This is a genomic window from Anaerosporobacter mobilis DSM 15930 (assembly GCF_900142955.1).
Taxonomy (GTDB): Bacteria; Bacillota; Clostridia; order Lachnospirales; family Lachnospiraceae; genus Anaerosporobacter; species Anaerosporobacter mobilis.
Genome location: NZ_FRCP01000013.1, coordinates 1 through 213,678 on the forward strand (window position 1 = coordinate 1; position 213,678 = coordinate 213,678).

At 35.0% G+C, this 213,678-nt stretch carries 176 protein-coding genes, 8 tRNA genes and 1 pseudogene; 30 read left to right on the plus strand and 155 right to left on the minus strand.

Annotated elements, in window-relative coordinates:
* The first annotated feature begins 271 nt into the window (after positions 1–271).
* Complete coding sequence (locus BUB90_RS12655) at positions 272–3,121, plus strand: glycoside hydrolase family 3 C-terminal domain-containing protein (protein WP_073288291.1); 2,850 nt, start codon at positions 272–274, stop codon at positions 3,119–3,121.
* A gap of 85 nt (positions 3,122–3,206) precedes the next feature.
* On the opposite strand, the gene BUB90_RS12660 is transcribed toward BUB90_RS12655, so the two are convergent.
* Positions 3,207–3,614 (minus strand): hypothetical protein, encoded by a 408-nt coding sequence (locus tag BUB90_RS12660; RefSeq protein ID WP_073288293.1) that lies wholly within the window; start codon positions 3,612–3,614, stop codon positions 3,207–3,209.
* Between the two features lie 8 nt (positions 3,615–3,622).
* Positions 3,623–6,937 (minus strand): cellulose binding domain-containing protein, encoded by a 3,315-nt coding sequence (locus BUB90_RS12665; protein WP_073288296.1) that lies wholly within the window; start codon positions 6,935–6,937, stop codon positions 3,623–3,625.
* 291 nt (positions 6,938–7,228) lie between these two features.
* On the opposite strand from BUB90_RS12665, the gene dpsA reads away from it, so the two are divergent.
* Both dpsA and BUB90_RS12675 read left to right on the plus strand, forming a co-directional pair.
* Positions 7,229–8,113, plus strand: coding sequence for a dipicolinate synthase subunit DpsA (dpsA, locus tag BUB90_RS12670; RefSeq protein WP_073288298.1), 885 nt, complete (start codon positions 7,229–7,231; stop codon positions 8,111–8,113).
* Complete coding sequence (locus tag BUB90_RS12675) at positions 8,110–8,697, plus strand: dipicolinate synthase subunit B (RefSeq protein WP_073288301.1); 588 nt, start codon at positions 8,110–8,112, stop codon at positions 8,695–8,697. The genes dpsA and BUB90_RS12675 overlap by 4 nt, the downstream gene beginning before the upstream one ends.
* 385 nt (positions 8,698–9,082) lie before the next feature.
* On the opposite strand, the gene BUB90_RS12680 is transcribed toward BUB90_RS12675, so the two are convergent.
* Together BUB90_RS12680 and BUB90_RS12685 are read right to left on the minus strand one after the other, a co-directional pair.
* Complete coding sequence (locus BUB90_RS12680) at positions 9,083–10,861, minus strand: ABC transporter ATP-binding protein (protein ID WP_084139242.1); 1,779 nt, start codon at positions 10,859–10,861, stop codon at positions 9,083–9,085.
* Positions 10,861–12,639, minus strand: coding sequence for an ABC transporter ATP-binding protein (locus tag BUB90_RS12685; protein WP_073288303.1), 1,779 nt, complete (start codon positions 12,637–12,639; stop codon positions 10,861–10,863). Before BUB90_RS12685 ends, BUB90_RS12680 begins: the two co-directional genes overlap by 1 nt.
* 244 nt (positions 12,640–12,883) lie before the next feature.
* On the opposite strand from BUB90_RS12685, the gene BUB90_RS12690 reads away from it, so the two are divergent.
* The gene (locus BUB90_RS12690) at positions 12,884–13,750 is read left to right on the plus strand and encodes a LysR family transcriptional regulator (protein WP_073288305.1); all 867 of its coding nucleotides are present in this window, start codon (positions 12,884–12,886) and stop codon (positions 13,748–13,750) included.
* A gap of 34 nt (positions 13,751–13,784) precedes the next feature.
* Here BUB90_RS12690 and BUB90_RS12695 read toward each other — a convergent pair whose 3' ends face one another.
* Positions 13,785–15,395, minus strand: a complete 1,611-nt coding sequence (locus tag BUB90_RS12695) for a mannitol dehydrogenase family protein (protein WP_073288307.1) — start codon at positions 15,393–15,395, stop codon at positions 13,785–13,787.
* Between the two features lie 2 nt (positions 15,396–15,397).
* Entirely contained in the window at positions 15,398–16,465 is a 1,068-nt protein-coding gene (gene uxuA / locus BUB90_RS12700) for a mannonate dehydratase (RefSeq protein WP_073288622.1), read from the minus strand.
* A 155-nt stretch (positions 16,466–16,620) separates the two neighbouring features.
* Here uxuA and BUB90_RS12705 point away from each other — a divergent pair, with 155 nt between their 5' ends.
* Positions 16,621–17,496, plus strand: coding sequence for a helix-turn-helix domain-containing protein (locus tag BUB90_RS12705; RefSeq protein ID WP_073288309.1), 876 nt, complete (start codon positions 16,621–16,623; stop codon positions 17,494–17,496).
* 47 nt (positions 17,497–17,543) lie between these two features.
* On the opposite strand, the gene BUB90_RS12710 is transcribed toward BUB90_RS12705, so the two are convergent.
* The 8 genes from BUB90_RS12710 to BUB90_RS12745 all read right to left on the minus strand — a co-directional run bounded on the left by BUB90_RS12710 (position 17,544) and on the right by BUB90_RS12745 (position 25,270).
* Positions 17,544–17,960 carry an NADPH-dependent FMN reductase family protein gene (locus tag BUB90_RS12710; protein ID WP_084139243.1) on the minus strand — a complete coding sequence of 139 codons (417 nt, stop codon included), beginning with the start codon at positions 17,958–17,960 and terminating at the stop codon, positions 17,544–17,546.
* A gap of 95 nt (positions 17,961–18,055) precedes the next feature.
* The gene (locus BUB90_RS12715) at positions 18,056–18,301 is read right to left on the minus strand and encodes an RDAC family protein (RefSeq protein ID WP_073288311.1); all 246 of its coding nucleotides are present in this window, start codon (positions 18,299–18,301) and stop codon (positions 18,056–18,058) included.
* A 266-nt stretch (positions 18,302–18,567) separates the two neighbouring features.
* The gene (locus tag BUB90_RS12720) at positions 18,568–19,308 is read right to left on the minus strand and encodes a response regulator transcription factor (RefSeq protein WP_084139244.1); all 741 of its coding nucleotides are present in this window, start codon (positions 19,306–19,308) and stop codon (positions 18,568–18,570) included.
* Entirely contained in the window at positions 19,309–21,126 is a 1,818-nt protein-coding gene (locus tag BUB90_RS12725; protein WP_073288313.1) for a sensor histidine kinase, read from the minus strand.
* A gap of 34 nt (positions 21,127–21,160) precedes the next feature.
* The gene (locus tag BUB90_RS12730) at positions 21,161–22,015 is read right to left on the minus strand and encodes a carbohydrate ABC transporter permease (RefSeq protein WP_073288315.1); all 855 of its coding nucleotides are present in this window, start codon (positions 22,013–22,015) and stop codon (positions 21,161–21,163) included.
* Between the two features lie 11 nt (positions 22,016–22,026).
* Entirely contained in the window at positions 22,027–22,905 is an 879-nt protein-coding gene (locus BUB90_RS12735; protein ID WP_073288317.1) for a carbohydrate ABC transporter permease, read from the minus strand.
* 74 nt (positions 22,906–22,979) lie between these two features.
* Positions 22,980–24,362 carry an ABC transporter substrate-binding protein gene (locus tag BUB90_RS12740; RefSeq protein WP_073288319.1) on the minus strand — a complete coding sequence of 461 codons (1,383 nt, stop codon included), beginning with the start codon at positions 24,360–24,362 and terminating at the stop codon, positions 22,980–22,982.
* A gap of 101 nt (positions 24,363–24,463) precedes the next feature.
* Complete coding sequence (locus BUB90_RS12745; RefSeq protein ID WP_073288321.1) at positions 24,464–25,270, minus strand: pseudouridine synthase; 807 nt, start codon at positions 25,268–25,270, stop codon at positions 24,464–24,466.
* Between the two features lie 269 nt (positions 25,271–25,539).
* Between BUB90_RS12745 and BUB90_RS12750 the strand changes: the two genes are divergently transcribed.
* Together BUB90_RS12750 and BUB90_RS12755 are read left to right on the plus strand one after the other, a co-directional pair.
* Positions 25,540–26,337 (plus strand): zinc dependent phospholipase C family protein, encoded by a 798-nt coding sequence (locus BUB90_RS12750; protein ID WP_073288324.1) that lies wholly within the window; start codon positions 25,540–25,542, stop codon positions 26,335–26,337.
* An 88-nt stretch (positions 26,338–26,425) separates the two neighbouring features.
* Positions 26,426–27,679 carry an MFS transporter gene (locus BUB90_RS12755; RefSeq protein WP_073288327.1) on the plus strand — a complete coding sequence of 418 codons (1,254 nt, stop codon included), beginning with the start codon at positions 26,426–26,428 and terminating at the stop codon, positions 27,677–27,679.
* 156 nt (positions 27,680–27,835) lie between these two features.
* On the opposite strand, the gene BUB90_RS12760 is transcribed toward BUB90_RS12755, so the two are convergent.
* On the minus strand, positions 27,836–28,498 hold the full coding sequence (locus BUB90_RS12760) for an EAL domain-containing protein (RefSeq protein WP_073288329.1): 663 nt from the start codon (positions 28,496–28,498) through the stop codon (positions 27,836–27,838).
* 15 nt (positions 28,499–28,513) lie between these two features.
* Positions 28,514–29,353 carry an HD-GYP domain-containing protein gene (locus tag BUB90_RS12765; protein ID WP_073288331.1) on the minus strand — a complete coding sequence of 280 codons (840 nt, stop codon included), beginning with the start codon at positions 29,351–29,353 and terminating at the stop codon, positions 28,514–28,516.
* 375 nt (positions 29,354–29,728) lie between these two features.
* Between BUB90_RS12765 and BUB90_RS12770 the strand changes: the two genes are divergently transcribed.
* Complete coding sequence (locus BUB90_RS12770) at positions 29,729–30,643, plus strand: LysR family transcriptional regulator (RefSeq protein WP_073288334.1); 915 nt, start codon at positions 29,729–29,731, stop codon at positions 30,641–30,643.
* A 123-nt stretch (positions 30,644–30,766) separates the two neighbouring features.
* Here the strand turns inward: BUB90_RS12770 and sigK are convergent, their stop codons facing one another.
* The 13 genes from sigK to mtaB all read right to left on the minus strand — a co-directional run bounded on the left by sigK (position 30,767) and on the right by mtaB (position 43,231).
* A complete protein-coding gene (gene sigK / locus BUB90_RS12775; RefSeq protein WP_073288336.1) occupies positions 30,767–31,390 on the minus strand; it encodes an RNA polymerase sporulation sigma factor SigK in 624 nt (207 codons plus the stop codon).
* A gap of 136 nt (positions 31,391–31,526) precedes the next feature.
* Complete coding sequence (locus tag BUB90_RS23100) at positions 31,527–32,693, minus strand: dienelactone hydrolase family protein (protein WP_242952542.1); 1,167 nt, start codon at positions 32,691–32,693, stop codon at positions 31,527–31,529.
* Between the two features lie 222 nt (positions 32,694–32,915).
* Entirely contained in the window at positions 32,916–34,271 is a 1,356-nt protein-coding gene (locus tag BUB90_RS12785; protein WP_073288339.1) for an MATE family efflux transporter, read from the minus strand.
* Between the two features lie 479 nt (positions 34,272–34,750).
* Complete coding sequence (locus BUB90_RS12790; protein WP_073288341.1) at positions 34,751–36,022, minus strand: peptidase U32 family protein; 1,272 nt, start codon at positions 36,020–36,022, stop codon at positions 34,751–34,753.
* Positions 36,023–36,286: 264 nt separating this feature from the next.
* Entirely contained in the window at positions 36,287–36,937 is a 651-nt protein-coding gene (locus BUB90_RS12795; protein ID WP_073288342.1) for an O-methyltransferase, read from the minus strand.
* 172 nt (positions 36,938–37,109) lie between these two features.
* Positions 37,110–37,604 (minus strand): endolytic transglycosylase MltG, encoded by a 495-nt coding sequence (locus tag BUB90_RS12800; protein ID WP_073288344.1) that lies wholly within the window; start codon positions 37,602–37,604, stop codon positions 37,110–37,112.
* 21 nt (positions 37,605–37,625) lie between these two features.
* A complete protein-coding gene (locus BUB90_RS12805) occupies positions 37,626–37,961 on the minus strand; it encodes a YlbF family regulator (RefSeq protein ID WP_073288346.1) in 336 nt (111 codons plus the stop codon).
* 23 nt (positions 37,962–37,984) lie between these two features.
* The gene (locus tag BUB90_RS12810) at positions 37,985–39,655 is read right to left on the minus strand and encodes a ribonuclease J (protein ID WP_073288349.1); all 1,671 of its coding nucleotides are present in this window, start codon (positions 39,653–39,655) and stop codon (positions 37,985–37,987) included.
* 105 nt (positions 39,656–39,760) lie between these two features.
* Positions 39,761–40,222, minus strand: a complete 462-nt coding sequence (locus BUB90_RS12815) for a Fur family transcriptional regulator (RefSeq protein ID WP_073288351.1) — start codon at positions 40,220–40,222, stop codon at positions 39,761–39,763.
* Positions 40,223–40,491: 269 nt separating this feature from the next.
* A complete protein-coding gene (locus BUB90_RS12820; protein WP_073288353.1) occupies positions 40,492–40,779 on the minus strand; it encodes a DUF1292 domain-containing protein in 288 nt (95 codons plus the stop codon).
* Positions 40,780–40,782: 3 nt separating this feature from the next.
* Positions 40,783–41,238, minus strand: coding sequence for a Holliday junction resolvase RuvX (gene ruvX, locus BUB90_RS12825; protein WP_073288355.1), 456 nt, complete (start codon positions 41,236–41,238; stop codon positions 40,783–40,785).
* A 168-nt stretch (positions 41,239–41,406) separates the two neighbouring features.
* A complete protein-coding gene (locus tag BUB90_RS12830) occupies positions 41,407–41,670 on the minus strand; it encodes an IreB family regulatory phosphoprotein (RefSeq protein WP_073288357.1) in 264 nt (87 codons plus the stop codon).
* A gap of 166 nt (positions 41,671–41,836) precedes the next feature.
* Positions 41,837–43,231 (minus strand): tRNA (N(6)-L-threonylcarbamoyladenosine(37)-C(2))-methylthiotransferase MtaB, encoded by a 1,395-nt coding sequence (gene mtaB / locus BUB90_RS12835; RefSeq protein WP_073288360.1) that lies wholly within the window; start codon positions 43,229–43,231, stop codon positions 41,837–41,839.
* Positions 43,232–43,424: 193 nt separating this feature from the next.
* Between mtaB and BUB90_RS12840 the strand changes: the two genes are divergently transcribed.
* Positions 43,425–43,658 (plus strand): HPr family phosphocarrier protein, encoded by a 234-nt coding sequence (locus tag BUB90_RS12840; protein ID WP_073288362.1) that lies wholly within the window; start codon positions 43,425–43,427, stop codon positions 43,656–43,658.
* 227 nt (positions 43,659–43,885) lie between these two features.
* Here the strand turns inward: BUB90_RS12840 and thiI are convergent, their stop codons facing one another.
* The 21 genes from thiI to gpr all read right to left on the minus strand — a co-directional run bounded on the left by thiI (position 43,886) and on the right by gpr (position 74,904).
* Entirely contained in the window at positions 43,886–45,064 is a 1,179-nt protein-coding gene (thiI, locus tag BUB90_RS12845) for a tRNA uracil 4-sulfurtransferase ThiI (protein WP_073288364.1), read from the minus strand.
* Between the two features lie 147 nt (positions 45,065–45,211).
* A complete protein-coding gene (locus BUB90_RS12850; RefSeq protein ID WP_084139247.1) occupies positions 45,212–46,444 on the minus strand; it encodes a cysteine desulfurase family protein in 1,233 nt (410 codons plus the stop codon).
* 215 nt (positions 46,445–46,659) lie between these two features.
* Complete coding sequence (locus BUB90_RS12855) at positions 46,660–47,397, minus strand: 16S rRNA (uracil(1498)-N(3))-methyltransferase (RefSeq protein ID WP_073288367.1); 738 nt, start codon at positions 47,395–47,397, stop codon at positions 46,660–46,662.
* Positions 47,398–47,466: 69 nt separating this feature from the next.
* Positions 47,467–48,420, minus strand: a complete 954-nt coding sequence (gene prmA / locus BUB90_RS12860; RefSeq protein ID WP_073288369.1) for a 50S ribosomal protein L11 methyltransferase — start codon at positions 48,418–48,420, stop codon at positions 47,467–47,469.
* Between the two features lie 674 nt (positions 48,421–49,094).
* Positions 49,095–50,255: a molecular chaperone DnaJ gene (gene dnaJ, locus BUB90_RS12865; RefSeq protein WP_073288371.1), complete on the minus strand. Its 1,161-nt coding sequence runs from the start codon at positions 50,253–50,255 to the stop codon at positions 49,095–49,097.
* Positions 50,256–50,495: 240 nt separating this feature from the next.
* Positions 50,496–52,358 (minus strand): molecular chaperone DnaK, encoded by a 1,863-nt coding sequence (dnaK, locus tag BUB90_RS12870; protein ID WP_073288373.1) that lies wholly within the window; start codon positions 52,356–52,358, stop codon positions 50,496–50,498.
* A 62-nt stretch (positions 52,359–52,420) separates the two neighbouring features.
* The gene (gene grpE, locus BUB90_RS12875; protein WP_073288634.1) at positions 52,421–53,017 is read right to left on the minus strand and encodes a nucleotide exchange factor GrpE; all 597 of its coding nucleotides are present in this window, start codon (positions 53,015–53,017) and stop codon (positions 52,421–52,423) included.
* Positions 53,018–53,070: 53 nt separating this feature from the next.
* Positions 53,071–54,099 carry a heat-inducible transcriptional repressor HrcA gene (hrcA, locus tag BUB90_RS12880; protein WP_084139248.1) on the minus strand — a complete coding sequence of 343 codons (1,029 nt, stop codon included), beginning with the start codon at positions 54,097–54,099 and terminating at the stop codon, positions 53,071–53,073.
* Positions 54,100–54,336: 237 nt separating this feature from the next.
* Entirely contained in the window at positions 54,337–56,598 is a 2,262-nt protein-coding gene (locus BUB90_RS12885) for a glycoside hydrolase family 3 C-terminal domain-containing protein (RefSeq protein WP_073288377.1), read from the minus strand.
* Between the two features lie 34 nt (positions 56,599–56,632).
* A complete protein-coding gene (locus tag BUB90_RS12890) occupies positions 56,633–58,645 on the minus strand; it encodes a beta-galactosidase (protein ID WP_073288379.1) in 2,013 nt (670 codons plus the stop codon).
* 86 nt (positions 58,646–58,731) lie between these two features.
* Complete coding sequence (locus BUB90_RS12895) at positions 58,732–60,063, minus strand: glycoside hydrolase family 30 protein (RefSeq protein ID WP_073288636.1); 1,332 nt, start codon at positions 60,061–60,063, stop codon at positions 58,732–58,734.
* Positions 60,064–60,291: 228 nt separating this feature from the next.
* Positions 60,292–61,806 carry an ABC transporter substrate-binding protein gene (locus BUB90_RS12900; protein WP_073288381.1) on the minus strand — a complete coding sequence of 505 codons (1,515 nt, stop codon included), beginning with the start codon at positions 61,804–61,806 and terminating at the stop codon, positions 60,292–60,294.
* A gap of 54 nt (positions 61,807–61,860) precedes the next feature.
* Positions 61,861–62,775: a carbohydrate ABC transporter permease gene (locus BUB90_RS12905; protein WP_073288383.1), complete on the minus strand. Its 915-nt coding sequence runs from the start codon at positions 62,773–62,775 to the stop codon at positions 61,861–61,863.
* A gap of 51 nt (positions 62,776–62,826) precedes the next feature.
* Entirely contained in the window at positions 62,827–63,753 is a 927-nt protein-coding gene (locus BUB90_RS12910) for an ABC transporter permease (protein WP_084139249.1), read from the minus strand.
* 193 nt (positions 63,754–63,946) lie between these two features.
* A complete protein-coding gene (locus BUB90_RS12915; RefSeq protein ID WP_073288385.1) occupies positions 63,947–65,767 on the minus strand; it encodes a sensor histidine kinase in 1,821 nt (606 codons plus the stop codon).
* Entirely contained in the window at positions 65,764–67,335 is a 1,572-nt protein-coding gene (locus BUB90_RS12920) for a response regulator transcription factor (RefSeq protein ID WP_073288387.1), read from the minus strand. Before BUB90_RS12920 ends, BUB90_RS12915 begins: the two co-directional genes overlap by 4 nt.
* 290 nt (positions 67,336–67,625) lie before the next feature.
* Positions 67,626–68,927, minus strand: coding sequence for a right-handed parallel beta-helix repeat-containing protein (locus BUB90_RS12925; RefSeq protein ID WP_073288389.1), 1,302 nt, complete (start codon positions 68,925–68,927; stop codon positions 67,626–67,628).
* Positions 68,928–69,181: 254 nt separating this feature from the next.
* Positions 69,182–70,405 (minus strand): radical SAM family heme chaperone HemW, encoded by a 1,224-nt coding sequence (gene hemW / locus BUB90_RS12930; RefSeq protein WP_073288391.1) that lies wholly within the window; start codon positions 70,403–70,405, stop codon positions 69,182–69,184.
* A gap of 1 nt (position 70,406) precedes the next feature.
* Positions 70,407–72,221, minus strand: coding sequence for a translation elongation factor 4 (lepA, locus tag BUB90_RS12935; RefSeq protein WP_073288393.1), 1,815 nt, complete (start codon positions 72,219–72,221; stop codon positions 70,407–70,409).
* 139 nt (positions 72,222–72,360) lie between these two features.
* The gene (gene spoIIP / locus BUB90_RS12940) at positions 72,361–73,734 is read right to left on the minus strand and encodes a stage II sporulation protein P (protein ID WP_139241766.1); all 1,374 of its coding nucleotides are present in this window, start codon (positions 73,732–73,734) and stop codon (positions 72,361–72,363) included.
* Between the two features lie 231 nt (positions 73,735–73,965).
* Entirely contained in the window at positions 73,966–74,904 is a 939-nt protein-coding gene (gene gpr / locus BUB90_RS12945; protein WP_073288396.1) for a GPR endopeptidase, read from the minus strand.
* Between the two features lie 272 nt (positions 74,905–75,176).
* On the opposite strand from gpr, the gene rpsT reads away from it, so the two are divergent.
* The 5 genes from rpsT (at position 75,177) to BUB90_RS12970 (ending at position 80,589) form a co-directional block, all read left to right on the plus strand.
* Positions 75,177–75,440 (plus strand): 30S ribosomal protein S20, encoded by a 264-nt coding sequence (rpsT, locus tag BUB90_RS12950; RefSeq protein ID WP_170865492.1) that lies wholly within the window; start codon positions 75,177–75,179, stop codon positions 75,438–75,440.
* Between the two features lie 232 nt (positions 75,441–75,672).
* Positions 75,673–76,380: a DUF421 domain-containing protein gene (locus BUB90_RS12955; protein ID WP_073288400.1), complete on the plus strand. Its 708-nt coding sequence runs from the start codon at positions 75,673–75,675 to the stop codon at positions 76,378–76,380.
* Positions 76,381–76,711: 331 nt separating this feature from the next.
* The gene (locus BUB90_RS24110) at positions 76,712–78,106 is read left to right on the plus strand and encodes a hypothetical protein (protein ID WP_073288402.1); all 1,395 of its coding nucleotides are present in this window, start codon (positions 76,712–76,714) and stop codon (positions 78,104–78,106) included.
* Positions 78,107–78,416: 310 nt separating this feature from the next.
* Positions 78,417–79,538, plus strand: a complete 1,122-nt coding sequence (locus BUB90_RS12965; RefSeq protein WP_073288404.1) for a tetratricopeptide repeat-containing glycosyltransferase — start codon at positions 78,417–78,419, stop codon at positions 79,536–79,538.
* Positions 79,525–80,589: a tetratricopeptide repeat-containing glycosyltransferase family 2 protein gene (locus BUB90_RS12970; protein ID WP_073288406.1), complete on the plus strand. Its 1,065-nt coding sequence runs from the start codon at positions 79,525–79,527 to the stop codon at positions 80,587–80,589. The genes BUB90_RS12965 and BUB90_RS12970 overlap by 14 nt, the downstream gene beginning before the upstream one ends.
* 112 nt (positions 80,590–80,701) lie before the next feature.
* On the opposite strand, the gene BUB90_RS12975 is transcribed toward BUB90_RS12970, so the two are convergent.
* The 7 genes from BUB90_RS12975 to BUB90_RS13005 form a co-directional block, all read right to left on the minus strand.
* On the minus strand, positions 80,702–81,784 hold the full coding sequence (locus BUB90_RS12975) for a tetratricopeptide repeat-containing glycosyltransferase family 2 protein (RefSeq protein ID WP_073288408.1): 1,083 nt from the start codon (positions 81,782–81,784) through the stop codon (positions 80,702–80,704).
* Positions 81,785–81,828: 44 nt separating this feature from the next.
* The gene (locus BUB90_RS12980; protein WP_073288410.1) at positions 81,829–82,848 is read right to left on the minus strand and encodes a LacI family DNA-binding transcriptional regulator; all 1,020 of its coding nucleotides are present in this window, start codon (positions 82,846–82,848) and stop codon (positions 81,829–81,831) included.
* Between the two features lie 237 nt (positions 82,849–83,085).
* Positions 83,086–85,113 (minus strand): methyl-accepting chemotaxis protein, encoded by a 2,028-nt coding sequence (locus BUB90_RS12985; protein ID WP_073288412.1) that lies wholly within the window; start codon positions 85,111–85,113, stop codon positions 83,086–83,088.
* Positions 85,114–85,183: 70 nt separating this feature from the next.
* A complete protein-coding gene (locus tag BUB90_RS12990; protein WP_073288414.1) occupies positions 85,184–86,206 on the minus strand; it encodes a glycoside hydrolase family 130 protein in 1,023 nt (340 codons plus the stop codon).
* Positions 86,207–86,265: 59 nt separating this feature from the next.
* Complete coding sequence (locus BUB90_RS12995) at positions 86,266–87,123, minus strand: carbohydrate ABC transporter permease (protein WP_073288416.1); 858 nt, start codon at positions 87,121–87,123, stop codon at positions 86,266–86,268.
* Positions 87,123–88,121: a carbohydrate ABC transporter permease gene (locus BUB90_RS13000; RefSeq protein WP_073288419.1), complete on the minus strand. Its 999-nt coding sequence runs from the start codon at positions 88,119–88,121 to the stop codon at positions 87,123–87,125. The genes BUB90_RS12995 and BUB90_RS13000 overlap by 1 nt, the downstream gene beginning before the upstream one ends.
* Before the next feature lie 110 nt (positions 88,122–88,231).
* Entirely contained in the window at positions 88,232–89,689 is a 1,458-nt protein-coding gene (locus BUB90_RS13005; protein ID WP_073288421.1) for an ABC transporter substrate-binding protein, read from the minus strand.
* Positions 89,690–90,044: 355 nt separating this feature from the next.
* Between BUB90_RS13005 and BUB90_RS13010 the strand changes: the two genes are divergently transcribed.
* A complete protein-coding gene (locus BUB90_RS13010; RefSeq protein ID WP_073288423.1) occupies positions 90,045–90,983 on the plus strand; it encodes a helix-turn-helix domain-containing protein in 939 nt (312 codons plus the stop codon).
* Here the strand turns inward: BUB90_RS13010 and BUB90_RS13015 are convergent.
* Positions 90,934–91,953, minus strand: a complete 1,020-nt coding sequence (locus BUB90_RS13015; protein ID WP_073288425.1) for a LacI family DNA-binding transcriptional regulator — start codon at positions 91,951–91,953, stop codon at positions 90,934–90,936. The two genes, BUB90_RS13010 and BUB90_RS13015, sit on opposite strands and share 50 nt — an antisense overlap.
* Positions 91,954–92,139: 186 nt before the next feature.
* Positions 92,140–93,822, minus strand: coding sequence for a vWA domain-containing protein (locus BUB90_RS13020; RefSeq protein ID WP_073288428.1), 1,683 nt, complete (start codon positions 93,820–93,822; stop codon positions 92,140–92,142).
* 257 nt (positions 93,823–94,079) lie between these two features.
* On the opposite strand from BUB90_RS13020, the gene BUB90_RS13025 reads away from it, so the two are divergent.
* Positions 94,080–96,401 carry a glycoside hydrolase family 95 protein gene (locus BUB90_RS13025; RefSeq protein WP_073288434.1) on the plus strand — a complete coding sequence of 774 codons (2,322 nt, stop codon included), beginning with the start codon at positions 94,080–94,082 and terminating at the stop codon, positions 96,399–96,401.
* An 82-nt stretch (positions 96,402–96,483) separates the two neighbouring features.
* Here the strand turns inward: BUB90_RS13025 and BUB90_RS13030 are convergent, their stop codons facing one another.
* The 4 genes from BUB90_RS13030 to BUB90_RS13045 all read right to left on the minus strand — a co-directional run bounded on the left by BUB90_RS13030 (position 96,484) and on the right by BUB90_RS13045 (position 99,498).
* Complete coding sequence (locus tag BUB90_RS13030; RefSeq protein ID WP_073288437.1) at positions 96,484–97,644, minus strand: hypothetical protein; 1,161 nt, start codon at positions 97,642–97,644, stop codon at positions 96,484–96,486.
* Complete coding sequence (locus BUB90_RS13035) at positions 97,631–98,176, minus strand: RNA polymerase sigma factor (protein ID WP_084139250.1); 546 nt, start codon at positions 98,174–98,176, stop codon at positions 97,631–97,633. Before BUB90_RS13035 ends, BUB90_RS13030 begins: the two co-directional genes overlap by 14 nt.
* Before the next feature lie 291 nt (positions 98,177–98,467).
* Entirely contained in the window at positions 98,468–98,890 is a 423-nt protein-coding gene (locus tag BUB90_RS13040) for a DUF2871 domain-containing protein (protein ID WP_073288643.1), read from the minus strand.
* Between the two features lie 50 nt (positions 98,891–98,940).
* Positions 98,941–99,498: a TetR/AcrR family transcriptional regulator gene (locus tag BUB90_RS13045; RefSeq protein ID WP_073288441.1), complete on the minus strand. Its 558-nt coding sequence runs from the start codon at positions 99,496–99,498 to the stop codon at positions 98,941–98,943.
* 114 nt (positions 99,499–99,612) lie between these two features.
* Here BUB90_RS13045 and BUB90_RS24295 point away from each other — a divergent pair, with 114 nt between their 5' ends.
* Positions 99,613–99,771, plus strand: a complete 159-nt coding sequence (locus BUB90_RS24295; protein ID WP_278277294.1) for a substrate-binding domain-containing protein — start codon at positions 99,613–99,615, stop codon at positions 99,769–99,771.
* Positions 99,772–99,834: 63 nt separating this feature from the next.
* On the opposite strand, the gene BUB90_RS24115 is transcribed toward BUB90_RS24295, so the two are convergent.
* From BUB90_RS24115 to BUB90_RS13060, 3 genes are all read right to left on the minus strand, one after another.
* Complete coding sequence (locus tag BUB90_RS24115) at positions 99,835–99,969, minus strand: hypothetical protein (protein ID WP_278277292.1); 135 nt, start codon at positions 99,967–99,969, stop codon at positions 99,835–99,837.
* Between the two features lie 188 nt (positions 99,970–100,157).
* Positions 100,158–103,703, minus strand: coding sequence for a pyruvate:ferredoxin (flavodoxin) oxidoreductase (gene nifJ, locus BUB90_RS13055; protein WP_073288443.1), 3,546 nt, complete (start codon positions 103,701–103,703; stop codon positions 100,158–100,160).
* A gap of 237 nt (positions 103,704–103,940) precedes the next feature.
* Complete coding sequence (locus BUB90_RS13060) at positions 103,941–105,536, minus strand: xylulokinase (RefSeq protein WP_073288445.1); 1,596 nt, start codon at positions 105,534–105,536, stop codon at positions 103,941–103,943.
* Positions 105,537–105,794: 258 nt separating this feature from the next.
* On the opposite strand from BUB90_RS13060, the gene BUB90_RS13065 reads away from it, so the two are divergent.
* The gene (locus BUB90_RS13065; protein WP_073288447.1) at positions 105,795–106,433 is read left to right on the plus strand and encodes a hypothetical protein; all 639 of its coding nucleotides are present in this window, start codon (positions 105,795–105,797) and stop codon (positions 106,431–106,433) included.
* Positions 106,434–106,694: 261 nt separating this feature from the next.
* Here the strand turns inward: BUB90_RS13065 and BUB90_RS13070 are convergent, their stop codons facing one another.
* From BUB90_RS13070 to isdE, 6 genes are all read right to left on the minus strand, one after another.
* Entirely contained in the window at positions 106,695–108,197 is a 1,503-nt protein-coding gene (locus BUB90_RS13070; RefSeq protein ID WP_073288449.1) for a DEAD/DEAH box helicase, read from the minus strand.
* Between the two features lie 175 nt (positions 108,198–108,372).
* Positions 108,373–109,572, minus strand: coding sequence for a coproporphyrinogen-III oxidase family protein (locus tag BUB90_RS13075; protein ID WP_073288452.1), 1,200 nt, complete (start codon positions 109,570–109,572; stop codon positions 108,373–108,375).
* A gap of 78 nt (positions 109,573–109,650) precedes the next feature.
* Positions 109,651–110,160 carry a flavodoxin family protein gene (locus BUB90_RS13080; RefSeq protein ID WP_073288453.1) on the minus strand — a complete coding sequence of 170 codons (510 nt, stop codon included), beginning with the start codon at positions 110,158–110,160 and terminating at the stop codon, positions 109,651–109,653.
* A gap of 51 nt (positions 110,161–110,211) precedes the next feature.
* Positions 110,212–110,982 carry an ABC transporter ATP-binding protein gene (locus BUB90_RS13085; protein WP_073288456.1) on the minus strand — a complete coding sequence of 257 codons (771 nt, stop codon included), beginning with the start codon at positions 110,980–110,982 and terminating at the stop codon, positions 110,212–110,214.
* Complete coding sequence (locus BUB90_RS13090; RefSeq protein WP_084139252.1) at positions 110,972–111,955, minus strand: FecCD family ABC transporter permease; 984 nt, start codon at positions 111,953–111,955, stop codon at positions 110,972–110,974. The genes BUB90_RS13085 and BUB90_RS13090 overlap by 11 nt, the downstream gene beginning before the upstream one ends.
* Before the next feature lie 4 nt (positions 111,956–111,959).
* On the minus strand, positions 111,960–112,943 hold the full coding sequence (isdE, locus tag BUB90_RS13095; RefSeq protein WP_073288461.1) for a heme ABC transporter substrate-binding protein IsdE: 984 nt from the start codon (positions 112,941–112,943) through the stop codon (positions 111,960–111,962).
* A gap of 159 nt (positions 112,944–113,102) precedes the next feature.
* On the opposite strand from isdE, the gene BUB90_RS13100 reads away from it, so the two are divergent.
* A complete protein-coding gene (locus BUB90_RS13100; protein ID WP_073288463.1) occupies positions 113,103–113,744 on the plus strand; it encodes a helix-turn-helix transcriptional regulator in 642 nt (213 codons plus the stop codon).
* A gap of 340 nt (positions 113,745–114,084) precedes the next feature.
* Here the strand turns inward: BUB90_RS13100 and BUB90_RS13105 are convergent, their stop codons facing one another.
* The 15 genes from BUB90_RS13105 to BUB90_RS13175 all read right to left on the minus strand — a co-directional run bounded on the left by BUB90_RS13105 (position 114,085) and on the right by BUB90_RS13175 (position 136,182).
* Positions 114,085–115,230 (minus strand): glycoside hydrolase family 5 protein, encoded by a 1,146-nt coding sequence (locus BUB90_RS13105; protein WP_073288465.1) that lies wholly within the window; start codon positions 115,228–115,230, stop codon positions 114,085–114,087.
* Positions 115,231–115,349: 119 nt separating this feature from the next.
* On the minus strand, positions 115,350–116,675 hold the full coding sequence (locus BUB90_RS13110; protein ID WP_073288467.1) for a glycoside hydrolase family 30 protein: 1,326 nt from the start codon (positions 116,673–116,675) through the stop codon (positions 115,350–115,352).
* Positions 116,676–116,690: 15 nt separating this feature from the next.
* Positions 116,691–118,334, minus strand: a complete 1,644-nt coding sequence (locus tag BUB90_RS13115; protein WP_073288469.1) for a type 2 periplasmic-binding domain-containing protein — start codon at positions 118,332–118,334, stop codon at positions 116,691–116,693.
* Between the two features lie 21 nt (positions 118,335–118,355).
* The gene (locus tag BUB90_RS13120) at positions 118,356–119,228 is read right to left on the minus strand and encodes a carbohydrate ABC transporter permease (protein ID WP_073288472.1); all 873 of its coding nucleotides are present in this window, start codon (positions 119,226–119,228) and stop codon (positions 118,356–118,358) included.
* A 14-nt stretch (positions 119,229–119,242) separates the two neighbouring features.
* Complete coding sequence (locus BUB90_RS13125) at positions 119,243–120,163, minus strand: ABC transporter permease (RefSeq protein ID WP_073288474.1); 921 nt, start codon at positions 120,161–120,163, stop codon at positions 119,243–119,245.
* Positions 120,164–120,365: 202 nt separating this feature from the next.
* On the minus strand, positions 120,366–122,324 hold the full coding sequence (locus tag BUB90_RS13130; RefSeq protein WP_084139253.1) for a DUF2264 domain-containing protein: 1,959 nt from the start codon (positions 122,322–122,324) through the stop codon (positions 120,366–120,368).
* 150 nt (positions 122,325–122,474) lie between these two features.
* Positions 122,475–127,265 (minus strand): chitobiase/beta-hexosaminidase C-terminal domain-containing protein, encoded by a 4,791-nt coding sequence (locus tag BUB90_RS13135; protein WP_073288476.1) that lies wholly within the window; start codon positions 127,263–127,265, stop codon positions 122,475–122,477.
* Positions 127,266–127,603: 338 nt separating this feature from the next.
* Positions 127,604–128,605 carry a LacI family DNA-binding transcriptional regulator gene (locus BUB90_RS13140; RefSeq protein ID WP_073288478.1) on the minus strand — a complete coding sequence of 334 codons (1,002 nt, stop codon included), beginning with the start codon at positions 128,603–128,605 and terminating at the stop codon, positions 127,604–127,606.
* A gap of 140 nt (positions 128,606–128,745) precedes the next feature.
* Positions 128,746–129,375, minus strand: a complete 630-nt coding sequence (locus BUB90_RS13145) for a hypothetical protein (protein ID WP_073288480.1) — start codon at positions 129,373–129,375, stop codon at positions 128,746–128,748.
* Positions 129,376–129,542: 167 nt separating this feature from the next.
* Positions 129,543–130,388, minus strand: coding sequence for an ABC transporter permease (locus BUB90_RS13150; protein WP_073288483.1), 846 nt, complete (start codon positions 130,386–130,388; stop codon positions 129,543–129,545).
* Positions 130,389–130,401: 13 nt separating this feature from the next.
* A complete protein-coding gene (locus BUB90_RS13155) occupies positions 130,402–131,349 on the minus strand; it encodes an ABC transporter permease (protein ID WP_073288485.1) in 948 nt (315 codons plus the stop codon).
* 3 nt (positions 131,350–131,352) lie between these two features.
* Positions 131,353–132,360, minus strand: a complete 1,008-nt coding sequence (locus tag BUB90_RS13160) for an ABC transporter ATP-binding protein (RefSeq protein ID WP_073288488.1) — start codon at positions 132,358–132,360, stop codon at positions 131,353–131,355.
* A complete protein-coding gene (locus tag BUB90_RS13165) occupies positions 132,347–133,324 on the minus strand; it encodes an ABC transporter ATP-binding protein (protein ID WP_073288490.1) in 978 nt (325 codons plus the stop codon). Before BUB90_RS13165 ends, BUB90_RS13160 begins: the two co-directional genes overlap by 14 nt.
* A 21-nt stretch (positions 133,325–133,345) precedes the next feature.
* Positions 133,346–134,977 (minus strand): ABC transporter substrate-binding protein, encoded by a 1,632-nt coding sequence (locus BUB90_RS13170; RefSeq protein ID WP_073288492.1) that lies wholly within the window; start codon positions 134,975–134,977, stop codon positions 133,346–133,348.
* Positions 134,978–135,042: 65 nt separating this feature from the next.
* Positions 135,043–136,182, minus strand: a complete 1,140-nt coding sequence (locus BUB90_RS13175) for an amidohydrolase (RefSeq protein WP_073288494.1) — start codon at positions 136,180–136,182, stop codon at positions 135,043–135,045.
* A 205-nt stretch (positions 136,183–136,387) separates the two neighbouring features.
* Here BUB90_RS13175 and BUB90_RS13180 point away from each other — a divergent pair, with 205 nt between their 5' ends.
* Complete coding sequence (locus BUB90_RS13180; protein ID WP_073288496.1) at positions 136,388–137,284, plus strand: DMT family transporter; 897 nt, start codon at positions 136,388–136,390, stop codon at positions 137,282–137,284.
* Positions 137,285–137,419: 135 nt separating this feature from the next.
* Here the strand turns inward: BUB90_RS13180 and BUB90_RS13185 are convergent, their stop codons facing one another.
* From BUB90_RS13185 to BUB90_RS13205, 5 genes are all read right to left on the minus strand, one after another.
* On the minus strand, positions 137,420–138,904 hold the full coding sequence (locus BUB90_RS13185) for a DUF1846 domain-containing protein (protein WP_073288499.1): 1,485 nt from the start codon (positions 138,902–138,904) through the stop codon (positions 137,420–137,422).
* 135 nt (positions 138,905–139,039) lie between these two features.
* Positions 139,040–139,816 carry an EFR1 family ferrodoxin gene (locus tag BUB90_RS13190; RefSeq protein WP_073288501.1) on the minus strand — a complete coding sequence of 259 codons (777 nt, stop codon included), beginning with the start codon at positions 139,814–139,816 and terminating at the stop codon, positions 139,040–139,042.
* A gap of 264 nt (positions 139,817–140,080) precedes the next feature.
* Complete coding sequence (locus BUB90_RS13195) at positions 140,081–140,713, minus strand: hypothetical protein (protein WP_073288503.1); 633 nt, start codon at positions 140,711–140,713, stop codon at positions 140,081–140,083.
* 55 nt (positions 140,714–140,768) lie between these two features.
* The gene (locus BUB90_RS13200) at positions 140,769–140,957 is read right to left on the minus strand and encodes a hypothetical protein (RefSeq protein WP_073288505.1); all 189 of its coding nucleotides are present in this window, start codon (positions 140,955–140,957) and stop codon (positions 140,769–140,771) included.
* Between the two features lie 206 nt (positions 140,958–141,163).
* Positions 141,164–141,841, minus strand: a complete 678-nt coding sequence (locus BUB90_RS13205) for a TIGR00266 family protein (RefSeq protein ID WP_073288508.1) — start codon at positions 141,839–141,841, stop codon at positions 141,164–141,166.
* Between the two features lie 164 nt (positions 141,842–142,005).
* Here BUB90_RS13205 and BUB90_RS13210 point away from each other — a divergent pair, with 164 nt between their 5' ends.
* Positions 142,006–142,404 (plus strand): hypothetical protein, encoded by a 399-nt coding sequence (locus BUB90_RS13210; RefSeq protein WP_139241767.1) that lies wholly within the window; start codon positions 142,006–142,008, stop codon positions 142,402–142,404.
* 219 nt (positions 142,405–142,623) lie between these two features.
* Complete coding sequence (locus BUB90_RS23545; protein ID WP_170865493.1) at positions 142,624–142,785, plus strand: hypothetical protein; 162 nt, start codon at positions 142,624–142,626, stop codon at positions 142,783–142,785.
* Positions 142,786–142,918: 133 nt separating this feature from the next.
* On the opposite strand, the gene BUB90_RS13215 is transcribed toward BUB90_RS23545, so the two are convergent.
* The 9 genes from BUB90_RS13215 to BUB90_RS13260 form a co-directional block, all read right to left on the minus strand.
* On the minus strand, positions 142,919–144,217 hold the full coding sequence (locus BUB90_RS13215) for an FAD-dependent oxidoreductase (protein WP_073288512.1): 1,299 nt from the start codon (positions 144,215–144,217) through the stop codon (positions 142,919–142,921).
* Positions 144,218–144,482: 265 nt separating this feature from the next.
* Positions 144,483–146,270, minus strand: coding sequence for an iron-containing alcohol dehydrogenase (locus BUB90_RS23105; RefSeq protein WP_084139254.1), 1,788 nt, complete (start codon positions 146,268–146,270; stop codon positions 144,483–144,485).
* A gap of 6 nt (positions 146,271–146,276) precedes the next feature.
* Entirely contained in the window at positions 146,277–147,392 is a 1,116-nt protein-coding gene (gene aepY / locus BUB90_RS13230; protein ID WP_073288649.1) for a phosphonopyruvate decarboxylase, read from the minus strand.
* A gap of 5 nt (positions 147,393–147,397) precedes the next feature.
* The gene (aepX, locus tag BUB90_RS13235; protein ID WP_073288514.1) at positions 147,398–148,276 is read right to left on the minus strand and encodes a phosphoenolpyruvate mutase; all 879 of its coding nucleotides are present in this window, start codon (positions 148,274–148,276) and stop codon (positions 147,398–147,400) included.
* Complete coding sequence (locus tag BUB90_RS13240; protein ID WP_073288516.1) at positions 148,266–148,916, minus strand: hypothetical protein; 651 nt, start codon at positions 148,914–148,916, stop codon at positions 148,266–148,268. The genes aepX and BUB90_RS13240 overlap by 11 nt, the downstream gene beginning before the upstream one ends.
* Before the next feature lies 1 nt (position 148,917).
* On the minus strand, positions 148,918–149,601 hold the full coding sequence (locus tag BUB90_RS13245; RefSeq protein WP_073288518.1) for a CDP-alcohol phosphatidyltransferase family protein: 684 nt from the start codon (positions 149,599–149,601) through the stop codon (positions 148,918–148,920).
* Positions 149,591–150,970 (minus strand): B12-binding domain-containing radical SAM protein, encoded by a 1,380-nt coding sequence (locus BUB90_RS13250; RefSeq protein WP_073288520.1) that lies wholly within the window; start codon positions 150,968–150,970, stop codon positions 149,591–149,593. Before BUB90_RS13250 ends, BUB90_RS13245 begins: the two co-directional genes overlap by 11 nt.
* Positions 150,957–152,663: an AMP-binding protein gene (locus BUB90_RS13255; RefSeq protein WP_073288523.1), complete on the minus strand. Its 1,707-nt coding sequence runs from the start codon at positions 152,661–152,663 to the stop codon at positions 150,957–150,959. Before BUB90_RS13255 ends, BUB90_RS13250 begins: the two co-directional genes overlap by 14 nt.
* A gap of 3 nt (positions 152,664–152,666) precedes the next feature.
* Entirely contained in the window at positions 152,667–153,263 is a 597-nt protein-coding gene (locus tag BUB90_RS13260) for a lysophospholipid acyltransferase family protein (protein ID WP_073288525.1), read from the minus strand.
* A 239-nt stretch (positions 153,264–153,502) separates the two neighbouring features.
* Here BUB90_RS13260 and BUB90_RS13265 point away from each other — a divergent pair, with 239 nt between their 5' ends.
* The gene (locus BUB90_RS13265; RefSeq protein WP_073288527.1) at positions 153,503–155,038 is read left to right on the plus strand and encodes a DHH family phosphoesterase; all 1,536 of its coding nucleotides are present in this window, start codon (positions 153,503–153,505) and stop codon (positions 155,036–155,038) included.
* Positions 155,039–155,200: 162 nt separating this feature from the next.
* Here the strand turns inward: BUB90_RS13265 and BUB90_RS13270 are convergent, their stop codons facing one another.
* Positions 155,201–157,618 (minus strand): ABC transporter permease, encoded by a 2,418-nt coding sequence (locus tag BUB90_RS13270; RefSeq protein ID WP_073288529.1) that lies wholly within the window; start codon positions 157,616–157,618, stop codon positions 155,201–155,203.
* Positions 157,619–157,630: 12 nt separating this feature from the next.
* Complete coding sequence (locus BUB90_RS13275) at positions 157,631–158,332, minus strand: ABC transporter ATP-binding protein (protein ID WP_073288651.1); 702 nt, start codon at positions 158,330–158,332, stop codon at positions 157,631–157,633.
* A gap of 354 nt (positions 158,333–158,686) precedes the next feature.
* Here BUB90_RS13275 and BUB90_RS13280 point away from each other — a divergent pair, with 354 nt between their 5' ends.
* Positions 158,687–159,250 (plus strand): TetR/AcrR family transcriptional regulator, encoded by a 564-nt coding sequence (locus BUB90_RS13280; RefSeq protein WP_073288531.1) that lies wholly within the window; start codon positions 158,687–158,689, stop codon positions 159,248–159,250.
* Positions 159,251–159,387: 137 nt separating this feature from the next.
* Here the strand turns inward: BUB90_RS13280 and pcp are convergent, their stop codons facing one another.
* The 6 genes and pseudogenes from pcp to BUB90_RS13305 form a co-directional block, all read right to left on the minus strand.
* On the minus strand, positions 159,388–160,032 hold the full coding sequence (pcp, locus tag BUB90_RS13285) for a pyroglutamyl-peptidase I (protein ID WP_073288534.1): 645 nt from the start codon (positions 160,030–160,032) through the stop codon (positions 159,388–159,390).
* A 138-nt stretch (positions 160,033–160,170) separates the two neighbouring features.
* Complete coding sequence (locus BUB90_RS13290) at positions 160,171–161,139, minus strand: DUF979 domain-containing protein (RefSeq protein ID WP_330393791.1); 969 nt, start codon at positions 161,137–161,139, stop codon at positions 160,171–160,173.
* Positions 161,140–161,157: 18 nt separating this feature from the next.
* The gene (locus tag BUB90_RS13295; protein ID WP_073288536.1) at positions 161,158–161,871 is read right to left on the minus strand and encodes a DUF969 domain-containing protein; all 714 of its coding nucleotides are present in this window, start codon (positions 161,869–161,871) and stop codon (positions 161,158–161,160) included.
* Positions 161,872–162,050: 179 nt separating this feature from the next.
* A complete protein-coding gene (rbr, locus tag BUB90_RS13300) occupies positions 162,051–162,641 on the minus strand; it encodes a rubrerythrin (protein ID WP_408605933.1) in 591 nt (196 codons plus the stop codon).
* Positions 162,627–162,743 (minus strand): annotated as a pseudogene (locus tag BUB90_RS24300) (rubredoxin-like domain-containing protein); the annotation flags it as partial. The pseudogene BUB90_RS24300 and the gene rbr, both read right to left, overlap by 15 nt.
* Positions 162,744–162,904: 161 nt before the next feature.
* A complete protein-coding gene (locus BUB90_RS13305; protein ID WP_073288539.1) occupies positions 162,905–164,818 on the minus strand; it encodes an NAD(P)/FAD-dependent oxidoreductase in 1,914 nt (637 codons plus the stop codon).
* A gap of 517 nt (positions 164,819–165,335) precedes the next feature.
* Between BUB90_RS13305 and BUB90_RS13310 the strand changes: the two genes are divergently transcribed.
* Positions 165,336–166,130 carry an IclR family transcriptional regulator gene (locus tag BUB90_RS13310; RefSeq protein WP_073288541.1) on the plus strand — a complete coding sequence of 265 codons (795 nt, stop codon included), beginning with the start codon at positions 165,336–165,338 and terminating at the stop codon, positions 166,128–166,130.
* Positions 166,131–166,242: 112 nt separating this feature from the next.
* Here BUB90_RS13310 and BUB90_RS13315 read toward each other — a convergent pair whose 3' ends face one another.
* From BUB90_RS13315 to BUB90_RS13330, 4 genes are all read right to left on the minus strand, one after another.
* Positions 166,243–166,680, minus strand: a complete 438-nt coding sequence (locus BUB90_RS13315; RefSeq protein ID WP_073288543.1) for a Dps family protein — start codon at positions 166,678–166,680, stop codon at positions 166,243–166,245.
* Between the two features lie 934 nt (positions 166,681–167,614).
* Positions 167,615–169,963, minus strand: a complete 2,349-nt coding sequence (locus tag BUB90_RS13320; protein WP_073288545.1) for an ABC transporter permease — start codon at positions 169,961–169,963, stop codon at positions 167,615–167,617.
* The gene (locus tag BUB90_RS13325) at positions 169,963–170,667 is read right to left on the minus strand and encodes an ABC transporter ATP-binding protein (protein ID WP_073288547.1); all 705 of its coding nucleotides are present in this window, start codon (positions 170,665–170,667) and stop codon (positions 169,963–169,965) included. The genes BUB90_RS13320 and BUB90_RS13325 overlap by 1 nt, the downstream gene beginning before the upstream one ends.
* 383 nt (positions 170,668–171,050) lie before the next feature.
* On the minus strand, positions 171,051–171,386 hold the full coding sequence (locus tag BUB90_RS13330; RefSeq protein WP_073288549.1) for a helix-turn-helix domain-containing protein: 336 nt from the start codon (positions 171,384–171,386) through the stop codon (positions 171,051–171,053).
* 262 nt (positions 171,387–171,648) lie between these two features.
* Between BUB90_RS13330 and BUB90_RS13335 the strand changes: the two genes are divergently transcribed.
* Positions 171,649–172,500 carry a GGDEF domain-containing protein gene (locus BUB90_RS13335; RefSeq protein ID WP_073288552.1) on the plus strand — a complete coding sequence of 284 codons (852 nt, stop codon included), beginning with the start codon at positions 171,649–171,651 and terminating at the stop codon, positions 172,498–172,500.
* 525 nt (positions 172,501–173,025) lie between these two features.
* Here BUB90_RS13335 and BUB90_RS13340 read toward each other — a convergent pair.
* The 14 genes from BUB90_RS13340 to BUB90_RS13405 form a co-directional block, all read right to left on the minus strand.
* Entirely contained in the window at positions 173,026–174,087 is a 1,062-nt protein-coding gene (locus BUB90_RS13340; RefSeq protein WP_073288554.1) for a hypothetical protein, read from the minus strand.
* Positions 174,088–174,280: 193 nt separating this feature from the next.
* Positions 174,281–174,973 (minus strand): S24 family peptidase, encoded by a 693-nt coding sequence (locus tag BUB90_RS13345; protein WP_073288556.1) that lies wholly within the window; start codon positions 174,971–174,973, stop codon positions 174,281–174,283.
* On the minus strand, positions 174,951–177,326 hold the full coding sequence (locus BUB90_RS13350; RefSeq protein WP_073288558.1) for a PHP domain-containing protein: 2,376 nt from the start codon (positions 177,324–177,326) through the stop codon (positions 174,951–174,953). Before BUB90_RS13350 ends, BUB90_RS13345 begins: the two co-directional genes overlap by 23 nt.
* Before the next feature lie 183 nt (positions 177,327–177,509).
* Complete coding sequence (locus tag BUB90_RS13355; protein ID WP_073288560.1) at positions 177,510–178,094, minus strand: hypothetical protein; 585 nt, start codon at positions 178,092–178,094, stop codon at positions 177,510–177,512.
* Positions 178,095–178,702: 608 nt separating this feature from the next.
* A tRNA-Ser gene (locus BUB90_RS13360) sits at positions 178,703–178,788 on the minus strand.
* A complete protein-coding gene (gene holA / locus BUB90_RS13365) occupies positions 178,765–179,763 on the minus strand; it encodes a DNA polymerase III subunit delta (RefSeq protein ID WP_073288562.1) in 999 nt (332 codons plus the stop codon). The genes BUB90_RS13360 and holA overlap by 24 nt, the downstream gene beginning before the upstream one ends.
* A gap of 163 nt (positions 179,764–179,926) precedes the next feature.
* Positions 179,927–181,243, minus strand: coding sequence for an MATE family efflux transporter (locus tag BUB90_RS13370; protein WP_073288657.1), 1,317 nt, complete (start codon positions 181,241–181,243; stop codon positions 179,927–179,929).
* Positions 181,244–181,462: 219 nt separating this feature from the next.
* On the minus strand, positions 181,463–182,206 hold the full coding sequence (locus BUB90_RS13375; RefSeq protein ID WP_073288564.1) for a hypothetical protein: 744 nt from the start codon (positions 182,204–182,206) through the stop codon (positions 181,463–181,465).
* 65 nt (positions 182,207–182,271) lie between these two features.
* Positions 182,272–185,247 (minus strand): ComEC/Rec2 family competence protein, encoded by a 2,976-nt coding sequence (locus BUB90_RS13380; RefSeq protein ID WP_073288565.1) that lies wholly within the window; start codon positions 185,245–185,247, stop codon positions 182,272–182,274.
* Between the two features lie 14 nt (positions 185,248–185,261).
* Positions 185,262–186,194 (minus strand): GerMN domain-containing protein, encoded by a 933-nt coding sequence (locus BUB90_RS13385; protein WP_073288567.1) that lies wholly within the window; start codon positions 186,192–186,194, stop codon positions 185,262–185,264.
* 13 nt (positions 186,195–186,207) lie between these two features.
* A complete protein-coding gene (locus BUB90_RS13390) occupies positions 186,208–187,599 on the minus strand; it encodes a sensor histidine kinase (protein ID WP_170865494.1) in 1,392 nt (463 codons plus the stop codon).
* Between the two features lie 22 nt (positions 187,600–187,621).
* Positions 187,622–188,311, minus strand: a complete 690-nt coding sequence (locus BUB90_RS13395) for a response regulator transcription factor (RefSeq protein ID WP_073288571.1) — start codon at positions 188,309–188,311, stop codon at positions 187,622–187,624.
* 10 nt (positions 188,312–188,321) lie between these two features.
* Entirely contained in the window at positions 188,322–188,996 is a 675-nt protein-coding gene (locus BUB90_RS13400) for a helix-hairpin-helix domain-containing protein (RefSeq protein ID WP_073288573.1), read from the minus strand.
* A gap of 281 nt (positions 188,997–189,277) precedes the next feature.
* Positions 189,278–189,712, minus strand: a complete 435-nt coding sequence (locus BUB90_RS13405) for a DMT family transporter (protein WP_073288660.1) — start codon at positions 189,710–189,712, stop codon at positions 189,278–189,280.
* 152 nt (positions 189,713–189,864) lie between these two features.
* Between BUB90_RS13405 and BUB90_RS13410 the strand changes: the two genes are divergently transcribed.
* The gene (locus BUB90_RS13410) at positions 189,865–190,245 is read left to right on the plus strand and encodes a pyridoxamine 5'-phosphate oxidase family protein (protein ID WP_073288574.1); all 381 of its coding nucleotides are present in this window, start codon (positions 189,865–189,867) and stop codon (positions 190,243–190,245) included.
* 246 nt (positions 190,246–190,491) lie between these two features.
* Here BUB90_RS13410 and BUB90_RS13415 read toward each other — a convergent pair whose 3' ends face one another.
* The 4 genes from BUB90_RS13415 to BUB90_RS13430 all read right to left on the minus strand — a co-directional run bounded on the left by BUB90_RS13415 (position 190,492) and on the right by BUB90_RS13430 (position 194,354).
* Complete coding sequence (locus tag BUB90_RS13415) at positions 190,492–191,667, minus strand: aspartate aminotransferase family protein (protein WP_073288577.1); 1,176 nt, start codon at positions 191,665–191,667, stop codon at positions 190,492–190,494.
* Positions 191,660–192,541: an acetylglutamate kinase gene (argB, locus tag BUB90_RS13420; RefSeq protein WP_084139261.1), complete on the minus strand. Its 882-nt coding sequence runs from the start codon at positions 192,539–192,541 to the stop codon at positions 191,660–191,662. Before argB ends, BUB90_RS13415 begins: the two co-directional genes overlap by 8 nt.
* A 38-nt stretch (positions 192,542–192,579) precedes the next feature.
* Entirely contained in the window at positions 192,580–193,803 is a 1,224-nt protein-coding gene (argJ, locus tag BUB90_RS13425; protein WP_073288582.1) for a bifunctional glutamate N-acetyltransferase/amino-acid acetyltransferase ArgJ, read from the minus strand.
* 113 nt (positions 193,804–193,916) lie between these two features.
* Complete coding sequence (locus BUB90_RS13430) at positions 193,917–194,354, minus strand: GNAT family N-acetyltransferase (protein WP_073288585.1); 438 nt, start codon at positions 194,352–194,354, stop codon at positions 193,917–193,919.
* Positions 194,355–194,741: 387 nt separating this feature from the next.
* Here BUB90_RS13430 and BUB90_RS13435 point away from each other — a divergent pair, with 387 nt between their 5' ends.
* Positions 194,742–195,965, plus strand: a complete 1,224-nt coding sequence (locus tag BUB90_RS13435; RefSeq protein WP_073288587.1) for an argininosuccinate synthase — start codon at positions 194,742–194,744, stop codon at positions 195,963–195,965.
* A gap of 140 nt (positions 195,966–196,105) precedes the next feature.
* On the opposite strand, the gene BUB90_RS13440 is transcribed toward BUB90_RS13435, so the two are convergent.
* The 11 genes from BUB90_RS13440 to BUB90_RS13485 all read right to left on the minus strand — a co-directional run bounded on the left by BUB90_RS13440 (position 196,106) and on the right by BUB90_RS13485 (position 206,357).
* Complete coding sequence (locus BUB90_RS13440) at positions 196,106–196,873, minus strand: ABC transporter permease (protein ID WP_073288589.1); 768 nt, start codon at positions 196,871–196,873, stop codon at positions 196,106–196,108.
* Positions 196,863–197,732, minus strand: coding sequence for an ATP-binding cassette domain-containing protein (locus tag BUB90_RS13445; RefSeq protein ID WP_073288662.1), 870 nt, complete (start codon positions 197,730–197,732; stop codon positions 196,863–196,865). Before BUB90_RS13445 ends, BUB90_RS13440 begins: the two co-directional genes overlap by 11 nt.
* Before the next feature lie 74 nt (positions 197,733–197,806).
* Entirely contained in the window at positions 197,807–199,384 is a 1,578-nt protein-coding gene (locus BUB90_RS13450) for a sensor histidine kinase (protein WP_073288591.1), read from the minus strand.
* On the minus strand, positions 199,381–200,055 hold the full coding sequence (locus tag BUB90_RS13455) for a response regulator transcription factor (protein ID WP_073288593.1): 675 nt from the start codon (positions 200,053–200,055) through the stop codon (positions 199,381–199,383). The genes BUB90_RS13450 and BUB90_RS13455 overlap by 4 nt, the downstream gene beginning before the upstream one ends.
* A 141-nt stretch (positions 200,056–200,196) precedes the next feature.
* The gene (locus BUB90_RS13460) at positions 200,197–200,793 is read right to left on the minus strand and encodes a Maf family protein (protein ID WP_073288595.1); all 597 of its coding nucleotides are present in this window, start codon (positions 200,791–200,793) and stop codon (positions 200,197–200,199) included.
* Positions 200,794–200,845: 52 nt separating this feature from the next.
* On the minus strand, positions 200,846–201,472 hold the full coding sequence (locus tag BUB90_RS13465) for a histidine phosphatase family protein (protein WP_073288597.1): 627 nt from the start codon (positions 201,470–201,472) through the stop codon (positions 200,846–200,848).
* A gap of 47 nt (positions 201,473–201,519) precedes the next feature.
* Entirely contained in the window at positions 201,520–202,554 is a 1,035-nt protein-coding gene (locus BUB90_RS13470; protein WP_084139262.1) for a M23 family metallopeptidase, read from the minus strand.
* 222 nt (positions 202,555–202,776) lie between these two features.
* Positions 202,777–203,838 carry a GTP pyrophosphokinase gene (locus BUB90_RS13475; protein WP_073288602.1) on the minus strand — a complete coding sequence of 354 codons (1,062 nt, stop codon included), beginning with the start codon at positions 203,836–203,838 and terminating at the stop codon, positions 202,777–202,779.
* A gap of 347 nt (positions 203,839–204,185) precedes the next feature.
* Positions 204,186–205,586, minus strand: coding sequence for a sensor histidine kinase (locus tag BUB90_RS13480; protein WP_073288605.1), 1,401 nt, complete (start codon positions 205,584–205,586; stop codon positions 204,186–204,188).
* Between the two features lie 105 nt (positions 205,587–205,691).
* Complete coding sequence (locus BUB90_RS24305; protein ID WP_334292894.1) at positions 205,692–205,838, minus strand: winged helix-turn-helix domain-containing protein; 147 nt, start codon at positions 205,836–205,838, stop codon at positions 205,692–205,694.
* Positions 205,839–205,847: 9 nt separating this feature from the next.
* Positions 205,848–206,357 carry a response regulator transcription factor gene (locus tag BUB90_RS13485; protein WP_330393793.1) on the minus strand — a complete coding sequence of 170 codons (510 nt, stop codon included), beginning with the start codon at positions 206,355–206,357 and terminating at the stop codon, positions 205,848–205,850.
* 169 nt (positions 206,358–206,526) lie between these two features.
* Here BUB90_RS13485 and BUB90_RS13490 point away from each other — a divergent pair, with 169 nt between their 5' ends.
* Positions 206,527–207,099, plus strand: a complete 573-nt coding sequence (locus tag BUB90_RS13490) for an N-acetylmuramoyl-L-alanine amidase family protein (protein WP_073288607.1) — start codon at positions 206,527–206,529, stop codon at positions 207,097–207,099.
* A 55-nt stretch (positions 207,100–207,154) separates the two neighbouring features.
* Here the strand turns inward: BUB90_RS13490 and BUB90_RS13495 are convergent, their stop codons facing one another.
* From BUB90_RS13495 to BUB90_RS13510, 4 genes are all read right to left on the minus strand, one after another.
* The gene (locus BUB90_RS13495; RefSeq protein ID WP_073288665.1) at positions 207,155–208,027 is read right to left on the minus strand and encodes a YitT family protein; all 873 of its coding nucleotides are present in this window, start codon (positions 208,025–208,027) and stop codon (positions 207,155–207,157) included.
* 271 nt (positions 208,028–208,298) lie between these two features.
* The gene (locus BUB90_RS13500) at positions 208,299–209,231 is read right to left on the minus strand and encodes an alpha/beta fold hydrolase (RefSeq protein WP_084139256.1); all 933 of its coding nucleotides are present in this window, start codon (positions 209,229–209,231) and stop codon (positions 208,299–208,301) included.
* Positions 209,232–209,407: 176 nt separating this feature from the next.
* A complete protein-coding gene (locus BUB90_RS13505; RefSeq protein ID WP_073288609.1) occupies positions 209,408–210,106 on the minus strand; it encodes an MBL fold metallo-hydrolase in 699 nt (232 codons plus the stop codon).
* Entirely contained in the window at positions 210,096–210,626 is a 531-nt protein-coding gene (locus BUB90_RS13510; protein WP_073288612.1) for a PadR family transcriptional regulator, read from the minus strand. The genes BUB90_RS13505 and BUB90_RS13510 overlap by 11 nt, the downstream gene beginning before the upstream one ends.
* Before the next feature lie 209 nt (positions 210,627–210,835).
* On the opposite strand from BUB90_RS13510, the gene BUB90_RS13515 reads away from it, so the two are divergent.
* Positions 210,836–211,318 (plus strand): hypothetical protein, encoded by a 483-nt coding sequence (locus BUB90_RS13515; RefSeq protein ID WP_139241768.1) that lies wholly within the window; start codon positions 210,836–210,838, stop codon positions 211,316–211,318.
* Between the two features lie 182 nt (positions 211,319–211,500).
* On the opposite strand, the gene BUB90_RS13520 is transcribed toward BUB90_RS13515, so the two are convergent.
* The 9 genes from BUB90_RS13520 to BUB90_RS13560 form a co-directional block, all read right to left on the minus strand.
* On the minus strand, positions 211,501–212,064 hold the full coding sequence (locus BUB90_RS13520) for an NUDIX hydrolase (RefSeq protein WP_073288616.1): 564 nt from the start codon (positions 212,062–212,064) through the stop codon (positions 211,501–211,503).
* A gap of 33 nt (positions 212,065–212,097) precedes the next feature.
* Positions 212,098–212,586: a deoxycytidylate deaminase gene (locus BUB90_RS13525; RefSeq protein ID WP_073288618.1), complete on the minus strand. Its 489-nt coding sequence runs from the start codon at positions 212,584–212,586 to the stop codon at positions 212,098–212,100.
* 386 nt (positions 212,587–212,972) lie between these two features.
* Positions 212,973–213,052, minus strand: a tRNA-Leu gene (locus BUB90_RS13530).
* A gap of 56 nt (positions 213,053–213,108) precedes the next feature.
* A tRNA-Lys gene (locus tag BUB90_RS13535) sits at positions 213,109–213,181 on the minus strand.
* 38 nt (positions 213,182–213,219) lie between these two features.
* Positions 213,220–213,291, minus strand: a tRNA-Gln gene (locus BUB90_RS13540).
* Positions 213,292–213,315: 24 nt separating this feature from the next.
* Positions 213,316–213,389, minus strand: a tRNA-Arg gene (locus tag BUB90_RS13545).
* A gap of 32 nt (positions 213,390–213,421) precedes the next feature.
* Positions 213,422–213,493 (minus strand) — tRNA-Gly (locus BUB90_RS13550).
* A gap of 31 nt (positions 213,494–213,524) precedes the next feature.
* Positions 213,525–213,595, minus strand: a tRNA-Gly gene (locus BUB90_RS13555).
* Between the two features lie 7 nt (positions 213,596–213,602).
* A tRNA-Pro gene (locus tag BUB90_RS13560) sits at positions 213,603–213,677 on the minus strand.
* Position 213,678 lies beyond the last annotated feature (1 nt).

Sequence of the window (213,678 nt, forward strand, 5' to 3'; positions counted from 1 at the left end):
AACTTTTAGACTCGAGAAATTACTCCGTAATTTCCCTCGTTAACTTATGACTCCTCCGGAGCTACGGTCTTACACTTCGTGTAATCCCTAGAAGTAGCTTTGCTACTTCTCATAAGTTACATTATAACATAATCTACATAGTTATCCAATATTCTATCCATCACTGATTTTCACTACTAAACGCCTCCAATAAACACACACGATAGGGAATGTCCAAGTACTACTTTTGTCGTTATAATAAACCTATAACTAAGTATTGGAGGGTTACTACATGATTGAACATAATAACTACAAAGACAGTCCTTTATGGGATAGTTCCTTACCTCTTGAGAAACGTCTTGACTATCTTGTTGCAAACTTAACACTAGAGGAAAAACTTCACTGCTTAACTACTGGTTGTCCTACCATACCTCGTCTAGGAATCACACAGTTCTATCTTGGCGGTGAAGCGGCACATGGGATTGAGGCTCGTCATGATCAAGCTTTTAATAAGGGAGCATGTATTCATACAACTGCTTTCCCGCAACCAATTGGTATGAGTGCAACCTGGGATACTGAATTACTAGAACGCATCGGCGAAAGCGTTGGTAATGAGGCTCGAGTGGTTTATCAGAAAGAACGAAACGGTAGACTCTGTTGTTGGGCACCAACCATTGATATGGAACGTGACCCTCGTTGGGGACGTACCGAAGAAGCTTATGGGGAAGATCCTTACTTAACTGGCAAGATGGCCAGTGCATATATTAAGGGTATGCGTGGTAAAGATCCTTTCTACATTCGTTGTGGAGCTTCCCTGAAGCACTTCTACGCGAACAATGTTGAGACAGATCGAATTAAAATCTCTTCTTCCATCGATCCTCGTAACAAACACGAATATTACCTAGAGCCATTCCGCCGTGCAGTTGTTGAAGGTAAAGCAGAAGCTATGATGACTGCCTATAATGAAATCAATGGTATACCATGTATCGTAAATGATGAAGTACAAACCATTGTTAAGGATCAATGGGGATTACAAGGTCATATCGTATGCGATGGTGCTGATATGCAACAAACGGTGAATGATCACAAGTACTTTAGCTCTCATGCTGAAACCATTGCATATGGTTTGAAGGCAGGAATCGATTGTTTTACAGATGATGAAACTGTTATTGTTGCTGCGGCTAGAGAAGCACTAGAACGTGGATTAATTACAATAGAAGATATCGACCGTGCTATCCGTCATTCCTTTGGTACAAGAATCCGTCTTGGAATCTATGATGCACTTCCAAGAAATCCATACGCGAACGTACCAGAAGATTTCTTATGTTGTGATGAACATTGTGCTTTAACACTTGAGGCCGCTACGAAATCCGTTGTTTTACTAAAGAATGAAAATGACTTACTACCACTTACCAAAGATACTACCGATAATATTGCCGTTATAGGACCACTTTCCGATGTTTGGTACAAAGATTGGTATTGTGGACAACCACCTTATGCTATCACTCCACTTGCAGGAATCAAAGATACTGCTAAGAATGCTACACTTCTTACTACAAATGGTTGTGATAAGATTCAATTGCAATACAAGGATTCTTATATCGGTTTAGATGAAAACAGCGGTCTAATTCTAACGGACAAAGAACATGCTAGCACCTTCCTCTATACGAATTGGGGCTTTGGTTCTAGTACACTTATTGATCTTAGTAACAATCTGTACGTTAGTATCGATGATGATACCAATAGAATTCGTGCAACGAAGAAAGAAGCCTTTGGTTGGTTCATCAAAGAAGCATTCGATCTTAAGCAACAAGAAGATGGAAGTTATTATATTGATACTTGGAACGATAAGCACGTGTATATTGATGAGAATAATACCTTTACTGCTAGAGAAGACATGGATTATAGCGCATTTACCATGCACATTATCGAAGATGGAATTAAGTCCGCAGTAGCTGCTGCTAAGAAAGCAGACAAAGCTATTGTATTCCTTGGAAGTAATCCAATGATTAATAGTAAAGAAGAGATCGACCGTACGGATATCATTCTTCCTCCTTATCAAGAAGAATTAATCAAATCAGTATATAATGCGAACCCGAATACCATCTTAGCTCTGATTACCAATTATCCTTATGCTATCAATTGGGAGCAGGAACATATTCCTGCTATTGTCTATAGTGCTTCTGGTAGTCAAGAACTTGGACATGCCATTGCAAGAGTACTCTTTGGAGAGACCTCTCCAGCTGGACGTCTGAATATGACTTGGTATACCGATATATCCTGTCTACCTGATATCAATGATTACGATATTATTAAAGGAAAGAGGACTTATCAATATTATGATGGCAAGGTATTATATCCATTTGGTTATGGACTTTCCTATACAGGCTTTACATATCGTGACTTACGTATCGAGCAACAAGATTTTGCTACTATTAAAGTAACTGCAACGATTACAAACACTGGTGCTACTTCTTCTGATGAAGTTGTTCAATTGTATGTTCATCAAGAAGATTCAAGAACTATTCGACCACAGAAAGGGTTGAAAGGCTTTTCTCGTATCCACCTAGCGCCAAATGAAAGCAAACAAGTAACTTTCACAGTTCCTACACGTGATTTACAATACTTTGACGTTGTCAATAATACCATGTTACTAGAAAGTGGTACATATCATTTCCTACTTGGTGCTTCTAGTGAAGATATTCGTTTGCAAGATACTCTCTATATTAGCAGCCAACCAATTGGAACGCGTAATATGAGCAAAACAACCGCTTTTGACCGTTATGATTGGTATGACAATGCCTATCTGCATGAGGGTCCTATGGGCTATACTTGTGTTCTGCCAAAGAATACAACTAAAACAATGGTCCTTACTTACAATGATGTAATGCTTTCTATGCCTAAGAACACTATTGTCATTAACTATCATGCAATAACGGATACAAAACTACAGGTTTTCTTCGGTGAACAGATCCTTATGGAACAAACACTAGAACATAACGATAACTTTAGAGAAGTACAATTTACATTTAGTGAATCATTACTACCTCTAAATACAATTTCTACATTGACTTTTAGCACTGAGGGCAATTGTAAACTTGGATATTATCAGTTTCAATATGTTATGGAAGAAATAAAGTAAATATAAATATTAAAAATGCATGCAACACCACGTAGCATGCATTTTTAATATTTTCATAAGGAAATTCATATATCTAATAACTATCCTAAATTCTATATTTTCTCCAAACTGATGAAAAGACCTTTACAAAGGCTTCTATTATTATTATATATATCGCAAATATTGCGATGGAAATAACTGTATATTCAAAATTATATTGAGGCTGTGCTTCATCTAAATTAATTCCCTCCAAGCCAATTCCATATAATCCCTTTCCATTATAAATAAAGACTAAGGCAATATATATGATATCCCCCAAAATCCAAAATTTGATATTACTTGCTATCCATAATTCTAAAATAATAATTAATAGTGTAAAGGATCCAAAGTAAAAAACTGTTGCTTCGTTACTTCTCGGGAAATAATTTGTTGCAATAGCAGGAAATATTATAAATTGCAACAAATATGTCAATACAAAAGCAATTACAGTAAACATAATTTTCTTGTTCTTCATCTTATCACCTACTCACCTTTTAAGGGCTCAAAATTATTATATGTAATTAAATAATAAGTTGGCTGCATATGAGGATGTGTCATTCCTCCGATAAATCCACCAGGAATAAAACCACTAGATGCCACAAATGAAGCCTTCGCGGTTGCATAAACACCATTTGTATCATATCCAGTCAATGGACCTGTACCACTTGCCATATTCGCTAGATTTTGCATCAAATAAGCTGGACTATAATTTACTTCTACATACTTGATTATCCCCCCTGTAACGTATACTTTACAAAATCTTAATAGTTTTACATTTTCTAATAAATTTTTAACTTCAGTACATCGCGTATCTGCACCAGCTTGTGTTGTGTGATACCTATTACCAATATTAACTTTTCCATCACTAGAGGTATCTATTTTATACAAATCCTCTCTACTACTTGCTATTTTCAAGAAAGAATTTATAGTTCTACTTGTTCCACCATCATTATTATAATCATAACCAAGCAACCATTCAAAAGTTCCTTCTTCTGCTGTGCCCAGCTTATTCTCATAACTGTCTTCTACACTAATTGTATACATTTTACCATATTTTTTAAATCCCCAGCCTTTAAGAGGTAAATGGGCAATCAAATCATCCGTGTTCATTACATTCATAATAGTCTTATAATTTTCCGCATTGCTATCAGTTGTGGTGTATGGTGCCGCAAATGTATAGGTATACGCCTTGTAGTCATTATCTTTTTCAAAATGTGCACCTAAAAGATTTGCGATTGCAGCTCCACGAGAATGTCCTGTAATAAGAATACTTTTATTTACTCCACTAGCATTTAATTCATGACGTTCAATATAATCTTCAAATTTTTCAAGGACTCTGTTAGTAGCAACATCAAATCCCTTATGATTACTTCTGTTTGTCCAATATGGATGTTCTGAACCTGTTGCTTTATAATACTCTGCTGTATTAGCACCTATATCAAAGTTACTAGACCATTCTGCATTTGAGCTGTTCGTACCTCTTACAGAGAGAATAATGATTTCTCTGGTCTCTCCAAGATACTCAACCGTTCGATGACCTACAACAAATTCAGTAACATCATCTTTATCAGTAGTATAATTCGCAGCACTAATCCTAATGTCTTCGACATCCTTTAATCCAAACAATTTACCAAAACTTGTGGCATTATCAGAACCGCCCACAACTCCGTTAGTTACTTCAATGTAATTTCCCGAATAGATATCAGATGCATATAATACTGATAATACGGAAAGGTCTTTCTTGTATGCTGTATTTTCATTAAAGAGGTCTCTGTAATCTACTGTAAAATCAACATTACAGGTTTTCTCTGTACCATCAATTGTATAGTGCATTTTCCCTTTGAATTCATTACTTGTACTTAAAGTGTCATTATCATCATCAATACCATCATAATCTGTATCTGTTAATACTGGATTAGATGTATAATTGTAAACTGTAACCGTAGTTTGATCTTCATATAAAGATTCTGGAATATCATAAGCCTTCAAGAATACTTCAAGAAATGTACTAAGATCTTTTTCTTCTGCTTCTCCGAGTTCCTCCTCATCAGTCAGTTCGTCACTATCAGAATTATATCCATCTGAGGACAGAGGTTGGTCCAGTTTTATACTTTGATAATCACTAAGAACAACCCTTGGTCCATCATTATCAGCTTGCACACTTGTAGAAAGCTTTGACGCAGAAGATATTGGTGTTGTATATTTATCAACAGGAATACCTAAATCATATAATAATATCTCAACATTAATTACAAAATAAATACCCGTTGAAACATTCGTCCATAATGTATGATCGTCCTTAAATGTATCACATGGTATAATATTCCCCTCATTATACCTACAAATCGTCAAAAGTTCCAAGTTTTCATTGGCAGATGAACAATCAAAATATAATCTTACATCTGCGTCTTCATTATAGTCTGTCGTAACCTGTACCTGTTTACCAATAGCGGCACGATTATCATTTAGAGCATAGACATCTTCTTCATCTAAATAAGCGTGACTATTGATATTATCTGAAACATTACCTTTAATAGATGGAATAACCTGCTTGTCATTCAGAAGTGACTCTTCAATTTTAGAAGCATCTAATTCCTGCTCAAAAGTTCTATCAGCATCTGGTGTCACTCCATCTGTAATAAAATTCAATGGATTCAGTCCTAATATGATTTCATTTCCATCAGTAATTCCGTCATTATCCGAATCATATTTTAGTGGATCAACTCCAAAAATATTTACTTCTTCACTATCAGTTAATCCATCATAATCACTATCACTTTTTGTAGAGTTTGTTCCTAATGTAACTTCTACTAAGTTTGTAAGACCATCTGCATCCGCATCCTCGCCTCCATCAAGAATTCCATTTTGATCCGAATCTTGCATTAAAGGTTCTGTCTCTGTTAGATAGATTTCCACATAATCGGACAAGCCATCACCGTCCGTATCTTCGAATGAGGAATCCGTCCCGAATAAGTCTTCCATGTAATTAGGAACACCATCCTTGTCGCTATCTATTTCTATATTCACATCTTCCTTATCTGAAGCTGTAACGTGGGAAAGTAAATAATATTGTGGTTCAATCGTTTTATCACCACCACCTCCACTAAATCCAAAAGATACTGTCTGTCCAGCAGCAATATTACTGTTATATCCCGTGTTCTTTATGACATAATGGTTTCCCTGATGAGAATCAATAACACCATCCCAAATATCTACAATTGTTCTATCAAAATCAAATTCTAGCGTCCACTCCTCTATTGTGGTGTTCGTTTTATTTGTGATTAATATCGTACCTATAAAACCATTTTCCCAGTCATTATCTAATCGATATTCAACAGAATAATCTTCTGTACTAGTTTCTATACTCTTATCTAGGATTTCGTACTTTGTAGGAAAACCCAGAAATTTTTCATATACGGCATAACCAAACTCTACACTTTCGCCAACAGCGATATCTCGATTCCAATCTGCATTTTTAATAATATATTGATTGGATTCATAACTATGTACTTGAGCATTCCAAATATCTGAAATTACATTGTAAGAATCATAACATATATACCAGTTATGAATAATGCTATCTCCAGTATTTTCAATCTTTACATTTGCATTATATCCACCTTCCCATTGTCCGACAAGAGAAAATGTTACTTTATAGTTTTCCGTCTCGTAAACAGACTCGGTTATTGTTCCCTCCCAAGTGCTTTTTTCCTCTGCATTTACATTCAAACCCACTGTACTTACACAAATTATAAGTACCATTAATAATGCCAATAATTTTTTTAGTCTCTCTTTCATTTTTATTCTCCTCCTATGCAACTAAACATATTGCCTTTTATGAATTTACATATTTTAACTTGTTTAATCATTTTATCATGTTTATTTACATTATTACAACTTTTTTACATTTTTTGTTTTTCTTTATTTTTACATATATACTTTTTTGCTAAACCACAGTATATATCAGGAAATATAAAGATACTTCTACCTATACAAAAAAGATTTTCCATTCTTCTAGAACAATTCACAACTTAATTCGTACCTCATATATTAATACATATATAAGGATTATATGAAATGGGGTAAAGCATGAAAGAGAATAACCGTATTGTATTCCTTGGTGGTGATTTGCGCCAATGCTATATGGTTCGCAAACTTGTTGCTAAGGGATATCTAGTAGCAACCTATGGTCTTGATATCGAAGGCCAATATGATTTAATTTACCGAGCTTCCTCGCTGAAATCCGCATTAAACTTTGGAAATATCGTTGTATGCCCTGTACCCGTATCTCATGATAAAGTAATGATTACAAGTGAGCAAAAATTAGAGGATTTAACAGTTGTGAACCTAATTAATAACCTGAATAGTAATCAAGTATTCTTTGGGGGTGTTGTATCTCCTAAGATTCAAGAAGCTTGTAATAGTAAACAGATTCCTTGGTATGATTTCATGCAGATGGAGCCCGTTAGTATCAAGAATGCGATTGCAACCGCTGAAGGAACCATAATCGAAGCCATTCGTCAAAGTACAATTAATCTTCATGGTAGTTCCTGTCTCGTCTTAGGCTATGGTCGATGCGCAAAGATATTAGCAGATAAATTGAAAGGCTTACAAGCCAATGTGACTATCTGTGCACGAAATGAAGAAGCGCTTGCTTATGCTGATGCACTGGGTTTTGAGACTCTACCTTTGAAGAAACTATCTGGTGCAATGAGTGAATACTCATTCCTATTCAATACCATACCGTATATGGTTATTGACGAACCAATTATTAAGCAGCTTAACAAGGAGGTAATTATTATAGATATTGCTTCAAAACCAGGTGGTACCGATTTTGAGGCATGTAAGCAATATGGTATACGCGCTTCTCTATGTCTTGGATTGCCTGGTAAATACGCTCCTGAAACTTCAGCTGATATTTTAAATAATGTTATATTATCCCATATCCTAACAAAGAAAGAAGTGATTCTATGACTCTATCAGGTCAAAATGTTGGAGTTGCGTTTACAGGCTCGTTTTGTATGCATGCAAAAGTTAAGGCCGCAGTAAAAGAGATTGTTGCCGCTGGTGCTAATGTTGTACCAATCTTCTCCTTCAACACACAGACAATTAATAGCCGTTTTGGTAATGCAGCTGATTATATGAAAGAAATTACCGAAATTACAGGAAATGATCCAGTTCTTACGATTGAAGATGCCGAACCTCTTGGTCCTAAGAATCTAGTTGATATTGTTGTTATAGCTCCATGTACAGGTAATACGTTAGCAAAACTTGCCAACGGAATTACGGATACACCTGTTTTAATGGCTGCGAAAGGACACATTCGTAATGGCAAACCATTAGTAATTTCCGTATCTACTAACGACGCCCTTGGAATGAACCTTAAGAATATTGGTGCCTTACTGAATGCAAAAAATATATATTTTGTTCCATTTGGTCAAGATGATTATGCTAAAAAACCGAATTCAATGGTTGCATATACAGAATTAATTTTACCAACACTTGAACTAGCACTAGAAGGGAAACAAATTCAACCTATAGTACGTTCCCCATTCTAACCAAGCAATTAGTAACCATACTAAAAACTTAAAAAGATAACTCCGATGTTTTGGTAATCGTTTTCTTATAAAAAGCCGGATTATACAGATTGTTATCAATCATACTATAATCTCGGCATACATATTTTTAATTCCAATTTCTTTCCCCTTAATAGAAGGGTAAACTGCACGTTTCATTTCTTTCTCAACGAATAAACATGGCTACGGTTCCTCCTGTATCTCTATCGCCAAGTCTATCTCCCTTTTCTCAAATTCTTCATCATCAGCTCTATAAGGTCACGTACCACCCCGCCTAAATCAATCGTTTTAGTGTAAGAAATATATACATAAAGCTAGAAAAAGAATATTCCTCTTCTAGCTTTTTACCTACCATAATATATTCATTTTATACCTGCTTAAACTGACTATTATATAACTTCGCATAGTAACCACCTCTTACAAGGAGTTCCTCATGGCTACCTTGTTCTATTATACGCCCCTTATCCATAACAAGGATACGATCCGCATCTTTGATTGTTGATAGTCTATGGGCAATGATAAAACTCGTTCTTCCTTCCATTAACTTCTTGAATGCCTTTTGTATATTGATTTCTGTACGAGTATCAATATTACTTGTTGCTTCATCAAGAATTAACATCGGTGGTTTCGTTAACATGATACGTGCAATACATAGTAGCTGTTTCTGACCCTGAGAGATATTATCTCCCTCTTCTGAGATGACTGTATCGTAGCCGTTTGGTAGACGTTTAATAAAGCTATGTGCATGAGCACCTTTTGCAGCAGCAATGATCTCGTCCATAGTAGCATTCTCTTTACCATAAGCAATATTCTCGCGAACCGTTCCATGGAATAACCAAGTCTCTTGCAATACCATACCATAATTGCGTCGAAGTTCTTCCCTAGACATGGTTTTGATGTCACGATTATCTACTTGAATGCTTCCACCATCTACATCGTAGAAACGCATTAGCAGATTAATGACTGTTGTCTTACCACAACCAGTTGGTCCCACTATCGCAATTCTTTGTCCTGGTTTTACCGCTAAGCTCCAATCTTCTATTAGAGATACTTCTTTATTATAGCTAAAGGATACCTTATCAAGGTCAACTTTACCAACTGTCGTTTTATTCGTACTACCTCCTTGTTCCTCTGGATCTACCTCAATCTCTTGATCAAGTAATGTGAATACCCTTCTAGCAGATGCAAATGCTGATTGCAGCTCTGCAACTACACCTGAAATCTCATTAAATGGTTTCGTATATTGGTTTGCATAAGTTAGAAAGCTTGACAACTGTCCAACAGAAAATGCTCCACCGATTACCGATAAGGCACCAATAATAGCAACAACTGCATATACTAATCCGTTTAAAAAACGGGTACAAGGATTCGTTAAGGAAGAATAAAACTGAGCCATTACACCACAATCGTATAATCTTTGATTGATTTCCTCAAACTTCTCTTGAGCACGATCCTCATAACAGAATGCAGTAACCACCTTCTGATTTCCAATTACCTCTTCAATATAACCACCGAGTTCACCACGTATGGAAGATTGTTCCTTAAACTTGTTATACGTACGCTTTGAGATAAAGGAGGCAACCACCATAGACAAAGGCGTCATAATAATTACTATGAGAGCAATCTTAAAATTAACAAATAACATAATAACCAAAGTACCAACAATCGTTATTACTCCCGTAAAGAGCTGTGCAAAACCTTGTAGCAGACCATCTGAAATCTGGTCTATATCATTAATCATAGTATTCATTATATTACCATGTGAGGTTCCATCTATATAGCGAAGTGGTACTTGAATTAATTTGTCAAAAGCTGCCATACGAAGGTCTCGTACGGATAAAAACGTAATCTTATTCGTACAATATGTCATGATCCATTGGAACACCGCACTGATTGCAATTGCCACCGCTATAACAATCAAGATGGATATCAACCTATTAAAATCTACGTTACCTTTACCTACAATCACATCAATAGCACGGCCGATCAATACAGGAATGAATAAGCTTACTACTACACTAATGAAGGCACTAATAAAGGCAAAGAATAGATAATTTCTATATGGTTTTGCATATTGTAAGATACGTGCTAAGACAGCAAATTGATTTTCTTTCTTCTCTATCGTATTCGAATTGTTATTTTCCATTATCTACGTACCTCCTCTTCACTTAGCTGTGATAAGCAGATTTCGCGGTATACTTCACAACGATCGAATAATTCATCATGAGTACCGATTCCTTTCACAATACCATCATCTAAAACAATAATCTTATCCGCATACTTAATCGAGTTTGCTCTTTGTGATACGATGAATACCGTCATTCCTTCGCAGTTTTCATGTATGGCCTTACGAAGCTTAGCATCAGTTGCGAAATCTAATGCACTTGCACTATCATCAAGAATTAAGACCTCAGGGCTACCCACCAATGCTCTTGCGATTGTCAATCTCTGTTTTTGTCCACCGGATAAATTCTTACCGCCTTGGGACACTACCTCGTTATATCCCTCTGGCTTACTTTCGATGAACTCCTCTGCTTGGGCAATCTTCGCAGCTTTGCGGATTTCTTCCAGAGTAGCATCTTCTTTTGCAAACCTCATATTCTCTAATATCGTCCCACCAAATAGTGCTGCCTTTTGGGGTACGATACCGAACTGTTTACGAAGAGCTTCTAAGCTATACTCTTTCACATCAACACCATCAATTAAGATGGAACCCTTTGATGTGTCATAGAATCGTGGCAGAAGATTCACTAATGTTGTTTTACCAGAACCCGTACCTCCTATGATACCAACGGTTTCGCCTCTTTGGATTTCTACTGTTAAATGTTCAAGCGAATACTCTTCATTCCCATGATAAGAAAAGGATACATCTTTAAACTGGATCTTTGGAACCGAGTTTGTAGTGTTATGAGCTTCTCCTATATTGGTTATATTACTATTGTTATCTACAGCATCACTTGCATAATTTCCTTCTATAACAGATGACTCTGTCTCGAAGATTTCATTTATTCTTGCTGCACTTGCGCTACCCTTTGTGAAGATGACAACTAAATTTGCTACTACTACTAACGCTAGAGAAATCTGCGTCATATAGTTAACAAACGCAATAATCTGTCCTTGTGTTAAACTTCCATTATCCACACGGAATCCGCCAAACCAGATGATTGCTATAATTGCGACATTTAATATAATAAATGTTGTTGGATTAAGAAATGCTGATAACTTTCCAACCCGAATGGCGATATCAGCCACTTCATCACTAGATTCATTAAAACGCTTCTTCTCATGTTCTTGTTTTGAGAAAGCACGAATTACTCTGGCACCAGATAGATTCTCTCTTGTAATTAAAGATACCTCATCAAGCTTAGTCTGACGTACTTTATAGAATGGTACCGAACGACTCATAACAAAATACAACACCGCAGATACAAGTGGAGCCACTACTATAAAGATAAGCCCTAGCTTTAAGTCAATCATCAATGCCATAACAGCTGCACCTATAACTAAGAAAGGTGCACGTATAACAAGACGAATTAGCATAGCTACAACCAATTGTATCTGATTCACATCATTTGTAATTCTTGTTATCAATGAATTCGTACCTAATTCATCAATTTCTTTATAGGACAGACTGTTGATGTGCCGGAATAAATCATTCCTAAGTTTTGTACCCACTCCTTGCGAAGCAAGTGCCGCACTATATTGGCATATCAAAGCAAATACTAAACCTAATACGCCAAGTAAAATCATGACACCACCCATCTTAAGAACATATGATTTATCGCCATTTGCGATACCTTTGTCAATTATACTTGCCATAACAAGCGGAACAATCAGTTCGAAGATGGCTTCTAATAACTTAAAGAATGGTCCGATTATAACTTGTTTCTTAAAACTCTTTAAGTAACGTGCTAACTTTTTCATGCATCTACTCCTCCTATGTATTGATTGGATTCTGGTGTCAAAGGTCCTTTTTCTTTGTGATGAATACTTGGAAATATTTATTCAACGTTATTTAAGACTTTTAACTCTCGAATCTTATATTGCATTAATACGCACTCTTTACTATAATATCATAGTAGAAAGTATATGAGAAATATTTAATTAGTATACTTTCCATATGATATTGATATGACTTAGATATCATTTTTATAGAAAGAGGCCACTTATGAATATAAAGCAATTACAATATTTCTTAACTGTTGCTGAAGCAGGGAGTATCACTGCCGCCGCCAAGCGATTACATATCTCACAACCTCCTCTAAGCAACCAGATGCAACTACTAGAAAAGGAACTTGGAACAAAGCTGTTCGAGAGAGGTTCTAGAAAAATTACGTTGACTTATGCGGGACAGATTCTCTATCACAGAGCACAGACTATTGTTGATCTCTCCAGTGCCGCCATACGAGAAATTACAGATTTGGGTACTGGATTACAAGGAACAATTCACCTTGGAACGATATCTTCTTGTGGTGTTGTTCTACTGGACAGACATTTAAAACATTTTCATAATCAATATCCAGATGTTAATTTTGAATTATATGAGGGAAATACTTTTCAATTGTTAGAGAAATTAAAGATGGGAACGATCGAGATTGCTATTGTTCGCACACCGTTTCATGAAGAAGGTTTCCACTGCGTTTACCTAGAAGAAGAGCCTATGGTTGCGGTAGGAACGAAAGAATATCTAGGAAATTCGACAGATGATAAGATTGGATTAGAACAATTAACTGACGTTCCACTTATCTATTATCGTAGATTTGAGAATCTGCTAATGAATTCCTTTCGAGACGCTTCCCTCGTTCCGAAAGTATATTGTAAGAATGATGACGCCAGAACATCTCTTATGTGGGCGGCGGCTGGTTTGGGCGTAGCAATCATACCGCGTTCCATTACACCTGCTATCCCAGATCCTAATCTTATCAATAAGATTATTGATGTTCCTACTCTTTATACAAAAATCGCCGCCATATATCGAAAAGATCTCTATCTCTCCAATATCGGGCAGCGATTTATTCAGATGTTTGAATCGTAATTGTTAACAAATGATTAACAAGCAGTAAGCTTACTTATACGTATTTCTTCAAAGTATCACGGACTGCCCCCACACCTTTTGTCAATTCTTTCAGATAGTTACAAACCTTGTTTGCTACCCCCACTTCATATAAGTCCACACCAAAGATTTGTTTCATCTTAAGTAGTGGTGCAACAGCTGTTTCAACCTCTTGCTCTTGTTCTAATCTAAGACCTGCTACGTATGGGCATACGGTATCTAATAGTGGGTCAGGGCTCAGTTCATAAGTATTTCCTGCATCATCGATTGCCATCAGATAACGCAGCCACCCCGCAAGAACCAATGGAATTAGTTTCAGTTCTTTGACATCTAGATTAGCTGATGCTTGGTATGCTATGATAGTCTCACCAAAACGTATAGCTAGTTTTTGAGAAGTGTCGGTAGCAATACGTTGTGGGGTATCAGGCATAAAAGGATTCGGTACTCGAACATTCAATACGGTATCAATAAATTCTTTTGGGTCCAATACAACTGGATTTGTGACTACCGGAAGACCTTCTACATAACCAATGGTCTCTACTAGTTTCTTCAGCTCGGTATCCTTCATTTCATCAGAAATCTTCTGATATCCTAACAGACATCCAAAGACTGCAAGCGCAGTGTGTAGTGGGTTCAGACAGGTACATACCTTCATCTTTTCTACTTTATCTACCGTTTCTCTAGTAGTGAACACAAGTCCTCCCTTTTCTAGTTCTGGTCTCCCGTTAGGAAATGTATCTTCAATAACTAGATACTCACATTCTTCAGCATTTACGAATGGAGCCACGTATGTATTCTTAGTAGTGATAATAGGCTCAAGTTCTTCAACACCATCTTTTTTCAGAATTTCTTCTATAGAAGCATCTGGTCTTGGCGTAATTTTATCAATCATCGTCCATGGGAAGCTAACTTTATCTACGGAATTGATATAAGTCACAAAACCTTTATCCACTTTACCATTCTCTTCCCATCTCTTAGCAAAGGTGTTAATAGCATCATATAACTTATCACCATTATGAGAACAATTGTCCATGCTTATCATAGCCACCGGCTTCTCACCTGATTGAAACCTAGTGTACAATAAGCTTGCAACTTTTCCGATGTAGCTTTTTGACATGTCCGGTCCATTCTTAAAGTCTGCTTCCACATCAAGAAGTAACTCTCCTTTTCCATTCACCAGGCTATATCCCTTCTCTGTGATCGTAAAGGTAACCATCTGTAGAGAGTCCTTGGTAAAGATTTCTCTCAGACGACAAAAGTCCGTTTCATCTTCAGAATCTGCTTTCAGAGATTCTACTATACTTCCTACTACTGTCTTATCTATCTCTCCATTAGCTTTTAAGGTAACAAGTATACTATAATTATCGTGAGGTTGATTCATCTTCTCTATGATTTCATAATCGAATCCTTCTGCGACCACAAGGCCACGATCTATAACACCTTCATTCAATAGATTCTGAACTACATTTGCTTGAAAAGCTCGAAAGATATTTCCTGAACCAAAATGTACCCAGAATGGCTTTTCTTTCGTTTCTGTAGTTACTTTCTCTCTATCAAACCTAGGAAGGGTATACCCTGCCTCCTCCCAAAGTTTTGTATCTGCAAGTCCCCGTGTAGTTAATTTCATGATTATCTGGCTCCTTTCTCGATTGCTTCCCATAAACCATTCAGGTAGGTTGCCCCAAGAGCACGGTCATAAAGTCCATAACCTGGCATCGCCACTTCTCCCCATATCATTCGTCCATGATCCGGACGAATTGGTCCTTCAAATCCAATCTCGTATAGAGCTTTCATAATTTCATACATATCAAACGTACCATCAGAAGAAAGGTGTGCTGCTTCTTCAAAATCTGTTGGAGAGTTGAATCTCAGATTACGTACATGGGCGAAATGAATTCTTCCCTTTAGTGAACGAATCATATCTGGCAAATCATTTTCCAGATTCGTTCCATAAGAACCAGAACAAAACGTCACACCGTTATGGGGGTTATCTACCATCTGCATCATACGGAGAATGTTTTTCTTATTAATGATAATGCGTGGCAAGCCGAATACACTCCAAGCTGGATCGTCAGGATGAATTGCCATGTTGATATTATACTTATCACAAACCGGCATAATTCGTTCCAAGAAATATTTCAAATTTTTAAATAATTTTTCATCATCGATATCTTTGTACATATCGAATAACTCTTTAACATGCTCCATTCGTTCCGGTTCCCAGCCTGGCATTATAGTTCCATTCGTATCACCTGCAATGGATTCGAATATCTTTTCAGGATTCAGTGCATCCACTGCTTCCTGATTATAAGCAAGTACAGTGGAGCCATCTGGACGCTTTCTTGCTAATTCCGTTCTCGTCCAGTCAAAGACTGGCATGAAGTTGTAGCATACCAGATGGATATCTTCCTGTCCTAAATGTTTAAGAGTCGCAATATAGTTATCAATATAACTGTCACGATTTGCTCCACCAGTTTTAATCTCTTCGTGTACGTTAACACTTTCAATCCCAGCAATATAGAGCCCTGAAGCTTCTACTTCTGCCTTCATTTCTCTGATTCTTTCTCTACTCCATACTTCTCCCGGTGCTGAATCATACAAGGTGGTGATTACCCCTTTCACTCCAGGAATCTGGCGTATTTTCTGTAGTGTCACAGTATCAAATTGGGGTCCATACCATCTAAGTGTCATCTCCATAGTTTTCATACCTTCCTCTTCTGAAACATGTTGTTTCAATTTCATTATTCTATTATAAAAAAGATACGGGAAAAATCCATTGATGAGATTGTTGTATACATTGCAAAAATTGCGGTTTTATGATAATGTGAAGTTAATAAAGGAGCAAATCTACTATGAAGAAAAACATTCAAACTGCATTTAATACTAGGCAATATATGCTAGCTAAGGATTTCGAAATCTACTATTACAATGATCAAAACCTCGCCAAAGTAAATCTTCATACGCATGATTATTATGAATTTTATTTCTTTCTAGAAGGGGATGTAAGTATTCAAATTGGAGACAAAGAATATCCAGTACAATTCGGGGATATTATGCTGATTCCTCCTCATCGACCTCATCGACCAATCATTCATAATATGAAGACTCCTTACCGCAGGTTTGTATTCTGGATTAGTGAGGAATACTGTAATCATCTGCTTCATATCTCTCCGGATTATGTTTTTTTGATGCAGTATGTACAGGTAAATAAATCGTATATTTTTCACAATGATCAGATTTCCTTTAATGCCGTACAATCTAAAGTTCTAAGACTTATTGAGGAGATGCAGTCTGATCGTTTTGGTCGGAATGCACAGATTACCCTATGTGTCAATGATTTAGTACTGTATCTAAATCGGATGATTCATGAAAGAAATAACTTGAAATCTAGAAATGAAGAAAGTTCGCTATATCAGCGGCTAACAGATTATATTGAGGACCATCTAGAGGAGCCTCTATCTCTTGAAAAGTTGGCAGAAGAATTCTATGTAAGCAAATATCACATTGCCCATGTGTTTAAGGACAACCTAGGGTTGTCCATTCATCAATATATAACAAAAAAGCGACTTGCACTTTGTAAAGAAGCGATTCTAGGGAAAATGAGTATCAAAGAAACGTATCAGACATTTGGATTCGGTGATTATTCTAGCTTTTACCGAGCATTCAAGAAAGAATATGGGATTTCACCTAAAGATTTTAAAGATATGCAAATTGTAAAATATGATTAAAAGGAGCCAATTTAAGCACTTTTTTGGCTCCCCCTATCTATTTCACATTATTTAGTCACGTATTTTCTTGCAAAGGAAGCCACACCATTCACTTCCTCTGCATTCGGATGATTATGATTCTTAAAGAAAAATGCACGACCAAGACATGTATAAACCTCTTCTTCTACGGCAATTCCTTGACTCCCAACCTTATCAATTAATGTTTGATATTGATTCGTACCAAAACCACTTGCAGAAAACAAAACCAACTTCTTAATCTTATCTGACGTAAACTTTTCTATATAAGTAAGGACATCAGGTGCTACTCCTCCACCATAGATACTTGCACCAAAGAACAATACATCAACTTCTTGATTTGTATCAAAGGACTCTAGTTCTTGTGGAATTACTCCGATTGCTTCGCCAATTGCCCGAGCTAATTTTTTATTATTTCGTTTACTTTTATAAATTACTGCATACTTCATTATTTATTTCTCCCCTTCATCTCTAATTTTTTAAATAACTACAAAACCCCTTTTAATGACGTCAAACCTATCAATATATTTATTCTATGTTGATATTATCCAGTAATCCAAAAAGACATCTTATCCTCACTATATGCAATCTTACATCTATTTTCTTCAAAATATCGATTCAATTCAGTATATAAGTCCTCATACTTCCCTTCACAAGCACAATTTCCCATTGGTTCAATCCACATAGATTGACGTCCACAAGCATCTCTTAAATGAATCCTAAAATGTAATCCAAGTTCCTCAAGTCTATGGTTCAATTCTATGATTTCATTAAAAGATATTATATTCATATCGTCCACCTCGCAATGTATTCTATGAACTTAATATAGCACGAATCATAACAATCAGCAACTACTCTATCTTTAATAAAACGAGTTGAGATTTCGAAACTCTTCCTAATGTAGACTTCCACTAATTGTTTAAGAGGATTAGGGTGTCAGAGCGTGTGGCGAATAAACTATGGTTTGCATCACATACTGATTTATAAATTGTGCAAATTGACGAACCAAAACATAAAATGAGCTTTTGACACCCTAATCCTAGAGTTTAACAAACATTAATCCATATACAATCCTTTTTTATACTCAGAAGGAGAAATTCCTTTGATTTTTTTAAATACTTTTGAGAAATATTTTTCATCATTAAATCCGATCTTGTAAGCAATCTCATAGGTCTTAAAATAATTCTGTCTTAAATACATACAAGCATGATTAACTCTAACTTCATTCAAATAATCCACGAAGCCACACTTTAATTCTTGATTAAATAAAGTAGAAAGGTATCCCGCTGATATCGATACCTTATCTGCAACTTGTTGTAGTGTTAAGTTGTTGTAGTAATTTTCGTTAATATATTCTTTCGCTTGACTTACTACAGGATTAAGTCCTGTATCCTTCTCATCTTCTATGTTTTTAAGTGGATATGATAACTCATCAGCATACTCAGTCAGCATCTTTAGTATATCCGATGACCTTACAGGTTTTAGTACATAGTCCTTCGCTCCTAGACGTAATGCTTGTTGGGCATATTTGAATTCATCATACCCGCTTAGAATGATGGTTATTGGAGACAATCCCGCTAGCTTCATCTCCTTCATCACCTCAAGTCCCGTTTTAACCGGCATCTGAACATCCAAAAGAACAATATCAGGCCGATATTTTAATATCTGTTCAATCGTCTCTTGTCCATTCTCTGCTAACAGGATCTTATTAAAACGATCTGTATGTAGTTTGACGTATTTGCTTATTCCATTTCTAATCACATCTTCATCATCTGCAATTAATAATTTAATATCCATTTAGTCAACCTCTTTACCTTCATATGGTATAATAATACTAACAGTGGTTCCTTTTCCAACTTCACTTTTAATTTGAAAACTAAAGTCTTCTCGATATTTTAGTTCAAGTCGTTCTCTTACATTCTTAATGGCATAGTGCCCAATTCTTTGGCTTGCATATCTTTTTGAATCCTCTACATTCCATATTTCATTCAGTTGTTCTTTTGACATACCTTTTCCTGTATCGCATATTCGAAATTCTATATATACCTTTTCTTTCTCTATCATAACTCCTTCCACAGTCAGCATACATTTCGTTCCGCTATTCTCAAATCCATGTACAATAGCATTCTCAATGAAGGGTTGTAAAATCAACTTAGGAATTAATGCATTCTCAATATTAGGATCTATACATATCTGATAATCAAGCTTTTTAGAAAAGCGCATTTTTTGAATATGCAGATAGGTTTCAATCAAATTCTCTTCCTCTTTCACTGTTATAATACCTTTTCCCTGTCCAAGTACTAGACGAAAAAGGTTTGACAAAGCTAATATATCCTCTCCGATCTCTTCATTATCACAATCGATTGCTCTCCAATAAAGCGCATCTAACGTATTATATAGAAAATGTGGGTTTATCTGAGCTTGTAGCGCATTCAACTCACTTTCTTTCTCGTGCAGTGCCATGACATAGTTCGTATCGATAAGTGTCTTAATATCTTCTACCATGATATTAAAACACTCTGCCACTACTCCTAATTCATCTTGGGTATTCACTGGTATCTTTTGCGTAAAGTCTCCCTTTCTGAATTTTCCCATGGCTACTGTTAATTGATTCAACGGTTTTGTTATAACATTTGATATAAATATAAAAATTGGGCACAGCCCTATTAATAACACAGCAAGTAAAATTAAGGGTGTACTGACAGATTGTCTTAACAAGTCATTAAAACCAATCCTAGGTACTACTTTACAGAAAATAAAATTATTCTTTTCTTTCTGAGCCCAAAGCACTGTATAATCAGGTAATTCAACAACACCTTTGAGTCCTTTTTTCTTCCAGCTCAAATCCTTCGTCAAGAATGTTGTAACCCCTCTATCATGATTCCCATATTCCAGTAACTCTTCCCCGTCGGGATTTAAGATGAGAACTCCTTCTTCCTTAGTTTGTACTGCATTCTTACACAACTCATAGAATTTATCAGAGGAAGCTCCTATTACTAAAAAACCTAACTTCTTTTTCTTAGCCAGATCAAATATTTCTCGATAAAGAACAATCTTATCGGAACGATTCGCTTGATAAATGGATTTTGTATCTTTCTTTGCGAACTGCCATAAGACCGCTCCTTTAACTTCAACTGCACTCTGATACATCTCTGAATTACGTAAGCTTTCTATATCACTAACATAAGACGATGAATCTAAACACCTAAGATAAGGATTTACTCCATTCTCAGGATATATGGCAATTGTCTTTATGTACCCCTTTAATGCAATCATATCTAAAACAATATTCATTGGTGCTTCATCTAACCATAATTGAAAATTCTTGTTTAATTCCTCGGAATTCGTACTTTTTAATATCCTAATTATGTCTTCGTTAACACATAAATAAGTACATATATTCTGCATATCATTCCGAAGGACTTCTATACTATCTTCTAAACTTTGCACGGTCTGTTCCTGTGCTATGTATCTCGTTCTCTGTGTTTGATCATAATTTCTAACTACTAACAATACACTGATTATTAATAATATTGGTGTAATAACCAAATAACTATAAAACACTAACTTTTTTCGTATATTCATATGGTTCATAATTGTTTTAACATGCTTCATATTGGGTCCCTCGCAACAATTTTATTTGTTTAGATCAACCTTTGACAGCTCCCATAGCTACCCCTTTTGTGATATGTTTATTCAATAAGATATATACGATAACTGCTGGTGCCGCCGTTAATGCCATAACCGCGAACTGAACTGCATAATTAGATGAATATTGACCTGTGAATTCCAATACTGAAAACGGAAGTGTCTTCCAGGTTTGTGAACTTAGATATGTACTTGCCATTATGAATTCATTCCAGTTATTTAAGAATGTCATAATACAAACAGTTGCAATAGAAGGCTTTAATAATGGTGTAATTATCTGAAAAACAATTCGATATATACCACATGCGTCCATAACTGCTGCTTCTTCCAATTCCACTGGTACGCCGCCTAAAAATCCCGTCATCAAAAACATCGCTTGCGGTAATGAAAATGCAACATAAGGTATCAACAATGCCCATATTGTATCTGTTAATCCCAATATACTATATATTTTATAATTAGGCAATAAGGTTGTATGAATAGGAATCATCATTCCAAGGAGCAATAAAGTCATAACTAAATTGCTAAGTTTCCATTTCATTCTTTTACAAGCAAATGCAGCCATAATTGAGATAAATACTACAAAGAAAACAGCCAAGCCATTAATTAAAAAACTATTCTTTAGATAGTGTAAAAAATGTCCATCTATAAAAGCCTTCACATAGTTTCCCCATTGAATCTTCTTAGGTATTACTAGTAAGCCTGTGGTAAACATTTCATTGCTACTTGCTAACGAAAAGTTAATTAACCATACAAGTGGAAAGATTTGAATAACTGCTACTAAAATTAATATAACCCATAACACAACTCTGCCAATATGTACACTGTCATTATTCTTTCTATTCTTTTTACTCAATTCAACACCCCCTATGCAACTTCTTTTTTATCCGCAAATAATTTATTCAGACACACGGTAACAATCAGACAGATTATAATAAATACAATACCAATCGAATTACCATATCCATATTTGAATGCCTTAAATGCCTGTTTGTATAAATAGTTAGCGGCAAATTGTGTACTGTTTCCAGGACCACCATTGGTTAGAAGATAAACGGTTTCCATCTGTTTTAGGGCAGATATAATTGCCATAGTAACATTAATCTGAATGACTGGTTTCATAAGTGGTAAGGTTATTTGTAAAAAGGTAGTTTTACCATTAGCACCATCTATCGAAGCAGCTTCGTATAGTACAGGGTCAATATTCTTAATACCAGTATAATAAATTAACATTCCCCAGCCAAAACCGTGCCATATCAATACAATCAATACTGACCATATAGCTAAATCTGTGCTAAACCAATTAATTTTACCTGTATAACCAAACATCTTAAGAAAATTATTCAATAATCCAAAATCAGGATTGTATACAAATTTCCATAGATACGCGATTACTGCTACTGATATAACATTAGGGATAAAGTAAATGCAGCGAAAAATCCCTTCTGCCTTTCCCTGTAATTTATCTAAAACAGCAGCTACGATAATTGCAATGGGATGCTGAATTACAATAAATCCAATTGCAAGAAATAATGAATTCAATAATGATTTATGAAATACTTGATCCATCATTAACTGTTTATAGTTATCCATTCCAATAAAAGTCGCTTTACCCATACCGGAGTAATCAGTAAATCCATAATAAACGCTTAATGCTATCGGTGCTAGAATTGCAAATACGAATACAAGAATTCCCGGGATAACAAGGCTGAATATAACTAGTTTATTACTATATAATCGTTTCATACGCTTTCCTTTCTAAAATAGCTACCTTTCCTTGTGAAAAAGTAGCTATTTTATGCAACTCTATGTATTTGCTCTTATTTACATGCTTTACCTATACTCGCAAGGAAGTCTTCTACACTTATTGAACCGTTAGATACACTTTGAATTTCACTCTCTATAGAAGCCTTAAAAGTGGAAGGTCCACAGTCGTTTACAGGTGTACCTGACACGCTTGTCGCTTTATTAACGATGTCTAGAATCTGTAATTGCAACTCAGTTTCATTACCTGTCATATATGCTGATTGATCTTGTGCTGACATACCAACACCATTTACCCATCCATATTTTGATAATTTATCTGGTTGATACATATAATTTAAGAATTTAATTGCTTCTTCTTTCACCTCTGAATCAGCTGAAACAGCGTAGCCGCCACCATTCCATGCTGCAATATCAGTATTTTTTCCAACTCCTTCAGCTACTGTTGGCATAGTAAATACTCTTATATTGTTTCTAATCTCTTCAGGGATATCTGCATTCAAAGCCATTGAAGCTTCCCAACTTCCCATATAAAACATAGCTGCTTGGCCGTTAGTGAATAAGTTCATTGCAGTTCCATAATCTTGTGAATCATATCCTGTTTGGAATAAACCTGCCTTTGCAGAATCTGCAAGGATTTGAGTTGCCTTAGTAAACACAGGATCAGAAAAATCTCCGTTCGCAATCGCATCTGATACGATTTGGCTACAATCTCCATTGATCTTTACCATAAGATCGGTTAGGTAAATAGCCATTGGCCATCCATCTCCACCATCCATCGCTACTGGTGTAAGTCCTGCTCCATTAATCTTATCAGCTAAGGCAAGAAGTTCATCATAGGTTTGTGGTACACTCCATCCATTATCTTCAAACATCTTTTGATTATAGTAAAAGAACATAACATCCGTGTTTCTTGGAAGTCCGTATAATTTACCATCTTTCTTAAAACCTTCTAAAGAACCAGATACAAATCCATAATCTGCATAATCCGCTTCTGATAACTCAGCTAAGATTCCAGCATCAAGTACTTCGTCTAAGAAAGAAGGCTGTCCCCAGATACTTACTACATCTGGCATTCCGTCCATTGCATACGCTTTAAACTTAGTTTTATATGCTTCTTCATCTAGTGCTTCCACTTCTATCTTAACATTCTGATTTTCTTTCATATATTCATCAATAATCGTCTGTTCTACAAGTCCCTGACCATTTTTTCGATCAGGCAAATTGGAGAATAGTTTTAAAGTTACTGGTTCAGCAGTAATATCAGCTGTTGCATCTTCTTTTGTTGCATCATCGGAAGAAGCAGTATCCGCAGTATTTTCTGTATTCGCTACTGCTTTATTATTATCTGCTTTATCTTTTGATTTCGAACCACACCCCATTACTCCAAGTGCTAGCATTGCTGTTACAAGCAATAATGATACTATCTTTCTTTTCATAATAAATACCTCCCATATTTAACTTTAATATTAACAAATAATTACTCTCCGGAAAGTAAGTTCTTTTGTTATAGTTAAATATTAACATTCTATTATTATAATTAATAGTTATCTATTTTCATAAAAGGTGTAATATTTTCGACTTCCTTTCTTGTTAACACTCTATAGTCTCCTGGCTGCAATTTCTCATCCAGTTCTAATTCACCAATTTGGAATCGCTTCAGATAGATCACATAGCAACCAATAGCCTTCAACATTCTCTTCACTTGATGCTTCTTTCCCTCTGTGATCGTTATATATCCGGATGTCACCATCTGTAGATACGTATTATTTTTCATGTTCTTCGAATCGTACGTATAGGAAGGGATCTGTTCTTCCAATTCTTCATATCTACCACTTCGTATGATTTCTATCTTCGCTGGACAAGTGGTATTATCATCCTCTCCGATTGAAATACCATTCTCTAATAGCGTCTTCTTGTCCTCCGTAATGGTACCTAGGCACCAGAAGAAATACTTCTTGGAAACATGATGGTTCGGATGCATCAATTGATGGTCAAATTCTCCATCGTTTGTAAGCAACAACAAACCTTCCGTATCTTTATCTAATCTACCTACCGGAAATAATCCCTTACTATCCTCTTTCGTAAAGTAATCCATAACTGTCTTGTGTTTCTCATCTATCTTTGCTGTAATACAACCCGCTGGTTTATTGAACATAATATAACGTTTACCGGGATATACAATCACTTCATCCTTATATCTAATCTGGTCTACCTTCACGGTAATCTCTATCGCTGGGTCATATACTAACTCACCATTAACCGAAATCAATCCATCTATTATTAAGTTTCTTACTTCTTTTCTCGAGCCTACATATGACTCTGCTAAGTATTTATCTAATCTCATTGTTTAATCCTTTTCTTTATCTATTATAAAACTTATCTTATCATAACAAAATCCAACTTGATGTCAAGTTTTAACTAAACTTAACAATTAGCAACTATTACACTTTACATTCATATGATTAAATAAGGTATGGTACAATCGTATGGTTTTCCTAAGAGTAACTTGTTTGCTCTATTCCCGTTCTCTCCATACGATTGTTTCCTTCCCCTTTTGTAATTGCCAATGTCAAAAGGTCATGAACAATGTTAAATATAAAGGAGGCATCAATATTGCCAGCTATCTATGCACATTATCGTTTTGGTTGTGATGTAATCAAGAATACACCTCACCATATCACGGCACTTATCATTGAATATCGTTCTTTATTCGATATTGGACTTCATGGACCCGATTTGTTGTTTTATTATAAACCTTTATTTTCAAATCCTGTAAACCGTGTAGGCTTTGGCATACATGATAAAAAGGGCCGTATATTCTTCGAACATGCTGCTGAGGTGGTGAACAATTCTTCTCACAAAGAACCCGCTCTCGCTTATCTATATGGTTCTCTTTGTCATTTTGCTTTAGATAGTATGTGCCACCCTTACATAGAAGAAAAATCAACAAATGATAACGTGAGTCATACACAGATTGAAAGTTCCTTTGATCTTGCACTTATGCAAAAGGATTCTTATAAGCCTGCTCGTCACACTATATGCTCTTACATTAATCCCACTATGAATAGCGCAAAGTTAATATCACAATTTTATACCTCGATAAATCCCAAAGAAATCTTCAAAGCACAACAATCGTTTGTATCGTATAATCGATTTCTATATACTGCAAATAAATTAAAACGTGGAGTTGCCTTAACTGCTTTCAAACTATCTGGTAATTATAATGATATGAAAGGCTTACTTCTACCGAAAAAGCAAACATTTGAATGCATCGATAGTACAAATCAATTACTTCGCCTATATGATTTTGCACTTATACAAGCAGCAAATCTATTCAGTGAGATGGATCTATATCTTAGTCAAGATAAAAGGCTAAGCTCCTTGTTTGATCATACTTACGGCGCATACTAGTAGATATTTACCAACTAAATCTTCAGTTTTAAACCTATGACTCATGTAGTTGGCATCAAATTTCAATATAGGAAAAGGAGTATTTTAAATGGATAAATTCAAGCTAACTAAGGCAGAGCGATCTTGGATTCTATATGACGTAGGTAATTCTGCTTTCATTCTTCTTGTTACCACATTGGTACCAATATATTTTAATAATCTTGCAGAAACTGCTAACCTCACCTCATCAGAATACCTAGCATATTGGGGATACGCAGGGTCCATTGCAACTTTTCTAGTGGCTGTTATTGCACCACTCTTTGGTACATTAGCTGACCGACAAAACTATAAGAAGAAGATTTTCTTTATTTCTGTCATCATAGGAGCTGTAAGTTGTTCCATCTTAGGTTTCGCTGCTAATTGGTTATGCTTTCTACTATTCTTCATTCTTGCAAAGACTGCCTACTCCTCAAGTTTGGTCTTCTATGATTCCATGCTTCCTGATATAACAAAGGAGAGTAAGATGGATCTTGTATCTTCTCAGGGTTATGCCTTTGGTTATATAGGAAGTTGTGTTCCATTCATCCTTTGTCTTATTCTTGTTCTCTTCCATGGCAAACTAGGATTAACAATGAATATTGCTATGATTTTCGCATTCTTACTAACGTCTATATGGTGGATTTTATTCACATTTCCTTTATTAAAGCACTACAAGCAATTGAAATACATACAATCGCAGACTAGCCCTATGAAGGAAAGTTTCTCTCGCCTATATCATACATTTCGTAACATGAAGAAGCAAAAGTCCATCTTTCTTTTCCTACTGGCATTTTTCTTCTTTATTGATGGAGTATACACAATAATTGATATGGCAACCGCTTACGGTATCGCACTTGGATTTGACACTACTGGACTTTTGCTAGCGCTACTAACTACTCAAATCGTAGCCTTTCCATTCGCCCTACTTTTCGGCCGTTTGTCATCACGTTATAATACGGCTACCTTAATGAAAGTTTGTATCTTATGCTATACAGGTATTACCCTATTCGCCGTATTCCTAAGATTCCAATGGCAATTCTGGGTATTGGCCATATGCGTAGGTATGTTTCAAGGTGGAATCCAAGCATTATCACGTTCCTACTTTGCTAAGATTATCCCGCCAGAATGTTCAGGTGAATACTTTGGAATCTATGATATCTTTGGTAAAGGTGCTTCATTTATTGGAACAACTCTTGTTGCTGTAATTAGTCATACCTTCCATAACGAAAGTCTAGGTGTAAGTAGTATTATCATTATCTTCCTAATCGGATTCGTGTTATTTTGCAAAGCAGATCAATGCGTTCGTTCTCAACAAAGAAATTGATATAAAACAAGAAACCAACAGAAAGTTCACTCCACGAACTTTCTATTGGTTTCTTAGTCACTTTATTTGATTAATCAACTCTTTAAAATCTCTTATATCCATTGCTTTATTAAATAAATAACCTTGTGCAGATTCACATCCAATAGACTTTATAAACTACAATTGTTGTTCATTTTCTACTCCTTCTATAACTACTTCCTTTTTAATAATATGAATTAAGTCAACTATTGCTTTTAAGATAACCTTTCCTTTTTCATTCTCTTCTAGGTCTACTAAAAATTCTTTATCTATCTTCATAACGTCTATAGGTAAATTCTTCAAGTTGGCCAGTGACGAATAGCCTTTCCCAAAATCATCCATTGCTAATTTAAATCCTTCAGCTTTTATCTTATTTATAACTTCGATATTAACAGACATTAAGGATTCTGTTATCTCTAATTCAATTAGTTCTATTGGTATTTCATATTTATATAGTATATTTTTCAACTTAGATATGTTCCCCAAGTCATTTAAAGTCATTTTTGAAAGATTAACTGATATAGGAATCGTCTTTAAACCTTGCTTCTTCCAAGTAGATAGGCTTTTACATACTTCTTCAAATATAAATAAATCTACTCGATCTACTAATTTTAGTTTTTCTAATATTGGTATAAATATCTCTGAATTTATCCTACCTTTTTTCTCATGAAACCATCTTACTAATGCCTCTCCACCTATTACTTCCTTAGTATATATATTGTACTTAGGCTGAATATAGGTTTTAAACTCATTCTTCTCAAACGCTATGAGGATATCTTTTTTCGTTACATAACCTTGCATAATTCCTCCAATATTTTAAACCTCAAAAATACTTTTTAATAATTCTGTATACTTTCTTGAAAATTTCTCTGGTAAATTAACCATATCCTGGATTACCTCTCCAATTTCCGTAGCTCCACCTTGGAAGTAAGATGTTCTCATATCTAATTCTTCTGCAATACTTACTATGTGCGCTTCTTCTAATATGTCCCGTACATTCAACCCATTGGGGTATCCTGTTCCATCTAATTTTTCATGATGTTGCTCTATTATTTTTTGACTCCTAAAAGGGATATTTGCACTCTTCATTGTCATTATCCCTAAATTACAATGATTTTGTCTAATACTCATTTCTTCTTCATTAAGCTCAGATTCATCTTTCTCTATAATATCTTTTGGTATAAAAATAAAGCCTATATCGTGTAAAAGTGCCCCTATAGCAATCTCTTTAATTGTCTGAACATCATAATTCACGGCATTTGCCAATATTACAGATAATATTACAACGTTTATACTATGGGTATAGCATAATTTAGAGTGTTCAAGTAAAGTCAATAAATATGGGTATCTATTAAAAACTTTCTCTTCGAAAATAATATTCTGAACAAAATCAATGGCATTAGTAAAATTACATGCCTTTATTCCTACATATATCTTTCTCATTTCTTTTACTTCATCTTCAAACAGTGTTTTCTTTTCTTGATCGCACATTGCATCTGCATTTGATATTATTTGTTCCCATATTCCTATTTTTTTGAATTTATTTATATTTATACTGTTTAGTGTAATCACTCTACCTTTAGCAATATAAATTCGTCCCCACGTATCATAAATATCATTTTTAATAACAATTTGATTATGTTTTAACTTCCTCATCTGTTCTCCTTTAAATAAAAAATTCATACATAATCAAGATATTAATATTCTTTAGTATTACTAATATTACACCCGACTGGTAATATAAAATTATGAATTTCTTATTGAACAAAACTTTAATCATAGGTATTTTTGCTATATTATAACTTCATATCTCTATAAATTACTAATATATTTTTTCTATCAGTTTCCCATAACCTTTTTGCATATATTATCTATAATGTGAACAATTAATACAAGATTTTGCTTATCTAACCACAGCGTGCTAAATTATTTTAACTTGACATTATTGTTTAAATCCTATTATACTTTTGATAACTTTGTTCTTGACTTTCATGTATTAAAATCAAAAAACAAACTTACAGGAGAGAAATCATGCAAATAAATCATCTCAAATACATTATAAAAGTAGCAGAGTTAGGCTCTATTACAAAATCTGCTAATGAACTTTATATTAGTCAACCAAGCCTAACTAAAGCTATTTCAAATATAGAAAAGAACTATAACATTAAAATATTCGAGAGAACTGCTACAGGAGTTTCTGTAACATTACAAGGTAAATATTTCTTGCATTATGCAAAAAATGTAGTTCAGACTGCAAACTCGTTGGAAGAAGTTTTTCAAAATCATACTTATATTAATCAAAGTAAATTATTGATTGCCACCCAAGAGTTCGACTTTATTCCCAAAGTTTTATTAAATATGTATAACAATCACAGAGATAGTGCATTGGAATTTGAGCTTTACCAAAGTCATCGTTCTAATGTAATTAAGGCTATTCAAAAAGGTAATTGTAATATAGGGTTACTTGTTCAGACCAATAGAGAAGCGAAACCTTTTAGTTGGCAGCTAACATCTACAAACCTAGAATTAGAATTCCTAGATTCATGTGGTGTCTATGTATTATTAGGACCTAAATCCAAATTTTATAATGCTACCTCCCTTACTTTTAAAGATTTAGAGGGACAATCCAATATTTGTTTAGATATAGATGAAATAACAAAAGCCGAATGGGCTATTAATGATCAACAGTACCACGTCAATATTAATAGTGTTGTGTACTGTAATTCTATTTCTTTATGTATAGAACTTCTAGAAAATACAGATATAGTATTATATGCTTCCAAGTGGATTTTAAAATATTTTGAACACACAAACATTAAAGTATTTCCAATTATAAAAGATAGTACTTTTATATCAAACCTAGTTTATATTAAACGAAAAAACGAATTTCTTACCCCTATAGAATTGAAATTCATTAATGAAGTTAAGAAATGCCTAATTAGTTAATGTATACCTTTAAAACTTCATAAACGTTAAACTTTTCCCACTGTTCACAAAGTAAAAAGGAACAGTTGTATAAACCTTATGCTAAACATAAAGTTTATACAACTGTTCCCCTCTTATCCTATTTTACTTATCAAATCTTTCACGAAGCTTCTTTAACGCCTTCTTCTCAATACGGCTCACATAACTTCTTGATATTCCTAGTCTTACTGCAATCTCACGTTGTGTTACTTCTTCTCCGCCTTCTAGCCCATAACGAAGAATTATTATCTCTTTCTCGCGATCGGTTAATAATTTTTGGACAAACTTCTTTAACTTGACGATGTTTTCGCGGGTCTCTAATGTATCAACAATATCTTCATCGACTGACTCAATAATATCTAGCAAATTAATTTCGTTGCCTTCCTTATCAGCCCCAATGGGTTCATACAGATAAACTTCCTTCGACTGTTTTTTGCCACTTCGAAGCATCATAAGAAGCTCATTATCTATGCAACGGGAAGCATAGGTGGCCAGTCGTATTCCCTTATCTGTATCAAATGTATCGATTGCTTTGATTAACCCAATGGTACCAATAGATATTAAATCGTCGATTTCTTTGTCTGGGGCACTATATTTCTTAACTATGTGAGCAACTAAACGTAAATTACGCTCAATCAGAATACTACGAGCTTCCTGACTGCCGTTTTTGTATTGCAGGAGATAAGACTTTTCCTCGGTGGTGCTTAATGGCTTCGGAAATGATTTCACTTTATAAGCACCTCAAACTAATAGTTTATTACTATTGTATGTGGTGAAACTTATTTTTGTGCTTTTCCTACTCATTTCTTCTAATTTTGATACTCGTCTACATATTTATGTCCTAAAAAATCAGCTTGTTAACCCTCTATATTCTTGAATTCCTAATTAAAAATTCTTTTATATAAGCATGTCCTTTCTTAGCTTGCTCTTCATTATAATGAACAGAATACGCATCCATAAACCCATGGTTTGATTTTAATGTGGTATAACTTACCCTATTTGTCTTAGATAACTTCTTAGTTGTAGCCTCAACATCAAAGGAATCCTGTTCGGCAAAAAGTAATAATACCTGGCATCTAGGTTTTACTTCCACATAATCACGTATACGCGAACCATAACAAGCAATTACACCGTCACATCTATCACTCTCACTGCATCTCCAAGCAATAGTAGCCCCAACACTAAATCCAAGGATAAATACTTTTTCATACCTCTCTTTTAATATATATATGAACTCCTTGATTTGTTCATATATATTAAAACCAATTACATTAACAAAGTTGTCATAAGCCTCCTTTGCTTGCTCGTAAGAATAACATTCTTTATCAAGTAGATTTGGACAATAGACATCAAAATCTTCCTTCTGATACTGTACGCATACATCGTCTATAAACTTGTTAATTCCATAAATCTCATGTAAAACAATCAGTGCATTTTTGTTATTCTTTAAAGGTGGTAACTCCAGTAATCCCTTTTCTGTAATAGCTAATTTCGTTTGAAATCCTTCTCTATACTTTACCAATACCTCATTGAATTCAACTGTATTGAATTCCCTAACGCATAAGAACAAATCATTGATTACTTGTTCGGTTTGCTTAAAGATGATATTAAAAACTAAGAATGGTACATACTTTGTAAAATGCTCTGAACTATTGTACAAGTCTACTATGGTATCCTCTTTATATGCTTTCTCAAAATCGGTTAATTCACCATCCCCTCCAAAAAAATAATGGATAAACAACCACTTATCTAAAGCTCTAACCTTTTCTTCAATTACATCAAGAGATTCACTCTGAACTTCCAACTGCATGATAGCTTCTAGTAATCCACTCCCGAAGTCTTTCATTTGTTGATGTAAACTGTAAAGAAAACAGTATTTTTGCTTAATATATGTAATAAATTCCTTTGAGTATGTCTGTTCGTATATTGGATATTTGTTATCTCCATTCAATACACCAACCATTGCAAAAATCAATTCTATATTCTCTGAATGAAAAAATATGCTTTCATTACTAATTCTCTTATATATCATACTCCTCCACTAGAGCGTATTTAAAAATTGCTTTCTGTAAGAGGTGCACCACATTTTCAGACACACTCTAGTAATATTACTGCAATAACGCTTCTATATCAATCATAGTATCGAATATTTGCTGTGTCAAGCAGTTTCCCAATACATGCAACACAGCGACCTTAATCTATGATTTATGAACCCTTGCTATCCAATATATTTTGATAAAAGCTAATCTACGTTCTATGCTTTGATTTTCGGTTCAAAATCCACCTTACGGAATAAGAACTTAGCATACAGGATAATTACAAGGTTACTGATAACCATGGCATACCAGATACCACTTCGTCCTAAATCCGTTAGATTCTTCATAAACAGAATTAAAGGAAGGCGGATTACCCATAGTCTTGCTGTCGCTATATAAAAAGAGTATTTGGTATTACCCGAACCATTAAACACTCCCATGTAGTTTTGAAATAATGACATTAATGGCTGCGTTAATAAAACCCAGAACATATACTCCATTGCAATCTGTAATGTCTCACTGTCATTCGTTAACAAGCCTAATAAAAACTCACGACATGGATAGATAATCAGACCGCCAATACAAGAAATTGCTACTGCAACATTTCTACTAACACGATATGCATTCTTAGCTCGCTCCTTGTTCCTTGCCCCTATATTCTGTCCAACGAATGCCGCAAGTACAGAACCAAGAGCAGACACTGGTATTAATAATAAGTTAGAGATTTTGTTTCCTAAACTAAATGCAGCTGCAACACGTTCTCCATATGCTAAGATAATAGCCTGCAATATCAAGAAACCAAGTGAACTGAACGCTTGACTTCCAGCTGATGGCATAGCTATTCCAACTAATTTCGATAAATTCTTTGGCTTAATACGTAAATCATGCAACGACAAATGTAATTCTTGACGTTTAGAAAACATTAGATATAGTGCAACTGGAACGATTGCCATCTGTCCAATTACAGTAGATAGTCCTGCTCCGAAGATTCCCATATCATAAACCCGAATGAATAATGCCGTTAAGATAATATTAAGTATGATAGCTACTACCGAAAGAAGAACTGGCGTAGTCGTATCTCCTCTAGCTTGTCTTGTCGCTTGAAAAGCAGTGAAGACGAATAAGAATGGCATCTCAAAAGAACGTGTCCTCATGTAGATCAAAGCTTGCTCGTACACAGTTCCCTCTGCACCCATAAACTTAAGTACATTAGGTGCAATAATATAGAGAATTCCATTGAATATAACACCTATTCCTATACTTAGAATCAATAATAAAGCAATGTATTCCTTCGCTTTTTTCTCATCTTTCGCCCCCAAGTACTGGCTAATTACTGCTACACCTGCAACCGCTAATCCAATACTTAACGCCATGAATATATTAAGTAACGGCCATGATATAGATATACCCGCTTGGGCTGAAACTGAATTATGCATCTGCCCAATAAAATAGGTATCCACCAGATCATGTAGTGACTTTAAAACATTGGCGAGCATTACTGGAAGTGCAAGATAGATAAATGCATTATATATATTCTTTTCTTCTAGTAGTAGATAGGTTCTATCCTTTTTCATTTGTATTCACCTCTTAAATATTGATCGATTACTAATAAACTGAATCGATTATCTATCTCAAACTATATTTACTATTATAGTTCATTTAAGTTTTCTTATAAATGTCTTTTATTACATTAACACTCCTTATAAATGTTTTATGTTATACATATGAATGGTCTGTTCAAGACAATGTAATTTATTTCTTAAATATTGGTTAGGGTGTCAAATACCCCTTTTATATTTTGGATTGTAAATTTGCACAATTTATATATCTGTATGTGATGCCAAACATAGTTATTCGCTATCCGCTCTCGCCCGCTGAAGTTCGTAGTGGTACCTAAAGATCCGTTTATGATTTAAACGCAAAAACAAAAAGACAATTTTCATTGGTATATGCGTTCCTAAACTTAAGGTTTCGCATATAGCATTATGAAAATTGTCTTTCTATTACTTATTATTATTCTAAATCAAATTAGTCTTAAGTACCCTTATCGACATTATTGACAAGAGGTACAATTACAATCTGAACTTACGCCCTCTTCTTTTCTGCGTAGTATGTCAAAATCGTTTAACTGAATACCAAAATCAACAAAGATTTGTTGTTTTGGATGTGGACAGCTATCCATCTCTGTTCCTTCTTCATCCGTGATACACTTAACCGTTGCCATAATGTTCTCTCCATTCGGCTTCATGATTTCAATGGTATCCCCAACACTGAATTTATTTCTTTGTTCTAAGCCATACATACCTGCTTCATTCTTACCTTGAATAACTCCAAGATACGTATAATCTTTTACGTAGGTATTGCTATCATAGATTTGAGTATCACTTGTTGTTGGCCCGAAGAAAAATCCCGTAGTGTATTGACGATACGTACATTTCGCAATCTCCTCTTTGTAGAAAGGAATGTTTTTGCGATATGTCTCTTCACTAATAAAGTAATCATCGATGGCTTTACGATATGTTCTTGCTACCGTTGCTACATAAAGCGCTGTTTTCATACGTCCTTCTACTTTAAGGCTATCAATACCTGCCTCAATGATCTCTGGAATATGCTCGATCATACATAAGTCCTTAGAGTTGAAGATATACGTTCCTCTATCGTTTTCAAAGACTGGCATGTATTCACCTGGGCGAGTTTCCTCAACGATGTGGTACTTCCAACGGCAAGGGTGCGTACATGCACCCAAGTTAGCATCTCTTCCTGTGAAATAATTACTTAACAAACACCTTCCTGAATATGACATACACATGGCACCATGAATAAATGTCTCGATTTCAAGATCATCTGGTATGTTCTTACGAATCTCTGCGATTTCATTTAACGATAATTCTCTTGCAGATACTACTCTTTGAGCACCCATTCTCTTCCAGAACAGATACGTTCTATAGTTAACATTATTCGCTTGTGTACTAATGTGTAATTCCATATCTGGTATTACTTCTCTTGCTATATCAAAAACACCTGGATCAGATATAATTAAAGCATCTGGATTAATTTCTTTCATCTCTTCAAAATACTCTGCAACACCTTCTAAGTCACGATTATGTGCAGTAATATTCGCTGTAACATATACTTTCTTCCCAAATTGGTGTGCATATTTAATACCTGCAATCATATCTTCTTTCGAGAAGTTTTTTGCCTTCGCACGAAGACCAAACATCTCACCACCAATATAAACGGCATCTGCACCATAATTTATAGCAACTTTTAACACTTCCAGGTTACTAGCTGGAATTAGTAATTCTGGTTTCTCTCTTTTGCTCATTATTTTACTGTTCTCCTTTATTTTTTTTACGTCAATACTATTACCTATTGATCTATTTTTAGTTATTCAGCAATAATTCTATTTTCTTCTACTATTAGAACTTTAATCAAAAACTTAATAAGAATTTAATCTATTCTTAAACACGAATCTTTTACTCTATTCTTATCAAAAATAAGTAGAATTTTAATATCTATATCATAAACCTAGCGAAACTTAGTAAAGTAAGTCGTATGCCTGAAAACCTACCAGTTTCGCAAAGTAGCCCTAGATTCGTGTACTTAATGTAACTCCATCCCCAATTGGCAAAACAATCGTATCAAATTCTTTCATGTGTGTCAACTCATAAAGGTATTCTCTCATACGGGAATGAATGGTACGATTTCTTCTAGTTACTCCATATCGAGATTGTACTATATCTCCATCTTGTAATACATTATCCGATATTAGAATCCCTCCAACAGGAAGCATCTTCATAATATCAGGTAAGAAATTAATATATTGACCTTTTGCGGCATCCATAAACATAAAATCGAAAGACTTACCCTCATCAGATAATTGCTTCAAGATATCTGCTGCGTCCCCTTCAAGTAACGTAATACGTTCTTCTTTGCCTGCATATACCATATTATCTCTCGCCTTTACAATACGTTCAGGCATCTTCTCAATCGTCGTGATATGACAGTTCTCTGGCATATATTCACTCATCAATATAGAAGAGAATCCAACAGCTGCACCTACTTCTAATATGCTATCTGGTTTTAAGGAACGTAGCATAAAACGAAGTAGACTCTGCGTAGGCTTTTTGATAATTGGTACATAATCTGCAAGCGCTTGTTTTTCTATCGCATTCAATTTTTCTGGCATTTCCCTCTCTAATGAGAAGATATATGCTGCAATTCTTTCATCTACTATCATGAGATTGTACTCCTTATCTATTTAAATATCACAAAACTTTCTTGTGCTTATAGACCTACTATAAAACTCCGGTATACTAAGCACAGAGCAGAATTCCGTAATAACTCTTTGCTCACATTACAAAGGAGTCATTACAGATCTATAACCTGTAACAACCCCTTTGGTATCAATCTTAATTTGTATTCTTCTTTTCTGTACTTGAACTATCCTTATCCGTGCTCGAATCGATCTTTTTTGTACTTGAACTGTTCTTTTCATCTTCGTCTTTATCAAGACTGTTTTTATAATTGGAAATGACATCTAATATCTCACCATAAGTCATTGATGCATTCACTATATATTTACCCGTTTTGATATTTGATTGGAACAGTTTTGCCCGTAAATAGAACGAATACTTGTTGTCAATTACTCGATTCATCTCTAATTTACTTGCGATACTCATTGTTGATTCACCTTTTTTAATCGTGATGGTAACATCTTTAACTTTTTCTCCTGCTTCCGCAGCTGCGACTTCACCAAATACTTCATAAGCAAAATCAAACGCCCCCCCACTATACTTAGTTATAAGCATAACTACGATAACATAAAAAAGTATATTTAATAATACGTGTATTACAAAGCTTGATATCCCAAGTACTAGTTTCGATGTTTGTGATCTTGACTCCATTGGTGAACCCCCTTTACCGTTTTATATGAAATCAACATTCATCTCGATATTATCCCATATATAATGATTAATATCTCTTAATGTGGTATTGACTCTTTGTTCTGCTATTAGGAACTCTTGAACACTTGGAAGCATGAGGATATCCTTAAACTCTTCTCTCAGAGATTTGCATATACCTATTGAATTCTCTTCTTGATCAAGTTGTATCTGAAAACTTCTCATTCTAAACTCATTCAGGCGAGTTAATAACTTCTCATTCTCTCCAATTTCACCGTATAGACGTTGATATTGATTATATTCGTTACTCTGCTTGATCGAATTAACCAAGTTTTTCATCTGAAATTCTATATCACTCATTAAGATCCGCCTCTACTTAGTTCCTACACTTCCATAATGATTGGTAAAATCATTGGGTTTCTCTTCGTTTTCTTCCATAGATAATCACTTAGAGAATCCTTTATCTCCATCTTAATCTTGCCCCAATCGGTAACATTACGACCAATACATTTATCTAGTGCATTATTTACCACTTCTCTTGCATCATCCATAAGTGTTTCTGACTCTCTTACATAAACGAAACCACGTGATACAATGTCTGGTCCTGAAAGTATCTGATTGCTGTATTTTTCTAATGTTACAACTACAATTAATAAACCATTCTCTGCTAGATGTTGACGATCACGAAGAACGATATTACCAACATCACCAACTCCAAGACCATCTACTAAGATACCTTGTGCTGGTACTTTACCAACTACAGCTGCTTTTTCTTCAGATACTTCAAGTACATCACCAGTCGATAAGATACGAATATTATCTTTTGGAATTCCAAGACTTTCCGCGATCTCTGCATGTTTCATAAGATGACGGTATTCACCATGCACTGGAATAGCATATTGAGGCTTAGTAAGAGCATAGATTAACTTGATCTCTTCCTGACAGGCATGTCCAGATACATGAGTATCTTGGAATACAACTTTAGCACCCTTCATTGATAATTCATTAATTACCTTAGAAACCGGTTTTTCATTACCAGGTATTGGTGTTGAACTAAAGATAACCGTATCACCAGGTTTAATTGTAACTTTTTTGTGAATAGATGCTGCCATTCTTGATAGTGCTGCCATAGCTTCCCCTTGGCTACCAGTTGTAATTAATACAAGCTGTTCATCCGAATAGTTTTTCATCTGTTCAATATCAATTAAAACATTATCAGGCATATTAATATATCCAAGTTCTGATGCTGTCGATATTATATTAACCATACTACGACCTTCAATTACAACCTTACGATTGTATTTCACAGCAGAATTGATAACCTGTTGTACACGATCTACGTTGGAAGCAAATGTTGCTACGATGATACGATGTTTCGTATTCTCAGCAAATATATTCTCAAATGTTTTTCCAACTGTACGCTCAGACATGGTATAACCAGGTCTCTCTACATTAGTACTATCGCACATTAAGGCTAGTACACCCTTCTTGCCGATTTCAGCAAATCTTTGTAAATCGATTGTACTTCCGAATACAGGAGTATAATCTACTTTAAAGTCACCAGTATGAACAATAATTCCAGCTGGTGAATAGATTGCAAGAGCAGCTGCATCTGCAATACTATGATTTGTACGAATGAATTCAATACGGAAACAACCAAGATTGATAGATTGTCCATATTTAATAACTTTACGTTTTGTATTCTTTAATAAGTTGTGTTCCTTTAACTTATTCTCAATGATTCCAATTGTAAGTTTTGTTGCATAGATTGGAACGTTGATATTCTTAAGAACATATGGTAAACCACCAATATGATCTTCATGGGCATGAGTGATTACAAACCCTTTTACTTTATCTATATTATTCATAAGATATGTTACATCTGGTATAACTAAATCAATACCTAACATATCATCTTCTGGGAATGAAAGACCACAATCAACTACAATGATACTGTCTTCATATTCAAACGCTGTAATATTCATTCCTATTTGTTCTAGTCCACCTAGAGGAATGATCTTTACTCCCTTTCCATTTGTTTCTTTTGCTTTCAAAAAATAGCACCTCCAATGATTTTTTTAATCTATATTTCAATCATTGTGAATATACAGTTATACTGCCTGCATTCGTCATTTGAAGTGCATCTCTACGTATTCACTTTATTTATCTTCTAATTCTTGTTGGCACTTAGTACAATAACCAAATAGTTTCACTTCATGGTCTACTACACGAAAACCCTTCGATTCATATATTCTTTGTTCTAGCGTTTCAAGCAAATCATCTTCAAAAGAAAATACATTCCCACAATTATGACAAATTAAATGGTGATGATGGTGTACGAAATCTTCTTTTCCTAACTTACCTATCTCATAACGTACATAGCCATCATCTAAGTTTAATTTATCAATTAAATGTAACTCCGATAATAGTTGAATCGTACGATATACAGTGGCTAGTCCGATTTCAGGATATCTTTCTTTGACACAATCATATATTTCTTCTGCAGTTAAATGCTTATCTGGTCGACTATCCAAAACTTCTAAAATCGCAATTCTTTGTGTCGTAACTTTTAATCCGTTTTCTTTTAATAATTCTTTAAAACGCGTTTGGTTATTAGACATCATGGCCTCCCTGCCTGTTATTACAGGTATAATAAAGTAAGCGAACAGTAGCTAGCTGCTACGTTACACAGATAGAGATACTCCCTATTAACAAAATGCATAAAAATTCCAATGATTATATATACACTTAAGTTTTGCTTTATTGTTCATCTTTGCATCGTATAGCAATGCAATGGCTTTATTGCCTTTTCTATATCGAAACATCGCACTAAGCGATTCGTATCTTTCACTCTTTCACATTGCAAGCTGACTTGCAATACTTCGTCCTATTATTCTTTTTCTAATTCAATATCCGTATCATCAAGCATCTCTATAAATACTTTTGAAATTGCTTGTAATTCGTTATCATCTTCAACAACATCATAAAGAATATCATCTGCTTCATTTGCTGATTCTTTTAATATCAATGCATTTGCTTCTTCATCTTCAATAGAATCTGCTACTAAGATATAATTTACACCATTAATCATTGTTTGTTCAAGTACATAGAATTCTATCTTTTCATTATCCTGTGTAGTAAACACAATCTTTTCCTGCTTGTCTTGCTTTTCTTCCATTATCTATTCTCCTTCGATTGCATCGTCCATAGTTCGCTCCATGGCTAATTTATCTAAATACCCTTGTAATATGAAAACTGCAGCTACTTTATCTACAACTTTAGCTCGATTTTCTCTACGTACATCGCCTTCTATAAGCGCTTGATGTGCTGCAACAGTTGTTAGTCTTTCATCCCATAATATTACTTCTAATCCTGTACGTCTTCGTAACATCTCAGCAAATTCTTCTGATTTCTCTGCACGTTCACCAATTGTATTGTTCATATTCTTAGGATATCCAAGAACTATGCTCTCAACTTCATATTCTTTGGCTAATTCCTCAATTCTAGCAAGTGTCTGTCTTAACTTGTCAGGTTGTTTTCTTCGAATTACTTCAATTCCCTGTGCAGTTAATAATAGTGCATCACTAATTGCCACACCAACTGTAACTGAGCCATAATCCAGCCCCATTATTCTCATAAAATCTCCAATCCGCAAATCTAATAATTCTGACTAGTGTACTGACATGTTCATCTTTAGACGAAACATACTGTATCGTTTCGTTAATTATGATTGTGCCAGCACACTTGTTTTCCATTATGTGTATAATTCGTAATACACAATGGACTACCACATCTAGAATTATTCTTATTTTGTTAGTCTCGTATTAATATAATTTTCCAAAAGTTCTTCTAAGATTTCATCACGTTCAACTTTCATGATTAAACTTCTTGCACCTTTGTGGCTTGTAATATAAGTAGGATCCCCTGACATAATATAACCAACGATTTGATTTACTGGATTGTATCCTTTTTCTGTTAATGCAGTAAATATTGTGGCAATTACTTCACTTACCTGAATCTCAGGTTCCTTCTGTACTTTAAAATATTGAGTATTACTATTGTCTTGCATGTTATCACGTTCCCTTTTCTAGCAATTTGCTACATATTGCTTTATCATTAATCTCCGTTATAATTATATTAATATATCCGAGCTAAAAATTCAATGTATTATTTTGAATAATTGATAAGTTACATGTTTTTTGTAACTTATGCTCATCATTTTTTCTATAATTTTTCTATAATGGAGAAACAGCTGCGTCATAACAAGCATAAAGAACATCATCTGTAATAAAATCAAGAATCTTTACTGAAACAATTTTATTAATCAATGTATCATCACCTTCAACAGCAACTTTAACATACCTTTTCGTATGTCCCACTACATAAGTTTTATCCTTAATTGTCACAACTTCTTCAAACAAAACGGTATCTTCTTCACCAATAAATGATTGGTAATAAGTATGATTATTCTCTTTATCAAGTGTAATTAAAACTTCGCTTCGCTTATGTTTTATACTTTCATCGACCTGGTCTTCCATAGCTGCTGCTTTTGTTCCCTGTCTCTTCGAATACTTGAATATATGAGTTTGAGCAAATTTTACTTTCTTAAGGAATTCCCTAGTAACTTCGAATTCTTCCTCAGTTTCGCCAGGAAAACCTACGATAACATCAGTTGTAATGGCAGGCTTATTAAAATACTCTCGTAATAATTCACATTTTTCATAATACATAGTCGTATCATATTTACGATTCATTCTCTTTAAGGTTGTATCACAACCACTTTGAAGTGATAAATGAAAATGGGGACAGAATTTTTTGTTCTTACTTAAAGTTTTAACAAATTCATCCGTGATTATTCTTGGTTCTAGCGAACCAAGGCGAATGCGCTCTAAACCTTCTACTTCACTAATCTCTGTAATCACCTGTAATAGTGGAGTGTTTTGTGCTTGATTAATTGCTTGATCGTATTCATCCGCTGTATTACTATCCATACCAAAAGAAGATAGATGGATTCCTGTTAACACAACTTCTTTATATCCCTTTTCCACCAAGCGGTGTACTTCAGCTAAGATATCTTCTTTTTTTCTACTTCTTATTCTTCCCCTTGTATATGGAATAATACAGTACGAACAAAATTGATTACATCCATCCTGAATCTTCATATAAGCTCTAGTTTTCTCTGATAACGAACCAATTGCCAATTCTTCATATTCTGTATCATGTGCAATATCAATAACAGCTTCATTATAAGTACTATTATCTAGATATGCCTCTACTAAAGATACAATTTGTTTCTTTTGATTGTTGCCAACAACAAGATTGATTGCTTCATCTTGTTCAAGTGCTTCTTTAGCAGCTTGCGCATAACAACCAACTGCAACTACTACTGCATTCTCGTTATTTTTCTTAGCTTTGTGTAACATCTGTCTTGATTTTCGATCAGCTATGTTTGTCACTGTGCAAGTATTTACCACATATATATCCGCTTTGTCATTGAATTCTACGACAGAATATGAGGCATCTTTGAACAGTTGTTCCATTGCTTCTGTTTCATATGAATTTACTTTACATCCTAATGTTAAGAATGCTACTTTCTTAACATTGCTATCCTGATTATTTATATTACTCATTCCAATTCCTTTCAATAAAATGGACAAACTTTTTGACGTTTCTTACGTTTGTCATGGCCTATTTTTATCTATATTGCATATTGACTTTTCTATGTTGAAACTGTAGTATTATAGTATAATAAACGATAGTAAAAACAAGCGATTTCGTATCTTTTCTATTGTTTAAATTCAAACACCTAAGGAGGATTTTACTATGAAAACAGTTAGAATTTCATTAAATTCAATTGATAAGGTAAAAGCATTCGTTAATGAAGTAACAAAATTTAATACTGATTTTGATTTAGTTTCTGGTAGATATGTAATTGATGCAAAATCAATCATGGGTATCTTCAGTTTAGATTTATCAAAACCAATTGATTTAAACATTCATAACGAAGAAAGCGTAGATACTATTTTAGCAGCACTTGCTCCATATATCGTTGAATAATTGGGAAGTAATTGGTAATATGCGCGAGAGGTAAGTAATTACTTATTGGGGAGGATACGTAGTATCCTCTTTTTTATGCCTTTTATTCTTCTCGTCTATATTATTACTTATATCATCCAACTACATTTCATTCCTTATCATTCATAAAAATATTCACAGTGACCCCATATCGTTAGCTAAGAGCCTTCTATATGCAGTCACTATGAATCGGTACTTACTTTGTAACTTTATTTCACTTCAATCGTTTCGATTGTATCTAACGCTGTTTTTACTAACTCGTCAATCTTTTCTTCAAGATTACGTTCTGATCGTTGAATTATTCCAATATTTGGTTTGGTAACTGGGTGCTTTGCTACGAAGATTGTACAGCAATCTTCAAACGGTAAGATTGATGTTTCATATGTGTTAATCTTCTCTGCAATGTCAACGATATCTTGTTTATCAAAACCGATTACTGGACGATACACTGGAATTTCACAAACTGCATCTGTTGCTGCAAGACTTTGCATTGTCTGACTAGCTACTTGTCCAATACTTTCTCCCGTAATTAATCCAAGGCAGTTAGTATTTGTTGCAATTGTTTGCGCAATACGCATCATATATCTTCTCATAATTATTGTTAATTCATCATGAGGACATTTCTCGTAGATATATAACTGAATATCGGTAAAGTTAACTACATGAAGGTTAATTGGACCTGAATATCTCGAAACAAGCTTAGCTAAATCAACAACCTTTTGTTTTGCTCTTTCACTTGTATATGGTGGAGCGTGAAAATAAACAGCGTCTATTTTAACACCACGTTTTGAAATCATATATCCAGCAACTGGACTATCAATACCACCTGATAATAATAACATTGCTTTACCGTTAGTACCAACTGGCATTCCACCTGGTCCTGGAATAATCATAGAATATACATATGCCTTATGTCTAACCTCTACGTTAATACGTACTTTTGGCTCTCTAACATCTACTTTCATCTCTGGGAAGCGGTCTAATAATGCTGCTCCCATATCGATACAGATATCAGGGGATTTGATTGGATATTGCTTATCTCCACGTTTTGCTTCTACTTTGAATGTGAAGTTACGATCTGGATATTGGTTTTCTACGAAATTTCCTACTTCTTTAACAAGGTTATCCCAAGCTGTATCCTCAATGATTACAACTGGACAGATTGCGGCAATACCAAATACTCTCTGAAGAGCTTCTACAGTCTCCTCATAATCATATTCTGATAGTGCTTCAATATAGATTCTTCCTTGCTCTTTTGATACATAAAACTCCCCATCAATATCTTTTAATGCATATTTGATTTGATCACGTAATGCATTTTCGAATAGGTAACGGTTCTTTCCTTTAATTCCGATTTCAGCATACTTTATTAGGAATGCTTTAAACATATATTCCCACCTGTGCCTTTCTTTGTTGTATCTTATAATTTATCATGATTCATAATTTATCATAATTAAAAATTCATCTCATAATTCAAAACTTATCTAATAATTTATCATAATTAATAACAGTATATCAATTTTTCCTCATCTATCTTAATGTCGAGTATATCTTCTTAAGACCGGTAATATCTCACTTAGCTGTTCTATTGCAAAATCAATTTCTTCTTTTGTTGTGTTAACCGAGAAACTAAATCGAATCGTTGAATCTAACAATTCTTTCTTAACCCCAATTGCACGTAAAGTACCACTTAGCCCTGGATGATTTGACGCACACGCGGAACCAGATGATATATAAACACCCTTATCCTCAAGAGAATGAAGTAATACTTCGCTTCGAATTCCATCAAAACTTACGCTAACAATATGAGGAGCTGTCTCCCGAAGCGTAGGAAGATCTACCGCATTCACTGTAGTTCCTTCAAGCTTCCGTATTTCATCTATAAAATACTGTTTTAACTCGTATAGGTTTGCTATCTTATCATCATGGTTCGTATAGATTTCTTCAACCGCTTTACCTAAACCTGCAATTCCTGGTACATTCTCTGTACCTGAACGCATGCCTTTTTGTTGTTCTCCACCGTAGATAATCGGTTTGATTTTCACTTTATCTCTAATATATAAGAAACCAACACCCTTAGGCCCATGAATCTTATGGCCACTTACAGACATCAAGTCAATCCCAAGGCGTTTTGGATAGATTTTAAACTTACCAAAGGCTTGTATTGCATCAACATGGAATACTGTATTCGCGTTCTTTGATTTAATTAGCTTAGAAATCGCTTCTATATCTTCAACTGCACCAACTTCATTATTCACATACATGATGGAAACCAAGATAGTATCCGTACGAATAGCTGCTTCTAATTTATCCATTCTTACCTTCCCATTACCATCAACTGGAAGATATGTCACTTCGTATCCACAATCCTCTAGAAAAATAAGAGGGTTATGCACAGAAGGATGTTCTATATTGGTTGTAATAATATGTTTACCCGTTCTATTGTTCGCTAAAGCTGTACCAATGAGTGCCATATTATTGGACTCTGTACCACCAGAAGTAAATACGATTTCTTTCGCATCAACTTTAAGGTTTTTGGCAATTATATTCTTAGCGTTTGTTATATATTTTTCTGCATTTATACCTTTTGCATGCATGGAAGATGGATTTCCATAATCTTCTTCAAGTGTTTGCATCATAATATCACGCACACTGTCAAACACTCTTGTCGTAGCAGCATTATCCAGATAAGCATGCTTATCTTGGTAAGCTTGCTTATCTTGGTAAGCTTGCTTATCTTGGTGTTTCTCATTTACTTGTGTACCCATAATCTAATAAACTTGCTCCTTTCCCTTTCTTAACTTGTTACGCGATTGCCTGTCTGCGACTCGGGCGTCAAAATCCTCTCGTAAAACTTGATTTCTGTTATGCAGAACGTTGTTCGATGAGCAACTGTATGAAGTCGTTGGTACTTCGGCTCTGTATTTTACAGCTTATATTGACGAGACAAAATATATATTGACTTTTGACTCTCGATTCGTGTCTATTCCAGTTCAAACATTAATACTGACAAAATTGTTAGGCCTGCTGTCTCTGTTCGTAAAATCCTCTTACCCAAAGTAATTGGTTTTATTTCTGATTCCATCGCATAGGCAACTTCATCATCTTCAAAACCACCTTCTGGTCCAATAAATACAGCAACCGATTTTTTTCCATGTACTTCTTTGATAATTTTTTTTGTTTCTTCCATCCCTTCAGCATGTTCAAATGGAAGCACTTTATATTCCATCTCTTTTGCCATAGAAATAGCGTCCTTGTATGACATTACTGGAACAACCTCTGGTATAATCCCCCTGCCAGATTGTTTTGCCGCGCTAGTTGCAATGGATTGCCAGCGCTCTAACTTCTTTTGCTCCTTCTTCTTATCATCAAGCTTAACAACACTTCGCTTCATCATAACTGGAACGATTTGATATACACCTAACTCAACTGCTTTTTGTATGATCAATTCCATCTTATCCTTCTTAGGAAGGCCTTGGAATAGAAAGATCTTAGCAGGTAGCTCCGTTTGTGTATCTTCCGCTTTAACAATCTTTGCTTGTATGAAATCATTTGACAAAGTATCAATCGTACAATGATAGTCCATACCTTGTCCATCACATAGAATCATTGCTTCTCCTATCTTCATACGAAGCACGTTCTTAATATGATTCACATCAGACCCCTCAATTGTTATATACACATCATGAATCTGATTTTGTTCTACATAAAATCGGTACATAAAAAAACCATACCCTTTCTAAAATAATATGAGTGATTATTATTCCACCTAAACAACCCTTGTAAAAATCTATTTTCTAGCAACGAAGGATACCCATTCACCCATTTCGTTTTCTTCAACAATAGTAAATCCATTCTTCTCAATGGCTTCTTTTACTTCATCACGTTTCATATAAATGATTCCAGATGTGATGTACAATCCACCTTTTTTCATATGTTGTCCGACTTTAGAAGATAACGGAATAATAACATCTGCTAGAATATTCGCAACAACAATATCATACTTTTCCATTCCAACTTCTTCTTGAAGTGTTTGATCGTCTATAATATTACCGATTTTAACTGTAAATTCTTCTTCTGTTATTCCATTTACCTTTGCATTTTCATACATTGCATGAATGGCATTTGGATCAATATCTGTACCTAAAGCAGATTTTGCACCTAATTTTAATCCTATGATTGATAAAATTCCACTACCACTACCTACATCAAGTAGTACTGTTTCATCTGTAATATATTTACGAAGTCCTTGAATGCAAAGTCTTGTTGTCTCATGACTTCCAGTTCCAAATGCTGTACCGGGGTCAATCTCTATAACTAAATCATTATCATTCTTCTCTTCTAGAGTCTCCCATGTTGGCTTAATAATAATATCATCTGCTACACGGAATGGCTTCCAATATTGTTTCCAGTTATTAATCCAATCTTTATCTTCCGTTTCTGATACAGTTATCTCCATGTTTCCCACTTCAACAAAATCAGCTAACTCCACAAGTCCTTCTTTCACGCTAGAAAGAATACTATCCTTATCTTCATCATTAGAGATATAGAAACTTATCGTAGCTTTTCCATCATCTTCACCTAACTCAGGCAAGATATCAATAAACATCTCTTTTTTCTCTTCCTCTGTTATAGGAACCTTGTCCTCGATCTCAATTCCCTCAATACCAAGTTCGTCCAACATATTACTAACTAAATCAACTGCCTGAGTTGTTGTTTCTAATGAAAATTTAGTCCACTTCAATTTCTTCTCTCCTTAATCTTGTTCTATTCTAGTTAAGATTAGAACAAATGATAATTATCTATATAATTAATATCTCTATATAATCAATATTCTTGCTCAATTTTAAAAGGTTAATCACATATATAAGCTTTTCTTACATAGTCTTACTATATTGGAAGATGATAATAACCTCGCCTCTATGTTTACCCAAATTAATATTATATCATATTAGTAAGTAACGTGTCAAAAATAAAAACTGCTCTCCAATAAGGTAGATTTCAAATCTAACCTATTGGGATCAGAACATAATAGGGCTTTTCTCTACATCTGTAACCTCATAATTCAAGATATAAATTATATGCATTCATTTCTAATCGTTCACCATTTCCCCTAGTCATCGATCTGCACACTCTAGAGCAAAGGATATCATACGATTACTATCCTTTTTATATTTCATCCAGCACTATTTCATACCCAAATACAATGTCCTATTTGTGCTTCAATAGTTTAGCCTTATTCGTATGCCCTGCAAACGATACTCTAGAGCAAAACATAGAAAGAGCTCTCTATCCAGTATTGGTACAGGTGCAACGCACTTCGTACCCCAAAACTTGACAGAGAGCCACATATAGAAGGACGAATATTCCGTTTCTTACCTTTTGAATATTCGACCTTTGTAACTTAATTACTTATACTTATTTATTAAACCAGCCTTTTTTCTTGCTTTTATCTTTATCTTCATGCTCAGTTGCTTCAACAGCATCTGCTTTTTTGCCTGTTAGTGATTCATCGAATTTTTGTAACAATTCTTTTTGTTCTGCATTCAACTTCGTTGGTACTTGAACAACTAATGTTACATAATGGTCACCACGTACTTCTTTATTTCGTAACGTAGGAACACCTTTACCACGTAAACGAACTTTCGTATCTGTTTGCGTTCCAGCTTTTACTGTGTAATATACATCTCCATCAACTGTACTAATTCTTACATCTCCACCAAGCGCTGCCTGAGCAAAGGTAATTGGTGCTGTTGAATAGATATCATAATCTTGACGTTGGAAAATTGGGTGTCTACTTACTACAACTTCTACAAGTAAATCCCCTCTTTCACCACCGTTAACACCTGGTTCTCCTTTTTCACGAATACGTACACTTTGACCATTATCAATACCAGCTGGAATAGAAACTTTGATTTTCTTTCTTCTACTGATATATCCTGTTCCATTACAGTCCGTACATTTGTCTTTAATAATCTTACCTGTTCCGCGACAATCTGGACAGGCTTGAACGTTTCTTACCACACCGAATAATGATTGTTGCGTGAATACAACTTGACCCTTACCACCACATTTTGAACAAGTAGAAGCAGTTGTACCTGGTTTTGCACCAGTTCCATGACAAGTTTCACAATCATCTTTTAAGGTAAGATCTAATTCTTTCTCAACACCAAATACCGCTTCTTCGAAAGTAATTCTTACACTTGTGCGAATGTTTTGACCTTTCATTGGTCCATTGCTACTACGTGAACGGCTTCTTCCACCACCGAAAATATCTCCAAAGATATCTCCAAAGATATCTCCCATATCCATTCCATTAAAATCAAATCCGCCAGCTCCACCTGCTCCACCTTCGAAGGCTGCATGGCCGAATTGATCATATTGTCTCTTCTTATCAGTATCACTTAATACTGCATAAGCCTCTGAAGCTTCTTTGAACTTCGCCTCTGCTTCTTGATTTCCTGGATTTGTATCTGGATGATATTTTTTTGCCAGTACACGATATGCTTTCTTAATCTCTGCATCGGTCGCTGACTTACCCACGCCAAGGACCTCATAATAATCTCTTTTATCTGCCATACTATATCTCCTAACTGTCGCAAACACACATTGATAGATTCCGTATGCAATTATCCTTATTGTGTATGCAAATTTCGATCTACTTAAACACTTTCCTATCCTAATTTTATACAATTACCATGTATAATAATAGGCAGCCTAATCATTAGACCGCCTATCTTTTTGCTTCGGGACGGACCCATAAGCCTTATAATACTGAAATTTCCGACATTCGTCAAGCAAAAATTAACACACTTTAGCTTAGACTTCTCTATAATCTCCGTCTACTACATCATCTGCTTGATATGAATCTGTAGTAGCTCCAGCACCTGACATATCAGGACCTGCTCCAGCAGCACCACCCGCTTGTTCATATAACTTAGCAAATAAGTTTTGAGCACTTGTCATTAATTTTTCTTTTGCTGCTTTGATATCTGCAACTTCGCCTTCTGACATAACTTCTGGATTGCTCTTTTCTATTAATTCTTTTAAGTGAGCTAAATCAGCTTCTACTGCTGCTTTATCGTTAGCATCTAATTTATCTCCTGCTTCTTCCATGGCTTTTTCAGTTTGGAATACCATAGCATCTGCATCGTTACGAGTATCTATAGCTTCTTTACGAGCTTTATCTTGTGCTTCAAATTCAGCAGCTTCTTTTACTGCTTTTTCGATATCTGAATCTGACATGTTAGAACCAGCAGTAATTGTAATGTGTTGTTCTGCACCAGTACCTAAATCTTTTGCAGATACGTTTACGATACCATTCGCATCGATATCGAATGTAACTTCGATTTGAGGAACACCTCTTCTTGCTGGAGCAATACCATCAAGTCTGAATTGTCCAAGTGATTTATTGTCTTTAGCAAATTGTCTTTCACCTTGAACTACGTTAATATCAACTGCTGTTTGATTATCAGCTGCTGTAGAGAAGATTTGGCTCTTCTTAGTTGGGATAGTAGTATTTCTTTCAATTAATTTAGTAGCGATACCACCCATAGTTTCGATTGATAATGATAATGGAGTAACATCAAGTAATAAGATATCTCCTGCACCAGCATCTCCTGCTAATTTACCACCTTGGATAGATGCACCAAGAGCAACACATTCATCTGGGTTAAGTGATTTACTTGCTTCTTTACCAGTTATTTGTTTTACTTTATCTTGAACAGCTGGGATTCTTGTAGAACCACCAACTAATAATACTTGACCTAATTCACTTGCAGTTATACCAGCATCACGAAGTGCGTTTTGAACTGGTGTTGCAGTTCTTTCTACTAAATCATGAGTTAACTCATCGAATTTAGCACGAGTTAAGTTCATATCAAAGTGTTTTGGACCTTCTGCTGTAGCAGTGATGAATGGTAAGTTAATGTTTGTTGTTGTAGCTGATGATAATTCTTTCTTAGCTTTTTCAGCAGCTTCTTTTAATCTTTGAAGAGCCATCTTATCTGTAGATAAGTCAACACCTTCTGCTTTTTTGAATTCATCGATCATGTATCTTGTAATTCTATCATCGAAATCATCACCACCAAGTCTGTTATCACCACTTGTAGCTAATACTTCGATAACACCATCACCGATTTCAATGATAGATACGTCGAATGTACCACCACCTAAATCGTATACCATGATTTTTTGCTCATGCTCGTTATCAAGACCATATGCTAAAGCTGCAGCTGTTGGCTCGTTGATAATACGTTTTACATCAAGACCAGCGATTTTACCAGCATCTTTTGTTGCTTGTCTTTGAGCATCATTGAAATATGCAGGAACAGTGATAACAGCTTCTGTAACTTTTTCTCCTAAGTAGCTTTCAGCATCTGCTTTTAATTTTTGAAGTACCATAGCAGAGATTTCTTGTGGCGAATACTTTTTATCATCGATAGATACTTTAAATTCTGTACCCATATGTCTCTTAATTGAAGAGATTGTTTTATCAGAATTTGTTACCGCTTGACGTTTTGCTGGTTCTCCAACTAATCTTTCTCCAGTTTTTGTGAATGCAACAACAGATGGAGTTGTTCTAGCGCCTTCAGCGTTAGCAATAACAACTGGTTTTCCACCTTCCATAACAGCTACACATGAATTTGTTGTACCTAAGTCAATACCAATAATTTTACTCATAATTAATTCCTCCTAATATAATCAATCCACACAGATAATAGTTTACGTAATTTTCAATATATTTAATTAACAACTTTAACCATACTGTGACGAACTACAGTTTCTTTATATTTATATCCTTTTTGAAACTCATCGGATATGATGTTTTCACCAAAATTTTCATCTTCTGCATGCATTACTGCATTATGAAGATTTGGATCAAATTCTTTACCTACAGCGTCAATTGCAGATACTCCTGCTTCTTCTAATGTTGTAACCATTTGTTTGTAAATCTTTTCAATTCCTTGTGCAAATGCACCTTCTTTTTCTTCTTCACTAATTGCACCAAGACCTCTTTCGAAGTTATCAACAACAGGAAGAATCTTCTCAATGATGCTCTTAGCACCGATTTCAAACATTTGTGCTTTTTCTTTCTCAGAGCGCTTTCTGAAATTCTCAAATTCTGCCATCTGACGCATTAATCTATCTTTTAGTTCATCAATTTCTGCATCTTTTTTATCTTTCTTTTCTTTCTTATCTTTCTTGAAGAAGGATTTTGATGATTTAGCTGTACCTTCATCACTTTCATCCATTTCTTCTTCAACAGCTACTTCTTCTGTATCTTCTACTGTACCTTCTACAGGCTTTTCTGCTGTTTCTTGCTCCAATACATCTTCCATCTTATCTTGACCAGTCACTTTTCGACTACCACCTTTCCTCTAATCGGATATTACTACTTTTTTTTGAATATATCATCGAGCTGACTCATCATATTCTGGAGAGTTCCAACTACTCGCTCGTAATCCATACGTTTTGGACCGATAATTCCAACCTTGCCATAGACACCTTCTTCTATCTCATAGGTTGCTGTTACCACAGAGCAGTCTTTCATCGACTCTACTGGAGTTTCATCTCCGATATATACCTGAATACCACGATTTTCTTTGTCTTCTCTTTTATCAGTAATTAAATCTGTTAGAAGCTTCTTCTCTTCGAAAGCATAGAGAAGTTCAGAAGCTTTCTGCGTATCACTAAGTTCCGGATATTTTAGAATGTTCGTTGCACCACTTGTATATATCTCAAGGGCATCTTCTTCATTAATTGCCTCAGCAACTGCATCTAAGATGTCACTTACAAGACTTCCATATGCTCCTGCTTGTTCTTTCATCTTTTGGATCACAGATAGATTAATATCAGTAATATCCAAACCCTGAAGAAATGTATTCAATAATATATTTAATTTCAGAATCATTTCTTTTTCTATTATTTGCGTTGATGTAATGAATTTGTTCTTAGCAATGTTACCCTCTAAAACGATAACAAGAAGAATCTGCTCTTCATCAACTTCACTTAATTGTACGAACTTCACTTTTCTGTGTCGATACTGTGGTGTTGTTACCATAGTAGCGTAGTTCGTATTCTGTGCCAACATCTTGGCAACTTGCTGCAATAGAAGTTCCATCTTATCTGCTTTTTCAATTAGGATTTCCTTCATGCTTTGGACTTCCTGTTCCTTATCCTCCATCAAGGTATCAACATATAATCGATAACCTTTATCAGAAGGTATTCTACCAGCGGAAGTATGCGGTTGAATAATATAACCTAATTCTTCTAGGTCTGACATCTCGTTGCGGATGGTTGCAGAGCTTAGATTCAAATCGGTATATTTTGATATCGTTCTTGATCCAACTGGCTCACCCGTCTCTAGATAGGTACGAATGATTGCATGCAATATCTTCCACTTTCTATCATCAAGCTGCACCAGACCACTCCTTTCTTATTATATTCAATAAGATTTATTAGGTTTTTGATTGTTAGCACTCATTGATGGAGAGTGCTAATATCTTTATAAATAACATAGCACTAAGAAATTATTTTGTCAAGGATATTTTCAAAAAAATTAAGGGCAATCTTACTACTAAAGTAAAATTGCCCTTAATCAAAATTAATATGTATTTTTTCAGACTTTATTTTTATTGACTATTTTATCTATATGATTTTATTCATTCAATTGATCTAATAGGCTTTGTAATTCGTCAAGGGTACAATCTCCACCAAAACTTACTGCACCACGAATAGGCATATATTTAATCATAGCTTCCCGCATCTCTTTCGAAATAGCTGCTACTGCCACGCCTTCTTCCTTATCATCAGCAAATATATCTAACTTCATTAGTGGTTGTAGGATTCCCATAGCTCTCTCATCCTTCATGATATCTCCAAAGGTTGTGTCTAAAGTATACTTTACTTGTAGTTTTGTTGTTCCTTTTACTTCAACGGTCTTAGAAAGTACAATATCCCTAGAGGATTTACCTATTAATATGTCAAACTCGCCTGTTTCTACATACCAATTATGAATCTGTGTATTCCAATAAGCAAATGCCCGACTCGTAAGCTCGAATTCAACAGTCTTTGTTTCACCAGGTTCTAATTTAACCTTGGCAAAATCTCGTAACTCTTTCTCTGGGCGAATTACTGTGCTTTCTTTATCTGCAACATATAATTGAATTACTTCCTTACCAGCCATATCCCCTGTATTCGTTACATCCACTGTCACCTTAAGTGTCTCCGTATCTAGGATATGTTCTTTACTTACTCTTAGTCTTGAATATACAAAATCAGTATAGGATAAGCCATGGCCAAACGGGAATAAAACAGGCATCTTCTTTTTATCATAATAGCGATATCCAACAAAAATACCTTCCCGATATTCCACTACATCCCCTTCCCCTATATAATATAGAAAAGATGGGTTATCTTCTAATTGTAATGGGAAAGTTTCTGGTAATCTACCACTAGGATTTGTATTTCCAAAAATAATGTCAACTACAGCTCCTCCAATTGCCTGCCCCCCAAGATAAGCTTCTATAATACCTTTGACGTTCTTTTCCCATGGCATTTCTACAGGAGAACCATTATGTAATACTACCACAACATTCGGTTGTACTTCACTTATCTTTTGAATTAATTCATTCTGGCACGCTGGCATACGCATATGCATACGATCAAAACCTTCTGATTCAAAGGCATCCGGTAAGCCCGCAAATATAACGGCTACTTCTGCTTGTTTCGCAACTTCTATTGCTTCTTGTAAAAGATCATCATCTGTCTGGTCGACATCATCGCGAAAGCCTTCTGCGTATATTACATTATACAATCCCTTTGCTGCTTCCACTGCTGAAGTGACCTTATAGCTATTAATATGAGAACTTCCACCTCCTTGATAACGTGGTAGTTTAGCATATTTACCGATGAATGCAACTTTCTTTGTTTTAATTATAGGAAGAATCTCTTCATTCTTAAGTAAGACCACTGTTTCCTCTGCTATTTTTCTAGCCTTTTCATGATCCATCTCTCGGTCAAAGACTGCTGATTCATCTCGATTCTCTTCGAAACGATATATGATATTTAAAATTCTTTCAACTGCGGTATCCACTACTTTTTCTGATAATATACCATTTTTTACTGCTTCTACAATTAATTTATCATTTTGTCCACCTGAAGATGGCATCTCTAAGTCAAGCCCAGCCTCTAAATCAGGAACTCTCCTATTCACTGCTCCCCAGTCACTTACTACATATCCATCAAATCCCCATTCTTCTCGTAAGATATCGGTTAAAGCCATTTTGTTTTCTGCTGCATATACTCCATTGATACGATTATAAGAACACATAACTGTCCATGGTTTTTCTTTTGTTATTGCACCTTCAAAGGCGGCAAGGTAGATTTCTCTCATGGTCCGTTCATCCATCTCGGAAGAAGAAGACATACGCCTGGTTTCTTGATTATTTGCAAAAAAATGTTTGATACTTGTTCCAACGTATTTGCTTTGAACCCCCTTAATTAGCGCCCCAGCCATCTGTGTTGCAAGCAACGGATCTTCCGAATAATATTCAAAGTTTCTACCACATAAAGGGGATCGTTTAATATTAATTGCCGGTCCAAGTATAACACTTACGCCTTCCGCTTGACATTCATGTCCTAAGGTCTTCCCCATATCTTCTAATAGTTCACGATTAAAACTTGCAGCAGCTCCACATCCTGCAGGAAAACATACTGCTTTGATACTCTCATTTACACCGAGGTGATCCGACATTGCATCTTGTTTTCTAAGTCCATGAGGTCCATCAGAAACCATACTGCTTGGTATTCCTAGTCTCTCTACTGCTTTCGTATGCCAAAAATCCTCTCCCGAGCACATGCCTGCCTTTTCCTCTAATATCATTCGGCTTATTAAATCACGAATCTTTTCCTGTGTCATAATCAATCTCCTTTCTTCACATAAACCTCTCAAACTATTTTCTTTCAACAATCGCTAGATCCCATGGAGCAATCTTAATCACTTCATCTTGTGATACATTCCTATCACACAGCAGCTCTATTCCATTATCTACCCGAATCTCTTGTTCTTCATGAGAATAATTCAAATAATACGTAATCTCATGGCCATCTTCATTGATTCCTTTTCTAACAGAAATTGGATATATATCTAATTGCTTCTCTTCCTTTATATTTTTAGTTTCTAACACATTGGAAAGCAACGCTTTAAGATATGCCTTAGAAGTCATACAGCCAATATAGATTGCCGTTCCCTGTCCAAATTTATTTTCTGTTATAGCAGCGTACTGCTTCCAATTATAATGTCCGTATGTAGCTATGACACTAGCCCCTTGTGGCTGTAATAATTCCATGAATAGCTCAACATATCGTTCTTCCTTGTCAACATCAAGCATCTCATCCTCTAGTATTACATTCACTGGTAGTGTAAACTGGTTATATGTCATACCAAAACACTCTGTTAAGATGTACGGTTGATCATCTGACCATACCTTAACATTCTCGTTGGTAAATGCCGTCTTGAAGGTACTGACTAAACAACCTCCAGCATTAACATATTCCTTAAGTCGAAGTAATGTATTTTGGTTTGCCGAATACAAAGTAGGTACTACTATCATCTTATATTGAATTAAATTTTCTTCCTCTACATTGATAATATCACATTCCACATTCAACTCAAACAATGCATCATAAATCCACCTAACAATATCATTATACTTTTTATTTGGTTGCTGACCTGGCGCAAATGGAAACCATTCAATAGCAGTTAATGAATCATTGCTAACCATAATTGCCACTTGGTTTATCTTCTTTAAATGTATTAACTTAGGACTCAGCCTAGCCAATTCTTTTCCAACTCGTGCTACCTCTTGGTATACAACATTCTCTTTCATATTATGGCTAAGCACGCCTTTCCAATATGTTTCACATGCATTATGAATGGAATGCCAATGCCAGTACATTACAGAATCAGCACCACTAGCTAGATGACTAAACGCCTGCAAACGAACTTGTCCATTGTATGGCGTCCAATTTGGAAAACCTTGTGCTTGTGTCTCCATGACGAAATAATTATTTTTCTTGAGTGTTCTTGTAAGATCTCCACAGAATCCAATTTCTTTTCCTGTTAAATAGTCTTGTGTTGGATGGTATATATCACAGCCGGCTATTGTTAAACACTTAGCTGTTTCATAATGATTCACATCTGGCTGAACTCCGAAGGAATGCCCTCTCCATTCAAAGTCAAAATTATGTGTAACAAATTGGTCTGGTCTTCTATATTCATCAACTATCTTACGCTGACATTGTAGATATTCTGTAACTAGACTCCGTTGGAATTTTGCAAATTCACATCCTAAACTACCATTAATCGTACCAACAACACTAGGAAATTCCTCCCATGAATTAATTCGGTTGCTCCAATAATCCAATCCGAATTCTTCATTAAGGCACTTTAAATCTCCTTGAAATCTTTTCTTCATATAGCTAACAAACATCTCATGGACATTCTCGCTGCATGTTCCAAAATGTTTTGACTCATTATCAAGTTGGAACCCAATTACATGTGAATATCCCTGAACCACCTCCATCAGCTTTCGAATAATTCTCTCAGCAAAAAAACGATACTCTTTATTCGTAATGTCCATAATCTGCCTTGCCCCATACGGACGCCTATGTCCAGTAGAATCCATAACCATAACCTCTGGATATTTTTTTGCCATCCAAGCAGGAATTGCATAGGTAGGCGTTCCAATAATCACATAGATTCCAGCCTCTTGCATTGCATCTAACACCTTAATGACGTGCGAAAAATCGAATATGCCTTCTTCTGGCTCCTCGGTGCTCCATGTTGATTCGGCAATACGGACAACATTTATGCCTGCGGTTTTCATCATTCTAATATCTTCTTGTAACCGTTCATATGGCATATATTCGTCGTAATATGCCACACCATATAATAGTTGTTTCACTCCAGTTCTCCTCTCAAGTTAGAATTTCTTGCCGATTTAGCGGTATATTGTTTCAATTTTTTTAGAATTCTGGTAAACGTAAACTCTTAAGTAAGGTAGAACGTATGGATACTATGTGGTGGAATTACACATGAAAAGCTTTCCTCTTTATGTAAGAATTCAAAAGTGCGCGACTTATTCATATTGCTACCTACTACTAATACAATAGAACCATCTTCATTCTCAAAAGCAATCGTATTAGAAGTCCAGTGGCCTTTTGTTGTTAACACCTTTGCTCCCTTCTTAACAAAATGGGATAGATGCTTCATTAAGTAAAATTCTGGTTGTCTCACTAATTCCCCTGTTTCATGGTTTACTGTACAAAGAGAATTTTGTGCCCAGCCCCAAGTTGAGATACCGCCATCTTGCAATGCCATATTCCAATATGTATATCTCTCCGCACCATTTCGAAAGTAAAACCACATCTGATTAAATATGTATTCCATATGGTCCCACGTATTTTGTCCATCACCACATTCACTTTCTGTTTGCATATAACGCAGTTCAGGAAAACTATCTGTAATCTGCTGCATAACATGTTTTCCTCCCCACTGCAAACCTACTCCAGTAATAAATTTTCTTGCCTCATCATCTGAAAGTATCGTATTAGCAAACTGATCGTAAAATTCCTCAAACGGAGCTGCTTGTGGCATCATAAAATCTACAAATGGTCCATTTATCGTTCCCAGCCAAATCTCCGTTGATAGACCTGACTTTTCAAACTCTGGTCCAAGATAATATTTGATAAAATCTCTCATGTCCTCTCCATGCCATAGACAAGATGGAAACTTCTGATCCGCCATTGGTTCATTCTGAACGTGAACCTGTGAAATATCAATTCCCTGTTCTTCATAGGCCTGAACAAATTTAACAAAATACTTGGCATATGTATTCAATACTTCTTCGTCCATCTTAATACGTCCATAATTATAAGCCTTCTTCGTCTTCATCCATGTAGGTGGGCTCCATGGAGATGCGAATAGGGTAAATGAATCTTGATACTTCATGGCCTCTTTAATATACGGAATTGTATATTCTGTATCTCTCTCAATAGTAAAATTCTTTAGTTCGTAATCACCTTCTACTTCATCACAACTATACCATTCAAGGCTAAAATCATTGGCACCAATCGGGATACGTCCATAATTAAAATTACATTCATCCTTTGCAAACAATTCTTTCATAAAAGCTTCCTTTTGTTCTTTGTTAGCGAGCTCTAATGCCTCCCACCCTAATTCATTAAAGCAACCACCAAAACCAAGTACTGTCTGTCTCTTTTCTCCTGTTAATGTTAATACATCATTCGTCTTACCCTCCTTGTTTACCTCTTCTTTTTTCCAACAATTATTCTTATAACTAGCTATATGTTCAATATTCATATTTACCCCATGTATATCACAAGTTACTTGTGACACTAATGGCTCCTTTCATAATAGTAAAGACGTTACTATACCTCATCCTACAAGTCGTTAGTCAAAACGTCACTATTCAACCTTCGGCTTCATAGCATCAAGATACCACATACGACTTGTAGGATGTTGCATGGCAATCATTTAGAATTCACTTAATCGCCTTCTTGCAACACCCTATAAGTACTAAGTCATAAATTACTTCGATAAATCTGCAATATAAGCGTCTAACTGTTCTTGAATAACTTGACGAACTTTATCAATACCGGCTGCTTCCATCTTCTCTTTGTATTCTGTAAGTCCTTTCTCCTTATCTGTATAACCTAATTCTAATGGCCACCAATATTGCTGATGAACACTTAAACAGCTTGCATATTCGGTCTCTATTGAAGAAGTATCAATTACAAATGAACGATATTTTTGCGCTCCTACACCATCTTGAATGTAAGCATCCCATTCTTCCTTGTAAGCATTAATTTCTTGTGGAGTTCCCTCTTGGTCACGATTTAAGTCTGTTGTACGTACTGCCCACATAGCTGTGGTTGCATATTTGTCTGTATCAAGAATTTTAAACTGTCCTTCCTCATTAACTTCGTAAGATTCTCCTAAGATACCATAATTAAATGCATCATAAACTTCTTGATCCGTTGTTAATAAGTTCCAGAATGCAAGTGCTCTTTCCGGATTCTTAGCGGTATTAGATATAACCATTGCATCTTGTGTGAAAGATAAGTTAGATACATCCTTAACAAGATTTGAATATTTTAATTTATATTCTGGATGCTCAATTGTATATCCTTGATAAGTATCAACATTATGAACTCTCAAAGCTGCTTTACCATTTCTTAATTTTTCTGAATCCGTATCTGCTAATGCTGACTTGCCAAAGAAACCTTTTTCATTCCAGCGATTCATAATATCAAGAAATTCTCCCACTTTATCATACTCATAGTAAGTATACAATTTAGGATTTTCCTCTGCTGGGTCAATGAACAAGAAGTCATTGGTAGATCCTTTAATTGCATATTGTCCATTGTAATACATCCACATATCATCCAATTCTGAACCTGCAGAATAGATTTCAAGAGGTTCCATTCCATTTCCAGTTGCAGCGACAAGATCAAGATACTCTTCCATATCTTCAAATGTATTCATCTCACCATCCCAATTCGTTCCCTCAAGAATATCAGTACGATAGATTGGGCCATATGCAGAATAGGTTGCTAATAAAGTTGGTACACAATAATAGGAACCGTCAACAACTGCTTGTTGCTTTGCTGTATCGGAATGCTTCGCATAATTATCTGGTGCGTATTTTGGCCATAACTCATCAAGGTTCATAAATGCACCTTTCTTGGCAAGGGAAGAAAAATTCAACCAATTTGCACAGTAAGCCATGTCAAAAGATTCCCCTGATGAGAATAGCAATGGATATTTGTTTGCGTATTCAGCCCAGCCAATCCAGTTAATCTTAAGTGAACAATTCAATTTTTCTTTCAGTATTTTATTAAAGTTTTCATCAACTGTTGCTTGCCCAGCCGGTTCATTACTTATAACATACATAACTAATTCTACTTCTTTTGATGTATCAAGTCCTCCTGTTTCTGAATTACCACTTGTAGCTGTATCTTCTTTTTTACTACAACCTGACAAAGATGCACCTAACATTGTTACTACCATTAACATTACTATTAACCTTTTCATTTTCTTCATAAAAACTCCTCCTTTTTATGTTTGATAAAAGATTGAAATGTATGATCAAATCGGCTATCCCTTTACTGAGCCAATTGTGATACCTTTTACAAAATATTTCTGTACAAATGGATACACAAGTATGATTGGACCTGTGGCTACTACTGCCATAGCTAATTTTAATGTATTCGATGGCATATTTTCCACTTGAATACCTGCTTGACTAGCAATTCGCGCTAACGCTTGTGTACGTTGAAGCAAGTCATATAACATATACTGTAATGGATATTTCTCGGCCGTATTCATAAAGAGCATGGCATTATACCAATCATTCCAATATCCAAGTGCCAAGAATAACCCTATCGTTGCAAGACCTGATTTCAATAATGGTAATATAATGCTTTTGAAAATTCTAAATTCACCAGCTCCGTCAATCTTAGCTGATTCAATTAAAGCCATCGGTATCGTTGACACAAAACTTCTCATAATTAATAAATAGAATACATTTAACATGCCAGGTAAAATCAATGCAAGGTAGCTATCTTTTAGGTTTAAATATTGTATGTAAAAGATATATGTGCTTACCATACCTCCATTAAATAATGTTGTGAAATAAAAGAAGAAAGAAAATTGATTCCTATACTTAAAATCCTTTCTACTTATTACATAAGCTGCCAAACTAAGAACGATTAGTCCAACTGATGTTCCAACTACTGTTATGAATATGGATACTCCATATCCACGCAATATAGTTAATGGCGTCTTAAAGACTAGACGATATGCTTCTAACGAAAAATCTTTTGGAAACAATCCATATCCAGTAAATCGTATTGCTTGTTCTGATGAAAATGAGCCTGAAGTTAATACAATAAATGGTAGTAAACAAATTAATGCTACAAATCCAACAAGTATATAACTCGTTATATCAAAACATATTCTAGCTGATCCTCTCTTGATTTTCTGCGACTTCACCAATGGAACGCTATTCATAAAATCCCTCCGTTCTTTTCCTTTTGTTACCTATACGATTCATATCAATTATTAAAACAAAGCCAAATCTTTATCAATTTTCTTGACAACCTGATTAACAACAATAATGATTATAAAACATAGAATTGATTGATAGAATGTAGCTGCTGCTGTCATTCCAAGGTTCGAATTCTGCATTAGTGAGCGGAATACATAGGTATCAATTACATCTGTAGCATTATAAAGTTGCCCATTGTTCCCAACAATTTGATAAAACATCTCGAAGTCGCCTCGTAGTATACGTCCAACCTGTAACAAAAGCATTGTAATAATAGTAGGTTTAATACTTGGTAAGGTTATGAATTTAATTCTTTGGAAGATATTCGCTCCATCAATCTCAGCTGCTTCATAGCATTCTCCATCAATTCCTGTAATTGCTGCAATATAGATAACCGAATTATAACCACACCATTTCCAAGAGTTAAATAAACAAATGATGATTGGCCATACTCCTGGCATTGAATAGAAATTAACGCTTTCATGTCCTAAGGATTCCAAAATACTGTTCAATAAACCAGTTTCATAATTGAATAAGTTATACACGAAGGTTCCTACAATAACCCAAGAGATAAAATAAGGTAAAAAAATAACCGATTGTGAAATTTTCTTAAAATACTTCCCTTTCATCTCTGTTATGGCAATTGCAATAAGAATTGCTAATGCCTGTGATGTAATAAGATTTAGCACATTATATAAGATTGTATTTTTAGTGATTAACCATCCTGTACCTGATGAAAATAAGTATCGAAAATTTTCAAATCCGTTCCACGCACTCCCAAATACTCCTTGGTCAAATCGATAGTTCTTGAATGCTAATACTAAACCAGACATAGGTATATAGGAAAGTACAAATATTAGAATGACCATTGGTGCAATCATAATAAATAATGGTCTATTCTTTTTGAATTCATGTACAAAACTACTAAAATATTTCATCATATTTTACTTCCTCCTTGTTATTATGTGTACTTCAATCAAGTTATCTTTATTATATACGTTATTTTGCACAAAGGTAATATGATAAAACTACGATTTCACTGACAATCCTGTGAATTTAAAATGCTCTGATGAAATCTTTTCCATGTTTACATTAAACACTTTAAAGATAAGTCATCAGAGCACTCTACCTATACTATATTCCTAGTTGTTCTGCTTCTTCCAGGGACATACCTGGAATCCTAACCGTAACACAAGTACCTACACCAACTTCACTCTCATATGATATTCCGTATTGCTCACCATAGTATAACTTTATTCTAAAATTAATATTCTGCGCACCATATCCATGAGCAGCAGTATAGGTATTCTTCTGTAATATTTGTTCCATCTCTTCCTTTGTCATCCCTGGTCCATTATCTCTTATTAGAAAAACAATATCTTGATTATCTTCAATTACCTCGATGATAATGTGACACGATTTTATTGAACTATCTTTTGCTATCCCATGCATAATTGCATTCTCTACTAATGGCTGTAAGATAATATTAATACATCCCTGCTCTAATACCCTTTCATCCACTTTCAAATCCAGGGTTATGGCTCCCTCAAAATGATAATTTTCAATTTTCACATACGCTCTAACATGTTCTAACTCATCGGCAATCTTAACCATCTGCCGCCCCTTATTCAAGCTAATTCGATAGAATTTTGCCAGACTTTGCACAATAGTTACAATCTCATCGGCTCCATGATCTCTCGCTTCCCAATTAATCAAATCTAAAGTATTATATAGAAAATGAGGATTGATTTGCGCTTGTAATGCCTTCAGTTCTGCCGATTTCACATTTTGTCCTAACTTATACTGCCGTATCATTAAATTGCGTAATTCCTGCGTCATATAAGTAAATTGAGATAGTAACTGACCAATCTCATCACTTTCCTCTTCCACTTTCTCCATGATACTCCAATCTCCATTCTGAAGCTGTGTCATCTGGCTACTTAGGAAGGTTAACCGCTTAGTATAATAACGCGCCAAATTATATGAAATTAATACTACGGCAGGGAAGATTACAAGTACAAACATTGCGAAAACTTGTAATACCACATTACTCTCCTGATAGAAATCCTCTTTATCAATTAAACTAACAAGCGTCCAGCCAGCGCCTTCAATCGTTTGCCGTCTAACTAGATACTCACCCTTGTTACCATATTTAATATCTTTCCATTCTTCTTTTCCTTCTGGAAAAGTCTTATTGTCTTCTGCTATTTGTATATAATGTGTATCCTCCTGATTCGAGGTTACTATTATCTCTTCTCGATTATTGATTAAGTAACTAAACCCTTTTTTCGTTATATCTGAATTTTTAAGTATATTCTCCAATTCCTGTACCGCTACACTTACTCGAGCAATACATTGTATTCCATTCCGATCGTAGATTGTTTTTAATAAAGCCACCTGTTTAACTGGTTTAGCCGAATTACCTACTAACACATCTTGTGCATCTGTAAAATAAACTGCTCCTCCCATTGCCGATGAAAAATAATCCCATTCTTGTATATCTGGTAATTGAGAAATCGGATAAAAGTGATAGTTATTGTTTGCATAAATCAAAGTATCGGGTACATATAACGCACAATTATATAATCCATTGGATAAGTCAATGGATATAATTATCTCATCTAGTTTCCAATACTCTCGGTACTGATCAGCAGATTCTTCTAATTCAAAAACACCTTCGCGCAACACTTCATTCAATTGTTTATTGGATCCCATTAACAGTTGAACATAATTCATATTCTGCACATGATTTTCAAGATAAGAAATCGCTTGTTCATAAGATTGATTTGCTGAATATACAATTTGTCTGGCATACTGGAGAGATATAATCTTATAACTAATTATTGATAATACTAAGGCAATTGCTAGTAATGGAATTGCATAGGACATCGTCATCTTTGTACGCATACTGCGATGACGAAACCAAGCTTTACTAATAATAGTTCGTGTTTTCAAGAAAGCTCCTTCTCCCTGTATTCTGAGGGTGTCATACCTATTAAATTCTTAAAAATTCTTGCAAAATAAGCCGCATCTTCATATCCTACTCTATCTGCCACATGGTATAACTTTAAATTAGGTTCCATTAAAAATGCCTTTGCATATTCCATACGGATCTTTGTTAAGTATTGATTAATCGTTAGCCCTGTATCTTGTTTGAATAAACTTGACAGATATGTAGGTGTTAAAAAAACTTCCTCAGCTAATCGGTTAATATTAAGTCTACTTTCCTGATAGTGCCCATGCATATATGTAATTACTTGTTTAATTATTGGATTATTACATCTACATTCCATATAATTATTATCAAATGTACGTCTAATATATTGCAATAGTAATGCTTTAATCTCCTCTAGTGTAGTAGCTTGTTCAAGAATATATATATATTCATCTCTTGGCATACTTCTTCTATAGCCTATACCTAATTGATTCTTCTCTTCCGCACGTATATCGTTATAAATCATTAAACAGGAATTTCGAACAATTGAATTCAAAGCAACTCGTCGTTTTATCAATTGCTCAAACAATCCATTAATCACCTGCTCCATCGCTTGTAAATCCTTCTTTTGTATTGCAACACGCAGTGCCTTCTCCTCATCTGGCTCCCATTCTCCTTGCCATTCCTCACAATTTTCTAGGTAACAGGCACTTGTACCATATCCTTTAAAGGCTAAACATTGAGCAGCTTGTAAGGCGAACTGATAGGAACATACTAACTCACTGGGATCAGTACAAAACTTACCGATTGCAAGGAAATGTAGATGTTCCTTATCGTGTCTATCTGCTAGTGTACACATGCTTTTAAGAATTTGTCCACGATCTTCTAATTGTGTTCCTTCCGTAGCTAAATATAGAATTAGGGTTGTATTATCCCAAAAATCCGCATGGACGATTACTCTCATTTCCTTTTTGTTCAATTCAATTGTACTTAAATACCATTCTTTGATGTACTCTGGTTCTGTAGACAAACCAGCCCATTTGATAATACATATTCTGAATCCATTACATCTTTCATTCCAAAGTCCTGCCATCTTTAATATGGTTTCACAATCTCTATTGTTACGTTCCCTCAATAAGGAGAAGAATGTCTCATTCTTCATATGTAATACACTTGTTTCATAATTCACTTGCATGTTTTGTTGTTCACATATCTTATTATGACGTTCTACTGCTTTACAAATAGCCTCTGATAATTCTTCTAGTATAATTGGCTTCTCTACATATTGTATTGCCTCTAGTTCAATTGCAGCTTTCAGATATTCTTTTTGTGAATAACTACTAATAAATATAATTTGGCAATTAGGTAATCGTTTCTTTAGAGAGCGACACATATCAATTCCATCAATACCACGCATCTTAATATCAGATATAATAATATCTGGTTGATAGTCATCACTAATTTCTAGTGTCGTCTCTGCATCTTCTTCACTACGTATTTCATCAATACCTAATTGTGTCCATGGCATATGCTTTAATAAGCCTTTTCTTGTAATAGCTTCATCTTCTACTAATAATGCTTTGACCATTTTTTTACCTCTTGCTTGTAAAACCAAGCTCCATTCATCGGGGTCATGATGGAGGGTCTACAAATTATTTATAGTTTTTAGCTACATTTTATGTACACGCACCTCATCTATAGTAATTATTATATCATTTATAAATTCGTCTTACAATCCTTTTGTATGTTTTATATATTTTCAGGTTTATTTTTTACATTTTTTTATATATTTCATACAAACCCTTGTATCAATCAATGAATATACTAAAAGAGCTATTAGCATACACTAACCAGAATGCTAATAGCTCTCTATAAATTCTATGACTTCAATGGAATCTTTTCCGTATTATTCTTATATTCATTGTATTCCTTACTATATCGAATAAAATATTCATCACCATCAATTAGTTTATTATTCTTCATAATTTCTATACAAGCATCGCTAATAAAACTATAAATGATGTCGTACTCATCTCCATCCCCGATATTCTTCCATGGCATAATCTGTATTGGTCTCGAAACACTCTTAAACAAATTATCTGAAATCTGCGGATTAATGACTCCACTTATAAGAATGGCACGTAGCCCATTTTTCTTGTTTCCTACATTGGTAATGGTATTACCTTTAATAATTGGTTCTTTCCAATTCATAATACGAATTGCATCTTGGTCACAATTCGTAATCGTATTGTTAAGAATTTGCACATTCGTATGTAATTCATTCTGTGAATACTTATGTGTTCCAATGGAACGCTCTAAATTCTTGAATGTACAATTAGATATTATTACATTCTCATTAGCAGTTTTATCGTACGAACTCCAATCTGCGTGAAATCCATTAGTACTCTTATCAGGTGTATCCAAATTTATTGCTTCCTTATTGTTATTATAAGAATCCTTATGATTCTTGAATGTACAGTTCTTGACTATTACATTCTTCGACGCGTCCATCTCAATAAAGTGACCACTATACATGTTTTGAAAGGTTATTCCCGTTATCTTAATATTACGATTATGACACATCATAATTCCAACCGCATCTTCATCGTAATTCATATCTATACTTACTGTACCTTCTCCGATTAATGATATATTCGATTCACCATTATACTTCTTATACACACCTTTTTTGCTGCTTTTTGAATAACCACAAAACTGAAATATAGACTTTGATGCCGTGAATTTACTTGTTCCCGATTTTTTCCCTTTAACAATCTTAACACCGTCCTTTAATTTAATTGTTACATTGGACGGCACATAAAGCGTGTTCGTAATCGTATAGGTCCCCTTCGATAACTCTAAAGTACCGCCTCCTTCTTCTTCAAGTTTTTTTAGGTAAGATAGAAGTGTATAATAATGTTTCGTATATTTATTATAAGTAGTATATTTCGCTGAAGAATCGCATGGTTTTGTGCTCGTTGTGATCTTATATACTTTTCCACTTGCTCTAGCAGATATTGCAATATGGATATTCTGAATTAGAATACATGCAATCAATATAGTAAATAGTAATATAAATTTCTTTCGATATTTTTTATAGTAACCTTTGTGCTCATAATCATCCTGACACTTATTAACACTTCCTTGATGGTTACCAACAAGTTTTTTCTTATGTATCATTATAGTCAGTCCCTTCTGTCAATTCATACCTCTTATTATTATATCACTGGTAGAGATAATTGTGTGAAATTATACTACAATTAGTAAATATTATCTATTCTATAAAAAATATAAATAATATGTTCAATCACAAACTAGCAAAAAGACAATCTTCATGGTTCTTATACGGATTAACGGATATTATATATCCCAACTCCACACACAAACCTTTTAAAGATTGTCTTTTAGTATAGCATATTTTTTGCATTTATAATCTATAATAAGAACTCTGACATTACATAATTACTTAAGTCAATACCACGTTCTGTTAAGATAAGATGATGGTCCTTAATAACTAATAATCCGTCTGATACCATCTCTTTTACAATTTTTCCATAGACCTTGTCAAATTGAACTTCAAATTGCTGTTCAAACTGATTCAGATCTACCCCCTTCATCATTCTAAGACCTAAGAACATACACTCTTCCATCTGCTCTTTTAACGTAAGTTGTTGTGACTCTTTTCGTGCAAATCTTCCATTGAAAGAGACACTGTTTTCTTTCTGAACTCCTATTCCTTCTTCTATATATAAAGCCAAATCTTCTTCATTATGAAAACGAGTATTATTTAGACAAGAAGATGCTCCTAAACCGAAACCGATATAATCAATACGCTCCCAATAAGAAGAATTATGCTTACTTTCAAAGCCTGGTTTAGCATAATTAGATATCTCATAACGTTCATATCCAGCTTCTCTAAGAAGTTTCTTAGTAAGATAATACATTTGCCTGTCTTCTTCTTCCGCCGGCAACTCACTACCATCCGCATAACGCTCAAAAAAAGGCGTGCTTTCTTCAATAATTAGACTATAGGCTGATATATGTTCGGGATTTAGTTCTATAATAGTCTTTAGTGTACGTTCCCAAGTATCAATAGTCTGCCCGGGAAGGGCAGACATAAGGTCAATATTGATATTAGTAAAACCGCTTTTTCTAACAAGATGATAGTTTTCTTCAAACTGATCATACGTATGAATACGTCCAAGTAGCTTTAATTCCTTATCATTCACAGACTGTAATCCCATACTAATACGGTTAATACCAGCCTCCTTGTATATAAGTAGTTTATCCTTAGTTAAAGTTCCTGGGTTTGCCTCTATGGTAATCTCTATCTTATTATTGTCTTGCAATGTTTGCTTAGTATTCTCATCACCACTATAGATATTCTCTATTTCAAATACTTCATACACCATTCCTAGAATTCTTCTTATATCCATTGGATCAATACTGCTAGGTGTCCCTCCACCGATGAATATAGTTCGAATATAATACTCCTCATTAAGGTAGGAATATTCTTTGATTTGTTCAATCAACGCATCTACATACCGTTTCTTATTCTCATTACTTGATGGGCCTGATAAGAAATCACAGTAGGCACATTTGGCCTCACAAAAAGGAATATGAATATAGATTCCTATAGGATTTCTATTCTCTACCATTCTATTCTTCATCTAACTTTAATACGCTCATAAATGCACTTTGTGGTATCTCTACATTACCAACTTGTCGCATTCTCTTCTTACCTTCTTTTTGCTTCTCTAGAAGTTTTCTCTTTCTTGAGATATCACCACCATAACATTTGGCAAGTACATCTTTACGCATCGCTTTAACAGTTTCTCTAGCGATAACCTTGCTACCGATTGCTGCCTGAATTGGAATCTCGAATAATTGTCTTGGAATCTCATTCTTTAATTTTTCACACATCTTTCTACCACGATCGTAAGCAGTTTCTGCATGAACGATGAATGAAAGGGCATCCACTTCTTCCTTATTAATAAGAATATCAAGTTTAACAAGTTCAGATTTTTCGTAACCCTTCATATCGTAATCAAAAGAAGCATATCCTCTTGATCTTGATTTTAATGCATCAAAGAAATCATAGATAATTTCATTAAGCGGTAACTCGTACTTAAGAAGGGCTCTTGTCTCTTCCATATATTCCATACCAAGATACACACCACGTCTTTCTTGGCATAAGGTCATAATAGCACCAACGAACTCGGTAGTTACCATAATCTCCGCATTAACAATTGGTTCTTCCATATACATTATCTCAGATGGATCTGGTAAGTTTGATGGATTAGTTACGTCTATTACTTGTCCATCCGTTTTATGAACTTTGTAGATAACACCTGGTGCTGTTGTTACAATATCAAGATTATATTCTCTTTCAAGACGTTCCTGAATAATCTCAAGATGTAATAATCCAAGGAAACCACAACGGTATCCAAATCCAAGTGCAACTGATGTCTCTGCTTCAAATTGTAATGCCGCATCATTAAGTTGTAACTTCTCTAATGCATCACGCAAATCGCCATACTTAGAGCCATCAGCTGGATACATACCACAGTATACCATCGGATTAACCTTCTTATAACCTGGAAGTGCTTCTTTACATGGATTATTCGCATCGGTTACGGTATCACCTACACGAGTATCTTTAACATTCTTAAGACTCGCTGTGATATAACCAACCATACCTGCAGATAATTCATCACAAGGGATAAACTGACCCGCACCAAAATAACCGATTTCAACTACATCTGCAATTGCTCCAGTTGCCATCATCTTAATCTCAGTACCTCTCTTAACCGAACCTTCTTTCACACGACAGAAGATAATAACACCTTTATAAGCATCATATACAGAGTCAAAAATCAATGCTTGTAACGGTGCGTCTGCATCACCTTGTGGAGCTGGAATCTTCGTTACGATTTGCTCTAATACCTCTTCAATATTGATACCATTCTTTGCCGATATAAGTGGTGCATCCCAAGCCTCTAAACCAATAACATCTTCAATTTCATTCTTAACACGTTCTGGTTCCGCACTTGGTAAGTCAATCTTATTGATTACAGGCATGATATCAAGATCATGGTCAAGAGCTAGATATACATTAGCAAGTGTCTGAGCCTCAATACCTTGCGCTGCATCAACCACAAGAATTGCACCTTCACAAGCTGCAAGACTTCTAGATACCTCATAGTTAAAGTCAACGTGTCCTGGAGTATCAATTAGGTTAAAGATATATTCTTCTCCATTGTTGGCTTTGTATACGATACGAACGGTTTGCGCCTTAATTGTAATTCCTCTTTCACGCTCAAGTTCCATGTTATCAAGTACTTGTGCTTGCATCTCTCTACTAGTGAGAAGACCCGTCTTCTCAATAATACGGTCAGCTAATGTTGATTTACCATGATCGATATGCGCAATAATACAAAAATTTCTTATTTTACTCTGGTCAATATGTGCCATCTATATTCCTCCTGAGCCCAGAATGATGATGCTAATTTGACATCATCATTCTATAATAGGCTTATTATCCATATTACTATGAAGCATTATATCATAGGAACCTAGTAGACACAAGAAAATTTGCATGTTCTCTACTGCACTACTTTGTTGTAGCTGGTGTCTGTGTGGTATTTCCAGATAATACTTGATAGATGACTTTTGCGAATGGTTCCATTGCGTTCTTTGCCTCTTCTACCGTATTATTCGCAGTTCCTAATTCTACCAGCGTAGCTCTAGGCAACAAATGTAGATTGTATCGATAACTCTTAAGATATATTCTCTTCATTAATGTCGGATATTCTTTCATAGCTTGCAGTTCAAGTTGCAAACTGAATGCTAAATTGCCTATAAGATTTTCATTTGGGATATACTTATTATCACCATTTGCATTCCTACTCAGCCCATTGAATAGCATAATTTGTGCTGTGTCTTTGCCTCCTATTTGGGTCACTCTTTTTTCACCTTCATCACGATGAAGGTCAATAATCACTTTAATAGAAGGATTCTCTTTCAATATTTTCGTTACTCCTTTAAGGGAATAGTCATAGGCTTTTGTTCCTCTATCAAAAGTTCCTCCCATCATATCGTAGATACTTGTATCATGTATTACATTAATTCCATACTGTTCTTCTAAAATCTCCGTCAAACGCTCTCCAACTCCAACTATTGTATCCTCTGTTTTGTTCTTCCTACTATCCGCAAACGCTTCCGATGCATGGGTATGATAGATTAGTACTTGTGGTTTATCAGAGTTTATAGAGATTGTCAAATCTTTATCTAATAATTTATTCACATCAAATTCGTTCTTAGTTGTATAAGTAGTTTTATCCACTATATAGAAATTCTTGATTAGATATGTATAATCCCTTGAACTTTCAAGGGTATGAATCTTATTCAACAGACTATTATTCGCTACCGCTGTAGAACTTGCTGTTGTAGTATCATCTTCATAGTAAGAATCACGTGGATTTCCTTCCACATCAGAAAGTTCACTATCCACTAAAAGTTCACTATTATGAGTAGAATCATCCTCACCAAAGCCTGCGTTCCCATTCATGAAACTATCACTGGTCATTAACTTCATTACTTCAATAAATTCGTTATCTGTCTCCTCAACATCACCATTCATAACCATCTGCATCTTCTCTGAAATTGTATACTGCTGAATCGGAAACATGCTTGTCATAAATTTGAATATAGGATTACTATCTTCTAGTTCAGGTAGGACAGCCGACTCTACTATGTATGATAGATAATTCGATTGTTCTTGGTAGAGTGATAAACTAAAATCGCTTATCATCTCTTCTATAACCTCTTTAAATGTGTCTGAAAAATCGGTTTTTGTGGTTACAGCACAACATTTTATAATAATTATAATTGCAAAAAGTGATACTATAATCCAAAACACCTGATGCAATGAATTCCACATACTCCTTCTATCAATCTTCATATTCATATTCATATTCGTTTTCATATCCCTTCAAAAATCTGCAAAAATCTTACCTTAACACTCCCTCCCTTGTTCATTGTAATTTATTAAAATTCCTTTCTATATTATATTCTATGTATCTAGTATTATTCGATGAACCGCATTCTATTAATCTTAACAAAACGTCTTTTCGTATCCTTTAAAAATTGCGAAATTCAACAGAATACGGTAACATAACCTATATTCGTAATTGAGTTTCGCAATTGCTTGTCTGTATTATATGGTTTGACAAAAGCATTGATTGAGTGCTTCGGAAATCGTATAACTGATTCTCTTTACCGCATCATCAATTCCTTTTGGGGTCACGAACATATTACAAACCATCTTTTCTCTTACTTCTTCCATGAATTTATACATCTCCTCCTCCGAGAATCCTTTTCCATCTAAGAATCTCTCTAGCGTGTCATTCACTATTGTGGCACCATCCACTACAGTAGGAACACCGATAGCGATTACTTTCACTCCAAGGCATTCTTCGTTCAAAGCATTTCTATGATTACCAACACCTGATCCAGGACTAATTCCAGTATCTGTGATTTGTATCGTCGTATTCAATCTTGATACACTCCTTGCTGCTAATGCATCAATTGCAATAAGGCATTTTGGTTTTGTTTGCTTGATTATTCCCTTTAGAATCTCGCTAGTTTCCATACCCGTTTGACCCATTACCCCAGGAGCAATCGCACTCATAGATTCCATTTGATTTTTCTTCTTGAATTCCTCTCCATATTCCCTAATAAGATGTCTTGTAACAAACAAATTATCAACTACCTTTGGTCCAAGTGCATCTGGTGTAACTTCACGATTGCCAAGTCCCGCAATAAGTACCTCTCCTTCCTTATCCTCCCCTAGTAGTTCTTTAATATATTTAACGATTTCGTCTGTTAATGGTTCATGATAGGTTTCGTCATCTTCTTGAAGGCGAGGTGCTTCTATCGTAATATAGGTCCCTATAGGTTTCCCCATTGCTGCTTGTCCATGCTCATCTTTAATTATTACTCTTGTTATCTTAATATCTTTATCTTGTACATAATCCTCTTCTAATACTACACCAGATACCTCAACATTATCTTCTTCAAAACTTTCTCTTACTTCTAATGCAAGGTCAGTTCTTGCATTACAATTTGCACTACTTCTCTTTATTTCTTCTTTCATCGTTATATAATCCTTTCCTTTATTCAATGATTTACTCAGAATTGTGTCAAACTCATAAGTATTTAGCAGTATAAACATATATTTTTTATATTTTTCACATACTAAAGGTTATCAATGGACATCCACAGTTTTTCCTATAAATATCGAAATTATGTATTGACAGAAATTCGTTCTTATACTACAATATATGAGTATGTTTACATTAGAACGTCCGTGTCCGGGTTTAATGAAACACAGTATCTAATATAATCAAAATTTTGGAGGTGTACGGATTGGCTAACATTAAATCTGCTAAAAAAAGAATCAAAGTTATCGAAACTAAGACAATGAGAAACAAAGCAATTAAATCTAAAGTAAAGACTGCTATCAAGAAAGTAGACGCTGCTGTGGCTGCTAGCGACGCTGCTCTTGCAAAAGCATGCTTAAGAGATGCAATTAGTGAAATTGATAAAGCTACTAAAAAAGGCGTTTATCACAAAAATACTTCTGCAAGAAAAATTTCTCGCTTAAGTTTAGCTGTTAACAAAATTGCTTAATTGTGATATAATCACGCTTATTTTACTATAGATATAACAAGCTTGTTTAGACCTATCGAAAGATAGGTCTTTTTTCTGTACAAGCATTTAATACTTCGTCAAATTTTCATCAATAGCATTACATATTATTATCCTATCGGAGCATACTACAATTAGCTTAAAATGTGAAATATGCTTATTCACATTGGAATATAACGCACAGGCTCTTTACCTTGTGCAGATAGGAGAACACATGGAAATTATACACGTAATTCTTACTGCTCTAGGCTCTATTATTACTCTATTTATCCTAAGCAAATTAATGGGCAATCGAGAAATGTCTCAATTAACCATGTTTGATTATATTAACGGTATAACTATAGGCTCCATTGCAGCTGAGATGGCAACAACAGAATTCACCGACGTGACTAAACCATTTGTTGCGATGATTATCTATGCTCTTGTAGTAATCTCGATTTCAGAACTTACAAATAAATCCATCAAATTCAGACGTATTGTTACGGGTAAGCCCGTAATCCTCTATGACAATGGCACAATCTATGAGAAAAGTTTAAGGAAGGCTAAACTAGATTCCAGCGAATTGTTATGCTTATGTAGAACAGCTGGTTATTTTGATTTATCTACTATACAAACGATTATCCTTGAGCCAAACGGCAAACTTAGCTTTTTACCGCTATCAGATACAAGGCCACTAACGGGTAAAGATATGAAGTTATCTATCACACAAGATTACCTTGTTGCAAACGTTATTATTGATGGACATATTATGACTGATAATCTAAAGCACACTGGCAATAACGAAACCTGGTTACACTCCCAATTAAAAGCACATCAGATCGATGATATATCTGAAGTATTCCTAGCAACCTGTGATAGACAGAATACATTACATGTATATAAGAAATGTAATGAATTACAAGCTTACGATATACTGGAATAATTATACAACTCGAAAACTGTTTCTATTTATTCCAGTTTTCGAGTTGTTTTTATATAATGACGACAATCATATCCTTGTCTCCAAGAAGAAGAGTTTCATCGTTAGCTTTTGAATACATATGTAATGAACTAAATATCTTTAATAAATCCCAGCACTCTACCTTTTACCTTAGCATTGATGTAACTTTTTGTTGTAATTCGAATATATTATACTATCCATATTTGATTATGTCGATTCATGTTAGCAATGATAAGTTTTCAAATTAAACCATATTTAGATTAGCAACTAATGCGTAACATAGAATATGGAAATATTATAACGGAGTGATTTTATGAAAAATCCTAACTATTGGTCAGGTTCAAACAATACAGGTAGTAGTGATGACAAGTCTTGTTCTCACCATCACGATAATAACCAATGCTGTCCATGTTGTCGATGCTGCATAGGTCCTACAGGCCCTTGTGGTAGAAATGGTGCTACAGGTAGAACTGGTGATATAGGCCCTACGGGTTCTACTGGTAGAACGGGTGACACTGGTAGAAATGGTGATACGGGTCCTATCGGCCCTACTGGTAGAACGGGCGATACAGGTAGAACGGGGGATACGGGTCCTACTGGACTTACCGGCCTTACTGGTAGAACGGGCGATACGGGTAGAACGGGTGATACGGGTCCTACTGGCGCTACTGGTAGAACGGGCGATACGGGTAGAACGGGTGATACAGGTCCTATGGGCCCTACTGGTAGAACGGGCGATACAGGTAGAACAGGTAATTCGGGTCCTACTGGCCCTACTGGTAGAACGGGGGAAACGGGGAGAACGGGGGATACGGGTAGAACGGGTGATACGGGTCTTATGGGTCCAACCGGCAGAACAGGCGATACAGGTAGAACGGGTGACAGAGGTCCTATGGGCCCTACTGGTAGAACAGGGGATACGGGTAGAACGGGTGATATTGGTCCTATCGGTCCTATTGGTAGGACGGGTGATACGGGTCCTATCGGTCTTACTGGTAGAACGGGCGATACGGGTCCTATCGGTCCTACTGGTAGAACGGGCGATACGGGTAGAACGGGTGATATTGGTCCTATTGGCCCTACTGGTAGAACGGGGGATACGGGTAGAACGGGTGATATTGGTCCTATCGGCCCTACTGGTAGAACAGGTAACGCAGGTCCTACTGGTGCTACTGGCAGAACGGGCGATACAGGCAGAACAGGTCCTACTGGTCCTACTGGCTCATCTTCCCCAGGCTCAATTATCCCTTACGCTTCTGGAGGTAGCATAACTTTAGATGTAAGTACTGGTAACTCATCTAGACAAGTTGGAATTATTGGCTTTGGCACGGATACGACGCAAAATACAACAATTAACTCATCTATTTCAATTATTAATGCCTTACAAGGATTCGCTTTCGTTGCTCCTAGACGCCTAACCTTAGATTCCCTTGCAGTTACTGCTGTGGTACAGTCAATTACATCTACTGATACAACAATCACTGCACAGATCTATACTGCCCCATTTAATAGTACAACATTTTCTCCTTTATCAGGTGCTTCTGTTACCTTTACTGCACCTGGTTCGAATGTATCAAATGGTGCTATTGCTAATATTACCGGATCTATTAGCGCTGGTACTAGAATTTTATTAGTTGTATATGCTTCTAGTGCTACCTCTTGTGGTGTTGTCAATGTTTTCGTTAATGCAGGTTTAGCCACAACCTAGTTATAGTTCAATTAATCAAACTTCGCACTTGAAGTTTTCGAGGAGTAGTTAATTGCTATACTAGGCGAAAAACCCGCTCTCGCTTAGCTTCACACGTAGTCAGTACAGTGCTGACGTGTTCAGATAGTTTTTCTTATGAGTATAGCAATTACCTACTCAAAATAAAGTTTTTATGTGCGAAGTTTGAGTCAATAACAATTAAGTTATGAATAGAATTATGTTATGAATAGAGTTAAGTTATTCAATAAGGAAAATCTCTGTATCAAAGGATATAAAGATTTTCCTTATCCGATAATAAAAGGAGGTCAATATGAATCGATATAAAGTTTGTGTTTATGCTATAGCAAAAAACGAAGAAAAATTCGTACAACAATGGGTAGCATCTATGTCAGAAGCAGATGAAATAGTGGTTGCAGATACCGGTTCTACGGATAATACCATATCTCTACTTACCTCACTTGGAGTACATGTACACTCCATAAACATTGACCCTTGGAGATTTGACGTTGCAAGAAATAAATCTCTAGAGTTCGTGCCAGAAGATACTGATATTTGTGTTTGTACGGATCTCGATGAGATTTTTGACCCTGGTTGGCGTACACAATTAGAAGAAGCATGGGATGACAGTACAACTCGTCTTAGGTATCAATATACGTTTGGATTCCATCCAGATGGGAAACCCATTGTTACTTACTTATATGAGAAGATTCACAAAAGGAAGGACTTTCATTGGATATATCCAGTACATGAGATTCTTGAGTATTCGGGGACTTCACCTGATACCTATTCTACGCAGTTAGCAATTCATCTGAAACACTATCCAGATACCAATAAATCTAGAGGGAATTATCTAAACTTACTTGAACTTTCTGCCAAAGAATATCCTTTGTATGATAGAAATATACATTACCTAGGACGAGAATATATGTTTCATAAAAAAAACGATCAAGCAATTGAAACCCTTCTTTATCATCTTACGCTTCCAACCGCGACTTGGAGTGTAGAACGATGCGCTTCGATGAGGTACATCGCCAGGTGTTATTTGAATAAAGATGAACTAGATACCTCAATAAGTTGGTTGAAGAAAGCAATTAAAGAAGCTCCTACCATTCGTGAATCCTATCTTGAATATTCACATATTTCTTATCATCAGCAAGACTGGGAAACTCTATATGACCTTGTTACAAATGCTCTGGAAAAGACAGAGCGGACTGGATCTTACCTAGATGAAGAGGCTTCCTGGGGATATCTACTTCCCGATTACGGTGCAATCGCAAGTTATTATCTAGGCAAATATTCTGAATCTCTTAACTACGCCAGGATAGCCCTATCCTTATCCCCTGATGATTCTCGTCTTCAAACTAATCTGAAAATAGTTGAAGATAAGTATAGAGAAATGCAGCTACTGGAGGACCTAAATGATAACGATTAGTCTATGTATGATTGTAAAAAACGAGGACACGTGTCTCCGAAATTGTCTTGATTCTGTTAAAGATGTTGTTGATGAGTTTATAATTGTGGATACTGGATCTACTGACAATACGATCCAGGTTATAAAAGAGTTCACCGATACCATTTACCATTATACTTGGATAAATGATTTTGCTGCAGCAAGAAACTACGCCTTCTCACTTGCAACGAAAGAATATATCTTATGGTTAGATGCAGATGATATCATAAGAAAGGATGATCATGATTCTCTCCTTCACCTCAAAGAAACCCTGGATTCGTCCATAGATATCGTAACCATGATCTATGATATAACCTTTAACAAGGAGGGTATCTCTACACTTTCTATCCCCCGCGATAGATTAGTCCGTAACAAAGCTGGATTTTACTGGAGATATTTTGTACATGAAGAACTTGTTGTACAAGGAACGTATTATCACAGCTCTATTCATGTTACGCATACGAGTGATCATGGGCATTATTCTCGTTACCTTCCTAACTATGAACAACGTCTACTAGATGGTTATGAACTCCTCCCTCATGAGAAATATTTCTATGGTGGCGAATTGTTTATGTCAGAATTATATGAGAAATGTATCCCCGTATTCATCGATTTTCTTCAGCACGAATCAGATAACGCGTATGAGGTTCATAGAAGTTATGAGTATCTAACAGACTGTTATATACAAACTAACAATACTGAAAAAGCTTTGGAATATAGTTTTCAATATATGCAACTTAAAGCTCCCGATGTACCACTTTGTTGTAAGATAGGTGCTCTTTATTTTAGGATGCAACAGTGGGATTTATCTATGTTCTGGTATCGTTTAGCTACAGTAGAAGAACTTTATCCTTCTTTTAATATAGAACAAAAAAAACAAAAAGCGATTGCTTATATACAAATGTGTATCTGTGCATACAATAAAGATGATATCTCATTAGCAATTCATTATAATAATCAAGCTCTATTATTAGATGAATTCAACGCTGCGGCCTTATACAATAAGAACTTCTTTGATTCAATAACTATATAAACAAAATAGCCAAAGGAAGTACTCTTAATGATCAATCGTAACGCATAAGAAAATCGCCCTAGAACAAATCGTAATCATTTGCTCTACGGGCGATTAACTACGCACCATACACTTAATTTTTATTACTGTCTTTCTTAATGTCATGAAAGAATTGTTTATTATAGAGCACAGCATCATTGTTTGGAACATACTTCGCGGCCATTTCATTCTGCTCTATTGCTTTATTAATTTTACCTAAATAATAATAACATACGCATAATTCGATATGAGGTTTCCAAGTCCAATATTCGTCGTAGAGGAAACCCGCTACGTTCGTTGGTTTTTCCTTCTGCAAAATAGTTTCATACCAATACGCAGCATCTTCATATCTACCTTCTTGTTGAAACGCTTTCGCTAGTTGATACAAGGATTCTGCTCTAGGAATCGTTCGTTCTAAATTATTATAGATAAATCCTCTTGCTTTCCTATATTCTTTCTTCCAGATATAGCACTCCGCCAGTCGGTTGTTCGCATCCAATTCATCTTCTATCCAAACCGGTAATGTAACGAATTTTTCGAGCACCTCAATTGCTTCCTCAAATTTACCATGATAGTATAACTCTTTTCCATAGTAATATTGATCTCTTGCATTTAATTCTACACCTTCTGCAATCTTTTTCTTATATATATTCAAATTACGGTCAGCATTCCCATGAACCCTCGTATGGGTTACAACAATATCGGATTCTAGCGTATTCCCATGAATATCAATGTATTCATGGATAAACCCAAGCCATTTCGGATTGGTGCTTCGCTTTACTAACCGCTCTCTCATAAATGTTAAAGCCGGCTTTCCTGTATCATCAAATGCATAATTATAACTAAAGTACACTGCATCAATCTGTTCTGGTAATGATTCTTTCAGGTTCTGTAGCTTCGTACAATCTTCTGGTTTTAAGATATCATCGGCATCAAGCCATAATATATAATCCTTGGTAGCGTGTCGAAAGGATTCATTTCTTGCTGCTGAAAAATCGTCACACCAGGTAAAATCATAGACTTTATCTGTATATCTTCTTGCAATCTCCTTGGTTTCATCTATAGAGCCCGTATCTACAATAATAATTTCGTCCACAGCCTCTGCAACTGACTTAAGACAATTATCTAATTTGTCAGCTTCATTCTTCACAATTAAACACAAACTAACTGTAACCACAGAATCTCTCCACAAGTGATTTGCTTTATTATATTCTATACGTACTAGATACGTGCAACACTTTCTTTATAAACTAATTTACCTTGAACGATAACAACTCCCGGTTTATAGTCTGGATTTGCTATCTTCTTAATCATATTATGAATCGTACGTCTTGCCATCTCTTTAAAATCAACCTCATAGGATGTGATTCCAATATTGCACATACCCGGATATAAGTAATTATCGAAACCAACAATCGATATATCTTCTGGTACTTTATATCCAGCTTCTTGTAATATCTTAATTACATAACTAGCAGTTAAATCACAATTACAAACGAATGCGGTAGGCATGTCATCAAGTAATACAGATTTCGGATCCACGTAAATCTTTGCTATATCAGCCGTACGGTCTTCTATAATCCACTCTTGATTAATTGGTATTCTATGCTCCATAAGAGCTTTGGCATAACCAAAGTAACGGTCTGTTATACTATCCGTTGCTAAAAGCGATCCTACATAACCGATTTTCTTATGTCCCATCTCAAGCAAATAATTAGTTAACATATATGATCCAAAGTAACTATTGGATATAATGGCATCGCAAGATTCCTTCTCATCATAAAAGTCGAGATAGATAACTGGTATTCCCGCACGCATATTCAAACATTTTAGATAGGCTTCGTTCAACCGACCAATTACCACAACGCCATCAATCTTTTGTTCTTGTACTAGTTTAGGTAGAATTAAATTATTCTCATCCTCTTTACTAACTACTTCTAATAATGTAAAACAACCTTTCATAACGGCTCTTGTTGTAACCGATTGATACATCTGCCAATAAAAAGATTGATACTTATCTAGAAACATCTCACCAATTACGACACCAATATTATAACTTGAACTCTCAGCATCTTTCTTAATAGTAGATGGTTGGCGGTATCCCATCTCATCCGCTAGTTTTTTAATCTTTTCACGAAGCTCTTCACTCACACCTTTTTGATTAGATAAGGCCTTTGAAACGGTCACCGTACTAACATTTAATCTAGCAGCAATATCTGCTAATTTCACTGATTTAGCCATTCTTTTCCCCTCTTTATCTATTATAGTAGTCAACTTGAAACTCTTCTCCATGTAGACAAACATAATATAAGTAATAATATTAAGTTAGCTAATTTTAGCTAATTATTAATATAATCTTAATTTCCCTACATCTATTTGTCAAGAGATTTATATTGATAACTAGAATAAATCCCCTATGATATAGAATACGAGTTTTGTTAACTCGACTCACCATCATAGAGGATTCTTCTTTATATTTTATATTCTATATTTTTTAATTGTGTTATCTAGATTTTGTACTTTATCAAAAAGTTTGTCTGCCTCACTAGAAAGCTGAATCACATCATCTAACTGATTTGTTACCGTAGCAGTAACTTCTTCGGAAGATGCAGCTGCCTCTTCTGCCACTTGTGCGATATTCTTTATAGATTCAAGTACACCATCTTTCTCAATCATCATTATTTTCACTTTTGTTGAATTAACTTTTAGTACACGTACTAACTCTTCTACTTGGTTTGCTACTTCACCAAATATGTTTATGGTTTCTTCTATTGCCATACTCTGGTCTTTCAGATAACCATTCGTCTGATTGGTACAATCAGTAGTTTTTCTTGCTGTAATCTGTATCGTTTCAATGATGTTTTGAATCTGATTACCTGCCTTTGCAGACTGATCCGCCAAATTCCTTATTTCTTCGGCTACTACAGCAAACCCTTTTCCTGCTTCTCCGGCTCTTGCTGCTTCAATGGAAGCATTCAAAGATAAAAGATTCGTTTGTCTTGCAATATTTTGAATTGTTTCAATAATACTTCCAATATTAACAGAATCTCTTTCCACTTCTTTAATATTTGTTGTTAACTGCTGCATACGCTCAGTTGCTTCATCCGATTTCGACCTTAACATGTCTACTTGTTTCTTTCCTTCTTCAATAGAATTAATTGCTACCGAAGAATACTTCTGCATTCGCTCGGAATCTTGGCTTATCTGATCTAATTTTTCTGCAAAAATAGTCATGGAAGTTAAACTATCATCCGTCTCCTGTGCTTGTTTGTTTACACCCCCGGCTACCTCTGCAATTGCACTATTAATTTCTTCCATAGAAAAAGTCATTTTTTCACTAGTACTTGTTAATTCCCTGGAAGAATGTTGTACTTCTCCACTAAATCCTTTTACTATCATTAAGATGTTACGAATACTATCTAGCATCTCATTCAATCGATCTGTTAAAAAACTAAATTCGTCTTTCCTCTTAGAATTAACTTTAACAGTAAAATCTCCATCTGAAACAACTTGCATCGCTTTCGTAAGATTTTTCACTTCTTTACTTAAAAGCTTAGCGATTCGATTCCCTATGAATAAAGCTATTATACATGCCGCAAAGACTAGAATTACCGTTACATGTTTTATCTCTCTTGCAGACTCAAGTATAATTGCTTGTGGTATTAAACTACATATAACTAAACCAGTATCACCTACTTGCGCAGTTGTATACAAGTATGTTTTATTATTCCACTTAACATAAGTCCCTGATTTTGCAACCTCCGTATTACTTTTATCAAATACTTTGTTATCTAAAAATATCGAAGTATCCCTAACTTCTCCATTCTCTATTATAATTTCCCTCTCATCAGATGTCAGTAGTGCCACATACATGCCTTCATCATTTGGTATTCTCTTCAATATGTCCGTTATCGCAGATAAGGATATATCAAGATTAAGATAGCCATTGCCTTTTACTAACTCACGAGCATAAGTAATAGAATACGTATTCTGTGAGATTTTTAAAACTTCATCTAAGTAAGGATGTATTCCTTTCCAAACTCCTTTGGTCCCAATCTTATCTACGCCTTCTTTTAAAGAATACTGTTCATAAGCATCACTCGGAAATTTTGTTCCCACATCACTGAGATTGCCCCCCTTCTCAGCGATAAGTGTATAACCAGATATGTAATCACATGATCCTCTTGCCAATGTTAGACTAGTTTGAACGGATCGAAAATTCTCCATCATTTTGGAATCGTTCTTACTAATATTCTTTCCATAATAAGATTTTACTTCATCTCCACTGACAATTTCATTCGCTTTATTCTCAACGGTACTACATAACAACTCACAATACGATGCAACTGTCCCCACTGTTGCTTGTACTGATTCCTCATATTGCTTTCTTATATTTTCTGATGCTTTATCATATGAAATTAAACCTAGTAAAATAATAAAACAAACTGGTACTAAGTATGCCCGTATTAGAGTATGTTGAATCTTACCATTTTTTTTACGTTTCATAGAGCAACACCCCCACTTATTTTAATAGAAAGCCAGGAACCCAAATGTTAGGACTCCTGGCTTTTCTTTACTAGCGCATACCAAGCTCAGTATCTGTCTGTGTTAATACACTATGATCTTTTATATAGTCTACGATTTCATCAATTTCAGTAAACGCTAATCCTACATAACTATCCGCTGCACCATAATAGATTGCAATCTTTCCTGATTCAGAATCATGAATCGTTGCACATGGGAAGCATACATTAGCTACAAAACCGCGTTCCTCATACCACTCTTCTGGTGTAAGAAGGAAGTTTTCACAACGATATTTTACTATAGATGGATTATCAATATCTAAAATTGCACCACCAATCGAATATACGTAACCGTTACAAGTTCCACTAACACCATGATAGAATAATAACCAACCTTCTGATGTTTCAATTGGGGCTGCACCTCCACCAATCTTTAATGATTGCCACCATTCAGAACTTTTTCCCATCACATGTCTATGTTTGCCCCAATATACCATATCAGGACTTTCACTAACGAAGATATCCCCAAAAGGCGTATGACCGCTGTCTGATGGTCTTGAAAGTAGCATATAATTTCCATTTATCTTTCTAGGGAATAAAACTGCATTACGATTGAATGGAAGGAATGGATTCTCAATTCTTGTGAAAGTCTTGAAGTCTTGTGTCTTAGCCATTCCAATTGCCGCTCCGTAGAAATCTTGGCACCAGATAATATAATATGTATCCTCTACCTTAACCAATCTAGGATCATATGCATATTGAGGTTGATATTCCTCTCCATTTTCATTTACAAATTGAATTTTGTTCTCTTCAAAATCCCAATGAATTGCATCTTTACTTCTACCTAAATAGATATAAGGAATACCATTCACTTGTTCTCCACGGAAAACTCCGATAAAACTATCGCCATATGGTAAAACTGCACTATTGAAGATTCTAGCAACACCCTTAATAGGATTTCTTCCAATAATCGGATTTTCTGTATATCTCCAAACCGGCGCATCTTTTAACCCTTCCGGTCTTTCTTGCCAAGGTACATTAGCCACTGGCTCACTAATAATTCTAACTTTACTCATTATTTTGTCCTCTCTTTCCTGTCAATCCTAATGCAGTATTTATCAATTGTACTGCCCTTTTAACCTTTTACTGCACCTGCTGTTATACCACTATAAATCTGCTTCTGGCAGAGTATGAATACGATTAGAGCTGGCAAAAGTGATATAATAACACCTGCACAAATCAAGTTATAACGACTTCCAAGTGGTCCTGTAAATGAAAATAGGGATATCGCTACCGTACGTAATTGTTTTGTTTGAAGGTATAAGTTTGCATTATAATATTCGTTATACGTACTTACGCCCTTTAATATCAAGCTTGTTACAATAGCAGGTTTTAATAAAGGTAATATAATTTTCCAATAAATCGTCATATAAGATGCTCCATCTATAAAAGCGGATTCATCTAATGAAGTTGATATATTCTCCATAAACTGAATAAATATATAGATTGCTATTACATCGGTACCCATCATCATAATGATATATCCATATAAATGATTGATAAATCCAAGTTGTTGCATAATGTTATATACTGAAATTTGCATTGCTACACCCGGAAGTAATGATGCAAAAAGGAATAAGTTACGTATCAATGCATTACCAAAGAATTTAAAACGGTTAAGCACATAAGCTAATTGTGTTCCAACTAGGACAGATCCAATTAGTACAAAAATCAGTATAATCAGGGAGTTTATAAATGCGCGCCCCATATTGGCCATATCGAATGCTTTAATGAAATTGTCAAAATTCAACCAACTTTCCGGTAATGTCATAACATTGGTACTTTGATATTCTGCATCTGTCTTAAAAGCTGTGATAACACAGGAAACAACTGGTACTAAAGCTACTATTGTAAAGAATAATAAAGATACATACTTAATAAATATCCATACTATCATAGACGGACTATAATGTTTTCTACGCTTTGCTACCATTAAATCGCCTCCTTTGATTTGTTTTTCTTCACTCCGAGACGAGTCTTCTTTTTACTTACAACTTGATCTTCAGCATTTGTATTTCGGAATGCATACTTAAAGAACAATTTCTGTAAGATTGTGGCTACGAAGATAATCATAAGTAATACAACCGCCATTGCAGATGCAAGACCTACTTTTTGGTTTGTATGCGCAATTCGGTTCATTAAAACAAAGTATGTTGCAGTTCCATTCGCTCCACTTGTTATAACATATGGTGGCTCAAATGCACTAAGAGAACCTGTGATTGATAAAATAACATTTAATGTAACAATCGTCGAAATACTAGGTAAAATAATATGAATAAACTGTTTGAATTTATTTGCACCGTCTAGTTCAGCTGCCTCATACATCTCTGAATCTACTGACATGATAGCTCCGATAAAGAGTATCATATTCTGTCCAAAGTATCTCCAAATTGATGTACCTACAAGAGAAACATTATTTAACCCTTGTGTTCTCAACCAGTACGGAAGATTTTCAAGATTAAATCCACACCATTGTAGTACGGAATCAAATACAAAACCTCTTGTAAAGAAAAACTTAAAGATAAATCCAATGGCAATACCATTAATTAAATATGGGAAAAACATAAATCCCTTGAATATATTTCCACCTTTTGTTTTAAAACTAAGCATAGTTGCTAAATATAACGCAATTACTAACTGTACGATTGAACCTGCCATATAGTATAAACATAATTTCAATGATGCGAAGATTTCTTTATTATTAAATACTTCTTTGTAATTATCTAAACCAATATACTTCGGTGTATTGGAATAACTCATCTTATAAAAACTAAATTTAATCATCTCTCCAAATGGAAAATAAGTAAAAGTGAACAACAATAAAAGAGGGATAAACATAAATGCTATGATAATAATGCTTTGTTGTCCTTTTCTACTCTTCACCCATTGAAGTAGGGACTTCTTTTTCTTATGGTCTGTATATGCTGTCATATGACCCTCCTTCTAATTGATACTAGATAGAACTATCGCACAAATCTTGATTTGTGCGATAGTATATCAAGAAAAATAGGTATGTTACTATCTAAGGAATAACTATCTAATTATTGATTGATTTCGATGTCATTACCTTCTTGAGCGGAAGTCCATTTTGCATTCCAATCAGCCATAATTTCATCAAAAGTCATATCTTTGTTTGCAGCATGTTCAATAATTTGTTGAACTTTAGTGTTACCACCAGCAGAAACCATTAAGTCAGAATCAGCATTGATTAAGTTAAGGAAATCTTCTTCTCCTGCAACTGCTGGATCATCAGAAACTAATTCAATACCATCGAATGCTGAATATAATTCAGGGAAGTTATTGTCATTAGCAGCTACTGGAATTCCGTTTTCATTGTAAGCAAATCCAGATTGTTCAGTAAGCCATTTAACGAATACCATAGAAGCTTTTTGATTATCTTCAGAAGAGTTCACGTTAATTCCTAATCTATAGTCTGGACCTGAAGATGCATATTGTTTTCCATTAACTGTAATTGGGAATGACATATATCCGATATCATCACCATGATCACCAGCAGCTACCATTTGAGGGTAAGCCCAAGAACCAAGTACCATACAACCGATTTGACCATTGTTTAGCATACCTTTAGAACCTTCCCAGTCAGTTGTAGAGAAATCGTCTTCTGTTAAACCATTCGCAACTGCATCATAAAGAACTTTGTAAACTGCATATGGACCAGTTCCATCTGCTTTGTTTTCGAACGGATTGCTCATATGAAGTAATTTTTGGTTTTTGTAAGTAGCATCACCAGTAGCTGTTCCTGAGATATAATCATCCCAAGCACTCATAGTCCAACCAGCTGCATAGTTTGTATATAGAGGAGTCGCATCTGTTTTATCTTTAATTGCTTGTAATGCTGCAATAAATTCTTCTGGAGTTTTAGGAAGTGTTGTAATTCCAGCTTGTTCAAATACTGCTTTGTTGTATACGATACCACGAGCAGTACCCATATATGCAACACCATATACTTGTCCATCATAAGCCATATCTGAAGCAAAACGAACTTGACCTTCCATAGTAGGTAGATCACCGTATGATACGAAGTATTTTGATAAATCAGATTTACTAACTTCAGGAATCATTAAGATATCACCATAATCACCACTTTGTAAACGAAGTAATGCACTTTCTGCGTATGTAGTATCTGCATCGATTTCTACTTTGATGTTTGGATACACTTTGTTAAAATCTGCTACATACTCTTCCCATTTCTTACCGTTGTAATCATCTAGATTCATATCTGTTCTGTTGTTGTAGAATTTAATAGTTGTTGAGATATCAGTATAACTTTCCCCAAGTACAATGTTTGCATAGCTAAGTACATCGTCCTTTGTAGTATCAGCTGTATCAGTTGCTGTATCATCTGTTCCCTCTGTTGATGGTTGATTGCTTACTGTGTTATTTACTTTATCATTTTTATTGTTATTCTTTGAACAACCTACGAATGATAAAGAAAGAACTACTGCTGTACCAATTGCTACAAATTTTTTAAGTCTCATAACAAATCCTCCTTTTTTGTTCAGTTACTTTTTTGTAACTTAATTTAATTATAATTTATTTTGTTTTTAAGTCATCAACTATTATTGATTTTTATATATTATTATTGTTTTTTTTAGATATTTTATATCTTTTAACTACTTTACCGTCACTTTTTTATACATTATTGCCAGTCTTTTTACTTTTTTATCCAGTAATATTGCTTAATTTAATTAACCTCACATGTTATTAGTTGATTAATTTACTCTTATATCTTATAATAGATATTGTACATAATGAAATTAACTTTATTTTATAGGAAATATGGAATAATGCTACTAAATAACCTATTATTTTTACTAATGATCGAGGTGTATTATGAATTACTACGAAAGCTTTCTAAAATCATTACTTTCTTATTCGAAACTACCTAATTCTTTGGATATCTCATTTATCATGCCCAATTATTCAAAGAATAATGCTTCCACTCCTCCTTCCCTCATCTATGCAGGCGGAGAGCTCACAATATCATTCCCTTTCTTCTGTGAATCATCTGGCTTTTCCTCTTATATTCTTCTCTATACCATAAAAGGTAGTTCAACGATTACTATTGAAAAGACAGTCTACCAGTTACAAGAAAATAACTTACTTTTTCTTGACTGCAATTTACCTTTTAAGATAAGTTCTTATAACAGCAATTGGAAGTTTCAAATCCTATATCTTAAAGAGGATTTCATAAATCAATACTTTTCAATCTTTAATGATAATAATAACTTCATATACGATGTTAAACCTTATTCTTGTGTTTCTTCCTGTTTCAGAAATATAATTAATCCTCAGCATACAAACACTTCTCTATCAAACCTTTATGAAACGAAATGGATTATTGATATACTTACAGAGATTTGCATCCACGAAAAGAATCTAGATAATCCAGAAGATTATATACCAGAATATATAAGAAAATCGAAAGATATCCTTGATAATAAACTTACGCAAACTTTCTCACTTGATGAATTAGCTGATGAATTGCAAGTTAATAAATATAGACTGTGTCGTGAATTCTCTAAGTACTACAATATGCCACCACTTCGCTATCTTAACCATAAAAAAATCGAGAAGTCAAAAGAACTTCTGTTTGGTACTAATCTAACAATAACGGAAATAAGTACAAGACTTGGAATTGAGAATGTAAATCACTTCATCCAGTTATTTAAAAAAGAAACAGGAGCCACCCCACTTGCTTACAAGCAGGAAGCTCCCTCTTCTATACGCGAATTACACTCTCCTTACAAACCAGACGACCTCGACCAATAAAGATTCCTGATTTGTAACTTTTATTATCAATTTTCTTTAATATCGTATTAACGGTACAGCGAGCCATCTCATGAATATCAACTTCATATGTAGTTATACCGATTTCGCATAATCCCGGATATAGGTAGTTATCAAAACCAACTACTGAGACATCATTCGGAACGCTGTACCCATTTTCTTGCAAACATTTAATCACATAACTTGCTGTTAAATCACAGTTACAGACATAGGCCGTTGGCATATCTTCAACTATTAATTTCTTGCTGTCAATGTCAATCTTTCCAGTTCTCGTATCTCTATCATCTACTATCCATTCTGGCTTTACAATCAACCCATGTTCCATCATTGCTTTCGCAAATCCAAAATAACGGTCTGTAATACTATCGGTTGCTAACATAGTTCCCACAAATCCTATCTTTTTATGTCCCATTTCAAAAAGGTAATTCGTTAAGACATAAGATCCAAAATAACTATTGGATATAACAGAATCGCATGTTTGCTTTTCATCATAAAAATCCATATAAACAGTGGGTAATGCTGATACCTCCTTCATCTTCTGTAGATAGGCATCTTTCATTCTTCCAATTACTATGACTCCATCAACCTTTTGTTCTAGTATTAATTTAGGCAATATAGTATATTCTTCATCAGCTTCACTAATCACTTCTAACATAGAAAAACAATTTTTCGTTGCAATTTTACTTGTAACTGCTTGATACATTTGCCAATAAAATGAATTAAATTTCCCCAAAAATTTATCAGCAATTATTATCCCTATATTATAACCGCTACTAACAACAGTTTTCTTTATTGCAGAAGGCTGACGGTATCCCATCTCATCGGCTAGCTTCTTAATCTTCTCCCTTAATTCCTCACTTACTCCCTTTTGATTTGAAAGTGCTTTCGATACCGTTACCGTACTTACATTCAACACTGTTGCTAAATCTGCTAATTTAACTGATTTCGCCATATCATATCCCTTCCTATCTACGAATACAGGTTACTGTATATTATTTCTTTGCATAAAATAAACTTGGTATTCTTATCCATTTTTAGTTTTCATAAAGTTAATTTTAGCTAATTTATAGTATAATATTATTTTCTTCTTGCCATTTTGTCAAGTACCAAAGCCTATTTTCATACTATTGTGCAACACTTATTCGTAATAGTTCCATTCTGCTACCTTATTTACTAACTGCTTAAACTCTTTTTTATATCCATCATCAAATTCTATTCGATTCAATCTTTTACGAAGATGGTTCATTGAACCGTTCTCAAGATATGGGCTATCCTTTAATATCATTGCAAATTCAGCGATACAAGTAGCAAAGTTCCAATCGTCACTTGTTTTATTGGTATATGCTCTTGTGGTAACTGGATACGTTAATAACTTACTTTCTTCTTTATCAGGCTCTTTGTAACGAACTTTAATGGTCAATAATTCATCCTTATATTTCTCATCCACTGACGAATATCTGCTTCCAGTTACTTTCTCATCCAATTCCATATTGCTTGATACGGGAACTAACTCATATAAAGCAGTCACAGAATGCCCTGCTCCTATTTCACCTGCATCTTTCGCATCATCTTTAAAATCTTCAGTTGCAAGAACACGATTTTCATATCCAATTAACCGATATCCTTTTATCTGCTCTGGATTAAATTCCACTTGGAATTTCACATCTTTTGCGACAGTTACCATATTAGCACCAAGTTCATCAACCAGAACTTTCTTAGCCTCATAAACGGAATCGATATACGCATAATTTCCATTACCATTATCCGCAAGTGCCTCCATATTATTATCCTTAATATTACCTGTTCCAAATCCTAATACCGACAAGTAGATTCCACTATCTCTTTTCTTCGTTATCAATTCAGTTAATTCGTATTCCGTTGTAAGTCCGACATTCAAATCTCCATCTGTAGCAAGTATGACACGATTATTACCGCCTTTAATAAAGTACCTCTCTGCAAGCTCATATGCCGCCTGAATCCCTGCACTTCCTGCTGTACTTCCCCCTGCTTCTAGACTTGTTATCTTCTCAATGATTCGATTCGTCTCATTCCCCTTAGCCCCTTCTAATATAACTGCATCTTCTCCTGCATAAACTACAATTGAAACACGGTCTTTTCTTGTAAGATTTTCTGCTAACATGCAAAATGCTTGCTGCATTAGCGGTAATTTATCAGGATCATTCATAGATCCTGATACATCAAGTAAAAATACCAGATTAGAATTAGGACCCTCGGAAAAATCAATATTTTTTGTCTGCATACCAACCATCATAAGTGACGTATTAGGATTCCAAGGGCATTTACCAATCTCTACATTAACACCAAATGGCTCCCTCCCAGTAGGTCCTTCATAATCGTAATTAAAATAATTCAACATCTCTTCTACCCTGATTGCATCTTCATCATAAATGTATCCTTCCTTAATCATTCTTCTTAAATTACTATAGGACGCTGTATCTACATCCGCAGAGAATGTTGATAATGGTTCTTTGGAAACTGCCACAAATCCATTCTCAGCATAGCTATTATATTCTTCCCCGGAACCACTGTAATAGATATCCTCCTTTATATCCGTCTCAACATCATAGCTATTGGTTGTATAATCACTATCAGTTGCAGACCCACTATCATATGTAGTGTCACTATCGTCTGCAGATGTACTATACTCAACTCCAGTATCATAGGTATCACTTGTATTGCTCGAATATTCTGTCGAATTATACCCATCCTTTTTAGCCTCATCCTTTGACTTCCTTCCACAACCTACCATTACAAAAACTAAAACTACCATTACCAATGCAAACTTTTCCTTCTTATTCATACTCTTTTCCTCCTTTTCAACCCTCTTAATAAAGATACTCATTTATAGATACTCATTTAAAGCTACTTATTAAAAATAATTGGAACTCATATCCATCTATCTATTAGACGATAACAAATCAATAGTGGTTCCCACATTATGTAAAGCATTATCATCGTATAAGAAGTCAACTACGTTATAGTTACATTACCTTTAGTAGCGTATAATTTAGTTAATAAACTAATTGATTAAAGAATTTTTCTGGGAGGATAGATCTAATGAATACATATACTGATGATTTGAAGTTATGGTATAAAGAACCTGCTAATAACTGGGATGAAGCACTCCCTACAGGTAACGGACGATTAGGTGGAATGGTATTTGGAAACATCTATAGTGAACGAATTCAATTGAACGAGGATAGTGTCTGGTATGGAGGTCCAATCGATCGAAACAATCCAGATGCATACAAGAATCTTGATAAGATCCGATCTTTACTCATGGAAGGCAAAATCAAAGAAGCCGAAGAACTTTCAGCACTCGCACTCTCGGGTACACCTGAATGCCAGCGACATTATGAAACCTTAGGTGACTTATATCTTTTTTTCACAAACGAAAAAGGAGAAGTTACCAATTATACACGTGAACTTGACCTAACAACTGGCGTAATCCAAACTGACTTCACCCTTGATGGAACTCGTTATACTCGTAGTGTCTTTACAAGTTTTCCCCATCAAGTTATGGTTGTTCGACTTCGTTCTGACAAACCAAATGGACTTAACTTTCACACACAACTCTCTAGAGGTACTGCCCCATGGAACTTTGAACCATTTTCAACGCACAAATTCCGATATAACGGAGGCTTCAATGCCTATATAGATAAATCTTGCACCGTAGGTTCAGATAGTAGCTTAATGACGGGCCAATGCGGTGGCAAAGGTGCGGTAGAGTTCTCTAGTAGAATCAAAGTCCAGGCAGAGGGTGGTTCTGTAAGAACTCTTGGTAATAGTGTAATCGTTGAGAATGCCAACACTGTAACTATATTCCTCACAGCTAATACAACCTTCCGCGTTGAAAACCCAGAATTATATTGTCAAACCCAATTAGAACAAATATCACAGCAGCCTTACGAGGTAATCTATCAAGAATACTTAACCGACTACCAAAGTTTATTTAATCGAGTTGAAATTGATGTACGTACTGACAGAGGGGTGTTCTTAAACTCACTTGCTACCAATGAACGAATAGAACGATTTAAAGAAGGAAAAGACGATTATGGATTATTAAATCTATTCTTCCAATATGGCCGTTACCTACTACTCTCCAGTAGCCGCCCCGGCTCCCTCCCTGCAAATCTGCAAGGAATCTGGAACAAAGATATGCTACCAATATGGGATAGTAAGTATACCATCAACATAAACACCCAGATGAATTATTGGCCTGCAGAAACTTGTAATCTATCCGAATGTCATCTCCCCTTATTTGATTTACTTGAAAGAATGCGAGAAAATGGGCGTAAAACAGCAAAGGTTATGTACAATTGCAGAGGTTTTATGGCGCATCACAACACGGATATATGGGCTGATACTGCACCACAAGATGTATGCCTTAGCTCAACGTATTGGGTAATGGGCGCTGCATGGCTAAGCATACATTTATGGGAACATTATCAGTTTACACTTGATGGAGAATTCCTAAAGCAAGCCTATCCTACAATGAAAGAGGCTTCTGAGTTCTTACTCGACTTCTTAATTGAAAGCCCAGATGGTAAGTTAATTACTTGTCCAACGATTTCACCGGAGAATGAATACCGTTTACCATCAGGAGAAACAGGGGTCATGTGTATGGGAGCTTCCATGGACAGTCAAATTACAATGGAGCTCTTTACCGCATGCATAAATGCCTCTCTAATTCTTGGAATTGATGAAGACTTTCGTAACACATTGACAGAAACATTACAGCAGATTCCAACTCCAGAGATTGGTAAGTACGGTCAGATTAAAGAATGGGTAGAAGACTATGAGGAAATCGAACCAGGTCACCGTCACATCTCCCATCTGTTCGCTTTGCATCCAGGTAGCCAAATCTCTCCCGAATCCACACCTGAATTAGCGGCTGCTGCCCGTAAAACCTTAGAGAGAAGACTCTCTTTTGGCGGTGGACATACTGGTTGGAGTAAAGCATGGATTATCAATATGTGGGCTAGGTTAGGAGCCGGTGAAGAATCCCTAAAAAACATAGAAGAACTTATTAAGAATTCAACCCTACCAAACCTTTTTGATAATCATCCACCATTTCAAATCGATGGGAATTTTGGTTGTACAGCAGGCATTGCTGAGATGTTGTTACAAAGCCATGAAGATGTAATACATCTTCTTCCTGCCCTTCCTGATAGATGGAAAAATGGTTATGTAAAAGGATTAAAAGCCCGTGGTGGATACGAAATAAGTTTAGAGTGGAATGCTAATAAACTAACGCATCTAGAAATCGTTGCTAATCATTATAGCGAAGTGACATTACGATATAATGATACAATCTTTACTCTTCTGTTAGAGAAGGGTAACGTTTATTCTATCAGTGATTTTTCTTCTAGCAATTAACTATGTCCTGAACCTAAAGAAGGAAGGCTATCATTCGCCTTCCTTCTTTAATATAATACTTATAACCGTTTAAACAGTTATCCTACTGAAACTGATACATCATTCCATACATCTTACCGTCTGCATCTTTACGATAAGCAACTATATACTGAACACTCTCTTCATCACCATTGATTTCAACAGTTTGGGGCGAAAATCCCTCCTCAATACCTGCAAATATGTCCTCTAATATTACATATAAATTTACTCCTGAGCCATCTTTTGCTTCATACGTATATGTTGCAGCTCCATCTACATCTGCTGTTAGCTCCATAACAGAATCTTTTAGTAACGTACCAGCCGCTACTCTTTCTTCTACATCTCCTTCTGCATTCTTTAAAGCCGACGCATCCACACTCTCGTTAATTTCATCTTCTTTCGAATCTTCATCTTCTTCTGTTTCCATTTCACTAATATACACATCTGCTTTTTCACGATTAGCTTTCGATATATCTATCGGAAGATCAAACAATACATTGATCCCTTCATACTCGGAGTTAGGTGTAATCTCCCCAGTTAACTCATCATAATCATACGCATCAACACTATAGAATGTTGTATCACTTACACAAAGATAGATGCCTCGATCCGCAAACATCTCAACATTATTGCATTCCATTAGTCGATACAGTATTCCATCTTCTACAAAATCTTGATATCCACCATTCATTGTAGCAATATTATATTGCCAAGGCTTCAATCCTTTGATTAATGGTGAAACAAAGAATGGTTCCTGACCATAATTCTCATCCGATGTTGATGGCATCGGTGTACCGTCCGTGTTTGCTATTGCAACTACTGCATACGTTCGATCCGATAATATTTCTTCGTCACCTGTTGCTATATAGTCTGATATTTCTGTTCCCGAAACTATACCAAGTAATGTTATATCATATTGATCTGACTGTACTGTTTTATTGATGGAGACTGCATCTTTACCTTTAAAGGCATCTGCTAACTTATAATCTTCAAACTTTTCTGCAACCTTCTCTGTCCCCAAAAATCTAGAAGCCGCTAATGCTGTTCCAGATAACGCTAGTATTGTTAATGCTGCCGCCGCTACCATTGGCATTCTTTTCTTCTTACTCATTGCATTTCTCTCCTTTGCCTTCGATATAATCGTTTGATTAAGGAGGTCATCCGGCTCTTTTGTAACCGATAAAACTTGTTTTAATAACATATTAATTTGCTTATCTTCTTTCATAACCGTGTTCCTCCAACTTTACTTTCAATTCTTTTCTTGCTTTAAAGAGTCTGCTTTTTACTGTACCTGTTGGAATCTTCATAATCTTAGCTATATTCTCAACAGGAAGTTCAAGTGTATAGTATAAATACAGTGGTATTTTCAATTTATCACTAAGCTGTTCCACCTCATATCGTACAATTTGACACATTTCCTTATTAATCATTCGATCTTCTGTCGTAATAGACTTCGTAAGTTCCATACTCAAGCCATTTTCACCGCCTGAGTTTTCATTAAGTGATTCCATCGGAGCAATCCTCTGCCTTCTAGCATACTTTCTTCGACTATTCTTCCATATACCAATTGCAATTGCTAACAAATAGCTTTTCGGATTTTCATTCTGATGCATCTTTCCCTTACGTTCTATTGCTTTTAGAAATGTTTCTTGATACAAATCGTCTGCCTCTATTTTGTTATGTGTCAAACTACAACAGAATGTGTATATAGCATTCCCATGCATTTCAACTAATTCACTTATCTCTCTCGTATTCACAAGCAGTCTCCTTTTCATATCATTGAATGGTTCGCGGCGCCAACAATAAACCTCTTCATAGATATATTGTCATATATATGTAATTGGTTCATTTTAATTTTACTATATTCTTTCTATGCCTTCTCTTAATTCTATATAAAACCAGCGTTATCTCAACCTTAATTCCATAATAATACATATTCCAAAACCAAACTATACTTAAAAAAAGGACGCATCAGATAACTTCCATCCGTGGATGGTCTGTGCGCCCTAATTCTAATCTTCTCTTATAAATAGATTACTCAACATCTATTACTCTGTTTTCTCCGAAAATTCTTTCTTCAATGCAATGAATAAAAATATCAATGCAACCATTACAAGTATATGTGATATTCCTGCGAAACCTGAAATCATACCATTTATAGCACTTGAAACTTCTAATTCTTGTACCTGTATAATACCACGAACCAGCATCATAATTACCATAAATGGGAGACCGATATTATATATTATTAAGAATTTTTTGAAACTCTTATTCTTTCCTAATAAAGAATCCTTACAAAACAAAGCTAAAACTAAGAAAAATAATACACCCAATGCAAACAAATGTGTATGTATATATCCTAGCGTAGTCTGTCCCGAAAAATCAGAGTATTTTGTGTATTCTCTATAGAACACACCTCCTACCATAGCTAGCCAAAAATAAATAAATGAGATATTTAACATTTTTTTCATTTCATTTTTCTCCTTATCCTTAATAATTTCTTTTCTGTAGAAATGTAATCTTAATAAATACAACTACTTACCAACTCTAATAAAGCTTTACAATCACTCTGACTATCTAATAATAGTGAAATAAAAATTGTAAATACATAGTCTATAAATATGGCAGGCGTCAAGATTTCATTAAAAGCATCTGGACGGACATCTACATCTTTTTCTAAAACTATTAAAAAATCCTTTTTCAAATCTTCAAAATACTGCTCCATTATTTGTCGTCCTTTTTCCTTATCATCATCTGAAAAAATTATAGAATGGACTGTAAAAAATTCTGGATATTTCTTTCCACTTTCTTTTATGCTTTCAAAAAACCATGTAAGGTAGTCTTTAAAATTGATAAAATCAAAATATCCGCCTGTCATATGTAGTATATCTTTCCAGATTACTTCTATCGTCGCACTAACTAAATCAGCTTTAGAAGGAAAATAGTTGTATATAGAACCTACTGCTACCTTACATTCATTTGCTACCGTACGCATATTAATAGCAAAAAGTCCTTCCTTCATAACAATCTTCCGACTTACTTCAAGAATTTCCTCTTTCGACGTTGCTGGCAAATTCATTAGAAGACACCCCCTCAATATGAACACTGTTCATATTGGATATTATACTGCTCCTATCATATTTGTCAATTATATTTCTAAAATTAGATATAATAATGATCTGGAAAATTAATCATTGAGCCTTCTTTAACGACCGTTAATATACCTAGTAAATCCATGGGCTATATTGCCGCAGATTTACTACTTTCAAGAATCAATTCCTCAGATATGCCATTTCGTACTACTTATATTAAAACAGATGTAATTTTTAGAAATTCTACCTATAAACAATAAAAAGAGCTACAAACTCTGTACCTTTCTACAGAGTTTGTAACTCTCATCTTTTACTCATTTATCTTATACATCATTGTTTGGAATTGATTTCTTCTTTGCGTTAGGATTTTGGTTTTGGTTTTCCCTTGTAAGCGGTGTCTGACCATTTGCTTTTTCCATTCTAGCTTGTTTATTATCTGGTTGACTATCTTTTGGCATAATAAATCTCCTTTCTTTTTACACTCTCACGAACTATTATTGTCAAACACCATCTTTTTATGCATCTTTATCTATCACATAAGCGATCATATCCATAAAAAAGAACCCTACAGGTTAGATACACTTACGATGTATCTAACCCACAAGGTTCCTATCCTATTAGTAAAACGTTGTTTTTAAACTAATTCTTATTTATAAAGCTCAACTAATCTTAATAAATGTTCATAACGAGCATTTGCAGCTTCTTCAGAAGCACTGAATAATTTCTCAGCACGTTCTGGGAATGAACGAGCAAGACGAGTATAACGAGTTTCGTTATTCAAGAAGTCTTGGTATGTTCCATCTCCTGGTTTAGAATTCAATGTGAATGGATTCTTACCTTCAGCCTTAAGTGAAGGATTAAAGGAGAATAGATTCCAGTAACCAGATTTAACAGCTGATTTCATTACATCTTGACAGTGGTTCATTCCACCCTTAACTCCGTGAAGTTCACATGGAGCATATCCGATGATTAATGAAGGTCCGTTATAAGCCTCTGCTTCTGCAATTACTTTAACTGCTTGTGCTGGATTCGCGCCAAGAGCGATTTGTGCTACGTATACGTAACCATAACTCATAGCAATTTCAGCAAGACTCTTCTTACCAATTTCTTTACCTGCTGCAGCGAACTGACAAACCTCACCGATATTAGATGCTTTAGAAGCTTGTCCACCTGTATTAGAATACATCTCTGTATCAAATACCATAACATTTACATTCTCTCCAGAAGCAAGTACATGGTCAAGTCCACCGAATCCGATATCGTATGCCCAACCGTCACCACCTAAGATCCATACAGACTTCTTAGCAAGGTATTGTTTCTTTTCAAGAACTTCTATGCAATGTTCGCAACCTTCGCTAGCACCTTTTTCAAGTACAGCGATTAGTGCTTCTGCTGCAGGAGTGTTTTCTGTAGTTGAATCTTTTGTTTCAAGGTATTTAGCAATCGCTGCTTTTGCTTCTGCTGGAGAATCAGGTGCTTGCCCCATCTTTTCTAGTTTAGCAATTAGCTGATCACGTAGCGTTTTTTGTCCAAGATGCATACCAAAACCATGTTCTGCATTGTCTTCGAATAATGAGTTTGCCCAAGCTGGTCCCTTATTGCTATCTTTGTTCGCAGTATATGGACAAGCTGCTGCTGGACCACCCCAGATTGAAGAACAACCTGTAGCATTGGAGATATACATTTGTTCACCAAATAATTGAGTGATTAATCTAGCGTATGAAGTTTCTGCACAACCAGCACAACTTCCTGAGAACTCAAGTAGTGGTTGATTAAACTGAGAACCTTTTACTGTATGATTAGCAGGCGTACCAGGTTTCTTACCTACATTAGCAACTAAGTAATCGAATACAGGTTGTTCCTGTGCTTGCGATTCTTGAGGAACCATTTGAATAGCACCGGTTGGACATACTGTAATACATTCTCCACAACCCATACAGTCAAGTGGGGTCACACTCATAGTAAACTTATATTCACTAGCTTTAGGTTTCGTATCAGCAAGTTTGATGTTCGCTGGTGCTGCTTTTATTTCTTCCTCATCTAACATGAATGGACGAATTGTAGCATGTGAACATACGAAAGCACATTGGTTACATTGGATACATTTTGTAGGATCCCATTCAGGAACATTTACTGCGATACCACGTTTTTCGTATGCAGAAGCACCTGTAGCAAATTGACCATCTGCACAGTCAGCAAAAGCTGAAACTGGAAGGCTATCGCCATCCATTAATGCGATTGGCTCAAGCAAGCTCTTAACCATCTTAACTGTTTCTTTGCGTCCTGTGTATTCTATACCAGGAGCGTCTGCTTCTGGGTTAGACCATGAAGCTGGTACTTCTACTTTATGAATAGCATCTACACCAGCGTCGATTGCTTTGTAGTTCATCTCAACTACTGCATCACCTTTTTTACCGTAAGATTTCTTAGCAGCTTGTTTCATGTAGTTGATTGCATCGTCGATTGGTAAAACGTTTGCTAATTTGAAGAATGCTGATTGAAGAATTGTATTCGTACGTTTACCCATACCAATTTCAATTGCTTTATCAATAGCATTGATTGTATATAATTGAATGTTATTATCTGCGATGTATTTCTTAGCAGCCGCATTTAGATGGTGAGTTAACTCCTCATCTGACCATTGGCAGTTAATCATGAAGATTCCGCCTGGTTTTACATCTTGTACCATCTTGTATCCTTTCACAACATAAGATGGATTGTGACAAGCTACGAAGTCAGCTTGATTGATGTAATATGGGCTTCTAATTGGTTTATCACCAAAACGAAGATGTGAAATTGTTACGCCACCAGTTTTCTTTGAGTCATATTGGAAATATGCTTGTATGTACTTATCTGTATGGTCACCAATAATCTTAGTTGAGTTCTTGTTCGCTCCAACTGTACCATCGCCACCAAGTCCCCAGAACTTACATTCTACTGTACCTTTCGCAGATGTAATAGGAGCTGGTTTCACTTCTGGTAAACTTAAGTTAGTAACATCATCTACGATACCAACTGTGAAACGTGATTTTGGAGTATCATTTGAAAGTTCTTTAAATATAGCAAATACAGATGATGGTGGTGTGTCTTTTGAACCAAGACCATAACGTCCAGCTGTTAATACGATATCATGTAATCCAGCTTCACGTAATGTTGTTGCAACATCAAGATATAGAGGATCACCAAGAGCACCTGGTTCTTTGGTACGATCAAGAACAGCCATCTTCTTAACAGTCTTAGGGATAACTTTTAATAAGGCTTTTGTAGACCAAGGACGATATAATCTAACTTTAATTAAGCCAACTTTTTCTCCTGCTGCTGTTAAGTAATCAATTACTTCTTCTGCTACATCACAGATTGAACCCATTGCTACGATAACACGTTCTGCATCTTCAGCACCATAGTAATTGAATAAATCATAGTTTGTACCTAATTTTTCATTTACTTTAGCCATGTATTTTTCAACTACAGCTGGTAATTCATCATAAACGGAGTTACATGCTTCACGATGTTGGAAGAAAACATCACCATTTTCATGAGAACCACGCATAGAAGGTTTTTCTGGATTTAATGCATGTTCACGGAATGCTTTTACTGCATCCATATTGCACATTTCTTTTAAATCAGCATAATCCCATGCATCAATCTTTTGAATCTCATGTGATGTACGGAAACCATCGAAGAAATTGATAAATGGTACTTTACCTTCAAGTGTAGCGAGGTGAGCTACTGGGCTTAAGTCCATAACTTCTTGTGGATTTGACTCTGCTAACATAGCAAAACCTGTTTGACGACAGGCATAAACGTCACTGTGATCACCAAATATATTAAGTGCTTGCGTAGCAACTGTACGAGCTGATACATGGAATACAGAAGGTAATTGTTCTCCTGCAATTTTATACATATTAGGGATCATTAATAAAAGTCCCTGTGAAGCTGTAAATGTAGTTGTTATAGCACCTGCAGCAAGAGAACCATGAACAGTTCCTGCAGCTCCTGCTTCAGACTGCATTTCAACTACCTTAACCTGATTTCCAAATATGTTTTCCTGTCCTAATGCAGACCATTGGTCAACATAATCAGCCATTGGGCTTGAAGGTGTAATTGGGTATATGGCAGCAACATCAGTAAACGCATATGATACATGAGCAGCAGCTGTGTTACCATCCATTGATTTTTTAGCTCTTGACATTAGTATATCCTCCTTTATGCAATAAAAGGTCTTTTAAGGCCCTATTCAGATTATTTTATCATTTTCATCCAGCTTTGTAAAGATTTTATCTATTAATAATGACGAACATTTGTATCATTTTTTAAATAAATTAGGTATTTTTCATAAAACGTTAATACATCTTGTCAATTTATTCACAAAAAAGGAAAGTCCACCCATTACGTCTCGTAACGAGTGGACTTTGGAATTATTACTAAATTATTTAAGATTCTCTATTGCTGCTCTTTCAATCGAAAGGCCTTCTTTATATCTTTGTATGAATACATCAAAGCCTTCTACATCTTTTTGTTCCGGTTCTACCCTACTTCCCTTTTCTCCAGCAAACACTCTGTTAGTAAGGTAATCATCTAACGTTTCATTCTCTGATTTATTCATCATATAGGAAGCAAGAATTGCAATTCCCCAAGCTCCACCTTCTCCTGCTGTTTCCATAACTGATACAGGAGCATTGATAGCAGCAGCTACCATTTTTTGTCCTACACCTTTCGTCTTGAACAAACCACCGTGACCATATATCGTATCCAGTCTAACCCCTTCGTCTTTCAATAGGATATCCAAGCCAACCTTTAAGGCACCTAGTGCCGTAAAGAGATGTACACGCATAAAGTTAGCTAGATTAAAAGTGGATTCTGGAGTACGGACAAACAATGGACGTCCTTCTTCAAAACCTGTGATGTGTTCACCTGAGAAATAATTATACGCTAACAACCCGCCACATGAAGCATCCCCTTCTAATGCTTTATTATATAAAACTTCATAAAGACGATTCTTATCCACTTGCATTCCCATACTTACCATAAACTCTTCGAATACATTAACCCATGCATTAAGGTCAGACGTACAATTATTGCAATGTGCCATAGCAACTAGATTACCTGTAGGTGTTGTTACTAAATCTAGTTCTTCATGTACCCTCTCCAAATCTTTCTCTAATACTACCATTGCAAATACAGAGGTACCCGCGGAAACATTTCCTGTTCTAACTGAAACACTGTTGGTTGCAACCATTCCTGTCCCCGCATCCCCTTCTGGTGGACACAGAGGAATTCCTGCTTGTAGGTTTCCAGATGCATCAAGAAGTTTTGCTCCTTCATTCGTTAGATATCCTGCACCTTCCCCTGCTACTAGTACTTTAGGTAATATGTCTTCCAGTTTCCAGTTTAGATTTCTATCTGCAATAAGGGTATTGAATTGGCTAATCATCGTGTTATTAAAATCATGTGTTTCGATGTCAATCGGAAACATTCCAGAGGCTTCACCAACACCCAATACTTTCTCACCTGTTAACTTCCAATGAATATACCCCGCCAAAGTTGTTTGATATGTAATTTGTCCTACATGATCTTCACCATTTAAGATAGCTTGATAAAGATGAGCAATACTCCATCTTTGCGGAATATGATATCCTAATACACTTGTTAATTCTTCGGATGCCTGCGCAGTGATGGTGTTTCTCCATGTACGAAATGGAACTAAAAGCTCCCCTTCTTTGTCAAATGCCATATAGCCATGCATCATACCGCTAAACCCAATTGCTCCTAGAGTTGTGATAGTAACCGCGTATTTCTCCTTAACATCTCTTGCCATCTGACTATAACTTTCTCTAACACCTTTCCAGATGTCCGCTTCACCATAGGTCCATATACCGTTGACTAACTGGTTCTCCCACTCATAGCTTCCTGAAGCAATCGGTGTATTTTTCTCATCTACCAAAACCGCTTTAATTCTAGTTGAACCAAGTTCAATCCCAAGAACTGCATTCCCATTTACTATTGTCATCTTCGCGTTGCACATAATATACCTCCTAAAATACACCATAAAACTTTTGCTAATAATATAATTCTATAATAAGCATACAACTTGTATGCTTATATGTACAAGATGTTTTTTTCTTTCTTATAGTAACAGGTAGGTCACTATTATCAACTGTCTTCTTTGTAATCCCAAATAAAGCAAATTATTCAACAAAAGTTACACATAGCATCTTCTTAAGAACACTCTTAAGTAATTCGCATAAGGTATACTATCAGCTATGATTTGGAGGTTATTTTAATGATTCGTTCGCAAAGATTTTGCGATACTCCCCGTAAACAATATAATGCTTCTACAGACAATGAAATCTGTGATTATTCACAAACCCCTGATATTATATCAGGTACTCCTAAGCGTTCTGCCGAAAGCAATACACGCATGATGAATCCAAGACCATCCTTGATTCCAATTTATGGTACAGTAGTCGATGTTACAACTGATTACTTTAATTTACAGACAGACTGTATATCAAACTATAATATAACAGTAAGAACAGAAGACAATCAAGATGTTCACTTTATTATCGATGCCGATACGTATTTTGTTGATTGTGTAACACAAGAAAAAGGTGTCAAGATTGTTGGATTTTATGACGAATTGGCAGCAATTCCACTCATCTATCCACCGCAATATCCTATTAAGGTAATTGCTCTTAATTTACCTGGACGTTTTATCAAAGCCGATTTCTTTGATTGCTATCTTGTAAGCAATGATAATCAATTACAGCTTGTTGTTTCTAACAACACGTATATAGTTGATGAAGATGGTAAGCCTTATTGTGGCAATATTTCTAATAAATATATGGTTGCATTGTACGCTAGTTCAACAATGAGCATTCCAGCTGTAACTACACCAAATGTTATTATCGTATTGAACTAATTACTTATTCTATTAGAGACCTGTTTATAGTAGTTTGTTTTAATAAGCACTTTTTCTAATTGGTATTTTAGTGTGTATCGATATAGACGCATTCATCAGATGTAAGAAGACAATCTTCACAGTTTTTATGCGAACACAAAGATATCGCATATCTTTGCTACATGCCTAAATCTGAAGATTGTCTTTTGATGTTATATCTTATTGGGCTTGTTACATCAGGGCTGCCCTAACTTGATTGATTTTCCCCTTTATTACGTTAAGCTATCTAGTAATTCTGACTTTTCTAACCTTTCCCTTAATAGTCTTCTCCTGCAACGCATCTAGAACCTTCTTACCTTTACCATTCAAGATTTCAACATAAGTTAAACTATCTCTTACATCAATTACTCCAATGTCTTCTGCTACCATATCAGGTATACTACAAATTGTTCCAACAATATCCACAGCACGCATCTTGCTCTTCTTTCCACCACTAATTGAAAGTTTGGTAATCGTTTTATTAAACTCTGCACCCTTTTTCTTCTTTAGCACAACCTTTTCATTCTGTCGATTCCAAAATGCTTTTTCTTCTTCCTTACTAACTGGTACATAGTTCTCCATTGGCAAGTCATACCCTACGTAGTTTTCCACCATCTTCTTCATCTTCTGATCAGAATCCGTTATCAAACTTATTGCGATTCCAGTTTTCCCATTCCGTCCTGTTCTTCCTATACGATGAACATAAGTTTCTCTGCCAGTTGGAAAATCGTAATTGAACACATGAGATAAATTATCAAAATCAATTCCTCTAGCAACTACGTCCGTAGCAATAAGATAACGAAAGCGTCCTTCGCGAAAACCTTCTACAGTACGTATTCTGTCTTGCTGGTCAATATCCCCATGAATCATTCCACACTTCACACCATCTTTGCGAAGCTTCCTACATAAAACATTAACCATCTCTTTGGTACCACAAAAGATCATACAACTGTCGGGATTCTCTCTTGCTAGTAGACGTAAAAATAATTGATATTTTTCTTTACTCTGCTCTCCTAATTCATTCGCTATATTACTATCATAGGAATTAGTTGACTGCATCGCGCTATTGATACCAGTTACCTCATAAACCTCTTCTTTAATATTTCCTTTTTCCTCTTGCGACACTTCAATCTCCACCACAACAGGTTCTTTCAAATATCGCTCAATCATATGCTCAATCTCTTCTCCTATGGTAGCAGAGAATAACATAATCCTCGGATTCGTCTTAATCTTTTCAAGAATTTGCCCTACTTCTTCAGCAAACCCCATATCTAACATCAAATCTGCTTCATCAATTACTACTGATTTGATATTACCTAATTGTAGCGTTCCTCTTCGTATATGATCCATCACTCGTCCTGGGGTTCCTACTACAATATGAGATTTCTGTTTTAATGTTTGTATCTGTTTATCAATAGGGAATCCACCAAACACATCTGGAACTTTCAGACGTTTCTTTCTCCCTATATGAAAAATCTCCTGTTTGGTCTGTACCGTCAGCTCTCTAGTTGGTTCAAGTACTAGAGCTGTTGGAGTATTCTCTTCCCATACAGCTTCTTCACATAATGGTATGGCAAAGGCAGCAGTTTTACCACTTCCTGTTTGCGATTTCCCAACTATATCTCTTCTTTGCAAAGCAACTGGAATGACTTCTGCTTGAATCTTCGTTGGTTCCTTATATCCTAATATCGTTAATGCCCCAATAATCTCTTTTGATAATTGATAGCCTTCAAATTGGTTTATCATAGTTGTCCTACTCTTTCTATTACATCCTACTTATTCATTCTCATCTAGATCGTCTAATACAATAATAATTTTGTTTAAAAAATGCAACACAATGTAACATTTCTCATGTTACATTGTGTTGCATATAATAGCAAGTTAATTTTAAATAGGTTTTGTTCAATTGCAGAACCTTATACTATATTAAATTATATAATTCTCTAGAGATTGTATTCCCCCAATACACGCCTTTTTGCGTAAGATAGAATTCATTATTTTTCTTACATACCATTTCATTCTCAGTTAATTTATGAAGCATTTCCATGTATGCTTCTTTATCCTTGTAAAGTTCTGTGTTTCTAGGAAGGCGTATTGTTTGAATATCTCCTTTAAAACAGACAATATCTTTATAAGAAGGAAGAAATTCCATTCCCATACGTTTCTTAAAATTAAGAATACTATCTTTATATTCATCAAGGTTTATCGGATTCATCATGGCGACACCTCGCATAGAACCACCTGCACCTGCTCCAAGGGGCAAGGTATCTGCACCTGCATGTCGATTCATAATATACCGATAAGAATCTCCTTTCACCATCTTGGTAAGTTCTAAAAAGCGATAGCCTGCTTTCTCCATATGCTCACTAATTGCAAAAAACATCTTCTCATCATTGTCTTGTCCCTGCGCTTCACTAATCTTCGTTTCTTTCATATCAATTAAGGAATACATAGAAAAGCCATCTAGATCAAGTGCAATAATTTTATCTAAATCCTCATATAGATCTTCCATGGACTGTCCTTTATAATTATAGATTAAATCCATGCTTACCGTAACACTCATCTGCTTTAAGGCTTTCAAAAGTTCATAAGCATTTTCACCACTTCCGATACGCCCCATTAATTTTCTACCTTCCTCATTAAAGGTTTGAACTCCTAAAGAGAAACGATTCACGCCCTCTTCTATTAACGTTCTCCATTTTTCTTCTTGTAATTGTGTTACAGTTGTCTCAACAGTAAACTCTGCCTCCTCCGTAAAGGTAAGCTCAGCTTTAAGAGTACGTAATATCTTAGTCAGATCCGCTGATGATAGTGTTGTTGGTGTTCCGCCACCAAAATATACCGCGTCAAATACGGTATTCTTCACATATTCTAACTTACTATACTCTCTGATTTCTTCAACGATCAAATCTGCATACTCTTTCGTTGGAGCTTGCAAACTTCTTCTCATATTACAGAACGTACAGATTTTAGTACAAAAAGGGACATGGATATAGATAACTGCATTCTCTGTGTCATCTTTTGATACAGAAAGTAATTCGTATACATTTCCCGGTCCTTTCAAGTGCTTTTTACCGTCTCCCATCGCACTATGATGCGTCTTGATTCTTTCTTTAAACATAGTTACACCTTCCTTAGATTCGTATATCAAAAAGGCTAGTTATCCCAGCAGGTACGCCTTCTTAGTTAACGATTTCTTTTATAAAGCTTGCAATCTCTCTTTAAACAACTCTGCTGCCGCTGCTATATCCGCTTTAGTTGGATGGTTTTTTGCTATCTCATAACGCTTTCTTTTTTCATCATTTACACTATGTGGATTATCCGCTGGTAACTTCTCAAACATAGCAATAATCTTCTCATCTAATTTACCTTGGCAGATGTATTTTCCAATAATTTTGTTATTCTCTTTCACAAGAGCCTCTCCATTACATAGCGATTCCCACGCATGCTGTGAGTCTGGCCAGAAAGCTAATGTTGCAAAGATACCAACATTCTTACCTTTTAAAGTCTCCATGAATTTGCCAGCTTCTGCATTGGGCGCCGCCTTGTCAACCCAGTATCCAACTAGTACGGTATCGTATTCATCTAGCTTATCGACTTCATTAATTGGCATAATTACTTTATCTTCTGCTTCGATCTCGTTAAAGATACCTTCTGCTAATTTCTTCGTGTTCCCTGTTTTACTTGAATAGGTTACTAATATTTTCATGTTAATTCTCCTTCACTTAATAACTGTACAGGTGTTTCGCGTGATATACACCTAGATTGCAATAGGCACCATATACGGGCAGCAGTTCTTATCACACCAACGAATGGTAGCCTGAATTCCATAAACCTCTTGCAAACGCTCTGTCGTTACCCCTTCTATCGCATTCCCTGTGTAAACAATTTTCCCATGTTTCATAATAATTACATTATGACTAAACTGAATCGCTTGATTGATATCATGCAATACCATAACAATGGTCATTCCATAGGTTTTATTCAATTCTCTAACCAGATTAAGTACTTCCAATTGATAAAAGATATCTAGATATGTGGTTGGTTCATCTAATAGAAGAATATCTGTCTTTTGAGCTAACGCCATAGCAATCCATGCACGCTGTCTTTCTCCACCAGATAACTGACTAATTGGCTTTCCAGCAAGCCCTTCAAGTTTTGTAACCTTAAGCGCCCACGCAACTACCTTCTCTTCTTCCTCATCCTTAGAAGACCAAAAACTTTGATACGGCGTTCTTCCATAAGCAATCAATCTCTCTACCGTCAAGTCCTCTGGCGCCGTATTATGTTGATGAACAATCGCCATCATCTTCGCAATATCCTTATAAGAACATGCTGTAATACTCTTTCCATCAACAGCTATCTGTCCCTCTTTCGGTTTCAACTGCTTAATAATAAGATTTAAAAGTGTTGACTTTCCTGAACCATTTGGACCAATGATAGTCGTTATCTTCCCTTTTTCAATTGTAGTAGATAATTCATGAATCAGCGGCTTATCGCCATAGGAAAACTGAATCTTCTTAATGTCCATATCTTCTCTGATCCTTTCTTAATAAATATAGGAAAAAAGGTCCTCCTATAATAGTCATTACAATACCAACTGGTATCTCATAAGGTGCGGTAATTGTTCTTCCTAATGTGTCAGCCAATAATAACATCGTGGACCCCAGTAAAGCCGAAAAAGGAATTAATACTTTATGGTCCGTTCCCATAATCATTCTTGCTATATGTGGCACTACAAGTCCAATAAAACCAATTACACCAACATAGGCGGTTGATATGCCAGCTAAGAAAACAGCCACTATAGAGATGAGAATTCGCAACACATTGGGACTATACCCTAAGCTTTTCGCATTCTTGTCTCCAAGGGCAAGTAAATTGCAGCTCTTTGATAGAGGAATTGTTAGTACAAGGCCGATAACCGTATAGATAACTAGCATTCGCACCTCAGACCAACCCTTCTTTCCAAGATTACCATTCAACCAACTTAGTACTCCAGTAAGATTCTCACTATTCAATATTGAGATCATGCTTGTCACTCCACCTAACATAGCATTCACTGCTACACCAGCAAGGATAATTCGAATTGCTGATATACCATTCTTCCACGCTAGCAGATAGATAAGCATACATGCCACCATACTTCCGATGAAGCCATAGAAAGGAATACTCGCTGAAGCCCCCGGGAAATATAACATAACAAGCATAACTACGACACTAGCCCCTGAAGAGATTCCAGTTATTCCAGGATCTGCAAGAGGATTCCCCATTACCCCTTGTAAAAGAACTCCTGCGACCGCAAGATTAGCACCTACCAGTACACCCATTATGACTCTTGGTATACGTATGTCCCTAACGATGCCACCACTACCTCCAGTTCCACTAAAGATACTATCAATTACTTGATCAAGCGGTACGGACACACTTCCCACTGATATAGCAACTACAATCATAATGACAAGGAGGGTTGAAATAATTAAAAATGCACTACCTCGTCTTTTCATTATTCTATTCTCCATATAAGATATCTACTAATTTCTCCATAGCATCCACTGCGTATAGATTTGCACTCATTCCAAAATATTCCGTCTCTAGTGCAACTACATTTCCATTCTTAACTGCATCGAAGTTTTGCCATGCCTTATTCTTCTCAAACTCTTGGTTAAACGCTTCTAGTGATTCCTCTGGATTTGCATGTGCCATGAATAGGATAAAATCTGGATTCTTATCCGCAAGATATTCCATGTCAATTGGACTAAAAGAACTTGGCGCATCGGTAAGAATATTCTTTGCCCCTACAATACTCGCAAGATTCCCTACATAAGAATCTTCTGAAGCAACCATAAAGCTTGATCCTGCACCAAAGATAATCAATACACTTGGTCCTTCTTTTCCTTCAATTGATTTTTGAATATCATTTTCTCTTTCTTCAAATGACGCTACCAATGCTTCCGCCTTTTCATTTACTCCAAATCTTTCTCCAAGACTTTTAATTGCCTCTTTTACACCATCATAACTATTTAGGTTGACGAACTCCGAATCAATCTTTAATGAATCAAATTGAGACTTTAAATCTTCAGATAATGAATCTACTGATACAACCACAGTTGGTTCTAATGATGCAATCACTTCCATATCAGGAGACATTGCACTACCAATTCTTGTTACATCTGCTACACTTTCAGGTAATTCATAACTACTAGTTGGCACACCAACCATAGGTACTGAAAGCGCATCAAGAATTTGAACAACCGCTACCGAACTAGCCACTACACGTTCCTCGGTAACTGAATCACTGGAATCTGTTGTATCTGATTGTTCGTTTGTCTCTGCATTTTCTTCTTGTTTATTAGCAGTATCTTCCGTTTCATCTACCGCCTCTGTTGCATTCGATGTCGCATCTTCGTTTGCCTTTTCCTTTTTGCCACATCCTACTGCTAAAACGCTCATTCCTAATACAAGTCCCAATGCAATAACTCTCTTTAATTTCATGTTATATTCCTTCCTTTTTTAGATAAATGTGTAACTCATTGATAATATTTTTCAATAAGTTAGTTTTAACTAACTAAAGGTATGATAACATGATATAATCTGTCTGTGTTTCAAAATATTTTGATGATATTATAAAATATTTGAAAAGGAGAACGATACATGATTTACCAAAATGAGTTCCTAGTAAACCATCACGAGCTATATACCTTAATCTATAATGGCAATCTAAAAACAGCACTTTTAGTTTTCGCAGAGCATTGTAATCAGCTTGAGCAGGTATCACTGCAACAGATACGCCTGTATTTATCTTCACTCAATCATGGAATCTACAATTATATTCTTATAAATGAGATGATTTCTCTACATGATTGTTGTGTTAAGAATGATCAACTACTCCTACAGTGTTCATCAACAAATTTTCACACCATAGGTAAAACGATCTTAATAAACTATTCTAATTGCAAAGAATATCTAATTGAGAAACATGAAAATGAACACATAAAGAAGGCTATCATCTATATTCATAATCATCTAGGCGATACCCTTTCCTTACAATCCGTTTGTGAAGCAATTAATCTAAATCATTGCTATCTATGTGATTTGTTCAAACGAGAAGTACATATGACTTTCAGTGAATATGTTCTACAACAACGAATCAACTTAGCGAAACAATTATTGCGAACTACCAATCTATCCATGACTTTCATAGCCATGCGCTGTGGTTTTAATACCGTGTCTTATTTTTCCACGTGCTTCAAAAAAGTAGAAGGAGTTACTCCCTCATCAATCAAGAGGGGGTAACTCCTTCTATATTACCTGTTGGTATAATCTTACTAACCAGAGCAGTTGAACACTTTTCCATATTCTGTTGTAATTATCCTTATTCAGCATAACAGAGCACCCATTGTGGTGAAGCAAAATACACCTCTACCACAATACTGTTAAAACACCCTGTAATATCATAGTCAATTCGAAAGGAGGTTTCTCCATTATTATGTCTAGTATGAGTACAATAGCATCTTTTCTATTAATACCACAAATCCTTTTCTTCATGCTCATTGTTTATCTTATAATTTTAGCAATCAAAGCTTTAAGAATCTATATTGATAAAAACAAGTAGATTGGAATTCCAAATGCTATATTACATCTTTTTAGAAGAAGCTTTTATACTTCCCACAACCTCGCTTTTTTCAATGAAATTTGTTGTTTCAATCTTTTTTCCCCATTTAACCTTTATGGTTTCTAAGCAATCTGTCTTCACATCGACCCTTGCGATATTAGCAAAATAGCAGAAAAAAGTACCGACATCATTATTGGTGCCTTTATATGTCCATGTTGTCCAACTAATATTATGTTCTTCACACATCGGTATACCATTAAGATTCTGGAATTCGCCAATATACCCTGCTACTCCATACTTATCCATGGTGTCTGCCATATCTTCTACCCATTTTTTGAATCCTTGGTCATCGTCGTACAGATGCGTTTGATACATCATATTCGTCCAACCCTTTTCATTGGGATTCGGTAGATTAGATACACGCCAAATACCTTCAACAGTAATAATATGATTGTCCCCTGTTTCACGTATGGCTTTGATCATGCTGTCATATATTTGATTTGTCATCTCCCACGATTTCTGTTCCCAAGGGTCATAGCTATTCTTTCCCTCATATCCCGAATTGTTTTGAGGTTCATTCATAATATCATATGCAGCAACGGTACTGTTTTCTTTATAGCGGTTTGCTATAGCAACCCATAATTTTTTCATGGATTCTTGGCAAACAATATCGGTATATAATCGATTCTCTTCTAAGGTACCACAACAATGATCCATGCTTTGTCCTCCTGGACAACCATGCATATCTAGGATAACATACATACCATATCTTTCAGCCATATTAATAACCCAGTCTAATCTCTTGAATCCAGGGTTTTCATTATGATTTTCGTTAATCCATGTTCCATCTTCACTCTTCATAAAATTACGATACCAGAATGGTACACGCAAAACATTACAACCAAGATCCGAGATATTCTTGATATCAGTTTCAGTAATCCAATGATCTTGATAGGTATCAAGAATCTCTTGTACCTCTTTTTCGGTAAAACGTTCCTCTAATACGTTAAGTGTATCTAGATTTGCCCATTTTCTATCCTCTCCGCTAACAGGGCACATCCAACTTTCTTGGATGAGCCAGCCGCCAAGATTCAAGCCACGGAGTACAACTTCTTCTCCAAGCCCATTAATAAGTTTGTTATTTACTACTTTTAAAAATCTATCCATATTTTTTATGTCCTTTTTATTTAGTGTCTATTCAGTAATTGTTAATTATTAGTAAACAAACAGACCAAGAGGCCGTGCAAAATATAATACAACCTATTTTGCCACAGCCTCTTTTTATACTACCAACAAAGCGTTATTACTGAATGTGCTGTAAGCGTAATATCGCAAACATTTTTCTCTTCGCATACTTGCATCTTAAGATCATTTTCTGTGCGATTCATTAAAACTACTACTTTTTCACCATCTGGATTTACAAAACCGACAGCGTCAACTTGGTCTGTATATCTAGATACCAGTATTCTTTTCGCACCTTTTTTAACAAATCTACTAAGATGTCCAATATAGTGGAAGGATAATTTAATATCTAACTGATCGTTATCTTTATCATACATAATTGGTGCATCACAGAAATTACCCACGTGATTTGGTCCCCCTTGTGCATTCAACACAAGATTCCAATCAATATAACCATTCATTCCTTGATTCAAGTTCCCAATCATATCATGTAGATACATCTCTGCATTCTTCACTTGATTATTCGATTTAAATCTTGAATATTCTACACAACCTTCTGTAAAGATAAGCTCTTTGTCAGGGTATTTTGTTCTTACTGCATCAAGTGCTTCAAAATGATCACCTGTATACCAGTGAAAGCCAATCGCTCCAACGCTGTCATTTGCACCTACTACCGAGAAGGTTTCATCAGCACGTTCTAAGATACAATCTTTATTGTGATCCCATATAACAATAACAATATCAGAATATCCATGTGCATCTAATGTCTTCCTTAGATACTCTGTAGCAAAGATTCCTTCTTCTTCACCTGTATATAAGCAGGAATCCCATGTTTGTGTTGCTTTCGGTTCATTCTGCACGGAAATTCTATGAATAGCTATCCCTAACTTTTCATATTCCTCCACATACTTTACAATCATATCAGCCCACATCTGGTAATATTCTTTCTTAAGAACGCCTCCATGGTTCATATCTTGATTGCTTTTCATAAATGCTGGAGGGCTCCATGGACTTGCAAGTAATTGAATATCTGGGTTAATAGCCAACGCATCTTTAATCATTGGAACTAAATATTGATTGTCCCTTTCAAGTGTAAAAGTCTCTAGATTCTTATCCTCTGGATCTTCCACATATGCATAATTACCAAGAGAAAAGTCACAACTTTGTATATGCGTTCTACAAAAGTTATATTGATTTCCCTCTGTGCCGAAGCATGCTTGCAAGAACTGTTCTTTCTTATCCGCACTCATTGACTTCATTGTTTCAGCAGCCGCTTCGGTGAAAGCTCCACCAAAACCGAGGATTGTTTGTCTCGTCTCTTTCGGATAAACCTTAATCAGGCTCATTTCTGCTCTATCATCTCCAACAAATGAAAGTTCACTTGTTTCAAATTGCTTTTGTTCATTACTTTTATAGCATTTAATATTCATAGATTACCCCCGGTATTAATTTCCCAGCTTTTGCTTATTCTTTTCAATCTTTTGATTCTTAATCTCTACAACTGCATCCCAACCATTATCTTTAAGGAATGACTTGTATGATTCTAATACAGAATTGAAAGATTCATCACTATCTGATCGAATTAAACTAACTAAAGTCGTTGTCCATTCTGTAGTAACAGCTGTATTAGTTCTTGCTTCTTCTGTTCCTGCATCAGGGCTTGTGTTTTCAATAATGAAATGTGGAACCAATTTTCCTTGTCCCCATTCATTAAGTTGCTTAATTGATTCTGGGAATGGCTCTTCTCCATACGCTTTGTATTTGTCATGTCCAAAGAAGAAGAATTCTCCAATACGGTACTCTTTCTTGAATCTATCGTTATCATTTTTCTGCATTTCTTTCGCTTCATCAGTAAGAACATATTTACCTTCATCATTGATTGTATAAGATACACCTTCAATACCAAATGTAGTAAGAATTTGACCTTCTTCACTTAATAAGTAAGTAAATAATTGAATCGCTTTTGCTGGATCTTTACATTGATTCGTAATGTATGATACCATCCAACCACTGATACCAGCTTGATTTAATGTAGGTTGGTTGCCTACTGTACTTTGTGGACCATCAATTGCAATGTAAGCCGCATCTGGATTTGCATTCATCCAAGATGTTAAGAATCCAGAACTCTGAGGAGTACCATCTAACATAATAGTTGCATATTTACCTGCTTTTAATTTCTCTTCAAATGCAGTTCCGTCATCTGCAAAGCTATCATCACTGATATATCCCAAACGATGTGCTTCACTGAACGTCTTTATCCAAGATAAATAATCTTCATCAAGATTTCTATAATAGAAGTTTTCGTTATCATCTAATAATGGTACACCAATAAAATCTTGGAATGGATCGCCCATAGAACCTGTGCTTTCTGTAGTGAAAGCATTAAATCCAAATGGATAAAGTTCTGGGTATTGTGTTTTAATTTGACCTAACACGTTTAAAAACTTTTCTTGTGTACCCATAGATGGACTTCCTAAAGCTTCATAGATGTCTTTACGAATTACAAAAGCTGTTTTGGTATTGATAAGACCACTCTCGTAGTCAGCTGCTGTATTAGAATAATTCGCATAACCATAGCTCTTTCCATCATCTAATTGCAACCAGTTTAACGTTTCTTCCGAAGCAACTTTTCTAAAATAAGGATCGTATTTATCGGCTACTTCATATAAAGGCTGTGCCCATGAATTGGCTTTTAGAGCTACTTGGGAACTAGCATCAAATACACTAATTAAATCCGGCATATCTCCACTGGCAAACAAAGTATTAAGTGTTGTGTCATCACCAACAATAAATTTAATTTTAACATGTAAATCTTCTTCAATCTTTTTAGTGATAATATCATTACCCCAATCTGAATTCCACCAATCTGCATTAACATACCATGTAAGTTCTGTCATCTCTTGTGGATCTAGTTTCCATGCTGGGGTCTCAGGATCTAGTTCATATCTGGCTTCCGATGCATTCGCTGCCTTATCGCCGCCTGAACTTGTAACATTTCCTTCTTTTTTACTACATCCTCCAAGCACAATTGTTGTTGCCATTAATAGTGCAATGGACTTTGTCATCCATTTTGATAATCCTTTTCTCATAATACATACCTCCACTTTTTCTTATTCTTTCACTGCGCCAAGCATCATGCCAGAAACAAAATGCTTTTGTAACAGCGGATAAGCGATTAATATTGGAACTGTTGTTATAACAATTGTTGCCAGCTGTACCCCTTTTGAAGTAGTTTCCATAACCACACTACCTACTGGCATATTTTTAACATTTTGTTGTACGATAATCTCGTACAATTTCATTTGAACTGGATATAAAGCTTTATCCGTAATATATAATTTAGCAGTCATGAAGTCATTCCATTGATATACCCCATTGAACAGCGCTATCGTTGCAATTGCAGGCTTTGATAAAGGCATAATAATCTTCAAGAAGATTCTCCAAACACCCGCACCATCAATCTTTGCGGATTCTTCTAAAGACGGCGGAACCTGTCTAAAGAAATTCATTAGGATAACAACATCATAGTAGCTAAATAAAGCAGGAATAATATAAATCATAAAACTATTTGTAAGATTTAATTGTCTCATTAATAAATAAGTAGGAATCATACCACCTGAGAAGAATAATGTAACAACACCCATAGCTGTGTATATCTTTCTTCCCATTAAATCTCTTTTACTCATACCATAAGCGACCATAGAACAAAAGAACACGTGAGTTACCACACCAATTACTGTCTTAGATACGGATACAATATACGCCTTCCATATACTAAGATCATTCATTACAGCCCTATAGTTCTCAATGGAGAACTCCTTCGGAAAAAGAACAAATCCACCTTCTGCTAACGACTTCCCACTACTAAAGGAACTTGCTACGATATTCCATATTGGAATAACAATAATAACTGCAATTATAAGTAAAACAAATCGATTGAATAAATCAAACCTCTTACTTTCACTCATTCTAACTTTTTTCATACGATTTCTCCTCCTTACAATACCGATTCATCATTAATCTTACTAGTTAAATAATTCGCACTAAGTAATAAAATTAATGATACGATGGAAACTCCTAATCCTACAGCGGCTGCATAAGAGAAATCTCCTTGCGTAATACCCATTCGGTAAACATAGGAATCTATTACTTCAGCTTTCACACGATTTTGTGAATTCATTAATACTAACGTCTGGTCAAGATTCGATTTTAACAATCCACTTACTGTTAATATGAAATTCAAACAAATAATAGTTTTTAATAAAGGTAATGTAATGTGCAAGATTTGCTTGATTCTACTTGCCCCATCAATTCTGGCAGCTTCATAATATGTACTATCAATGCCTGCCATTGCCGCTAGGTATAGAATCGTCCCCCAACCAGCTTCCTTCCATACATCTGATAAAACAGCTATAAGCCAATATTTATCTGCATCAAGCAATATATTTCTCGGTTCACTTATTACTCCAAGTGAAAGCAATATTTCATTAAACATACCTGTTGTTGACATCCAGCTAATCATCATACCACCAAGTACAATCCAAGATAAAAAGTGTGGTAGATATGAGATTGTTTGCATAATCCTCTTAAATGGTCCATCTTTTATCTCATAGATCATAACCGACAATATAATAGGAATTGTGAACCCTATCAATAATTTCAAGAAACTAATTCCTAATGTATTGACTACTGATTTCCAGAAGAACTTATCTCGAAAAGCAATCATAAAATTATCAAAGCCTACCCATTTGGCAGTTGCTAACGTATCAACAACTGTATAGTTTTTGAAAGCAATGCTCAATCCATAGATTGGCATAAAACAGAATATAATCATGAATATAACACCAGGTATAACCATACTTTGCAAGCCTGCTTGTTTTTTTACTGTTTTTAAGAAGCCTTGTCTTTTCTTACTCATTTTGAACCTCCATTGTTAACTTTAACAGTTTTATTAAAACGTTTTAATTTATATTTAAAATAATATCATTATTTCATTGCTATGTCAATTCTTTTTTGTGCTATTTTTATATATTATTTAAGATTCAGGTATGGTTTTTATGTTTTATACCTACATATCAATTGAAACGTTTCATAAATAACAGAGTATTTGCAGAATGTTTTTATACTTTTACCATAACTTGTTTATCATTATATTGAATCCTTACATAATCCTTTTCACATTGGATATTCGGTCTCTTAGTAAGTGAATTCATACAATTACCATTCGCTTCTCCTAAAACAGAAGTAATAATTCTATGATTTCCAGGTTCTAATTTCTTACAAAATGTTGGAATTACAGCAGAGTTCCATAATACATTCGTATTAGGATAACTATCTATTATATGAAAGGTACCTGCTTCTTGACTGGTTATTCCACTGATTCCCCAAGGCTTCCTAATGAATATTCCATTGTCATCATTTATAATTGCATTTTGTTGAAACGTTTCATTATTCTGTTTAACATCAATTACGCCTACTTTTTCCGCTCCCATCGCATATCCACCATCAGCGATATCAATTTGAACTGCCGTGTTTATCTTATGCACTCTCACATGCCATGGAGCACAAGGGACTACGTAACTCTCAATCTCAACTCCAGGCATTAGTACATATTTCGCATAGGTATACTCATTCGTTATTCTACATTCCTCTGTACCGTTTCGCATACGATAGGTATTGTCATCGGACAATGATACTGCTAAAGTATTGTCAAATGCTCCATCCGATAATTCTGTCCCTCTAGATACACTAAAGCCAAATACATTGGAATATACAAATTTTTCATATTTGGAAGTTGAATTTCCATGGTTCATACAATGTTGTCCTGTTATAAAGGCTTGTACATGATTACTCTCTTCTTCATGTGTTATTATCATCTTAGGATTACTCAAACATTTTGAGTGCTCGTAATCAAACACTTCTTCCTCTGCCTCCCAGAACGGATGATGTTCTTCAAGTGCTAGTACCAAGAATGTCTTCAAAGCCCAGTACGGGGATCCAGGCGAGTTATATCGTTCACTCATCACCAGATTCGGATATCCATATCCAATGCTTAATATACCCGATTCATCAAAGATAGGCTTTTCAAACCAACTCCTTAAATTTCGTAACACAACACCTTTTACCACGCCCCACGAAAGCGAACTTTCTCCGTTAAACGCCATAGCAGAAAAGAAAGCACTGTGCGCAAAACGATACGTTAAACTTCTACCAAATGGTATTTCCGTTCCATCATTCGCAAACCAATATATAAAATCATTCGCAAAAGTCGCTGCTCTTTCTGTAAACCTCCGCGAACGCTCTTGATCCTTTTCCTTCATAAATGATGCGTATAGCAGTCCATAAAAATGCATTGCAAAAGGGATATAGTAATCCATCTGCTGTGGATTTCCATCAAAATACCACCCTTCACCTTGGTAGCAGGCTTCTATAACATCAAAGTCTTCTTCTAATCGTGTATCATCAAATGGTAACCCCCGTATTTGAAACATCATATTTGTTAGTATACGGAAAAATCTCCAATTGTTTTTATGTACTTCCCTCTGGTTAATCTGATTAAACCATACATAGATTCTTTCCTTATCCTCTTTACCAAAAGAATTCCAAAGTTGCTCAGGTGCCAAGCAAATCCCGATTGCTAACGCTGCCATCTCAACCATCTTCTGATCATAATCCTCAACCTCCGACCAGTACCAATCACTTCTTGGATTCGTACCATTTCTTATTCCCTTTATGTATATATTCAATATCTCATTAACTTCTTCTTGTTCTTCCAATGTTAATCCATCAATTCCACCAGCTAACAGTGGCGCAAATCCCCACAAGATACGGGAAAAACCTTCCATACCTGCAGCTTTATTATTATAGTGTGCCCCTGTATTACCCAAAACCAAAAAGGCCCCCGATTCATTGTAACAAGGCACGATTGGTCTACAGATATCTAGTAAAGCACGCATAAGATCCACTTTTTCTTTAAGTGGATTCTTCTTTAGTCGTTCTATATATGTATTCATAACGATTCCTTTCATATTATCTAACCAAAACGCTCCCACTTCATCTTCCTTCTTATAATGCCTCATATTAAAATAATTCCTCAAATTACGCACTCACGAAAACTCCATATAGGTTCATCTAGGACGACGTCACTTATGCGAATTACGTTTTTGACGCCATTGTCCTAGATTAATCCTATCAATTAAACCTCTTTGCATTAACTATTTAACTAAACTTTATTTTACTATTATTTTAATTGTCTTTACTTTCTTACCACTACTATAGATTATGATATTAGCAGTTCCTTTTTTCTTTGCTTTCAGTTTCACTTGTGTTTTGCCTTTGTTAGTTCCAACTGAAACAATATCGTTATTTGATGATTTCCATGTTATTGTAGAGGTCTTAAATCCTTTGCAGTTAATTTTAATCGTCTGCTCTTTACTAGCTTTCATGGTAGTAACTTTTTTAACTAATGAAATGGTAGCCTTCTCGACTTCTACTACACAGTTCGTTGCAATCTTCGTTCCATCTCTTAATTCAGTGGTAACAACAATTGTTACTTTTCCGGTTTTCTTAGCTGTTATTTTACCAGTTTTACTAACCGTTGCTATCTTTGGATTTTCAGATGTATACGTAACAATTACTTCATTGGTTTTTGTTTTATCGTAACTGAATTTTACAACCTGATTCAATCCTTCTGGTATGGTAGCTTTAATTTGTGCTACATTACCTTTGTTTCCAGATGCATAGATCTTCTTAGCATTTAAAGTAATCTTGATTTTTTCTTGTAATTTCTTAACACTTGAAGGTACTGTTAGCTGATTCGATTCACCTGAATTATCTTGTTCTTCGTTTTCTCCAGATTCCGTTGTACCACCAGGTGTATTACCAGAATTACCGCCATTATTGTTTGAATTATCCGTATACGGAATCTTTACTGTCCCATTCTTCTCAAAGAAACCTTTTAATATATTTGCAATTTCTGTATTCCTAGTAAATGTATCCGTAGTAACTTCACTCCATTTACTTCGAATTGTCGCCTCTGAATCACTTTTAATATTAACCGTATTTGATTTCTTCGTGTAGATTCCCCAACTGCTTCCCTCACCACCATCGGATACTTTAAAAGTCCATGTTGTGTAACTCCAACCTTCTCTTTCAAATATCTCTAAGCACTGTTTCCAACTCTCTGTATTTGCAAAGAAGGTAAATTCTCCGATAAATACAGGTACATTGTAATTGGTTGCTTCATTGATTAAGGACACTTTGTTATTAATAAAATTCAGTTGTGAATTCAAGCTATTCAAATCGTTCCATTGATAAAAATGATACTGATATACAACATTTTCCCAGCCATATAATTCAGGATCTGGCAAATCTGTAGGCTCCCATATCGCCTGCATGAAAATCATATGATTTTTATCGATAGCTCGTATTGCTCGGTAGATTCTATCATAAACATCATATTGCATGGTTCCGCTGGTACTAGGCTCATTCAATAAGTCATATCCACATACCATTGGTTCATCTTTATATCTTGTAGCTATTGCTTCCCAAAGCTTGATTGTCTTCTCAATATTCTCTTCTTCACCATAGAATCTACCTATATCAGCTATCGTAGTATCTCCTGAATGATCTTTACCATTTTGTGAACCGAAAGCACCGTGCATATCAATCATCACATAGATATCTCGTTTCTTCGCTTCTTCAATAAACCAATTAAGACGTTCAAATGCCTCTTCTTTTAATGATCCATCTGTGTTAGCCATCTCAAAATATGTTATCGGTAAACGAAGTACATTCACGCCTTCTGCTTTAGCCAAATCAAAATCTTTCTCTGTCCACCAATGATCCTGATATAGAGAAATCAATTCTTTGGCTACCTTTGCTCCAAAACGCTCTGTAAATGTTTCTACTATCGTAACTAAATCTACGGCATCAACTGGGCACTGCCAATTCTCAGTAACGAGCCAACCACCTGCATTCGTTCCTCGAAGAATAACTTCATCACCTTTACCAAAATTATCTCGAATTACTTTACCATCAGTCCTTAAGAAATTCGAAACTACAATCGGATTATCTTCTGGAGGGGTAACTTCTTTCTTATTAATAGCATATTCCCAGGATCCAATTTCGCTCACACTGCCATCCAAGCCATAAGACACAGCTTTCAAAGTAGTATTTTCATCAACTCGAAACGCTTTCTTATATAACAATTTTGTTTTATCTGGCTCAGAACCATCTAACGTATAATAGATGTTTGCTCCTGATGATGATACCAACTCTACAACAGCAAACTCATCATATGTTCCAGCCGCTCCATGAGTTATTACAACATTCCCCGGTTTAACAACATAAGTAAATTCACTTATCGGTCCTGTTACGTCATCTTTCACAGAAATCGCCTTAATTGTTGTTGTCTTTGTTGATGTAATTGCCTTTGTATACAGATTACTATTCTTTGTAGGCTCCTTACCATTTGTCGTATAATAAATAGTAGCTCCATCTTTAGCAAATAATTCCGTTGTACAAGAACCAACATACTCTTTATCCGTTGCTGCATTAGCAACAACATCATTAGTTGTTACTTCATTGTTGATTCCGTAGACATATTCTGCAAACGAAACACTATCAATCAGATAAATTCCAGTATTGTTGAATCCAAAACCAACTTCACTGATATAGGCTCTATCCAACTCCTTTTTGCTATCTATATCATCAAGATATACATAACACTTTGTCCATTCCCCATATACAGTGGTTCCCGCTACCTTGCTTGATACTACCGTCCCAAACTTATCCTTCAATAATACAGTTGGTAGGTTGTATCCTTGAAGATCTTTCACGTAGAAGGTTAGGTAATTCGATTTTCTTATATCCACCGTTTTTTCATCTTCAAGTTTTAAGAATACACTTCTAACTTTCTCTGAAGGATTTCCGGAAACAGTGTACATATCACACTTTAAAGAATAACCACCTTCTATCGCATCTGGTTCTAGTGCATATCGAACACCATATGCATTCTGAATCTGGTCTCCCCCACTCTCAAAGGTATGAAATATAACATCGCCATTCTCAGGCAGTGCTTTAATTCTATAGTTATACGTTGCAACACCACTAAAATCATCTGCACTTCTTGCCGTGATTGCTTTTACAGTCGTATCTTTTGTCACTGCAAATGGTGCTGTGTAGATTGTCGAATCTAGGGTTGGTTGCGTTCCATCTGTCGTGTAGTAGATTTGACAATCTGTGTTCGTTGTTGTAAGCGTAATATCTGTTAACTGTTCATACGTTCCAGAATTATAATTCGCAACCGGTGTTTTAGGTGCTAATGCATTAGAAAAATACATCTCATCAATATAATAAACACCCGCATTCCATTGTCCAATACGTACTCCTTTGATTCTAGTTAAATCCACTTTTTCCTTTTGTTCAATCTGCGACATAGGAATTGCATACTCTGTCCATTGGTTTTTCACTGATTTACCACTTACAGAAGCAGCATTATCATACCAAGCCCAATTTGTCATGTTATTATCTTCATCAACAAATTGTAACATTACGTTATTGTTCCCTTGTGTATCCTTTAGCCAAAATACGAAATAATCATAGTATTTACAATCTAAGCTATTATCAGCCTCTACATAGAAACTTGATTCTTCATTAGGACTTCCAGAACTACCTACTACATATGCTGCTGACTTCTCTCCAGTATATTTATCTTCCGAAGTCAACGCCGCATTGACTAATACTGTAGGTTCTTGTTCAAAGTTATGCAAAACAGTTTTAGTAGGTAATTCATTAGGTCTTATAACATAAACCGCTGTTGCTATAGCGCTGCTTTCACCTTCTCTTACCGCCATTGCTTTGATAGTAGTCGTAGTTGTAATAGCGATTGCCTCCGTATATAAAGCAGAACTTTCTGTTGGTATAGTACCATCTGTTGTGTAATAAATATCTGCTCCTATTTCTGCCGAAAGAATCAATTCAAACGCCTCGCTATAATTACCCTTTTCATGACTAAACTCAGGCATCTTAGGCGGAATAGCATTGGAGAAATAAATATCATCTATGTAGTAATCACCATTGTTATATTCCCATATCTTAACCTTAACAATTTTTGATATATCTAGTGTGGAGTCATCTGCTGTTAGTTCTGTCATAGGTACAACAATTGGCACCCATTGATCCTTAACTGCGTTAGTAGTTGTCCAATATCCCGATTTTGAAGTACCACCATCGGCATCTGTTAATTGAAGTTCAAAATTGTTATCTCCTTTGGTGTCCTTAATCCAAATAATCAGATTATCTTTACCAGTGGCATCTACTCCTTCAACAACGGGATGCGTAATTTGAACATCTCCTTCTGATTTTTGATACAGCAAAGAAGTGTTTCCAGATTTCTTATCCTTCGCTGTTATCATGTTAGAAGATGGGTTATTAATTCCCATTGTCTTTTCAAAGTCTTGGAATACTATCTTACTAGTTCCATCCTCATTAGAGAAATAGATATCATCAATAAAGTACGTTCCTTTATTCCACTCATATATTTTAATTTGTGAAATCTGACCACTTGTAATCCCCCACTTATTAAGAGGCATTTCTATTTCACACCATTCTCCTGGAACTGTACTATCATTTGACCATTGTTCTCCCTTGTTATCAACATTAACACGTATTGTATTACTTCCTTGTGTATCTTTTATTGTTATAACAAGCTTTGTCATGTCAGTAATATCCACCGGCACTTGATCCATGCCTTTGATTGTTACCTCATCACTTCCTCCACCACTTGTCGTTATGTATTTTAAAACAGTTTGTCTTTCATCATCTGAAACCAATTGGTTCCCTGAAGAAATCCCATTAAAAGGCAATTCAAAATCAGCAAATGTAATCTTATTATCAATTCCGTCTGCTTTTACCGCATTCATTCCACTAAGATTATTTGCAAATCCTCCCGTATTCACACTAATTGCCAAACTCAAAAGTAAAGCAAACCCCCGCTTTAACAACTTATTCCTTTTCATTTTTTCCTCCTATTCACCTTATTCAATTTTCTAAGTACACTTTTCATTAAAAAATTAATTGCTATTTTTATATTTCATATTAAAACGTTTTAATTATTATCAATATAGCACATATTTTTTAATATTTCAATGTTTATTTTTTATTTTTTAGTGAATTTGTACATTGATTATTCTGCTTATTGGGGTTGATTATATTATTTTTCAGCTAAATCATGCACTTTATCACCTTTATAATAACGTTTTTATACAAGTTCCCAAAACAACAAGTAGTTTTTTAGCAAAAAAAAGCAAAGAATACTGGTACACGTATTCTTTGCTCTCTTTTTTCCCTATTACAACTATTTCTTTCTTGTACAGGAATTTCTTATAATCAAATTTCCTTCTAATTTAACAATTGTTCCTTGTTCCTTACCTTCAACCATATCAACTAGAGTATCAATAGCTAGTGTTCCCTGCCTAGCAATAGGGTTTCTTACAGTTGTTAAACTTGGAGTAAAATATTGCGCTATGTCAATATCATCAAACCCCATAACGCTGAAGTCTTCCGGCACTTGAAAGCCATCTGATTGTAATGCTTTGATACAACCAATAGCACTTAAATCATTACCCGCTAAGAATGCATCTGGAAGATCTGATGAATGGAATTTTAAAAGAGTTTTTATCGTATTGTATGTATATTCCTCTTCAAAAGCTCCCTTTAAGATGAATCTCTCTTCTATCGGCAAATTGCATTCTCGCAAGGCAGCCTTGTAGCCTTCTTTACGACGTAAACTATCTGTTACTTCATCAACACATTCAATAAAAGCGATCTTTTTATGCCCCAAATTGATAAGATGCTTTGTAGCCTCATATCCTGCCTTATAAGAATCGAACAATATGCTCGATACACCTTGCTTACTTACTTCACGGTCAAGAAAGACCACTTTTATACCTTCCTTTTCAAAAATGCGAATTTCATTTTCATTAATCGTTGTGTCTTCATATATAAGGACACCATCTAGATTCTTCCCTAGAATATTCCCCATAATAACAGAAGAATCCTTTGTTATAAAAACATTAAGATTATATCCTCTGCGCTCACATTGTCTACACATATAATCCATTAAATTGCAAAAGTAAGGGCCTGATATACTATTCGTAAAAAAACCAAGATTCTTTGTTGCTCCAGCCTTTAAGTATCTACCATTTAAATTAGGAATATAATTTAGTTTTTTAACTGCGTCCATAACCCTTTGCTTTGTATCAGGATTAATATATCTATTACCGTTCAAAGCATTAGAAACTGTTCCTATCGAAACCCCTGCTTCTTTTGCAACATCTTTAATTGTAATATTCGCCATACCTTCACCTGCCTGATTTTTTTATTAAAACGTTATAGTAAAGTCAGAATATCACATTTTATACGTATTGGCAAGTGAAATGAAGACTTCCTTTCCATAAATCCACATTATAGTCTATAATTAGCCACTATTATAGTGTACTAAATCATATATTCAATGGTTTTATCTGGCGTCTCTCTTGTATCGGTATTGTAGATAAGCATCGCTTCTCGTGCGTTGAGGGCACCTAAAGAATAGGAGCGTTCCGACTCCGAGTTCATAATCTCAGGCCTTACTAAACGATTTCTCTTCTTTGGCTTATCACCAACTATTTTAACTCCTGGGAAAGCTAAATCTCTGTTGTCTGACATATCATAAGGATCAAATATACCAACCAGTCCACCATGTAATCCGGTTAATAATACATAATGTCCATCACCTTCAAGTAAGATGCGGACTACTACTACCCCTTTTTGCTGAAGACAACTTGTAATTCTACTATTTTGTCCTATGTACACTTGATTATCTACAAGGAATTCTGAATGAATCGGGAAATTTTTGCTCTTTCCAAATTGATTAAACCAACTGGATAAGAACTCCATCGCCATTCTAGAAGTTCCATGTCTACCAACTTCACCCTTCTCGTTATAGGCATCTAAGGTATACATGAATATTGCCTTTAGCAATTCTGGTGATAATTCTTCTCTTCTATATAAATATCTCATTGCATTACACAACGTGGTAGGACCACAATCATATTCGGATGTCTGATAATACAAATAATTCTTCATACACATCCCTCCTCATTCTTGATGCAAATCTCATATACATTATCATAGCGTCTTTGCTGGTGTACTATAACACAAAACACGCTATGTTATCTAGTACACACTAAGAAGTACTAAAGATGTTTCGCTATCGTTTTTAGTTATAGTACGGCTAGCATAGAAGCAACTTGTTAAACCGACGGATCCAATGCATCTCGAAGTGCATCCCCGACAAAATTAATACTGATTACCAACAATACAATTAATACTCCAGCTGGAACCCATAACCAGAATTTACTTGTAAGTACGGTAATAGATTCTGCTCCATTTAATATATTACCTAAGCTGGCGGTTGGTGGCTGAACACCCATTCCCAAAAAACTAAGTGCAGCTTCGTCTAAGATAGATATTGCAAAAACTTGTGTTGCGTAAACAAACACAGGCGCTATGGTATTAGGTAATATCTCTGAAAATAATATAAAGCGCTTTGGCATACCTGCCGCAATATCTGCTTTAATATAATTCATCTCTCGAATCGATAAAACATTGCCTCGTACTAATCTAGCTACTCCAGGCCAGTCTACAAAGCCTAAGATAAGTACGATGCTCCATAATCCTGGTTCAAATACTGCTGCTGCAACTAATACTAATAAGATGTATGGAAAAGACATTACCATGTCTGTAATTCTCATAATAATACTATCAACTACTCCACCAATGAAACCAGATAACAATCCTAGTATAACTCCTATCAATGTTGATATAACTGTAGCAGCTGCACCCACGAACAACGAAATTCTCATTGCATATAATAATCGACTTAACATATCCCTACCTATCTGATCCGTTCCTAATAGGTGATCCATTGATGGTGGTTTCGAAAATCCACCACTTACTTGGTTTGGATTGTAAGGCGCAATCACTGGAGCTAAGATAGCTAAGATTATCATAATTAGTAAAAAAATCAAACTAACTACTGCTAGTTTATGTTTCATAAATCTTTTTGTGACTCTTTGCATGTTTCCCTTATGTTCCATATGTCAACTCCTTCTACCTATACTGAATGGTCGGATCCACGATCGCATAGATTATATCTGTTATTAAGTTGGCTAATAAAACAACTACTGCAGTTAGTAAACATACTCCCATAATAACAGGATAGTCTCTACTCGTAATTGCATTCATCGTAATCAATCCAAGTCCAGGCCAACTAAACATCTGCTCTACAATAACGGCTCCACCAAACAACACTGGTATCTGCATTCCGATAACGGTTACAACAGGAAGCATGGCATTTCTAAGTGCATGCTTATTAATAACTAAAAATCTTCCAATTCCTTTTGCCTTAGCCGTCCTAAGATAATCTTGTTGTAAAACTTCTAACATAGCACTGCGCACATATCGAATATTCGTTCCAGCTATAGATACAGCAAGTACCGATACTGGCATAATCATATGTTTCACAACATCTAAAAAATCGCCCCCAGTACCTTGTGTAATCATTCCACTAGATGGAAGCCAACCAAGCTTTACTGTGAACAAATAGATGAAGATAAGTGCTAGGAAAAAGCTTGGTATACTTGTTCCAAGGAATGAAAGTGTAACAAGTGTATAATCTCTTTTCTTATAACGATGTATTGCACTATAAATCCCTGCTGGTATAGCAATAACAAGACCAACAAGCAAGGAGGTTCCCATAAGAAGTAGTGTAGAACCAATATGACTTCCTATAATAGACGTTACCGGCTGATAACTCTTAATAGAATACCCCAGGTTTCCAGTTAACACTTGTTTTAACCAGTCAAAATACTGTAGGTAAATTGGTTTATCCAATCCTAACATAGCTGCCTTAACCTCAATGGCACTTTCAGAAATCTTTGGTCCATGCATCATAGCTAGAGGACTTCCCGCACGGCTCATAATAAGATAATCAATTATGGTAATACCAATGAGAACTGGTATTGCAGCTGCTATTCGCTTTAGAATGTATTTCCACATGCGTTATTCCTCCTTTGCTAAATTTGTTGCATAAAATGGACATGCACATAGATGACTACTAGAACTATCTACTACCTGTAATTCCATATCCACCTTCTTGCATTCCTCTTTTGCATAAGGACATCTCGGATGATATCGACATCCACTAGGTGGATTCACTGGAGATGGTATCTCTCCGCTGATTACAATTCTTGATCGGTCACGAAGATTAGGATCTGGAATTGGAGAAGCATCTACAAGTGCTTTCGTATACGGATGTTGCGGATTCTCAAACAGATCCTTTGCGTCTGCGATCTCCACAATCTTACCAAGATACATAACTGCAATTCTCGTACTGATATAACGTACTGCACCCAAACCATGTCCAATAAATACATATGTTAGATTCATCTCTTCTTGTAAACTTGTAAGTAAATTAAGAATCTGTGCTTGAACCGATACATCTAGTGCACTTACTGGCTCATCACAGACAAGTAGTCTTGGTTTAAGTGATAATGCTCTTGCAATACCGATTCTTTGTCTTTGTCCACCTGAGAATTCATGGGGGAATTTATTCAATGAACTTTTCGCAAGACCAACCATATCTAATAACCGTTCCACTTCTTGTTTCACATTTTCTTTCGTAGCTATCTTATGATAAAGCATTGGTGTTGCTAGGATATCATAGATTTGCTTTCTAGGATTCAAGGATGAGTTGGTATCTTGAAAAATCATTTGGAATTCGGTACGTATTCCACGTAATTGACTTTCTGACATGGCTGTTATGTCTTGACCATCATACCAAATCTTACCCGCATTTGGCCTCTCTAACGCCATAATCTGGCGTCCAATGGTTGATTTCCCACAACCAGACTCTCCTACAATCCCAAGGGTTTCCCCTTCTGCTATCTCAAAGCTGACATCATCTACTGCATGCACCATCTGCCTTGCTCTTGATGTATTTGAATTACCAACGGGGTAATACTTACGAAGGCCTTCCACTACTACAATAGGTTTCTTATTGTTTGTCATTGTTTAGCAACCCCTTCCAACAGCGTACCAAGTGTCCTGGCTCAACCTCATGATATTCTTGTTTTGTATAGCATTCCTTAGTAGCATAACTACAACGGTCCGCAAATCGACATCCCTCTAGTTCTTGATAATTCTCAGGCACTGTGCCTGGAATGGATTTTAACTTTCTAGCAGGATCACCATAGATTGTCGGAACAGATTGTAATAATGCTTCTGTATAAGGATGTGCAGGCTTTTTGAAAAGACTATGCACATCTGTTTCTTCTACACACTGCCCCGCATACATAACAACAACTCGGTCTGCTTCCTCTGCAACTACGCCGATATCGTGTGTAATTAATAGAATTGACATGTGGTATTCATCCCTAAGTTCAAGGAGGAGTTTCATAATCTGTAACTGTATGGTAACATCAAGAGCGGTGGTTGGTTCATCTGCAATTAGTAACTTAGGACGGCAAATCAGTGCCATTGCTATCATAACTCTTTGCCTCATACCCCCTGACAACATATGGGGGTATTTCTTCATTACCGCTTTCGCATCTGGTAACCCAACTTTCTCAAGAAGTTGTATCGCATGCTCTTTTGTTTTCTTCTTATCATACCCTAGATGAATACGAATCGCTTCTGCCATCTGGTTCCCCACTGTGAAGCTTGGATTGAGGCAATTCATAACATCTTGAAATACCATTGCAATCTCATTACCACGTATCTGATCTAGTTCTTTTTCTTTCAGTTTTAATAAATCTCTTCCATTGAACAGAACTTCACCACTTTTTACACGCCCCTGCTGTCCTAGCAATCCCATGATTGATAATGCTGTCACACTTTTTCCACAGCCTGATTCTCCAACTATACAAAGGATTTCACCTTCATCTACATGGAAATTAACCTTATCAACAAACACGAGCTCTTCATGTTCTTTTTCGAACGCAACTTCTAAATCTTTGACCTGTAATAATGGCATCTAACTCTGCCCTCGCTTTCCTTACTTAATCTCCCAATCTTGTACATTTAGGAATGTACCATATACATCTGGAGTAGCATTTTGTAAACGATTGCTCTTTGCACCTAAACCGCTAATTACGTACGCATTAATCATTGGTACTTCTGTTTGAACCACACTATCAACGATTCGATAGGATTCTCTAATCTTATCCGTATCTACTGTCACTTGTGTATCCATTAACGCCTTAGTTACCTCATCATTTTGATATCTAGTCCAGCCACCTGCAGATAATAACCAATTCGCATCGGTAAATATATCAACTGGTATATATGAATATTGTACTGCTAGTAGATCGAAATCTCCACTACCTGCAACTGTCATTAGGGTTGAGAGGTCTACCGTATTAACCTTAATCTTTAATCCGATTTCAGCAAACTGTGCTGCAAGATAACTTGCTACTTGCGTAAATGTTGTATCTCCACTGTTAACATAGAAATTATATTCTGTAGACGGATCCCAGCCTTCTGCTTTCGCTTCTTCTAGTAATTGTACCGCTTTATCCTTATCATAAGCTACTGGAACAATACTTGGATCAAAGAAAGGACCTGCACTTGCAAGGAAACCATCAACGATTTCACCTTTACCTTTTAGGAATTCTTGTAAGATAATATTTCTATCCATTCCATATAAGAACGCTTGACGGACTTTTACATTCGTAACTTTTTCTGTATTGAAGAAGATCGATTGTGTAGTAACAGGTGTACCATCATATACTGTTATATTATCAAGTTTTTTAACACTTTCAAAGTCTTCTTGAAGAATATTTCCCATTGTTTGTTGTACTAGATCGATTTCTCCTGATTGAAGTCCTGTTAATAATTGACTTGGAGTTACAACCTTGATTGAAAGGTTCTTAATCTTAGGAGCACCTTTGAAATAGTTTTCATTGGCTTCATAGGTTACATAATGATTTAAATCAAAATCCTTAACGATATATGGTCCACTTACTACTGTTGGAGCATTAAACCATTCGTTAGAAAGCATCTGATCTTTTGGTACATCTCCAAGAATATGCTCTGGAATAATCAGAATATATCTTCCATAGATATTTTGAAAGGTTGATAATGCCATCTCTGTCTTAGTGGTAATCTGCACTGTCTTATCATCTACTGCAACTACGCCACTGATACTATCGGAACCAGCTTCTACAAAGCCATCATCTCCGGTACCTTCTATATTGTAGATTGACATACCTGTGCTACCGATCTCTGGACTAGCCCAGCATAGAAAACTAAAAAGTACATCCTTTGAAGTAATTGGTTCCTTATCTGACCATACCGCATTAGGATCTATCTTAATTGTAAATGTTTTGTTATCTTTCGTTGTAATCTCACTTGCTATCTGTCCTTCGAATTCCATATTCTTATTCAATTCAACTAATGGTAAGAACTCAAATGAAGTCGCGTACTTAACAACTTCTGTTCCATCCATTAATAATGGATTTAATGATCCGATTGTATCAGAAATCCCAATGGTTACAACATCACTAGTTGCACTATTTTCTGCGTTAGTCACTCCATTATCATTCTTTTTCCCGCCACATGCTGTGAGAGACCCTACTAACGCTACGGTTAATAGTGTTCCAACTATTTTCTTCCAACTTTTTTTCATATCTTTCTCCTGCCTTTCTACTACTTAATATTATACAATAAATCGAACAATTGCAAACTGCTTCCCTACTTGTATCGATTCAAACTTTCTTTTGCTAACTCTACAATATATTTTACTGTAGGTACAAGTGCTTCTGGATCAGCTATAAATGCTGGGTGATGTATCGGATGTACCCCACCTGTTCCTATCTTAAGATACGCTCCAGGTATTGTCTCTTGGTATAAGCTAAAATCTTCTCCACCTAAAGACTTCTCTACTTCTGATACCTTAGCCCCTAACTTTACCGCAACTTCTCTAGCAAATTCACATAAGGGAGCTTCATTATATACAGCCGGTGGACCAGCATACCAAGTAAGTTCGGCTTCTGCACCATAACTCCTTGCAATTCCATTTACCAAATCAGATAATCTTGTTTGTATCTGTTTTCGATCCAGGGCATCTAAGGTACGAACGGTTCCTTCCATGAATCCCTTCTCAGGGATAACATTCCAGGTGTTCCCACTCTCAATTCTTGTTATGCTTACTAAAGTAGAATGAAATGGATTCATATTCCTACTTACTATCGTCTGAACAGATTGAACAATTGCTGACATAACTACAATCGGATCGATTCCTTCCTCTGGATGTGCCGCATGTGTACCTGTCCCGTGTACCCTGATTTCGAATCGATCGACCGCTGCCATCACAGCACCCTCACTTATGGCAAACGTACCTACCGGAATTCCAGGTGCCGTATGAATTCCCCAAATCAGTTTCACATCGTCTAATACAGGCGTCTCTATGATCTTATAAGCACCTCCTGGTGCCTCTTCCGCTGGCTGGAATATAATCTTAACGGTTCCTTTTAATTCCTCCTTATGTAAGTTCAACACCTTAGCTACACCAAGCATAACCGCTGTATGAAAATCATGTCCGCACGCATGCATAAGTCCAGGTTTTTTTGATGAATAGGATAATCCAGACTCCTCCTCAATTGGCAATGCATCAATATCACATCGTAATGCAATTACTGGTCCGTCTTGACTTCCTTTAACCTGAGCAACTAAGCCAGTTTCTAATGGTACATCAATAATTGTAACATTTTCTTTCTTCAGTTGTTCCTTTATATACTCCGTTGTTTTATATTCTTGATATGCTAATTCAGGGTTCTCATGAAGCCATTTAAAATCCTTTATAACCTCTTCTAGAAGTAAATCTTCTTTCATTCCATCACTCCTCTTCAATTTTATAATTACTATCATAAACTCTTGCTTTTAGTTATTATTTACTCTACATTTCATAGTTTCTTTATAGGGATTGTATTTGTATCATTATATGTCTGTCATTGACTAAAGTCAATTATTATTTTACTATAATTATATATTTTGGGTGTAATATCTTACAAGAAAACAATTAATAAGGAGACCACACATGAACACTAACATTACACTAGATAACCACAAGACAAGGGGACATCTTGCCTGCATATTTACCATTATCGTTTGGGGTACCACTTTCATATCAACCAAAGTTCTATTAAGAAGCTTCTCTCCTGTGGAGATTCTCTTCATCCGCTTTGTTATTGGATATGCAGCACTTTGGGTCGCTTATCCAAAACATCTTCGCATAACCGATAAAAAGCAAGAAATATATTTTGCTGCTGCAGGTTTATGTGGAGTAACCCTTTACTATCTTTTTGAAAACATTGCATTAACCTACACCCTTGCTTCTAATGTTGGTGTTGTTGTTTCTATAGCACCTTTCTTTACTGCAATCCTAGGGTTCCTTCTTCTTAAAGAAGAAAAACCACATATTCGGTTTTTTATCGGTTTTGGGATTGCTTTAGCTGGTATCTGTCTCATCAGTTTTAATAGCAAAACAGAATTTTCCATCAACCCACTTGGTGATTTACTAGCAATTGGTGCTGCAATATTATGGGCATTCTATTCAATCATTACAAAAAAACTTAGTTCCTTTGGGTATAATATGATACAGACTACAAGAAGAATTTTCTTCTATGGGCTACTCTTTATGTTTCCATTTCTATTTATAATGGATTTCCATATTACACTAGAACCCTTTATGAATTGTACTAATGTATTGAATTTTATTTTCTTAGGTATTGGGGCATGTGCATTATGTTTTGTTACTTGGAACTATGCTGTTCGTCATCTTGGCACAGTAAAAACGAGTGTGTACATATACGGAGTTCCCGTTATTACTGCTATAACTTCTGCGCTCGTACTTCATGAGGCGATAACCGTTACAACAATATGTGGTATTGTATTAACCTTAGTTGGATTATTCCTTTCAGAAAAGAGAAAGTAGCAATATTATTGCTCTGTTTGTCAAATTAGAAAAATGCAGTATACATATAAAAAGAACCTTCAGAATAACCAATACACTTGGTGTATTCCTGTAGGTTCTATTTTTTTCTAATTATTCAACTTGTCACTTTGCATTCTAGTGATTATCAACCAAAACGCTTTGAGAAGATTTACTGTCCATTGTTACTTGAACTCCTAACTTCTTAAAGCTATCAAGATCAACTTTTGTTAATCTAACAGTCGAATGTGCTTGTGCTCCACGTAGATTCTTCAATACATTCAAGGCTTTTGCTGCATTCTCATCTGCTGAAGCACTACTTGATAATGCGATTAAAACTTCATCGGTATGAAGTCTTGGGTTCTTACTTCCTAGATATTCTACCTTTAATCTTTGGATTGGTTCGATAGCACTTGGTGCAATGATATGAACATCATCACCAATTTCTGCAAGGTATTTTACTGCATTTAATAATACCGCTGCTGATGGTCCCAATAGATCTGATGTTTTACCAGTAACAATTGTTCCATCAAGTAATTCCATAGCAACCGCATCATCACTAGTTTCTTCCATTTTATTGTTAGCAGCACCAACGACTTTACGATCTTCTAAAGTAATCTTGGCTTGATTCATTAATAACTCTACTTTGTATAGCTCATCTTTTGTTGCGCTATCAGTAGCAATTTTATTCAAAGTCTCATAGTATCTTCTGATAATTTCTTGGTTTGATGCCTCACGACAAGCTTCATCATCAAAGATACATTTTCCTGCCATGTTAACACCCATGTCTGTAGGGGATTTATATGGGCTTTCACCATATATCATTTCAAACATAGCATTCACGACTGGGAATATCTCCACATCACGATTGTAATTAACGGTGGTCTCGCCATATGCGTCAAGATGGAATGGATCAATCATATTCACGTCATTAAGATCTACCGTTGCCGCCTCATACGCTAGATTTACCGGATGTTTTAATGGAAGATTCCATACTGGGAAGGTTTCATACTTCGCATATCCTGCGTTCACTCCATGTTTATGTTCATGGTATAGCTGTGATAAGCAAGTTGCCATCTTACCACTACCGGGGCCAGGAGCAGTTACAACCACAAGTGGTCTTGAGGTCTTAACATAATCGTTCTTTCCGTATCCTTCTTCACTTACGATATGTTTCACATTGTTTGGATATCCATCAATTTTATAATGATAATATACAGTAACATCTTTCTTCTCTAGCTTGTCCTTGAATACGTTAGCACTAGTTTGTCCTGAATATTGTGATATAACGACACTACCAACATATAATCCTTTACGACGATATTCATCAATTAGACGGAGTACGTCCATATCGTAAGTAATACCTATGTCACCGCGGATTTTGTTTCTTTCAATATCTTCCGCACTAATTACAAATAATATCTCTGCTTGATCTTTCAACTGCATTAACATCTGTAATTTACTTGATGGTTCAAAACCAGGAAGGACTCTTGATGCATGATAGTCATCAAAAAGTTTTCCACCAAACTCTAGATATAGTTTATTATCAAATTTCGCAATACGCTCTAAAATATGTTCTGATTGCATTTTCAAGTATTTTTCGTTATCAAACCCTTGTCTCATGTTCTTCATTCACCTTTACATAATTTTTATAAAGTTTATTATATCATAACTTTATAAAAATAAAAGGAATGTAATGATTTATTTGAAAAAGAACAATTCATTTCTTTATTCTTACCAATCTAACCCAAAATCTACTTAGAATTTCATTTGTCCCAAGGTTACTTTTGGATGATGATACCTCGTTCTAGCTATAGTTTTCTTTCCATATTGAATAGCCCTGGCAGGACACCATTGAATACAAGCCATACAGGCTTCACAATTTTTTCCCCAAGAGGGACTTCCGTTATGTATCATAATATTATTGGCTGGACAGACTTTCTGACACGTACCACATTGCGTGCATCCGCTAGTTATGCAAAAGTGTTTTGCTGTTTCACTATAGGATTGGTATCTCTTCTCTGCTGTTTTTGAAAATACCTTAGCAAATAGGCTAGCGTTAATCTTCAATGTTTTTTTGTTATGTTCCACTGCTTCAATAATTTTGTTCACACTAACTTCTTGCTTCTGTATGAGTCGCTTCTGTATTATATTCGGATAAGCTGTATACTCTATAATACAATTACCAGGTAAATTCATTTTGAATTCTGCTGTCAACTCGCCTCCCTGCCCTCTAATCAAGTTTCTTAAATCTTTCAATGCTTCTCCTGCGACCGCACCACATGTAGCAATTCCAAATACATATTGATTCGAATTAAATTGTAGCGTCTTCAAAAATTCTACTACTAATTTGGGCATATGATACGAATAAACCGGAAATACAATACCTATTTGTTCATACGATTCGATAGATACTCTCTTTTGCAATTTCGTAAAGTCTATTCGCACCAAATCTGTATTAGTTAAGCTATCTGCGATTTCTTTTGCCACAGATAAACTATTCCCTGTTCCACTAAAATAATATATAACCCTCATATTGATAATACCCCCTGACACTCAGCTCGTAAAATGCTATATTTTGAAATATTTATATTTACTTTGAAATTTATATAATCTTAACCAAATATCTTTGTCAACTGGTTAAATTAATATTGTATTTAAACTGTAGATGAGAAGTTCTTGCTATGATATACTACTTTTGCCATATAACGATTAATCAGCACATACATAGAAGTGATATGTGCTGTTTTTATTGAAAACCGCCCAAAATCAACAAAATATGTGTATCAATCGTGGTGGCTACAAAGAGTATTGTACCAACCATTCTTTGGCTTTTTCAAAATCGTTTATACAGCCTGTTATGTATGTAATCCTTTTATCACTCTCTCTTATTATTTTTTTCACTAACCTGATATTACGTCTGCTTAGCCCTATAAATACAACTTTCTTCAAATCTTTATCTAGATCACGATAAGAATAAAGAACCATTTCTAAGATAGCTCTGTCAACCATTGTCTCATCAAGATTAACTGCAATAAAAGATGGTGCTGATACTTTCTTAACTTCCAACAAATCTTCTTTAAATTTATTCATAACAATCTTTTTATGATCCCCTAGTGAATCCAGATGTTCACACCAGATTTCACATTTATTATAATGGAGTGAAAAGGATTTTTTCTTAATTCCCGCTTCTATTTTTGAGTCTAGACGCACTGCCTGTTCATTCAACACCTTGTCTTGATGTAGTTCCACAGCTACAAGAATAAGCAAAGTAGCTAACATTATGCCTACAACAACTAATACAATGTTTCTTACCGAATATAGGTGAATACTATGCGTAAGTAATCCACCAGCAAGCAGAATACCAATAAGTTTTAATATCTTGCACCCTAGTTCGAGCATATTCAATTTGTGCTTATAATTTTTGTACATACTCTTATCTCCATTTTACTTACTTGTGATTGTGTATAGAGTTTTGCATTCACATCTACCTACTTGTCGTTCTTAGATAATCAAGTAACTCTCCCTCTTCTAACTCCTGTTCTTTATAATCAGTGACTAATTTACCTATATCAAGAACTAAAGCTCTAGATATGAAAGTCTTCTTAACATAACGTATAATTTGCTCATAAATTGGGTTAAAATCATCGATATTTAGTTTTGTAAAATCTGACATGGATCCTCCTTCCAGAAAACTGCATTAGTTATACTGTATTGTATTACTAATACAGCATCTAGTCAATGTTTTACTTTACATAAAATGCCAGTAGAAGTAACATTTACAGTTACTCTACTGGCATTTTATATAATTATTCTATTCATATCCTCAAGATACGATTGACATTGCTAGAAATAAAATTCTTCAATAATTTATATTAGCTTTTACGAAGATGGCATAAATCCTCTTAATGATGTAGCTACATTACTAATTGGCATCGTCTGTAAGATTACTCTTCCCGGACCAGTTACAACCGTGTTGAAGATTCCTTCTCCTCCGAATAACATATTCTTTACTCCTGGAACTGTCTGAATATCCATAGAACAAGTTGCATCCATTGCAGCTAAGTATCCTGTATCAATGACAATTGATTGTCCTGCTCCTAGATTATATTCCACCATATGACCGTCCATCTCGATGAAAGCTTTCCCTCTACCAGACAAACGTTGCATAATAAAACCTTCTCCACCGAAGAAACCAGCACCTAATTTCTTACGAAAATGTACCGATAATTCCACACTAGCCTCCGATGCAAGAAAAGCAGACTTTTGAACAATAATATCTCTACCTGGTTCTAGATCAAATACACGGATGGAACCTGGAAAACTGGATGCGAAAGCTATCATTCCCGATCCACCTTGTGCAGTGTAGATGTTTTGGAACAATGCTTCTCCTGTGAACATTCTTCCTAATGCTTTTCCAACACCTCCATTTGATGTTGTCTCCATCTTCATGTTAGGAGACATCCAAGCCATTGAGCCTCTTTCTGTAATCATTCTCTCTCCTGGATCTAAATGACAGATTACTACAGGTAGAGAATCTCCTTGTAATTCATATTGCATATACTTCCTCCTCTTCTTGTTTAATTGTATCAGGGTTCTACAGCACCACTTCTTTGCTATTAAAAGTAGATATTGTTATTATATAATGCAGATTACCGAATAACAAGTTGAAATGATACAGTTGCCAGTAAGTTAACTCTACTCAATAGTAACAAGTATCTATTTTGAATCATAAGATAAATAAAAAGAGAAAACGTGGTGCTATGTTAACCGAGAGATATGTTGTTACGGTATTTGGTATCAATACTCAATATTATACAGACGAATTTATTGCATATTTGTGGGAAGAAAGTGCAGACGATGAGTATAACAATAGCTCTATATATGTAACTGCTCTAATAGATGCCCGAACATTGGTGTGTGGAAAGAATAGAGGATGTGATTTAGGTGATACTGCATATGTCATATCCTGTTTAAGAAATCCAATTGATACTCCAGATAGCGAAGATTACTGGGATGCATTTAGACGTATCATTCTTTCTATTAGGGTAAAACTAGATAATCCAGCTATGACAGTTACCATACAAAATGCAGATTATTACTTCTTTCTTAAAGAATCATGATAGCTGGTGGGGGTCCAATTGTGTCAGACTATAGACAGTTCGGGGATTACATAATCCTCGAACTATTTTAGTACATATAGTTTTTATTATATTTTGAACATAAGATTAATTACATCTGTTTTTTCTTAATTTCGGACCAGGATCGATTGGCCCGCATAACTTACTTATTCCTACGCATACTATTTTCAGTTAATAATTTATTAAAAGAGGTGAATAGATATGTCATACGTAGACCCCAAATTGCAACATCAATTTGAAACCTTGTCCATCGATTTAAAGAATGCTATTCTAGAACGAAATGTACAGATTTATGAAATAACTGACTTAATTCAAGTACTTGAAGATATTACAAAAGAAGATAAATCGAATACCTTAACTTAATTCTCCACTTCTAACCGATCGACCTTTGTATCATTTACTTTATTAATTCTAAGATTCCTATATCCTTTGGAACAAAACAACTATTGCAATAGTATATAGTCATACTATCGCAATAGTCTTGAGGCGTCAACAGTTATACCTTCGCATTGTGCTTCGCAGGGTTATCAATTAACTGCCCTTTATTATCAAAGCGTGACCCATGACAAGGACAATCCCAAGTACGCTCGATCTTATTCCACTTTAATGCACACCCCATATGTGGACAGCGTTTCATGGTTGGTGTTAATAGATTGCTTACAGCCTCAACACCATTCATGAAAAGTTGTGGTTTTATCATACTTCGATGTGGTGTATATACCTGCCGCCACTCGTTATCCTTACCCATAACCATATCACTTAAAATCATAGCCGCTACCATAGAAGAGGTCATTCCCCATTTATTAAAACCAGTCGCTACATACATATGAGGTGTTTGTTTGGAGTAATGCCCGATATAAGGAATTCCATCAAGGCTCATACAATCCTGTGTTGCCCAAGCATACTTTTCTATTGCTTTGGGATAATTCTTTTTCGCAAAATCTCTAAGTTCTTGCCAGTTACCACCTGACTTACCAGTTCGATGATCTCCTCCTCCAATTAATAATAAATCCTCATAATTACGAAAAGACATTCCCTTTTGCGCCTCATCTACATACATTCCATTAACCTTAGGTGCATTTTCAAGTGCAATTACATAGGAACGATGTTGATACATCTTCAAGAAGTAACTCCCATGCTTATTAATTAACGGAAAATGAGTAGCAACGATAATTTTATTGGCCGTTATCTTAACATCATCCGCTATTGCTGTATGATCTTTTATATCACGTATAAATGTATTCTCATAAATCTTAAGCCCTTTTGCAATCTCTGATAGGAATAAAAGAGGATTAAATTGTGCTTGATTTCCGACTTTAATTGCACCTTTGGTTTCAAATGGTAAGGGTAATTTATCCACCAATTCAGCTTTCAACCCGAGAACATTTACTGCCTTAACTTCATCTTCCAATTGTTTTCTATCTGAAAGGGAATACGTATACGCATCCTTTTGCTCAAAATCACACTTTATATTCTGGCAGAGCTCACGGTACTTTGTTACTGCATCTTCATTTGACCGAAGATACATCTTTGCCTTTTCAATTCCTGCATTCTTAATTAATTTATCATAGATTAATCCATGTTGCGATGTTACTTTTGCTGTCGTGTTTTTGGTTATACCTTGTCCGATTCTTTCCCCTTCCACTAAAACGTAATCAATGCCTTTTTGTTCTAAAAAGTATGCACATAAAACCCCACACATTCCACCACCAATTATTAACACCTCTGTCTTAATATCTTTACGCAACTGTGGAAATTGTGGTATATTACTGTGATCCGACCAAACTGATTTCATGAATAAATTTCCTTTCGCATTATTGATTGAATGCCAAACTCTATAGCTTTTTCAACGATTCTAAGTTGATATACTGCGAGTTTTACAATTAATTTAAACCGTTATTGATATATGAGTTATTCCTAGTAGTATTACCAATTACAATCAATGCAATGCAATTTCTAATAGATAATCATAGCAATAAAAAGAACTAGCATCCTCACCGTCCAAAGTGAATGCTAGTTCTTTATTACTGAATCAAATTTTACTGGAAATCGTATCATATTCACATTACACAGTACAGCTCCTTCAACTCTTCCTCCGAAAAACTAACCGGATTATTCTTCAGCCTATCCATATTAATCTCTTCAACCAATTCTACAATCTCATTTTCATTGATACGAACCTTAGGTAAGGCAAATTCCATTATGATTCCTTTTACTACCTCTATACTTTCTTCGATATCCATTGTATTAAATACAGTAGCAAGACTTTTTAGTACTTGTTCTAATTCCTTGTTGTCTTTTGATTTTTGATTCATTCGCTCCCATATTGGTATAATACATAGAGCTACAGCATGCCCATGACTTATTCCGTAATTACTAGTTAACTGATAGCTCATTGCATGAGCAGCTGTTGTACGCGCTATATTAATTGCTTTCCCGCTATAGTTAGAAGCCCTAAGCATATCTTCAAGTACTACTTCCTCATCATTGGAATACGCTATATAAGACTTCAATATAAGTTCTATGCATTGTTTTGAATAATATCTACTTTCTTCTGTTGCTTTCTTTGACCAATAAGACTCTATCCCTTGGCATAGTGAATCTAAGACAGTCGATTTTTTGTGATATGTAGGTAATGTTTTTAGTAAATTAGGGTCAAGTATCGCCATATCCGGTAAGATAGAGCCATGTTCCACAGAACATTTTGTTCCAGCTTTATATATTACTGCAATTTGTGTAGATTCACTCCCTGTTCCAGCTGATGTAGGAATTGCTATATGTTTTATAGTATTATATCGGAATTCCTTTTTGATAAAATCGGATAGACTTACTAAAGGCGAAAAAAGTTTAATACATTTTGCAACATCCATTGTACTACCTCCACCAATAGATATTAATACATCACAATTATGTTCTTTTCGTAATTTCACTCCATTAAGCACCTCTTCATATTTAGGATTTGAACTAAACTCTGAAAAAAACACAAACTGTTTTGATATGGAACCTAAATCTTTCTCTACCTTATCTCTCAAACTTTTTCCCACAACCACCAAGATATTACAACGTTCCGACGTTTTCAATACCTTCTCTAATGAATTCATATAATTATTTGATTCTATAATTTCTTGTTCTCTATAATCATAATTTTTAATTTCTTCTGATACTCTGTTGTAATCTGCTTCATTATCTATTTCATCAATATAATCCTCTTTATAGGACATAGCTACTATATTCAACTGCTCACTAATGGTATTGAGTGCATTCTCAGCATACACATCCTTAATTTCTTTATTAACCAAATTAGAAACCTCGCTCTGCCAAGCATTCATCTGCTGCCTATCTAACTTATATAAAGGCTGAAATGCAAAACATTCTGTATCAAATAAATCTACCGAAACTTCCTTTAATTTGCCCTGTTCAATCCTACATTTGAAATCCTTTTCTGGTAATTCTTTTTCTTCGTTATATAAACAAATGGAAGGATTCTCGTTTGTAAGAATCTTATGAATTAATTTCTTATTAAACACCAAATCCCCATGAAGTAATAACACATCCTCGGTTACTTGTTTTATGTTGTTCATTGATACAATATAATTCGTACTGAGATACTCTTTATTTGGTACAAAATCAAAGGTTAAGGTATTATACTTTTTACTCATTTGAATTAACTGTTCCTCAAAAGGGCCTGTGGTAATTATGAATTCTCGTATCCCACACTCACTCAATATTCTAATTTGTCTTTCAAAAATCGTTTCTCCATTATATAGCGTAAGCATGCATTTGGGTTTCTCCCTTGTTAACTCTCCCATACGGCTACCTAAACCAGAATTAAAAATAATAGCTTTCATTAGTGATTAAACTCCTCTTAATTTTAGTGTAAAACACTCTTTATTTTCAATTGGTGTTGTGGTTGGTCTTCCAAGATCATTTCTAGACCTATCATTGGTGTAGATAACCATGGCCAATTTCTCCTTACTTGTTAAGCACTTTATATTCGTTACTAAGTCATTCCTACTTCTAATATCCAAAACTTTGTTAAAACCTAAGCCAATTAGTATTTGTTTCACATCTATCTCAAATCCGATTGTCTCTTGCCCACCAACCGATTCATGGCAACCATTATTAATCAGTATGTACTTAAAATTTGCATTGGCATTTTGTACAGCTACACCAAGTCCACCCATATGCATGATAAATGCACCATCTCCATCGATACATATCACATTCTTATCACTAAACAAGCTAATACCAAGTGCTAAGGAGGAAGCATGTCCCATAGAACCCACTGTAAGAAAATCGTTGCTATGACCCATATTATGTTTCTCTCGTACCTCGAATACTTCTCTAGATGTCTTACCTGTAGTAGATATGATAAAATCATCATCCGTAATATTCGTTATTATGTTTTCTAACACGGCTTCTCTACTTAATTCCAAGTCACTTACTTTTTTTGTATCGGATCTATACGCACTAAAGGTATCCTTTCTAATTACAAGCGCTATAGGCTTATGGACTCGTTTCATATACTCATAGCCATATGCGATGCTTTCTTTGTAATTATCCTCTACTATACAATACACGATTCCCAGCGCTTCTAATAATGGCAACGTTACTTTCCCTTGTTTTACATGTTGGGGTTCATCCTGTACACCCGGTTCCCCTCTATAACCTATAATCAATAACATTGGAATTCGATATACCTCTTCATCTGATAAAGAAAGCAAAGGGTTAATAGCATTCCCTATTCCTGAGTTTTGCATATATACCACACCAAACTTACCCGTTGCAATATGATATCCACTGGCTAACGCAATGGCATTTCCTTCGTTGGCGGCTATGATGTTTCGATTTGTTGACGTATTCTCTTTGACACAAGTACAGAATTCTTTTAATAAGGAATCTGGTACTCCGGTAAAGAAATTAAATTGATGCTCTATTAAACAATCATAAAATTCCTTTGGATTAATCATATATATTACCCCCGAATTACTTGCAATATTTCTTCCATTGATAAGCAATATTCATTACTTGCTTCCTCGCAACATTCATCTTCCAATATTTTCTCTGCTGTTCTTAACATAGCTGGATATGCACTTCTTAGTAAATGATTTGCGTAAATAATTACATTAGCCCCCAAGTCACTTAACTGCGTTTCCGTAAACTTTGAATATGTAGTTGGTATAACGATCACAATTACATCAGGATAGTCTTTCTTAAATCTTGTAAGAAACGAAGTAATTTCTTCACCATCACTTTTATAGCTGTGAATCATTATTCCGTCAGCTCCAGCATCCACATACGTTTCTGCTCGGTCCAGTGCCTCTTCCACACTTTTATCTGCGATAAAACTTTCTATTCGAGCAAATATTAAAAATTCTTCTGTTTGTAAAGCTTCTTTCCCTCTTGTTATTTTATTCGCAAAAGTTAGTTTATCTTCTAATATTTGTTCTGTACCATTACCGAATAGAGAATTCTGCTTTAGCCCTTTCTTATCTTCTATAATTATAGCTGATACACCCATTCTCTCTAAGGTTCTGACGTGATGAACGAAATGCTCTACCTGACCACCCGTATCCCCATCCACAATGATTGGTTTTGATGTAACTTCTAATATCTCTTCAATTGTTTTAACTCTACTTGAAAAATCTACAACCTCATTGTCTGGTTTACCCTTTAATACAGAATCACATAAGGAACTGACCCACATGGCATCGTATTCTTTTCCATTCCTATTCGCCCTTTCTACAATCAAACCAGAGAGTCCATTTGACGCTTCCATCACTCGAATATATTTGTTTTCATTTAATAAGCTTTTTAATTTTCCTCTTCTTAGTTCCGGTAAATTACACTTCATGTTGCTTCCACCCTTTTATAACCATTCTGTATAATAACTTTCCATTTAGTATACAAAATAGCTTCATATTTTCTAAAACACCTATTCTGTTCATATAATTCTCGTTTTCATCCTTGCTCTTACTAATATAATCTTCATAATATAAATAATTACCTAATAACTCGTCCATATCTTTAATAGTATATCTATAATACCTTTTATCCATGGGAACAACTTGTGATAACTCAATTATTCTTCCTATAAAAGACATACAATTATGAGCTTTATATATTCGAAATCCATGAATGATAGGCATAGTAATCATAGAATATAGATTAAAGATATATTCAGTATCTTTTTCTATTGTTCTTATATAGGTATTGATTTTACTTAAGTTTTCCTTCTGTACAGGTAGTTTGAACACTTTGATCTTGACCTTTTCATTACTACCAAAGATATAACAATCACGAGTTTCATGCATAAACCCCGATTCAAAAGGGGAATAATGCTTCTTTCTTGAAAACGTAATAAAATCATCTAGTTTACCATCCATAGACAAAGCGATATGGGTATATTCATATTTGGTAATTTTCCTACCAACCTTTCCCAGACCCGTAAGTGCTTTAATTAGTACGATATACACATATTCCTGTTTTTCCATGTTACATTTCCCCTTTGTCTTTCACACTTAACCTTCTAAATAATTGAATCTGTAATCGAATCATCTCATAATACATAGGTATTCCGCCAACTATTAGAAAAACATCTCCAAACGTTACACCCCATTTATGAATAGAAAACAAAGGTTCTGCTTTAAAGAACATACTTCCAATACACATAACGCCAAAGAACAGGTGGGTTTCTATTGGTCCTAATCTAGGAAATAAGAATTCTCTCAGATACAGCATGTAATTCATGGAAGTAAATATAATCAGTGCATACACTGGTACTAAAAAAATCGCTACCCCGAAACTAACATACCCTGAAAAAGCCAATGCGATTATTAAATATGTAATGTGCAATATATCTGTGAGTAAATCAAAAAAACCTCCTGCTTCCGATGTCATATTTCTTGTTCTTGCTACATATCCGTCTAAATCATCACAGATTAAGTGGCATAGGATACCAAATATTGTCCCAATCAGAAAGTATGGTGAAATCTTAGCAAGGAATCCACAAATCACTCCGACCAAACCACCGAATGCTCCTATTAATGTAATTTGATTTGGTGTCATGCTCTTAGGAATATGATTTCCTATTGTTTTATATAGAAACTGTTGAAAACCTGTTTCTAATTTACTAGGTATTATCTTCTTAATTTCTGTTTCATCCTTTTTATAAGTCATCATTACTCCTTTTTGATTTGATTACATTCTTAATAAATGATTTAATATAGTATCCATAATCAATAAAATCGTATACTCCTTGTCTCTTTGCTCTTATAAACAATTTTATTAATAATTTATAATAACAAAAATAATAACGTTTCACGCTTATGTTTACCGGTGTAGCTACCAGATGTAGATAATCCCAGTGTGATGGATTATCCGTAATCATACGATCTTTGAACTCATCATATACCTCTGTTGTAAATTCTGGTGTGAATATTGATATTGCAACATGCTTTAATTGATTCTTCTTAATCCATCTATAGAGATTATTAAAATCTTTCGGAGTAAAATTAAAATTAACAATAAACATTCCCATAATATTAATACCTAATTGGTTGCATATGGCGATGGTTTCCACATTGTTTTGTAGATTAGAATGTTTGTTATATTCAACTAGTGTTTGTTCATAGATTGCCTCCAAGCCAACTAATACGTAATATAATCCTATCTCCTTTAAGTCTGCCATAATGGAGCTATTATTCGCTATAAAATCAGCTCTGCCATAACAAATATAGTTCTTCTTAATCTTTTTCTCTTTTATTAACTGAACAAACTTACTTAATCGTTCCTTATCAATAAGAAAATCATCATCAACAATATAGATGTTTTCAGATTGAATGGATTCTATCTCCTTCACTACCTCTTCAATATCTCTTGTTACATACTTTCCCGCATTCATCTTGTTTCTATGACAAAATCTACAACGATAAGGACAACAATATGCCGTACGAACCCAAGCAGCATGTTCTAATGCCAAATATCTATAATTACTAGGATGCTCATAAAAATACGTTCGATCTGGTAGAGGAAGTTCTTTTATCTCAAATGGAAGCGCTTTATTATGAAACCACCGACCTTCCTTCTTATAACAGATGCCTTCTAAACTGGATAAATCGATATCCTGACTTAATATAGAGTGCTTAATAATATCTATAAGTTTGAATATATCAAATGTTGTGAGAATATAATCTACATACTCCTTATACATTCTTTCATAACATAACTGTGCATGTAGTCCTCCAATTACAGTAATGATATCTTCATTAAACGCTTTTGCATCTCTACAATATTCAAGCATAAAATTTTCTTGTCTCGTTCTCCCACATACATATACGAGATCTGGTTTATATTTCTTTAGCGCTTGTGGTACTCCTGATCTTTCAATCTGTCCATCATACATATATACTTGATGTCCTTCTTCCCCAAGCATTGTTGCTATGTATTCTAACTCTAGGCATTCATTTTCAATAACTCCAACGAAATTATATTTTGTTCTCGATATCTCAGGATGGATAAGCAAAATTGATAAATTATTCTTTACCATTGTTCTCCTCCTCTTCTAATTTTGTATAAGCTATTTTACCAACCAATGTCTTCGGTAGCTCTTTTCGAATCTCATATTCAAAGGGCCAAGAATATTTAGCCAAGTTTTCCTCACAATACCCCTTAATGGATTCTAGTAGTTCTTTTGTTTCTTCTACTCCGTTTCGTAGCACAATAAACGCTTTTGCCACTTGCGTTTTATATGGATGAGCAATACCAATGACGCATGATAGCAACACATCTGGATGAGAATCAATGATGTTTTCAATATATTGAGGGTAAATGGAATAACCGGAGGATACAATCATTCTTTTTAGTCGTTGTTTGAAATAGATAAAACCGTCTTCATCCATGTATCCCAAATCTCCCGTATGCAGCCATATACTTTCGTCTTTATGTTTTCTAAGAATTTTCTTCGTTTCATCTTCATCATTCACATATCCAACCATTACAGTTGGTCCACTTATAACGATCTCCCCTTCTTCCCCATATGGTAATTCTTCCTCTGTATCAGGTCTAACGATTTTGTAATATGTATCGGGATAAGGAATCCCTACACTTCCTTCCCTATAATAAGACATAGGCATCATGCAACTTCCTGTAACACATTCCGTTAGCCCATATCCTTCTCTAAGTTTAATGTGACAATTATGATCCCCAAGAAATTCTTCTACTTTCTCCTTTAAACTAACGGACAAAGAATCTCCACCTGATATTGCACATTTTAAAAAGGATAGATCCACTCCCTCTAACCGATTATTTTTAAGCAGTGCTTCATATAAGGTCGGCACTCCTGCAATAATATTAGGCTTATATCTCCTCAATAAGCGGTCAAACGTCTTCGCACTAAATTGAGGTAATATTATACTTGTTCCACCAAAATATTGCACGGTATGAATACAAATTCCTAAACCAAATCCATGAAAGATTGGCATTATTGCCAAGACTGTATCTTGTTCTTCAAGACACTGGCAAGCCTCTAGCCCTTGCATAACAAGTGCATTAAAATTAAGATTTGATAATGCAATTCCTTTTGGGTATCCAGAAGTTCCACCGCTATATAAGATTGCAGCAATTTCGTTACTTTTATATGTATCTTTAATTTCCTCTGTACAATTTATATATAAATGAAAGAAATCATTCCATTTCAATGTTAAATCACTATCTTCTAACTTAATCTTTCTTCCCTTTGTTAAATGGTATCCCAGCTTCATAGGAAGCGGCATTGAATCGCCTACAGATACGACAATACATTTTTTTAATGCTGTTTTGTTTGCTATGTGATTTATCTTATTAAATGAAAGATCAATACAGATGACATATTCACTTTGCGTTAGATTTAAGTAGTATTTGATTTCATTCTCAGCAGATAGTGGATGAATCATATTCGCTATAGCACCAATTTTGTTTAATGCATAAAAGCTAATCATTGCTTCTGGTGTATTCGGCATACATATACTTACTATGTCCTTATACTTAATTCCCAAACTCTTAAATGCCTTCGCACACTGATCGATCTGTTTTATAAATTGCTCATATGTTTTTTTATTACCGAAATAGTTGTAGCTTATATGCTTCGGATGTTTATCACAAGAATCCTTAATCATTTGATATAATGACGTATCGGGATATTCAAGATGTTTCTTTACACCGTCATAAAACTTATACCACGGAGTCTTTATCTCTTTATTCATTATCTAGATTCCTTTCTTAGCATGAATAATTAATTCTTTTACGGTGGTAAATAATACTACATTTGCTTCTTCTATTGAAATCTGTGTAACATCCAGTGGTTCTCCAAAGGTTATTTTCAAATTCTTACTTCGGAATCTATAATCACCTGTTATGGAATATGGTATGATCTTACTCTTAGTTCTTTGGGCCATGGCAACTGCCCCAAACTTAAATGGTAATACTATCTCCTGTGTATAATTTCTCTTTGCTTCTGGCGATACATTAATCAAGCAGCCCTCATTAAGATGCTGAATGGCTAAGTTTAATGCTTCTTTGTTTCTATTTGCATGTAAATCAACAGGTATCGTTCCAATTGCTCGATAAAACCAACCAAACTTTCCATTATGTAATTCTTTCTTCGCTAAAGTATGCATAACTCTTTTCGTGCATACATCAACTAATAGAGGATCAAGCGCATGTTTATGGTTTCCAGCTATAACTGCTGCTCCATATTTCGGTATGGCTTCTTGATTAATAATTTTAGGATTATAGTATGCTTTGAATAAAACTGTAAATATTGGTCGTAATATCTTATATAACTGTGCCCTATTATTCTTCATACTCTTGCTTCTTCCCCCCTTTTTGATACTATCTTAGTAATTATAATCTATATTTATACATTTCACCAGTTATACTGCATTATAGATATAAATATTTCATTAATTTACATTCATATACTTTCTATGATATAATATTCCCATATATTTCAAGTTAGTTAATGTGAAAGATGAATCTTACACACGCAACTTTGTGTTTGCAGACCGAAGTTTGCAGACTACAGAAAGGGTATGGTTATTTTATGAGATTATCCGAATTGACTACATATAAAGATATCATTATTCAATGTCATGACAATCCAGATGCCGATTCTTTGGCTAGTGGATTTGCCTTATATTCTTATTTTAAGGAAAAAGATATTCCTTGTAGATTTGTGTACTCAGGTAAAAACCAGATAACAAAATCCAACCTTGTTCTGATGATGAAAGAATTAAAGATACCAATTTCTTATGTGAGCGAAATAGGTGAAGTGGACTTACTTATAACCGTTGATTGTCAATGCGGTGCAGGAAACACGACTCTTCTTACTGGTGCTTCCCATGTTGCAGTTATCGATCATCATCAAACTATAGACGATTCCTTCAAGCTTTCCACCATAAAAAGTAATTATGGTAGTTGTTCAACAATCGTGTGGCAGATGCTACAAGAGGAAGGTTTTCCAGTTAACTCTCATCCCGATATTGCTACCGCATTATATTATGGACTCTATATGGATACCAGTCAGCTTTCTGAGATCTATCATCCGGCAGATAAGGATATGAGAGATAGTTTAGAGTATAATCAATCTACCATCTTCCGACTTATTCATTCCAATATATCACTGAATGAATTACAACTTGCAGGATATGCTCTAACGGATTTTCAATACTCTGATACGTACCGTTTTTCTGTTATTATGACTAATCCCTGCGATCCCAATATACTAGGCGTCATTAGCGACTTTGCCTTACAAGTTGATACCATAGATACTTGTGTTGTCTACAACCGCTTAGGAACAGATTACAAGTTATCCATACGTAGCTGTGTGAAAGAGATACGGGCGAATGAACTAGCCTGGTATCTAACTGAAGGAATCGGTTCCGGCGGCGGTCATATTAACAAGTCCGGTGGATTCATATTCGTGAAAGACTTCTTGCACCTACAACCTGACGGTGATATGAATTCCTATCTGTATCACAAGATGGAAGAATACTACAACAGTTATGATCTTATCTACGCTAAGGATTATACTGCCGATCTAACTTCGCTAAAGTTGTATCTTAAGAAGAATATACCAATCGGCGTAGTAATTACTTCTGAATTATTAGAAGAGAACACACCTATTCTGGTTCGTACATTAGAGGGTGATTTAGAAACAACCGTGTCTGATTCTCTTTATATTATGATAGACATTCAAGGAGAAGTATCTCTCATCCATAAAGACAAATTCGAAAGTAGTTATATGTTTATAGATGGGGCACCGAATATACATACGGATTATCTCCCTACAATTAAGAACACAATTAACGGACATACCTATATAATAAACAAACACATACATACCTGCGTTGCACTCGGTACAACTCATATCTATGCTAAAGAATTACAACGAACGTGCAAAGTATTCACCTCATGGGATGAAAGTAAATACATGCTTGGAAAACCTGGTGATTATCTAGCGGTTCGTAGTGATGATTTACATGACGTATATGTTATTGAGCGAAATATATTCTTCAAAACATACGAAGAAGACTCTCAATCAAACGTCGATTCAACTTCTAAGAGCCCTCTTATATAGGACGATGCAACTATGCAATCAGATCAAAAACAATAAATACATAATAGACATTTAATAGACATTTCCATAAATTTAGGCATACTTTCAAAAGAATCAAAAACTTCTTTAAAAAGTATGCCTAAACGGTATATTAAACTAGATCTGCATCACGTACTTTGGCAATTAATCCACTGATTTAAGTGCATCAATCATATCTACATTCTTCAGTTTTATATGCATCATAATCATTACGAAGAAGGCAAACAATAAGGTAATACAACCAGATATTATATAGCTACTCATATATACATCTCTTAACATAAACATAGTATCTGTCTCTGCTGTATTCACTATAAAGTTATAAAGAATCTTTCCCATAAAGGAACCTGTAAGTATCCCCAATAAAGTTAGTATTATATTCTCTCGAAAGATATACATAGTAACTTCATTATCGAAAAATCCCAATACTTTTATTGTAGACAATTCCCTTATACGCTCAGATACATTAATATTAATTAAATTGTATAAAACTACAAACGCCAAACAACCCGAAGATGCTATAATGAAGATCATAACTACCTTCAAACTTGAATCACCACTAGTATCTTTCATCTCTGACATAAGTGTTACATTCATGACCTTATCCGCATTCATTAGTGCCTTTTGTATCTCTTCTTTTTCATATGATTTTAGATTCAATAACTGCGCATTGAAGGTGATATCTTTCTTAAAAATCTGCTCATAATACGTAGGGGACAAATATATATAATGTTCAAAGTAATTTTCCGCTATATGCTCGACCTTAACTTCATGCAAGTTTTCATCTGCATCTTTTAATGTAACCACATCACCCACCGATGCGTCTAAGAGTTTTGCTAATTGTTCACTGATGACTATACCAGTATCCGATAATCCGTATTCATCACCTGTTTCTCTATTATTTAATAATACGAAGTTTGATAATGCATCTACTTCTTTAGGAACGTACATCATAGCACTTTGCTTATTCATTCCCTCTTTGCTAAATGTTATCGCTTCTTGATGAATGTCAAGGCTTGATTCATACTCCTCTAATTCACTTAACAGCCTCGTATAAGCATCCTCCGTTTCTTTATCAACGTTATCATTGAATATAACCATAGCATCATATCTTAATAACTTATCAAATTGCTTCTCCACCGTCACTTCATTTGATTTATTCAAAGAAAAACCAGTTACTAGCAATGCCATACAACCAGCAATTCCTAATATAGTCATAATCATACGTTGTTTATACCGAAACAGATTTCGGAATGTTACTTTGTAATTAAAATTCAGTCTTTTCCATAACGGCGTTATTCTCTCAAGTAAAATCTTCTTACCTACCTTTGGAGCCTTAACTCTCATAAGCGTAGAAGGATTTTCTTTTAGCTCAGCCTTCAATACAAATACTGCTGCTCCAACCGTACAAAGTATAGATATAACAAAAGACTGTATAATTTCTAATGGGTATAACTGTACTTGAATCTCAGGTATATCAAACATTCCCCTATATGCATCATTGATGATATAAGGTATAATTGTGCTTCCCACTATTATACCAATTGCAGCACCTACTATGCTTGCTAGTGCTGCATATATGACAAACTTCCTTGCAATCTCTAAGTCCGTATATCCTAATGCTTTTAATGTACCGATCTCTGTTCGTTTTTCTTCAACCATTCTAGTCATTGTGGTTAAACATATTAAAACGGCAACTAGAAAGAAGAAGATGGGAAGTACATTAGCTATTCGGTCAAGACTTTGAATAGAGCTTCCGTAGGTGGAATACCCCGCATTATCACTTCGGTCGAAGATATAGTATTGACCTGTTGCTTTGTTAGCAAATAATTCTTCAAGATATTTATTGTTTTTCTCCATCGTATCTTTATAATCATCGCTATATGGAGCAAGATTCTCTACATCTTTAAATCGTACATATGCCTCTGTGTATACCTCCATAGATATATCCACACTATTAACTACTGCAAAATAATCTATACTACCTTTTCCAACTGTTGTATTGCCTCTGGATTCTATATCAATATACAGTGGGCTTTTCACAAAACCAACTATTTTATATGTGTCACGATTAAAAGAATTCATGGTATATTCATCCGATTCTACCGTGTACTCATCACCAATTTGTAATTCTTCATTCTGTCTCACCTTATCGTCTAAGGCGATTTCTCCCTCATTCTCAGGAAGTCTTCCTTCAACAACGACGAATGTATTCAAGTAACTGTTGCTTTGGGGATTATACTCCATGAATTTAACCACACTATTTCTATTGGTTACATTGACATCTATACTATGTGTTTGATAATAATCTAAGATATTCTCATCTTCCTCAAGCACCTTTAAATCATTTTCGTTAAGCCCCAATGCCGATACAACTTTACTATCCATAAGATTATTCTCACGATAGAATGTATCGATTGAAGTTTCCATATCTGGACCAGTCGCCTTAATTCCCGAATAAAAAGCTACTCCTAAAAATATGATGGCTAAGATCGATATAAATCTCGCCTTTGATGATAAAATCTCTCTTACAATTGATTTGCTATATGCCTTCTTTTGCATGTCTTATCACTCCTACCATTCAATTTCTTCAACTGGAATCGGATTTTCGTTCACTTCAATGCTTCTAACTTTCGCATCATTAATCCGGATTACCCTGTTTGCAATTGGCGCAAGTGCTGAGTTATGAGTGATAATAAGTACAGTCGTACCTGTGTTTTTGCATGCATCTTGTAAGGTTTTTAAAATCTGTTTTCCTGTATTATAATCAAGTGCTCCTGTTGGCTCATCGCAAAGTAACAACTTAGGGTTTTTAGCAATGGCTCTGGCTATGGATACCCTTTGTTGTTCTCCTCCTGATAGTTGTGATGGGAAATTATCTTTTCTATGACTAAGCCCAACAAGCGCAAGAACCTCATCAACATCTAACGCATTCCTTGAAATCTGGGTAGCAAGCTCTACATTCTCTTTTGCCGTCAAATTCTGAACTAAATTATAGAATTGAAATACAAATCCTACATCGTTTCTTCTATAATTGGTAAGTTGCTTGTTATTGAACTTAGAGATTTCTACATCATCAACGATAATCTTGCCTTCATCACAAGTATCCATTCCTCCTAGTATATTGAGGACAGTTGATTTTCCTGCACCACTAGGGCCTAATATAATAACAAGTTCTCCCTTTTCAACTGAGAAATTAATACCGTCATTGGCAGCAATAACTGTATCGCCCATTTTATATCTCTTATATTCATCAATAATTTCTATAAACGCCATATGAATAACCATGCCTTTCTTAAAGCCTGCACACTTTGGGCCGCAGACACATATTTGTGTGTCAAAAATCTAATTTTTCACACGAACCTCCACTTAAGTGATTCTTAATTAGTTTGTACTCGATGCTATCAACTAGACACTTTGTCTAATTAATAGTACAATAACTAATATAAATAATAATTGACTTAGTAACAATAATCACATATTTCCTTATTGATATGAAATGAACACTTTATCAAGAAGTGTTCATTTCATGTCGAAAATGATAAAATTATTCAAAGAAACTCCACATTGATATGCTTGTCTACATTAGAAAGAGTTTCGTTCAATATAAAATTATAGCGAGGTGACAAAATGGCAGGAACAAAAGGAAATCGTAGAACACTCTATACAAAAAAGGTAATTAAAGAAAGTATCATAGACCTACTTCAAGAAAAAGAAATTCATCAAATTACAGTCACTGACATCTGTAATAAAGCGGATATTAATAGAGGTACTTTCTATACCCATTACAAAGATGCTTATGATCTTTTAGAATCCATGGAGGACGAGCTATTTGATCAAATACTGAAATATGCTCTAGAAACCCCTCTAGAAACACATCTAAATACTTTATTAATTAATGTGTTTGACTTGATTGCCCAGAATAAGCAACTATGTAAGATATTATTTTGCAAGCAAAGAGGAAGTAAGGTCCTAGATCGTATTCTCTATATTGCCCATAAATTAGAAATTGATACACTTGTAGGAAACTTAGATCTAGATGACGTTTATATGGACTATTTAATTAAATATTCTTTAGGCGGAATATTATCCATTATTCAAGTATGGTTAGAAAATGATTTAAGAGAGTCTCCCTCTGACCTTGTTAAATTCTTAAATAATGTAATGGCGAATAAAGAAATTTTTCAGAATTAAACATGATCTGAATACTTTATCCAATCACAAACCTATTTAGAAAGGCATACTTAAAAAGATTCGAACTCCTTTTAAATATGCCTATTTTATACTATTTCAGTTTTTTACCTCTATAATAAGTTCTCTAAAACTTATTACTACATTATCGTTCCCATATGAATACTAATATCTTCATCATTTTCAATAATTGCTTTAATGGCTAACTCTAGTCCTTTGGCAATTGTCTCAAGAGACATTGCAGGGGTTCCAGCTGGCTTATCAATTACTTGCTCTAATGCATATGGTACGTGAATGAATCCGCCACGTACCTTATTATATTTTTTACTAATCAAATAAAGAAGATGATACATTACATCATTGCATACAAATGTACCAGCAGTATAAGAAATATGAGCAGGAATGTTGTTCTTACGAAGTTCATTGACTACTGCTTTACATGGAAGGTTTGTAAAGTAAGCATTCTCACCGTCCTCATGTAATGCCACATCCATCGGTTGATTACCTTCATTATCTTTAATTCTCGCTTCAGCAAGATTGATTGCAACTTTTTCGATTTGAATGGAGCTTCTTCCACCTGCTTGTCCGATACATAATACAACATCTGGTTGATGTTCTTTGATTGCCTTCTCAACTGCTGCACCACTTTTCGTATATACAGTAGGTATTTCTAACTTAATTATTTCTGCACCACAGATTACTTCTGGTAATAGTTTCACCGCTTCATATGCTGGGTTTACTGTTTCACCGCCAAATGGATCAAATCCTGTAATTAATACTTTCATTATTCCTCCGCCTTTCATCTTTGAATAGTAACTTGTTATTCTTTTCTTTATCTTAAATAAAAATCACAGATTATATATCTTAAGAGTTAACTATCTTAAATTTAAATATCTTAGTTAAAATATCTTAAATAAAATATCTTAACTACATAATAACATATATGCGATCTGGAACATAATCATAAATATCGCAACAAACATTTGATTCTTAATAACACCAAAACGATTTTTCATATCCAACATAGCAACTGGTACCACATTGAAGTTTGCTGCCATTGGTGTTAATAACGTACCACAGAATCCCGTTGTTAACGCTAACATTCCTACAACTGTTGGATCTGCACCTAATGATAATACAAACGGCCCACCGATACCAACAGTCATAACTGTAATGGCTGCAAATGCATTTCCCATAATCATTGTAAAGAATACCATACCTAAGCAGTATACGATAATTCCAATTGTTAAGTTCCCCTCTGGTATGATGCTTTGTACATACAGAGCGATTACTTCACCAACACCTGCTTTCGTAAAAACAGCACCCAGTGCCGCTAATAGCATCGGAAGGATACTTAATGGACCTACCGTAGACAGTAATCGTTCTGTATCTGTTAAAAATACTTTAGGTGTATTTTCTTTAGACATAATCATTAAGAATACAATACCAAATAATACACCCACTGCAACACCAACAAGTGCTCCAAGATCAGTTAACGTAGCAAAAATAATGGCACAAATACCAATTGATAATGCTGGTATAAATACTTTCATACCATTTTTCTTACGTAGTCGTTCTCTTTGCTCTGCTGTTGGAAGTTCCACCTTACCTGGCTTCACCTTCTTAAGCATTGCTGGAATTACCATGATAAAAATCATTATACCACTAATAACCGATCCGTGTTCGAAAGCATTGATAAAACGCCCAAACGATATCAGCACACCTAACGTTACCCAAAAGATACAAGTAGGAATACGAGAGGTGTTTTCTTTATCTATAGCATTTTTAATTCCTGTATATATTGCAAGAAGTCCTATAATGATATATACAACTTCTAATAGTTTTGTTCCTAATGTCACACTGGTATCAGTAAAAAATGAAATCATTGACATTAATTGCTTCCTCCCTCTCTATTTGTTTTCTACCTTATCTTCTTGACCTTGTGTCTTTGTAGCAGCTTGTTTATAAAACTTTTTCGATAATGATTTATCCTTTTGAATAAAGTACACCATACCAACTACTACTGCAACAATTGCTGTTGGAATTGCTACTTTAGCTAGATCCGCTAACTCTACTTCATAACCTAGTGAAGCTAAGGTACTTTGAATTAACAAACCACCAGAACCACCGATAAATAATACTTGGCAGAAAAACCAAGCGATATTTTCCATCGCTGAAGCCATTCCTTTGATTTCCTCCACATGCTCTTCGTTTGGCTCTTTACCACTGGCTTCAATTGCCCCCGTTGCCATAGGCATGATAATTGGTCGTACAAATCCGGCTACGCCACCAAAATTCACATTGAAAGCACCAAACACCCCTCGCATTAAACCATAAGCTGCAATTACTTTACCACTGGTTGGATTCTTAATTTTTCCTATCAATTTAGCAGCTGTTTCCTTTAATCCGTTCCGTTCTAACGTACCAGTAACTAGCATAATCAAAATAAAGATTGCCATGCTTCTATTGTTAACGAAGTTTTCCCCTAATGTAGAAAGTAAATCTGTTGGTGTAAGACCACCAACAATAGCTGTAACAATAGCAGAAAGCATGATAATCAATATTGAATCTAGCTTGAATGTAAATCCTAAGATAATAATTAGGATCCCTAATAATTTGATCATACTTCTCTCTCCTTGTTCTTCCATTTTGGACATTTGTATTACTCGTAAAGACATTATACTTTATTTTTCGACATTTTTCATTGGTTATTCCTGGCACTGCTTAGATGTACATTTTCCGCATAAAAAAAGACTCAAGTCAAATGACTTGAGCCTAAGCTAAACTATATATAGATTATAAATTAATAATTCTCTTTTCTTACTTCAAAATAACTTTGTGAATATTTGCATACTGGACATACTTCAGGTGCTTTTTTACCCATTACTAGATGTCCACATACACGACATTCCCACATTGTTTCTTCACCTTTTTCGAATACTTTTTGCATCTCAACATTATTTAATAATGCACGATATCTTTCTTCATGTGATTTCTCTATTGCAGCAACTCTACGGAAACGTTCAGCTAATTCTTTGAAGCCCTCTTCTTCTGCATCTTTTGCAAATCTATCATACATATCTGTCCATTCGTAATGCTCACCTTCAGCTGCATGTAATAGATTCTCTGCAGTAGAACCAAGATTACCCAACTCTTGGTACCAGATTCTTGCATGCTCTTGTTCATTTCGAGCTGTTTTTAAGAAAATCTCAGATAATTGATCATAGCCTTCTTGACTTGCAATGTTTGCAAAGTATGTATATTTGTTACGTGCTTGACTTTCTCCTGCGAATGCTTCCATTAAGTTTTTCTCAGTCTTTGTTCCGGCATAAGTATTACCGTTTGAAACCTTTTCTTCTACTTTAACAAATGCAGAAGCTGGTTGTTTACATATAGGACATGTAAATCCTTCTGGTAATTCTCCTTCATGAATATATCCACATACAGAACAACGGTATTTTACAATTTCACTCATTTTAATTTTCCTCCTATACATTGACTATTATTACACTTATTACTATAATATGTTTTTTATGCTAAGTCAATATTACTAGTCGAGATAATGAGGAGATACGTGGCTTCTCCAATTGTACTCCTACCCATACCAAAAACAGTTGCCGCTTATGCTAATCTAACAAAGCGGCAACTGTTCTTTAATTATATATTTAATACTGCATCGTATGCTTCACTTACAGCATCAAGTACTTTTCTAACTTTCACACTATCTCCTACATTTACGATGGTATAATCCTCTTTTAAAGCCTCATACAAATCAGTGTTTGGCACAAATCCCATGGCTAAGACAACCGTATCGCATGTTATGTCTTCTTCTTGCCCGCTACATTGTACCAATACGTGATTTTCCTTTATCTCCATTAATTTAGTTGAGGTCTTTGCTGTAATATTGGTATGATTTAATAGCTGATTTAACATCATTGCATTCTGGATAAATACTGGTTCTGGAAGTACATGATCTGCCATCTCTACTAAGGTAACCTTCTTACCTTTTTCCGCTAATACAACTGCGGTTTCACATCCTACTAAACCAGCTCCAATGATTGTGACTTCCTTGCCTACTGGTACTTTATTCTGTAAAACATCTGTGGCTGCTACAACATGTCCCATGTGAATACCTGGTATTGATTTTGGTCTTACAGGTAATGCTCCTGCTGCATAGATAATTAGATCAGGTGCATAGCCATCGACCAATTCCTTCGTAGCCTCCACACAATATTTTATTCGGATTTCAAGCTTTTTCATCATAACTGCATAATAGGATAAAATCTTATTTCCATCTCTTTTAAAAGATGGAAGACAGGCATTATGAAAATTGCCACCTACATGATCTAGCTTTTCCCATACTTCAACATCATGTCCAGCTTCTGCTGCTGCAATTGCTGCTTGACAGCCCCCAGGACCAGCACCAATTATTAAAACTTTCTTTTTCTCTTCTGCCTTGTTTAAAACCTTTAGAGTTTCAAATCCTGCCATAGGATTAACAGCACACCGAATATGAGCACCTTCACAAACACTCTTTATGCAACCTTCGTTGCAATAGATACAAGAGCGTATCTCATCGTTTTTGTGTTCCATAATTTTATTGGGGAAATCAGGATCAGCTAAAAATCCTCTTCCCACTCCCACAATGTCAATATATCCATTCTCTAAGGCTGTTTCCGCTTTGTCCGTATCTGAAAGTCTACCATTTGAGATAATAGGAAGGGAAGTAACTTCTTTTATTTTTCTAGAAGCAGATAACTGTAATACCGCTTCTTGTTGATAAATCGGTGGCATTGCCAAATACCAATTATCATGACAACCCACATCAATATGTAATGCATGCACCCCTTTTTGTTCTAGCATTCTGGCTATCTCGATTCCTTCCTCTATGGTTCTGTAACCAGCTTCTTGTGGAAGGTAATGGCAAGGCGTGAATTTTACAATCATCGGAAAATCATTTCCTACTGCTGCTTTAATACCATCAATCATTTCATTTAAAAATCGCATTCTATTTTCGAAGCAACCACCATACTCATCAGTACGTATATTCCATCTTGGAGTCATGAATTTATCCGTCAGGTATCCGCCATAGGCATGTACCTCAACCGCATCAGCTCCAGCTTTTTTCGCCAGTGCGACAGTTTTCACTACTTCACCTTGAATAAATTTAATTTCCTCGATGGTTAAAGCTTCATAAGTCATTTCGGAACCCGGATATAATGGTAGCGCCGATACGCAAGCAGGCTTTTGTCGACCAGGTGCCATCAGCCCTAAGCCAGAGCCTGGCATAATCTGAATACAGACTTTACAGCCATAGGCATGTGCTCTATCCACTAGCTTCTTATACCCCGCAAAACTATCTTCATTTAGCACAGAGGAAGGGCTATGTCCTTCAATTTCTTCAGTAGCAATTATGTTTGTAAGCAGCATTGCTGCCCCACCTTCAGCTCTTCTTACATAATACTCCACTGTTTTATCGTCAAAATTGCCTAACTCTGGTCCCATTGCAACCATAACGATACGATTTTTTAATTCTAGGTTACCGATTTGTACCGGCTGTAGTAGTTTCATGATTTTCCTCCTATAGTATCTGTATTTATTTGATAATTTTATCACAAAGTTCCACTGTATGCAACTAATAATTTTAGCAAATCCCCCCTGCAACTATTATCAGTTGAATTTTTTCTTCAATATACAGACTTCTAGCTAATCCAGTATAATACCATTAGAATAAATTTTATATGAAATGTTCTATTGTATAGAACTTAACTTAACTCAATTTTAATTTATATGATTGGATTATTATGAAACTATAATCTTATAAATTCGTAGTTGCCTAATCATCCTTAAAATTCTTTTCTTAGTTTTCTTTTCTTAGTTTTCTTTTCTTAGTTTTCTTTTCTTAGTTTTCTTTTCTTAGTTTTCTTTTCTTAGTTTTCTTTTCTTATATTTATTTAGCTAGTATTTATATAGCTAGTATTTCAATCCTGAAGAAACAGTAGCTATATAAAAAAATAAATGGTACAATATACATTGTTCGCCTTACGCCATAAGGCTAGTTTAAATAAACTCGTAGAAAGGGGACTATATGTCATCCATCAAATGTTTAGAACGTGCACTAGATATTCTTGAGTTAATGTACAGTCATGGAGGAAAAATGACATTAACTGAAATATCCAATCACCTTTCTCTATATAAGAGCACCGTATTAAGAACATTAGAAACACTCGCAGAAAAGGATTTTGTTCATAGAGATGAATATACTGGTGTGTATTCGTTAGGTTCTAAAGTTTTCATGCTGGGAATGGTTGCTGCCAGCAGTTTACCCTTAAGCAAAACAGCAAAACCACAGTTAACTTATCTTTCTGAAAAGTATGATGAATACGCTAATCTTAGCATTTTAGATAAAGGAATAAACACCAATAGCTCTACTACTTCAAGCGATGATCAAAACTTTGTTATTGTATTTCAGCAGTATTTAAATGATAGTTACACGAACACACTAATAACGCCTAGTCAGTGTGAGAACAGTGATGTTTTCTTACCTCCTGTATATATGTGCTTTCTTGCCTATACCTCAGGTGATTTGAATCTGCAAGAACATCTTAATAAAATCAACAAAAGAAATATTGGTCAGAAGTGGAATCTAATAGATTTCACAAAAGAAATAGATACCATAAGAGAAAACGGTTATGTTTTACAAGAAGTTGATCATAGAACAGGTCAGGTTTGCATCGCCGCTCCTATATTTAACAAGGGCAATGAGTTTCTTGGAACCCTTAGTATTGTAGTTTCAAAAAGCAAGTTAAATAAGTATACTGCTTCGCTCATAATCGAAGATATAACCCAGTCAGCGGAAATCATTACAAAACAAAGTAGGTAATGCAACTAATAACCAAACGAACAAGAGGACAAAAAAAAGAGCCCTTTAGGGCTAGTCTGAGGAATAAATGCAGTTAGCAAATCCTCAGATGCTCTCGGGCTCTTATTCTATATTATTCCATAGATTGACTTAACATCCAGTATGCCTTACTATAGTCTTCAATAACTTCATCCATATACGATGAAATAATAACAGCTGATGCCTCTTCTGCTTTTACTTTAATGAATTCAGCTTTCTTTTTAACATATCCAAAGTCTTCTAATACATTCTTAAGAACTTCTTTTCCAGAAATCTTAACATTTTCAGCTTCTTTGATTTTACTAATTTCTAAGTAATCTTTCATAGTTCCAAGAGGTTGACCGCCTAACATTAATATCTTCTCAGCAATCTCATCTATTTCACTATTAACTCCATTATAATATTCTTCTAACTTACTATGCAGTACAAAGAAATTCTTTCCTTTTACGTTCCAATGATAATTTTGTAATTTTCTATATAATACATTTAAGTCCGCTAAAAATTCGTTTAATTCTTTTAATAATTCTCCCATATTAAATCCTCCTTGTGTTTAAAAATTATTTTCTCAGTTAGTTTTTCCTAACCATGTATATATCATAACACAGTTCTAGAGAATTTGCAATACTAATAATAGTAATTATTACTGATTTATTATTTGGTAGTATTTAAAAGTACACTATTCATTTCAACAACATCAGTTTTAACTAATCAAAGATTCTCGAATCTAAGCTGGACATCTATCATACCATACATTACCATCAAAAATCTTTCAAGGTAATGTATGAAAATATTCGAAACAACATATCCTCTTATTGTAAAAACAATCTGAATGTAGGAGGGAACAAAGATGTCAAATCAAAGTAACCAAAGCATTCAATCCTCAGAGGCCTTCGAAAACATTTATGTTGGAGATGAACCAATTGGCAGGTAAGGCTTATAGGACTAGACTGTCGACAGTACAGTCTTATAAGCCGAAACGTTTTTACTAAAAGATGATGAAGGGTTTCTACTTTTCATTATCATGATAAGGAGCTACTTATTGCATACCAAGTATGTACATAAGTAGCTCCTTTCTTCTATGTTTATACTATTTATAAATATTACATACCTTTACATGATTCAATATAAATGCTACTTCCCTTACTTTAATTATATCCATATATTGTAACCCACAAATCTTTCTAATCGATGCATGAAAGTATATCGAACAACACATACTATTACTGTAAAAACAATCTGAATGTAGGAGGGAACAAAGATGTCAAATCAAAGTAACCAAAGCATTCAATCCTCAGAGGCCTACGAAGACATTTATGTTGGAGATGAGCCAATTGACAGGTAAGGCTTATAGGACTAGACTGTCGACGGTACAGTCTTATAAGCCGAAACGTTTTTACTAAAAGATTAAGGAGCTACTTATATTGCATACCAAGTATGTACATAAGTAGCTCCTTTCTAATTGAAGATTATTCGACACCCTTTAGAGCTGCTACCATATCAAGTTTCTTTAGTTTTCCTGAGAACATGATACTAACAACTATCGAAACTAGTAAGGTTGTGCCTGAACAAAGTAAGAAAGAAGGTATGGATAAAGTAGCCGTCATATCGAAGGCATCACCCATAATGTCGACCATATATTGAACCATAAGTAGTCCTGTCGGTGTTCCTACAATAATACCAAATATTGATAACCAGGTGTTCTGAATCAATAGCATTTTTCTTAATTTTGATGCATTAAAACCAACAACTTTTAATGTTGCTAATTCCTTTTCTCTTTCTGCATAAGCTAGTAAACCTAAATTATACAAGATTAGTAATCCCAGTAAGGCAGCCACAACGATAAGTAGAACGACTATGATTGTCATTGTTTCCATAGATACATCCCAAGCCTCTAACATAGACTTCTTTGTAAATATCTTCTTAATCTGATCCGAATGAATGTCATCTTCTGCTACATCTGTTGCAATATAACTAGGAATGAAATCATATCCGGCTTCCTCAACAACTTTTCTTGTAGTTGTAATTCCTACCCCCATCGGCATACGATTAATTATCGTAACTGTTGCTGTTTCCCATTTTTCTGCATCTAATAAGTGCCAAGAAATCTCGTCACCCTCTTTTATTCCTAACGCCTCCGCGGTTTTTTGTGTAATAGCAAAATCAGAATCTTGCAGAGTGTCAATCTCTAGGTTACTATTCGTAAACCGGTATAATCCTTTCCCCTCTACTGCCGTAAATGAAAGTATCTTTTTTTTATTTTTCGCTTTAACAATTATAGAATCCTCCATAATCAGCTCTCCTTGTAACTCTTTGGACAAAGACTCTGCATCATATAGGGTAGTTTCTTTCTTTAATTCCACTCGGTTATCAAAGTTTTGTATATCCTCGTATAACCAATCTCGCATATTCTTAAACGAATCATTCATCGAAGCGGAACATACTAATAGTGCCATACAGCATAGGGTTCCTGCGAATCCCATTAAGCAACGAATCTTTGATCTAGATAGATCCCTCAGATTATACTGCACCGAGAAGCTTAATTTGTTCCAGAATGGTAACTTTTCGAATATACTGCGTTTTCCCTTTTTTGGTGCTGCTGGTTTTAGTGTATCTGCAGGATTCACCGCTAGAACTTTTCTACAACTTAGATACGTTGTTAACGTACACGCAACAACCGTTATCATGCCTACCAAGAAAAAGCTAACACTATAACCTCCCTTCCACTCTGGTAGGGTATAAGCCGAACTCATGGAAGGAATGAATAATCTTGGTAGAGTCACAGGACCAAGGGCAACTCCTAATGCAGCCCCAACCGCAGATAGCCAGAAACCGTATGCCATGTAATGTCGCAGAATCTTTCCTTTCTTCATACCAAGTGCTTTCATGGTACCGATTTGTGTTCTTTGGTTATTTACAAGACGATTCATTGTTGTAATGATGGCTAGAATAGCAATTCCAACAAAAGCGATTGTAAATACTATCATCATCGCTTCATGCTGTTTCATCTCGTCTTGTAGTTGATTTACTCCAGGTATACTTTCTCTTGTGATAAAGTAACTATAACCTCCATCCAATGCTTCACTTATTTTATCTTCTAGCGATCCGACGTCGGTAAGGTCTGTCGTTATAACCATTTGTGTAAACGGAATAAAGGCTTTCTTTGCTTCTTCACTTATATTCTTTACTACAACGTTCTCTGCATTCTTTCCCTGTAGACCAAGCGCCTCCATAGGAATTGTTTCGTAAGAAGCTATTGCAATTCCCACTTTAGAGAAATCCGGTATTATAGCATCGTCATCTGTATAATATGTATATTCTGGTGAATAGATAATTCCGCCTATTTTCAGCGTAAGTTGATTACCTTCTATATCAAAGGTATATTCATCTCCAACAGTTAAGTCATTGGCATCTGCAAATCTCTTATCTAGCCAGACATGTTTACTATCAGTTTGGTCAAATTCTTCCCCTTGTACAACCTTCGGTTTACTGATATCATTTTCTTCTTGAAAGTACAAGTAGATTGTTGGCTTTTGCTCACTCTCACCAACTGCTGTCAAGAATAATCTTCTTTGTGCATCCGTAATCCCTTCGATATCTTTAACTGCTTGTAAATCATCTTCAGTAAAATTCTCTCCATAAATCCATGCATCACCTAGATTTGTCTCTTTATTATAGGAGTTTCTGATCTCCCGTATACCTGCAACTTCTCCTCCAACTCCTGCATAGACATATACACCAAGAAATGCTAACAAGAATATAGATATAAACTGCATCTTATTCCATTTCATATCTCTTAACATCTTATGTAACAGCATCACCAATTCACCTCACTTACTGGAACTGGAGATTCATTCACTTTAATTTCTCTAATTTTTCCACTCCGCATACGAATTACTTTATCCGCGCATTGGGCAAAAGCTGTATTATGAGTAACAATAATGACAGTTTTATGTCTTTCTTTACACATCTTCTGCAACAGCTCTAAAACTGCTATCCCTGTTTCTGAATCAAGTGCTCCTGTAGGCTCATCTCCTAGAATAATTTTAGGATTTTTACTCAATGCTCTAGCAATGGATACTCTTTGCTGTTCTCCACCCGATAACTGAGATGGGAATTTATTCTTATGTTCCTGCAATCCAACCGCATCTAATAATTCCGAAGGATCTAATGCATCTTTCACAATTTCTTTTGTAAGAGCAACATTCTCGTACGCAGTAAGACTTGGTAATAAGTTATAGAACTGAAATATAAAACCAATATTCTCTGCCCGTAATCTTGACATCTGATTATCATTCATTGTACTAATTTCTTCGCCATTAATCCGTATACTTCCACTGGTTGGTTGATCCATTCCCCCAAGCATATTCAAAACTGTTGATTTTCCAGCCCCCGATTGACCAAGGATTACCACAAACTCTCCCTCATCAATCGTGAAATCCACATGATTAACTGCTATCTGCTTACTTTCTCCTGTTCCATACTCCTTGACTACATCTTTAAATGTAATTAATTCATTCATAGACACTCCCCCACTCATTTAATTCCAACATACAATAGCACCACTTATATATTGGTTTACGCAAAAAAAACGGGTTTAGTATACTATACCCGAATAAAAAAAGACTTCAAGCATAGCATACCTGCTACACATGAGTCTCGCTATTTAAGACAAGCCAGATGAAAGTCATCAGGATGTTGACTTGCCACACTAAATTGTGCTACCTACTCCCTCACGAGTTATTTCGTTTTCTTTTACTTTATTAGGTTACCATATTTTACCTTCATGTGTCAATTATTAATACTTTTATTTCAAATCAAATCAATCCTTCCTTAGATAATTCCATCAACAATTCATCTGATGTTGTTTAAGATACAAAAAAAATCCTTAGCCACATCGTTTGGTTAAGGATTTTTCTTGTTTACTGCAAGTATGAAGTTCTTAATAATGTCTTCTACATATGGCAAATACTGTGGTTCAAGATTTGATAGCATCTTTGTTAAAACAGTTAAATCGTTGGCACCCTCTCGTCCTAGTACAATGTAATCTGCCGAGGTGCTTAATGCATTGCATAATTTGTAAAGAGTTGCAGAAGACATACCTCTTCTACCAAGTTCGATTTGAGCAAGAAACTGAGGAGAAACATCAATACATTCTGCTAATTTCTCTCTGCTTAACTTTTGTTCTTCTCTCTTTATACGAACACGCTGTCCCATTTGAATATCCAAATCTTTTTTCATATTTAACCTCTTAGTTTCATTCTATATGAAGCTATTAGTTTATAAAACAATCTAAAAGACATTGAATTCTAATAGCTATTAGCTTATAATAAGTAGTATATGTAATTATATGAGAAATATAAGTAAAACCAGCCAACCGAATGGGAAAGTTGCTGTAGGAATTGAAACAAGTCTGCAGTGTCTATAATTGATTATTATAGCTACTAAGGAAAGGAGAAGAAATAGTGAATTTTCCTATAATTCATTATGCGCAGAAAATACTATGAAAATTCTAATAGATGAACTAAAAGATATCAATCTTATGAAAAACATATTTCATGTTTTACGTCTAGTTGACGTAAAACACAAGAGAATTATTGAAGATTATTATAGAAAATCATGCAAGCCCTATATTATGGAATTTGATTTTAACGGACATATAGAAGAATATAAGAAATGTTATGAAATCGATAGTACGACATATAAATTGGAACAATTCAACCAGTTTTTGTTTTTTATTGCATTTCAACCTGTACAAATACAGAATACTCGTTATGTTTTGGAATGTGTTTCAGATATCACAAAAAGTACAGAATCCAGCCATTATTTCAAAATACTAGATGATGCTTATAAACTATCTATTACCGATGAACTGACAGGCATCTATAATAGAAGATACATAAATCATGCCCTTCCCAATGCGATTTCTACCTGTAGCACAGGTAATAAGCCTCTTACTGTGATTTTTATAGATTTGGATTATTTTAAAGAGATAGATGACTTATATGGTCATGCAGCAGGAGATTATCTATTATCACAATTAGCACTAGACTTACAAGAGCATTTTATCCATCAAATTGATTGGGTCGCACGTTATGGCGGTGATGAATTTCTGCTGTGTTTAAGTGATACAGATTGTAAGAAGGCAAGAACAATAGCCGAACAAATAAGAACCGTTATCGAGAAAAAGACATATGCTTACAATAGTCATCCCATACATATTACATGCAGTCTTGGAGTATATACCGTGGATCATCCCGATTCTCACACATCCTATGATTCAATACTACAGGAAGTAGATAAACATCTATATCAAGCTAAAAAAGCAGGTAGAAACCAAGTTAGTGTAAGATAACTTGGTACTTCTTCCCTCTATCTAAACAAATATAATAATTATACTTTCTGGTCTTTCTTAGTCTTGTTTATTGGTAATAACCGATCTCCAATACTACATCAAAATGTTCATAAGAATAGCCCCACGCTAATGCGCAGGGCTTTCTTATGAACGGAGACGGTGGGATTCGAACACTTGATCGGGAGTGTCCCCTGTAATGATTCTAATTACCCTTGAAATGTAAACTCAAGTGTCCTAAAGGTGCCACATTGTATAACCAAAAGATTACGAATTTCAAATGATAAATAGATGTTTTATTATAATCATTCACCGTGATGCTAAGATTAATTATTTTCGAAACATTCTTCTTAACTATTATAGATTTTCTGTTTCTGATTATTGAATTCTTTTTGAGTAAGGATCCCCCATCTAACACACTTTTCAGTTCTATTAACCTTTTACTCAGATCAATTCCATACTCCGTACTAAAAGCTATAGAAAGTTTCAATTTTCTTTCTTTACAGTTAGCAATTCATATATTAATTTCTATTTTGACAACTGTAGCAGTCTTTCATCTAGCAAATCGAATAGAAAATCTGTTGGATCCGAACCAGAATCTTTCATTTTAATCATTTCATATATAATTAAATCATTAATATTAAGTATTATTTTACCAGATTCTTTAATAATTCCATCAGAAGCTTTAAGTGCGTTATTACTAGCACCACTTCGAGAAATTATTATTGCAACATTTCTTAATGCCTTAGCGAATAAATACTTTTCAGTTGTATAAATCTGATTTTGAGAAATCTTTTCACTGTAATTTTTAAATTCAAATAATAAATACCTTGATTTAAAATCATTAATGAAAATCGACCAAATTCCATCTTCACTTTTTATTCTACAAATCAAATCAAATCTATGTAAACCATCATCTGTCCTATTTTGTTTGTGCCAACCATCAAGTGAATTATCAAAAAGATATTTTAGTATTTCCGTACATTTATTTTCATATTCAGCAAATGCACGTTTACCTGGCTTAATTCTTAGTAATTCACTATATAATATTTCTCCTTTGTTGTTTTCATCTAATGTAATTTTACCTTTCGTGTTATTAACATTACTTTGATAATTAAATATTTTATTAATATCACATGGATTTCCCTTAATATCATTTTCATTATCACTTTTTAAGCCTAGTACTTCTATTAGCTCTTTTTTAACTTCCGGAATTGAATTTGAGAGAAATAATATATTCTCAATGTCAATTATATTTACCCCAAAGTCTATTTCATAAGATACTTTATAGAATTCATCTAATTTAGCGGATATTAGAAGTACACTGTTTGGTATATTAATATCTAAAGAATTTCTTCGCACCTTTTCTAGAGCTTTTTCAATTAAGTTTAAATTCACACTAAAATTTCTATACATTTTAATTTCCACTATAGTTTTTTGTTGATCACTATTGGTAATAATTGCATCTATTTCAATACGCTTATCATTTATCGTAAACAACTTATTGGTTTCAATTTCACAAAAATGATGCTTCAATATTTTAATACATATTTCTTCAAATTTTTTATACATATCAAAGCTTTTATCCATGCCAATATCTCCATTTATCTATATCTCATTTATATAAATTACCATAACATACTAACTTGCTTAACTAGTCATCAAATTAATACAAGCAAATGTTTGAAAGATTTCTACTTGGAGGTAATATCATTTCAGTTACTATATACATATAATATGTATCTCTATGGAAATTATCTTTAACGGTTTTTCAACTGGGTTCTTATTTAATAACTATAGGCATCACTTCAATTACTTTACCCTGAATCTTACAATTCATATCAGATGTTAAAATAATATTCTTAAAATCTTCAGAGTCATTAACAGGAACTAATGTTATACTGTCACCATTTTTAGTATACTTTTTACACATAGCATCACCATCGATATTAAAAATTCCCAAATCATCATTATCTAGATACTCAACTCTTTTAACTAAGACAATACTTCCATCAGGAATTAATGGTTCCATACTTTGTCCTGATATTCTTACTGCAAAATCTGCTTCATTATTATAAACTTCATAATCTTCAGCTTGGACATCGCTACTTTCTATGTAAAAACCGTTACCTGCACAAGCAGCAATATCATATAATAAAATAACTTTACTTTGAGTATCTCTAGTTATTTCATAAGTCATAGAAAATTCTTCATCACTATCAACAAACTCTTCTTTAATAGAACTAAAAATAGATGAAATCCAACTAAATATGTAATTTCCCTTTTTTAATACATCATTGACCATATGATTAGTAAATTCAATATTTGTGGTAAAATTATTCCCTTTGAAAATACCTTCATAAAACTTACGTGAGTCAAACTGCAAATCACTCCCATTAATCGAAAAGATTGTTAGAGAATCCTCCTGAATGACATATGCGTCTTCTACAAAATCAAACGTTAGTAACCTTTTCATATCGCTTCCACCTCTTTTGAATAGTATCTAATCCTCCGTCAATATTATCAGCAACTATATCAAGTATATTGTAATCATTACAAACAAATTCTAATGCACCTGATTGAACTTGAATCTCCTCATCTAATTGCCTCATAAATATTAAATTATCAATATCTAAATTCACAATAAATTGAGGGTTATGTGTTACCATAATAATTTGCCGATTTTCACCCATAGTCTTAAATCTATCTAGCAAATATGTTTTTATAGCACTTTGAGAAATATTATCCTCTGGTTGATCAATTATATAAATGCCATCTTTAGTAGTTTCATAGGATAAAATATCAAAGTATACTTTTGCATCTAATCCTGAAGACATCTCTGCATACTTATCTGTGCCTTCACAGATAATAGTGTTTTTTTGAGACAAATCTTCATTAATAATATTATCTAAACTACTTTTTAAAAATTGTAGAACTGGAACCGTAGGATCATATCTTAGTAATATATCTTGCAGTTCAGATTTAGTTATTGTTTCCCAATCAATTACTTTATTTACTTTTATTAATTTACTTAAACGTGATATCAAATAATCTTTCCCTATCCTATCAACATTTAATCTTGATATAAACTCATAATCAAATATTTTATTACAGTTTGGACTTATTTCTGTTTCTTCGATTGAAGGTTGATATACAGATAATTCGTCTCTCAATTTCATAATCTCAATAAGTTGCGTTTTTAAATTTAATGTATTAGTGGCAAATGAAGAGTTTTTCTTTTGATTATCAGATACGCTTTTTGTATGTTCTTCTCCAACTTTGTCGATTATTTTTGCTATTTTTTCTATTCGTTGAGATTCAATATCTATTACTTTTATCTTTTTCTCATATTTTTGCTTTATTTTAGTGAATTTATCAATAGTTATCTTAATAAAATCAACATCTTCACCATCTAAATCGGGGGACAAACCAAGTAATTTATCCAATGAAATTAACGTTTCATCTATACTAGAAGTAATGTTACGTATCTTTGAATTTTTTGGCTTGCTACTTCGTAAATTTTTCAGGAATGTCATACTTTCAGCATTACTTTCAGACACAACTATTGAAAAAGTTCTTAGATTTTCTATGTATGTATCTAACTGAAACTTCTTTTTAAGATAACTAATCATTTTATCAATCTCATTGTTTATAATACTCTTATATGGCTGTGCATCAACAGTCGAAGGAAAATGCTTTCCTAAAAATTCAGTTGCATTTAATATATTTTCTTCGAATTTTGTGCGAACTTCTCCTTGCATGTCAAAGCAAAAAATTTGATTAATAGGAATTGCTGTTTTTATTTTAAGATTGTTTCTTTTTAAATGATTTTTATAGCCATCCCGAATTTTTGTCGGTAATTTTATCCCACCTTTCTCAAAGGATGTTAAAGCATGTAGAAGCATAGATTTACCAACTGAATTATCACCAATAACAACATTAATCCCCTTTGACATTGGTATTGTTATCCGTTTATTATTGCTCTCCAATTCAATAAACTCTATTGAATGCTTATCATTATTATTAAAAAAACTATTGACCATTTTTAATCGAGTATGATCAGTCATTGCCATTACTAATCCTTTAAAAGTAGGAAGACATTTGGCATAAGTATAAGGAAACTCTTCCAAGTTATCTATAGGGTCTTCAGCAGGATAAACACTCCAGTCATGACAATCAGTTCCCGTTACAAAGCGTAACATTTTATCTAATCCTTCTTGAATCAAAAAAGTTTTATTTAGCACCTCATTTCGTTTATTCTTGAATTCAAATGCTTCAAAATAGTCAGTATATACAAACTCGAGGAATTTATCATTACCAAGAATATTAGCATCATTGTCCCTAGGCTTTCTACTAGTAAGTGTATTCTTCTGATGCGCAATTAATATAGTATCGATATCAATTAATCTTAACAGTTGAAGAAATCTTTCTTCTGGGTAAGCCCCATCACAATCTGGTCTATTTTGATTTAAAACAGTCTCAATATTTTTAATCTTAACATCATCTAAGTCAGAAAATATAGTAACAATATGTATAACCTTACTTGATAGTTCATGCTCAAACTTAACGGTAAACTCTATACCTGGTAAAACTTTTTGTATCGTGTTTGATTCATTTTCCGCTAATTTTAAGGCAACATACATTTCGTAGGAAAACATATCATGATCAGTAATAGCACAAATATTCACTCCATTTTCACTTAGTTTATTTATAAGTATCGATATATTCTCAAGTGTGTTATTTATAACTTTCTTCCCGTCTTTACTGGAAGATACTTTTGAATGGATATGTAAATCAATTTTCATTCCAGTCTCAACGATGTTCTGCATAATCAGCACCTCATTATAATTTACATTATAGTACCTTTAGTTAATAAAGGAATTCTAAATATTTCTCCATAGTTGTTATATATCTTTTAAAAGATTAAGTATTGCACTTTGCCACTATCGAGTCACGTCTTCTTGTAATGAAAAAGGCATTCTTTCTATAATATATTGAGTGTCCTAAAAGGATCAAAGAACTACCTTTGAATTTTTATTATTTTCAAAATACACACAATAATAGATATATTTTTCTAAACGACTTATATATTCAATATCATTCTTGGATTTCTTTACTTTTTCAGAGTAATAATTATAGTCATTCCAGATCAATTTAAATTCTTCAGAATTTTGCTGTAGTAAGTAAACATTCTCCCAATAACTGGACTCATTTTCTGTATGTATCTTATTGCTAAGTAGATGATTAACTTTATTTCTAATAATATCATAATCAATTTTTTTTACATCTTCTCGAATAAGGAAACTTAATATGATTTTATCAATATCTTTCTGTTTATTCTTTTTTGGGTAATATGGTGTCCCGCCTTTCCCATTATTAAATAACCCTGATTTAACAGTTGTCACACCAAATATAGTTGCTGATAAAGCAACTATAGATCCTAATAAAGTTGGAAAGTTTTCAACAAATAATATCACTCCTTTATCAGATGATAAGCATATGTAAGTCCATATTGATAATATAACTATATCGATAAATATAACTAACAAAATTAATGTTTTTGATATTATTATTTTCCCTTCAATCTCTTTATGCATTAATACCTCTCTCTCTATTATTTATTAAAAGTGATGAAATCAGGTTGTACTACACTAAAAAATATGAATTTATTAAACTTTATTCCTCAATTCCAAAACTTTGGATAGTAATACAATTGTAGCAGATAAATAGATTAACATAACTATCTTTATTTATTATCTTCCTATCAAATACCATTTTATTCTATTTTCCCACTTTTTTCAACCAAATCTTTACTAATTTGATAAATCCGATAAATCGATAAATAAGCAGGAGCCATGGTCATAGAGCACGGAGTTGCCCTTCATTTAAAAAATATTTATTGTATCTATATATTCTTGATCAAATAAGAAGGAGTTGCTATAGATTCAAATTCACCTCCTTATATTAATCCAATTCCATGTCGTTAATTAAAGGTGTCCGACAGGTGCCCATCACCCTGTCACCAGTAACCTCCCATCATCAGCAGTTACCTCCATTTTCCAATTTCATATTATTCCACCTAAGTTCTCTAATTCCCAACACATCCTTTACTCTCCTGCCACTTCCCGACTATCGACTTCAGATTCTTGCAATCAAGAATCAAAAAAAGCCCTAACCCCTTAGGATTAGGACTAAGCATTATGAACGGAGACGGTGGGATTCGAACCCACGTACCCCGAAAGGCTACCGCATTTCGAGTGCGGCTCGTTATGACCTCTTCGATACGTCTCCCTTTGAACTATATTTTACAATTAGTAGTTCCACTCCTATTTTATCAATCAATCTACCAGTTTTAATCATTTCTTCTATATCTGTACAGTATGTTACGGCTTCTTTTAATATCTCTATGGTGAAGTTGTTTGTCTGTGTCAGATACTTGTTTACGGCAAAAGGTGGAACACCAGCTTTTTGGCTCATCGCTGAACTTGCCATGCCTAAACGTTTCATCTCTTTGATTTGTAAGAGAATGTTAAAATGCCTTGTTATTAAGAATAATATTGACATCGGTTTTTCTTTTAGCGACAACAAATCATAGTATAAGGCAAGTGCTTGCTCTTGACGTTTACTTGCGATTGCATCAATCATCTGAAAGATTTTATTCTCTAACTGTGTTGTACAAACGGCGTCGATATCCACTTCTGTTATAACGTCACGGTCCATTGCATAGCACACAAGTTTCTCAATCTCTGTTTGTAGATTCTCCATATCAGAACCCGTCTTGTTTAGGAAATACATCAATGTTCTCTCCGTGATCTTCTTATTATCTTTTGACAATAAGGAAGCAACCCATAATTTTAAGTTTGCTTCATCCATACCATTCATCTCTGAGATTCGCCCAACATCTTTTACGGCTTTATACATACGATTTCGCTTGTCTACTTCTTCTTCCACAAAGATAAAATGTGTTGTTTCAGGTATGTTTTTCATATAGTCTGCTAGATCGCTGGCATTCTTAAAGAACCCACTGTTCTCGATAACAACCACACGTCGATCTGCAAAGAAAGGCAATGTATTCGCAATGCCAATTACTTCTGGCACATCAATACCCTTTCCATCAAAATGAGAGTAATTCATGGATTCACCCTCGCCGACCATAGCTGCTTTTAATTTATTCTTATACAAATTCTTTAAGTATATCTCGCTACCATATATCAAATAGGCAGGCTTGAATTGATTCAATTTTATATCTTCTTTAATAAACTTCATTTATCTGAACTCCTGTGTTTTATTTCATTTCTTAATTGTTTTGTTCTTAATATCTTAAAGTTTAACAAATAAACTATCTTCTCATAGCGATTGCATTCATAATACTTCTCATATTCCTAGCTATCTTATATTTTATCCACAAACTTATCATTTTACAAGAGCTTTAGTCACGTTTCTTATCCACGGTCCAGATCATCGGAACTTCTACCAATAACATAACACTCCAGCCAATTGCACAGGCATAAGCGATACCTAGTATTCCGAATCTTGGTGCAAGTATCCATGTAAATATAACTCTTAGAGAGGTCTGTATTAGAGTTCCAAGGAATGTAATTTTCATCTTGCCCATACCACGAAAATACCCTTGGACACCATTCGTGAAAGCAGGGAATATATAAAAGAATGCCATAATTAAAAGATATTGACTACCGATTTCTATTATCTTTGTTGAACTCTTTCCATCAACAAACAAAGAGACAAAGAAAGTTCTACAAAGTATGGTAACGAGACAAATCACTATCCAATATAAGAATTCCATTCGTAAGCCTGCTAGGAAGCCTTTTTTTATTCGTTCTTTTTGATCCGCACCTCTGTTTTGCGCCACGAAAGTTGTGATACCATGTGAGATACTTTGTTCTGGTGTACATGCAAAATCATCAATCTTTGTTACAGAATTGAAGGCAGCAATCGTATCAATACCAAGGGAGTTAACAGAGCCTTGAATTAAGAGTTTACCTAAAGGTTGGCAAGATTGTTGAAGTGCTGTTACTGAACCATATTGTAATGTTCGTTTTAATAGCCCTGCATCTATTCTGAACTCTCCTCGTTTAATCTGAAGGATCGGTATCTTACGGTATACATAGAGGATGGATAAGATTGCAGACGCAGCTTCAGCAACAACTGTAGTCGTTGCTGAACATACAATTTCAAATCCTAAGAATCCAATGAAAATCACATCAAGTACACCGTTAAGAATAGCAGAAAACATAAGGAATTTTAAAGGGGTTTTTGAATCCCCCACACTCTTAAGTGCAGAAGCTAACGCATTATAAAAGTATGTAAACGGCGCCCCTATAAAAGTTATCCGTAGATAAGTCGTTGCCATCGGTAATAAATCTTCTGGAACATTTAACAATCGTAATAATGGACCCGAGAATATAATACCGATAATCATCAAAGCCACAGAAAAATATAATCCAAACAGAACTGCCGTAGACATCTCTTTCTTTAATTTAGTATAATCCTTAGCTCCAAAGAATTCACTCATTAAAACGCCTGCACCCATACAAATTCCAGAGATTCCGAGTATGACCATATTCATCACTGGATTAGCTATTCCTATGGAGGCCAACGCTTCTTTGCCGATAAATCTACCTGCAATGATAGAATCAACTGCATTGTAAGTTAACTGAAACAGATTTCCTAAAATCAATGGAATCGCATATTTAATAAGATGATTGGTTATATTTCCTTTGGTCATATCGGTTGTTTTAGATACCTTCTTATTTTCCTCTTTGCCATCAAAAGAATTTTTCTTGTACTCCATATTCTTTTGTTCTTTGTTCTTCGTTTTCTCTATCATCCTTTTTCTCCACGTACAAGTATCGTATATCTTATTCTATTGTACCACACCCTACTATAAATCGTTGATTTTTTGGTTTTCTTTTACCTCTGCTTGACCTCTCCTATTCCCACTTTCTCATCCTGACGCGTTTTTTATATGTAAAGCATACCTTTGCAGACTCTCATATTCTTTTCCACAATTCATAGATATCAATTTATTATACTCATTAATTGATGATAAGTCTGCCCCTTCTATTAGCTGCTTTCGGGCAAGTAAATATAAATAATCTTTTTCATAAGTTAATAAGTCAAGTGTCCAGGATATACCAATACAACCTTCACAATCACGTTGATGAAGTTTTCCAATTGAACTTTGATTACACAAACCAACCTGTCCAAGTCTAGCACATGCTCTTACATATAAATCTTCTATCTCCTCCTCCTTATTAATTAATCTATACGGTAAAATAACTTCTGTTGAATATGTCTCAAAAACGTCACTTCTAACTTCATCAATCACATCTCTCTTTGCAACCGCATTATTAGTTAGATATTCTAATATTTCCTTCTGAGTTACCTCTCGTACCAATTTAATTATTGATGCTTTATGATGATACGAATTTCCGCATACCTGTCCTTCCATAGTATCTATTTCAAACAAGCGTACTTCTCGATACTGACGCCCCTTACTTGTAGAAATATATTTTTCGTGATATATAACATCTTCAATACTGCCACAAAAACTATAACCAGCTTCTGTAAAAGCAACGCCGCCATCATCTACATCATGTTTCTCTCTTGGTACCCCCACTTCAAATATGTCATTATATTTGCTCCGTAGTATACCGTTCTTTAGAATTACACCTTTATATCCCTTCATTTTTCTTTTATCCCCCCTCATAATGCTATACATAACTATTTAATTATTATACTACAACGTCACTTCTATTCCCACATCCTTTCCCCATCTGTCCTAATCGTAATTGCACCTTCATTCACCGTCCATCTATATGGAATATGATTTTCTTTAAGTCTATCTAACAACTCCTTATGTGGATGCCCATATCGGTTTCCATATCCGCTAGAGATCCATGCAATTCGTGCACCATAATATTCTAGGAACTCATCTGATGTGGAGTATTTAGAGCCATGGTGAGCAATCTTAATAATGTCATAGCGTCTTTTATTAACTGTAAGCTGACCCTTTGTCATCTCCTCCTCCGAGGTCTGATTACTGTTTTGATTATCACCAGCTAGTAATTCCTCTTTAGCAAGTTTAATTAATTCACTCTCTCCACCACTCTCCAAATCACCCAACAATAATGCATCAAAATTACGATAAGTAAGTTCTAAGACGATAGAGGTATCATTCTTAGAATCTGTATTATATTCTGCGTACGGGTGTAGACAAGTAAGGGTTAGTTCCCCTTCTGTTATAGTATCGCCTCTACCAAAATAATGTAGAGTTATTCCTTTCCTCACTGCTAATTCTTCTATCTTCTTGTAAGTTTCATCTACTAAACTAGTATCTGATAATATAAGGTTCTGAATCCCTACTTGTCCATCATAGAAGGCTAGAGAGTTTAGTGATGATAATCTTGTTTGCTCTCTCTTTCTTCCCCCTATTCCTACGGCATCTGGCATTCTTTCCATAAGCTCCATGACTCCATTGATATGATCTGCATCCATATGTGTTAACACTACGTAATCAATGGTTCTAACTCCTTGAGCTTTTAGAAATGGTTCAATTCTGTATTGACCTATTGCCTTTACATCAGAACTTCCCCCATCGACAAGAATCGATACTCCTTTGGGCGTCTTAATATAGATACTATCTCCCTGAGATATATCTAACATCGTCATGGTTAGATTAGTACTTGGTATCCGGATCAACAGAATCCATAGGAAAGCTATTATATATATCATCTTCTTACGTTTCGTTATTATAGCCAATTGTATAATTCCTACAACTACAACGTAATATAATACGATTTGCACTATACTTGGTTTTCCGGTTAATACTAGATGGAACGGTAAATTGGAAAATATCTCACATAACATCTCATAAAGTTTCAGTATGAAGGTAATTCCATATCCTAATATCTTAGCCAAATCAATCCACCACAGTCCTATAAGTCCAGCTACTACACCAAGTGTCATCAAGACAGAAGTAAGCGGAATTACGAATAGATTTAATATCATACTGTAGATTGGTATCTCACAAAAGGTACTGGCGAGAATTGGTGCTGCTATAGCACTAATGACCATACTAGATTGTAGTGCCTTCCCGCGACTTGATTCTCGTAATTTGTATTTCTTATATAACCATTCATCAAGGGACAAAAGCAATTCATCAAGCTTTTGTTGCAGGTTCTTGCTAATATATTCTTTGTTTTGAAATACATCGTTCTGAGTTCCATTGTTTTGTATATTATTGTTCTGAGCATTATTGATAAAGTTCTTTTGCTTTACTACTTTTCTAATGTGTTTTATTAATTCTAATAATTTTTCAAGAAAAATTTGTTCTATATGTAGCTTACCCTGTGATTTATCCTGTTTTTCTTTGTAGTGTTTTTCTTTAGCATGCTTTTCCTTAACGTGCTTTTCCTTACCATGCCTTTCTTTATCTCGTCTCTCTTTTTCATATTCTTGTATATTCTCATTCTTGTCCTCCGCTTTTAACTTCCCATATATCTCACCAAATACCGCTAATACGCATACCGCTAGGAAGGAAAGTTGAAAACCTGTGTTGTATAACTGCATGGGATTTTGAAGCAAGATAATACAAGAACTTACTGATATGGCGGATAGCATATCATACGTACGACCAATAACGATTGCGAATAAGGATACCAGTAGCATCACTACGGCTCGATTGGTTGATACACTAAAATCCGTCATTTGTCCGTAACTAAACACTACAATTGAAACAATTCCTGCATTCAGATATATTGGGCATCCCATCTTCTTTAAAAGCTTATATAGAAATAAACCTAAGAAACTAATATGTAAGCCCGATATGGATAAGATATGTGATATTCCATTTCTCTGGTATAGATTCTTAATATTCGTATCCAGTGCTTGTTTTTCACCAAGAAACATTGCCTGCATTACCCCAGCTTCCTCACTAGGCAGGATATGTTTATATACCTTTGATATCTTATCACGCAAGGAAGACAGTGCCACCTGATACCAGGAATAGGAATCCCCGGTGCGTTCCATGGTTTCAGCAAACATCTGATAGCGAATATCTTCTGACATATAGTAGGCGTAGGAATTAAACTGTCCTTCATTGGTGGCTCTCATAATTTGCGATACCGTACCTGTACATGAAACCGTGTTACCTACTCTAAACTTCGAATTTTTCTCACCATATACAATTATTTTTTGTTTAACCTGAATTTGAATATCCGGATTCGGATAGAGTATAACTTTATCTAGATAATAAGATGTGCTTTTTTCTTTTTCTGTAATGCGTACAATCTTACCCTCGACGCTTGCATCACATTTTCTTTCACAATAGGCATCAAATGCTGTTGGTGCTATTATAGCACTCATTCTTCCATAACCAATTAAGATTATGATTGGTAGTAATAATATGAATCGATCTTCCTTGTTAATTCTTCTCTTTCTAATTGATTTTGAAACTAATTGAAATACTTTCTTACTAAAATTGTTAGATTCTAACTCTCTTTTTTTGTCCAAAATATTATTACTAATACAATTAATTGTTTTAAAATCTTTTGTTATACTGTTATTCTCTTTGGGATTAGATTCACCGATAGAACATCGATAATATAGAATACATAAACTTATAATTAGAAAGAATAGAATGCCGCCTACTATAATCCATGATAAGGAATATAATAGGCAGCCTAGTATATAGGAAAGAGCAATCCATAGAAGCGGCCTCTTGATCAACTATATACCTCCTATTATTGGGTTGTTTCAACGACATCTAGGTTACGCTCAAACATTCCATCGAACTTTGTGCTTTCCCCATATATCTTACGAAGCTCTCCATTAATTTTAAATTGTACTTTATTAATTGTTGGCATTTCAACCAACGAATTTACTACAGAATAGATTGCGACTTCATCTGTAATTCCATCAATTTTGTCTAGGAATTTCTCGTTAAAGTCAACGTAACAGATTCCTTCTTTTACTGTAGCTTTCACAAGTTTTGTTCCGGACGGAATGGTTGGATACTTGGTATCACTTAATGGACCTGCAATAAGCTGTTCTACAATTAACTGTTCCATAGGAATTGTCCCATTGTAGCTAACAATAATATTGGATTCTACTAGTTTTTTACCAGCTTCATTGGCAAAGAATAAGGATATCTTTGCATTCTGCTTATACTTCGTCTCTCCACCGGTATTATCTATGAAATTTTCCGCAGTCATCATTCCAATTGGTTTTTCATTCTTATCACGAAGTGGTTGTCCTGCTACATAGAACTCAACAAACTCAATTTCTTCAATTTGACAGAAATTCTTAACGATGGCTGCTCTTGTTAAAACTTCCGCTATTCCTTCTAGTTCGTAATAACTAGTTTCAAAGTTAAGTATTAATTGACCACTACCATTATACGTGTAATCCTTAAGTACAACAGTATCTGGTTTTGCTTTACGATACGTATAATTCCTTGGGTCTTTGTCAAGTGCCTCTATAAACTCTGCTATTAGTTCTTCCGTATCCGTTGCTACTGGCTGATAATTTTCTCGAACAACTTTCGTTTCTTCCTTATCAATATAATATAGGTAATACTCTGATTCCTTAACATGTCCTATCTTCTTCGATCCACATGCTACTAGTATCCCCATGCAAGCTAAGACGAGTACAGCTAGAAGATGACGTTTATTCATATATGCCTCCCCCTTACGCTATATAACTAAGAGGTATACGAACGGTAAATGTTGTACCCTCATTTACTTTACTATAAACTTTGATTGCTCCTCTATGCATAAGAATCGCATTTCTTGTGATAGACAAGCCTAAACCAGTACCACCTGTTTCTCTTGATCTGGCCTTATCTACACGGTAGAATCGTTCGAATATAAAATCTTGTGCATCTTCCGGTATCCCAACACCAGAGTCAGATACCTTGATATAGAAGAATTTATGATCCGCATTCAACGATACTCTAACCCAACCTTCATCAACATTATATTTAATTGCATTTTCAATAAGATTTGAGATTGCTAAGGATAATTTCACTTCATCAACCTCTGCAATAACAGGACGGTAACTCTCTAATACAACTTCAATGTTCCTCTTTGCTGCAATCGGGCGTAATCGTTTCATCAATTGTTCTAATAATTCATTAATATTTATACTTGCTATATTCATCTCACTGGCAGTTTTATCAAGCTTAACCAGTGACAATAAATCATTAATAATCTTATTCTCTCTCTCGATTTCGTCTGTAATATCCACCATGAATTCACGATACATCTCAATTGGTGCATCTTCTTGCATAACAAGAGAATCCGCCAATACCTTGATTGATGTAATTGGTGTCTTTAATTCATGGGATACATTAGATACGAATTCTTGTCTAGATTTTTCTAACTTCTGCATCCTTACAATCATATGATTAAATGATTCCGATATGTTTTTCATCTCGGTAAAACCAGACACTGTTAATTTTTCGTCTAGATACCCTTCCGTCAGACGATCAATGGAACTTGTGAATTTTTTAAATGGTTTCGTTACATAGAAGGAGTACAAGATAGCTAACATAATTACAGCAATTACAATTGCGATACATAGAACCCATGCTTTACTTTCAACAATCTGCTTAATACTTATAATGCTCTTCGTTGAGAAGCTCATAACGATAACACCGATTACTTCTTTTGTCTCTAAATGGGCTATCGGTAGGGTAATCTCTACAAACTGTTGGTCCGAATCAATATACGTGCTATTCGTTCCACGAAAACATTTAATTACTTCCTCTGATACAATTGTCTTGCCTTCTTCAAGACCATACGTATCCTTGACTATATGCAAACCACTATCTACGACAACTATACGACCATCATAGATCTCTGCCAATTGATCAATCTCTGTATTAACTTCCTTCGAATTAGGACTACTAAAATATCCTGTTGATACAAGTAGGTTAGCAATCATATTACCATGGTACTTAAGCTCTGAAATTCTCTGGTTATGCGCTTGCTCATTGTAAGTTGAGATAATAACCATAGCAAAGATTATCATTGGTATACTACCGACAAGGATAAGCACAGCTAGTAGCTGTGCTTTCATACTTCCTAGAAATTTGTTCGATTTAACCTTGGAAAAAATAGCCAACACCCCATTTTGTATGTATATATTTAGGTTCACTTGGATTATCTTCTATTTTTTCACGAAGTCTACGAATGTGAACATCTACCGTTCTCGCGTCGCCTGGATAATCATATCCCCATACCGTATTAAGAAGGTTCTCACGGCTATATACTTTATTTGGATTAAAGATAAGAAGTTCTAATAGATCAAACTCTTTTGCTGTAAGATTTACTTCCTTACCTCGAATATAAACACGTCTGCTTTCACAGTCAATCTTGAGTTCACCAAAAGTTGCAATCTTTTCTGTTTCATGACTTGCTTCTTTCTTTGAACTTCTTCTCATAATTGCTTTAATTCTAGCTTTAACTTCTAATATATTAAAAGGTTTTGTTATATAATCATCTGCTCCATACTCAAGCCCAAGAATTTTATCCATATCATCGCCTTTTGCTGTTAGCATAATAATAGGCATGTCAGAAAACTCACGAATTTGCTGACACACTTCAAAACCTGTTAGCTTTGGTAACATCACATCTAATAGAATGACATCATATTCTTTGTGCTTTGCCATCGTAAGTCCTTCTTCTCCATCATAAGCACAATCCACGTCCATTCCATCTTGCTCTAAACTAAATCGTATACCTTTCACGATTAATTTTTCATCATCTACTACCAACACTTTCTTGCTCACACCATTCACCTCAATCTGTTGTTATTAAATCGCAGATTTTACTAAAGACTCCATCTTTGATTCCCGAAATATTCTTAATTTCTTCTATAGTCGCAAACCTTCCATGTTCTTCTCTGTAACTAATGATCATGTCAGCTTTCGCCTCTCCTATACCAGGTAGAGTCATTAATTCTTCCTTTGTTGCCTGATTAATATTAACCAGTCCTTTATTCTCTAAGTGACTATCGCTACTAGTCTCTTGTTGTATTACTTTTGGTGATTCTTTTGCTTCCTCTTGACTAGGCACATACACTTGTTGTTCATCTTCTACTTTCTGTGCCTGGTTAATGAAATCTCCTGCTGCCTCTTTTGCAAATCCCCCAGCTGCATCGATTGCATCGCCAACTCTTGCTCCCTTGGCAAGTGTATAGACACCAGGTTTTTTAACTTGTCCACATACATGAACCGCAATACGTTCTTCTTCCACAGAAGTTTTAACTTCCTCTGGATTCCCTACGTCCAAAGAAGTCTTCTGCATACTGTCTGTTCCTTCGATGTCACTTGTTTTTACTACGCTCTCTTCACTGTCATCTGATAATGATATACCAGTAGATTTGCTATTATAACTTAGTAAATAGCAAACCAAGCAAACTAATCCAATAAGACCAATCGCAATACATACTTTTACGATTTTCTTATTGTTCATATCGTTTCCTTTCTTATGACTTACGATCTTACACTTCGTAAAATCCCTAGACGTTCTAGAACTTCGTTCTATCGCTAACCTATCAGGTGTAGACTCGAGAAATCACTTCGTAATTTTCCTCGTTAACTTACGAAAAACAGCTTCACTGCTTCTCATAAGTTATATTTTAACTAATAAAAACAGGTATTACAATAGGCATTTCAACTAATTTCGTTTTTTAATTCTTAAGTTTTTTTTACTTTTTCTAAATAATTGATTTTGCTGCGATTTTCTATATATGTTTATTCCCATTTGAAAGTAATAATACCGGCAATACATAATGCTATACCAATTAATTTACGAAATTGAAAAGGCACTTTCTCGACCTCAAATAACCCCATTAATTCTATGATATAGGACATGATTAATTGGGCCACTACTATAAGCATTGCTGCTTTTGCAGGTCCTAAACTTCCGACACTCTTTATAACAGTAAATGTAATGAACGCACCTATTGCACCACCTAATAGCATATACTTGTGATCAATATGGAATAATGCTTGGAAATTACTCTCTCTACCTGTAACAAACCAAGCAATTAAACAGACAATTAATGCTGTGAACTGAACAAAACTACTTGAAACCCAAATACTTGTTTCTTTCGTTACTCCTGTATTGAAGATTCCTTGAACACTCATTAATATACCAGATATAATCGCTATTAAAAAACCCCACATAACCTCAATCCTTTCAACAATTAATATTGGAAATCTACCATCACTTTTCTTTATTCTTTCCATACTATAACAAAATATGCATCTTTCTTATGGAACCCTTGAAGAAAATATCCATACACTAATCTATAATAGTTATAAGGAGCCGGTGATTTATGGGACAAAATTGTGAAAGAACCTTAACACCTGATGAGATTATCTGGGTGCTTGATCGTACAAACATATGTCGCCTTGGTGTTGCCGAAGATAATCAACCATTTGTATTACCAATGTTTTATACCTACTGCGCAAATCCCGATCAAATTACCTTTCGATTACTCAGTAGAACCAATGGGCTTAAGATGCGTTGCATATCGGTAAACGGACTGGTATGTATCGAAGTGGATATTCCGGTTAATGGTGGTTTTGCTAGCGTTATTGGCTTCGGTAATGCGATTATCAGATGTATTGGTGTTGATGATTGTTACAATAGACGTGATGAAATTGAGGTGTGCGTATTCGATATTACGGGTCGTTTTTATCCATCTTGCTTGTAGATATGCATTATAATCTATGTGCAAGATGAGACTGACTCCCCCTATGAATCTTCCAAAATCTAAACTACCAAAAGACAATCGTAAAAGGAGTCGTAGGAAATAGGGTAACCCATCTCCACTTCCTTCCAATTAAGATTGTCTTTTGATTATGTACATATGCTCCTAGAGGAGCAATCTGTTTAAACCGTATTAATTAATAACTGGTTAGAGCGTCACACTCTAACCAAAACTGGAGTTGTAACTAATCTATAAACATTTCTTAAGAATTGTAATCATAGTATCAACATCATCTTTGGTAATCACTAGTGGTGGAACAAAACGTAGGATGTTGGAACCTGCAGATATAATAATTAAACCATTTTCCATTGCTTTCCCTATTATATCTTTTGCCGGTATTGATAACTCAAGACCTTGCATCAACCCTTTACCACGTCTTTCGATTACAAAATCATAGTCTTTCACTAGCTCATCTAATTTTTCTTCTAGATATGCCGAAACCTCTTTCACATGATCAATAAGTTGGTAGCTTTCGAACATATCAAAAACTTTACTTACTGCAGCTGTTACTAACGGGTTGAATCCATAAGTTGTTCCATGATCTCCAAGTTCAAATGCATTCGCGACACGCTCCGTCGCAGCAAATGCTCCAACCGGTACACCACAACCTAATGCTTTCGCAGACGTCATGATATCTGGTTTCACACCATAATCTTGATATGCAAACATAGATCCTGTTCTTCCCATTCCACATTGAATCTCATCAAAAATTAATACAATATCATTCTCATCACATAAAGCACGTAATCCTTGTAAGAATTCCTTCTTTGCTGGGTACAAACCGCCTTCCCCTTGAATAGGCTCTACAACGATTGCACAGGTTTTTTCAGAAATCTTCTCTTTCACGCTATCTAAATCATTGAAATCTGCAAACACAACTCCATTAATTAATGGACGAAATGCTTCCTGGTATTTCGGTTGACCAGTTATAGCAAGTGCCCCAGTACTTCTCCCATGGAAAGAGTGATTCATAGAGATAATCTCACTATCATTCGTCTTTGTCTTATTATAAGCGTACTTTCTGGCTAATTTGATTGCCCCTTCAATTGCCTCTGTCCCACTGTTTGTGAAGAACACTCTGTCCATGCCAGACGCCTTATTGAATTTTTCTGCTGCATCAGCCGCTGGTACATTATAGTATAGGTTAGATGTATGAATAATCTTGTCGATCTGCTCTTTCAGTGCATCGTTATATTCTTTGTTGTTATAACCAAAAGCGAATACCGCGATACCCGCTGCAAAATCTAGATACTTCTTTCCTTCGTTATCGAATAGATAAACTCCATCACCTTTTTCAATAGCAATGGGATAACGGTTATATACTGGCATAAAATTCTGATCACTTACTTTCATACATTTATTCATTCTCTAACCACCCTTCATTATCAATAATTGCTGTTCCAATACCACGATTTGTAAAGAATTCTAATAGCAAGCAATGTTCTCTTCTTCCATCAAGGATATGTACCCTTGCAACACCATTCCTCACTGCATCTATACAGTTCTTTAATTTCGGAAGCATTCCTCCGCCGATGAAACCATCGTTAATTAATTCATCTGCATGATTAAGTGTAAGTACTGAGATTAGAGTATCCTTATCATCTGGATTCGTATATACACCTTCGATATCAGTAAGGAAGGCTAATTTCTCTGCACCAATTGCCTGCGCTACTGCACATGCAGCATCATCCGCATTAATGTTATAGGTTTGAAAGTTATCATCAATACCAATTGGAGCAATTACAGGAATGAAATCATTCTCTATCAATGTATCGATTAATCCTGTATTTACTTCTTTGATATCTCCAACAAATCCGATATCATTACCATTTGGCATTTTCTTATTAACCTTAATGGTTGCACCATCTTTACCACACATGCCAACCGCTTTCACACCGATTTGTTCTACCATCTGTACAAGATGTTTGTTGACTTTGTTTAGTACCATCTCGGCGATTTCCATTGTCTCTTCATCGGTTACACGTAGACCTTCTACGAATGTTGTTTCTTTACCAACTTTATTAAGCCATTTACTAATCTCTTTTCCACCACCATGTACAATGATAGGTTTCATTCCAATTAACTTAAGAAGTGCTACATCTTTAATAACGTTAGCTTGTAGATTCTCATCTAACATTGCACTTCCTCCATACTTTACTACTACTTTCTTATTATTAAACTTCTGTATGTACGGTAGAGCCTCAATTAAAGTCTGAGCCTTTATCATTACTTGTTCCATTGTATCCATCTCAATTCCCCCATTCGCATTAGTCTATCTTATGAACGATAATCCGCGTTTATCTTTATATAATCATAGGTTAAATCACAACCCCATGCAGTCGCCATAGCTTCACCCATCTTCATATCAATGATTGCACAAACTTCTTTACCGGATAGAATCTTCGTAGCATATTCTTCGCTATAATCTGCCTCTATGCCGTCTTCAACTAATTTTAATTTACCATCAACACTTTCAATGTATAAATCAACCTTCTCTGGGTCAAAATCTACACCCGCATAACCAAGTGCGCATAAGATACGACCCCAGTTTGCATCATTACCATATACAGCTGTCTTAACTAAACTTGACGTAGCTACAGATTTACTTAAGGTAATCGCTTCTGTTTTAGATACCGCATTGACTACTTTAACTTCTAATAATTTGGTAGCACCTTCACCGTCACCAGCCATTTGTTTTGCTAATGCTGTATTCACAACGTTCAATGCCTCTACAAATCTATAATAATTATCATCTTTGGTAGTGATTACTGTGTTCCCAGCCAGTCCGTTTGCTAATAAGAAACAACTATCATTCGTAGAAGTATCTCCATCAATAGAAATCATATTATATGTACTTTGCACATCCTCATAAAGTGCTTCTTGTAATAATTCTTTGCTAATTGCGACATCCGAAGTTAGGAACGCAAGCATGGTTCCCATGTTAGGATGAATCATTCCAGAACCTTTTGACATACCTCCAACCGTTACCGTCTTACCATCAATTTCAAATTGAATGGCTAATTCTTTCTTACATGTATCTGTAGTCATAATCGCTTCTGCTGCCAAAGTTCCAGCTTCAATTGTAGTTGCTAGCGTGCTTACTAGTTGATTAATTCCATTAAAAACAGGTTCCATATTCAGTTGTTTTCCAATTACACCAGTAGAAGCTGTTAAAACCATATCCGCAGTTAGTTTTAATTTCTCTGCTACAGCTTCGGCCATTGCTTTATTATTCTCCATACCCATCGCTCCCGTACATGCATTGGCAATTCCACTATTTACAATGATTGCTTGAACACCTTTAGAATTCTTCACAACCTCTTGATCCCAACGAACCGGTGCTGCTTTTACTATGTTTCTTGTAAATGTTCCAGCAACGGTGCAAGGTACTTCACTATAGATAAGTGCCATATCTTTGCGGTCTTGATATTTAATTCCTGCAGCTACACTTGCTGCCTGATACCCTTTTGCTGCTGTAACTCCACCATTAATAATCTTCATACTTTTTACCCTGCCACTTACTATTGTGGCTTCCCTTTCTTTTATTTACTGGTTAGAGTGTCAAAAGCCTCTCGTAAAACTTGCCTTCATCAATTTGCACATATAAAACTTATTTAGATAACTGTTATCTGATCTTCTCTAATCGTATAATCGTAATTATTAAGATCACTTCTAAATTTCCACCCTAGTTCATTCCAGAAGGTATTCCCTACCTCATTCTGTGTGAACGCAACCAAATTAACTTTATTAATTCCCTCTTCTTTCAAAGCATTCACTGCTGCCCCAACCATCTCATGTCCAATTCCACGATTCCTATGACCGTTATGTACACATACATGATAGAAACACCCTTGTCGTCCATCGTGACCACATAGAATTGCACCTATAATCTCATGCTCTTCTTCATATACTACACTGGTGTTTGGATTTCTTTCTAGGAATCTTTTAATACCTTCACGAGAATCATCTAAGCTACGAATAGCAAATCCTTCAATTGTCGTCCATAACTTATAGACGTTATCATAATCATCAATTGTCATTTTTCTAATCATTCCATTCTCCAATCAGCTGAGCAGTACTAAGTTTTTATAATTATACATCTCTATTGAATTTTATGCAAGTATGTATTTCTTATTTTTTTCCATTTAAGAATTCGGTACTGTAATAATATGAAACCACATTATATATAGAAAACGCTATACTTCTGTGATTAGTTCCTACCTATAGTTCCTAATTCAATTCCAGATTTCTTAAATATTTTTATATTTTACGCTTGCATAATATTAACAAGTGTTGTATATTTATAATATGTTCAAGAAACGTATCTGTTCCGTTATTTAACTCTTTCGAGTTTTTGAATTGTTACGTTATAAGAAATGTATTTTTAAAAAATAGAGACGCGTATACATAAAGCCGCACATATTTAGGAGGTATATTAAATGAAAGAAAAAGTTATCTTAGCTTATTCAGGTGGTTTAGACACTACAGCAATTATCCCATGGTTACAAGAAAATTACGATTATGATGTTGTTTGTTGTTGCATCGATGTTGGTCAAGGTAATGAACTTGACGGATTGGAAGAAAGAGCAAAAGCTTCTGGTGCTGTTAAATTATACATAGAAAATGTAATCGACGAATTCTGTGATGAATACATGATGCCTTGTGTAAAGGCGAATGCCATCTATGAAAACAAGTATTTACTTGGTACTTCAATGGCTCGTCCAGTTATCGCTAAGAGATTAGTTGAAATTGCTAGAAAAGAAGGTGCTACTGCTATCTGTCATGGTGCTACTGGTAAAGGTAATGACCAAGTGCGTTTTGAACTTGGAATTAAAGCTCTTGCTCCAGACTTAAAGATTATCGCTCCTTGGAGATGTACAGATACTTGGAATATGCAATCCCGTGAAGATGAAATTGCTTACTGTAAAGCACATGGTATTGACTTACCTTTCTCAGCAAGCAACAGCTACAGCCGTGATAGAAACTTATGGCACATTAGCCATGAAGGTCTTGAACTCGAAGACCCAGCACAGGCTCCTAACTACGATCACTTATTAGTTCTTGGTGTTTCTCCAGAGAAAGCTCCAGATGAAGGTGAAATTGTTACAATGACATTCGAAAAGGGTGTTCCTACTTTACTTAATGGAGAAAAATTAAAAGTATCTGAAATCCTTACTAAGTTAAATGAACTTGGTGGAAAACATGGTGTTGGTATTATCGATATCGTTGAAAACCGTGTTGTTGGTATGAAGTCACGTGGTGTTTATGAAACTCCAGGTGGAACAATCCTTATGGAAGCTCATCAACAATTAGAAGAGTTAATTCTTGACCGTGATACCTACACTGCTAAGAAAGATATGGGTAACAAGTTCGCTGATATCGTATATGAAGGAAAATGGTTTACTCCTCTTCGTGAAGCAGTTCAGGCTTTCATCGAGACGACTCAACAATATGTAACGGGTGAAGTGAAATTCAAACTATACAAAGGTAACATCATTAAGATGGGAACAACTTCTCCATATTCGCTATACAATGAAAGTATCGCTTCTTTCACAACTGGTGATTTATACGACCACCATGATGCAGAAGGCTTCATCAACTTATTCGGTCTTTCATTAAAGGTTCGTGCTATGATGATGGCAGAAGCTGAAAAGAATAAATAAATTAATTTGGATAAAGAAATATATAAAGAAAAGGAGCTTACAAAGCTCCTTTCTTTATATTCTTCAATACATCTACATTTGCTCATTATCAAGTTATCAATATTTATGATTCTATTACTCACTCTCCAACAATGCTTAAACTAACTAGTTCTTCTATTCTTCCTTAAAGCTAGAAACAACACAAGACCCGATACCGCAGCTAAGAAAATCATGGACTGTATAAACGGAACAAAATTATAACTTCCACCTTGCCAGAATCCTGCAAAATCTTCACTAATATAACTCATTGGGAATAGATATGCGATAAAACGAAGTACTTTTGGTAATTGACTTGGCATCACTCCAAACATTCCACAAAGTATCATGATTCCAAAGTAAAACGCCATTGTAATCGCATAGGTTGGACCAAACTTCTTAAAATACAAGGCAATCCCATGTGCTAACAAGAATAAGATACATACTAGCAGATACAGGCTAACAATCAAGATTAACGCTGATTTCACTGCTGGAACTGGAATATCAAGTACAGCATAATCCACTACAGTAAAGAGTATTAATGAGATTGTCATTACAGCCAAATAACATACCATCTTCACAAGAAGTAACGTCTTATCGCTATATCCAAACATCTTCATCCGAAACGGAATGTTCTTCTCTAACTCTTGTGAATAAGTCGCCGCATAACCAATTAATACAGTCGCCATTGGAATAATTAGACTCATCGTAATAAATACACCTGTCTTAGTTTCTGCTAACATACTCTCCGGTACTCCTTGTAGGAAGACCTTTACTGTAAGAATTGACATAATGATTGGGAATAAGATACCGAATACAAGAATAAATACATTCCCCAAGGTATTACGTAACTCATATATAAACAACTTCTGATTCCATCTCTTAGTAGGCATGTTTTCCACCTCCCTGCAATGCATTAATGGACATAATTTCAATGTCACGATTACTTCTCTTGAAATTAATATCATGTTCAATAAGGTTTTGCATTATTGCAATCTCAGCCTTCTCATTCTGACACACAAGTGCAATAAGATGTTCTGGTGCTGCAATCGTATCATACCCTTTGGTTATCTCTTGATTACCTGGTGTATTATCAAGAATAATGATTGCATGCTGACAGTATTTACGGAACAATTCTTCTTTCGTTCCAAAATCAATAACTTTACCTTCATCTAATATGAGTATCTTATTCACAAAATGATCTAATTCCTCATAATAATGCGATACCATACAGATGGTTGCACCTTTATCCTGATACCATTCTTGTAACTTATGAATCAATTGCTGCCTTGTTTCAAAATCAAGTCCGGAGGTAACTTCATCAAAGAATGTTAATTTAGCATCTTGTAGTAACACTAATATAATAGTCATTCTCTGCTTCTGTCCACCAGACAGTGCACTAAACTTTTTATTCAAACAACCGCCCATATCAAAGAACTGAATCAAATCTTGTAGCTTCTTCTCTTTCTTAATACTTTTATTCAGTACTCCTTCAATAATATATCGAATTGGCATACTATCTACATAATTATTCTCTTGAAGATGAACTGCCATCTCGTCTTGTCTAAGACTTGTTGTAATACTTCCCTTGTACGGAGTAACCCCTAATATTGATTTAACAAGTGTTGTCTTCCCAGCTCCATTAGAACCGATAATTCCGATTCGATCTCCCTCGTCGAATGTAAGTGAATCCGTTATCGATAACGCTACTTTATCACCATATGCTACACGCAAATTATTAATCGTAACCATTTTAATCACCACGCCCCTTCCATATATAGTATAGCATCTCCATATGAATTTCATATGAAGACGCTATGTAGATGTTATATGAATTTAAGTGTGGCCTCTACTCCGCCAGCCACATTATTAACTTTCACCTGGTATCCAAATAGCTTACAATAGTAGTGAACAACATAGAGACCAAGTCCATGTCCTTTTTCTTTTGTTTCACTTGATACAAAAGGTTCGAAGATATTAGGAAGTAATTCTAGAGGAATTCCTTCGTTCTTGTTATGAATATATAACGTATTATTTTCTAAGGTTATACAAATCTTAGTATTACAATCTGCATATTTAACCGCATTGGATACGAGATTATCGATGATCTTATAGAGAATCTCCCCATCCGCTTTTACACAAACTGGCATAATCTTTTGTTCTATCCTTAGATTCTTTTCTTCCAATTGAATGAGATAGCTAGCCTGACATGCTACAAGAATCTCCTCCACTTTGATAAGCTCTACCTTCATGTTACCTTCACAGTGACTTAAGTACAAAATATCTTCAACCATCCTCTGCATAGATTTCAACTGCTCTTTTACCTTTGGCAGATATGTTTCGCTATTGCTATATTTCCCAACCTTTTGAATCATTCCATCGACAAGTAACAATGCCGCTGCAATTGGTGTTTTTAACTGATGTGAAGATGCACGTAAGAATACTTCTTGCCTCTCATTCTGTTCTTGTAACAAGAGATTGGACTTCTCAAGCTCTTGGTAGTTTTGATTTAACTGTTCATATAAAGCATTCAAACTCTGACTTAATAATGCAATCTCGTCTTCTCCTGCTGCAATTTCTTTTTCCTTTTCTAGGTTTCCTGTCTTCTTAACATAATCTGCATGATAAGCAAGTTTTTGTATTGGATTAATAATTCTCCTAGCAAAACCCTGAGTAGCAAGTAGAATCACTAGAATAGTTACAACAATAATCATGGGTAAACTCTGTAATACCACAGGCCGAATCTCTGACATTCTTGGTGTCATAACCGGAAGTAATGTGATTAATGTCCTTCCGTTTTTGATACTACAAGCTACATAGGAAGTATAGTAATTGGAACCATCTGTTCCATCCCACTGGCACACGACTAAGTCCTCCCCTACTAACGTGTACTTTTCAGAAACTTGTGTAAATTCATTCGTATCGATTACTTGCAATCCCTCAATATGTATTGGTAATTCCTTGTTCTCTGTACAAGCTTTCTTTATTAACTGCACTATGTACTCAAAGTTGAAATCAAACTTCTGCTTCGCAATCTCATCTACATCAAAATCTCCTTCATTTGCTGCTAATAGTTTCTCACGGGTATCATGAAACAGCTCAAGTAATTGACTATCATCTATCACCACTTCCATAGATAGGTATGTATTATATACGAAGATTGAATCTCCTTCTTCTGGTATAGAGAAGGAAAACGTTCCTGTAGGATTACTTGTTTTTATAGAATCATAATTCTGGTCCCTTATAAAATGTTTCTGTACACGAACTATTTCATCGAAATAATTCTTCTTCATACGATCTACATAAAGAGAGGGTAACATGAATATAAAATATCCGATAATTAGAGAAATCAACAATGTAACAAGAGTGATACTATATAGGAATGTTTTTTTCGATAGATTCAATTATTTCCCTCCCCCTTATTGAATTGATACCCTACTCCAATAATTGTTTTGATATAATTATCTGGGAGCTTTTTTCTAAGATTCTTTACATGTGCATCAATAATTCGGTCATTTACAAACGTATCTTCATGAAAGATTCGTTCAATCAACTGTTCTCGGTTGAAAACTCGACTTGGTTCACCCGCGAGTGTCTTCAGTAATAGAAACTCACTTACCGTAAGATATAAGGATTCATTCTTATAGAATGCTTGATAAGCATCTGCATCAATTAATAATTCATTATTACTTGTGGATTTACGACTCGTTTGACCAATACGATGTAGAACAGTTTCAATTCTTTTAATTAATAGAATCGGTGAGAATGGTTTTACTATATAGTCATCTGCGAAGAGGTTGAATGCTTTCACCTGTGTTTGTTCATCCTCTAATGCAGTCAGCATAATGACAGCCATATCCGGATGTTTTTCACGTATATATGCTAATACCTCCATACCATTAATTGTTGGAACCATGATATCTAACACCGCTACCTGAAACACTTCTTCGTCAATCACATGTATAGCCTCTTTCCCATCGCTTACAGCAAAAACTTCATATCCAGCAATCTTAAAATACTCTGTTGTTACTTCCCTAATCGTAGGTTCATCTTCTAAAAACAATATACGTGCCATTCCCTCTTCCCTTCCTACTTTTACCACTCATTTTGCCAAGATTGTAGCATATTTTTTAAATATGGTCAAACCTAAATATAAAAAATATCCCTCAAAAGTAGTTCCCTTTTGAGAGATATTTTTTATTAACTTATAGCCTATCTAATTGGCAAGTACGCCTTCTTCTAACAAGACATCATATAGTCTTGATATTGGAAGCCCTACTACGTTATAATAATCGCCATCTAACTTCTTAATATGCACTGCAAATCTACCTTGAACTGCATAAGCTCCCGCTTTATCCATAGGTTCTTTTGTTGCGACATACGCTTCAATCTGCTCTTCACTCATGGCATTCACATAAACTTTTGTCTCAACAGCAAAGTTGATTTCCTTGTCACATATAGAACCATCTTCTGCTGCCATCTTGATGATTATAGAAACACCAGTAAACACTTCATGAACATCATCTTGCAATAACTGTAACATTAGCTTTGCATCTTCTTCGTTCTTTGGTTTTCCCATAATCTGATTATTGTAAGCTACAATCGTATCACAACCAATAATCACGTCATGTATCTTTGCATTCTCTGCAACATCATTTGCTTTCATTGATGCTAAGCCCTTAACTATATTCACAGGCTCATTCTCCGTAATAACTTCTTCCTTATTACTAGCTTGCACTGTGAATGGAATTCCTACTTGTTCTAAGATTTCTTTTCTTCTGGGTGATCCTGATGCTAAAATTATATTGTACATATTCATCCTCCGTTTACATGGTCAAAAGTGGTGCATTTGACCTGTTCTTATTCTACCAATTTCTACGCAACAATTCTGGCTCTTGCTCAAGATGTGCATAATCATTAAATCGCTCTAGATATAAACGATTTCTTTCTCTATGATAGACCAATTGAGTAATACTTGTATTCTCTAGGCTAAGACCAAATTGTAACTTGTTTGCTTGATCTATTCCTAATACCCCTGCTACTAAAGAACGAATTGTACCACCATGTGTTACGATTGCCACATTCTTATAGTCTGTGCAAATTATCTCATTTAATACATGCTTTGCACGGTTCCATACATCTGCTCCACATTCTCCTGATGGGAAAGCTAGATCACTAGTCATGGCAGATCTTTCTTTTAAAAAATCACCATATCGATCCTGATTATAAGAATCTGTATTTCCTTCTAAATCACCAAAATCAATCTCTCTTAACTCCTCACGGATTTCATGATTCACGTGAAGATGTGTATTCGCAATCTCTGCTGTCTCTTTTGCACGATAATAATGACTTGAATATAACGCCTCTATTTGGTAATTGGCAAGACGTTTTCCAAGTAAATCAGCTTGCTTTCGTCCTACTACTGATAACTCCACATTCACATTGCATAATTTACTGTTTTGTCTTGCGTGTCTTATAAGATATATGTTCATTGTATCCTCCTGCATATGGCAGTGTGTTTTATCTCTATATGAATCTGTCAGTCTATTACCTTGCCTTGCATCTTTTTATATTCTTCTGCAGCTGGATCTTTGATATTATAGATTCGATTCCATTCCTTGGTATCTGTATTCTTAACTGTCTCTGAACGATTTCTGTATAAAAAACGTGTAAGGTTATAGCAATCTACCCAAATTTCGTTATTACCTTCTTTTTGCGACTCATCAAAAATCAACTGTAAACCAATATGTAAGTGCGAAGTCTCAATATTATTCACATTCTCTGTCGCACTGTATCCCGTTCTACCAAGATAACCTATTACATCACCTGCTTGAACGACACTGCCTTCTTCTAGAGCTTTATTATAAGGGAAATTCTTTCTTAAATGTGCATAGTAGTAATACCTCTTACCATCAAAACTCCGTATACCCAGACGCCATCCGCCATATTGATTCCAACCAATCGCCTCAACATACCCCGATTCGACTGCAACAATTGGTGTTCCAACCTGGCCCATCATATCATGTCCAAGATGCCTTCTTTTATACCCATATGACCTAGAAACACCAAAATCATCGTAATCACTATATGGAAAATTCTTTGCAATAGGTAAGAAGGCTTTCAAACCATATTTCTTAACCCAAACAAGCTCTTCTGACGTGTCATCTTTCTTCTGTTGGATTTCATACTCTCCTACCAAACCACCTAAAACCGCTGTATATGCTTCTAGGTAATAGGAATAATACTTCATGTCTGCAGTAATGGACGTCATAGTCTCTTCTTTATTTTGAAGACGCTCTACTAGCTTATTCATATCACTTTTCTTGTAGTTCCTAAATTCGCCACCATACGTTGCACCTAGATATGCTAGCAATTCAATCCAGTTCACATGTACTTCTTTTTCATAAGATTCCACATCATATTGATACGCCTGATCAAGGGCTTCATATGACACATTGAATTCAACCCATTTAATAAATTCCTTTTTTTCTTCTTCCTTACTGGAATCTTCTGATTTATCTGTATTCTGTTGCTCAGTGCTCTGATTGTCTGTATCACTACTTTCCCCAGACATTCCAGCTTCCTCTTCCCCTTCTATATCTGTCGTCACACTTACTTCACTCGTCTGACCAATCGTAGCAAGTGTACGTTTCGAAACCTTGTCATATATAAGGAAAGAGGTAGCAACAAGCACCACAAACAATTCACATAAGATTCCCTGTTTTATTCGAAATAACCGATTCATACTTACCTCTCATGCTAAAGATATTACTATAGTATGAGTAAATATAATTCACTATTCCTTTGATTCGTTTTTCCTTGTTAATAAAGTTGCTGAATCCGTTGATTTATTCTCATTATCACCTTGCTTCATAATGTTGCGATACTTCTTAATTATCTCTTTCATATCCTTACGAATACCAAACTTCTCATAATATTCTTTACTGCAAAGCTCAAGCATCGTACGTAGTGAACTTACCTGATACCATTTATAATTATCGTCAAAATGTTGCATTGTATCAAATTCAACCGATTCTAGGTACTGATTGCATAAGTCGTAATACTCTTTTAAATCACCGATACTTAATTGTAACTGCTTGAGTTCCGATACCAATTCACTCGTCAATCTTGTATTCTTTTCTTGACCCTTGAAGAAGTAATCCATGAATACTTGTAAGGTATCCATATTGATCTGGTCACTCTCCATTAAGTTGAAATTTTCTTCCATTACATTGAATAGCATCTCTTGTCTATACTTAGAAATCTCAGCACGCAATTCTTCGAATTGTTCATCTGCTTCCTCAAGCATAGCACTAATTCTTGAAAATTTTCTCTTAAATTTCACTGGAATGTCATCATCTCTTTTGTATTCTAACTTGTGCTCTATCTCTGCCCAAGTATGCATAAGGTTGGTTCTAATCTGTACTTCTGCTTTTAGTTTTCCAAAATCTCTATAGTTAGGTGTAGATAACCATTCATCCTTAACTTTAATAATAAAATGGTGTGAACGGTATCCAAACTCGTTTTCATCTAATAGTTCTTCTTTATCTTCACTCTCTAATATCTGAAATTCTTTGCTGATAATCTCACAAATTTTCTCTATATCACTACGGTAATAACAGATAATACGTATTCCACAGATATCTTCTATCTGTTCAAATGGTGAATCAAATTTCTTACGTTCAATTTTTTTTAGAAAAGAATCAAAACTCTTAATCCGATAATCAATCGTAAGATAACCAACATTAATCTCTGTCAGTAGAATCTTCAATGCTTCTACCAAGTTCTTAGCTAACTTCTCATATTGATCCGCTAATTCAAAGAATTGTTTCTTTAAGATATAGATATCCTTCTTCATGCTAACCTCCAAACCTCTTGAATGTGAAGCCATTCAAAAGTATCCCTTCACATAGTTCATACTCCTAAAACACATGACCTCTCATATCTATTATATTCAAAAATTGCCATTACTGCAAGTAATATCAGTAAGTACTTCCTATCATAAAGTTAAAAAAGGTGCTGAATAATAACAAAAAATACTACCACTGAACCAAAAACAGATTAAAGTGGTAGTAAATAAAATTTAAATATTGGTTTGAGTTTGAGTATATATCTGTTGCCTTCCAACCCTCCTTTGAACAGATATTATTATACCTTTATCCTATACTGTATTTGTGAAACTTTTGTGAAATAAATTTGTCAAAGTTAGTTTTTTGGCAATAACACATAAAAACTAACTCCTTCTCCTTCATTCCTAAGCCCGACAGTAAGCTGTAAGATATCCGATATTGTCTTCACTATAGATAATCCTAATCCATGACTATTACTCTCAGAATTAGCAGAATCAATCCCCTTATAGAATACTTTCCAAATCTTACTCTCCTCATCTTCTGATATAGGGGTTCCAGTATTAAATACCTCAATTGCTACAAACTCTTTTTCTTCTTTTACCGTTAATACTACCTTCTTACAATCATTCACATGACTCATTGCATTCATTATATAGTTATTCAATAACCGTTCTAACAATTGATAATCTGTATAGATTCTTCCACTTACATCGATACGAGCCACAAAGTCAATCCCTTTTGTCTTCATAATATTCTCATATCTTTCTACTAATCCATTCACTAATGTAACGAGCGAGAAACTCGTTTTATCTACATTTGTCTTACTCCACTCAAGTTCCGAATAACTTAGGATTTCGTGTACCAACGCATTCATTTGATTACACTCATCAACAATTACATTGCAATAATCTTGTATATCTTCTATGTTATCTACCACTGAATGTTGTAGTCCTTCTGCATATCCTTTAATAACAGTAATCGGTGTCTTTAAATCGTGAGTAATATTTCGGAACAATTGTTTTCTATGTTCAATATCTTCTCTGAGTTGATTGATGTTTTGACTTAACCTAGACGACATGGTATTGATACTAGTGGCTAACTGACCAATTTCATCAGGCGCATGATAATAAACCTGCTTGCTAAAATCTAGTTTTGCAATGCTTTCTGCCACGTTACTCATCTCAATAATTGGCTTCGTAATTCTTTTGGATAGATAGATTGCTATTCCACCACCAATTAATGCAATGAATATACCTACCATGATATAAAATTGGTTTGCAATATCTACACTATCTTGAACACCCTTTATTGATTTTCTTAGAATCAGATAATTGCCATCTTCCAATCTCTTTGTTAGAGTAATTTTGTAATTACTTTTATAAGAAGAAGTATCTTCAAATATTCCAAAAGTATACCCCTGCATGTCCTTATTCTGTAATGCAATCTCGCGCATTCGCTTTGATATTTCTTCATAAGAGCGCCTTGTTCTTGATGTATATTGAATGTTACCAGCATAATCGATAACGAAAACACTAATACCTTCTTCCTTATCTACAGATATAATGTATTCTTCAAAATCTCGCAGATTCTCATCATAATAGTTGCTTAACTCATTTCCAATCCGGACAAAGTCTTCTTTATTCTCATTTATATAATATTTCTCTAAAAGGAAATTATTCGTAATAAATTCCACTAAAATTATAGCAATAATAAACCCGCCAAATACGACTAACAATTTTCTTTCAATCGTCTTCACTCTTTCACTCTTACCCCCTTATTAATAAATAATTCAATAGACAATTACGAAACCTTTGTAATGTTTATTGACATACCAATGTGCATTAGAGAGTTACACAATTGTCTATCTAGGATCAAACATATATCCAGCCCCCCTTATGGTATGAATATATTGTCCACAGGATTTCAGTTTCGTTCGTAAGGTTTTTATATGCGTATCTATCGTACGCATGTCCCCCTCATAATCAAAGCCCCAAACCTGATCTAGAATCTGATCTCTTTAAAGAACACTTTTTTTATTCATAATTAAATAAATTAATAGCTGATATTCTTTACGATTTAAATCCACTGTTTCCTCAGCTACTTTAACTTCATAAGTCAGCTGATTTACCTGAATATCCCCTTCGTTAATTATACTCTCATTTTCTTTTATCTTCTTTCTCATAATGGCATTCACGCGTGCAACTAGAACTTCATAACTAAATGGTTTTGATATATAATCATTCGCGCCTGTATTCAACCCCTTAATTTCATCCTGTTCACCGCCTAATGCTGTTAGCATGATAACAGGTACTTCTGAATATTTACGTATTTGAGATAAAACTTCTATCCCATTGAATAAAGGTAACATAATATCAAGTATAACTAGTTCAATTTCTCGTTCTTCAAAGAATATCTTTAGTGCCTCACTACCATCACCAGCTTCTATTACCTGATATCCTTCCTTTTTTAATATGTCATGTATAAGTTTTCTCAAACGCTTATCATCTTCCACTAATAAAATCTTCATATAAAAGCAGTCCTCCTACTTTAAGCTTGTTCACAAACAAGCTTAGCTACATAAAGTGTCAAAATTGTTGCAATTATCCATTTAATAGTTGTAAAGTAAGTAACACCATAATTCATTATTTGAATAAAATAAAGCAGAGATACTATTATTAATAAAAGAGGAGAATCCCATGCCAATCAAAATATTCATTGACCAAGGACACAACCCTGAAACCGTTAATGCAGGTGCTGAGGGTTTTGGGTTACGTGAACAAGATATAACATACAACGTAGGAATTTATCTCGCAGACATACTCAATAATGATTCAAGATTTGAAGCTAGAACATCACGAACTAGTCCCACCGAAATCTTAGGCTATAATAATACTTCAAGCTTACAAACTAGAGTTGAGATGGCTAATAGCTGGCCAGCAAATTATTTCATAAGTCTACACTGTAATGCCAGTGAGAATCCAAGCTATAATGGTACGGAGATTTATGTAGAAAGTGCATATTCTCAAGCATACTATCTTGCAGAATATGTATTGAATGCTATCGTAAACAGAGTTGGTACAAGAGATAATGGAGTACGTATTAATCCTTCTTTATATGTCCTTCGTAGAACTACTATGCCTGCTATATTAGTAGAGATGGGATACATCACTAACTACGAAGATGCACAAAAATTGCGTGATGATCAATATCAATTTGCCTATGCTATATATGAAGGCTTACTAGTATACTTTGGTTTAGAACCTATATAAATAAAAAAACAATTTTTCTTCGATTATCTATTATCGAAGAAAAATTGTTTTTTATCTACGTTTCTTTTACGTAAACTTTTTGCGTGGAGAACCCTCTGCCTCTTACTTCATTAACCTGACTTATAATTACGAATGCATCGGGATCAATTTCCATAACAAGTTGATTTAATTTTGATAACTCTCTATTACTAATAACAGTCAATACCATTAAATTATCATTACGACAAAATCCTGTTTCTGCATGAAGAAGGGTTGAACCACGATCTAATTGATTAATAATCATATCATTAATTTCTTCATAATTCTTACTAACTATCTTAACCTGAAGCTGTGATTTTCCAAGTAGTAAGACTTTATCCAAAACAATTGTATAGATTACCACTAATAATATTCCATATAGAACTTGTTCTTTGTTTGAGAAGAGCATTTGTAACAATAAGATTGTAAAATCAATCACATATAATGATACAGAAACGGGAACCGCGAATTTTTTATACAATACAAGTGGTGGAATATCTACTCCCCCCGTTGATGCACCCACTCGTATTACAATTCCTATTCCAAATCCAATCATTATACCACCACAGATTACAGCTAACATATGGTCATTGGTAATTCCTCTAAGTTCAGGTATCCGCTCTAATATTCCGAATATAAACGGGTAATAGAATGTGCTTATTACCGTTGTTAATGCAAACTTCCTACCAAGTACATAGAATCCTAGTAGAAACATTATCAAGTTAAATATAGAGACAAATACTGTTATCGGAATGTTGAATTCATGATTGAAGAATAATGCAAGTCCCGTCGTCCCTCCCGTTATTAAATTATTCGGTAAAATAAACATCACGATTGCGGCAGCGTAGATCGTATTACCTAATAGTATATAAAATAGGTTCTTCAAATATTTTTTCCGTGAATTTTTCATCATGCAAACTCTCCTCTTCTCCAAAATAATCTCTTTATTAAAATAGCTATCTATGCTCATTATCTCTATTACTGCGCCATAGTAAAGCACAAAAAAAGCAGACATCTGTCTGCTTTAATTATCTATATAAAATTGTTTCCTATCGTATCTTTTTAATACCTTAATATAGTATATTCTTAATTTATTCTTCTTTCTCATAATCATCACCAATATGATAATACCATTCATTTTGCAATTTGTAAACATAAAACTTGCAAAATTATGTTTCACTCTATTTATTAAGAAAGTCTATAGTCATTTTGGCAATCTCCTTATAATGATCCCAATGGAGATAATGATTGCCTTCAATCACAGCCATTTCACTATAAACTAAATGTCTTGTATATTCGTTATAAATTTCTGCCTCTTTACTTCCTCTAACATAAAAAAACATTACTGGTAGTTCATCCTTTAATTTGATTTTCTCTGTCTCTTCTATATTAGCCTTTAGATACTCTCGTTCCTCTAATACATTTTCATTATAACGATTCCATATAGTAATAGCTTTCATAATTTTTCTGTTTTTCTTCGAATAAGCATCGATACTCTTATCAGGAAGATACTTTTCAGAGTGAAATGTTACTTCCATTCTTGGTACTCCTAAAATATCAGCATACTTCATCGCTCTTGTTGTCTTCTTATAAGCTTCACCAATATAATCTTTCATCTTAGGCAGTACACAATCAATACCAACAATTGCCTTCACTTGTTCAGGATACCGATTTGCATAATAGACAGAATAAATACCTGATTCTGAATGTGGCATTAAAACTACTTTATCTTTAATACCTATGTTATCAAGTGCCATGTGAATCTCTTCTGTTATATTCTTTACTGTCCTCGCTCTACTCGTTCTCTCACTATAACCATATCCAAAAGGTTCAACTACCACTACACGATTCTTCTTAGATAATTCATTTACTAAGGGCGCAAAATCCAATACAGGCGCTGCAGTTCCAAGACCGGGTAACAAAACAATTGTATTCCTACCCTTCCCTTTACTATATATGTGCATCTTATTCCCGTACACTTCTACCATTTCACCTGGTGCCTTATAAATTCCTTTTTCATAATTTGTTTCTACATAATTAAAAAATAGCCAACTAACAATAATCACTGGTACCCAAAAGAGAAGATTTTTTCCTATTTGCTTACATTTCTTCATCGAATCACTCCTTTGTTTCGGACTGGTGACGTATCTTTAATCGTCATCAATCTAACCTCTTATATACTAATTATGCCAAAAAAGGAATTGTATAACCATAATTTCGGCTTACAATTCCCTCTTTAATCTTACATTTTTGAAAGGCATTCAATTAGATACCTCTAACACAGTAGTAATTATTCTATCCTGTAAGGAGCTCCATGCCCTGGATACATCTTTTTAACAGTATAGGTAGATAACTTCCTCAAACTATTAGTTAATTGATTAAAATCAAGTGCATTCATTGCCGGCTCAGGTTTTTTAAGATTAGCATAAGTATCGCCAACGATACAGTCTCCCTGATCCGTAATTATTGCTATTGATCCATTGGTATGACCCGGAATGTGTACGATTGTACCTTCTAAACCATACTCATCTAATCGCATTCCATCTTCAATTGAAACCCTTGGTAAAAATCCCTCGAATGCAGACGCTATCTTGTTAGACACCTTTTTCATAATCGGTTTTATAAATCTCATGATAATCCGGTACTTAATACTCTTATACTTACAATTTAACAATATAGCTTCTGATGTTAATTGGTTTACTAGATATACATCCTCTTTATGTAACGCTATAGGTACCTCATACAAATCACTTAGGTACCTTGCGTTATAGCTATGATCACAATCTCCATGTGTAAGTACAATTAATAACAGATTTTCTTTCGTGCAACTTAGTTCGGTTAGCTTATTTACGATTTGCTCTCGTCTACTATTATAAGCCTTATCTAAAAACATTGGACCGCCTGAATCTACTAATATATTCCCTTTCTCTGTTTTAATTAGATAACTATTAACTCCTTGTAGATCAATACGATTAATTTCATATTTCACTTAGATCCTTCCTTTCGATAATGTCATCACACCATTTGATAGTTTCTTTAATAATACGTATTCCATAATATAAAACTGAAAGTTTATAATAATAGCAATCTTTGTTTCTAGTGTTTACATATTGCTCTTCAAGTTCATACAGTCCCTTTAGATACGTAACATTGTTTTCACGATATCTGATCAACAGTTCTCTACGTTTATCTTCCTGTAATAAATCGTAGAAATATATCTTAACAAGCTGCGTTCCATTCCCATCGTCTATCATAATAGGTGTCTCTAACCAAATCTCAAACGCTTTCCTTCCCTCATCAGTTATATGATAATAATTCTTTTTTCTATCACCATGATTACTCTCATACATGGCTACTAACCCCTTGTTTGCTAGCTTTTTTAGAATAGGGTATAAACTACCAAAACTAGCTTTGTAAAAAACACTTATTCCACTTTCTATGTATTTCTTAATATCATATCCTGTCATATCCTCATAATTTACCATACCTAACACTATGTACTCTAACATCTGTCCAACCTTTCTATCATTAATCTATCCATTCATGGATACTTATAATTCTATAAATATATCGCTCCGATATATTTATAGTTGTATCATAATCTGAAAACCAATTAATGTCAATACTTTTTTTACCTAATATAACCAGAATTTGTACTCACAAACCAACAATATTCCAATATACTATAGTATAATAATTATTGTAAAGGTTGAACGCTATGGAACAATGCCTCGCTTTCAAAACCCAAAACACTACTTCTGATGTAACAATTAACATGGCACCTCATATCCTTTACACAAAGGAATCGACGCATACCGCATATCAGCAGCATCATCGATACATCCTTCATCACCAAATTACGTATAATAGTCAAATGAAAAATACTATGCTGCAGTATATTACAGGTAACCTTTATCTAATTGATGATATGGGTTATCATATTCCTTGTTCCTATATTCCAATTACAATCTTATCTTCTGACAATGGTTCTTTCAGAACCTCTCACACGGACATTGACGGTAATTATAACTTTTCTTATGAGATTGACTATACAAGCACTTCTCTATTAGATAAGGTTAGATATACCTCAAATCTTAAATTATTTGCCTATCTACCAACAATTCGTATTCATTTTGCTTTTGACACTATTATCGATGACTGGGATAATGTACTGATTGAAACGCCGTATCTCATTAAATAAATTAAGAAAAAAGAAGACATTGCATAATTAATCTACAATGTCTTCTTTTGATGAACGAATCCAATCCTAGTTAGCTTCTGAAATCTTCAATTTCTTATTGCTAACTAGCTTCTGGTTTTATAAAAAATAGCTTTTACATTTATCTTAAACAGCTTCTAATTTTTTAAACAGCTTTTAAATTTTTAAATAGTTACTGACTTTAACTTTTTATTTAATTTAGTATATACCACTTTCATATTTTGTTCATTGCTTATCTGTACAGCATCATCTATATCAATCCATCTTACACCACTGTTTTCATCTTCTTTGATAGCTAATGCTTCCGACTCATCTGCTTCAAGTAGATATGTAACATTGATATGTATATGCGATGATACATATTTTCCTCTCTTCACATGCCCATCCACGCATAACAATTCTAATGAGAAGATATCCTCCTGAAGTGGCTTAATATTCTTGATTCCAGTCTCCTCCATTGTTTCTCGGATGGCAACATTAAGCAAATTATCCTCGCCATCTGCATGGCCACCAGTCCATGCCCAGGACTGATAGATATTATGGAATATCATTAAGACCTTTGTTCTATCCTTATTAACTATCCAAGAGGAAGCTGTCATATGTGCAAATTCATTCTCTCTTGTAAGTATGTTAGGAAACGTAGTAATATAATCTAGTGCCACTTTCTTATCTTGCTTCTCTTGCTCATTAAAAGGGTTATAATTACGTATCTCATCAATCCAGTTCATAAACTATCCTCCGTATTATCTATTCCTAAATTATTAATATCCGAATGTTCCATCTAGTGATTCATCATTGTCAATCCAATCATTTACCTCAACCATTCTGAATTCTTCATTTGTATCCCGAATATATACTTTCTCAATACCCGCATTGATAATCAGTCGCTTGCACATAGAACAGCTATTGGAATTCTGAACATATTCACCTGTTACTGCATCTAATCCAACAAGGTATAGCGAACTACCAAACATAACCTCTCTAGATGCACTAATAATAGCATTTGCCTCTGCATGAACACTACGACAGAGCTCATATCTTTCTCCCCTTGGTATCTTCATCTTCTCACGAATACATATTCCTAAATCAGAACAGTTCTTTCGTCCTCTTGGAGCACCTACATAACCAGTTGATATTACTTCATCATTATTCACAATTACAGCTCCATAATGCCGTCTTAAACAAGTACATCTTTTTGAAACAACTTCTGCTAAATCTAGATAATAGTTAATCTTATCTCTTCTTTCCATACTTATTCTCCTACTTTCATATTATCATATTGGCATTTTCAAATCATCTTTCTCATTTCGATTTTTTGATTGATTATCGATTTTTCAATCGTTTTTTCTTATATAGCTTATACACTACATTTACCATCATTAATTGTCCTCTATACCTTATACTCTATATTTACCATCACTAAATGTCCTCTATCTACCGTTCAAACTACAATTCTTCTATCAATGAAACTACTTTCAGCCATTCCACCAACAATACATTTTAAAGAGACGGCATTCTACTAACGCAAGTGATAAGTCAATTTTAACTATTGTATCATATATACGTAATTGAACATAGCTAAATAACACAAAAAAAGCTCTTAAATCTTGAATTCAAAATTTAAGAACCTATTTACTGCGGATGACAGGAATTGAACCTGCACGGTCTCCCACTAGATCCTAAGTCTAGCGCGTCTGCCAGTTCCGCCACATCCGCATATCAAGACATCGGGGATTCTGAACCCACGGGGTTCTCTTCACCTCTGTCTTTAATGAGACATCGGGGATTCGAACCCCGGACAACTTGATTAAAAGTCAAGTGCTCTACCAACTGAGCTAATATCCCATTTTATAATTATTGATTTTGTTCAGAGAATACTCTGACTGGGCTAGCTGGATTCGAACCAGCGACTGCAGGAGTCAAAGTCCTGTGCCTTACCGCTTGGCGATAGCCCAATAACTAAACATTACATTTAGTAACGTGCCACAAGGGATTCGAACCCCCGACACACGGCTTAGAAGGCCGTTGCTCTATCCAACTGAGCTAGTAGCACACAATCTTTATCTAAAAAATTAGATAAAGATAAGCGCGAGACGGGATTCGAACCCGCGACCCTCGCCTTGGCAAGGCGATACTCCACCACTGAGCCACTCGCGCGTATTACTTCGTATATTTAATTCATATACAAAGCGGGTGATGGGAATCGAACCCACGTATCTAGCTTGGAAGGCTAGTGTTCTACCATTGAACTACACCCGCATATAAGTCGGGGTGACAGGATTCGAACCTGCGACCTCTTGATCCCAAATCAAGCGCTCTAGCCAAGCTGAGCCACACCCCGT

Bases quoted from the DNA above. Each gene is read 5' to 3' on its own strand.
- lepA (WP_073288393.1), bottom strand. From the start codon at position 72,221: ATGGCACATATTGACCAGAGTAAAATAAGAAATTTTTGTATTATTGCG.
- holA (WP_073288562.1), bottom strand. From the start codon at position 179,763: ATGAAGTTTATTAAAGAAGATATAAAATTGAATCAATTCAAGCCTGCC.
- BUB90_RS13335 (WP_073288552.1), top strand. From the start codon at position 171,649: ATGAAAATTCTAATAGATGAACTAAAAGATATCAATCTTATGAAAAAC.
- dnaJ (WP_073288371.1), bottom strand. From the start codon at position 50,255: ATGGCAGATAAAAGAGATTATTATGAGGTCCTTGGCGTGGGTAAGTCA.
- BUB90_RS23100 (WP_242952542.1), bottom strand. From the start codon at position 32,693: ATGATATATAAGAGAATTAGTAATGAAAGCATATTTTTTCATTCAGAG.
- BUB90_RS12685 (WP_073288303.1), bottom strand. From the start codon at position 12,639: ATGAAAAAGTTAGCACGTTACTTAAAGAGTTTTAAGAAACAAGTTATA.
- BUB90_RS13040 (WP_073288643.1), bottom strand. From the start codon at position 98,890: ATGAAAAAAATGTTAAATATCTCATTTATTTATTTTTGGCTAGCTATG.
- BUB90_RS12690 (WP_073288305.1), top strand. From the start codon at position 12,884: ATGAATATAAAGCAATTACAATATTTCTTAACTGTTGCTGAAGCAGGG.
- BUB90_RS13260 (WP_073288525.1), bottom strand. From the start codon at position 153,263: ATGAAGAATAATAGGGCACAGTTATATAAGATATTACGACCAATATTT.
- BUB90_RS13405 (WP_073288660.1), bottom strand. From the start codon at position 189,712: ATGTGGGGTTTTTTAATAGCGATTATATCTGGTATATTAATGAGTGTT.
- BUB90_RS13005 (WP_073288421.1), bottom strand. From the start codon at position 89,689: ATGAGACTTAAAAAATTTGTAGCAATTGGTACAGCAGTAGTTCTTTCT.
- BUB90_RS13060 (WP_073288445.1), bottom strand. From the start codon at position 105,536: ATGTGCAACGCGAAGATGACAATAGTAAATGGGAATGCAGTTCTTGGG.
- BUB90_RS13370 (WP_073288657.1), bottom strand. From the start codon at position 181,243: ATGACCAAAGGAAATATAACCAATCATCTTATTAAATATGCGATTCCA.
- BUB90_RS13455 (WP_073288593.1), bottom strand. From the start codon at position 200,055: ATGGCACGTATATTGTTTTTAGAAGATGAACCTACGATTAGGGAAGTA.
- BUB90_RS13165 (WP_073288490.1), bottom strand. From the start codon at position 133,324: ATGCCATTATTACAGGTCAAAGATTTAGAAGTTGCGTTCGAAAAAGAA.
- BUB90_RS13470 (WP_084139262.1), bottom strand. From the start codon at position 202,554: ATGTCTGGGGAAAGTAGTGATACAGACAATCAGAGCACTGAGCAACAG.
- BUB90_RS13330 (WP_073288549.1), bottom strand. From the start codon at position 171,386: ATGAAAAAAGATTTGGATATTCAAATGGGACAGCGTGTTCGTATAAAG.
- BUB90_RS12830 (WP_073288357.1), bottom strand. From the start codon at position 41,670: ATGCAAGACAATAGTAATACTCAATATTTTAAAGTACAGAAGGAACCT.
- BUB90_RS13070 (WP_073288449.1), bottom strand. From the start codon at position 108,197: ATGATAAACCAATTTGAAGGCTATCAATTATCAAAAGAGATTATTGGG.
- BUB90_RS13515 (WP_139241768.1), top strand. From the start codon at position 210,836: ATGGAACAATGCCTCGCTTTCAAAACCCAAAACACTACTTCTGATGTA.
- BUB90_RS13485 (WP_330393793.1), bottom strand. From the start codon at position 206,357: ATGAAGATTTTATTAGTGGAAGATGATAAGCGTTTGAGAAAACTTATA.
- BUB90_RS12885 (WP_073288377.1), bottom strand. From the start codon at position 56,598: ATGACACAGGAAAAGATTCGTGATTTAATAAGCCGAATGATATTAGAG.
- BUB90_RS13310 (WP_073288541.1), top strand. From the start codon at position 165,336: ATGTCATCCATCAAATGTTTAGAACGTGCACTAGATATTCTTGAGTTA.
- BUB90_RS13345 (WP_073288556.1), bottom strand. From the start codon at position 174,973: ATGAAAAGGTTACTAACGTTTGATTTTGTAGAAGACGCATATGTCATT.
- mtaB (WP_073288360.1), bottom strand. From the start codon at position 43,231: ATGAGTAATATAAATAATCAGGATAGCAATGTTAAGAAAGTAGCATTC.
- aepX (WP_073288514.1), bottom strand. From the start codon at position 148,276: ATGAAGTGTAATTTACCGGAACTAAGAAGAGGAAAATTAAAAAGCTTA.
- ruvX (WP_073288355.1), bottom strand. From the start codon at position 41,238: ATGAGAATAATGGGGCTGGATTATGGCTCAGTTACAGTTGGTGTGGCA.
- BUB90_RS13125 (WP_073288474.1), bottom strand. From the start codon at position 120,163: ATGAGTAAGAAAAGACAAGGCTTCTTAAAAACAGTAAAAAAACAAGCA.
- BUB90_RS13140 (WP_073288478.1), bottom strand. From the start codon at position 128,605: ATGGCGAATATTACAATTAAAGATGTTGCAAAAGAAGCAGGGGTTTCG.
- BUB90_RS12990 (WP_073288414.1), bottom strand. From the start codon at position 86,206: ATGAGTAAAGTTAGAATTATTAGTGAGCCAGTGGCTAATGTACCTTGG.
- BUB90_RS13415 (WP_073288577.1), bottom strand. From the start codon at position 191,667: ATGAATAAATGTATGAAAGTAAGTGATCAGAATTTTATGCCAGTATAT.
- BUB90_RS13315 (WP_073288543.1), bottom strand. From the start codon at position 166,680: ATGGGAGAATTATTAAAAGAATTAAACGAATTTTTAGCGGACTTAAAT.
- BUB90_RS13340 (WP_073288554.1), bottom strand. From the start codon at position 174,087: ATGGATAAAAGCTTTGATATGTATAAAAAATTTGAAGAAATATGTATT.
- BUB90_RS13110 (WP_073288467.1), bottom strand. From the start codon at position 116,675: ATGAATATTAAATGCTATAAAAGTAATGAACAAAAGCAATTTGAAACA.
- BUB90_RS23545 (WP_170865493.1), top strand. From the start codon at position 142,624: ATGTCATACGTAGACCCCAAATTGCAACATCAATTTGAAACCTTGTCC.
- BUB90_RS13010 (WP_073288423.1), top strand. From the start codon at position 90,045: ATGAATTACTACGAAAGCTTTCTAAAATCATTACTTTCTTATTCGAAA.
- BUB90_RS12760 (WP_073288329.1), bottom strand. From the start codon at position 28,498: ATGCAAGGTTATGTAACGAAAAAAGATATCCTCATAGCGTTTGAGAAG.
- BUB90_RS13280 (WP_073288531.1), top strand. From the start codon at position 158,687: ATGGCAGGAACAAAAGGAAATCGTAGAACACTCTATACAAAAAAGGTA.
- BUB90_RS12795 (WP_073288342.1), bottom strand. From the start codon at position 36,937: ATGATAGTAGATGAAAGAATTGCAGCATATATCTTCTCATTAGAGAGG.
- BUB90_RS12970 (WP_073288406.1), top strand. From the start codon at position 79,525: ATGATAACGATTAGTCTATGTATGATTGTAAAAAACGAGGACACGTGT.
- BUB90_RS12965 (WP_073288404.1), top strand. From the start codon at position 78,417: ATGAATCGATATAAAGTTTGTGTTTATGCTATAGCAAAAAACGAAGAA.
- hemW (WP_073288391.1), bottom strand. From the start codon at position 70,405: ATGGTAGAGAATAGAAATCCTATAGGAATCTATATTCATATTCCTTTT.
- BUB90_RS13130 (WP_084139253.1), bottom strand. From the start codon at position 122,324: ATGAGGCATTATAAGAAGGAAGATGAAGTGGGAGCGTTTTGGTTAGAT.
- nifJ (WP_073288443.1), bottom strand. From the start codon at position 103,703: ATGTCAAGAGCTAAAAAATCAATGGATGGTAACACAGCTGCTGCTCAT.
- BUB90_RS13135 (WP_073288476.1), bottom strand. From the start codon at position 127,265: ATGAAAAGGAATAAGTTGTTAAAGCGGGGGTTTGCTTTACTTTTGAGT.
- spoIIP (WP_139241766.1), bottom strand. From the start codon at position 73,734: ATGAAAACGAATATGAATATGAATATGAAGATTGATAGAAGGAGTATG.
- BUB90_RS13440 (WP_073288589.1), bottom strand. From the start codon at position 196,873: ATGCCTACTAAGAGATGGAATCAGAAGTTGTTTATATATGAGTTACGT.
- BUB90_RS13080 (WP_073288453.1), bottom strand. From the start codon at position 110,160: ATGAAAATATTAGTAACCTATTCAAGTAAAACAGGGAACACGAAGAAA.
- BUB90_RS12755 (WP_073288327.1), top strand. From the start codon at position 26,426: ATGGATAAATTCAAGCTAACTAAGGCAGAGCGATCTTGGATTCTATAT.
- BUB90_RS13175 (WP_073288494.1), bottom strand. From the start codon at position 136,182: ATGAAAGAAGATTTACTTCTAGAAGAGGTTATAAAGGATTTTAAATGG.
- BUB90_RS13120 (WP_073288472.1), bottom strand. From the start codon at position 119,228: ATGAAAAAAGTTAGAATGAGTGAAAGTAAGAGGTTTGATTTATTCAAT.
- BUB90_RS13435 (WP_073288587.1), top strand. From the start codon at position 194,742: ATGAAAGAAAAAGTTATCTTAGCTTATTCAGGTGGTTTAGACACTACA.
- grpE (WP_073288634.1), bottom strand. From the start codon at position 53,017: ATGGAAGATGTATTGGAGCAAGAAACAGCAGAAAAGCCTGTAGAAGGT.
- BUB90_RS13020 (WP_073288428.1), bottom strand. From the start codon at position 93,822: ATGAATAAGAAGGAAAAGTTTGCATTGGTAATGGTAGTTTTAGTTTTT.
- BUB90_RS13170 (WP_073288492.1), bottom strand. From the start codon at position 134,977: ATGAAAAAAAGTTGGAAGAAAATAGTTGGAACACTATTAACCGTAGCG.
- BUB90_RS13215 (WP_073288512.1), bottom strand. From the start codon at position 144,217: ATGAAATCAGTTTGGTCGGATCACAGTAATATACCACAATTTCCACAG.
- BUB90_RS12985 (WP_073288412.1), bottom strand. From the start codon at position 85,113: ATGAAACGTAAAAAAAATGGTAAGATTCAACATACTCTAATACGGGCA.
- BUB90_RS13290 (WP_330393791.1), bottom strand. From the start codon at position 161,139: ATGTCAATGATTTCATTTTTTACTGATACCAGTGTGACATTAGGAACA.
- BUB90_RS13045 (WP_073288441.1), bottom strand. From the start codon at position 99,498: ATGAATTTGCCAGCAACGTCGAAAGAGGAAATTCTTGAAGTAAGTCGG.
- BUB90_RS13090 (WP_084139252.1), bottom strand. From the start codon at position 111,955: ATGAAAAGACGAGGTAGTGCATTTTTAATTATTTCAACCCTCCTTGTC.
- BUB90_RS12805 (WP_073288346.1), bottom strand. From the start codon at position 37,961: ATGAGTGATATAGAATTTCAGATGAAAAACTTGGTTAATTCGATCAAG.
- argJ (WP_073288582.1), bottom strand. From the start codon at position 193,803: ATGAAGATTATTAATGGTGGAGTTACAGCAGCAAAAGGGTATCAGGCA.
- BUB90_RS13490 (WP_073288607.1), top strand. From the start codon at position 206,527: ATGCCAATCAAAATATTCATTGACCAAGGACACAACCCTGAAACCGTT.
- BUB90_RS12925 (WP_073288389.1), bottom strand. From the start codon at position 68,927: ATGATACATAAGAAAAAACTTGTTGGTAACCATCAAGGAAGTGTTAAT.
- BUB90_RS12920 (WP_073288387.1), bottom strand. From the start codon at position 67,335: ATGGTCAAAGCATTATTAGTAGAAGATGAAGCTATTACAAGAAAAGGC.
- argB (WP_084139261.1), bottom strand. From the start codon at position 192,541: ATGGAACAAGTAATGATAAAGGCTCAGACTTTAATTGAGGCTCTACCG.
- BUB90_RS13025 (WP_073288434.1), top strand. From the start codon at position 94,080: ATGAATACATATACTGATGATTTGAAGTTATGGTATAAAGAACCTGCT.
- BUB90_RS13475 (WP_073288602.1), bottom strand. From the start codon at position 203,838: ATGAAGAAGGATATCTATATCTTAAAGAAACAATTCTTTGAATTAGCG.
- BUB90_RS13180 (WP_073288496.1), top strand. From the start codon at position 136,388: ATGAACACTAACATTACACTAGATAACCACAAGACAAGGGGACATCTT.
- BUB90_RS13245 (WP_073288518.1), bottom strand. From the start codon at position 149,601: ATGACTTATAAAAAGGATGAAACAGAAATTAAGAAGATAATACCTAGT.
- BUB90_RS13030 (WP_073288437.1), bottom strand. From the start codon at position 97,644: ATGAAAGAAGATAAGCAAATTAATATGTTATTAAAACAAGTTTTATCG.
- BUB90_RS12660 (WP_073288293.1), bottom strand. From the start codon at position 3,614: ATGAAGAACAAGAAAATTATGTTTACTGTAATTGCTTTTGTATTGACA.
- BUB90_RS12705 (WP_073288309.1), top strand. From the start codon at position 16,621: ATGAAGAAAAACATTCAAACTGCATTTAATACTAGGCAATATATGCTA.
- BUB90_RS13375 (WP_073288564.1), bottom strand. From the start codon at position 182,206: ATGAAGGGATATAAAGGTGTAATTCTAAAGAACGGTATACTACGGAGC.
- BUB90_RS13200 (WP_073288505.1), bottom strand. From the start codon at position 140,957: ATGTCAGATTTTACAAAACTAAATATCGATGATTTTAACCCAATTTAT.
- BUB90_RS13150 (WP_073288483.1), bottom strand. From the start codon at position 130,388: ATGGAACATAAGGGAAACATGCAAAGAGTCACAAAAAGATTTATGAAA.
- BUB90_RS13385 (WP_073288567.1), bottom strand. From the start codon at position 186,194: ATGAATAAACGTCATCTTCTAGCTGTACTCGTCTTAGCTTGCATGGGG.
- BUB90_RS13065 (WP_073288447.1), top strand. From the start codon at position 105,795: ATGATTCGTTCGCAAAGATTTTGCGATACTCCCCGTAAACAATATAAT.
- BUB90_RS13295 (WP_073288536.1), bottom strand. From the start codon at position 161,871: ATGATCAAATTATTAGGGATCCTAATTATTATCTTAGGATTTACATTC.
- BUB90_RS12980 (WP_073288410.1), bottom strand. From the start codon at position 82,848: ATGGCTAAATCAGTGAAATTAGCAGATATTGCTGCTAGATTAAATGTT.
- BUB90_RS13430 (WP_073288585.1), bottom strand. From the start codon at position 194,354: ATGATTAGAAAAATGACAATTGATGATTATGATAACGTCTATAAGTTA.
- BUB90_RS12910 (WP_084139249.1), bottom strand. From the start codon at position 63,753: ATGATGAAATATTTTAGTAGTTTTGTACATGAATTCAAAAAGAATAGA.
- BUB90_RS12785 (WP_073288339.1), bottom strand. From the start codon at position 34,271: ATGAAAAAGGATAGAACCTATCTACTACTAGAAGAAAAGAATATATAT.
- pcp (WP_073288534.1), bottom strand. From the start codon at position 160,032: ATGAAAGTATTAATTACAGGATTTGATCCATTTGGCGGTGAAACAGTA.
- BUB90_RS13400 (WP_073288573.1), bottom strand. From the start codon at position 188,996: ATGAACAATAAGAAAATCGTAAAAGTATGTATTGCGATTGGTCTTATT.
- BUB90_RS13410 (WP_073288574.1), top strand. From the start codon at position 189,865: ATGGGACAAAATTGTGAAAGAACCTTAACACCTGATGAGATTATCTGG.
- gpr (WP_073288396.1), bottom strand. From the start codon at position 74,904: ATGAAAGAAGAAATAAAGAGAAGTAGTGCAAATTGTAATGCAAGAACT.
- BUB90_RS13500 (WP_084139256.1), bottom strand. From the start codon at position 209,231: ATGAAGAAATGTAAGCAAATAGGAAAAAATCTTCTCTTTTGGGTACCA.
- BUB90_RS12800 (WP_073288344.1), bottom strand. From the start codon at position 37,604: ATGGAGTCAAGATCACAAACATCGAAACTAGTACTTGGGATATCAAGC.
- BUB90_RS13520 (WP_073288616.1), bottom strand. From the start codon at position 212,064: ATGAACTGGATTGATGAGATACGTAATTATAACCCTTTTAATGAGCAA.
- BUB90_RS13355 (WP_073288560.1), bottom strand. From the start codon at position 178,094: ATGCATAAAGAGATTGAAGGGAAAATAATAATATCAAAAACATTAATT.
- uxuA (WP_073288622.1), bottom strand. From the start codon at position 16,465: ATGGAGATGACACTTAGATGGTATGGACCCCAATTTGATACTGTGACA.
- BUB90_RS13275 (WP_073288651.1), bottom strand. From the start codon at position 158,332: ATGGCGTTTATAGAAATTATTGATGAATATAAGAGATATAAAATGGGC.
- BUB90_RS12710 (WP_084139243.1), bottom strand. From the start codon at position 17,960: ATGAAGTATGCAGTAATTTATAAAAGTAAACGAAATAATAAAAAATTA.
- BUB90_RS12840 (WP_073288362.1), top strand. From the start codon at position 43,425: ATGAAAACAGTTAGAATTTCATTAAATTCAATTGATAAGGTAAAAGCA.
- BUB90_RS13510 (WP_073288612.1), bottom strand. From the start codon at position 210,626: ATGTTAGAGTACATAGTGTTAGGTATGGTAAATTATGAGGATATGACA.
- BUB90_RS12995 (WP_073288416.1), bottom strand. From the start codon at position 87,123: ATGGTAGCAAAGCGTAGAAAACATTATAGTCCGTCTATGATAGTATGG.
- BUB90_RS12955 (WP_073288400.1), top strand. From the start codon at position 75,673: ATGGAAATTATACACGTAATTCTTACTGCTCTAGGCTCTATTATTACT.
- dnaK (WP_073288373.1), bottom strand. From the start codon at position 52,358: ATGAGTAAAATTATTGGTATTGACTTAGGTACAACAAATTCATGTGTA.
- BUB90_RS13250 (WP_073288520.1), bottom strand. From the start codon at position 150,970: ATGGTAAAGAATAATTTATCAATTTTGCTTATCCATCCTGAGATATCG.
- BUB90_RS13265 (WP_073288527.1), top strand. From the start codon at position 153,503: ATGAGATTATCCGAATTGACTACATATAAAGATATCATTATTCAATGT.
- BUB90_RS13325 (WP_073288547.1), bottom strand. From the start codon at position 170,667: ATGAATGAATTAATTACATTTAAAGATGTAGTCAAGGAGTATGGAACA.
- BUB90_RS12770 (WP_073288334.1), top strand. From the start codon at position 29,729: ATGCAAATAAATCATCTCAAATACATTATAAAAGTAGCAGAGTTAGGC.
- BUB90_RS24115 (WP_278277292.1), bottom strand. From the start codon at position 99,969: ATGCCAAAAGATAGTCAACCAGATAATAAACAAGCTAGAATGGAAAAA.
- BUB90_RS13240 (WP_073288516.1), bottom strand. From the start codon at position 148,916: ATGGAAAAACAGGAATATGTGTATATCGTACTAATTAAAGCACTTACG.
- BUB90_RS12735 (WP_073288317.1), bottom strand. From the start codon at position 22,905: ATGAAACGATTATATAGTAATAAACTAGTTATATTCAGCCTTGTTATC.
- BUB90_RS13100 (WP_073288463.1), top strand. From the start codon at position 113,103: ATGATTTACCAAAATGAGTTCCTAGTAAACCATCACGAGCTATATACC.
- BUB90_RS13015 (WP_073288425.1), bottom strand. From the start codon at position 91,953: ATGGCGAAATCAGTTAAATTAGCAGATTTAGCAACAGTGTTGAATGTA.
- BUB90_RS12725 (WP_073288313.1), bottom strand. From the start codon at position 21,126: ATGAAGCATGTTAAAACAATTATGAACCATATGAATATACGAAAAAAG.
- BUB90_RS13445 (WP_073288662.1), bottom strand. From the start codon at position 197,732: ATGGTTACGATTAATAATTTGCGTGTAGCATATGGTGATAAAGTAGCG.
- BUB90_RS12820 (WP_073288353.1), bottom strand. From the start codon at position 40,779: ATGGAAGAAAAGCAAGACAAGCAGGAAAAGATTGTGTTTACTACACAG.
- isdE (WP_073288461.1), bottom strand. From the start codon at position 112,943: ATGAAATTAAAGAGAGTTATTGCATTGGGACTTGTATTAGGAATGAGC.
- BUB90_RS12665 (WP_073288296.1), bottom strand. From the start codon at position 6,937: ATGAAAGAGAGACTAAAAAAATTATTGGCATTATTAATGGTACTTATA.
- BUB90_RS13525 (WP_073288618.1), bottom strand. From the start codon at position 212,586: ATGGAAAGAAGAGATAAGATTAACTATTATCTAGATTTAGCAGAAGTT.
- BUB90_RS13105 (WP_073288465.1), bottom strand. From the start codon at position 115,230: ATGGATAGATTTTTAAAAGTAGTAAATAACAAACTTATTAATGGGCTT.
- BUB90_RS13075 (WP_073288452.1), bottom strand. From the start codon at position 109,572: ATGTTTAAAGAAAGAATCAAGACGCATCATAGTGCGATGGGAGACGGT.
- BUB90_RS13195 (WP_073288503.1), bottom strand. From the start codon at position 140,713: ATGTACAAAAATTATAAGCACAAATTGAATATGCTCGAACTAGGGTGC.
- BUB90_RS13350 (WP_073288558.1), bottom strand. From the start codon at position 177,326: ATGCAGAACATCGTTGAGACTGGAATGAAAATTGATTTACATATCCAT.
- BUB90_RS23105 (WP_084139254.1), bottom strand. From the start codon at position 146,270: ATGAAAGCTATTATTTTTAATTCTGGTTTAGGTAGCCGTATGGGAGAG.
- BUB90_RS12680 (WP_084139242.1), bottom strand. From the start codon at position 10,861: ATGGAAAATAACAATTCGAATACGATAGAGAAGAAAGAAAATCAATTT.
- BUB90_RS12655 (WP_073288291.1), top strand. From the start codon at position 272: ATGATTGAACATAATAACTACAAAGACAGTCCTTTATGGGATAGTTCC.
- BUB90_RS12675 (WP_073288301.1), top strand. From the start codon at position 8,110: ATGACTCTATCAGGTCAAAATGTTGGAGTTGCGTTTACAGGCTCGTTT.
- BUB90_RS13000 (WP_073288419.1), bottom strand. From the start codon at position 88,121: ATGACAGCATATACAGACCATAAGAAAAAGAAGTCCCTACTTCAATGG.
- BUB90_RS13160 (WP_073288488.1), bottom strand. From the start codon at position 132,360: ATGACAAACAATAAGAAACCTATTGTAGTAGTGGAAGGCCTTCGTAAG.
- BUB90_RS13155 (WP_073288485.1), bottom strand. From the start codon at position 131,349: ATGTGGAAATACATTCTAAAGCGAATAGCAGCTGCAATACCAGTTCTC.
- BUB90_RS12695 (WP_073288307.1), bottom strand. From the start codon at position 15,395: ATGAAATTAACTACACGGGGACTTGCAGATACAAAACTTTGGGAGGAG.
- BUB90_RS13320 (WP_073288545.1), bottom strand. From the start codon at position 169,963: ATGCTGTTACATAAGATGTTAAGAGATATGAAATGGAATAAGATGCAG.
- BUB90_RS12815 (WP_073288351.1), bottom strand. From the start codon at position 40,222: ATGTCTAATAACCAAACGCGTTTTAAAGAATTATTAAAAGAAAACGGA.
- BUB90_RS13465 (WP_073288597.1), bottom strand. From the start codon at position 201,472: ATGAACATATATCTTATAAGACACGCAAGACAAAACAGTAAATTATGC.
- BUB90_RS13255 (WP_073288523.1), bottom strand. From the start codon at position 152,663: ATGAATAAAGAGATAAAGACTCCGTGGTATAAGTTTTATGACGGTGTA.
- BUB90_RS13190 (WP_073288501.1), bottom strand. From the start codon at position 139,816: ATGAGGGTTATATATTATTTTAGTGGAACAGGGAATAGTTTATCTGTG.
- BUB90_RS24110 (WP_073288402.1), top strand. From the start codon at position 76,712: ATGAAAAATCCTAACTATTGGTCAGGTTCAAACAATACAGGTAGTAGT.
- BUB90_RS12855 (WP_073288367.1), bottom strand. From the start codon at position 47,397: ATGTACCGATTTTATGTAGAACAAAATCAGATTCATGATGTGTATATA.
- BUB90_RS13390 (WP_170865494.1), bottom strand. From the start codon at position 187,599: ATGAAAGCACAGCTACTAGCTGTGCTTATCCTTGTCGGTAGTATACCA.
- BUB90_RS13270 (WP_073288529.1), bottom strand. From the start codon at position 157,618: ATGCAAAAGAAGGCATATAGCAAATCAATTGTAAGAGAGATTTTATCA.
- BUB90_RS12905 (WP_073288383.1), bottom strand. From the start codon at position 62,775: ATGAATAGCGTTCCATTGGTGAAGTCGCAGAAAATCAAGAGAGGATCA.
- BUB90_RS12895 (WP_073288636.1), bottom strand. From the start codon at position 60,063: ATGAATATTGAACATATAGCTAGTTATAAGAATAATTGTTGGAAAAAA.
- BUB90_RS13460 (WP_073288595.1), bottom strand. From the start codon at position 200,793: ATGTACAATATAATTTTAGCATCAGGATCACCCAGAAGAAAAGAAATC.
- BUB90_RS12765 (WP_073288331.1), bottom strand. From the start codon at position 29,353: ATGAGGAAGTTAAAACATAATCAAATTGTTATTAAAAATGATATTTAT.
- BUB90_RS13495 (WP_073288665.1), bottom strand. From the start codon at position 208,027: ATGAAAAATTCACGGAAAAAATATTTGAAGAACCTATTTTATATACTA.
- BUB90_RS13085 (WP_073288456.1), bottom strand. From the start codon at position 110,982: ATGGACATTAAGAAGATTCAGTTTTCCTATGGCGATAAGCCGCTGATT.
- BUB90_RS13205 (WP_073288508.1), bottom strand. From the start codon at position 141,841: ATGCAATATGAATTACAAGGAGATTCTCTACCTGTAGTAATCTGTCAT.
- BUB90_RS12720 (WP_084139244.1), bottom strand. From the start codon at position 19,308: ATGGATATTAAATTATTAATTGCAGATGATGAAGATGTGATTAGAAAT.
- BUB90_RS13145 (WP_073288480.1), bottom strand. From the start codon at position 129,375: ATGAAGAATTATTTGTATTATCAGACATCCGAATATGATTGTGGTCCT.
- BUB90_RS12715 (WP_073288311.1), bottom strand. From the start codon at position 18,301: ATGAATATAATATCTTTTAATGAAATCATAGAATTGAACCATAGACTT.
- dpsA (WP_073288298.1), top strand. From the start codon at position 7,229: ATGAAAGAGAATAACCGTATTGTATTCCTTGGTGGTGATTTGCGCCAA.
- aepY (WP_073288649.1), bottom strand. From the start codon at position 147,392: ATGATTAATCCAAAGGAATTTTATGATTGTTTAATAGAGCATCAATTT.
- thiI (WP_073288364.1), bottom strand. From the start codon at position 45,064: ATGTTTAAAGCATTCCTAATAAAGTATGCTGAAATCGGAATTAAAGGA.
- BUB90_RS12850 (WP_084139247.1), bottom strand. From the start codon at position 46,444: ATGGGTACACAAGTAAATGAGAAACACCAAGATAAGCAAGCTTACCAA.
- BUB90_RS12790 (WP_073288341.1), bottom strand. From the start codon at position 36,022: ATGAGCAAAAGAGAGAAACCAGAATTACTAATTCCAGCTAGTAACCTG.
- BUB90_RS12745 (WP_073288321.1), bottom strand. From the start codon at position 25,270: ATGAGATTAGATAAATACTTAGCAGAGTCATATGTAGGCTCGAGAAAA.
- BUB90_RS13115 (WP_073288469.1), bottom strand. From the start codon at position 118,334: ATGAGAAAAGGATTATCAAAATGGATGACAAAGTCCATTGCACTATTA.
- BUB90_RS13305 (WP_073288539.1), bottom strand. From the start codon at position 164,818: ATGAAACTACTACAGCCGGTACAAATCGGTAACCTAGAATTAAAAAAT.
- BUB90_RS13185 (WP_073288499.1), bottom strand. From the start codon at position 138,904: ATGAGACAAGGGTTTGATAACGAAAAATACTTGAAAATGCAATCAGAA.
- BUB90_RS12740 (WP_073288319.1), bottom strand. From the start codon at position 24,362: ATGAAAAGAAAGATAGTATCATTATTGCTTGTAACAGCAATGCTAGCA.
- BUB90_RS12900 (WP_073288381.1), bottom strand. From the start codon at position 61,806: ATGAAGAAAATGAAAAGGTTAATAGTAATGTTAATGGTAGTAACAATG.